This is a genomic window from Pontibacter coccineus, from assembly GCF_030546575.1.
Lineage (GTDB): Bacteria > Bacteroidota > Bacteroidia > Cytophagales > Hymenobacteraceae > Pontibacter > Pontibacter coccineus.
The window spans coordinates 399,702-630,387 of record NZ_JAUOTN010000002.1; the positions used below are offsets into that span (position 1 = coordinate 399,702).

The 230,686-nt window shown below is 51.7% G+C and carries 215 protein-coding genes and 1 tRNA gene (2 of these 216 only partly in view); 112 read left to right on the top strand and 104 right to left on the bottom strand.

Translation table 11 applies throughout. The features are described 5' to 3' along the window. The 4 genes from Q4E40_RS05705 to Q4E40_RS05720 all read right to left on the bottom strand — a co-directional run. On the bottom strand, positions 1–659 hold the 5' portion of the coding sequence (locus Q4E40_RS05705; protein ID WP_303410592.1) for a UbiA family prenyltransferase. The gene continues 247 nt to the left of window position 1, outside the view; the window shows 659 of its 906 coding nt (coding positions 1–659); it begins with the start codon at positions 657–659; its stop codon lies off the left edge, out of view. Between the two features lie 169 nt (positions 660–828). Next, positions 829–1,644: a class I SAM-dependent methyltransferase gene (locus tag Q4E40_RS05710; RefSeq protein ID WP_303410593.1), complete on the bottom strand. Its 816-nt coding sequence runs from the start codon at positions 1,642–1,644 to the stop codon at positions 829–831. A gap of 24 nt (positions 1,645–1,668) precedes the next feature. Beyond that, positions 1,669–2,130, bottom strand: a complete 462-nt coding sequence (locus Q4E40_RS05715) for a YciI family protein (protein WP_303410595.1) — start codon at positions 2,128–2,130, stop codon at positions 1,669–1,671. Between the two features lie 20 nt (positions 2,131–2,150). Further along, the gene (locus tag Q4E40_RS05720; protein WP_303410596.1) at positions 2,151–2,663 is read right to left on the bottom strand and encodes a hypothetical protein; all 513 of its coding nucleotides are present in this window, start codon (positions 2,661–2,663) and stop codon (positions 2,151–2,153) included. Positions 2,664–2,848: 185 nt separating this feature from the next. Here Q4E40_RS05720 and Q4E40_RS05725 point away from each other — a divergent pair, with 185 nt between their 5' ends. Beyond that, on the top strand, positions 2,849–5,188 hold the full coding sequence (locus Q4E40_RS05725; RefSeq protein ID WP_303410597.1) for a penicillin-binding protein 1A: 2,340 nt from the start codon (positions 2,849–2,851) through the stop codon (positions 5,186–5,188). Between the two features lie 107 nt (positions 5,189–5,295). Here the strand turns inward: Q4E40_RS05725 and Q4E40_RS05730 are convergent, their stop codons facing one another. The 3 genes from Q4E40_RS05730 to Q4E40_RS05740 all read right to left on the bottom strand — a co-directional run bounded on the left by Q4E40_RS05730 (position 5,296) and on the right by Q4E40_RS05740 (position 7,405). Further along, complete coding sequence (locus tag Q4E40_RS05730) at positions 5,296–6,219, bottom strand: TIGR01777 family oxidoreductase (protein WP_303410599.1); 924 nt, start codon at positions 6,217–6,219, stop codon at positions 5,296–5,298. 120 nt (positions 6,220–6,339) lie between these two features. Then, a complete protein-coding gene (gene folE / locus Q4E40_RS05735) occupies positions 6,340–7,035 on the bottom strand; it encodes a GTP cyclohydrolase I FolE (protein WP_303410601.1) in 696 nt (231 codons plus the stop codon). Further along, a complete protein-coding gene (locus tag Q4E40_RS05740) occupies positions 6,998–7,405 on the bottom strand; it encodes a 6-pyruvoyl trahydropterin synthase family protein (protein ID WP_303410602.1) in 408 nt (135 codons plus the stop codon). The genes folE and Q4E40_RS05740 overlap by 38 nt, the downstream gene beginning before the upstream one ends. 221 nt (positions 7,406–7,626) lie before the next feature. Between Q4E40_RS05740 and Q4E40_RS05745 the strand changes: the two genes are divergently transcribed. Then, entirely contained in the window at positions 7,627–8,331 is a 705-nt protein-coding gene (locus Q4E40_RS05745; protein ID WP_303410603.1) for a DNA repair ATPase, read from the top strand. Between the two features lie 62 nt (positions 8,332–8,393). Continuing rightward, positions 8,394–8,738 carry a protein-tyrosine-phosphatase gene (locus Q4E40_RS05750; RefSeq protein ID WP_303410604.1) on the top strand — a complete coding sequence of 115 codons (345 nt, stop codon included), beginning with the start codon at positions 8,394–8,396 and terminating at the stop codon, positions 8,736–8,738. 112 nt (positions 8,739–8,850) lie between these two features. Here Q4E40_RS05750 and Q4E40_RS05755 read toward each other — a convergent pair whose 3' ends face one another. The 10 genes from Q4E40_RS05755 to Q4E40_RS05800 form a co-directional block, all read right to left on the bottom strand. Continuing rightward, positions 8,851–9,438, bottom strand: a complete 588-nt coding sequence (locus tag Q4E40_RS05755; protein WP_303410606.1) for an inorganic diphosphatase — start codon at positions 9,436–9,438, stop codon at positions 8,851–8,853. A 160-nt stretch (positions 9,439–9,598) separates the two neighbouring features. Next, positions 9,599–9,952 carry a 50S ribosomal protein L19 gene (gene rplS / locus Q4E40_RS05760; protein WP_007657440.1) on the bottom strand — a complete coding sequence of 118 codons (354 nt, stop codon included), beginning with the start codon at positions 9,950–9,952 and terminating at the stop codon, positions 9,599–9,601. Between the two features lie 164 nt (positions 9,953–10,116). After that, a complete protein-coding gene (gene trmD / locus Q4E40_RS05765) occupies positions 10,117–10,794 on the bottom strand; it encodes a tRNA (guanosine(37)-N1)-methyltransferase TrmD (protein WP_303410610.1) in 678 nt (225 codons plus the stop codon). 12 nt (positions 10,795–10,806) lie between these two features. Further along, the gene (gene rimM, locus Q4E40_RS05770; RefSeq protein ID WP_303410611.1) at positions 10,807–11,370 is read right to left on the bottom strand and encodes a ribosome maturation factor RimM; all 564 of its coding nucleotides are present in this window, start codon (positions 11,368–11,370) and stop codon (positions 10,807–10,809) included. A gap of 12 nt (positions 11,371–11,382) precedes the next feature. After that, positions 11,383–11,931, bottom strand: a complete 549-nt coding sequence (locus Q4E40_RS05775) for a 30S ribosomal protein S16 (RefSeq protein WP_303410613.1) — start codon at positions 11,929–11,931, stop codon at positions 11,383–11,385. Positions 11,932–12,166: 235 nt separating this feature from the next. Next, positions 12,167–12,694: a hypothetical protein gene (locus Q4E40_RS05780; protein WP_303410615.1), complete on the bottom strand. Its 528-nt coding sequence runs from the start codon at positions 12,692–12,694 to the stop codon at positions 12,167–12,169. Positions 12,695–12,824: 130 nt separating this feature from the next. Continuing rightward, entirely contained in the window at positions 12,825–13,595 is a 771-nt protein-coding gene (locus tag Q4E40_RS05785) for an acyl-CoA desaturase (RefSeq protein ID WP_303410616.1), read from the bottom strand. A 314-nt stretch (positions 13,596–13,909) separates the two neighbouring features. Then, the gene (locus Q4E40_RS05790) at positions 13,910–14,593 is read right to left on the bottom strand and encodes an RluA family pseudouridine synthase (protein ID WP_303410617.1); all 684 of its coding nucleotides are present in this window, start codon (positions 14,591–14,593) and stop codon (positions 13,910–13,912) included. A gap of 138 nt (positions 14,594–14,731) precedes the next feature. Further along, positions 14,732–15,550: a 3-methyl-2-oxobutanoate hydroxymethyltransferase gene (panB, locus tag Q4E40_RS05795; RefSeq protein WP_303410618.1), complete on the bottom strand. Its 819-nt coding sequence runs from the start codon at positions 15,548–15,550 to the stop codon at positions 14,732–14,734. Positions 15,551–15,635: 85 nt separating this feature from the next. Then, complete coding sequence (locus tag Q4E40_RS05800; RefSeq protein WP_303410620.1) at positions 15,636–18,344, bottom strand: putative LPS assembly protein LptD; 2,709 nt, start codon at positions 18,342–18,344, stop codon at positions 15,636–15,638. 73 nt (positions 18,345–18,417) lie between these two features. On the opposite strand from Q4E40_RS05800, the gene Q4E40_RS05805 reads away from it, so the two are divergent. The 4 genes from Q4E40_RS05805 (at position 18,418) to Q4E40_RS05820 (ending at position 23,162) form a co-directional block, all read left to right on the top strand. After that, complete coding sequence (locus Q4E40_RS05805; protein ID WP_303410622.1) at positions 18,418–19,200, top strand: N-acetylmuramoyl-L-alanine amidase family protein; 783 nt, start codon at positions 18,418–18,420, stop codon at positions 19,198–19,200. A 22-nt stretch (positions 19,201–19,222) separates the two neighbouring features. Then, a complete protein-coding gene (locus Q4E40_RS05810; protein WP_303410625.1) occupies positions 19,223–20,278 on the top strand; it encodes an MlaD family protein in 1,056 nt (351 codons plus the stop codon). A 90-nt stretch (positions 20,279–20,368) separates the two neighbouring features. Then, positions 20,369–21,997, top strand: coding sequence for an acyl-CoA carboxylase subunit beta (locus Q4E40_RS05815; protein WP_303410626.1), 1,629 nt, complete (start codon positions 20,369–20,371; stop codon positions 21,995–21,997). A gap of 316 nt (positions 21,998–22,313) precedes the next feature. Further along, entirely contained in the window at positions 22,314–23,162 is an 849-nt protein-coding gene (locus Q4E40_RS05820) for a transglutaminase-like domain-containing protein (RefSeq protein WP_303410627.1), read from the top strand. A 138-nt stretch (positions 23,163–23,300) separates the two neighbouring features. Here Q4E40_RS05820 and Q4E40_RS05825 read toward each other — a convergent pair whose 3' ends face one another. Next, positions 23,301–23,888, bottom strand: a complete 588-nt coding sequence (locus tag Q4E40_RS05825; protein WP_303410629.1) for a thioredoxin family protein — start codon at positions 23,886–23,888, stop codon at positions 23,301–23,303. 30 nt (positions 23,889–23,918) lie between these two features. Further along, positions 23,919–24,596 (bottom strand): 4'-phosphopantetheinyl transferase superfamily protein, encoded by a 678-nt coding sequence (locus Q4E40_RS05830; protein WP_303410631.1) that lies wholly within the window; start codon positions 24,594–24,596, stop codon positions 23,919–23,921. A 46-nt stretch (positions 24,597–24,642) separates the two neighbouring features. Between Q4E40_RS05830 and Q4E40_RS05835 the strand changes: the two genes are divergently transcribed. From Q4E40_RS05835 to folB, 3 genes are read left to right on the top strand one after another with little or no spacing between them, the layout of a single operon-like run. Next, entirely contained in the window at positions 24,643–25,611 is a 969-nt protein-coding gene (locus Q4E40_RS05835) for a WD40 repeat domain-containing protein (protein ID WP_303410633.1), read from the top strand. Beyond that, positions 25,571–26,554: a DivIVA domain-containing protein gene (locus tag Q4E40_RS05840; protein ID WP_303410634.1), complete on the top strand. Its 984-nt coding sequence runs from the start codon at positions 25,571–25,573 to the stop codon at positions 26,552–26,554. The genes Q4E40_RS05835 and Q4E40_RS05840 overlap by 41 nt, the downstream gene beginning before the upstream one ends. A gap of 10 nt (positions 26,555–26,564) precedes the next feature. Continuing rightward, positions 26,565–26,921 carry a dihydroneopterin aldolase gene (gene folB, locus Q4E40_RS05845; protein ID WP_303410635.1) on the top strand — a complete coding sequence of 119 codons (357 nt, stop codon included), beginning with the start codon at positions 26,565–26,567 and terminating at the stop codon, positions 26,919–26,921. 59 nt (positions 26,922–26,980) lie between these two features. Here folB and meaB read toward each other — a convergent pair whose 3' ends face one another. The 10 genes from meaB to Q4E40_RS05895 all read right to left on the bottom strand — a co-directional run bounded on the left by meaB (position 26,981) and on the right by Q4E40_RS05895 (position 38,437). Further along, positions 26,981–27,961, bottom strand: coding sequence for a methylmalonyl Co-A mutase-associated GTPase MeaB (gene meaB, locus Q4E40_RS05850; protein WP_303410637.1), 981 nt, complete (start codon positions 27,959–27,961; stop codon positions 26,981–26,983). Positions 27,962–28,282: 321 nt separating this feature from the next. Beyond that, on the bottom strand, positions 28,283–29,434 hold the full coding sequence (locus tag Q4E40_RS05855) for a TolB-like translocation protein (RefSeq protein ID WP_303410639.1): 1,152 nt from the start codon (positions 29,432–29,434) through the stop codon (positions 28,283–28,285). A 141-nt stretch (positions 29,435–29,575) separates the two neighbouring features. Continuing rightward, positions 29,576–31,204 (bottom strand): alpha,alpha-trehalase TreF, encoded by a 1,629-nt coding sequence (gene treF, locus Q4E40_RS05860; RefSeq protein WP_303410641.1) that lies wholly within the window; start codon positions 31,202–31,204, stop codon positions 29,576–29,578. 296 nt (positions 31,205–31,500) lie between these two features. Next, the gene (locus Q4E40_RS05865; protein WP_303410642.1) at positions 31,501–31,926 is read right to left on the bottom strand and encodes a hypothetical protein; all 426 of its coding nucleotides are present in this window, start codon (positions 31,924–31,926) and stop codon (positions 31,501–31,503) included. A 252-nt stretch (positions 31,927–32,178) separates the two neighbouring features. Further along, positions 32,179–32,586 carry a hypothetical protein gene (locus Q4E40_RS05870; protein WP_303410643.1) on the bottom strand — a complete coding sequence of 136 codons (408 nt, stop codon included), beginning with the start codon at positions 32,584–32,586 and terminating at the stop codon, positions 32,179–32,181. Between the two features lie 180 nt (positions 32,587–32,766). Next, positions 32,767–34,911, bottom strand: coding sequence for a methylmalonyl-CoA mutase (gene scpA / locus Q4E40_RS05875; RefSeq protein WP_303410645.1), 2,145 nt, complete (start codon positions 34,909–34,911; stop codon positions 32,767–32,769). A 114-nt stretch (positions 34,912–35,025) separates the two neighbouring features. Continuing rightward, complete coding sequence (locus tag Q4E40_RS05880) at positions 35,026–35,514, bottom strand: GNAT family N-acetyltransferase (protein ID WP_303410646.1); 489 nt, start codon at positions 35,512–35,514, stop codon at positions 35,026–35,028. Between the two features lie 158 nt (positions 35,515–35,672). Then, positions 35,673–36,044 (bottom strand): YybH family protein, encoded by a 372-nt coding sequence (locus Q4E40_RS05885; RefSeq protein WP_303410647.1) that lies wholly within the window; start codon positions 36,042–36,044, stop codon positions 35,673–35,675. A gap of 82 nt (positions 36,045–36,126) precedes the next feature. After that, on the bottom strand, positions 36,127–37,965 hold the full coding sequence (locus Q4E40_RS05890; protein WP_303410648.1) for a methylmalonyl-CoA mutase subunit beta: 1,839 nt from the start codon (positions 37,963–37,965) through the stop codon (positions 36,127–36,129). Between the two features lie 91 nt (positions 37,966–38,056). Then, entirely contained in the window at positions 38,057–38,437 is a 381-nt protein-coding gene (locus Q4E40_RS05895; RefSeq protein ID WP_303410650.1) for a YkvA family protein, read from the bottom strand. Between the two features lie 64 nt (positions 38,438–38,501). On the opposite strand from Q4E40_RS05895, the gene Q4E40_RS05900 reads away from it, so the two are divergent. Further along, complete coding sequence (locus Q4E40_RS05900; RefSeq protein ID WP_303410652.1) at positions 38,502–39,833, top strand: amidohydrolase; 1,332 nt, start codon at positions 38,502–38,504, stop codon at positions 39,831–39,833. 57 nt (positions 39,834–39,890) lie between these two features. On the opposite strand, the gene Q4E40_RS05905 is transcribed toward Q4E40_RS05900, so the two are convergent. Together Q4E40_RS05905 and Q4E40_RS05910 are read right to left on the bottom strand one after the other, a co-directional pair. After that, entirely contained in the window at positions 39,891–41,294 is a 1,404-nt protein-coding gene (locus tag Q4E40_RS05905) for a T9SS type A sorting domain-containing protein (protein WP_303410653.1), read from the bottom strand. A gap of 124 nt (positions 41,295–41,418) precedes the next feature. Continuing rightward, the gene (locus tag Q4E40_RS05910; RefSeq protein WP_303410654.1) at positions 41,419–43,152 is read right to left on the bottom strand and encodes a T9SS type A sorting domain-containing protein; all 1,734 of its coding nucleotides are present in this window, start codon (positions 43,150–43,152) and stop codon (positions 41,419–41,421) included. Between the two features lie 171 nt (positions 43,153–43,323). Between Q4E40_RS05910 and Q4E40_RS05915 the strand changes: the two genes are divergently transcribed. From Q4E40_RS05915 to dnaA, 3 genes are all read left to right on the top strand, one after another. Beyond that, positions 43,324–44,079, top strand: coding sequence for a 5'-nucleotidase C-terminal domain-containing protein (locus tag Q4E40_RS05915; protein WP_303410655.1), 756 nt, complete (start codon positions 43,324–43,326; stop codon positions 44,077–44,079). 13 nt (positions 44,080–44,092) lie between these two features. Continuing rightward, on the top strand, positions 44,093–45,028 hold the full coding sequence (locus tag Q4E40_RS05920; protein WP_303410657.1) for a bifunctional metallophosphatase/5'-nucleotidase: 936 nt from the start codon (positions 44,093–44,095) through the stop codon (positions 45,026–45,028). 105 nt (positions 45,029–45,133) lie between these two features. After that, a complete protein-coding gene (gene dnaA, locus Q4E40_RS05925; RefSeq protein WP_303410658.1) occupies positions 45,134–46,558 on the top strand; it encodes a chromosomal replication initiator protein DnaA in 1,425 nt (474 codons plus the stop codon). Positions 46,559–46,722: 164 nt separating this feature from the next. Here the strand turns inward: dnaA and Q4E40_RS05930 are convergent, their stop codons facing one another. The 3 genes from Q4E40_RS05930 to Q4E40_RS05940 all read right to left on the bottom strand — a co-directional run bounded on the left by Q4E40_RS05930 (position 46,723) and on the right by Q4E40_RS05940 (position 47,866). Further along, positions 46,723–46,851, bottom strand: a complete 129-nt coding sequence (locus tag Q4E40_RS05930; protein WP_303410661.1) for a hypothetical protein — start codon at positions 46,849–46,851, stop codon at positions 46,723–46,725. Positions 46,852–46,869: 18 nt separating this feature from the next. Next, on the bottom strand, positions 46,870–47,370 hold the full coding sequence (locus tag Q4E40_RS05935) for a hypothetical protein (RefSeq protein WP_303410662.1): 501 nt from the start codon (positions 47,368–47,370) through the stop codon (positions 46,870–46,872). Positions 47,371–47,431: 61 nt separating this feature from the next. Then, positions 47,432–47,866, bottom strand: coding sequence for an OsmC family peroxiredoxin (locus tag Q4E40_RS05940; protein WP_303410663.1), 435 nt, complete (start codon positions 47,864–47,866; stop codon positions 47,432–47,434). 165 nt (positions 47,867–48,031) lie between these two features. Between Q4E40_RS05940 and Q4E40_RS05945 the strand changes: the two genes are divergently transcribed. From Q4E40_RS05945 to Q4E40_RS05960, 4 genes are all read left to right on the top strand, one after another. After that, positions 48,032–49,552: a GH3 auxin-responsive promoter family protein gene (locus Q4E40_RS05945; RefSeq protein WP_303410664.1), complete on the top strand. Its 1,521-nt coding sequence runs from the start codon at positions 48,032–48,034 to the stop codon at positions 49,550–49,552. Further along, complete coding sequence (locus Q4E40_RS05950) at positions 49,549–50,709, top strand: 1-deoxy-D-xylulose-5-phosphate reductoisomerase (RefSeq protein ID WP_303410665.1); 1,161 nt, start codon at positions 49,549–49,551, stop codon at positions 50,707–50,709. The genes Q4E40_RS05945 and Q4E40_RS05950 overlap by 4 nt, the downstream gene beginning before the upstream one ends. Positions 50,710–50,771: 62 nt before the next feature. Next, positions 50,772–52,085: an RIP metalloprotease RseP gene (gene rseP / locus Q4E40_RS05955; RefSeq protein WP_303410667.1), complete on the top strand. Its 1,314-nt coding sequence runs from the start codon at positions 50,772–50,774 to the stop codon at positions 52,083–52,085. A gap of 14 nt (positions 52,086–52,099) precedes the next feature. Then, positions 52,100–53,353, top strand: coding sequence for a LysM peptidoglycan-binding domain-containing protein (locus tag Q4E40_RS05960; protein ID WP_303410669.1), 1,254 nt, complete (start codon positions 52,100–52,102; stop codon positions 53,351–53,353). A 10-nt stretch (positions 53,354–53,363) separates the two neighbouring features. Here the strand turns inward: Q4E40_RS05960 and Q4E40_RS05965 are convergent, their stop codons facing one another. Together Q4E40_RS05965 and Q4E40_RS05970 are read right to left on the bottom strand one after the other, a co-directional pair. Further along, positions 53,364–54,110 carry a DUF4184 family protein gene (locus Q4E40_RS05965; RefSeq protein WP_303410670.1) on the bottom strand — a complete coding sequence of 249 codons (747 nt, stop codon included), beginning with the start codon at positions 54,108–54,110 and terminating at the stop codon, positions 53,364–53,366. 21 nt (positions 54,111–54,131) lie between these two features. Further along, a complete protein-coding gene (locus Q4E40_RS05970; protein ID WP_303410672.1) occupies positions 54,132–56,117 on the bottom strand; it encodes an OmpA family protein in 1,986 nt (661 codons plus the stop codon). Positions 56,118–56,342: 225 nt separating this feature from the next. On the opposite strand from Q4E40_RS05970, the gene lon reads away from it, so the two are divergent. The 31 genes from lon (at position 56,343) to prfB (ending at position 89,549) form a co-directional block, all read left to right on the top strand. After that, positions 56,343–58,832 carry an endopeptidase La gene (gene lon, locus Q4E40_RS05975; protein ID WP_303410673.1) on the top strand — a complete coding sequence of 830 codons (2,490 nt, stop codon included), beginning with the start codon at positions 56,343–56,345 and terminating at the stop codon, positions 58,830–58,832. A 391-nt stretch (positions 58,833–59,223) separates the two neighbouring features. Further along, entirely contained in the window at positions 59,224–60,621 is a 1,398-nt protein-coding gene (gene hslU / locus Q4E40_RS05980) for an ATP-dependent protease ATPase subunit HslU (protein WP_303410675.1), read from the top strand. 292 nt (positions 60,622–60,913) lie between these two features. Continuing rightward, positions 60,914–61,252 (top strand): hypothetical protein, encoded by a 339-nt coding sequence (locus tag Q4E40_RS05985; RefSeq protein ID WP_303410676.1) that lies wholly within the window; start codon positions 60,914–60,916, stop codon positions 61,250–61,252. 68 nt (positions 61,253–61,320) lie between these two features. After that, positions 61,321–62,055: an SDR family NAD(P)-dependent oxidoreductase gene (locus Q4E40_RS05990; RefSeq protein ID WP_303410678.1), complete on the top strand. Its 735-nt coding sequence runs from the start codon at positions 61,321–61,323 to the stop codon at positions 62,053–62,055. Positions 62,056–62,319: 264 nt separating this feature from the next. Then, positions 62,320–62,739, top strand: a complete 420-nt coding sequence (locus Q4E40_RS05995; protein ID WP_303410680.1) for an IS1/IS1595 family N-terminal zinc-binding domain-containing protein — start codon at positions 62,320–62,322, stop codon at positions 62,737–62,739. 1,115 nt (positions 62,740–63,854) lie between these two features. Continuing rightward, positions 63,855–65,048: a hypothetical protein gene (locus tag Q4E40_RS06000; RefSeq protein ID WP_303410682.1), complete on the top strand. Its 1,194-nt coding sequence runs from the start codon at positions 63,855–63,857 to the stop codon at positions 65,046–65,048. 29 nt (positions 65,049–65,077) lie between these two features. Beyond that, on the top strand, positions 65,078–65,341 hold the full coding sequence (locus Q4E40_RS06005; protein ID WP_303410684.1) for a DUF4212 domain-containing protein: 264 nt from the start codon (positions 65,078–65,080) through the stop codon (positions 65,339–65,341). A 27-nt stretch (positions 65,342–65,368) separates the two neighbouring features. Next, a complete protein-coding gene (locus Q4E40_RS06010) occupies positions 65,369–67,057 on the top strand; it encodes a sodium:solute symporter family protein (protein WP_303410685.1) in 1,689 nt (562 codons plus the stop codon). Positions 67,058–67,337: 280 nt separating this feature from the next. Then, positions 67,338–67,550, top strand: coding sequence for a hypothetical protein (locus Q4E40_RS06015; protein WP_303410686.1), 213 nt, complete (start codon positions 67,338–67,340; stop codon positions 67,548–67,550). 3 nt (positions 67,551–67,553) lie between these two features. After that, a complete protein-coding gene (locus Q4E40_RS06020; protein WP_303410688.1) occupies positions 67,554–70,280 on the top strand; it encodes an ATP-binding protein in 2,727 nt (908 codons plus the stop codon). 4 nt (positions 70,281–70,284) lie between these two features. Then, positions 70,285–70,665 carry a response regulator transcription factor gene (locus tag Q4E40_RS06025; RefSeq protein ID WP_303410689.1) on the top strand — a complete coding sequence of 127 codons (381 nt, stop codon included), beginning with the start codon at positions 70,285–70,287 and terminating at the stop codon, positions 70,663–70,665. 5 nt (positions 70,666–70,670) lie between these two features. Further along, positions 70,671–70,829, top strand: a complete 159-nt coding sequence (locus tag Q4E40_RS06030; protein ID WP_303410690.1) for a hypothetical protein — start codon at positions 70,671–70,673, stop codon at positions 70,827–70,829. Positions 70,830–70,886: 57 nt separating this feature from the next. Further along, a complete protein-coding gene (locus tag Q4E40_RS06035) occupies positions 70,887–71,144 on the top strand; it encodes a hypothetical protein (RefSeq protein WP_303410691.1) in 258 nt (85 codons plus the stop codon). Between the two features lie 95 nt (positions 71,145–71,239). Further along, positions 71,240–71,569: an acetyl-coenzyme A synthetase N-terminal domain-containing protein gene (locus Q4E40_RS06040; protein ID WP_303410692.1), complete on the top strand. Its 330-nt coding sequence runs from the start codon at positions 71,240–71,242 to the stop codon at positions 71,567–71,569. Further along, a complete protein-coding gene (locus tag Q4E40_RS06045; protein WP_303410693.1) occupies positions 71,553–73,109 on the top strand; it encodes an AMP-binding protein in 1,557 nt (518 codons plus the stop codon). The genes Q4E40_RS06040 and Q4E40_RS06045 overlap by 17 nt, the downstream gene beginning before the upstream one ends. A 230-nt stretch (positions 73,110–73,339) precedes the next feature. Beyond that, positions 73,340–75,238, top strand: coding sequence for an acetate--CoA ligase (acs, locus tag Q4E40_RS06050; protein ID WP_303410694.1), 1,899 nt, complete (start codon positions 73,340–73,342; stop codon positions 75,236–75,238). A 315-nt stretch (positions 75,239–75,553) separates the two neighbouring features. Next, the gene (locus Q4E40_RS06055) at positions 75,554–77,479 is read left to right on the top strand and encodes a DUF294 nucleotidyltransferase-like domain-containing protein (RefSeq protein ID WP_303410695.1); all 1,926 of its coding nucleotides are present in this window, start codon (positions 75,554–75,556) and stop codon (positions 77,477–77,479) included. Continuing rightward, positions 77,479–78,174: a 3'-5' exonuclease gene (locus tag Q4E40_RS06060; protein ID WP_303410696.1), complete on the top strand. Its 696-nt coding sequence runs from the start codon at positions 77,479–77,481 to the stop codon at positions 78,172–78,174. The genes Q4E40_RS06055 and Q4E40_RS06060 overlap by 1 nt, the downstream gene beginning before the upstream one ends. Before the next feature lie 32 nt (positions 78,175–78,206). Continuing rightward, the gene (locus Q4E40_RS06065; protein ID WP_303410698.1) at positions 78,207–79,004 is read left to right on the top strand and encodes a hypothetical protein; all 798 of its coding nucleotides are present in this window, start codon (positions 78,207–78,209) and stop codon (positions 79,002–79,004) included. Between the two features lie 5 nt (positions 79,005–79,009). Beyond that, a complete protein-coding gene (locus Q4E40_RS06070) occupies positions 79,010–79,831 on the top strand; it encodes a retropepsin-like aspartic protease (RefSeq protein ID WP_303410700.1) in 822 nt (273 codons plus the stop codon). Positions 79,832–79,920: 89 nt separating this feature from the next. Beyond that, a complete protein-coding gene (locus Q4E40_RS06075) occupies positions 79,921–80,124 on the top strand; it encodes a hypothetical protein (protein ID WP_303410702.1) in 204 nt (67 codons plus the stop codon). A gap of 13 nt (positions 80,125–80,137) precedes the next feature. Beyond that, positions 80,138–80,734 (top strand): hypothetical protein, encoded by a 597-nt coding sequence (locus Q4E40_RS06080; protein ID WP_303410703.1) that lies wholly within the window; start codon positions 80,138–80,140, stop codon positions 80,732–80,734. Positions 80,735–80,887: 153 nt separating this feature from the next. Continuing rightward, positions 80,888–81,268: a RidA family protein gene (locus Q4E40_RS06085; RefSeq protein WP_303410705.1), complete on the top strand. Its 381-nt coding sequence runs from the start codon at positions 80,888–80,890 to the stop codon at positions 81,266–81,268. A 4-nt stretch (positions 81,269–81,272) separates the two neighbouring features. Continuing rightward, complete coding sequence (locus Q4E40_RS06090; RefSeq protein ID WP_425475171.1) at positions 81,273–81,830, top strand: NUDIX domain-containing protein; 558 nt, start codon at positions 81,273–81,275, stop codon at positions 81,828–81,830. Between the two features lie 68 nt (positions 81,831–81,898). After that, positions 81,899–82,672 (top strand): lysophospholipid acyltransferase family protein, encoded by a 774-nt coding sequence (locus Q4E40_RS06095; protein WP_303410708.1) that lies wholly within the window; start codon positions 81,899–81,901, stop codon positions 82,670–82,672. After that, positions 82,647–82,934 carry an Asp-tRNA(Asn)/Glu-tRNA(Gln) amidotransferase subunit GatC gene (gatC, locus tag Q4E40_RS06100; RefSeq protein WP_303410709.1) on the top strand — a complete coding sequence of 96 codons (288 nt, stop codon included), beginning with the start codon at positions 82,647–82,649 and terminating at the stop codon, positions 82,932–82,934. The genes Q4E40_RS06095 and gatC overlap by 26 nt, the downstream gene beginning before the upstream one ends. Before the next feature lie 15 nt (positions 82,935–82,949). Further along, positions 82,950–85,994 carry a tetratricopeptide repeat protein gene (locus tag Q4E40_RS06105; RefSeq protein WP_303410710.1) on the top strand — a complete coding sequence of 1,015 codons (3,045 nt, stop codon included), beginning with the start codon at positions 82,950–82,952 and terminating at the stop codon, positions 85,992–85,994. A gap of 10 nt (positions 85,995–86,004) precedes the next feature. After that, positions 86,005–86,727 (top strand): ABC transporter ATP-binding protein, encoded by a 723-nt coding sequence (locus Q4E40_RS06110; RefSeq protein WP_303410712.1) that lies wholly within the window; start codon positions 86,005–86,007, stop codon positions 86,725–86,727. 3 nt (positions 86,728–86,730) lie between these two features. Beyond that, a complete protein-coding gene (locus Q4E40_RS06115; RefSeq protein ID WP_303410727.1) occupies positions 86,731–87,282 on the top strand; it encodes a cob(I)yrinic acid a,c-diamide adenosyltransferase in 552 nt (183 codons plus the stop codon). Between the two features lie 32 nt (positions 87,283–87,314). Beyond that, positions 87,315–88,388, top strand: coding sequence for a branched-chain amino acid aminotransferase (locus Q4E40_RS06120; protein ID WP_303410730.1), 1,074 nt, complete (start codon positions 87,315–87,317; stop codon positions 88,386–88,388). 83 nt (positions 88,389–88,471) lie between these two features. Beyond that, a protein-coding gene (prfB, locus tag Q4E40_RS06125; protein WP_303410732.1) for a peptide chain release factor 2 occupies positions 88,472–89,549 on the top strand; the annotation gives its coding sequence in 2 pieces (ribosomal slippage) (positions 88,472–88,531 and positions 88,533–89,549; 1,077 coding nt in all). Between the two features lie 72 nt (positions 89,550–89,621). Here prfB and Q4E40_RS06130 read toward each other — a convergent pair. The 3 genes from Q4E40_RS06130 to Q4E40_RS06140 are packed head-to-tail and all read right to left on the bottom strand — an operon-like array spanning position 89,622 to position 94,928. After that, on the bottom strand, positions 89,622–90,218 hold the full coding sequence (locus Q4E40_RS06130; RefSeq protein ID WP_303410734.1) for a hypothetical protein: 597 nt from the start codon (positions 90,216–90,218) through the stop codon (positions 89,622–89,624). A gap of 27 nt (positions 90,219–90,245) precedes the next feature. Then, positions 90,246–91,745, bottom strand: a complete 1,500-nt coding sequence (locus Q4E40_RS06135) for a SusD/RagB family nutrient-binding outer membrane lipoprotein (protein WP_303410736.1) — start codon at positions 91,743–91,745, stop codon at positions 90,246–90,248. Positions 91,746–91,763: 18 nt separating this feature from the next. After that, positions 91,764–94,928, bottom strand: a complete 3,165-nt coding sequence (locus Q4E40_RS06140) for a SusC/RagA family TonB-linked outer membrane protein (RefSeq protein WP_303410738.1) — start codon at positions 94,926–94,928, stop codon at positions 91,764–91,766. A 1,074-nt stretch (positions 94,929–96,002) separates the two neighbouring features. Here Q4E40_RS06140 and Q4E40_RS06145 point away from each other — a divergent pair. The 3 genes from Q4E40_RS06145 to Q4E40_RS06155 all read left to right on the top strand — a co-directional run bounded on the left by Q4E40_RS06145 (position 96,003) and on the right by Q4E40_RS06155 (position 101,438). Next, on the top strand, positions 96,003–99,128 hold the full coding sequence (locus Q4E40_RS06145) for a SusC/RagA family TonB-linked outer membrane protein (RefSeq protein ID WP_303410739.1): 3,126 nt from the start codon (positions 96,003–96,005) through the stop codon (positions 99,126–99,128). 18 nt (positions 99,129–99,146) lie between these two features. Further along, positions 99,147–100,727 carry a RagB/SusD family nutrient uptake outer membrane protein gene (locus tag Q4E40_RS06150; RefSeq protein ID WP_303410740.1) on the top strand — a complete coding sequence of 527 codons (1,581 nt, stop codon included), beginning with the start codon at positions 99,147–99,149 and terminating at the stop codon, positions 100,725–100,727. A gap of 93 nt (positions 100,728–100,820) precedes the next feature. Next, a complete protein-coding gene (locus tag Q4E40_RS06155; protein WP_303410742.1) occupies positions 100,821–101,438 on the top strand; it encodes a ribonuclease HII in 618 nt (205 codons plus the stop codon). Between the two features lie 3 nt (positions 101,439–101,441). Here the strand turns inward: Q4E40_RS06155 and Q4E40_RS06160 are convergent, their stop codons facing one another. Together Q4E40_RS06160 and Q4E40_RS06165 are read right to left on the bottom strand one after the other, a co-directional pair. After that, the gene (locus tag Q4E40_RS06160; RefSeq protein ID WP_303410744.1) at positions 101,442–101,876 is read right to left on the bottom strand and encodes a response regulator; all 435 of its coding nucleotides are present in this window, start codon (positions 101,874–101,876) and stop codon (positions 101,442–101,444) included. A 46-nt stretch (positions 101,877–101,922) separates the two neighbouring features. After that, positions 101,923–103,392 (bottom strand): sensor histidine kinase, encoded by a 1,470-nt coding sequence (locus tag Q4E40_RS06165; RefSeq protein ID WP_303410746.1) that lies wholly within the window; start codon positions 103,390–103,392, stop codon positions 101,923–101,925. A 403-nt stretch (positions 103,393–103,795) separates the two neighbouring features. Between Q4E40_RS06165 and gcvT the strand changes: the two genes are divergently transcribed. Together gcvT and Q4E40_RS06175 are read left to right on the top strand one after the other, a co-directional pair. After that, a complete protein-coding gene (gene gcvT / locus Q4E40_RS06170; protein ID WP_303410747.1) occupies positions 103,796–104,884 on the top strand; it encodes a glycine cleavage system aminomethyltransferase GcvT in 1,089 nt (362 codons plus the stop codon). Positions 104,885–104,976: 92 nt separating this feature from the next. After that, positions 104,977–105,702, top strand: coding sequence for a 2-phosphosulfolactate phosphatase (locus Q4E40_RS06175; protein ID WP_303410748.1), 726 nt, complete (start codon positions 104,977–104,979; stop codon positions 105,700–105,702). Positions 105,703–105,988: 286 nt separating this feature from the next. Here the strand turns inward: Q4E40_RS06175 and Q4E40_RS06180 are convergent, their stop codons facing one another. The 4 genes from Q4E40_RS06180 to Q4E40_RS06195 all read right to left on the bottom strand — a co-directional run bounded on the left by Q4E40_RS06180 (position 105,989) and on the right by Q4E40_RS06195 (position 108,525). After that, positions 105,989–106,315 (bottom strand): nucleotide pyrophosphohydrolase, encoded by a 327-nt coding sequence (locus Q4E40_RS06180; protein ID WP_303410750.1) that lies wholly within the window; start codon positions 106,313–106,315, stop codon positions 105,989–105,991. Positions 106,316–106,332: 17 nt separating this feature from the next. After that, positions 106,333–107,259, bottom strand: a complete 927-nt coding sequence (locus Q4E40_RS06185) for a hypothetical protein (protein ID WP_303410751.1) — start codon at positions 107,257–107,259, stop codon at positions 106,333–106,335. Between the two features lie 94 nt (positions 107,260–107,353). Beyond that, positions 107,354–107,806: a D-aminoacyl-tRNA deacylase gene (gene dtd / locus Q4E40_RS06190; RefSeq protein WP_303410752.1), complete on the bottom strand. Its 453-nt coding sequence runs from the start codon at positions 107,804–107,806 to the stop codon at positions 107,354–107,356. Positions 107,807–107,874: 68 nt separating this feature from the next. After that, the gene (locus Q4E40_RS06195) at positions 107,875–108,525 is read right to left on the bottom strand and encodes a hypothetical protein (RefSeq protein WP_303410753.1); all 651 of its coding nucleotides are present in this window, start codon (positions 108,523–108,525) and stop codon (positions 107,875–107,877) included. A gap of 138 nt (positions 108,526–108,663) precedes the next feature. Here Q4E40_RS06195 and Q4E40_RS06200 point away from each other — a divergent pair, with 138 nt between their 5' ends. Continuing rightward, positions 108,664–109,563, top strand: coding sequence for an ATP-grasp domain-containing protein (locus Q4E40_RS06200; protein ID WP_303410754.1), 900 nt, complete (start codon positions 108,664–108,666; stop codon positions 109,561–109,563). A gap of 1 nt (position 109,564) precedes the next feature. On the opposite strand, the gene Q4E40_RS06205 is transcribed toward Q4E40_RS06200, so the two are convergent. Then, on the bottom strand, positions 109,565–110,434 hold the full coding sequence (locus Q4E40_RS06205; protein ID WP_303410755.1) for a universal stress protein: 870 nt from the start codon (positions 110,432–110,434) through the stop codon (positions 109,565–109,567). A 173-nt stretch (positions 110,435–110,607) separates the two neighbouring features. Between Q4E40_RS06205 and Q4E40_RS06210 the strand changes: the two genes are divergently transcribed. Next, positions 110,608–113,322, top strand: coding sequence for a hypothetical protein (locus Q4E40_RS06210; RefSeq protein WP_303410756.1), 2,715 nt, complete (start codon positions 110,608–110,610; stop codon positions 113,320–113,322). Between the two features lie 99 nt (positions 113,323–113,421). Here the strand turns inward: Q4E40_RS06210 and Q4E40_RS06215 are convergent, their stop codons facing one another. From Q4E40_RS06215 to Q4E40_RS06230, 4 genes are all read right to left on the bottom strand, one after another. Continuing rightward, positions 113,422–113,718, bottom strand: coding sequence for a GIY-YIG nuclease family protein (locus Q4E40_RS06215; RefSeq protein ID WP_303410758.1), 297 nt, complete (start codon positions 113,716–113,718; stop codon positions 113,422–113,424). 143 nt (positions 113,719–113,861) lie between these two features. Further along, on the bottom strand, positions 113,862–115,043 hold the full coding sequence (gene corA, locus Q4E40_RS06220) for a magnesium/cobalt transporter CorA (protein WP_303410759.1): 1,182 nt from the start codon (positions 115,041–115,043) through the stop codon (positions 113,862–113,864). Positions 115,044–115,085: 42 nt separating this feature from the next. Further along, a complete protein-coding gene (locus Q4E40_RS06225) occupies positions 115,086–115,238 on the bottom strand; it encodes a hypothetical protein (RefSeq protein ID WP_303410760.1) in 153 nt (50 codons plus the stop codon). A gap of 734 nt (positions 115,239–115,972) precedes the next feature. Continuing rightward, positions 115,973–116,575: an IMPACT family protein gene (locus tag Q4E40_RS06230; RefSeq protein WP_303411071.1), complete on the bottom strand. Its 603-nt coding sequence runs from the start codon at positions 116,573–116,575 to the stop codon at positions 115,973–115,975. 346 nt (positions 116,576–116,921) lie between these two features. On the opposite strand from Q4E40_RS06230, the gene Q4E40_RS06235 reads away from it, so the two are divergent. The 6 genes from Q4E40_RS06235 (at position 116,922) to Q4E40_RS06260 (ending at position 124,620) form a co-directional block, all read left to right on the top strand. Next, positions 116,922–117,335 carry a sugar 3,4-ketoisomerase gene (locus Q4E40_RS06235; RefSeq protein WP_303410761.1) on the top strand — a complete coding sequence of 138 codons (414 nt, stop codon included), beginning with the start codon at positions 116,922–116,924 and terminating at the stop codon, positions 117,333–117,335. A gap of 15 nt (positions 117,336–117,350) precedes the next feature. Further along, on the top strand, positions 117,351–118,472 hold the full coding sequence (locus Q4E40_RS06240; RefSeq protein ID WP_303410762.1) for a DegT/DnrJ/EryC1/StrS family aminotransferase: 1,122 nt from the start codon (positions 117,351–117,353) through the stop codon (positions 118,470–118,472). Further along, positions 118,465–119,433 (top strand): glycosyltransferase, encoded by a 969-nt coding sequence (locus Q4E40_RS06245; RefSeq protein ID WP_303410763.1) that lies wholly within the window; start codon positions 118,465–118,467, stop codon positions 119,431–119,433. Before Q4E40_RS06240 ends, Q4E40_RS06245 begins: the two co-directional genes overlap by 8 nt. A gap of 250 nt (positions 119,434–119,683) precedes the next feature. Further along, positions 119,684–120,661: an acyl-ACP desaturase gene (locus tag Q4E40_RS06250; RefSeq protein ID WP_303410765.1), complete on the top strand. Its 978-nt coding sequence runs from the start codon at positions 119,684–119,686 to the stop codon at positions 120,659–120,661. Between the two features lie 930 nt (positions 120,662–121,591). After that, positions 121,592–122,692 carry a vWA domain-containing protein gene (locus tag Q4E40_RS06255; protein WP_303410766.1) on the top strand — a complete coding sequence of 367 codons (1,101 nt, stop codon included), beginning with the start codon at positions 121,592–121,594 and terminating at the stop codon, positions 122,690–122,692. A 407-nt stretch (positions 122,693–123,099) separates the two neighbouring features. Then, a complete protein-coding gene (locus tag Q4E40_RS06260) occupies positions 123,100–124,620 on the top strand; it encodes a sigma 54-interacting transcriptional regulator (RefSeq protein WP_303410768.1) in 1,521 nt (506 codons plus the stop codon). Positions 124,621–124,690: 70 nt separating this feature from the next. Here the strand turns inward: Q4E40_RS06260 and Q4E40_RS06265 are convergent, their stop codons facing one another. From Q4E40_RS06265 to Q4E40_RS06290, 6 genes are all read right to left on the bottom strand, one after another. Next, a complete protein-coding gene (locus Q4E40_RS06265) occupies positions 124,691–125,881 on the bottom strand; it encodes an NRAMP family divalent metal transporter (RefSeq protein ID WP_303410770.1) in 1,191 nt (396 codons plus the stop codon). After that, positions 125,878–126,657: a 5-oxoprolinase subunit PxpA gene (pxpA, locus tag Q4E40_RS06270; RefSeq protein ID WP_303410772.1), complete on the bottom strand. Its 780-nt coding sequence runs from the start codon at positions 126,655–126,657 to the stop codon at positions 125,878–125,880. Before pxpA ends, Q4E40_RS06265 begins: the two co-directional genes overlap by 4 nt. Then, positions 126,654–127,661 (bottom strand): 5-oxoprolinase subunit C family protein, encoded by a 1,008-nt coding sequence (locus Q4E40_RS06275; protein WP_303410774.1) that lies wholly within the window; start codon positions 127,659–127,661, stop codon positions 126,654–126,656. The genes pxpA and Q4E40_RS06275 overlap by 4 nt, the downstream gene beginning before the upstream one ends. Further along, a complete protein-coding gene (pxpB, locus tag Q4E40_RS06280) occupies positions 127,651–128,385 on the bottom strand; it encodes a 5-oxoprolinase subunit PxpB (protein ID WP_303410776.1) in 735 nt (244 codons plus the stop codon). The genes Q4E40_RS06275 and pxpB overlap by 11 nt, the downstream gene beginning before the upstream one ends. 121 nt (positions 128,386–128,506) lie before the next feature. After that, positions 128,507–129,820 carry a dicarboxylate/amino acid:cation symporter gene (locus tag Q4E40_RS06285; RefSeq protein WP_303410777.1) on the bottom strand — a complete coding sequence of 438 codons (1,314 nt, stop codon included), beginning with the start codon at positions 129,818–129,820 and terminating at the stop codon, positions 128,507–128,509. 269 nt (positions 129,821–130,089) lie between these two features. After that, complete coding sequence (locus Q4E40_RS06290) at positions 130,090–130,548, bottom strand: peptidylprolyl isomerase (protein ID WP_303410778.1); 459 nt, start codon at positions 130,546–130,548, stop codon at positions 130,090–130,092. A gap of 193 nt (positions 130,549–130,741) precedes the next feature. On the opposite strand from Q4E40_RS06290, the gene Q4E40_RS06295 reads away from it, so the two are divergent. Then, positions 130,742–131,371 (top strand): fasciclin domain-containing protein, encoded by a 630-nt coding sequence (locus Q4E40_RS06295; RefSeq protein WP_303410780.1) that lies wholly within the window; start codon positions 130,742–130,744, stop codon positions 131,369–131,371. 2 nt (positions 131,372–131,373) lie between these two features. Here the strand turns inward: Q4E40_RS06295 and Q4E40_RS06300 are convergent, their stop codons facing one another. The 3 genes from Q4E40_RS06300 to Q4E40_RS06310 form a co-directional block, all read right to left on the bottom strand. Beyond that, a complete protein-coding gene (locus Q4E40_RS06300; protein WP_303410782.1) occupies positions 131,374–132,075 on the bottom strand; it encodes an SDR family oxidoreductase in 702 nt (233 codons plus the stop codon). Positions 132,076–132,722: 647 nt separating this feature from the next. Further along, complete coding sequence (gene rsgA, locus Q4E40_RS06305) at positions 132,723–133,646, bottom strand: ribosome small subunit-dependent GTPase A (protein WP_303410784.1); 924 nt, start codon at positions 133,644–133,646, stop codon at positions 132,723–132,725. A gap of 5 nt (positions 133,647–133,651) precedes the next feature. Beyond that, complete coding sequence (locus Q4E40_RS06310; RefSeq protein ID WP_303410785.1) at positions 133,652–134,893, bottom strand: 3-deoxy-D-manno-octulosonic acid transferase; 1,242 nt, start codon at positions 134,891–134,893, stop codon at positions 133,652–133,654. A gap of 230 nt (positions 134,894–135,123) precedes the next feature. On the opposite strand from Q4E40_RS06310, the gene Q4E40_RS06315 reads away from it, so the two are divergent. The 8 genes from Q4E40_RS06315 to crcB all read left to right on the top strand — a co-directional run bounded on the left by Q4E40_RS06315 (position 135,124) and on the right by crcB (position 140,064). Then, positions 135,124–135,621, top strand: a complete 498-nt coding sequence (locus Q4E40_RS06315) for a hypothetical protein (protein WP_303410786.1) — start codon at positions 135,124–135,126, stop codon at positions 135,619–135,621. Between the two features lie 55 nt (positions 135,622–135,676). Continuing rightward, positions 135,677–136,225: a hypothetical protein gene (locus tag Q4E40_RS06320; RefSeq protein WP_303410788.1), complete on the top strand. Its 549-nt coding sequence runs from the start codon at positions 135,677–135,679 to the stop codon at positions 136,223–136,225. 140 nt (positions 136,226–136,365) lie between these two features. Continuing rightward, positions 136,366–137,160 (top strand): penicillin-binding transpeptidase domain-containing protein, encoded by a 795-nt coding sequence (locus tag Q4E40_RS06325; RefSeq protein ID WP_303410790.1) that lies wholly within the window; start codon positions 136,366–136,368, stop codon positions 137,158–137,160. A 43-nt stretch (positions 137,161–137,203) separates the two neighbouring features. Next, on the top strand, positions 137,204–137,686 hold the full coding sequence (locus Q4E40_RS06330; RefSeq protein WP_303410792.1) for a GNAT family N-acetyltransferase: 483 nt from the start codon (positions 137,204–137,206) through the stop codon (positions 137,684–137,686). Continuing rightward, on the top strand, positions 137,683–138,309 hold the full coding sequence (locus Q4E40_RS06335; RefSeq protein ID WP_303410793.1) for a class I SAM-dependent methyltransferase: 627 nt from the start codon (positions 137,683–137,685) through the stop codon (positions 138,307–138,309). The genes Q4E40_RS06330 and Q4E40_RS06335 overlap by 4 nt, the downstream gene beginning before the upstream one ends. Before the next feature lie 209 nt (positions 138,310–138,518). After that, positions 138,519–139,148 carry an HAD family hydrolase gene (locus Q4E40_RS06340; protein ID WP_303410794.1) on the top strand — a complete coding sequence of 210 codons (630 nt, stop codon included), beginning with the start codon at positions 138,519–138,521 and terminating at the stop codon, positions 139,146–139,148. Between the two features lie 94 nt (positions 139,149–139,242). Next, complete coding sequence (locus Q4E40_RS06345; protein WP_303410795.1) at positions 139,243–139,671, top strand: VOC family protein; 429 nt, start codon at positions 139,243–139,245, stop codon at positions 139,669–139,671. Between the two features lie 21 nt (positions 139,672–139,692). Next, complete coding sequence (gene crcB, locus Q4E40_RS06350; RefSeq protein ID WP_303410797.1) at positions 139,693–140,064, top strand: fluoride efflux transporter CrcB; 372 nt, start codon at positions 139,693–139,695, stop codon at positions 140,062–140,064. Between the two features lie 66 nt (positions 140,065–140,130). Here the strand turns inward: crcB and Q4E40_RS06355 are convergent, their stop codons facing one another. Continuing rightward, positions 140,131–140,445 (bottom strand): winged helix-turn-helix transcriptional regulator, encoded by a 315-nt coding sequence (locus Q4E40_RS06355; RefSeq protein WP_303410798.1) that lies wholly within the window; start codon positions 140,443–140,445, stop codon positions 140,131–140,133. A 124-nt stretch (positions 140,446–140,569) separates the two neighbouring features. Here Q4E40_RS06355 and Q4E40_RS06360 point away from each other — a divergent pair, with 124 nt between their 5' ends. Both Q4E40_RS06360 and Q4E40_RS06365 read left to right on the top strand, forming a co-directional pair. Further along, the gene (locus Q4E40_RS06360) at positions 140,570–141,481 is read left to right on the top strand and encodes a ClpXP adapter SpxH family protein (RefSeq protein ID WP_303410800.1); all 912 of its coding nucleotides are present in this window, start codon (positions 140,570–140,572) and stop codon (positions 141,479–141,481) included. 229 nt (positions 141,482–141,710) lie between these two features. Beyond that, positions 141,711–142,292 (top strand): hypothetical protein, encoded by a 582-nt coding sequence (locus Q4E40_RS06365; protein WP_303410801.1) that lies wholly within the window; start codon positions 141,711–141,713, stop codon positions 142,290–142,292. Positions 142,293–142,388: 96 nt separating this feature from the next. Here Q4E40_RS06365 and Q4E40_RS06370 read toward each other — a convergent pair whose 3' ends face one another. From Q4E40_RS06370 to Q4E40_RS06385, 4 genes are all read right to left on the bottom strand, one after another. Continuing rightward, on the bottom strand, positions 142,389–143,018 hold the full coding sequence (locus Q4E40_RS06370) for a peroxiredoxin (RefSeq protein ID WP_303410802.1): 630 nt from the start codon (positions 143,016–143,018) through the stop codon (positions 142,389–142,391). 32 nt (positions 143,019–143,050) lie between these two features. After that, on the bottom strand, positions 143,051–143,515 hold the full coding sequence (locus Q4E40_RS06375; protein ID WP_303410804.1) for a Fur family transcriptional regulator: 465 nt from the start codon (positions 143,513–143,515) through the stop codon (positions 143,051–143,053). 258 nt (positions 143,516–143,773) lie between these two features. Continuing rightward, complete coding sequence (locus tag Q4E40_RS06380; RefSeq protein ID WP_303410806.1) at positions 143,774–144,547, bottom strand: enoyl-CoA hydratase-related protein; 774 nt, start codon at positions 144,545–144,547, stop codon at positions 143,774–143,776. A 675-nt stretch (positions 144,548–145,222) separates the two neighbouring features. Beyond that, positions 145,223–146,491: an aspartate kinase gene (locus tag Q4E40_RS06385; protein ID WP_303410807.1), complete on the bottom strand. Its 1,269-nt coding sequence runs from the start codon at positions 146,489–146,491 to the stop codon at positions 145,223–145,225. A 92-nt stretch (positions 146,492–146,583) separates the two neighbouring features. Here Q4E40_RS06385 and fbp point away from each other — a divergent pair, with 92 nt between their 5' ends. Beyond that, a complete protein-coding gene (fbp, locus tag Q4E40_RS06390) occupies positions 146,584–147,609 on the top strand; it encodes a class 1 fructose-bisphosphatase (RefSeq protein WP_303410808.1) in 1,026 nt (341 codons plus the stop codon). Here fbp and Q4E40_RS06395 read toward each other — a convergent pair. The 4 genes from Q4E40_RS06395 to yihA all read right to left on the bottom strand — a co-directional run bounded on the left by Q4E40_RS06395 (position 147,606) and on the right by yihA (position 149,578). Then, positions 147,606–147,914: a hypothetical protein gene (locus tag Q4E40_RS06395; protein ID WP_303410810.1), complete on the bottom strand. Its 309-nt coding sequence runs from the start codon at positions 147,912–147,914 to the stop codon at positions 147,606–147,608. The two genes, fbp and Q4E40_RS06395, sit on opposite strands and share 4 nt — an antisense overlap. A gap of 71 nt (positions 147,915–147,985) precedes the next feature. Beyond that, entirely contained in the window at positions 147,986–148,480 is a 495-nt protein-coding gene (locus Q4E40_RS06400) for a DUF5606 family protein (protein WP_303410811.1), read from the bottom strand. Between the two features lie 22 nt (positions 148,481–148,502). Then, complete coding sequence (locus tag Q4E40_RS06405) at positions 148,503–148,901, bottom strand: energy transducer TonB (protein ID WP_303410813.1); 399 nt, start codon at positions 148,899–148,901, stop codon at positions 148,503–148,505. Positions 148,902–148,975: 74 nt separating this feature from the next. Next, the gene (yihA, locus tag Q4E40_RS06410; protein WP_303410814.1) at positions 148,976–149,578 is read right to left on the bottom strand and encodes a ribosome biogenesis GTP-binding protein YihA/YsxC; all 603 of its coding nucleotides are present in this window, start codon (positions 149,576–149,578) and stop codon (positions 148,976–148,978) included. 493 nt (positions 149,579–150,071) lie between these two features. On the opposite strand from yihA, the gene Q4E40_RS06415 reads away from it, so the two are divergent. The 5 genes from Q4E40_RS06415 to Q4E40_RS06435 all read left to right on the top strand — a co-directional run bounded on the left by Q4E40_RS06415 (position 150,072) and on the right by Q4E40_RS06435 (position 154,704). Next, on the top strand, positions 150,072–152,069 hold the full coding sequence (locus tag Q4E40_RS06415) for an OmpA family protein (protein ID WP_303410815.1): 1,998 nt from the start codon (positions 150,072–150,074) through the stop codon (positions 152,067–152,069). A gap of 136 nt (positions 152,070–152,205) precedes the next feature. Further along, on the top strand, positions 152,206–152,928 hold the full coding sequence (gene ubiE / locus Q4E40_RS06420; RefSeq protein ID WP_303410817.1) for a bifunctional demethylmenaquinone methyltransferase/2-methoxy-6-polyprenyl-1,4-benzoquinol methylase UbiE: 723 nt from the start codon (positions 152,206–152,208) through the stop codon (positions 152,926–152,928). Then, entirely contained in the window at positions 152,877–153,635 is a 759-nt protein-coding gene (gene porT, locus Q4E40_RS06425; RefSeq protein WP_303410819.1) for a type IX secretion/gliding motility protein PorT/SprT, read from the top strand. The genes ubiE and porT overlap by 52 nt, the downstream gene beginning before the upstream one ends. A 1-nt stretch (position 153,636) precedes the next feature. Then, positions 153,637–154,389, top strand: a complete 753-nt coding sequence (locus Q4E40_RS06430) for an SDR family NAD(P)-dependent oxidoreductase (protein ID WP_303410821.1) — start codon at positions 153,637–153,639, stop codon at positions 154,387–154,389. A 96-nt stretch (positions 154,390–154,485) separates the two neighbouring features. Next, positions 154,486–154,704, top strand: coding sequence for a hypothetical protein (locus Q4E40_RS06435; protein ID WP_303410823.1), 219 nt, complete (start codon positions 154,486–154,488; stop codon positions 154,702–154,704). A gap of 74 nt (positions 154,705–154,778) precedes the next feature. Here Q4E40_RS06435 and Q4E40_RS06440 read toward each other — a convergent pair whose 3' ends face one another. The 5 genes from Q4E40_RS06440 to typA form a co-directional block, all read right to left on the bottom strand. After that, on the bottom strand, positions 154,779–156,407 hold the full coding sequence (locus tag Q4E40_RS06440) for a hypothetical protein (protein WP_303410824.1): 1,629 nt from the start codon (positions 156,405–156,407) through the stop codon (positions 154,779–154,781). A gap of 38 nt (positions 156,408–156,445) precedes the next feature. Continuing rightward, positions 156,446–158,044, bottom strand: coding sequence for a hypothetical protein (locus Q4E40_RS06445; protein ID WP_303410826.1), 1,599 nt, complete (start codon positions 158,042–158,044; stop codon positions 156,446–156,448). Positions 158,045–158,313: 269 nt separating this feature from the next. Continuing rightward, entirely contained in the window at positions 158,314–159,528 is a 1,215-nt protein-coding gene (locus Q4E40_RS06450; RefSeq protein WP_303410827.1) for an OmpA family protein, read from the bottom strand. Between the two features lie 395 nt (positions 159,529–159,923). After that, positions 159,924–160,793, bottom strand: coding sequence for a DUF4349 domain-containing protein (locus Q4E40_RS06455; protein ID WP_303410828.1), 870 nt, complete (start codon positions 160,791–160,793; stop codon positions 159,924–159,926). Positions 160,794–160,995: 202 nt separating this feature from the next. Next, entirely contained in the window at positions 160,996–162,807 is a 1,812-nt protein-coding gene (typA, locus tag Q4E40_RS06460; RefSeq protein ID WP_303410829.1) for a translational GTPase TypA, read from the bottom strand. Positions 162,808–163,019: 212 nt separating this feature from the next. On the opposite strand from typA, the gene msrB reads away from it, so the two are divergent. From msrB to Q4E40_RS06475, 3 genes are all read left to right on the top strand, one after another. Further along, the gene (gene msrB, locus Q4E40_RS06465) at positions 163,020–163,568 is read left to right on the top strand and encodes a peptide-methionine (R)-S-oxide reductase MsrB (RefSeq protein WP_303410831.1); all 549 of its coding nucleotides are present in this window, start codon (positions 163,020–163,022) and stop codon (positions 163,566–163,568) included. A gap of 285 nt (positions 163,569–163,853) precedes the next feature. Further along, positions 163,854–164,120, top strand: coding sequence for a hypothetical protein (locus Q4E40_RS06470; RefSeq protein ID WP_303410833.1), 267 nt, complete (start codon positions 163,854–163,856; stop codon positions 164,118–164,120). 89 nt (positions 164,121–164,209) lie between these two features. Further along, complete coding sequence (locus tag Q4E40_RS06475; protein WP_303410834.1) at positions 164,210–164,542, top strand: hypothetical protein; 333 nt, start codon at positions 164,210–164,212, stop codon at positions 164,540–164,542. A 42-nt stretch (positions 164,543–164,584) separates the two neighbouring features. On the opposite strand, the gene Q4E40_RS06480 is transcribed toward Q4E40_RS06475, so the two are convergent. Then, complete coding sequence (locus Q4E40_RS06480) at positions 164,585–164,839, bottom strand: hypothetical protein (protein ID WP_303410835.1); 255 nt, start codon at positions 164,837–164,839, stop codon at positions 164,585–164,587. Between the two features lie 152 nt (positions 164,840–164,991). Between Q4E40_RS06480 and metG the strand changes: the two genes are divergently transcribed. Next, the gene (metG, locus tag Q4E40_RS06485) at positions 164,992–167,031 is read left to right on the top strand and encodes a methionine--tRNA ligase (protein ID WP_303410837.1); all 2,040 of its coding nucleotides are present in this window, start codon (positions 164,992–164,994) and stop codon (positions 167,029–167,031) included. A gap of 106 nt (positions 167,032–167,137) precedes the next feature. Here the strand turns inward: metG and Q4E40_RS06490 are convergent, their stop codons facing one another. Further along, positions 167,138–168,316, bottom strand: a complete 1,179-nt coding sequence (locus Q4E40_RS06490) for a Pycsar system effector family protein (protein ID WP_303410838.1) — start codon at positions 168,314–168,316, stop codon at positions 167,138–167,140. A gap of 443 nt (positions 168,317–168,759) precedes the next feature. On the opposite strand from Q4E40_RS06490, the gene Q4E40_RS06495 reads away from it, so the two are divergent. After that, positions 168,760–170,769, top strand: coding sequence for an adenylate/guanylate cyclase domain-containing protein (locus Q4E40_RS06495; protein WP_303410840.1), 2,010 nt, complete (start codon positions 168,760–168,762; stop codon positions 170,767–170,769). 32 nt (positions 170,770–170,801) lie between these two features. On the opposite strand, the gene Q4E40_RS06500 is transcribed toward Q4E40_RS06495, so the two are convergent. From Q4E40_RS06500 to Q4E40_RS06520, 5 genes are all read right to left on the bottom strand, one after another. After that, positions 170,802–172,085: an MFS transporter gene (locus tag Q4E40_RS06500; protein WP_303410842.1), complete on the bottom strand. Its 1,284-nt coding sequence runs from the start codon at positions 172,083–172,085 to the stop codon at positions 170,802–170,804. Positions 172,086–172,157: 72 nt separating this feature from the next. Further along, positions 172,158–172,721 (bottom strand): aminoacyl-tRNA hydrolase, encoded by a 564-nt coding sequence (gene pth, locus Q4E40_RS06505; RefSeq protein ID WP_303411072.1) that lies wholly within the window; start codon positions 172,719–172,721, stop codon positions 172,158–172,160. A 257-nt stretch (positions 172,722–172,978) separates the two neighbouring features. Then, the gene (locus Q4E40_RS06510) at positions 172,979–173,566 is read right to left on the bottom strand and encodes a 50S ribosomal protein L25/general stress protein Ctc (RefSeq protein WP_303410843.1); all 588 of its coding nucleotides are present in this window, start codon (positions 173,564–173,566) and stop codon (positions 172,979–172,981) included. 208 nt (positions 173,567–173,774) lie between these two features. Further along, a complete protein-coding gene (locus Q4E40_RS06515; protein ID WP_253400592.1) occupies positions 173,775–174,704 on the bottom strand; it encodes a ribose-phosphate pyrophosphokinase in 930 nt (309 codons plus the stop codon). A 160-nt stretch (positions 174,705–174,864) separates the two neighbouring features. Then, a tRNA-Gln gene (locus tag Q4E40_RS06520) sits at positions 174,865–174,937 on the bottom strand. 602 nt (positions 174,938–175,539) lie between these two features. Here Q4E40_RS06520 and Q4E40_RS06525 point away from each other — a divergent pair. Further along, on the top strand, positions 175,540–175,761 hold the full coding sequence (locus tag Q4E40_RS06525) for a hypothetical protein (protein WP_303410844.1): 222 nt from the start codon (positions 175,540–175,542) through the stop codon (positions 175,759–175,761). Positions 175,762–176,082: 321 nt separating this feature from the next. On the opposite strand, the gene Q4E40_RS06530 is transcribed toward Q4E40_RS06525, so the two are convergent. Then, on the bottom strand, positions 176,083–178,593 hold the full coding sequence (locus Q4E40_RS06530) for a S9 family peptidase (protein WP_303410845.1): 2,511 nt from the start codon (positions 178,591–178,593) through the stop codon (positions 176,083–176,085). A gap of 234 nt (positions 178,594–178,827) precedes the next feature. On the opposite strand from Q4E40_RS06530, the gene Q4E40_RS06535 reads away from it, so the two are divergent. From Q4E40_RS06535 to atpC, 3 genes are all read left to right on the top strand, one after another. Beyond that, positions 178,828–179,277: a hypothetical protein gene (locus Q4E40_RS06535; protein ID WP_303410846.1), complete on the top strand. Its 450-nt coding sequence runs from the start codon at positions 178,828–178,830 to the stop codon at positions 179,275–179,277. 267 nt (positions 179,278–179,544) lie between these two features. Further along, the gene (gene atpD / locus Q4E40_RS06540; RefSeq protein ID WP_303410847.1) at positions 179,545–181,053 is read left to right on the top strand and encodes a F0F1 ATP synthase subunit beta; all 1,509 of its coding nucleotides are present in this window, start codon (positions 179,545–179,547) and stop codon (positions 181,051–181,053) included. A gap of 92 nt (positions 181,054–181,145) precedes the next feature. Then, positions 181,146–181,391, top strand: a complete 246-nt coding sequence (atpC, locus tag Q4E40_RS06545; RefSeq protein ID WP_303410849.1) for an ATP synthase F1 subunit epsilon — start codon at positions 181,146–181,148, stop codon at positions 181,389–181,391. Positions 181,392–181,634: 243 nt separating this feature from the next. Here atpC and Q4E40_RS06550 read toward each other — a convergent pair whose 3' ends face one another. From Q4E40_RS06550 to Q4E40_RS06580, 7 genes are all read right to left on the bottom strand, one after another. Further along, positions 181,635–182,153, bottom strand: coding sequence for a hypothetical protein (locus tag Q4E40_RS06550; protein WP_303410851.1), 519 nt, complete (start codon positions 182,151–182,153; stop codon positions 181,635–181,637). Positions 182,154–182,365: 212 nt separating this feature from the next. Next, on the bottom strand, positions 182,366–183,214 hold the full coding sequence (locus tag Q4E40_RS06555) for an alpha/beta hydrolase (protein ID WP_303410852.1): 849 nt from the start codon (positions 183,212–183,214) through the stop codon (positions 182,366–182,368). A gap of 578 nt (positions 183,215–183,792) precedes the next feature. After that, on the bottom strand, positions 183,793–184,209 hold the full coding sequence (locus tag Q4E40_RS06560) for a hypothetical protein (RefSeq protein ID WP_303410854.1): 417 nt from the start codon (positions 184,207–184,209) through the stop codon (positions 183,793–183,795). A gap of 81 nt (positions 184,210–184,290) precedes the next feature. Further along, positions 184,291–185,907, bottom strand: a complete 1,617-nt coding sequence (locus Q4E40_RS06565) for a serine hydrolase (protein WP_303410856.1) — start codon at positions 185,905–185,907, stop codon at positions 184,291–184,293. Positions 185,908–185,923: 16 nt separating this feature from the next. Beyond that, positions 185,924–186,268: a hypothetical protein gene (locus Q4E40_RS06570; RefSeq protein WP_303410858.1), complete on the bottom strand. Its 345-nt coding sequence runs from the start codon at positions 186,266–186,268 to the stop codon at positions 185,924–185,926. A gap of 209 nt (positions 186,269–186,477) precedes the next feature. Beyond that, on the bottom strand, positions 186,478–187,545 hold the full coding sequence (locus tag Q4E40_RS06575; RefSeq protein WP_303410860.1) for a ferredoxin--NADP reductase: 1,068 nt from the start codon (positions 187,543–187,545) through the stop codon (positions 186,478–186,480). A 30-nt stretch (positions 187,546–187,575) separates the two neighbouring features. Beyond that, complete coding sequence (locus tag Q4E40_RS06580; protein ID WP_303410862.1) at positions 187,576–189,465, bottom strand: glycoside hydrolase family 13 protein; 1,890 nt, start codon at positions 189,463–189,465, stop codon at positions 187,576–187,578. 175 nt (positions 189,466–189,640) lie between these two features. Between Q4E40_RS06580 and Q4E40_RS06585 the strand changes: the two genes are divergently transcribed. Then, positions 189,641–190,774, top strand: a complete 1,134-nt coding sequence (locus tag Q4E40_RS06585; protein ID WP_303410863.1) for a trans-sulfuration enzyme family protein — start codon at positions 189,641–189,643, stop codon at positions 190,772–190,774. Between the two features lie 117 nt (positions 190,775–190,891). Beyond that, positions 190,892–191,698, top strand: coding sequence for a 4-(cytidine 5'-diphospho)-2-C-methyl-D-erythritol kinase (gene ispE, locus Q4E40_RS06590; protein WP_303410865.1), 807 nt, complete (start codon positions 190,892–190,894; stop codon positions 191,696–191,698). Here ispE and Q4E40_RS06595 read toward each other — a convergent pair. The 3 genes from Q4E40_RS06595 to tgt form a co-directional block, all read right to left on the bottom strand. Further along, the gene (locus Q4E40_RS06595; protein WP_303410867.1) at positions 191,654–192,595 is read right to left on the bottom strand and encodes a DMT family transporter; all 942 of its coding nucleotides are present in this window, start codon (positions 192,593–192,595) and stop codon (positions 191,654–191,656) included. The two genes, ispE and Q4E40_RS06595, sit on opposite strands and share 45 nt — an antisense overlap. Continuing rightward, positions 192,595–193,671: an LptF/LptG family permease gene (locus Q4E40_RS06600; RefSeq protein ID WP_303410868.1), complete on the bottom strand. Its 1,077-nt coding sequence runs from the start codon at positions 193,669–193,671 to the stop codon at positions 192,595–192,597. Before Q4E40_RS06600 ends, Q4E40_RS06595 begins: the two co-directional genes overlap by 1 nt. A gap of 120 nt (positions 193,672–193,791) precedes the next feature. Next, positions 193,792–194,922 (bottom strand): tRNA guanosine(34) transglycosylase Tgt, encoded by a 1,131-nt coding sequence (gene tgt / locus Q4E40_RS06605; protein WP_303410869.1) that lies wholly within the window; start codon positions 194,920–194,922, stop codon positions 193,792–193,794. A gap of 383 nt (positions 194,923–195,305) precedes the next feature. Here tgt and Q4E40_RS06610 point away from each other — a divergent pair, with 383 nt between their 5' ends. The 5 genes from Q4E40_RS06610 to Q4E40_RS06630 all read left to right on the top strand — a co-directional run bounded on the left by Q4E40_RS06610 (position 195,306) and on the right by Q4E40_RS06630 (position 198,781). Continuing rightward, positions 195,306–196,409: a glycosyltransferase gene (locus Q4E40_RS06610; RefSeq protein WP_303410871.1), complete on the top strand. Its 1,104-nt coding sequence runs from the start codon at positions 195,306–195,308 to the stop codon at positions 196,407–196,409. Further along, the gene (locus Q4E40_RS06615; RefSeq protein WP_007659731.1) at positions 196,400–197,008 is read left to right on the top strand and encodes an RNA polymerase sigma factor; all 609 of its coding nucleotides are present in this window, start codon (positions 196,400–196,402) and stop codon (positions 197,006–197,008) included. The genes Q4E40_RS06610 and Q4E40_RS06615 overlap by 10 nt, the downstream gene beginning before the upstream one ends. A gap of 243 nt (positions 197,009–197,251) precedes the next feature. Continuing rightward, a complete protein-coding gene (locus Q4E40_RS06620) occupies positions 197,252–197,470 on the top strand; it encodes a hypothetical protein (RefSeq protein WP_303410875.1) in 219 nt (72 codons plus the stop codon). A 121-nt stretch (positions 197,471–197,591) separates the two neighbouring features. Further along, the gene (gene rsmG, locus Q4E40_RS06625; RefSeq protein ID WP_303410877.1) at positions 197,592–198,224 is read left to right on the top strand and encodes a 16S rRNA (guanine(527)-N(7))-methyltransferase RsmG; all 633 of its coding nucleotides are present in this window, start codon (positions 197,592–197,594) and stop codon (positions 198,222–198,224) included. Between the two features lie 8 nt (positions 198,225–198,232). Further along, positions 198,233–198,781 carry a DUF4269 domain-containing protein gene (locus tag Q4E40_RS06630; RefSeq protein ID WP_303410878.1) on the top strand — a complete coding sequence of 183 codons (549 nt, stop codon included), beginning with the start codon at positions 198,233–198,235 and terminating at the stop codon, positions 198,779–198,781. Positions 198,782–198,793: 12 nt separating this feature from the next. On the opposite strand, the gene Q4E40_RS06635 is transcribed toward Q4E40_RS06630, so the two are convergent. Further along, positions 198,794–199,747 carry a YheT family hydrolase gene (locus tag Q4E40_RS06635; RefSeq protein WP_303410879.1) on the bottom strand — a complete coding sequence of 318 codons (954 nt, stop codon included), beginning with the start codon at positions 199,745–199,747 and terminating at the stop codon, positions 198,794–198,796. A 125-nt stretch (positions 199,748–199,872) separates the two neighbouring features. On the opposite strand from Q4E40_RS06635, the gene Q4E40_RS06640 reads away from it, so the two are divergent. Next, entirely contained in the window at positions 199,873–200,241 is a 369-nt protein-coding gene (locus Q4E40_RS06640; protein ID WP_303410881.1) for a hypothetical protein, read from the top strand. Positions 200,242–200,359: 118 nt separating this feature from the next. Then, positions 200,360–200,770: a hypothetical protein gene (locus tag Q4E40_RS06645; protein WP_303410883.1), complete on the top strand. Its 411-nt coding sequence runs from the start codon at positions 200,360–200,362 to the stop codon at positions 200,768–200,770. 19 nt (positions 200,771–200,789) lie between these two features. Here the strand turns inward: Q4E40_RS06645 and Q4E40_RS06650 are convergent, their stop codons facing one another. Next, complete coding sequence (locus Q4E40_RS06650) at positions 200,790–200,915, bottom strand: hypothetical protein (protein ID WP_303410885.1); 126 nt, start codon at positions 200,913–200,915, stop codon at positions 200,790–200,792. Between the two features lie 276 nt (positions 200,916–201,191). Here Q4E40_RS06650 and rpsT point away from each other — a divergent pair, with 276 nt between their 5' ends. Continuing rightward, on the top strand, positions 201,192–201,452 hold the full coding sequence (gene rpsT / locus Q4E40_RS06655) for a 30S ribosomal protein S20 (RefSeq protein WP_116542815.1): 261 nt from the start codon (positions 201,192–201,194) through the stop codon (positions 201,450–201,452). 1,247 nt (positions 201,453–202,699) lie between these two features. Here rpsT and pyk read toward each other — a convergent pair. Beyond that, entirely contained in the window at positions 202,700–204,127 is a 1,428-nt protein-coding gene (pyk, locus tag Q4E40_RS06660; RefSeq protein ID WP_303410886.1) for a pyruvate kinase, read from the bottom strand. A 3-nt stretch (positions 204,128–204,130) separates the two neighbouring features. Beyond that, the gene (locus Q4E40_RS06665; protein ID WP_303410887.1) at positions 204,131–204,562 is read right to left on the bottom strand and encodes an IPExxxVDY family protein; all 432 of its coding nucleotides are present in this window, start codon (positions 204,560–204,562) and stop codon (positions 204,131–204,133) included. A gap of 159 nt (positions 204,563–204,721) precedes the next feature. Here Q4E40_RS06665 and Q4E40_RS06670 point away from each other — a divergent pair, with 159 nt between their 5' ends. The 5 genes from Q4E40_RS06670 (at position 204,722) to lgt (ending at position 210,200) form a co-directional block, all read left to right on the top strand. After that, positions 204,722–204,958 carry an acyl carrier protein gene (locus tag Q4E40_RS06670; RefSeq protein ID WP_007659745.1) on the top strand — a complete coding sequence of 79 codons (237 nt, stop codon included), beginning with the start codon at positions 204,722–204,724 and terminating at the stop codon, positions 204,956–204,958. Positions 204,959–205,020: 62 nt separating this feature from the next. Next, the gene (gene fabF, locus Q4E40_RS06675; RefSeq protein WP_303410890.1) at positions 205,021–206,274 is read left to right on the top strand and encodes a beta-ketoacyl-ACP synthase II; all 1,254 of its coding nucleotides are present in this window, start codon (positions 205,021–205,023) and stop codon (positions 206,272–206,274) included. A gap of 66 nt (positions 206,275–206,340) precedes the next feature. Then, the gene (gene rnc, locus Q4E40_RS06680; protein WP_303410892.1) at positions 206,341–207,018 is read left to right on the top strand and encodes a ribonuclease III; all 678 of its coding nucleotides are present in this window, start codon (positions 206,341–206,343) and stop codon (positions 207,016–207,018) included. Positions 207,019–207,305: 287 nt separating this feature from the next. After that, the gene (nadE, locus tag Q4E40_RS06685) at positions 207,306–209,186 is read left to right on the top strand and encodes an NAD(+) synthase (protein WP_303410894.1); all 1,881 of its coding nucleotides are present in this window, start codon (positions 207,306–207,308) and stop codon (positions 209,184–209,186) included. Between the two features lie 171 nt (positions 209,187–209,357). Continuing rightward, entirely contained in the window at positions 209,358–210,200 is an 843-nt protein-coding gene (gene lgt, locus Q4E40_RS06690) for a prolipoprotein diacylglyceryl transferase (RefSeq protein WP_303410896.1), read from the top strand. A gap of 68 nt (positions 210,201–210,268) precedes the next feature. On the opposite strand, the gene Q4E40_RS06695 is transcribed toward lgt, so the two are convergent. Continuing rightward, the gene (locus Q4E40_RS06695; RefSeq protein ID WP_303410898.1) at positions 210,269–211,123 is read right to left on the bottom strand and encodes an NHL repeat-containing protein; all 855 of its coding nucleotides are present in this window, start codon (positions 211,121–211,123) and stop codon (positions 210,269–210,271) included. Positions 211,124–211,239: 116 nt separating this feature from the next. Between Q4E40_RS06695 and Q4E40_RS06700 the strand changes: the two genes are divergently transcribed. Then, positions 211,240–211,635, top strand: coding sequence for a VOC family protein (locus Q4E40_RS06700; RefSeq protein WP_303410900.1), 396 nt, complete (start codon positions 211,240–211,242; stop codon positions 211,633–211,635). A gap of 82 nt (positions 211,636–211,717) precedes the next feature. Here Q4E40_RS06700 and Q4E40_RS06705 read toward each other — a convergent pair whose 3' ends face one another. From Q4E40_RS06705 to cdd, 3 genes are all read right to left on the bottom strand, one after another. Next, positions 211,718–213,058 carry a hypothetical protein gene (locus tag Q4E40_RS06705; RefSeq protein WP_303410902.1) on the bottom strand — a complete coding sequence of 447 codons (1,341 nt, stop codon included), beginning with the start codon at positions 213,056–213,058 and terminating at the stop codon, positions 211,718–211,720. A 232-nt stretch (positions 213,059–213,290) separates the two neighbouring features. After that, complete coding sequence (locus Q4E40_RS06710; RefSeq protein WP_303410904.1) at positions 213,291–213,932, bottom strand: alpha/beta hydrolase; 642 nt, start codon at positions 213,930–213,932, stop codon at positions 213,291–213,293. A 177-nt stretch (positions 213,933–214,109) separates the two neighbouring features. Next, entirely contained in the window at positions 214,110–214,595 is a 486-nt protein-coding gene (gene cdd / locus Q4E40_RS06715; protein ID WP_303410906.1) for a cytidine deaminase, read from the bottom strand. Between the two features lie 127 nt (positions 214,596–214,722). Between cdd and Q4E40_RS06720 the strand changes: the two genes are divergently transcribed. Beyond that, positions 214,723–216,072, top strand: a complete 1,350-nt coding sequence (locus tag Q4E40_RS06720) for a saccharopine dehydrogenase family protein (RefSeq protein ID WP_303410908.1) — start codon at positions 214,723–214,725, stop codon at positions 216,070–216,072. A gap of 22 nt (positions 216,073–216,094) precedes the next feature. On the opposite strand, the gene Q4E40_RS06725 is transcribed toward Q4E40_RS06720, so the two are convergent. The 5 genes from Q4E40_RS06725 to aroQ form a co-directional block, all read right to left on the bottom strand. After that, a complete protein-coding gene (locus tag Q4E40_RS06725) occupies positions 216,095–216,856 on the bottom strand; it encodes a tRNA1(Val) (adenine(37)-N6)-methyltransferase (RefSeq protein ID WP_303410910.1) in 762 nt (253 codons plus the stop codon). 484 nt (positions 216,857–217,340) lie between these two features. After that, entirely contained in the window at positions 217,341–217,805 is a 465-nt protein-coding gene (gene rnhA, locus Q4E40_RS06730; RefSeq protein ID WP_116542802.1) for a ribonuclease HI, read from the bottom strand. Positions 217,806–217,936: 131 nt separating this feature from the next. Then, complete coding sequence (locus Q4E40_RS06735) at positions 217,937–218,503, bottom strand: MarC family protein (RefSeq protein WP_303411073.1); 567 nt, start codon at positions 218,501–218,503, stop codon at positions 217,937–217,939. A gap of 115 nt (positions 218,504–218,618) precedes the next feature. Beyond that, positions 218,619–219,680 (bottom strand): aminotransferase class V-fold PLP-dependent enzyme, encoded by a 1,062-nt coding sequence (locus tag Q4E40_RS06740; RefSeq protein WP_303410913.1) that lies wholly within the window; start codon positions 219,678–219,680, stop codon positions 218,619–218,621. Positions 219,681–219,761: 81 nt separating this feature from the next. Further along, positions 219,762–220,214 (bottom strand): type II 3-dehydroquinate dehydratase, encoded by a 453-nt coding sequence (gene aroQ, locus Q4E40_RS06745; protein WP_303410915.1) that lies wholly within the window; start codon positions 220,212–220,214, stop codon positions 219,762–219,764. A gap of 383 nt (positions 220,215–220,597) precedes the next feature. Here aroQ and xerD point away from each other — a divergent pair, with 383 nt between their 5' ends. From xerD to Q4E40_RS06780, 7 genes are all read left to right on the top strand, one after another. Further along, positions 220,598–221,497, top strand: coding sequence for a site-specific tyrosine recombinase XerD (xerD, locus tag Q4E40_RS06750; RefSeq protein WP_303410917.1), 900 nt, complete (start codon positions 220,598–220,600; stop codon positions 221,495–221,497). Between the two features lie 386 nt (positions 221,498–221,883). Beyond that, complete coding sequence (locus Q4E40_RS06755) at positions 221,884–223,536, top strand: beta-N-acetylhexosaminidase (protein ID WP_303410918.1); 1,653 nt, start codon at positions 221,884–221,886, stop codon at positions 223,534–223,536. Positions 223,537–223,679: 143 nt separating this feature from the next. Then, on the top strand, positions 223,680–224,654 hold the full coding sequence (locus tag Q4E40_RS06760; RefSeq protein ID WP_303410920.1) for a YjgN family protein: 975 nt from the start codon (positions 223,680–223,682) through the stop codon (positions 224,652–224,654). Position 224,655: 1 nt separating this feature from the next. Then, complete coding sequence (locus tag Q4E40_RS06765) at positions 224,656–225,729, top strand: M48 family metallopeptidase (RefSeq protein WP_303410923.1); 1,074 nt, start codon at positions 224,656–224,658, stop codon at positions 225,727–225,729. 120 nt (positions 225,730–225,849) lie between these two features. Next, on the top strand, positions 225,850–226,662 hold the full coding sequence (locus tag Q4E40_RS06770; protein ID WP_303410924.1) for a hypothetical protein: 813 nt from the start codon (positions 225,850–225,852) through the stop codon (positions 226,660–226,662). Positions 226,663–226,767: 105 nt separating this feature from the next. After that, the gene (locus Q4E40_RS06775) at positions 226,768–227,802 is read left to right on the top strand and encodes a quinone-dependent dihydroorotate dehydrogenase (protein WP_303410926.1); all 1,035 of its coding nucleotides are present in this window, start codon (positions 226,768–226,770) and stop codon (positions 227,800–227,802) included. Positions 227,803–228,609: 807 nt separating this feature from the next. Beyond that, positions 228,610–230,686 carry the 5' portion of an FtsK/SpoIIIE family DNA translocase gene (locus tag Q4E40_RS06780; protein WP_303410928.1) on the top strand. Its footprint extends 533 nt past the window's final position, so only the first 2,077 of its 2,610 coding nucleotides appear in the window; its start codon is at positions 228,610–228,612; its stop codon lies beyond the right edge, outside the window.

Below are 230,686 nucleotides of genomic sequence, written 5' to 3' on the forward strand. Positions count from 1 at the left end.
GCTATACCTGCAAACACAAATGTACCCCGTATACCTAGCAGTAAACTCAGCGTATGGTCACCCCGCTCGCTGTCCTCCTGATGTTGGTAGATTTGCGTGAGGGGATAGGAGCCACAGAGAAAGAGCGTGCTCACCAAGGCAAACCAACTATTGGGGGTTTGCAGGGTTTGCTGCATGTCCAGACCAGCTCCTACCTGTACCATCCAAAAAGTAAAGGCCCCCTGAAACACCGTCACCACCAGCGTGCTGATGATGGGGTATTTCTTGAGCCGAACGTTCCGGTTGCTGTAAGCCTTGGAAACCAGCAGGTAGAGCGCCACTAGCAGGGCAAACAGCGGTGAAAGTAAGAAGCCAAACAGCAAGGCCAATACATCAAAAAGCAGCACCAGGTGGAATAATTCCTGCGTGACTTTGGGTGGGCGGCGGAGTCCGCCGATGCTGCCTTCATCGCGATCGTGGTAGGAGTTGTAGCCATTGCTGGCCGGGTATACGAGTACGTGCAGAATCAGGAACACAGCCACTGCACGCCACCAGGTATAGCCGTCGGCCACGCTAAGCGCAAACCAGTACACCGGCATCAGGTATACCGAAAACGGAATCCGCATCAGCGTCAGGGCGCTGCCGTATTTTCCGATAACAGGTATAGCGACTGGTTTCAAGGTGTTATTTGCTTAATGGCTAAATTGTTAAATGGTTGGTCTGTAATTTATCTCAACTCTCAAATTTTGTGAGATCTATAACAGGTCTTGGTCTGCTTCTTATCTAGTGCTGATTTTTACTCATACCTCAACAAACAATTATCAACCAACGATCAGCAACCATTAATCATCAATCCTCAGGATACCCCAGCAGATAAATGACCTGCTGGCCTGGTCCGCTTCCTACAATGCCCCTGCGCCAGGTATAGCCGGGCGGTGTATGGACGCGGGCCAACAACTCGTCGAGCATCCGGGGATTGTAAAGCCTGAACAGCGACACCAAGCCATCCCACATGATACCGAGCGGAATAATGGGTATCAGGTACGTAAACAGGAGCCGGCTCAGTTTGAAAGGCCGGATAAAAGGCGTTACCAGCAGGATTATGATCGGGAAGGTGAGCAGGAAAATAATCAGCTCCGTCCAGGTTTTGCCACCTCCTTCAAAGATGCCGATGGGCGCCCTCTGATCGGCGGCATTCTGCAGAATGGCCACCGCCTGTTCTGGCCGGAAGTGGTGAAAGGATGAGAAGATGGTACGCACGCCTTGTACCTGCGGTGGTACTTTGGTGGCATCGACGGGAGAGGCAATAAAGTCGATCAGTCCTCCGGACTCGGCTTGCAGGTACTCGTAGGCGCCCAGGTTGGGGTACCGGTCCGATAAGGTGACGCGCACAGGCTCGCCCATGCGTTGGCTCAGCGCTTGGCGTATACCTGCTATGCCGCCGCCGGCGCCCGAGCAAAGGTCGGTGAAGTGGGTTTGGCCGCTGCGATGGAGCAGCTCTTCCAGCAAAGGTATAGCCGGTCCGTAGGCGCCGAGCTTCGAGATCATGAAGCGCAGGAAATCGAGCATGCCTTGGCGGAAGATGTGCGGAAACCAGGGCTGGTCTTCTAACTCGAAGAGGTGCAGGCGGAAGTTCAAGGGCAGCAGCGATTGTTTTGTTCGCATACTGCCCTCTGCCTGTAAAGGTTGCTACGGTAGCGTTGTGCCGCGCTGGCTCATCCAGGGGTGCAGCTCCATGATCAGCTTACCGGCTTTTACGGCCGGGTCTGCCTCGGTCAGTGCCTTCGCCTCCTCCAGAGTAGCGACGTCAAAAATGAAGATACCACGCAACTCGCCATTGTCCAGAAACGGACCGGCCATCACCAGTTTGCCATCGGCAGCCATCTTCCGGATATGCGCCATGTGCCCACGCTGGATGCTGTTTACCTCGGCTGTGTCGGTGGGTTGGTAAGGGCCTTTTTTGAGCAGGGCTATGTAGTAGGTCTTCATCTGGCTCATGTCCATCTCACCAGACTTCTTAGGAGCTTCCTGCGCTGTAGCAGCCGGCGCTTTTTTAGCAGCAGGCTTCGCTTTGGACTGGGCCTGAGCGCCTACTGTGCAGCAAAGGCCGAGAGCCAGGGCTATACCTGTGGTTTGTAGCAGTTTTTTCATAAGCGTAAAGGTATAGAAACTCATTGACGTGCAACAACTCCCGTAGCACCAGCTCCGATGCTAAAGCTGTCGCCAGCGTTGCTGAACAGCTGCCAGTATTCCTCCTGCGGCTTACCCAAATCAGGCACTAAGATCAGGCGGTCACCGTTCACGAAAGTCAGGGCAATACCGTACGCATCTCTTACTTCGGCGCTCTCTACTGCCAGGGCCTGGCTGCTGATCACCAGCCCCTGCAGGTGCTGGTCGCGGAGGTTGGCACCGGGCACTTTCCAGTCGAATTTGGGGGAGGGGAGGCCGGGCTCGCGCTTGCGCATGAACACCTCGCTGTGCTTGATGGTGCTGCCGTCAGCCAGCTCGAAGGTCCAGGGGCAGTTCACGGCCAGGGTATAGAAGCCTACGTCCAATATCAGTCCCTGCGGCGTGGTATAGCTGGTTTTGCCGAAGTGGAAGTACTGCACCAGTTCGCTGCGGGTGGTTTTGGTCAGCGGCAGCCCCTTGATTTTATCGAACGCTGCCTGTAATTGCTCTTGCATGGGTGTATGGGTAATGCTATGTGGCAAAGATAGGCAGGGGCTGCCAAAGTTATCACAGCTTCTGCATACCGCTTGCTAAGTTTTATGCGTTTCTGAGAAAGTATTTGCACACAAAAGGTATATTTGCAGTAAATTAGAGAGAAGCGATCCGGAAAAATACAGGCAATTTGCCCTGATGAAATAACATGCTGCAAGAGCAAGAAAAAGAACAAGTAAAGCAACCAGTTAAAAAGAGGAGGTCGGTTTACGGCCGTATCATTGGCTATACCTGGAAGCTGTTTGTGTTGGGGCTGATGGTGGTGGTGGGCTACCTGGTGAGTGTGGAGTATAACTTCTTTTACCTCTTCGGCTCCTCCCCAAGCCTGGACAGGCTGGAAAACCCGCGTAGCGACCAGGCCTCCGAGTTATACACAGCCGACGGCCAGCTGATCGGAAAGTACTTCCGGGAAAACCGCAGCCCGGTGGGTTACAAGCAGATGTCGCCCACGCTTATCAATGCGCTGATCGCCACTGAGGACGTTCGTTTCTACGAGCATGCAGGTATAGACCCGACAGCCATTTTCGGAGCCGTGTACGACAACCTGCGCGGCGAAAGCCGGGGCGGTAGCACCATCACGCAACAGCTGGCCAAAAACCTCTACAAGACCCGCACCGACGACTCCAAAGGCGTGCTCGGCCATATACCTGGACTGAACATCGTCATCTCCAAAACGAAGGAATGGCTTACCGCCATCAAACTGGAGCAGCGCTATACCAAAGAAGAGATCTTGGCCATGTACCTCAACACCGTGGACTTCGGCAGTAATTCCTTCGGTATACAGGTAGCCTCCAAGACTTTCTTCAACACTTCCCCAGACAGCCTCAAGCCCGAGCAGGCCGCCGTACTGGTAGGTTTGCTCAAGGCACCGACTTATTACAGTCCGCGCTTTAACCCAGAGAACGCCACCCGCCGCCGCAACACGGTGCTGGGGCAGATGGCCAAGTACGACTACCTCACCCAGGCGCAAGCCGACTCGCTGAGCAAACTGCCGCTGGTGCTGGACTACAAAGTAGAAAACCATTACGACGGTCCGGCTACCTACTTCCGGGGGGCTGTGGCCGATTTTATGAAGGAATGGTGCAAGGAGAACGGCTATGACCTGTACCGCGACGGTCTGAAGGTATACACCACCATCGATTCGCGCATACAGGCCCACGCCGAGGCGGCCATGGAGCAGCAGATGCGCACCCTGCAGCGCCGCTTCGACAACCACTGGAAGGGGCAGAACCCCTGGGTGGACGAGAAGAACCGTGAGATCCCGGGCTTCATAGAAGAAACCATCAAGCGCACCGACTACTACAAGCGCCTCAAAAAGAAGCATGGCGACAACGTGGCCGCCATCAACAAAGAATTGAACACGCCGCGCGAGATGATGGTGTTCACCTGGGACAACCCGGAGCGGGAGAAAAAGATGACCATGTCGCCCCTGGACTCGCTGCGCTACTACAAGCGTTTCCTGCACGGCGGTATGATGACCATGGACCCCTTCTCCGGCGAGATCAAGGCCTGGGTGGGCGGTATCAACTACAAGTACTTTAAGTTCGACCACGTGAAGCAGGCGCGACGCCAGCCAGGCTCCACCTTTAAGCCGTTCGTATACGTGGCAGCCATCGACAACGGCTACTCGCCTTGCGACAAGATCGTGGACACGCGCATCACCATCAATTACGTGGAGAAAGGCGAGAAAAAAAGCTGGTCGCCCAACAATGCCGACTGGCAGTATACCGGAGCCCCGATGACGCTGCGCCGGGGTATGGGTAAATCGGTAAACTCTGTCACCGCACAGCTTACCGAACTGGTTGGCTGGGAAACTGTGGTGGACTACGCCAACAAGCTGGGCATCACCAGCCCGTTGGATAAGGTGCCCTCCATTGGCCTGGGCCCAAGTGATGTGTCTGTTTACGATATGGTGGGTGCCTACAGCACGTTCCCGAACCATGGTTTCCACACCGCACCGCGTTTCATCACCCGCATCGAAGACCGCGAAGGCAACCTGATCGAGCAGTTTGTGCCGGAGCAGAAGAAAGTGCTGAGCGAAGAAACCGCCTTCCTGATGATGCATATGCTCAAGGGAGGTATAGAGGAGCCGGGCGGTACCTCGCAGGCGCTGTGGGAATACGACCTCTGGAAGGGCAACGAGATTGGCGGCAAAACCGGCACCACCTCCAACCACTCCGACGGTTGGTTTATGGGCGTGACCAAAGACCTGGTAACCGGTGTGTGGGTGGGCGGCGAGGACCGCAGCATTCACTTCCGTACCTCCAGCCTGGGCGAAGGCTCCAAGACAGCACTGCCAGTATACGGCCTCTTCATGGAGCGCATTTACGAAGACAAGGAGCTGGGTTATACCATGGGCCGTTTTCCTAAACCAACTGTCAAGATCAACAAGAAGTACAACTGCACCACCGTGCTGCCCAAAGCTGAACCAGACTCTATTTTCTTCGACCTGAATTTTGAAATCCCTGAGTTGATCGATACCTTTTAAGCTATACCTTAACCATTGAAAACAGCAGCGCCGACTATACTGATAGCCGGCGCTGCTGTTTTAAGGTATATGCTGTAGGTGACTGCAAACAAGCAGGTATAGGGGAATCAGCTTTTGTCTTTGCTTCTGCTGTAGAAGGACTCCAGCGCCTCGTCCAGGTAATTGTACTCGAAGGTGAAGCCGGTCTGCAGCACTTTGTTGGCGCTCACACGCTGTCCGCTCAGCACGACATCGCTCATCTCGCCAAGCATCAGGTTAAGGGCAAAAGAAGGGACTTTAGGCAACACTAATGGCTTGTTCATAGCCTCGGCCAGCGCTTCTGTAAACTCCTGGTTGGTGACAGGGTGAGGAGCCACGGCGTTGTAAACGCCCACAAATTGGGTGTCTTCAATAGCCCGCGTATAGAGGCGGCACAGGTCGTCGATGTGGATCCAGGACATGTACTGTTTGCCACTGCCAAGTGGAGCACCCGCCATCAGCTTGATCGGCCGGGCTATTTGCGGCAGAGCACCTCCTTTTTCGCTCAGCGCTATACCTGTCCGCAGGATGACGGTACGTATACCCAGGTCTTTGACCTGCCAGACAGCCGCTTCCCAGGCTTTGCATACCTCGGCCATAAAGTCTTCGCCGTAACTGCTCTCCTCAGACATCAGCAGGTCACCTGAGTTGCCATAAATGCCGATGGCAGAGGACGAGATAAAGCCTTTGACGTGGTGCTCTTGTTTGCGGAGACTGTTGAGCAGCAGCTGCGTGCTGTCTACCCGGCTGCGCAGAATCTCGCGCTTGCGTTCTTTCGTCCATTTCTCATCAGCCAGTCCGGCACCCGCCAGGTGAATGATATAGTCGGCGTAGGTGATGGCATTCTCGTCGATATAAGATTTCTCTATATCCCAGCGGAAAGTCTTGTAGTGAGAGAACTTGTCGGGCGCTCTGGACAGGTGCGCTACCTCATAGCCCTGATCGATGAGCATCTCCGAAAGACGCGTTCCGATCAGCCCTGTACCACCTGAAATCAGTATTTTCCCAGCCATAAGCACTAATCGTTGTTATAAACTATATAGAAATATATCTATACGGGTAAGGACTCACTGAAAGTTGCTTTCAACGATTAAAACCGACTGGCAGCACAAAGGTTCGCTTAGGCAGCGGGCTTATTTCTTGCGGATGTGGTTCAGGAACTCGTTGCGGTACTGGTCCTGCTCAAACAGGCCGGAGTACTCCGCCGTGATGGTGCTGCTGCTGACGTCGTTCACGCCCCGGCTCATCACACAAAGGTGATCCGCCTCGATCAGCACGGCCACGTTCTCAGTTTGCAGCGCCTGCTTCAGTTCGTTGGCTATCTGCATGGTCATGCGCTCCTGCACCTGCGGACGGCGGGCATAGTACTGCACAATGCGGTTCAGTTTCGAGAGACCGATCACATGCTCGTTGGGCATGTAGGCGACGTGGGCTTTACCGATGATCGGCACGAAATGGTGCTCGCAGGAAGAGTACACGGTGATATCGCGCTCTACCAGCATCTGCTTGTACTTGTACTTGTTCTCAAATCGGCGGATAACCGGTTTGTTCTCGGGGTGCAGGCCACTGAAGATTTCCTGCACATACATTTTGGCAACACGCAGCGGTGTGCCTTTCAGGCTGTCGTCCGTGAGGTCGAGGCCCATGGTATGCATAATTTCGCGGAAGTGCCTTTCAATGATCACGATCTTCTCAGCGTCAGAAAGGTCAAATGCGTCAGGGCGCAGCGGCGTATCCAGAGAGCCCATCAGGTGGTCGTCTATCTCTTCCGCGTCGGTGGCCAGGTCCTGGTTATCCATTATATTCAACAAAGTTTCGTTCAGTTTCATAAAGCGTTACCGCCAATTCATATTCCCGGCTTATTTTTTCCCGCAGTCGCTCCCAGATCACCATGGCAATGTGCTCGGCGGTAGGGTTCAGTTTCCTGAACTCCTCGGTGTCGAGGTTGAGGTTCTTGTGGTCAAACCTGTCGATCACCTCTTCTTTCACCAGCGTGCTGAGCTTTTTCATGTCATACACATACCCGGTTTCCTCGTCCACGGCGCCGGTCAGCTTCACGATGAGCTCGTAGTTGTGCCCGTGGAAGTTGGGGTTGTTGCACAGCCCGAAAACCTCCGCGTTGCGCTCATCGCTCCAGGCCGGATTGTGCAGGCGGTGTGCGGCGTTAAAGTGCTCTTTTCTGCAGATCGTTATTTTCATTGCGGTTCCAACAGGCGGGCCTGTGTTATTGTTCGCGTACGTGAAAAATTCACATTAAGCTAGCCGGGCTGTAAACCTACAAAGTTAAGGTTCGTGGCCCCTAAACCCAAACAGAACGGTCGGTAAATTAATACTGCACCTTATATCTGAAATCTGCTATGGATTAGCTATTTTCGTAGGTATACGATTGTTCCTGTCAAATCATTATTTCTAAGTAGAGTATGCGAGTAAAAGGATTGTTGGTAGCGGCCATGTTGCTGGTATCAGGTATGGCGAGTGCGCAGGTCATGCGAGTAGAAGAAAGCGAGCAGGTAGTGAGCGGTATAAAGCGCAGCGGCCAGCAGCTGAGCGTGCAGCTGGACCCTAAGTTTGTGGAGAAGATCTGGAAAGACCACTTATCGCAGGAAGCGGGCAAGGTGAAACACGCCAAGGGCGTTTACACGGTAGAGGAGGCCAAGCTGAGAAGCATCAGCAAGGAACCTGTGCGCGTGATCTCCACGGTAGGCACGCACGCCAACGGCAGCTATGTGTGGTGGTCACTCGACATGGGCACCACCCACCTGGATAAAAACGCGACCCCAGAGGTATACGCCGCGGCTGAGCAGTTCATGGAGAGCTTCGGCAAAAAGCTGTACCAGGAAGACGTGCTGCTGCAGATCAACGAAGCCGAGGCGGTGCTGCGAAGCACCAAGAAAGAGCAGGACCGCGTGGTGAAGCAGGCCAACGACCTGCAACTAAGCATAGAGCGGAACAAGAAGCGCAAACAGGAGCTGGAAGCCGAACTGGTGCGCAACGCCGACGAACTGCGCCAGTTGGAGCAGAATGTGGAGCTGAACGTGAAGCAGCAGGAAGCCAGCCGCCAGCAGGTGCAGGCCATGGAGAAGGCGGTGGATGAGGTGAGAACCAAATTGCGCGACATCAAATAAGGTATAGCTATACCTGGGTTAGCCCTACGATAATTTATAAAAAGACAAGAAAAATAGCGTTTGTGACTGAAAAACCGAACATACTGGTAGTTTGTGGACGCAACAAGCGAAGAAGCAGAACAGCAGAGTACATCTTCAAAAATGACATGCGTTTTAACATCAGGTCAGTCGGACTTAGCCCAAAAAGTGAAAGGCAAATAAAAGAGAAGGATGCACTTTGGGCTGACATTATTTATGTAATGGAACAAGGGCAGGGCACAAGAATTGCAGGAACCTATAGGCATTTGGATTTACCTCCCATAGAAGTACTACAAATAGAAGATGAATACGAGTACCTTGAGCCTGAACTGATAGAAATCCTAAAAGACAGAATCAATTCGTCTCTCAAAGTGGTGTACAAAATTTAAAGAAAATCTGCGGCTAACCACATCCCTAAGCCAGCTGCGCCGCCTTATGACCAAGACCGATAAACAGAAAAGCCTCCTAATCCGGAGGCTTTTCTGTTTTATGGACAATGCGTTAGAGTTTCATCCAGCGCTGTATTTCCTGTTCGGCGAACTGCTCGTTGCGCCAGCCCACGAACTTACTTTTGGCGGTTGGGTTATGGTGCACAAACCATTGCTGCAGGATGGCTTTAGCGGCAGGGTAGTCCGCTGTGAAGCTGTTGTAGTCGGAGGCGTTGATGGAGCGCTCGCTCGGCCTTGCCGGTACCGCTATGATCTTGTGGTCCAGCTCGCCGTCTGTCTCCAGTTGCAGTACGCCCACCGGTATTACTTCCATCACCGTGCCTGAGGCTGCACTTCCGGCAAGCACGACTACTTCCAGCGGTTTCTTCTGAGCGTTAGTTTCTGTAGAAGGTATAAAGCCGAAATTGGCAGGGTAGGGCAGGAAAGGAATGATGCGATCCTGGCCGGCCTGTTGCTCTGCCTCAAAGTCTTTCGTCTGTCGGTTGTAGTGCAGCTTAGTTGAGCTCCCGGCGGGCACCTCAATCACGGCCTGCAGCTGTTTCTTGCCATTGTAGGTGGGCAAAGCGGTGTAGTCTGCTTGGCAGGAAGCCAGCAGGACCAGGGATAGCAGCAGGAAGGTATAACGCTGTAGTGCTTTCATGGGCGTAAGAGGGGACAAATGTATAGCCGCAAATATAACAAGCCTGGCCAAAGGAGGTATAGCCTGACGAGTATAACAGGTATAAAAAAGGGAGCCGTTTGCTATGAAACGGCTCCCTTCTACTAAAACTATGGAAAACTTATGAAAACAGGTTCTTCAATTATCTTCTTTCCTTGATACGTGCAGCTTTACCCTGCAGGCCTCTCAGGTAGTACAGTCTAGCTCTTCTAACACGGCCTTTTCTTACAAGCTCGATCTTCTCGATAGATGGAGAAAGCAGTGGGAAAATACGCTCCAGACCGATCTGGTTAGACACTTTTCTTACAGTGAAAGTCTCACCGTTTGTGTTCACATTCTTGCGCTGAATAACAACGCCCTGGAACTGCTGGATACGCTCTTTGTTACCTTCACGGATTTTCACGTGGATGTTGATGGTATCACCAGACTGGAAAGTCGGGAAAGAGGCGCGCTTGTCTGTAGATTCCTGCTCGATAAATTTAAGTAATTCGCTCATGGCTATGTTGTTAAAGCTAAATATCTTCTTCAAAATTCGGACTGCAAAGATATGTAATTATTTATTACATAAGAATTTTTGCAGCAAAAAAATGTAACTTTTTGAAACTAATACCTGAAAAGCGCAAAAGTGAAGCCCTTTGCACCCTTTCAGCCCGTTTTCTGCTACTCGTTCAGTAGGTCTGGCCGGCGTTGTCTGGTACGTTCCACCGCCTGCTCAAAACGCCACTGCTCTATTTTAGGACCATCGCCCGAAAGCAGAATGTCCGGTACTGTCATCCCTTTGTAGTCTGCCGGACGGGTATAGACCGGCGGTGCCAGCAACCCATCCTGAAACGAATCGGTCAGGGCAGAAGACTCGTCGTTGAGAACGCCCGGTATGATGCGGATAATGGCATCGGCCAGTACAGCCGCTCCCAACTCACCACCCGAAAGCACATAGTCCCCTATGCTGATCTCGTGGGTCACGTAATGCTGTCGCACCCGCTCATCCACGCCTTTGTAGTGGCCGCACAAAATGATGACGTTGCGCATCAGCGAAAACTGATTTACCACTTGCTGGTTGAGCGTTTGTCCGTCGGGCGTCATGTAGATGACCGCATCATACTCCCGCTCCGCCTTCAGTTCCGTCAGCAGCTTGTCAATCGGTTCGATCATCATCACCATACCTGCCCCGCCGCCAAAAGCATAGTCGTCTATCTGGCCATGTTTGTTGATGGCGTACTTACGGAGGTCGTGTATGTGGATGTCTACCAGGCCTTTTTGCTGAGCCCGCTTCACGATGGAATGGCTAAAAGGACTGTCCAGCAGGTCGGGCTGGCAACTGATAATGTCAAATCGCATGATAACAGGGGGCTACTCGTCGCGGTCGTCGGCGTCGTCAGGGGTACCGGGCTGGGTGTATACCTCCAGCAGGCCTTCCGGCAGGTTTACGTGCAGCACCTTAGCTTCGTGGTCGGCGCGTACAAACACCTCATCCAGCACAGGCACCAGCATCTCCTGTCCACTGTACTCCATGGCCATCAGCTGTTGCTGCGGCATGTCGTAAAAGTCTTTCACAGTGCCAAGCGGACCGTGGTTCTGGTCCACCACCTGGTAGCCGATCACCTCATGGAAATAGAACTGTCCTTCTTCTAGCTCCGGGAGCTCGTCGAGTGGCAGGTATAGGCTGACATTACGAAGCTTCTCGGCCTGCTCGATCGTTTTGATATCCTCAAAGGTGATAATAAAACGGCCTTTCTGCACGGGCTCCATCTTGTCAATAAAAAAAGGAATCAGCCTTCCTTGTTGTTCAAGAAAGACTGATTCCAGATCATCATAATCTTCGGGGTAGTCCACGTCGAAAAACGCAACCACTTGTCCCTTGATGCCATGGGTCTTGACGATGTGTCCTAACAGAAAGCAGTCATCAATGTGCATGGCCGATGTAATTTATGCTTGCTCTTCAGTAGACTCGCCTTCAGCAGCTGGTGCCTCAGGAGCTTCTTCAGCTTCAGCAGCAGGAGCATCAGCAGCCAGCTTGGCAGCCTCACGCTGACGGATAGCCTCTGCACGAGCTTCTTTTACTTTCGTTTCAGCATCAAAAGCAGCCTTGCGCTTCGCCTCTTTCTCAGAGCCAAGTGTAGTACGCTTGCTTTCAATTTTCGCTTCTTTCTCTTTCTTCCACTCTTCGAAACGAGCGTCAGCTGTTTCCTGAGAGATAGCGCCTTTTACAACACCGATCTGCAGGTGCTTCTTGTACAGAATACCTCTGTAAGAAAGCATTGCCTTCACTGTGTCAGTTGGCTGAGCACCATTCATTAACCACTGGAACGCCTTCTCCTCGCTGAAATCGATAGAAGCAGGGTTAGTGTTTGGGTTGTAAGTACCCAGTTTCTCGATAAACTTACCATCACGTGGTGAACGAGCGTCAGCTACTACGATGTCGTAGATAGCGGATTTTTTGCGGCCTCTGCGGGCCAGTCTGATTTTAACAGCCATTTTTTATATAAAATTTAAAGTCGGCGAAACCCGTCCGCCAGTTTTTAGAACCGCAAAGGTAGTGATTTTGTGCCGATTAATGCAAGATTTTTAAGAATTGATTTCAGGAGTTCTGATTGCAAGGTATAGGTATGATAGCCTATTACCACCACACATCTGCCAAGTATAGGCACAGCCAAACAAAAAGCCCTCCGTTGCGGGAAGGGCCTTTGAGGTGCCTTATCAAATTCTGTTCTTAATAGTTCTCTAACACTATACGGTGATAGAATATATAACCCTTGTCAATTACATTAGTTGTGGATGCCAGCTTCTTGCCGTTCTGGGAGAAGCCATCTTTGAGCGAATACGTGAACGTATGATTTACTCCATTCAATGAGAAGATTTTCTCTCGAGGTCCATAGTATCCTAAGTCGCCTTGCGATGCCTCTAAAAGCAAATTATCATTGCTTAGCATCTCGTTGAGGATAGCAGCATGTTCATAGTTATAGGGGAGAGTATCAGAGATTGATTTAGCGTCGCGCTTCTTCTCTGCCAACATTTCGTCCCAGGTGTATATGAAATCGCCAGAAATTAGCCTGAACTCAGTAGTTGATATCTCGCCCCTTTCTAACAGGTTTTTGCCAGAGGCGTCTACAAATTCTATAAAGTGATATTGCATAAGCGGTTCTTCAATTGACTCTTTCTTACAAGAAAAACACAGCGGAAGAATAAGTAACATCGAAAGAAAGCTCAGTATATGAGTCTTTGGTGAAGTTGAAGTCATAGATGGTATTCTTAATAGTGTGGAGTATTTTCTTTAAGAATGTACTGAGAATCTATTTAATATGATATAGTAATTGGTAAATCTTTTGAAAACAAAAAGCCCTTCGTTTCCGAAGGGCTTTTCAATCTAATTAAGCGTTGGCTTTTGCTCTGGGAGGTCTGGCTGCTTTTACTTTCACAGGCTTCAGCTTGATGATGCTCAGCTTGTCCAGCGTCCAGATAACAGGCCAGGTAGGGTCCACTTCCCACCACTTCACACCGAAGTTCACGCGGTTAGGCAGTTTGTGGTGATTGTTCTGGAATAGCTCGCCGCCTGTCAGGAAGTCGAAGAAAAGCGAGTTGCGTGACTTGTCGTTGTTGTCGAAATTCTGGTAGCCATACTTGTGACCGCTCCAGTTTACGATGGCCCCGTGCACCGGACCCATCAGGAAGTGAAGCGGCAGCAGCAGGAACATCCACCACTGCGTGGCGAAGGCGATGTAGAACAGCACATAAGCCACACCCCAGCCGATACGAGAAACCTTCGAATCCCCAATCTTCTCGAGTGCTGGCCAAAGCGGGTAGTCGCCATCAAAACGGCGCTCTGGTTCCACGCGGTGGTTGAGCACGTCGTTGTAAATGTTTTTGGTCTTCCACATCATCGCAAATGCGTTGTTGGAGTAGTGCGGAGAATGCGGGTCACGCTCTGTGTCAGAGAAAGCGTGGTGCATGCGGTGCAAAATAGCATAGGCACGCGGCGACAGGAAAGAAGAGCCCTGCGCGATGTAGGTCAGCAGGTAAAATGCCTTCTCCCAGAATGGGGTCATGGTGAACATCTTGTGCGCAGCATAGCGGTGCAGGAAGAACGTTTGCACAAACAAGGAGAGGTACCAGTGCAATACGAAGAAAATAAGTATGGCCATTAAGCAATTAGTATGTTGAAGTGATTTATTCTGATTCAGGTATAGCGGCGCTTAAAGCAGTCACCAAGCCTTCGCAAAATTACGATCTGATTCTATAGAAAGAATAAAAACCGGTATAAAAGTTCAGAAAGATGATGAATGTCAGTTTCGGGGAATGAATAATTGTTATTGAAGGATAAATAATAAGACAGCAGGAGTATTACCTGGATATAAGTTGATAATCTATTGATGGCTGCGCTGCTTGCGTAAGTCGGCTAAGGGTGAGTTCGCCGACCGGATCACCCTTAGCTGGTCATCCTTCAATCTATACTGGGTTATTCTTTCGGCCTGAACGGCGCCCAGACAGGAACTGCGGGGAGTGGCGCAGTAACGCTAATCATGGTTTTAAGGGTAGGATGTTCGAATTGAAGGCTACGGGCGTGCAGGGCGATGCGCTTGTCCGGGAGCGGTTTGCTGGCGCCATACCGGAGGTCACCGACAATGGGACAGTTCATGGAGGCCAATTGCACCCGGATCTGGTGCGGCCGACCCGTGACAGGATTCACCTCCAGCAGGTAGTTGTTGTCGTGCTGCCCAACCAGCCGATAGCTCAGCTCGGAGCGGAGGCCGCTTTTGTTTTCGCGGGCGTAGGCTTTGGTCACGTTGCGGCTGCTGTCCTTGATGAGCCAGTGCACGAGCGTCTGTTCAGGTATAGCAGGCCGGTTCAGTACCACCGCCCAGTAGGTTTTCACGGTCTTCTTGCTGCGGAAGAGCTCGTTGAGGCGGGTAAGGGCTTTGGAGGTTTTGGCCAGCAGCACCACACCGCTAACCGGCCGGTCCAGCCGGTGCACCACCCCGATGTACACGTTACCCGGTTTGTTATACTTCTCTTTGATGTAGGCTTTGGCCAGGTCGGCAAGACACTCATCGCCGGTCTCGTCGCCGTGCACGAGCAACCCTGCCGGCTTGTTGACCACCAGCACATGGTTATCCTCAAAAAGAACATCGAGCAAAGCCATGGGCTTTTAATAATTAATAATGACTAATGATTAATAAATAGGAGATGTGAGAATGGTTAATGAAACAACTTTCAATCAAGCAACCATCATTTAGTCAATAACCATTATTCATTCATCATTAATAATTAGTCATTCCACCTAGTACGCTTCTTTCTCGTTCGGGAAATCTTTGCTCTTCACGTCCTTCACGTAGTTCTGCACGGCATCGGTCATGATGGTGTGCAGGTCGGCGTAGCGACGCAGGAAGCGGGGTTTGAACTCCTTGTTGATGCCCAGCATGTCGTGTACCACCAGCACCTGCCCGTCTACGTGCGGACCTGCGCCTATACCTATGATCGGAATCTCCAGCTTCTCGGCAACGCGCTTGGCCAGCTCCGAAGGAATTTTTTCCAGCACGATCGAGAAGCAGCCCAGTTCCTGCAGCAGGAGGGCATCGTCGATCAGCTTCTGCGCTTCGGCTTCTTCTTTGGCTCGCACAGTATAGGTACCGAACTTATAGATGGACTGTGGGGTCAGGCCCAGGTGGCCCATTACTGGCACACCGGCGCTCAGGATGCGCACAATCGATTCCTTTATCTCAGCGCCGCCTTCCAGCTTAATGCCGTGCGCGCCCGACTCCTTCATGATGCGGATAGTGGAGCGCAGCGCTTCAGAAGAATTGCCCTGATAAGAACCGAACGGCAGGTCCACCACCACAAAAGCGCGGTTTACACCACGTATCACCGAAGAGGCGTGGTAGATCATCTGGTCCAGTGTGATGGGTAGTGTCGTCTCGTGGCCGGCCATGACATTGGAGGCGGAGTCACCGACAAGCAGTACATCTACGCCGGCTGCGTCCAGAATAGTGGCCATGGAAAAGTCGTAAGCCGTGAGCATGGAGATCTTCTCGCCGCGCTCTTTCATATTCTGCAGCTGGTGCGTGGTAACTTTTTTTACGTCGCTTTTATGAACAGACATAGGATGCTGGTTTGGATTTGATTCAAAATTATAAAAATCAAAACATAAACAGCCACCTAAATTTCCTGGCGTGGCTGTTCGGGGGTTATCGGTTGAAGCCAGACCTGTTCCGGGAGAGCTTTAGGTCGCGAAGCAGGGCAGAGCGGGCGTTGATGGTCACGTTATAGCCGCGCATCAAACCAAAAGGTCTCCAGCCGATGCTCATTTCCCAGCAGTGCAGGTCGCGGTAAATATCGAGGCTGGCGTTGGAAATGTTCTGGTTTTCAAAGTCATACCCGGCCATGTAGCCAAACTTCCACTTTTCAGTCAGGTTCAGGGTGCCCTGCATGCCAATGTTCTGCGTGATCGTGCCCTTGTTTTGTGGTGTGCCACCGGTATAGAAGATCGTATAATCCAGGTTCAGCGTCCAGGGAATGTTGAAGTCCACATAGTCCGGCAGGAACTGGTCATTCGGGTTCAGCATACCGGGCAGGTTGGTCGGTGGCGGTGTGTTGGTGGACCGTGCCGCGGGGTTAAAGTTGGCCCGCACGCTCAGGTTGGCATTGGTCAGCCTGGCGAGTTTAAATCCTGGTCCCTCCAGCATGAAGCGGTCTATAGAACGGTTACCGTCCGGACTAGCTTGGTATGGGTTGAGAGTAGACGTAAAGTTTACATCAAACACTTTGAACAGGCGTGTGTTCATGCTGATGTTAATGGGTGAGAGTCGTAGTGAGTCAGCAGCCAGGTTGTAAGTAGTGCCTATGTTCAGGTTGTCGATTAGGCTCACTTTCTCCGATTTGGCATCTGTGGAGTCACTGCGGGAACGCACTTTCATCTCGACGCGGTTATTGATCTGGATGCCCAGACTGCTGCGCAGCCCGCCCGAAGGAACGTTGCCGTTAAAGCGCGGCAGTGTCTGGAAAATCGGCTGGTTCGTCAGCGAGTCTATCGCCACCTGGGTGGTTTGGGAGAAACCGAAGCGGCCCTCATCACCGAAGTTAGGGCGGTAGCCGTAGCTAATGCTTGGTATCATGGTATGGCGAATGGCCTCTACCCGCTTGCTCTTCGGGAACTGCACGGTGCCGTACACGGTCGTGTTGAGCGAGGCGCCCGCACCATATTCGTACACCCTGCCAAAACCCGCCGTATCGATGCGCACGGCCTGCTGCTCCTCGTCGTAGGTATAGGTCAGCTTGTTATCGAACCACGACTCGCGGTAATCGACAGTAGGCGTCAGGTTGAAAAAGCGGAACACTTTGTAGTTGCCCAGCCCGATGTTGAAGTTGTGATCAGCGCTCTTTCGGCCGTTTCGCCAGAGTTCACCCAGGTTATCAAAGTTAAGCGCAAAAGAGGTGTCCCTTTCTGTACCACCTACCACAGGTATAGTGCCAAGTCTGCGGGCAGCCACCTGGTTCGATACCTCGTTGCGGACCCGCACGTTGTAGCCGACGGTAAAGTTTTCGTACCACCTGCCGGTCGGCACATTCTTGGAGAAAAGCTCATAAAGGCTCGTCTGCGTCATCGCAAAGTTGAGGTCAGGCAGCGTGAAGCGCATGATCGTCGGTTGCGGCCTCCGGTTTTCGCCTTCTCCCACGAACCCTCCGTTGTTCTGGCCCTGGGTCAGTGTGGCGGTATAGCTGAAAGGGGAGTTCTGTATGTTCTTCTGGTAAGTGATCGTCGAGTTGAAGGTCGGGGCCAGGTACTCATTCGCGCTGTTGTAATTCACGCGGTTGTGCTGGCTGCTACCAGCCCGCACGTTGGCAGAAAAGCGACCGCGACCTGGCTTTTGCACCGGACTATGCGACCATGTAATGAAAGCCGTGCGTTGAGTAGGTGGCAGGCCTTCCAGATTGTTTGTGGAACGGTTTGGGTCAGCTACATCCGCTTCGTCATTCTTAAAGTAATCGTAGCTGATGTTGAAGTTGCCACGGTATGAGTAGCGCTTGATGTACGTGTTGTCTACCGTCACTTTATACCCGCCCAGGGAATAGATGTCGCCAGTGATGCGGGTGCCGATGTAGTCGTTCAGGGCCAGGTAGTAGCCCCCGTTGCTCAGGTAAAAGCCACGGGCCCGCGACTCGCCAAAGGTCGGCATGATCACACCCGAGGAGCGTTTGTTCTTTGGGGTCGGGAAAAGACCAAACAAAAAGCCAAGCGGGGTAGGTATATCGGCGATCACGAGGTTAAACGGCCCCGACATGATCTTGTCGTTGGGAATGGCCTTGATCTTGCCGGCACTGATATAGAAGTGCGGATGCTCCAGGTTACAGGTCGTGTATTTGTTGTGCAGTCCGAAAATTTCGTTGTGCTCATTTTTTTTCACCACCTCGGAATGTATATACCCTTCGCCTTGTTGCGTTACTACTTCAGCGATCTGGCCACGTTTGGTCTTGTAATTATAGGCAATGCGCTTGGCAGCGTAGCTTTCTGCGCCGTCCTTAAATACCGGAGTGCCAGTCTCCTGGCCCGTTGAGTCGGCAAGGGTAGTAGCGGTCAGGGTATTCAGGTCGTAGTCGATCTTGATGTAAGCTGCCGAAAGCTCCATGGTGCCGTAATCAATTTTGGCATCTCCATACAGATGTACTACTTTGCGGTCTACCTCAAACAAAATGGAATCTCTGGCAGAGTAATTGATTGTGGTCTCGATGTCGCCCTGGGGTGCCGTAGTCACGAGCGAATCCTGCGGTGGAGAGATGTTGACAGTGTCTTTTGGCGAGGCTGTAGTGGTAGGACGGCGGACCCGCTGACCCAGCACAGGCTGGACAGAAAGCACGGCGAGCTGCACCAGCAGCAAAAAGATTAAAATGTAGCGCAACTTCTTCAGACTTCCCTAAAGTTTTATTTATTTTGTACAAAGTTATTGTTTTAGCTTTTAACTAACGAGCGTTGTGAGAAATATTGTTACTATTTCAATTCTGGCCCTAAGTTTACTTCTACTGTCCTCCAGCAAGCTCGAATACCGTAAGGCGTACAAGCTGCGCACGGTAGTAATCGATGCAGGTCATGGCGGTAAAGACATAGGCTGTAACGGCAAAGTTTCGCATGAGGCTGACGTGGCCTTGAAGTTGGCCCTGCAGGTCGGTGCGTTAATTGAGAAGAACGTGCCCGACGTGAAAGTTGTTTACACCCGCAAAGACGATACGTTTGTGGAGTTGATCGACCGCGCAGGTATAGCCAACAAGAACAACGCAGACCTGTTCATCTCCATTCACCTGAATGCGGGCCCGCCTGCTGCTTTTGGCACCGAGACCTATACCATGGGGCTCCACACTTCCAACAACAACCTGGCCGTAGCCAAGCGCGAAAACGCCGTTATCCTGCAGGAAGATGACTACAAAGAAAAATACGGCGGCTTCGATCCGAACTCCCCGCAGAGCCATATTATGTTCGCGCTGCACCAAAGCGCCTACATCGACAACAGCCTCCGTTTTGCCCAGAAAGTAGAAAATGAGTTTAAAAACAGGGTGGGGCGCACCAGCCGCGGCGTGAAGCAGGCCGGCTTTCTGGTGCTCTGGAAATCCTACATGCCGAGCGTGCTGATCGAGGCCGGCTTCCTGACCAATCCGTCCGAGGAAAAATTCCTTAACGATAAAGCGGGTCAGACGTATATGGCATCAGGTATATATCGTGCCTTCAAGGAATACAAGCAAGAGCTTGAAGCCATGAACTAATGCATAACGCAAACTCACCTACGTGAAAATATCAAAGGAAATTAAGGTCGCCCTGTTAGGTATAGCGACTATAGTGATATTGTACTTCGGGTATGAATTCCTGAAAGGCTCCTCGCTCTTCTCTAAATCCAACACCTATTATGTGGTATACGACAGCGTGGATGGCCTTACCATCTCTAACCCTGTTTTTCTGAACGGCATACAGGTTGGCCATGTGAAAGATCTGCAACTGCTCACGGACCGTGCAAACATGGTGCGTGTGGACCTTGAGATACGGAAAGATCTGCAGATAGGAGACTCCACCATTGCCAGCCTTGGCAACTCGGACCTTTTAGGGAGCAAGGCCATTACGCTATACCTGAAAAACAACAACAAGCAGTACAAGGGCGGAGAAGAGCTGATCGCTTTCAAAGAAACCAGCATCACCGACATGCTCTCTTCCAAGTCGGTGCCGGTCATCGACAAAGTAGACACCACGCTGGCCCGCGTAAACCGCCTGCTCGACAGTGAGGCTAAAGGCAACCTGCAGCAGATACTGTCGAACTCGAACAAGACGACTGAGGCGATAAACGAGATATTGCGTGAAAACCAGCGCAACATCAACCAGATCACCAGCAATCTAAGAGAACTCACCTCGGACCTCAGCCAGACCCAGCGCAACTTTGACCGCCTGACGCTGAATATGGTCGAGCTTACGGATACGCTAAAGCAAGTAGAGGTGAAGAAACTGGTAGCCGATGCTAACTCGGCTGTGAACGAGCTGGAAAAGACTGTTGCCAAACTCAACTCGAATGAAGGCTCGCTAGGCCTCCTGATGAATGACCAGGAACTGTACCAGAACATGAACCGCTCCACCGAAGCGCTCAACATGCTGCTGCGCGACATACAGGCTTACCCGAAGCGCTACGTGCAGTTCTCGCTCATTGGCCGCAAAGACAGGTATAAGGTGGATGCCACGGGTCGTGTAATCACGCTGGAGGAGGTAAAGGAGCTGCAGAACGAGAACCCGGATGAGTTCCGCCGCCCGGCCCCCGACTCGGTGAAAGTAGTGCCTGGTGACACCACAAAAAGGCAATAGTGCATCTTATAAAAATTGTATATTTGTGAAATCCGCCCTTAAAGCGGATTTTTCATTGTAAGTAGTCCCCTTATTTATAATAACTCCTTCATGGATATCGAATTCAATAAGAACGAAGACTCCCTCAAACAGCTGAGTTTCCAGCTGAAAAGCAAACTAAAGAAAGTACACCTGGGCGGCGGCGAGAAGCGCATCGCAAAAGAGCACGCCAAGGGTAAAATGACTGCCCGCGAACGCATTGACTACCTGCTCGACGAAGGAACCGAGTTTCTGGAAGTAGGCGCCTTTGCCGGCGAAGGTATGTACCAGGAGGTAGGCGGTTGCCCGAGCGGCGGTGTGGTGACAGGTATAGGCTACATCAAAGGCCGCCAATGCGTGGTGGTCGCCAACGACGCCACCGTAAAGGCCGGTGCCTGGTTTCCGATCACGGCCAAGAAGAATCTGCGCGCCCAGGAGATCTCCATCGAGAACAAACTCCCGATCGTATACCTGGTCGACAGCGCCGGTGTGTTTCTGCCGATGCAGGACGAGATCTTCCCGGACAAAGAGCACTTCGGCCGTATGTTTCGCAATAACGCCGTGATGAGCTCGATGGGTATTGTGCAGATCGCTGCGATCATGGGTAGCTGTGTGGCCGGTGGTGCCTACCTGCCGATCATGAGCGACGAAGCCCTGATCGTGGAAGGTACAGGCTCCGTATTTTTGGGCGGCTCATACCTAGTAAAGTCTGCTATTGGCGAGAGCATCGACAATGAAACGCTTGGTGGTGCCTCTACGCATTGCGAGATATCCGGTGTAACCGACTACAAGTGCAAAGACGACAAGGAGGCGCTGGACCACATCCGTACCATTTTCGATAAACTGGGCGAAAACCCGAAGGCTGGTTTCAGCCGCGTGGAACCTGCCGCTCCGAAGCTGGACGAGAAAGAGATTTACGGCACGTTGCCAGCCGACCGCACCAAACCCTACGACATGATGGACATCATCCATCGCCTGGTCGACAACTCCGAATTTGAGCCTTACAAAGAACTGTACGGCCAGACGCTGATCTGCGGACTGGGCCGTATCGATGGCTGGGCGGTAGGCATTGTGGCCAACCAACGCAAAATCGTGAAGAGCAAGAAGGGCGAAATGCAGATGGGTGGCGTGATCTACTCCGACTCCGCTGACAAGGCGGCCCGCTTCATCATGAACTGCAACCAAAAGAAAATTCCGCTGGTGTTCCTGCACGACGTTTCGGGCTTTATGGTGGGCAGCAAGGCCGAGCACGGCGGTATCATTAAAGACGGTGCCAAAATGGTGAACTCCATGGCTAACTCAGTGGTGCCGAAGTTCACGGTCATCCTGGGCAACAGCTACGGAGCCGGCAACTACGCCATGTGCGGCAAGGCCTACGACCCACGCCTGATCTACGCCTGGCCATCGGCGCAGCTGGCTGTGATGAGCGGCGCGGCAGCGGCCAACACCCTGCTGCAGATCCAGGTATCAGCTCTCAAAGCGAAAGGGGAGGAGATCACTCCGGAAGCGGAGAAGGAGTTGCTCGAACGCATTACCGCCAAGTATAACGAAGAGCTGTCGCCTTACTACGCCGCAGCCCGCCTGTGGATAGACGGCATCATCGATCCCCTGGAGACCCGCAAAGTGATCTCAATGGGGATAGAAGCCGCCAACCATGCGCCAATTGAAAAGCCGTATAATGTGGGAGTGATTCAGACGTGATTGAGCAGGTATAGCAATGGCGGTATAATTCATATCCTCTTCAGTGCTATACCTGTTATTACTTCACCGTTTCATTCGGATTCAGGTTAAACTATATTCCTGTTGTAGTCTCCGGTAACTTCCTGCTAAAAAGCGATAGAATAAGGAGGTTTTCGGCGGTGTGCGGCAGGCTTACGTAGATATAAGTTAAATTTTATTTTCCATTCTGAAATCTTCGGGAGGAATAAGTGGTTAGTTTTAAGAACAGTGTTATACCTATTGTGGCGTTTGCACTGTCCGGTTAATCATCATTACGCTTTAACTATTACGCATTATTTTGACAAAGAAGGAGATAAAGGCGATGATCTCGCTGCTGGATGATATAGATTACGAGGTCGCATCGCACGTAGAGCAGAGGATTGTATCGCTGGGTGAGAGCATTATTCCGTTTCTGGAAGAGGAATGGGAAGAAACCCTGAACTCAGACCTGCAGAAGCGCATAGAGGACCTGATCCATAGCCTGCAGTTTGACGGCCTGTTGCAGCGCCTTAAAAACTGGAAAGAAGGTGGAGGGCAGGACCTGGTAGAAGGGATGTGGCTGGTGAATACCTACCTGTACCCGGACGTGGAACTGGCTACTTTATCCAGGGGGCTGGATCAGCTGTACTATGACGCCTGGACGAGCTTGAAGGACAACATGCACCCTTATGACCAGGTGAAGTCGCTGAACAACTCGCTTTTCCGTGACAAGAAGTTCTCGGCCAATACCAAGAATTTTCACTCCCCGTCGAACTCCATGATGCATCTGGCGTTGGAGACGAGACGCGGAAACCCGCTGACGCTTTGTGTGATCTACATGACCGTTGCGCAGCGATTGGGGATGCCGGTGTACGGCGTGAACCTGCCAAACCTCTTCATCCTGACCTATAAACTGGGCGATGTGCAGTTCTACATTAATGTGTACAACAAAGGACTGATGCTCTCCAAAGCAGACATCGACAACTACATCGTGCAGCTTAACCTGAATCCGGTAGACATTTTCTACGAGCCCTGCTCCAACATCGAAATTGTGAAAAGAGCCTTGCGCAACCTGGCTTTCTCGTTCGAGAAGACCAACGACCTGGAAAAGTCAACCGAAGTGACCAAACTGCTGACGGCTATCACGGACGAGGATCCGACGGTATAAACGCCGCAGTTTTCAGGTATAAAAAGGCAAAGGCCGGTACTCAGAAGAGCCGGCCTTTGCCTTTATTGTTTATTACAAGTATAGCGCTATCCTATTATTGCAGTGTAAAGGCAGGTATAGGTATAGCCACCCGCTTGGTTAGTAACGCTTAATCATACAGCCCGTGGCGCGCTTGTCGGCTGGGCTTACATTTTTGTTGGCCAATACGTCATCAATCACGGTTTTAAGGTAATTGTTGCGCACGCCGCTTTCTACCTGCGGACTGTCATCTATCGCGCCCTTATACTTCAGTACAAATTCGCCACCTATGTTGTGCAGCACAAACACCTCGGGCGTTTTAGTAGCCCCAAATTTTTGACTGATGCGCTGCCCTTCGTCTGCCAGGTATGGAAAGCCGTAATCTTTGGACACCAGGTCTTCCATGGTATCGCTGCCTTCACCCACGCCTACGCCCGGGTTAATGAAGATAAACTGCACGCCACGAGCCGCATAAGTGCTCGATAGCGTCACAAGGCGGTTTTCGTAGAGTTTTGCGTAGGGACATTTGTTATCCGTAAAAACAACAACCACTGTTTTGCTGTCAGCGAAATTGCTAAGCGACACGGCGTTACCCTGGCCATCTTTGAGCGAGAAGTCAGCCACTTTGCTACCCAGTTGATAGCTGCCTTGTGCAAATACACTGGCCGTGACCAGGAATGCTACGACAAAAGAAGCCAGATATTTCATGTTTGTTTGTTTAGGTGCGTGTATGGAGTATCAACGATCAACACTATAAGTGAGTACGTGGTTGTGAAGCACTTCGTGATGGATCTGATACAATTTAGAAAAATTATCCGTAATAACGTGACCCTGCAATAAGTTGTTTTCAGGGCTCTGTGAAGGCTCCACCAATAAGTTTTCCTTAAAAATAAGTCGTTTTTGACTGTACATTTTGTACAAAGTTTCTTTGGCGCTCCAGTACAGGCAAGTCCGCTGTTCATCGTCAGCTGTAAAGACCTTTTCCTGGTCAGTCAGGAACTTGTCGGCTACCCGCAGCGCCTTCGCAGTTACCAGTTCAATATCTATGCCAACATCATACTTTTCGGAAAGTATAACAGCTGCCAAACAGGGAGAGTGGGTGATGGAAAGCTGGAACGGAGTGCCTGCAAAAACGGGCTTGCCTGTGGCGTCGCGCAGCAGGGCTAGGGGCTGGTCTGTAAAGCGCTGCAACAGTTGGTAAGTCAGTGCGCGGCTGGCCAGCCATTCGCGCTGCCGTCTGGGGTGTGCCAGTTGCAGGCTCTCGTCAGGGTTCAGGTGCGCCGGCAGCAAGGTACGCAGTGCATCCGGCGTTTCGTCAAGAAGCCACACACCCAGCAAGGTATGGGCGTCAAGTTCGCGGATCTGGAGCAGTGGCATGGCTGTAATTTTGGATTGGCGGCGAGGGGTTCGCGGCATTTGTTGTAAATTTAGCTAATTTTAAGTAGATCAGACTAAAGTAGAGATGGCTAGCAAGATACAAGTACAGAAAGTCGCCACCCTGACAGGTCACCGCGATTGTGTGTATACCCTGGAGAACGGCGCCTCACCTGCCACTATTTATTCGGCAGGCAGCGACGGCATGGTAGCTTCCTGGGACCTGAACCAGCCGGACAACGGCGAACTGGTGGCGAAGGTCACCACGTCGGTATACGCTCTGCGGTTTCTGCCGGAGCGCAACCAGCTCCTGATCGGGCAGAACCAGGAAGGTTTGCAGGTGATCGACCTCAGCAGCAAGGCGATACACAAATCGGTGGCCCTGCCCAAAGTGGCCATCTTCGATATCGCCTACGTGCCGGAAACAGGGCAGGTATACGTGGGGCTGGGCAACGGAGGTATAGCGGTGATCGGGGCCGAGGACTTTGAGCTGCGCAACATGGTGCGCAAATCGGACAAGAGTGTGCGCTGCCTGGCCTACAACAAAACCACCAACGAACTGGCCGCCGGGTACAGCGACCACACCGTGCGTATTTTCGATGCCACCAGCATGGAACTGAAGTATGAACTGACCGCGCATACCAACTCCGTGTTCACGGTCGTTTACTCACCGGATGGCTCGCTGTTGCTCTCAGCGGGGCGCGACGCCCACCTGCGGGTTTGGGAGGTACAGGAAAAATACAAGGAGCGCGGCTATGTGATCGCCCACATGTATACCGTCAATCACATAACCTACAGCCCTGACGGACGCTATTTTGCGACCTGCAGCATGGATAAGTCCATTAAAGTTTGGGACGCGCATACCTTCAAACTGCTCAAGGTTATCGATAAAGTCCGAAACGCGAGCCACGGCACCTCGGTCAATAAATTATTTTGGTCGGCTCACCAGAATCAGTTAGTTTCGTGTAGTGATGACCGCACCATTTCGGTGTGGGATATAAAATTCAGTTTGGATCATGAAGATTACACCCTTAGAAATCAGACAAAAGACATTTGAGAAGGCGTTTAGAGGGCTTGACAAGGACGAAGTAAATGCTTTTTTGATGACCTTGTCGCAGCAGTGGGAAAAGTTACTCGATGAGAACAAAGACCTGCGCAACAAGCTGGAGGCGGCTCACCGCGAGACGCAGAAGCTGCGCGAAGTGGAATCTTCATTATACAAAACACTGAAAACCGCCGAAGACACCGGCAACTCTATCCTGGAGCAGGCCAACAAATCGTCGGAGCTTAAGATCCGCGAGGCACAGCTGCAGGCCGACCAGTTGCTGAACACCGCCCGCAACCAGGCCCGCGTGGTGCTGGAGGACAGCCAGAAGCAGGCAGAGCGCATGGTGAGTGAAATGCAGCAGGAGGTAAAGGCCCTGGAGCAGGATTACCAGCGCATGGAATCGTACCTGGAGAGCATGGTGCGTGATTTGCGCAACCTGGCGAACGAGGCGCTGGAGAAAGCCGAGAAGACAAAGTCAAAACCTAAAACCAGTACAGCCAGTATTCTTTCAAGAGCGGCCGAACTTCGGGTAGAACAGCCCGAGCTGCTGCGTAACATGAAAGATATGGAAACGACAACCAATAGAACGATACAACTGCCAGAGGCTACGGCTACGGCAGCAACAGCTATACCTGCTCTTGCCATTAGCAATAGCTACGAACCACTTGGCGATCCGGCCCCGGACGTGACGCAGCCGCACCCGGAAATTCCGAACCCGGTAACGCCTGTTCCAAACGTGCCATCGCCGGAGATCGAGCAGCCAAAGCCAGACTACCCGGGTACTATACCTGCCCCTGAAATTGAGCAGCCTATACCTGAGATTCAGCCGATCACGCCCGATAAGCCTGAAGTGCAGCCTCCGATGACAGAACCATCTCGCAATAGCCTGTCTGACTGGGCACAGAGTCGCGAGCCGAAACCAGCGGGCTCTTTCTTTGACGAAATAGGCTAATTTAAAGCGGATGGGACAGATTGCACTGGAAGGGATGGAGTTCTTCGCCTTCCACGGTTTTTACGACGAGGAGCAGAAGATCGGCAACAAGTACGGCATCGACCTGTTCATAGAAACTGATCTGAGACGCGCCGCCGAGAGCGACGATCTGGGTGAAACCGTGAACTACGAAGTGCTGTATGCGCTTGCGCTGGAAGAGATGAAAGTCCCGGCCCGCCTGCTGGAGCACCTGGGCCACCGGATCATCGACAAGATCTACGACCGGTTTCCGTTTGTGCAGTCCGTCAAAATAAATGTATACAAGTTTAACCCTCCGCTGGGGGGTATTTGCAAGTGGGCCAAAGTGACGTTAGCAGAGGCCCGATAAGTTTACTTATTGATGAAGAGCAGCCGGTGCAGCGATGTGCCGGCTGTTTTTTTTGAGGTCTATACCAATCTCAGCAGCTCCGACGCCGCAGCAAAGGCCGACTTCCTGCCTTCCTTTACCTCATCGGCTATACCTGGCAATTGGTCTTTCACTTGCTGGTGCGCAAAGAAATTATCCTCCAGCCCCTGGCGTATAGCTTCGTACATCCACTGCAGATTCTGGCTGTGGCGCTTCTTCTCGAAAAATCCGTTTTGTTGCGTCAGCTCCAGGTAGGCCGCTATGGTTTGCCAGATGGTGTCAAGGCCGGTTTGCTCCATGGCTGAGCACACAGAAACCTTCGGGAGCCAACCGGAGGCACCCATTGGGTGTAGGTGTAGGGCGTTCTGGTATTCGGCACGCGCGGCTTTGGCTTTCATGGCGTTCTCGCCGTCGGCTTTGGTAATGGCAATGGCATCGGCCATCTCCATGATGCCGCGCTTTATACCTTGCAATTCGTCGCCGGCACCCGCCAGCATCAGCAGCAGGAAAAAGTCCACCATAGCATGCACTGCCGTTTCAGATTGGCCCACGCCCACTGTTTCCACAATAATGGCGTCGAAACCGGCTGCTTCGCACAAGATGATCGACTCGCGGGTGCTGCGCGTTACGCCGCCCAGCGATTTACCTGCCGGGGAGGGGCGAATAAAAGCCTGCGGATTAACAGAAAGCGACTCCATGCGGGTCTTGTCGCCGAGTATGCTGCCACCGGTGCGCTGTGAGGTCGGGTCGATGGCCAGCACGGCCAGTTTCTTGCCCTGCGCCTGAATCAGGTAGTTGCCGAAAGACTCAATAAAGGTGCTCTTGCCCACACCCGGCACGCCGGTTATACCTATCCGCACCGACTTGCCGGCATGCGGCAGCACCTGGTTGATCACGTCCTGCGCCAGCTCCAGATCGGAGACCAGCCGACTTTCCACCAGCGTAATGGCACGGCTCAGCATGACACGGTCACCGGCCAGGATGCCCTCTACATACTTATCAGCGCTGAAACGTTTTGCCAAGGCGGTATTGCGTTAGGTATAGAATCGATTGCCTTACAAATTTAGAAGTTATGCGTTACCGAGCCAGCATTCTTTTACCTTTCACACTTTTTGCGTATCACGACACACGTATTGCGTAGCAAGACTTTGGGAGTGGAAAAAGACAATTTGACAAAATACAAAGGACTCTTTATGATTTGAGCAAAACAAAGAAGAGAAGCGTTAGCGCTTCTCTTCTTTACTTACACCTACTAGGAGGAAAATCTTTTGTCTTTTGTCAAGCAGTCCACTGTCATGTCCTCTCTGAAGGCATCGTGCTATGAAATACGTAATACCTATACCTTACTTTACGTTTGCGGACCTTCCGGCTCCTGATTGTATACCTTGCGGGAAGTTGGGCAGGCCCAGGTCGCTTTTGCGGCCACCCAGGTGAAAGCCTGCGTCAACATAGCCGCTTTCTTTGCCCAAGGTATTTGGGTTGTTGATGACTCCCAGGTGAATGTTATCCTGACGGGCTACATACATTTTGCCATCTGGGCCGAGTTGGATGGCGCCGATGCGCGGACTGCCGGAAGTGCCCACTATCACAGCTGATTTGGCAATGGCCGCTTCGTCGCCAGCCTGCAGGTCAAATTGAATGATCTGCGCCTTGCCGCCACCTTTACCATTTGCAGTGCCGTAGAGCTTGGTGCCATCCGGAGAAAAGCACACGCCATACGCTTCTTCGTAGCCTTTCAGCAGAATAGGATCTGATACCTCGCCGGTGCTGCGATCGAAACGTAGGACCTCGAAATTGCTGTCGCTATCCCAGAGGGCAGCGGCCAGGCGGGAACCGTCAGGAGAAGGAACGAGGTAGCCTATGGCCTTACGGTGCGCGCCGCCATGCACGGTGCTGACGTTGCTCATCACAGGCTCCACGTTCACGCCCTCGGCTGTCACCAGGTAGGCCATGTAAGCATTGCTGTTCCAGCGGTGCGCGATCACCCACCAGTCGCGGTTGTTGCTGTGGCGTATGGCCGTCAGCTTTTCAGTGGCCGGAGCGATCATGAAAACATTGCGAGCCGTGATGGCACCGTTACCATCGTCTTTGTTTATGTTCACCACACTGTAGCGCAAACCGTTAGACTGTGCCTGAATATCGGTTGTGAAAATGTAAAAGACGCTGTCAGCAGCTGGTTTAGGTATGATCAAGGCAGATTGCGTGGAGGACTTCATGCCCATCAGGCCGTTCCCGTTCGGCATCACGCGGTGGTGCTTGTTCCAGACGGTGATGCCGTTGGTATAGAACAACAGGTTGCCCGCCTTGTCGGAGATGGTGGCGCTGCCTTCTTCGGTCTGCAGCCTGCTGTTAACTGTTGCTGTCACTGTGTCGCCTCTGAAGACCAGACCGGCTCCTTTTCCGAAGTACCAGTTAGAGGTTTCGCCCTGGGCAAAAGTAGTGAATGAGCCCAGGAGCAAGGCAAGTGCCGCTATCGTATGTTTAAACTGAATCATAGCCTGTTTTTCTGTATAACGCTCCTGTTACAAACTGAGTGCCAGTTTCTGAATCAATCTCTGGAGCAGGTATAGCACGCATCTGTATACCTTGAACTGATAACGAAATTCCTGCCGTATGCTTGTTACGCAGGTATAGCTTTAGTGGTCTTGCATCAGGGCAGGCGCCTTCTCTGTTATCGACCGAAGTTCAGGGTATAGCGCGATCAGTTTAAGGAACACGCCGTTGGTCCATCCGAAGCCATCCTGGTTGGGGTACTCCCCGCCGCCTGCTTCCAGCTCCAGGTTCTCCACGTCATACTTCTCCACCATCTTGCCGGTATTTTGATGCACTTCGGTGCCGAGGGTGATCCAGCGGGTGGCAATGGTGCGGGCCAGCTCTTCGTGGCCGTAATTGCGCAGCGCCTGTATACCCATCCACTGCAGCGGTGCCCAGCCGTTCGGGGCATCCCATTGCTGGTCGGTATGTACCAGGGTAGTCGCCAGTCCCCCCGCCTTCAGGAAATCATTTTGCAGACGTTCGGCTACGGCATTGGCCTGGCTGCGCTTGGCCATGCAGAAGTAAAGCGGATATACCGCAGCCAGTGTCGGGATGTTGGTGGTTGTTCCTTTCACGAAATCATAATCATAAAAAAAGCCATCACCATCGTGCCACATATGCTGGAGCACCGCTTTGCGACGGGCCTTGGCTTTCTGGCGGAATAGCCGGGCCTCGGTAGAGTTGCGCTCCAGTTCAGCCATCTCAGCCAACGTCAGTTCCATGTGGAAAAGGAGCGAGTTGAGGTCTACCGGCAGCATGTCGGTGGTATGGATCGTGCGCAGGTTTTGCTTGTCGGCGAACCAGCGGCTGCTAAAGTCCCACCCAGATTCGGCCGCCGCCCGGATGTGACGGTATACCTCCTCCGGGTTTCGGCCAGACGCCTGCGCGATGTGCATGTCTTCTTTGTAAGATTCGGGGCGTGGAGCTGGTTGGTCGTCCCAGTAACGGTTGAGGATACTGCCATCCGGTAACAGTACCACCCGCCGGTGCGCCGGGTTGGCAGGACTAAGCTGCTCGGCCCCATCCATCCAGAAGGCGTACTCCTTGCGGAGCGCAGGGGCATATTTGACTAATACATCGCGGCCCAGCTCTTGTGTGAGCAGGTGCAGCATGAGCGCATAAAAGGGCGGTTGCGAGCGGCTGAGGTAATAGCTGCGGTTGCCGTTCGGTATATGGCCGGTGGTGTGGATCAGGTGCGTGAAGTTGTCGACCATGTGCTGCATCAGCGCTTTCTCACCGCTTACCTGCAGCCCCAGCATGGTGAAAAAGCTGTCCCAATAGTAGATTTCCTGAAAGCGACCGCCCGGCACCACGTAAGCGTGGGGGAGAGGCAGCAGTGATCCGCCGCTTTCGTCTGGCATGCGGGTGAGCACTGGCCAGAGCTGTTGTATATGCGCTGTTACAGATAGACTGGTGTCGGTTGTGAAGTTGGAGGACGGCTGTGTGGGCAGCAGAAAATGCTCCAGCACAAATGCCTTTAGAGCAAAGCCAGGCTGTTGGCGCTGCTCCCGGTAGGCCTGCAGAATATGCGCCGGCTCCTGCAGGGGCACGCAGTCTGCAAAGGTTTTGGAATCCGGGAAAACAGGCAACAGCTGCACATCGTGGAAGAGCTCCTGCAAATCGGTCTCTGGCCGGTACTGCGCCTGTACCGTGGGGGCAAAGAAATAAGATAAAAGCAAAAGAATCAGGTTAAGTAGGAAGTATGATTTTTTTGATTTGCCTTGCTTCATAGTCAGCGCTTATTATATGAATGTGTATTCATACGAATTAAGGAAGCAAGGGGCCAAGTATACTATTATACAACCTGGTACACAAGCACTCGACCCACATGATTAGCTGTTTCCTGAATACATTTAGGAAATTCTTGAAATAATCAGGATTCACTGAAATTTGTGAAGGTGTTACTATTGCAATATAAACAAAGGAGGGAGCCTGGTTTTACAAGCTCCCTCCTTTGCTAAACTTACGTGTCTGGTTAACACGTGGTCCTCACGTTATTTCATAGCTGCCTTCCAGGTCTGGCGGATTAGTTACCAGTAGTTGTACCTGTAGTAGAGCCCGTAGTGGTGCCACCTGTGGTAGTCGTGCCTGTCGTAGTGCCAGTGCCTGTTGTTGTACCCGTCGTGGTGCCGGTAGTTGTTCCTGTTGTGGTTCCGGTCGTCGTGCCAGTAGTAGTCCCTGTGGTTGTTCCAGTCGTAGTGCCAGTCGTTGTCCCGGTTGTAGTACCCGTAGTTGTACCTGTCGTCGTTCCGGTAGTAGAGCCAGTGGTTGTGCCGCCGGTTGTTGTTGTACCCGTTGTGGTACCCGTACCGGTTGTTGTGCCCGTAGTGGTGCCGGTCGTTGTTGTACCGGTGGTGCCACCTGTGGTAGTACCCTGCATGCCGGCGGTATCTTCCATCATGTCAGTGTCATTCATGTTGGTGTCGTTCATGTCAGTCGTATTGTCTTCCATGGTTTCAGAAGATGTATCTGTGTTAGTGCCCTGGTCTCCCCCACAAGAAGACAGTAATAGCGCTGAACTTATAAAAAGAGAAGCCGCTGCTGTTTTCCAAATCATTTTCATAGCCTTTAAGTTTTTAGGTTTCACATCCTCTCTTTTACGATTAATTTGAGGGTGAGCCTAATAGCCAGGCTGTTATTATTGAGTAATAACTACTTAATTATCAGTAAGTAGTAGTGGCAAGATGCATTGCGTAAGCCTATTTTAGCGGCTAAAAGGATGCCGCACAAAGGATATTTGGCCCATGGCGTCTTTTTCGTAGCGGGCTAAGGTATAGGGTTCAAACTGAGAGGGGAAGTTCGGCTGCCCGGGCTGCACCTGATCCGGAGCTGGCTGGTTGTTCAGAAAAAAGTATACCCTGGTGGTGCCATACTTGGTGTGCGGCATGTAATTGCCGTACTGCTCCATCTCCTGCCACAAGGTATCGGCCACCGTCACTGCATAGATGCGCACGATTGGTCCGGTGTTGTTCTCGTTTCGGTAAAAGGCTACCTCTTTGAAATCGCCCTTCAGGTCATCGACGCTGGGCAGGGAAAAGGAATCGTAGATGAAGTAGAGGATGAGGCCAGCTGTGAGGCTTAACAGAATGTATTTTGTTGGTTTTGATAACATAAGGCAATAATATAATTGCCACAAAGGTACGGCTTTAAAAGGGGGATGGCAAAGGACTGGCAAGCCGTATACCTGCCAGAAGAGGGCGTGTGACCTGAAAAGGGTGTTTTCAAAAACGGAAAAGCTGCAGCTAACCAACGTCAACTGCAGCTTTTAGCTTTAACTCTTCAATTTGACGAACTATTCCTCCACGCTCCTGATCAGCTTCTCCAGTATGTTCTGGGCGGCTACGGAGATGATGGTACCCGGGCCAAACACGCCCTCGGCACCGGCCTTGAACAGGAAGTCATAGTCCTGGGCAGGTATAACACCCCCTACAATCACCATAATGTCATCGCGGTCCAGCTTGCGGAGCTCCTCGATCAGCTGTGGCACCAGCATTTTGTGGCCGGCTGCCAGCGAGGACACACCCACCACGTGTACGTCATTCTCGGCGGCTTGCATGGCGACTTCGGCAGGTGTCTGGAAAAGCGGCCCGATGTCTACGTCGAAGCCGAGGTCGGCAAAGGAGGTGGCGATGACTTTGGAGCCGCGGTCGTGACCGTCCTGGCCCATTTTGGCGACCATGATGCGTGGCCGGCGGCCTTCCAGTTCCTCGAACTGGTCTGCCAGCACTTTGGCCCGCTCGAAGTTCTCATCGTCGGAGAGCTCGGCGGAGTAGATGCCTGATATGGATCGTATCACAGCTTTGTGTCTTCCGTAAATTTTTTCAAGTGCGTCAGATATCTCGCCCAAGGTAGCACGGTGTCGGGCCGCATTCACGGCCAGTTGCAGCAAATTGCCTTCACCGGATTCAGCGGCTACCGTCAGGGCTTGCAGGGCTTCATTCACAGCTTCGTTGTCGCGGCTTTCCTTTACCTGCGCCAGCCGGCGCAGCTGTGATTCGCGTACGGCCGTGTTGTCGATGTCGAGGATGTCGATTTCCTGGATCTGGTCCGGGCGGTACTTGTTCACCCCCACGATCACATCTTTGCCTGAGTCGATGCGGGCCTGTTTACGGGCGGCGGCTTCCTCGATGCGCATTTTCGGCAGACCAGTCTCAATGGCCTTGGCCATACCGCCCAATTCTTCCACTTCCTGAATCAAAGCCCAGGCTTTGTGCGCGATCTCGTGTGTGAGGGCCTCTACATAATAAGAGCCTCCCCACGGGTCTACTACCTTCGTGATATTGGTTTCCTGCTGCAGATAGATTTGGGTGTTGCGGGCAATGCGGGCCGAGAAATCGGTGGGCAGTGCGATGGCTTCGTCGAGTGCGTTGGTGTGCAGGCTTTGGGTGCCTCCCAAGGCAGCGGCCAGGGCCTCCACGCAGGTACGGGCCACGTTGTTGAAGGGGTCCTGTTCGGTGAGGCTCCAGCCGGAAGTCTGACAGTGCGTGCGCAAGGCCAGCGATTTCGGGTTTTTGGGGTTGAACTGCTGAATCAGCTTGGCCCACAGCATGCGGGCGGCGCGCATCTTGGCGATCTCCATGAAGTGGTTCATGCCGATGGCCCAGAAGAAGGAGAGGCGCGGAGCAAATACGTCGATGTCCATACCTGCTTTCAGACCGGTGCGCACATACTCCAGGCCGTCGGCCAGGGTATAGGCCAGCTCAATGTCGGCGGTGGCGCCGGCTTCCTGCATGTGGTAGCCCGAAATGGAAATCGAGTTGAAGCGCGGCATGTGCTGCGAGCTATACTCAAAGATATCCGCGATGATCTTCATGCTCGGCTCCGGCGGGTAGATGTAGGTGTTGCGCACCATGAACTCCTTCAGGATGTCGTTCTGGATCGTGCCGCTCAGCTGCTCCGGCGTCACACCCTGCTCTTCGGCAGCCACAATATAAAAGGCCATGATCGGCAGCACAGCACCGTTCATCGTCATAGACACCGACATCTCATTCAGCGGAATCTGGTCGAAGAGGATTTTCATGTCCTCCACCGAGTCGATGGCTACGCCAGCTTTACCCACGTCGCCCTCTACTCTGGGGTGGTCGGAGTCGTAGCCGCGGTGCGTGGCCAGGTCAAAGGCGACAGAGAGGCCTTTTTGCCCACCAGCCAGGTTGCGACGGTAGAAAGCATTGGATTCCTCGGCGGTGGAGAAACCGGCATACTGGCGGATGGTCCAGGGCTTCTGCACATACATGGTGCTGTAGGGTCCGCGCAGGTAAGGCGGCAGACCGGCAGCAAAATCCAGGTGCTCGAAGTGCTTTACATCCTCGGAGGTATAGTAGCTTTTGAGCGGGATCTGTTCAGCCGTTTTCCAGTTCTTCGGTGGCAGTGGGTCTATGGGGCCGTGCTCCGCCGAAGCGATCTTGTTGATATCTATGTTCGAAAAGTCAGGTTTCATCTAACTTTGGGTTAAATTGCTTAATTGTTAAATTGTTGAGAGTTGAATGTATGGTCTGATGAATAAAAATTTAACCATCAAACCATTTTGCCATTCAACTCTAATGCCAGCTCATCAAATCAGATCAAACCGTTGCTCTGTCAATGCCTTGCCAAAGGCAGTGGAAGGTTTCTCTTCCGTCAGCTTAAAGCCATAGCGTTTATACAAAGCGATGGCGCCTTCCTGTTCATGGGTCGTCCAGAGGAAGGCGGAGGTATAGCCTTTCTCCCTGTAGAAGTCCATGGCCAGGTTCATGAGCTTTTTGCCCAGCCCGATACCTCTGAATTCCGGCTCTATCAGAAAGTATCTCACCTGGGCCACATTTCCGGGGCGGTGCATTAGGAAGATCGTTCCAACTATCCTGCCTTCATACTCAGCCAGCCAGGCCCGGTCTTTGTTTGGGTCGTACTGGCTGAAGAATTCGTGTAGCCCCTGGGCAATGTAACTCTCAAACTCAATTCCATAATGGTACTCGTTACTGTAAAGGGTACCGTGGCGATACGTAATATAGCCAATGTCTCCGGGTTTTAACGCCGTTCTAATGGTAAGGTCACTCAGTTGCATGTTTTATTTTTTAATGAGTGATGGAGTGAATGAGTGATTTTTCTATCAATACATTTACTCTTCAAAACTCAATAATTACTTATATTCCTGCATGAGGTTAGACTAAGGATTTTCAAAGGGATGCATTCGTTCCATCACTAAATCACTCATTCACTCAATTAACTTGCGTGCTCAGAAGTGATGACCCAGCGGCCATTCACTTTCTTCCAGAGCTGCGACGAGATGCCGCCCATCAGCTTTTTGCCCTGCAGGTCGATCTTCCAGCGGTACACGTAGTACACGGCTCCCGGACCTACCTGCTCGATGTGCAGCGGCTCGTAGGTATAGTCGCCCATCTTGCTGCGGTCCGTGAAGTCGGTCCTGAACATGTCCAGCACTTGCTGCCAGCCCTGCTCGGTGCCGTTGCGGCTGATCCAGAGCATGTCCGGCGACTCCCAGTAAAAGTCCATCGCCTTCTCCAGTTCGCCGTTGTTCCAGGCAGCAACTTGCCCGTCAAGGGCCTGTTTTACTTCGGTGATCGCGTCGTTCATGATCGCTGGTTTGTGATTTTTTATTGTAAAAGATGTCGCCATAAACAGCAGTATACCTGATGCCAGGTATAGCACAAGGCTCCTAATGCTTATCGCCGTTGTTCTCTTCGCGCTCAAGGCGCTTCTGCACCAACTCCAGTATGGTCGACATGTCGCAGTCCTCGAAAATGAACTCGTCGTAGCCGTGGGTGACCAGTTCTTCTTTCATGTGCTGCGGATCGTCGGCCATGATGATGGTGGGCTTGGATTCGTGCTGACTGATCCTGGGGCCAAACTCGCGGGCATACGTCGCTTCTGAAGTAGAAACAACCACTACCTCAGCGGCTGCGTGCAATAGGCGGGCGGCGGCGGTTTCCACGTCGTCGTATTGCTGCAAATCGGTGTCGAAGCCGGCACAGCTGAAAAATTCCTTTGCGAACGAGGCATTGATGTGGCGCTTGGCGGCCTGACCGATCACGGCGATAACTGCCCGCGGACGACGCTTGCGTTTGCGCAAATGCAGTTCAGTGGCCATGCGCATCACCTCCGTAGGGTAGGCGGCACGGGTCGTATCGAACTCGGCGCGTTGGATCAGCTCCTCCGGATCGAACTCGATCTTCTCTTTCGGGTTCGGGTATTTGTTGGTACCCACCAGCACCATGCGACCCGTCGCGATATCGCGGAACTTCTGGCGGCTCACTTCGGTGATCGAGCTCAGGATGAAACCACTTTCGTAAGCGGCCTCAAAACCTCCCTGCACCTCTATTTGCTTGAACAGCTCCCAAGCTCTGGAGGCAAGTTCGTTTGTAAGCGACTCCAGGTAATAGGAGCCGGCGGCAGGGTCCACGGCTTTGTCCAGGTAAGACTCCTCTTTCAGGATGATAGACACGTTGCGGGCGATGCGCTCCGAGAACTCATTCGAATCCTGAAAGGTACTGTCAAATGGCAGTACGGTGAGCGAATCGGCGCCGGAGAGAACGGCCGACATGGCCTCGGTGGTCACGCGCAGCATGTTCACGTAGGGGTCGAGCGTGGTCTGGTACCAGCTGGAGGTGGTGCTGTGGATGCGGAGCTTGGCGGCCAGTGCCGGCTCGGCCTGGTAGGCCTCCACGACAGCGGACCACAACAGGCGCAGAGCACGCAACTTAGCTATCTCGAAAAAGTAATTGGTGCCGGCTCCCATGCAGAACAGCATGTTGCGCAACACCGACTCCAGCGGCTCACCGGCTGTGGTGAGGCGATCGGTATAGGCCACGGCGGCACTCAGGGTATAGGCTACTTCCTGCGTGAGCGAAGCCCCGATGCTGCTGAAGTTGGTGCCGCAAACCGTCACACCGTAGAAGTCGGGGCTGTCTTTGGTCAGGTCAAGCACCTGGGTGATGGTTTTGATTTCGGCCTCGCTAAGTTGGCCGTTTCCTGACATCGGGTCATAATTCATAAAGCCCTTCAGGTTGCGGGGAGAGATGTTCTGCTCCGATAGCGAGGTGTAGAGTCCTTTTAGGAAATCTGCCGGGTTGCCGCTCAGGGTATAGCTGACTGACTGTGTGGTCAGGTCAAGTTGTTCGGTCAGGTAAGCGAAGTCGAATTCCTGCGGATCTTCCACAATAAAGAGCACACCGTCAGCGCCTCTGCCCAGGGCGTCAGCCGCTTTGTCGATAGCCGGTTTTCCGTTGCCCAAGGCCTTTATTTTCTGGATGTTCTGCCAGCCGTTGTCACTGCCTGCGTTGCCGCGCAGGAAGGGAAAGTCGCCGGGTTCCTGCTGCGCAAATGGCAGGTGCTGAATGTCTTCGCGGGTATAGTAGGGCTTGATCGTAATGCCTTCGTAGGTATGCCAGTTCAGGCTTTCGAGTGGGGTATCGCGCAGGTCCTTCTGCGTGCGCGCTGCCCAGTCGGCTGCCGTGCCTGGCTTGAATTCTGAGAATAGCTTCTGCTCGTCAGTCATCGTGTAGGGGTGTTATTTCCTGTAAATATATACTTTCTCTTGCAGCTTATGAAAAGCGGGAAGAAGGTCTGGAGGTTTTATCACTGTGAATTTAGTCTACGTGAACCACAAAGCGCAGGTATAGCCAAAGACCCAATAAGAGCCAGGCCAGGACGATGACAGCCGCCATGATGTAGTTGGGCTTTCGTTCCAGGAGCTGTTGCCTGGCCTTTGCGCGGTACTCCTGCACCACCTCCGCGGGCAGCAGCTTAAGGGAGAGCCAGATGCCGAGCGGGAGCAGGATCAGATCGTCGAGGTAGCCGAGCACAGGTATAAAATCAGGTATCAGGTCGATCGGGCTGAAGGCGTAAGCGACGGTAAGGATCAGTACCACCTTGGCAAAAAATGGCACGCGCGGGTCGCGGTAGGCCAGGTATAAGGTATAGATGTCCTCTTTGAGTTTCCGGACGGTGGCTTTCCATTGCTGCAGCATGGATTCTTGTACGGCAATTCCAAAAATTATGTAGCTTTAGAGGAAGCAAACAATCAATCTGAACATGATACAGCCTTATACCTTCCTTCAGAAAGCATTGCCCCTCTGCCTGGGGCTGCTTGTGACCGTACCTGCCCTTGCGCAGGACTCTAAATTGCTGGCCAGGGCCAATACCATGGCCGACAAACTGGAGCCGAAGGTGATCGAGTGGCGGCGTGACTTTCACCAATACCCGGAACTGGGCAACCGCGAAACCAAGACAGCCGAAAAGATTGCAGACCACCTCCGCAAGTTAGGTATAGAGGTGCAAACGGGCATAGCCCATACCGGTGTGGTCGGCATCCTGAAAGGTGGAAAACCCGGCCCGGTCGTGGCCCTGCGTGCCGATATTGACGGTTTGCCTGTAACAGAGCGGACGGATGTGCCTTTTGCCTCCAAAGAGCGCAGCACTTACAACGGACAGGAAGTGGGCGTGATGCACGCCTGCGGCCACGACACGCACATCGCCATGCTGATGGGGACGGCTGAGGTGCTGGCAGGTATGAAAAAAGACCTGAAAGGAACCGTGAAGTTTATCTTCCAGCCAGCGGAGGAGGGATCGCCGATCGGTGAAGAGGGCGGTGCCGCCCTAATGGTGAAGGAAGGCGTGCTCGACAAGGGACCGAAACCGGAAGTGATCTTTGGCCTGCACATCAACTCCCAGACCGAGGTGGGTACCATCAAGTATACGCCGGGCGGAACCATGGCGAGCGCCGACATTTTCCGCATCAAAGTAAAAGGCAAGCAGGTGCACGGCGCCTATCCCTGGTCAGGTATAGACCCGATCGTGGTGTCCGCTCAGATCATCAACGGCCTGCAGACCATTATCAGCCGCCAGACGCAGTTACCGGAAGGCGCTGCCGTGATCACAGTAGGTAGCATACACGGGGGAGTGCGCAACAACATCATACCGGAGGAGGTGCTGATGGAAGGCACCATCCGGGCGCTGGACGTGGAGATGCAGAAGAAACTGCATGAGAAGCTGAAGCTCACTGCCACCAAAATTGCAGAAGCCAGCGGCGCTGTTGCTGAAGTAGAGATCATCCCACAAACCCCCGTTACCTACAACGACCTGGCCTTAACTGAGCGCATGCTACCCACGCTACGCACCGTGGCAGGCCGCGACAAGGTGGTGCTGGCTAAAGCGGTGACCGGCGCCGAGGATTTTGCATTCTACCAGGAGAAGATACCGGGTCTGTTCCTGTTTGTAGGAGGTATGTCAAAAGGCAAGAAGCCGGAGGAAGTGGCCCCGCACCACACACCGGATTTCTTTATAGATGAAAGCGGCCTGAAGCTTGGCGTAAAAACGCTGACCAGCCTGACCTTGAACTACATGGAAGGAAAAGGCGAGAAGTAAACAGGTATAGAAAAGCCTCCCTCAATACCAACTGAGGGAGGCTTTTTGTTGTAAAGATTACTGCAGCACCAACTTGCCCGTTTCGATGGGGGAGAGCTGGCTGGTTAAGGTATAGGTATAGAGTCCCGAGGCCAGCTTGGCCGGGCGGGCAAAGTCGTTTCTGCCCGGCCTCAAGGTATAGCTCGCCACCACCTTGCCTGTCACATCGCGCACCAGCAGGTGCAGGCCCGGCAGGTCGGGGGCCTCAAAGGTAAACTCGCCCCGTGCCGGGTTCGGGTATAGTTTCGGGCTTTCAGTTGGGAAATCGTCACCGGAAGATAGCGGACGGCGCTGCTCGCCCACGTAAATGTAAGCGAATGCCCAGGCGAATTCCACGTTCCGTCCATACTGGTGGGCAGGCTCTTTATTGTCCGCCCAGCTTCTCAAGCCTATCAGGTATGGCTCGGTCCGCTCTAGTGCAGGCGTCGGGGTGAAGGTATAGCGAATGGCATAGCCGTTCGTAGTGTCTCTGAATTGCAAGGCTGTATCTACCAGCTGCAGGGTGTCAATTTCTCCGAATTGGCGTGCTATCAGTGGTAAAACTACATGGCCAGGAAGGTTTCGCAGATAGAATTCTAACTTAACCGGCTGCCCAGGCCACGTCTGTATAGAACCGTCTTCATTCACTGTCAGGCGATCTTTGTTGATGAGGCTGATTTCGGGCTGCTCCAGCCGCTCCCTTACAAGCAGCGTCATCTCCACGACCGTAGAGCCCAATAGTTTGCCATCCCGGACCTCTGTTATGCGAACATTAAGAACGTACTGGCCATTTACTTCAGGATTTGGCCAGTGTAGTTCGCCAAACTCGTTTATCCTTAGCCCTTCTGGCTGCTGGTAACCGGGTGCATTGGCTATCTCGTTTGCAGATTTTCTATATTTAGGGATTACCAGATCGTACATCAGGTAGTCGCCATCGGCATCGTAGGCCAGGAGATTGTGTGTCCAGGGCTCATGGGGGAACACCTGTACTACTCCCGTGCCGGCCAGTTTTACGCTGTTCAGGTTTTTCAGTGAACTGCCTACTTTCACGTTGGTTTGGATATAAAAAGCAAGTTGATCAGTTGGAGGTGCTAGATTCAAAATGCCACCATTCCTGTTCTCTGCTATCCAACTTACAATGTAGTCACCTGCCGAGGAATAGGTGTGCGACCACCTGAAAACAGAGGTGTAAAAACTTTTACTGTACGTTGGTAAGGCAGCTCTTTCAACCATCACATTATTGCCATCTCCCATATTTATATAAACAGCTGGGTCAGAAGCTGTTGATGCCGTGTAATTGTAAGTCGTCATCTCAAAATTGAGCTTTAGCGGGTTCTGCGGGTCGGTTGTATAACTGATGTAGCCGCTGTAAATGTGTGTGGCCTGTACTAGTACGGGTGCCAGCAACAGAGCGAGTATACAAAGTAAAGGTTTGATATTCATAGGTATAGGCTTTAAGAATATAAATGTAACAATAGATTCTTAATACGCTAATATTGTAATAATATTGTGATTTTTTTGCCTAATATGCATTGCCCTAAATTTCAGCTATACCTGTTTGGCAGCTTTACTGCATCACCAGCTTACCGCTCCGAATGGGTTGTGCCCGGCTTGACAGGGTATAGAAGTAGAGCCCCGGGCTAAGTGCTGTGGGTCTGCTGAGGAGATTGTGACCAGGCTGCAAGGTATAACCGGCCACCTTTTTGCCAGTCACATCCTGCAACTGCAGGTATAGGTCCGGCAGTTCGGGCGCCTCAACCATAAACCTTTCGGTGGCAGGATTGGGATATGGTAGTTTTTTGCCAGATGCCAAGTCATGCTCAGACGACAGGGGAAGAGGTTCGGAGACAAGCACCTGCAAAACAAGTTCCTGGGTAGTGGAAGAAGAGCTGTTGCTGGTGCGCAACTGCATGGAAGTGCTGCTGATTGTGATGGTATAGGGTTTGCTGCTGACTTGCGCCTGCGACGGGTTGAAAACAAGTTCTCCTACCACACTGTCAGCCGAGTCGCGGGTAACGAAGCTGAAGCGCCCGGCCCCGGCTTTCAGGTTGCTGTCGATGTTTAAATCCACTGTGTTTCCCAAGCCATTGTAAGCAAACAGCATCACTTTTATGTCCTGCCCAGGTATGCTGCTAATATGGCCTTCGGGGGTGTATTTCAGGTTGCCTGTCGCCAGCATACCCAGTTTTACCTCTTCGGGCTGCCAGATCAAAAGGGAGACCGGCAGCGTCGCGACGTAAATTTGGGGTAAGTATGGTGTGCCAGGGTTTCTGAATGCAAAGTTGAAATTGATCCCATAGGGTTGTCTACGGCTTAGTGTCTCAGGGGCTGTAAAGCTGAACTCGCTCACGAGGCTGCTGATGCTGCGGAACGAAACATCCTTTAATCCAAGTCCCTGCAACTCGCTGAGCCAGGTTTTGTCGGCCTGATAAGGGAAGTGTAGGCGTAGGCTGACTTTTTCTCCGGGCTTGACCAGCAGCCTGCTGTCTTTCAGGAAGGTGAGTTCTTCTCTGTTTTCTATTTTAATTTCCGGAAACTCCAGCTTGTCGTCGAGTACCAGAAACTGCATGTCGAATATGGTACGGCCAACTTTTCTGCCTTTGCGATACTGCGTAATCGCTACTGCAAAGGCATACTCCCCCACTTTGTCAGGATTCTCCCAGTGAACCTCTCCGAAACGGTTAATAGTGAATCCTTCCGGAATGGTAAACCCGGGAGAGGAATAGAGCAATTTCTGAGCATCAGTGTGCAAAGGGGCGATCAGTTCGTAGCCCAGGCTATCGCCATCCGGGTCATAGGCAAGCAGGTTAAATCGCAAGGGGTTTCCCCGGTACGCGGTAAAATGTGGTTCCGTTTTAATTTGAACACTATTCCGGTTTAGATCCAGCGGGTGGTAATTCGTCTCTGTTGCGATGCCCATGGATAACTGATCGGTTGGCGGGGCCAGGTTTAGGATGCCGCCATTCCTGTTTTCACCGATCCAGGTGGCAGTAAAAGTGCCCGCCGCCGCAAAGGTGTACTCCCATGTGTAAGTGGACAGTAACACATCCGGCTTTATGGTCTTAAAATTAGCACGCTTAACAGTCAATGGCACACCATCCCCCATCTGTATCATGACAGAAGGATCATCTGCCGGTGAGCTTTCTTTGGTATAGAGCTTCAGGGTATAATAAGCTTTCCGAGGGTTTTCCGCATCCAGCGTGTAATGGATGTAACCTCCACGCAGATGCGTCGCTTCGGCCGGCAGACTGGTAAATAGCAGCGGCAGCAAGAGGAGGAGAGGGTAGAGGAATGTTTTCATAGGCCAAGGCGGTATCACGATTGATGTATGATGCAATATAAGGTATTTTGGATGTAATTGGGAGACAGCGTAGAGCGGGATGCTGCCCGGTGAAGTAAAATTATAATTGTGTAGCAAGCTTGGCTGTGCCCTGCAATGTTGATAACTTTGGGGATAATTACAGCAGCACCCATGAAGCGCCCATTCACAAAATACATTTCCGGACTGGCCCTGGCCCTGAGTCTGGTCGCCTGCCAGCGGCCTTTGCAACCTTCAGCCAACCTGAGCGAGACGGACGTAGCCGTGGACCACACCATCACCGCCGATCCCGCTGTGGAGGCGCTGGTGGCCCCCTACCGCGAGGAGGTGACCGTGAAGATGTCGGAAGTGGTGGGAACGGCGCCGGTGGCCCTGGGCAAAGGCGACTACGAGTCACCGCTCGGTAACTTTGTGGTGGACCTGCAACTAACCCAGAGCGAGCCCATCTACGGCAAGCCCATCGACTTGTCCATTACCACGCAAGGCGGACTGCGTGTGCCGCTGCCGGCAGGCAACATCACCACGGGGCATATTTTTGAGCTGATGCCGTTCGAGAACGAAATGGTGGTGCTGACCCTGAGCGGCGAATCCGTGCAAAAGCTCTTCAACGATGCCGCGGCCCGCAAGATCACCTACATCGGCAACGCGACTTATACCGTCGCCAACGGCAAAGCACGGGATATCAAGATCAAAGGCCGGCCCCTGGACCTGAATAAAACCTATACCTTGCTCACCTCAGACTACCTGGCTGGCGGAGGCGATAAACTCGACATGCTGAAGAATCCGATCAAGTACGAAAAGCTGGGCCTGTTGCTCCGGGACGCCATCTACCAGCACATAAAACAGCTCACCGCAGCCGGCAAGCAGGTGACTGCCCCAGCCGAAAAACGCGTGACCATCCTTCCATAAGCTATACCTGACCATGAAGAGAAGAGACTTTTTGAAGCACACCGCCCTCGGCGCGGCAGGTATCAGCATGCTGGGCCTGCCCTTGTCGGCCGAGGCCGCCCGCGACGGCATCCGGCTGACCATTCTGCACACCAACGACCAGCACTCGCGCATCGACCCTTTCCCGGACGATGGGCGCAAGTATGGCGGTATGGGCGGCATGGGCCGCCGCGCCTCGCTCATCAAAAGCATTCGCCAGCAGGAGCCCAACGTGCTGCTGCTCGACTCCGGCGACATCTGGCAGGGCACGCCCTACTTCAATTTCTTTGAGGGCGAGCTCGAGTACAAGCTCATGACCCAGATGGGTTACGATGCCGCCACGCTTGGCAACCATGACTTCGATATCGGGCTGGAAGGATTGCAGAAGCAACTGCCACTGGCCGGCTTCCCGTTCCTCACCGCCAATTACGACTTCTCCAACACGATCCTGAAAGACCGTTTTCAACCATACAAAGTGTTCGAAAAGCAGGGTGTACGGGTTGGTATATTCGGCTTGGGTATAGAGCTCGACGGGCTGGTGAGCAAGAACATGTACGGCGAGACCGTATACCTGGACCCGGTGGAGGAATCCCGCAAAATGGTGCAGGCGCTGCGCGAAAAGGAAAAGTGCCACTACGTGATCTGCCTCTCGCACCTGGGGTATAGCTACGACACCGAAAAAATAGACGACCGCAAACTGGCCACGCAGGTCAGCGGCATCGATTTGATTTTGGGCGGCCATACCCATACCTTCATGGAAAAACCGGAAGTGCTGCGCCACGAAAACGGGCACGAGACCATGATTAACCAGGTAGGCTGGTCGGGCTTGTTTTTGGGCAGAATAGATGTTACATTCAGCAGAAAATCAAAGCGTAGGACAGACACAAGGACCGCTGTGTTGGCTGTGGATAACCCTGTATTAACTTCGTGAATAAATAATTTTTTGTTTAGAATAAATTGGTCAAATTTGTAACCCCCCCACCGTCAAGGAGAGGTTTGTTACACCCAACGGATCTTTTGTGTTTTGGAAAATTGGATGATAAAAGACTGTTCAACAGTATGGAGTAACTGTCTACAGGTAATTAAGGAAAATATTGGCGAGCAGAGCTTTAAAACTTGGTTCGAACCGATCAAGCCTTTGTCCCTGCGCGACAATGTGCTGACTATACAAGTGCCTAGCCAGTTCTTTTACGAATGGCTGGAAGAGCACTATGTAAGCTTGCTGAAGAAGGTGATTTATCAGGAACTGGGCAGTGAGGGGCGCCTGGAGTACTCTATTATCGTGGACCGTGGCAACGAGTCCAACAAGCCGCAGACGGTCAACATCCCGACGAAGAAGATTCCGACCGCCGTGGTGAACTCTTACCGGCCGGAGCAGAACTTCATCAAGAGCCCGTTCGAGTCCAAGACCATCGACCGAAACTTCCTGAACTCGCAGCTGAACGGGGCCTATACCTTTGAGAATTACATTGAGGGTGACTGTAACCGCCTGGCACGTTCTGCCGGGTATGCCGTGGCCAACAAGCCAGGCACGACCTCCTTTAATCCCCTGATGGTGTACGGCGGCGTGGGCCTTGGCAAAACGCACCTGGTGCAGGCCATCGGTAACCACATCAAAAACAGCAACCCGGATAAGTTCGTGCTCTACGTGTCTTCTGAGAAATTCGTGAACCAGTTCATCGAGTCGCTCAAGACCAACAACGTGCAGGACTTCGCCAACTTCTACCTGCTGGTGGACATCCTGATCATCGACGACGTGCAGTTTTTGAGCGGTAAGGAGAAGACACAGGAAATGTTCTTCCACATCTTCAACCACCTGCACCAGTCCGGCAAGCAGATCGTGATGACCTCTGACTGTCCGCCGCGCGACCTCAAAGGCCTGGAAGAGCGTTTGCTGTCCCGCTTCAAGTGGGGCCTCACCGCCGACCTGCAGAGCCCGGATTTCGAAACCCGCATGGCCATCATCCAGAAAAAGATGCAGGGCGACGGGATTGACATTCCGGATAACGTAGTGGAGTACCTGGCCTACAGCGTAGACACCAACGTGCGTGAATTGGAAGGCGTGCTGATCTCGCTGATCGCGCAGTCGTCGCTGAACAGAAAAGAGATTGACCTGGAGCTTGCCAAGCAGGCCCTGAAGCATATCATTGAAGACGTGGAGACCGAGGTGAACCTCGACTTCATCCAGAAAACCGTGGCCGAGTACTTCCAGGTGAGCCTGGACTCGCTCAAAGCCAAAACCCGTAAGAAAGAGATCGTGACGGCGCGTCAGGTGGCCATGTACTTCGCTAAGGAGTTTACCAGCCATTCGCTTAAATCCATCGGTTACCACTTCGGCGGCCGTGACCACAGTACCGTGATTCACTCGGTACAGACGGTTTCGGATCTGATCGACACGGACAAGAAATTCAAAGTAAGCATACAGGAACTTCAGAAGAAATTCAAGTCCAAGGCGGGTTAAGCTATACCTGCCCGAGTGCTATACCTATAAAAGCAAAACCGCCGCTACTTTACCTGAGTAGCGGCGGTTTTGCTTTTGGTTATACCTGGTAAGTGTGTCAAAAGAGAGAGGGCTATACCTGCGCAGGTATAGCCCTCTCTCTTGGTGCTTATTGCAACACTGCCTTACCGTCTCTTGGACTTTTGCAGAATGCGTATATCTGACATCATCACAGGTATAGCTCCAACGAGCAGCACAAAATAGGTCTGCGGGCTGGCGTGCATACTGAATTTCAGGTATAGGGCAGCTGTCATTTTCACGCCACCTATACCTTAAGCCAGGTTGGCTTCCGTCACGTCGAAGTTGTGCTGGCGGCTGAGTTCACGAATTCTGCTTTTCACCTTTTCAATGTCACGCTTCTTGCGGATCTGTTTCAGGTCGAGGTATACCTTGTTGCCGTCGCGCTGGGTGATGCGCAGGGCCATAGGCGATACATGTACCGATTCGATATTGGGTATAGATGTGATCATCTTGGTCCGGAACACGCCATTCTTTTGCACAATGTACTCCTGCGTCACTTCAATGTAAGACTGCACGCCAAACACAGAAGTGTTTTGCAGGATCACGTAGCCCAGAAAAACGACAGCCAAACCGAAAAAGATGTAGTACAGGTAATTCTGGTCATCAGTCGGGTTTTCGCTTACAAGTAGCATGGTGGCCCAGGCCAGCCAGAAAAGGGTGAGCACCAGTTGCACCGTGAAAGAAAGCTTAGCATTGCGCGAAGGGCTTAACTGTACTAAAAGCGACGATCTTGCATTACCGGCTGTTGGCATATAAGGATGTTAAAGTGAAACGAACGAGCACAGTTTATGTGCAAGCTGCAATATAGCAATTTTATTTTTTGAGAGAAGCGGTTAATGTGATCTCAGGCACGGCACCCAGCGCCTTCGAAATAGGACATTTGGCTTTCGCCTCTTCGGCCAGCTTCTGAAATTCATCGTCGCTTATACCTGCCGCGCTGGCCTCGGTGTTCAGCTCGATCTTCATCACGTGCGGCCCGCCGTCTTTCTCGCCCAGGTGCACGGTGGCGGTAGACTGCACTGACTGCGGCTCGTATTTGGCCTTCTCGAGCAGGGAGCTCAGAAACATGGAGTAACAGCCGGCAAGGGCTGCACCGATCAGCTCCTCGGGGTTGGTGGCCGAGGTGTCGTTTTCGAAGCGGGAGGCGAAGGTATAGCCTGCTTTAAAGTTGCCGGTACCGGATTGTACCTCGCCGTTACCGTTTTTTAGGCCTTTGTTCCATTGGGCCTTTGCTGTGCTCTTTTTCATAAGTCTTACTGTTAGTGTGGTTTTCAGATAAATCCAATACCTATAAACTACGGCGGGGCGTTTTTTGTTGACTTTAAAAATAGGATGCTGGTAAAACATGGTGAACGACTATGGCAAAGCCCGTTTATCTGGCTATATTTACCCCTCTAAAAAAAGAAAAACCATATGGGTGTGAAAGCATGGCTCAGTAAGCCGCTCGCTGCTTACGTGCACAAAAAACACCAGTCCTGGATACAAAACCCGGTAGAAGCGCAACAGGCTGTTTTTGAGAGTATCATCAAAAAAGCACAGCAGACCGCCTTTGGCCGTGACCATCATTTTTCTGATATAAAGACCCACGCCGACTTTGTAGAGGCCGTTCCGGTGCGCGATTACGAGGGCCTTGCCTCATACTTTAACCGGGTGAAAGAAGGGGAGCAAAACATCCTGTGGCCCGGCAAGCCGCTCTACCTGGCCAAGACCTCCGGCACCACTTCCGGCACCAAGTACATCCCGATCACCAAAGACTCTATACCTAACCACATCAACGGAGCGAAAGACGCGCTGCTTTCCTACATCCACGAAACCGGTAACTCCAGCTTTCTGGACGGGAAGCTGATCTTCCTGTCGGGGAGTCCGGTGCTGGAGCAGGTGGGGGGCATTCATACCGGACGCTTGTCGGGCATAGCCAACCACCATGTGCCGGGCTACCTGCGCACCAACCAGCTGCCGAGCTACGAGACCAACTGCATCGAAGACTGGGAAACCAAGCTCGACCAGATCATCGAAGAAACGATAGATGAGAACATGACGCTCATATCAGGCATACCGCCCTGGGTGCAGATGTATTTCGACAAACTGATGCGGCAGACGGGCAAGCAGATCAAAGATATTTTCCCGAATTTCTCGCTGTTCGTGTATGGTGGCGTGAATTTTGAGCCTTACCGCAAAAAGCTGTTCGAGTCGATCGGGCGCGAAGTCGATTCCGTCGAAACATTTCCGGCCTCCGAGGGGTTTTTCGCCTACCAGAACGAGCAGCACGACAAAGGCCTGTTGCTGTTACTGAACTCGGGCATCTTCTTTGAGTTTATACCTACGGATGAGTACTTCAACGAGAAGCCAACCCGCCTGACTATCGGCGAAGTGGAAACGGGCGTGAACTATGCGCTGGTGGTCAGCAGCAATGCCGGCCTTTGGGCATACTCTATTGGCGATACCGTGAAATTTACCTCCGTGAAGCCCTACAAGCTGATCGTGAGTGGGCGCATCAAGCATTACATCTCCGCCTTTGGCGAGCACGTGATAGGCGAGGAGGTAGAAAAGGCGATGCAGCGCACCATGCAAAGCTACCCGATGGTGGAACTGGTGGAGTTTACGGTGGCACCATACGTGAGCCAGGACAAAGGACAGTCTTTCCACGAGTGGCTGGTGGAGTTTTCCATAGCGCCTGCCAACGAAGAGGCATTCGCGAAAGAACTGAACGCGCAACTGCAAAAGTTAAATACTTATTACGACGACCTGATTGCAGGCCGGATTCTGGCTGACCTGAAGATCAGGTCGCTGCCACAGGGGACGTTCCGCCACTACATGAAGTCGCAGGGCAAACTGGGAGGACAGAACAAAGTGCCGCGCCTGAGTAACGACCGCAAACTGGCCGATGGCCTGATCGAGTCGGCAGGCGTTCTTAACACTAACAAAAGCGAATGAAACGAATTGCTATACTTGGCTCCACAGGTTCCATCGGCACGCAGGCCCTGGAGGTGATCGGGGCCAATCCTGATAGTTTTGAGTTGGAGGTGATCACCGCCCATAACAATGCTGACCTGCTGATTGCGCAGGCGCTGGCTTTTAAACCGAATGTGGTCGTGATTGCCAACGAAGCCCTGTATGAACAGGTGCGTGACGCCCTGCAGCATGAGGCCATCAAGGTATACGCCGGCACCAATGCGCTTAACTCGGTGGTGGAGATGGGCACTGTGGACATGGTGCTGACTGCCATGGTCGGCTATGCCGGTCTGCAGCCAACTATCCGCGCCATCAAGGCCGGTAAAGAGATCGCCCTCGCCAACAAAGAAACCCTGGTAGTAGCCGGACAGCTGGTCACCGAACTGGCCCGACAGCAGGGTGTGAACATTTACCCGGTAGACTCTGAGCACAGCGCTATTTTCCAGTGCCTGGCCGGCGAATTTCACAACCCGATCGAGAAGATCATCCTGACTGCTTCGGGTGGGCCCTTCCGTGGTCGCAAAGCTGACGAACTGCGCCAGGTAACCCGGGCGCAGGCCCTTAAGCACCCGAACTGGGAAATGGGCGCCAAGATCACCATCGACTCCGCTTCGCTCATGAACAAAGGGCTGGAGGTGATCGAGGCCAAGTGGCTATTTGGGCTGAAGAACGAGCAGATCGAAGTGGTGGTGCACCCGCAGTCCATCGTCCATTCGCTGGTGCAGTTCGAGGATGGCTCCATCAAGGCGCAGCTCGGTTTGCCGGACATGAAACTGCCGATCCAGTATGCGCTGGCCTACCCGGACCGGCTCAAGACCGATTACCCACGCTTTAATTTTATGGACTATCCGCAACTCACTTTCGAGCAGCCGGACCTGGAAACGTTCCGCAATTTGCAGCTGGCGTTTGACGCGATGGAGCGTGGCGGCAATATGCCCTGCATCCTTAATGCGGCCAATGAAATAGCGGTGGCGGCCTTCCTGCGCGAGGAGGTCGGCTTTCTGGAGATGCCCGATATCATCGAAAGTAGTATGGCAAAAGTTGCGTATATTGCGAATCCTTCTTACGAAGACTATGTTACAACAGACAGAGAGACACGTACTTATGCGGCAGAAGCAGCTGGTAAACTGAGCCTCTAAGTTTCGCTATCAGGGGTTAATTTTTCTGTCAAGATCATCGATTCTAAAATTATTTCGATTAAATGGATATTTTAATAATGGTGGGCCAGCTCATATTGGGCCTGACAATACTGGTTGGATTGCACGAGCTGGGACACATGTTGACTGCCAAATGGTTTGGCATGCGGGTAGAGAAGTATGCGATTGGATTTCCCCCCAAAATATTTAGCAAGAAGATAGGCGAAACAGAGTACATGCTGGGTCTGATCCCGCTGGGTGGTTTCGTGAAGATATCAGGCATGGTGGATGAGTCCCTCGACACAGAGGCGCTTCAGAAAGAGCCGGAGCCTTATGAATTTCGGGCCAAGCCAGCCTGGCAGCGCCTGATCGTGATGATGGGCGGCATTATCGTGAACGTGATCACGGGTATTGTCATTTTCATCGCCCTGAACTATTACTATGGCGAGACATACCTGCCGGCCAGTGAAGTGAAGTATGGCGTGCAGCCAAACGAAATGGGCCAGGACCTGGGCTTTCAGGCTGGCGACAAAATTGTGGCCCTGAATGGGAAACCGCTTGAGAAGTTTGAGGACGTGTACTCCATGGATATGCTCCTGGGCCGCGACTCATACTACACGGTAGAACGCAAGGGTGAGCAGGTGAAAATACCTATTCCGGTAGACTTTATGGACCGCATGGCCGACAACAAAGAGCGCATGCTGTTTGTGCAGCCGCGGGTGCCTTTTGTAGTAGGTGAGGTAGCGCCTAATAGTCCTGCTTCAAAAGCTGGTTTGCAAGCCGGCGACTACATCAGAACGGTTAACGGCGAAAGCATACAGTTCTTCAACGATATTCAGGCTGTTTTGCAGAAGTATGCCGGCAAGCCTGTAACCATAGGGGTGGAGCGCGATAAAGAACTGGTAACCTTGAACGCTACCGTAAATGAAGACGCAACGCTTGGCTTCTACCAGAAGCCGCTCTTAGAGTATGCCACCCGCGACTACAGCCTGGGTGAATCCATTCCGTTGGGCACCAACCAGGCTTTTGGTGTGATTACGGCTAACCTTAAAGGATTCGGGAAGATATTCAGAGGAGAGGTGTCGGCTTCCAAGTCGTTGAGCGGACCGATCGGTATCGCCCAGATCTTCGGTGACACCTTCAATTGGTACAAATTCTGGTCGATCACCGGTATGCTGTCGATGGTGTTGGCCTTTATGAACTTCCTGCCAATTCCGGCGCTGGACGGCGGTCACGTTGTATTTTTAACATACGAGATGATCAGCGGTCGCAAGCCCTCTGATAATTTTTTAGAGAACGCTCAAAAAGTGGGCATGGTTTTATTGTTAGGCTTAATGGCTTTTGCTATATTTAACGATGTATTCAAGATAATCTTCTAACCAAAGATTCGTTTATGAGAGCCGTCGTGAAGAGCGCCTTAACTGTAGCCATTCTATTTGTTTTATTTGCATTTAATCAAGCCGGTGCTACACCAGTAGCATCGGCTTTTTCTATACCTACGCAGTCCGCTGCAGCTGATACCGTATACCTGGTGCAGCAGGGTGATACCTATTACAGCCTGTCACGCCGGTTCAGTATCCCGCTCGACTCGCTGCAGAAGTGGAACGGCACGCAGCTGCAGATGGGCCAGACCCTATACCTGACTAACCGTAAGGCAAAGGTGAAAACGACTGCTGCCAAGTCAGCTACTCCTGCAACACAGGCCAAACCGCAACCGTCAACCGCTAGCCAGCAGCCTAAAACTACCGCACAGCCGAATCCGCCAGCTGCAAAGCCTGCCACAGCGGTACAGGCCACGCCACAGGCTCAGGCTGCCAAGCCAGCCGCTACCCCACCTGCCCAACCAGCAAAAGCGGCCAGCAAGACGAATAACCTAACAGGCCCGGCCCGCACGCAGGCCAGTACATCAGCCGCAGCCTCTACACTGCCTACGCTGGAGAGTAAGGTGAAGCAGCGCATCCTAGTAGTGCCTTTCGACCCGTACCTGTATTTCTCTGACGCCGACGACGAGATCGCCCGCCATTCTAAGATACCGCGCCAGAACGTGCGCCACGTGTTCCGCGGCCGACTAAACGCCCTGCTGGCACCGGAAGGCTACGAGACCATTAACCTGCTGGGCGGCGTGTACCGCGACAGCGTGAGCGAACTGAGCACCCTGTACAAATCGCTGAGCTACGGCTACCAGGATAACAAGCAGTCGCGCTACAACCACCAGCCCACCGTAAAAGAGCGTGAAAACGCACTGGATTGGGTAAAACGCAAAAAGAACGACCTGAACATCAGAGGTGGGCAACCGGCTACTGTACCCGTAGCGCAGGACGAGAACAAGCACTTTGGTGTGAAGGTGAAGGACCCGAAATTCTTCTCGCACTTCAACGGCCAGTATGGCATCGACTACTACGTGTTCATCAACCAGTTTGAGGTGAAGACTAACTACGAAAACTGCCTGGACCGCGCCACCTGGAACTACGAACGTGACTTCCTGGTGCATTACTCCATCTACAACAGCCAAGGCGAACTTGTGTCGGGCAATAAGGTGAAAGTGCCTTACCAATCTAACCTGAACGACGTGCAGCGCATTGTGAGCGACAACATGCCGAACATGGCCAAGCGTGTGCTGGCTGACCTGCCGCAAGCTCAGAAATAAGTAATAATCCCTAAGTCCGTTTCCTGAGCCAGCTCAGCTTTAAAGCTGCGCTCACAGCGATGGTTCCCATCATGGCGCCAGTCAGGAACGAGACCACTATCCCCATTGGGGAGCGCATAAAGGTGCTGGCGTATAGGGCGTAGCCAATGAAGGCTATACCTGCTATACCTATACCTACCCAAAACAAACACTTTTGCTGTAGACTCACCTGATCAGGTATAGCCGCGCCTGGCTGGCGCCAGGTATAGAGCAGGATGAGCAGCGCACCCACCACGGTACTGCCATGCTGCACGATGCGGCAAAGCATGATCTCATAACCCATCACATCCACCAAACTTGTCAGCACAGGCCACTTGCCTGCAAAGTAGCCTGTCTCGTGGGTAAAGGAATCCCAGAAAATGTGCGTAGCTGCGCCTAAGATCACTGAAAAGGCAAAGACAAACCACCGATCCTTCAGATAAGAGAACCAGTTTAATTCCGGTACGGCCAGCGCCCTGCCTTTAAGCCAATCGGGGAGGTGATTTACAGCAGGCCGGCGCACGACCATATGAAAGACAGTTGCTAACACGAGTGCAACAGGCAGGTTGAAATACAGCAAACCCTCCAGGGTATGGCTGCTGTGCTTAAAAAGGGGGAGCAGCAGAAAGTACTGAAAATCCGGTGCGATGCTGCCCGTGATCAAGCCGGTGGCGTAGAACCAGCGGCTGTGCTTCAGCAAAGGCAATACGGCAGCAGGATGCGCAGCAGTGAATGGCATAGGGTATAGGAAGCAATTAGACTACTTTGCTATACCTCGCCCTTGCAGTACTGGTTTTATCAATCGGAATTCTACGCGGCGGTTAATGCGGCGGTCTTCTTCAGTCTTCTCATCGCGCAGGGGTTTGCTGCTTCCATAGCCATAGGCATCGATTCGCCCATCCTCAAGGCGCACCTTGTGCTGGATGTACTGCAGGATGGCATCGGCACGGTCTTTCGACAGGATCTGGTTAAACTCAGGATCGCCGGCGCTGTCAGTGTGGCCCGCAATCTCCAGCCGGAACCCAGGGTTTTCCACCAGGAAGTAAGCCACTTCATCCAGAATGGCGTGCATCTCGGCGGTGATATTCGATTCGTTCGGCTCGAACTCAATGTTACTGAACACGATCGGAATGTTGTGGTCAATCACCCGAGTCATGATTTGCAGTGAAGTGTCCTGCTGCAATGCCAGTTCCCGCTCAATCGTGAAGAAATCCGGACTCTGGATGATCATCATGTAGCGGGCGTTATCGATCAGGTTGAAGGCAAACGAACCGTCCGGCCGGATGTACTTCGAGGAAATCTCGATGCCGTTGTCGAGGTCGATGATGGAGATGACACCCGAAAGCGGTTTGTTGGAAACAGAATCGCGCAAGACGCCTTCCACTTTGGTCACAGCCAGCGGGTGGGCTTCCATGGGCAGCGGGAAAGAGTAGAGGTCCAGATTTTTGAGGTCGCTTTCTTCGGAGCGGGCATAGTACAGGTTCTGCGACTGCGAGTCGATGGTGAAGTAGTATTCGCTGCCACGCCCGTTCACGAGCGGCCCGATGTTACGCGGCTCCTGCCATTTGTTGCCCACCAGGTAGGTCTTGTAGATGTCGAAATCACCGAAATTGAATAGCTGCCCGCGCGAACTGAAGTAGAGCACCTTGTACTTGGGATGGTAGAAAGGGCTCACCTCGCTCTGGCGCGTGTTGATGATCGGGCCCATGTTCTGCGCAGGCGCCCAAGCCCCGCTCTTCAGCTTGTGCGTGAAGTAGATGTCAGACAGACCGAAGCCACCCAGGCGGTCGGAAGCAAAGTAGAGCGTGTCCTCGTTGGGCGACAGGGTAGGCTGCGAGTCCCAGGACGGGCTGTTCACGCTTGGCCCCAGGTTCTCGATCTCGTGCCAGCTGCCGTCGGGCTGCAGGCTTGCCTTGTACAGGTCACAGTTGCCGAAGCCGTCCGGCGATTCGCAGCGGGCAAAGTAGAGTGTCTTTCCGTCGCGGGTGAGCGTGGCGGAGCCTTCGTTGTAAATACTGTTGATGGGCTTGCCAAAGGACTGCGCCTCGGTCCAGTAACCGTTGCTGTTATGAGAGTAGTACAGGTCCTCGTTTGGCTTGCTCTCTATACCTTGAAAAGTGCGCTTCGAGGTGAAGATAAGCGTACTGTTGTCGGCGTTGAGGGTAGGGCCGTAGTCTTCGTAAATCGAGTTGATGGTGTTGCCCATGTTCAGGTATACCCCACGCGGCGGCTGGTAGGTCGAAATGGACTTGCGGTACTCCACCAGCTCGTAGTAATAGCTCAGCGGCACATAATAGTCCTTGGTGTTCTGTTCCAGCGAGTCGTAGTAGGATTGTACCTGGCGGATGTCGGAGCGGTGGTGCTTGAGCACGAGGCGGTATACCTCCATGGCCTGGGCCATCATATCCTGGCGCTCATAAAGCTGACCCAGCCTCCAAAGCAGGTTGGTGTCTTTGTAGAAGTTCTGCACGCCGAAATTGCGCACGTAGCCCTCCAGCAGCCTAAGGGCCTGTCCGTACTGCTTGCGCCGCTCCAGGCGTTGTATCTCTGAAAATTTTTTGGAATCCTTGTAGTAGGCGATCCGGTTCAGGTTCGGGAAATCCAGGTGCATTTCCTGGTTCGGGACCTTTTTCTTCACCTTCACGTCAGGCCCGTCTTGCAATGGCGTATGCTTCAACTGACCCAGGCACAGAAGTGGGGCCAGCAACAGCAGCAGGAAGAAAGCAGGGGCATTAAGTCGTTTCATCGGCACAGGGCGTGATACCTGAACCAAAGATATTATTTTTTAGCCTATGTTCTGAAACGTTTTATTAATAATCCCTTATATTTTGGGAATACGTGCCAACGCCGCTGCCAGCGCGACAATTTAGACAGGTGGGAGTACTTGGCACAGGTCTTGACAATAATACACTCCACAGGCATAAAGCAGATTTTACCTTACCTTTATGTCAATTTGGCACTGATACAATCTATGAACTATACACTGGAGAATTTTCTCAACCAACTTTTAATCGGAAACATGTCGGTAGATGATAGCGATGATCTGATTCCGGTAATCACCACAGACCCTGACGAAGAAATGCTGCCGGAAGACATGCCGGACGAACTGCCTTTACTGGCGGTGCGCAACACAGTATTGTTTCCGGGTGTGGTATTGCCTATTACCGTTAGCCGCAAAAAATCAGTGCGCCTCGTGCGCAAAGCCCATAAAGGCGACAAGATCGTCGGGGTGGTGGCGCAGCGCAACACCAACAGCGACGATCCGTCAGCCGAAGACCTGTACGAGATCGGTACCATGGCCAAGATCCTGAAAATGCTGGTACTGCCCGATGGCAACACGACCATCATTATCCAGGGCCAAAGCCGTTTCAAAATAGAGGAGGTGACGCAGGAAGACCCTTACCTGTCGGCCAAGGTGAGCTACTGCAAGGATACCTTCCCCAACAAAAAGAGCAAGGAGGTAAAAGCCCTGGTGCACTCGCTGAAAGACGCGGCTGCCAAGATGCTCAAACTCAACCCCGAGATTCCGCAGGAGGCGCAGGTCGCCCTTGATAATATTGATAGCCCGAGTTTCCTGACCCACTTCCTGTCGAGCAACCTGAACGTGGATGTGGCGCAGAAACAGAAGCTGCTGGAAGTGAACGACGGCGTGGAGCGCGGTACGCAGCTGCTGGAGATCATGCTGCGCGAGATCCAGTTGCTGGAACTCAAGCAGGAGATTCATACGAAAGTACACACCGACATCGATCAGCAGCAGCGCGACTACTTCTTGCGCCAGCAGATCAAGGTGTTGCAGGACGAGCTGGGGCAGGAGGGACCTGATCAGGAGATCGAGCGTTTCCGCGAGCGTTCCATGAAAAAGAAGTGGCCGGAAGCTGTGGCCAAGCATTTCAACAAAGAGATCGAGCGATTGGCCCGCCTCAACCCGCAGGCAGCCGAGTACCCGGTGGCGGTCAACTACCTGGAGTTTCTGCTCGATCTGCCCTGGAACGAAACCACCAAAGACAACTTCAACCTGAAGCGCACCAAAAAGATACTCGACGCCGATCACTACGGTCTGGAGAAAGTGAAGGAGCGCATCATTGAGTACCTAGCCGTGCTCAAGCTGAAAAAGGATATGAAAGCGCCGATTCTGTGCCTCTACGGACCTCCGGGTGTGGGTAAAACCTCGCTGGGCCGTTCGATTGCCACCGCTTTGGGTCGCAAATATGTCAGAATGTCACTGGGCGGCGTGCGCGACGAGGCGGAGATCCGCGGCCATCGCCGCACCTATGTGGGCGCCATGCCGGGTAAGATCATCAGCCAGATCAAAAAAGTAGGCTCTTCCAACCCGGTCATCATCCTTGACGAGATCGACAAACTGGCCTCCGATTTCCGCGGCGACCCGTCTTCGGCCTTGCTGGAAGTGCTGGACCCGGAGCAGAACCATACCTTCATGGACAACTACCTGGACGTGGAGTACGACCTCTCGAAGGTGCTGTTCATTGCCACGGCCAACTCACTCGACACCATTCAGCCTGCCCTGCGCGACCGAATGGAGATCATCGAGCTGACCGGCTATACCTTAGAGGAGAAAACGGAGATAGCCAAGCGCCACCTGGTGCCGAAGCAGGTAAGTGAGCATGGCCTGGAGGAGGAAGACGTAAAAATGTCGAAGGCCACGCTACAGAAGGTGATCGACGACTACACCCGCGAGTCGGGTGTGCGTAGCCTGGAGCGTAAAATCGGGCAACTGGTGCGCAACACGGCCAAGCAGAAGGCGATGGAGGAAAAGTACACCCCATCCATTAAGCCAGAAGACGTCGTAAAAATTCTCGGACCGGAGACATTCGACAAAGAAATCTACCAGGACATCGATACAGCCGGTGTGGTAACGGGCCTGGCCTGGACCTCGGTGGGTGGTGATATCCTCTTCATTGAGTCTATCCTGAGTAAAGGCAAAGGCAAGCTGACGCTTTCCGGGCAGCTGGGTGATGTGATGAAAGAGTCTGCCATGACGGCCATCTCATACCTGAAGGCCCACGCTGAGCTGTTAAACATTGACTACCGCCTGTTCGATCAGTATGACCTGCACATCCACTTCCCGGAGGGCGCCGTGCCAAAAGACGGTCCGTCGGCAGGTATAGCTATCTTCACGTCCATCGCGTCTGTGTTCACGCAACGCAAAGTGAAGTCGCGCCTGGCGATGACGGGTGAGATTACGTTGCGTGGCAAGGTGCTGCCGGTGGGCGGTATCAAAGAGAAGATTCTGGCTGCGAAAAGGGCAGGTATAACGGATGTGATCCTCTGCCAGAAAAACCGCAAAGACATCACCGAGATACCGGACCAATACATCAAAGGTCTGCAAATTCACTACGTGGACCGCGTGGATGATGTGGTGCAGATTGCTTTGCTCAAGCAGAAAGTGAAGCATCCGCTCAATCTGACCATATCGGAGGATGTGAAAGGAATGAATATCTAAAGGTGAGTCGGGTCGCCCCAATTGCGTGCCCTATCCGTGAGTCTTCTGCTAAGGCAGAGACATAGCTTTAAACGGCATGGGTTGCCAGGTGCGCACCTTTGCGGGGCCGACCGGCAGCCCATGCCGTTTGATGTTCATTTGGGCGAGCAACAAACCAGCGTATATACCGGTTTGTATGTTGCGCAAGGCACACCACCTGTACAATTTTGACGTTGTATACCTGGATGCCTGCGGCAACTAAGCCAGAAGAGAAGGAGCTGGGGAATCAGGTCGCTCGCGGAACACATCTTCACCCTTCGCACGGACACGTTCCTGAAACGTAGAAGGAAAGAATAAGGCAGCTTATACCTTTAAGTGTGGCTGTCGGGTTTGTAAATTTTAAAAATCGAAAATGTTAGATTCAATTGAGCATTTGACACCAGCCCAGATTGTGGAGGAGCTGGATAAATATATCATCGGGCAGAAAGACGCCAAACGTAACGTAGCCATTGCGCTGCGCAACCGCTGGCGCCGCATGAATGCCGACGAAAGCATTCGCCGAGAAATCGTGCCCAACAACATCCTGATGATCGGTGCAACGGGTGTGGGTAAAACCGAAATCGCCCGCCGTCTGGCCAAGATCGCGGACGCACCCTTTACCAAAGTAGAGGCTTCCAAGTTTACGGAAGTAGGCTACGTGGGCCGCGACGTGGAAAGCATGGTGCGCGACCTCGTGGAGCAATCCGTGAACATGGTGAAGACCAGAAAGAAAGAAGAAGTGAAGCAGAAAGCCGCCGAGGTAGTGGAAGACATCATCCTCGATGCGCTGATTCCGCCTATCCAGGGTGGCCGCGCAACGCCGAGTTTTTCGAGTACTTCCGAGCCAAACGGCATGCCCGATAACGATTACGAACTGAACGAACGCACCCGCGAGAAATTCAGAGAAAAAATCCGCAACGGTGAGCTCGAGGACCGCAAAATAGAGATCCGGGTGCAGCAGAGCGCTATGCCAGGCATGGGCGTGATGGGGCCAGGTATGGACGAGGCTTCCATGATGAACATCCAGGAGATGATCAGCGGCATGATGCCCAAAAAGACCAAGAAACGCAAGGTGAGCATCGCCGAAGCCCGCAAGATTTTGCTGGAAGAGGAAGCCGCCAAGCTGATTGATATGGACGAGGTGAAGGAAGAGGCTATCTTCAAGGCAGAGAACTCCGGCGTGATCTTCATCGACGAAATTGACAAAGTAGCCAGCGCGAGCGGCAAAGGCGGCAGCGGTCCCGATGTGAGCCGCGAAGGTGTGCAGCGCGACCTTCTGCCAATCGTGGAAGGCTCAACTGTTAACACCAAGTATGGCGTCATCAACACCGACCACATCCTGTTCATTGCCGCCGGCGCGTTCCACGTGGCCAAACCGTCGGACCTTATACCTGAGTTGCAGGGCCGTTTCCCGATCCGCGTGGAGTTGCAGAGCCTGACCAAGGAGGACTTCTACCAGATCCTGAAGTTCCCGAAAAATGCCCTGACTAAGCAGTATGAGGCGCTACTGAGAGCGGAAAATGTAGAGTTGAGCTTTGCCGACGAAGCTCTGGACGAGATCGCGAACATCGCCTTTGAAGTGAACTCGGAAGTGGAAAACATCGGTGCCCGCCGTCTGCACACGGTCATGAGTCGTTTGCTCAACGACATCCTCTTCGACGTACCCGACAAGATCGGCCCCAACGCTCGCATCGTCGTCAACCGCGAGATGGTGCTCGAAAGGCTGTCTGATATGGTGAAGAACCGGGACCTGAGCCAGTATATCTTGTAAGTTAGAAAAGTAAAAAGTTAGCAGGGATGGTTTGTAGAGGTAGGTCGTGACCTGCCCGAATCGTGCACAGGTTTTCAAGGAAGCCAGCATGGTCACTATACTTGTCAATTGCGATAAAGAAAAGCTGGTGTTTCTGTGAAGGCGGGGGCACCAGCTTTTTTGTTTGGAGCAAATGCCTTATTTTCAACTAAAGTATTCCCCGGTGATTAGAAGGCACTTTGTTCAGATAATAGCCGTATTGACACTGTTTCTAGTCTTAGGAGCTGTTTTGTCTTATTTTCTCCTGCTAGATATGTCCACACCGAAACACATCAAGGAGTTAAGGAAATTCGACAGCATTGTGAGTAGCTGTGAGACAGCCAGTGCAAAGGCAGATGCGGACTATGTAAAAGGTATTGTCAAAATGTATTTTGGTATGGGGATTGATTCGGATGAGAAAAGGATGCCCTACACTTTTTATAAGCGTTTGGAAAAGGAATATGGGATCGAGATTATCTATGCGGGTGATTTGATACATCCTTACATAGGTTGTTATAATCTCAAAATGGATAGTCTGTTATCCGAAAAGATCGGCCGTAATACATTAGACAACCTTTACAAGAAAATGCATCGGGAACAGTATCCTATTTAAGGTATCCCCATTTGGTCCCCACTCGTAATTTTAAGAAACACTCTTAATTCTCAAACTCCAAAACCTCCATGAACTACTACTTCATCACCGGAACGAGCAAAGGTATAGGTAAGGCCATTGCCGAGGAACTGCTTCAGGACAAGAACAATTTTGTGATAGGCGTTTGCCGCAACAGCACCATACAGCACAAGAACTACCGCCACCAGCCGCTTGACTTCTCGGATATACCTGCCGTAGAGCACAACCTGCACAAGGTGTTCGTCCCTTACAATGACGCCGAAAAGCTTGTGCTGATCAACAATGCGGGCGTGTTGGGCGATATCGGGTATGTAGGCGAAGGTATGCCGAATGAGCGCTTTGAGTTTGTGTTCGACGTGAACGTGATTGTGCCGGCCATGCTGATGAACAGTTTTCTGCAGGTATACAAGCCGCTGCAGGTGCCGAAAGTGATTGTGAACGTGAGTTCGGGCGCAGGCAGATACCCGATCGATGGCTGGGCCAGCTACTGCGCTTCCAAAGCGGCAATTGACATGCTCTCGCAAACAATACAGCAGGAACAGAATGTGCGTGCCTCTGGTGTTCGGGTCTTCTCCTTGTCGCCGGGCGTGGTTGATACAGCCATGCAGGAGCACATCCGGGAGAGCGATGAAGAGAAGTTCAGCAACGTGCAACGCTTCCGAGACTATAAAGAACAAGGCGAACTGGCCTCACCGGAAGAAGTAGGCCGCAAGATCGTTTGGTTCCTGAACAACACCGACGACTTTAACGAAGTACTGGTGTCAGTAAGAGATATAGTGGAATGAGTTGCTTTTGCGGCACAAACTCCAAAGAGGTTTATTTAACCCATCAGAGAGCCCTTCCTGGCGAGAGGGGCTTTTTTTATTCCCCAAACGCAGGTAGACCTATCCTCGGGGTGACTGCCATAAGGTATAGAGAAATGATCGGTGCACTTAGTCCTAACCGTCTGATACTTAAAAATATATACTTTATGCTGAAGTTTGCTAAATTAATATAGTTATGCTAATTTGGTATAGCTGTCTTTAAAAGCTCCTATACTTTAGTATGTTATGAAGAATCCCCTTTGTCCGCGTTGCAGTGCTTTGGAAGTAGTGAAAAGCGGCGTCATCAACGACAGGCAGCGTTATCGCTGTAAAAAGTGCAGTTATTATTTCACAGTAAATAAACTCGGGAAGGGGATTGATAGCTATTATGTAACCAAAGCGCTGCAACTTTACATCGAAGGTATCAGCTACCGGGAAATCGAGCGGATTCTAGGTATAAGCCATGTTTCCATCATGAACTGGGTACGCAAATACAAGATCAAGGCCCCGGAGCAAACCGAGTACCACCCGACCTATAAAATCCTGAACCACATTGAGCTGGTGGAGCATATGAAAAACAACGCCAACCTGAAAGGCGCCGGCATGATGATCACCGAGCTTGGTGACAAGTACATGATGATCAAATGGAAGCGGTTCAAGGATTAGGTGAATTGGTAAATTGTTGAGTGTGGCGTTTGTTATTACTTGTAATTTCGCTCGCGTCCCACTAGTGTGAAGTATTTGATAGCGCCCCGCCGCTCGTGCAAAAGCGGCATTCGCCTGCCTGCTTCTGAGGACACACTGCTTTCGTCGATTTACAGGTATAGCATTGTAGTTAAATCAGATTAGTCCTCTCACAGACTATACCCGCCTTGCTCCACCCGAGAGGGGACTTTCTGCCACTAACACCCAATCCCGTCAACTTAGGCTTTTTATGTCATTTCGATCGGGGGTGGGGGCCCTCGTTTTGGGAGAAATCTGAAGTAGAGCGAAAATTTTGAAAGTATCCAGATCTCTCCTTTCGTCGAGATGACAGCTGGAGTTAATCATGGCTTAAGTTGACAGTCGCCCCTGCCCCCTTCAAAGGGGGACTTGAGCCAATACCATAGTCAGGTATGAGCGCTGTAGGATTTTACACATACTACACGGACCCCAGGCAGGTATAGCAAGGCTAACTTGCACGTGAGCAATGAAACAGAAAGCATCAGCCAGGTGCACTTTACGACGCTCCACTGTTTGAGCGGTCAGCGAGTTTGGAGCGTCTTGACTTTTTTGCTTACTTTTTGTGTCAAGACAAAAAGTGAGTGCCCGCCGCACAGGCGAAGCTATAAAACAGTAAAGTTTACTATACCTAGAAGCGCCGCTAAGCAAGCTGCAAACTGGCCTAAAGTAAACCAAATTTACACTGACACCAAGTTGGTGGTACTTTATGGTTGTATCCTCAATAGAACAGGTATAGCCTTACCCCGGAATTCCCTGGAAAACCCCATTCCTATACCCATGTATACCAAATTACCAAAAATATACGCCCCATTATCCTTTTTCCTGAATCTTTCTTAAAATAGATTAAATAATTCGGGGAAACAGCTGACCTCTCTTCACCTTAACATTTAGTAGTATCAAATGAAAAAACTGTTACTATATGTAGCGGCAGGGCTGGTGCTTTGCTGCGCAGGAAGGAGTGCGTCTGCACAAGGCTCCACGGAGTACGGGGCAGGTATAAAGCTGCCTATTAACGAAGACGGCTCCAAGTATATCCGCTTTATTACTTGGCATCAGGTATGGATCAGGTATGGATCAGGTATAACGAGCACAACTCGGGCACCATTCGCAACGGCGAGCCAGTCGACAACACACTTGACTTTGGTTTGCGCCGCTCCCGTTTCCTGACTTACTCCCAAATCTCCCCCCGCTTCCTGGTGCTCCTCCACTTTGGTATTAATAACCAGAACGCCGTTAGTGGCGGTGCCAACCCGGCACTGGATGGCAAGAAGCCGCAGATCTTCATCCACGACGCCTGGACGGAATACAAAGTGTTTAACAACGCATTGTCGATTGGGGTTGGTCTGCACTACTGGAATGGCATATCGCGTATGTCGAATGCCAGTACGCTCAACTTCATGACCATCGATGCGCCGATCTTCAACTGGGCTACCATCGATGCCGCCGACCAGTTCGGTCGTATGCTGGGCGTGTATGCCAAAGGCAAGCTCGGCAAACTCGACTACCGCGTGGCTGTAAACGACCCTTTCCTGACCAACACGGCAGAGGCGATCGGACCGAATGCCAACTACAATCCACGGAACAACAACAAGGTATACCAGGGTTATTTCAACTGGCAGTTCCTGGAGCAGGAGTCGAACCTGCTGCCGTACATGGTGGGCACTTACCTGGGCTCCAAGCGGGTGTTTAACATCGGCGCGGGCTTCATGCACAACAAAGACGGCATGTGGCGCGAGCAGAATACCATCAATGGTTTCATAACGGAGAAAGAAGACATCAACCTGTTTGGTATGGATGCTTTTTTGGATCTGCCGCTCAACACCGAAACCAACACAGCCCTGACGGCCTACGGCGTGTACTATAACTATGACTTCGGGAGAAACAACGTGCGCAACATCGGCATCATGAACCCAGCACAAGGTGGCCGCGCGCTCCGTGGCAACGCCTTCCCGACCATCGGCACGGGTGATATCCTGTACGGCCAGGCACGCTACCTGCTTCCCAAAGATTTGATCACCGAGAAGGCCCGTCTCCAACCCTATGCCGCCTTCAGCTATGGCAGTTTAGACGGTGTGCAAAACAGCCGCGGCGAAAAAGTGCCGGTGAAAGTGCTCGACCTGGGAACCAACCTCCTGCTCGAGGGCCATCATTCCAAAATCACGCTCAACTACCGCAACCGCCCTGATTTCACCAACCCGGATAACCTGAAGTACCGACCAGAGATCACGCTGCAGGCCATGATTTACTTGTAAGAACCTTAAAAAAACTAAACTATATACCCATGGAAAATAACAAGAACAGAATGCAGGAGTACTGGCAGCGCAATGTGCGCATCCTCCTGACGCTTTTGGCCCTTTGGTTCACCGTGTCCTATGTCTTCGGCATTTTGCTGGTCGACGAGCTCAACCAGTTCCGTCTGGGCGGCTTTAAACTGGGCTTCTGGTTTGCGCAGCAGGGCTCCATCTATGTGTTTGTGCTGATCATCTTCATCTATGTGTGGCTGATGAACAAGCTCGACCGCGAATTTGACGTGCACGAAGATTAATCTCCCACTTTAAAACACCTTAAGACAATGGATATCTTAACCTGGACATACATCATCGTGGGCCTGACCTTCGCCCTCTACATCGGCATTGCCATCTGGTCGCGGGCGGGTTCTACAAAAGAATTTTACGTGGCAGGCGGTGGCGTGAGCCCGCTGGCCAACGGCATGGCAACGGCCGCTGACTGGATGTCGGCTGCCTCGTTCATCTCCATGGCGGGCCTCATCTCGTTCATGGGCTACGACGGATCGGTGTACCTGATGGGCTGGACGGGCGGCTATGTGTTGCTCGCACTCCTGCTGGCGCCCTACCTGCGCAAGTTCGGCAAGTTCACTGTGCCCGATTTCGTGGGAGACCGCTACTACTCCAAGACAGCGCGCCTGGTGGCGGTGGTCTGCGCCATTTTCATCTCCTTCACCTACGTAGCCGGCCAGATGCGTGGCGTAGGCATCGTGTTCTCCCGCTTCCTGGAAGTACAGATAGAGACTGGGGTTATCATCGGGATGATCATCGTGTTGTTCTACGCTGTGTTGGGCGGCATGAAAGGCATTACCTATACCCAGGTGGCGCAGTACTGCGTGCTGATCTTCGCTTACATGGTGCCCGCTATCTTTATTTCGATGATGCTGACCGGCAACCCGATTCCACAACTTGGTTTGGGTGGCACACTGTCTGACGGCACCTACCTATTGGATAAACTCGATGGATTGCTTCCGGAGCTTGGCTTCACGGCCTACACCGACGGCAGCAAGGCAACGATTGACGTGTTCTTCATCACAGCTGCTTTGATGGTGGGCACGGCCGGTCTGCCCCACGTGATCGTGCGCTTCTTCACGGTGCCGAAAGTAAAAGATGCCCGTAAATCGGCTGGATATGCATTGGTGTTTATTGCGATACTCTACACAGCTGCTCCTGCAGTAGGTGCGTTTGGTATGTACAACATGCTGCAAACCACCAGTAACCAGCCTATCGCAAACATGCCGCAGTGGGTGAACAACTGGGAGAAAACCGGTTTGATTGGCGTGGATGACAAAAACGGGGATGGTCACATTCAATATGTGAAAGACCCTGTGGTAAACGAGCTCAACATCGACAAAGACATCATGGTGCTGGCCAATCCCGAGATTGCGCAGCTTCCGAACTGGGTGATTGCCCTGGTAGCGGCCGGTGGTCTGGCGGCGGCCCTCTCCACAGCGGCTGGTTTGTTGCTGGTTATCTCTACCTCCATTTCGCATGACTTGCTGAAGAAATCCGTGATGCCGGGTATATCCGAGAAACAGGAACTGATTGCGGCCCGTTTGGCGGCTGCGGCAGCAGTGATTGTAGCAGGGTACTTCGGCATCAGACCGCCGGGCTTTGTGGCGGAGGTGGTGGCCTTTGCCTTCGGTCTGGCCGCGGCTTCGTTCTTCCCCATCATCATCATGGGCATCTTCTCCAAGCGCATGAACAAACAAGGAGCCATTTGGGGGATGATCTCAGGCCTGCTGTTCACGATCAGCTACATTTCCTACTTCAAGTTCATCAACCCGGCCGCGAACGTGCCTGAGAACTGGTTCATGGAGATCTCTCCGGAAGGCATCGGCACGGTAGGTATGGTGATCAACTTTGTAGTGTCCTTTATCGTGTCCCGCTTCACGCCGGCCCCGCCCGCCCATATCCAGGAGCTGATCGAGGATATCCGCATCCCGAGAGGCGCAGGCGAAGCAGTGGCGCATTAAGATTGATTGTTGGTGGCTAATTGATTGTTGATGGCTAAATGGTTAAATTGTTGGATGGTTGACTCGGTGGCACTGCTACCGGTCAGCCATTCAGCATTACTTCGACCCTCGCTCGCCTCTGGCGAGTGTGCGCTACTGGGCGGACTCTGGCCGCTAGTGCCTGTGCCTCTAGGCACAAGTGGCGGGACGCCACCAAATGACTCACACTCGCGGGACGCGAGCGAGGGCATAAGAATAAAAAATCAACAATTTAACCACCCAACCATCACTCAATCTCAACATGCGTGACTACTCCAAAGGCAGACGACTCTTCTTCATCAGTGCCCTGTTCATGGTGCTGTTGAATTTTCCGTTGCTTTCGATTTTCAATTCGGGGGCGACGGTGGGAGGAGTACCGGTGCTATACCTGTACCTGATGGTGGTGTGGGGGCTTTGCATTGCGGCGATTGCGTTTTTCATTAACCGGCAGGATTCCAGAAAACAGAAGAAATAATCCATGAACTACTGGCTCGTTATCGGTGTGTCGTTTTTCTACCTGGCTTTGCTTTTTGGGCTGGCCTGGTGGGCGGAAAGGCGTTCGGCAGCGGGCAGGAGTTTCGTGGGCAATCCCTACATCTATGCGCTCTCTATGGCCGTGTACTGCACCGCCTGGACCTATTACGGGTCGGTAGGAAGGGCCGCTACCACAGGTTTGGGTTATCTGGCCATTTACATCGGTCCAACGCTGATGGCCCCGCTCTGGTGGGTAGTGCTGCGCAAGATCATCCGCATTTGCAAGGTGCAGCGCATCACCACTATCGCCGACTTCATCTCGTCGCGCTACGGCAAAAATATTACGCTGGGCAGTATTGTCACCATCATCTGTGTGCTCGGCATTATACCTTACATCTCCATCCAGCTCAAGGCCATCGCCAGTAGTTTGGATATGCTCACAGGTATGGACGAAGTAGGTCGAAGTCCGATGTTCGGCGATACGTCTTTCTACATCGCGCTGGGCTTAGGTTTGTTTACCATCGTGTATGGTACGCGGCACGTGGAGGCCACCGAGCGACATGAAGGCATGGTGACGGCTATTGCCTTTGAATCACTCTTCAAACTGGTCATCTTTATCGTGGCGGGTGTTTTTGTGACCTATGGCGTGTTCAACGGCTTCGGCGACATCATGCAACAGGCTATGCGGCTGCCCGACTTCGAGCGGCTGATGACCTTTGACTCTGACAACGGCTTTTCGCAGTGGTTCTGGATGGTGGTGCTGTCCATGCTGGCGATTTTGTTCCTGCCGCGCCAGTTTCAGGTGGCCGTGGTCGAGAACGTGAACGAACAGCACCTCAACAAGGCCATGTGGCTCTTCCCGCTCTACCTGTTCGCCATCAACATCTTCGTGCTGCCCATCGCCTTTGGCGGCGACATCCTGTTCGGCAACGCAGGTATAGACGCCGACATGTTTGTGCTGGCGATCCCTTTGCGTGAAGGCCAATCGATCCTCGCCTTGCTGGTATACCTGGGCGGATATTCTGCCGCGACAGGTATGGTGATTGTGGCGACCATCGCCCTGAGCGTGATGGTGAGCAACAACCTGGTGATGCCGCTCCTGGTAGGTATACCTGCCATCAAAAACCGCTACCAGAATCAGCTCACCAAGCTCTTGCTTTTCAGCCGCCGACTTGGCATTCTGGTGATTCTGTTGCTGGCCTACCTATACTACAAGGGTGTGGCGGAGTACTACTCGCTGGTGGAAGTCGGACTGGTGTCGTTTGCGGCAGTGGCGCAGTTCGCCCCGGCTATCATTGGCGGCATTTTCTGGAAAGAAGGTACCAGGAACGGAGCGCTGGCAGGTATAGTTGTCGGCGCAGCGGTCTGGTTCTATACCTTGGTGGTACCGTCGATGGTGGGGGTGGGCATGTTGCCGAATGCTATTCTGGAGCACGGTCCGCTAGGTATTTCGTGGCTCAAGCCTTTCGAGTTGTTCGGGCTGCAGGGCATGGACTACATCTCGCACGCCATGTTCTGGAGCATGTTTCTGAACGTGGGGCTCTACATCGGCGTGTCGCTGCTGAGCAGGCAAACGTCGCAGGAGCGTAACCAAGCCGAAGTGTTTGTGGACATCTTCAAGTACTCCACCATATTCGAAAGCTCCATCGTCTGGAAAGGCACGGCGTACATCCCGGACATTAAGTCACTGCTGGTGAACTTCCTGGGGGAGAAAAAAGCGGAGATGGCGATGAAAGCCTACAAGCGCAAATACCCCGAGCCGGAAGATGAAACCGGCAAGGCCGACCCGAAACTGGTGACCTACGCAGAGAAGATCCTGTCTGGTGTCATCGGGTCCTCGTCGGCCCGCATCATGGTGGCGTCGGTGGTGAAGGAGGAGGAAATCAGCATTGACGAAGTGCTCAACATCCTGAAAGAATCGCAGCAACTGATCTCGATCAATAACGAGTTGCGCCGCAAATCGATGGAACTGCGCCGCGCCACCGAGCAGCTCCGCAGCGCCAATGAGCGACTGAAGCAACTCGACGAACTCAAGGACGAATTCCTGTCCACGGTCACGCACGAGCTGCGCACGCCGCTGACGTCCATTCGGGCACTTTCCGAAATTCTGTACGACAACCCCGAGATGGAGCGCGAGGATCAGGAGCATTTCCTCCATACCATCGTGAAGGAATCGGAGCGGCTGACGCGCCTGATCACGCATGTGCTGGATCTGGAGCGCTTCGAGTCGGGCAGGCAAAAGCTCAACCTCGGGCCGGTGCAGATCGAGGAGGTGGTGCGTGAATCGGTGCAGGCGCTGGAACAACTGGTGCAGGAGAAAAATATCGACCTGGTGGTGGATGTGCAACACAACCTGCCCGCTATCAACGGCGACAAAGACCGCCTGATGCAGGTGCTGGTGAACCTGGTGTCCAACGCCATCAAATTTTGCCACCCGGAGCAGGGCCGTATCATTGTGTCGGGCTACTACATCGATGGCGACATCAAAGTGAATGTGGTAGACAACGGCAAGGGCATTGACCCGGAGTTCCACAAACAGATATTCGACAAGTTTTACCAGGCGCAGAACCAGAACATCCGCAAGCCGGAGGGCAGTGGGCTGGGGCTGGCCATCAGCAAAAAAATAATTGAATCACACCAGGGGCGCATCTGGGTGGAGAGCGAAGCGGGCAAAGGGTCCCGGTTTTCGTTCGTGCTGCCGGTGAGAGTAAATGTGCCCGCAAACGTATAAAACTATGAGTGCCAAAGAGAAATTGAAGGTGTTGGTCGTGGATGATGAACCAAGTATCCTGATGCCGCTGGAATTTTTGATGCGCAAGAACGGCTACCAGGTTTACATTGCCCGCAACGGTACCGAGGCCATGGAGAGTGTGGACAAGGAGCGCCCCGATGTGGTGTTGCTCGACATTATGATGCCCGACGTGGATGGCTATGAAGTATGCCGGCACATACGGGGGCAAGAGATTATGAACGGGGCCAAAGTAATCTTCATGAGTGCCAAGACCAAGGACGCCGACATCAAAAAAGGCTACGACGTGGGGGCGGACCTGTACATCCCGAAGCCCTTTTCAACGCGCTTCCTGATGGAGAAGATAAAAGAGCTGACACAGCGTTGAGTGGCATGCAAAAGCTAAAACCAAGTCAATTTGAAGCGGTGTTTTTAGACTCCTTTGATACTTTCAAGGTGTTTGATCATCTGACGGCACAAGAAATAGGACGAAACCTGCCCATGGCTCCAAAAACGATTTGGCAGATCTTAAATCACCTGATCGCTTGGTAGGATCATCACCTGCTGCAGCTACAGAACACTGAAAACGAGGTTGGAATAAATGAAAAAATGACCTGGATAGAAGAGGAGCAATGTGGTAGCCAGGAAAGATTAGATGAAGCTGTGGCAAAGTTTGAGAACCAACTTGAACGGATAAAAGAGGAAATCTCAATGCTCGGTTTGAAAGACACGGAATCGCAGAAAAAACTGAAGGTTGTACAGGATTTGTCTGTCTACCTATCATTTCATATTGGCGAAATAATTTTAATGAGGCGAATGAGGGGCAATTATCCATTGCCGCATCAGATGAAGGAATTTTTAGGTTAGACGTGAAATGAAATTCCGCTGACCCAGTACGTGGGCAAAACTTTGGCTATACCCTGTTAAGCTCAATTGGTAACACCGAAAAAGAACGTGGAGATATGGAAACAGTAACTCAAACCAACAGCTCGTATGCCGGGGCCTACGAACGAAGTATAAGCGATCCGGAAGGCTTCTGGGGCGAACAGGCGCGGCAGATTGCCTGGTTCGAAGAACCCAGGCAAATCCTGACCACCGACGAGAATGGCTTCTACCGCTGGTTTGCCGGTGGCAAGCTCAACACAGCCTATCTGGCGCTGGACTACCACGTGGAGAACGGCCGCGCCGACCAGACCGCCCTGATTTATGATTCGCCTGTAACCAACACCATCCGCAAGTACAGCTACCGCGAGTTCCGCGACATGATAGCCCAATTTGCCGGTTATACCTGAGGCGGTGGTGGCCATGCTGGCCTGCGCCCGACTGGGTGCCATTCACTCGGTGGTGTTCGGTGGCTTTGCGCCGCACGAGCTCACGGTGCGTATTGACGACGCGCGTCCGAAGGTGGTTATCTCCGCTTCCTGCGGCATTGAGTTCGACAAGTACATACCGTACAAACCCTTGCTCGACAAAGCCCTGAACGACAGCAAGCACAAGCCGAAACATACCATCATTTTGCAGCGCCCTTACGTGGAGGCCGACATGCAGCCTGGCCGCGACCTGGACTACGTGGATGTATTGCAGAAAGCACAACCTGTGGATCCGGTGCCGGTAGATGCGCACGACCCGCTCTACGTGCTTTATACCTCGGGCACCACCGGCAAACCCAAAGGCATTGTGCGCGACAACGGCGGCCATGCCGTGGCGCTCAAATACAGCATGAAAGCCGTGTACGGCGTTGATCCTGGGGATGTATTCTGGGCGGCCTCGGATGTGGGTTGGGCTGTGGGACACTCATACCTGGTATACGCTCCGCTCATCCATGGCTGCACCACGGTGCTCTTCGAAGGCAAACCGGTGCGCACCCCGGATGCCGGCACGTTCTGGCGCATCATCATGCAGCACGACGTGAAGGTGCTTTTCACTGCTCCAACCGCCATCCGCGCCATCAAGAAAGAAGACCCGAATGGCATAGAGAAGATTAAGTACGACCTGCCCTCGCTCAAGTACCTGTTTCTGGCCGGAGAGCGCTGGGACCCTGCCACCTATTACTGGGCCAAGGATTTGCTGCGCATACCGGTGGTCGACCATTGGTGGCAAACCGAATCGGGTTGGCCGATGGTGGCCAACATGGTGGGCTACGGTCTGAAACCAGCCAAACCGGGCTCTGCAGGCTTGCCGGTCTGCGGGTATAAAGTGGAGATTCTGGGCGAGGAAGGGCAGGGGCTTATACCTGCGCAGGAGGGATATGTGGCCGTGAAGCTGCCGTTGCCTCCGGGCTGCCTGCCCACCTTGTGGGAAGACAACGATCGCTTCTACAAATCCTATCTCGACCGCTTTCCGGGCTATTACATGACCGGCGATGGCGGATATATGGACGAAGAAGGCTATATTTATATCATGGGACGCATTGACGATGTCATCAACGTGTCCGGTCACCGCCTCTCAACCGGAGAGATGGAAGAGATGGTTGCCTCGCATCCCGCCGTAGCCGAGTGCGCCGTGGTAGGTATAGCCGACGACCTGCGTGGCCAGCGCCCCATCGGTTTGGTCGTGCTCAAAGACGGGCAAACCATCGGTGAACAGCGGATTGAGCAGGAGCTGATTTCCTTGATTCGGGAGAAGATCGGCGCCGTTGCTTACTTCCGCAACGCCATTATTGTGAAGCGATTGCCCAAAACACGCTCTGGCAAGATTCTCCGCAAGATACTGCGCAACATTGCCGACGGGGTGCACTACGCTATACCTTCCACCATCGACGATCCGGCAATACTGACCGAGATTCACAATGACCTGAGGGATCGGAAGATCGGGAATGCGTTTTTGGAGTGAGTTACCCTGAAAACTCGGCAAGGAGCATGCTACAAGCGCCCTCGCGGCAGGGACAAAAAGCGGCCAGAGTCCGCCCGATAGCGCACACTCGCGGGACGCGAGCGAGATTAATATAATTAACACTTGTAGGGACAGGTCGCGGCCTGTCTGAATCGTGCATCCATCACAGTAGAAATCGTGCACCAGTTACTATAGAACTAAACCTTAATCACCAATAACAAACCGATACAATGCCTAACAATCAAATCAAAACTTATCAGGAATACGAAGAGGCCTATAAGCGCAGTGTGGAGGACCCGGAAGGATTCTGGTCCGATATAGCGAGCACCTTTACATGGCGAAAAAAATGGAACACCACGCTGGAGTGGAACTTCGAGGAGCCGGACATCAAATGGTTTAAGGGCGGCAGGCTGAACATCACCGAAAACTGCCTGGACCGCCACCTGAAGACCCGCGGCAACAAACTGGCCCTGATCTGGGAGCCAAACGACCCGAAGGAGAGATTTGTGCGCTATACCTACCGCGAACTGCACGAGAAGGTATGCCAGTTCGCCAACGTGCTCAAAAAGAACGGTGCCAAGAAAGGCGACCGCATCTGTATCTACATGCCGATGATCCCGGAATTGGCCTTCGCTGTGTTGGCCTGTGCCCGCATCGGTGCCATCCACTCGGTAGTATTTGCCGGATTCTCTGCCGTGGCGATGGCCGACCGCATCAACGACGCGCAGTGCAGCATGGTATTGACTTCAGACGGTCTTAACCGCGGCGCGAAACAGATTCCGGTGAAGCGTGTAGTAGACGAAGCTTTGGAGCGTTGCTATTCTGTTAAGAAAGTGATTGTGGTGGAGCGTCTGGGTTGGGCCGTGAACATGGTCGAAGGCCGCGATGTGTGGTACCACGACGAAGTGCAGGGCGTGAGCAAAGACTGTCCGGCCGAGGAAATGGACTCTGAAGACATGCTCTTCATCCTGTATACCTCCGGCTCCACGGGCAAGCCCAAAGGCGTGGTGCATACCTGCGGGGGCTATATGGTCTACGCCCAGTACAGCTTCAGCAATGTGTTCCAGGTACAGGAAAACGATATTTACTGGTGCACCGCCGACATCGGCTGGATCACCGGCCATACCTATCTGCTCTACGGTCCGCTCTTGGCAGGCTCTACTTCGCTGATGTTCGAAGGCGTGCCTAGTTACCCGGACATGGGCCGTTTCTGGCAGGTGGTCGATAAGTTTGGCGTGAACATATTCTACACCGCCCCAACTGCGATCCGATCCCTGATGGGCGGTGATATTGACGATGTGTTGTCCTACAGCCTTGACTCGCTTAAAGTACTGGGCTCGGTGGGAGAACCAATCAACGAAGAGGCCTGGCACTGGTACCACACCCACGTGGGCAAGGAACGTTGTCCGCTGGTGGATACCTGGTGGCAGACCGAAACCGGTGGCATCATGATATCCTCAATAGCCAATGTAACGCCCATCAAGCCTGCCCACGCGGCTTACCCGCTGCCTGGCATACAGCCAATACTGGTGGATGCCGAGGGCAAGGAAATAACCGAGAACGAAGTGGAAGGCTACCTCTGCATGAAGTTTCCGTGGCCAGGCATCATCCGTACCACCTACGGCGACCACGAACGCGCCCGCCTGAGCTACTTCTCCACCTACAAAGGCCTGTACTTCACCGGCGACGGTGCCAAGCGTGACAAAGATGGTTTATACCGCATCATTGGCCGCGTGGACGATGTGATCAACGTGTCCGGCCACCGTTTTGGTACGGCTGAGATCGAAGATGCCATCAACCACAACGAACACGTGGTAGAGTCCGCAGTGGTGGGCTATCCGCATGACGTGAAAGGACAGGGCATCTACGCCTTTGTGATATGTAAAGAGGTGCCGGAGCGCGAGGATTACCTGCGTGCCGAGATCATCGAAACGGTAGTGGAGAAGATCGGAAAGATTGCCAAGCCGGACAAGATTCAGATCGTGAGTGGCCTGCCCAAGACCCGCTCCGGTAAGATCATGCGCCGCATCCTGCGCAAAGTGGCCGAGGGCGATACCTCCAATCTGGGCGATACCTCTACCTTGCTCGATCCGGATGTAGTGGACGAAATCAAAGCGGGTGCTTTGTAAGTTTTTTTAATTGATAAGTTTAGTTGAATGCGTAAAGTCCTGCGGCGTTTGTTGCAGGACTTTTGCGTTTAGCAGTAGTGCGTTTACCAGCAGATTGTAATTACCGCAAGGGTAGCATCAGCGCAACTGGTTATGGTGCATCAACCCAGTTTGTAACTGTCTTGGGTAGAGTTTTTAGGTATAGGTGACCCGGTATCTGCGAAAATCCTGTTAATCTTGGGGGTAGGAGCCCTCTTTAAAATCCTGAAAATCCTGATTCAGACAATTGCAATCCTGTCTTCATAACCGTAACTTCAACAGGTATAAGCCCCTGCTATGAAGCCCTCCAACGTCATACAAGAACGCGTTTATGAGTTTCTGAATACCTACCCGCCCTTCAACTTGGTAGACCCGGAAAAGCTGCGGGCTTTGGCCCGGCAGGTGCGGGTGCTATACCTGGAGCCGGAGCAGGTGCTCTTCTCTCAGGGCGATGCGGCGCACGAGCACTTCTACGTCGTGCGGCAGGGCTCTGTCAGGTTGGAGCAGCAGACAGAAAGCGGCAACCCGAAGTTGCTCGATGTGTGCGACGAAGGAGATGTGTTTGGGGTGCGGGCGCTGATCGCCAAAAAGAATTACTCTTCCACAGCTACCGCTGCCGAGGAGTCGCTGGTATACGCTATACCTATCGTGGCTTTCGAACCCATCCTGACGGAGAATCCGCAGGTGGCCCTATACTTCGCGGCAGGGCAGCCGGTGCAGAACCCCACCTTGCGCGATGCGCAAAAAGCACGGATTGGACTGAGCACCATTGCGCCTTCTTCCATACCCCTGCACCTCGAAGACGCCCTGAAGATCGATACGGCTAAAAGCATTGTAGCTTGTCCGCCCGATACGTCCATCCGCCTGGCCGCCCAAATGATGAGCGATAAGGATTCGAGCTTTATGATGGTGGTGGACGCCGAAGGACGACCTTTGGGTATTCTGACCGACACCGACCTGCGGCGTCAGGTAGTGGCGGGGTACGTGGCAATTGATGATCCGGTGAAGGTGATTATGTCGTCTCCGGTGATTACGACGGTGCCCAATCCGCCCATGGCCGATGCGCTCATCCACATGATCCGGAACAAGGTGAAGCACCTGTGCGTGACCACGGACGGCACTGTGAACTCCAAAGCATTGGGTGTGCTGACCGAGCATGACTTGTTGTTGGCGCAGGGCAACAACCCGGCCGTGCTGATCTCTGAGATCCGACAGACCCGCGACATTGCCTCGCTGCCAGGTATACGCGACCGCGCCGAGGAGCTTTTGCTGAAGTACCTCGAACAGGAAGTGAGCATTTCGTTCATCGCCAACATCATTACCGAAATTAATGACGCTATTATTGTACGGGCGCTGCAGCATGCTGAGAAGGAGCTGGGTGAGCCGCCGGTGCACTATTGCTGGCTCTCACTGGGAAGCGAAGGACGTGAAGAGCAGCTCCTGCGTACCGACCAGGACAATGCCCTCGTGTTCGAAGACAAGAACATCGCGCTGGAGAAGGAATATCAGGACTACTTTGTGAAATTAGCTGCTATTGTACGCGACATCATGGTGCAATGCGGCTTCGAGAAGTGTCCCGCCGATATGATGGCCAGCAACCCGAAGTGGTGCCAGCCGCTGCATACCTGGAAACAGTACTTCTACAACTGGATACACGAGCCGACCGAGGAGGCGCTCATGCATACCTCCATTTTCTACGACTACCGCCCCGTGTACGGCGACTTCAGTTTGAGTCGGCAGCTCACAGACTACATCTACGCCAACATCCAGCAGGAGCGCATTTTCCTCCCTTTTCTGGCCAAGCACGCCTTGCAGAGTCCGCCGCCGCTCAGCTTTTTCCGCAACTTTATTGTGGAGCGGGGAGGGGAGCACAAAGACCAGTTCGACATCAAATTGCGCGCTATGACACCATTGGTGGATGCTGCCCGGGTGCTGACGCTCGATAACCGCATCGCCGGGCAGAACAATACCTTTAAACGCTTCGAGAAGCTGGCCGAACTGGAGCCGCAAAATGCCGAGCTCTACCGTGAAGCGGCCATGGCCTACGAGATCATGATGCGCTTCCGGGCATTAAACGGCTTGCGCAACAAAAACTCGGGCCGTTACCTTAATCCTGACCAGCTCAACAAACTGGAGCGGCAAATGCTGCGCAGCACCTTCAAACCCATCAGCGACATACAGGAACTTCTGCAGGTGCGCTTCCAGCTTAACTACCTCGGCTAATGGAGTGGCTGAAAGAGCTCATACATCAGCTGCATCCAGTCGATAAGAATGCCCCGGCTTTCTGGCGCAGGTATAGTGCCTCCTTAAAAGAGCAAGCACCGGGAAACACCCCGCTTGCCGAAGCCGAATTTGTGGTGTTCGATACAGAAACCACTGGCCTGGACCCACGCACCGACAAGGTGCTCTCCATCGGGGCAATCAAAGTGCGTGGTTTGCAGGTGCTCGTGCCGGAAACTTTCGAATGCCTGGTGCAGCAGGAAGGGGCTCCGTCTACCAAAAGCGCTGAGGTGCACGGTTTGCTTTCTAAAGAGCTTGAGTCAGGTATAGCGGAGCAGGAAGCTGTGGAGGAATTTGTCGGTTTTGTCGGAAACGCTGTTCTTGTCGGGCAGCATGTGGCTTTCGACATTGCCATGGTCAACCAGATGCTGAAGCGACAGGGTATAAAAGGCAAACTCCACAACCGCTCCGTCGACACCGCACACCTGGCCATCCGGCTGGAGCGCCGCCACGCCGACAGCCATACCTTGAAAACCAGTGAGTATAGTTTAGACGCCCTTTGCGAAAGGTATAACCTGCCCACCGACGACCGCCACACCGCCTCCGGCGACGCCTTTGCCACCGCCTTGCTATTGCTCAAGCTGCTCTCGCTGGCGAAGAAGCGGGGGATAATGACTGTGGGGGAGTTGGTCAGGTAAAGAATCAATAGAAGCATTAAAGCCGACTCAGTATGGAGAACGATTACAAATATTACTTGGACGTATTCTTTAATCGTATATTGGATTTGAGGCATTCAGCGTCGAGAATCAACACAGTTCTCAAAAGGGATGTTGAACTAGTTACTAGTAAAGATATAAAGTTTATTTCAGGCTCTGCTCTCATAATTAGTGACTGGACAGAGCCTACAGAAAGTGGTTGGGAGATCAATTTTCATACTGGAGTTGCAAAAACAACCATAAAGGAAGACTATGGTGTCGAGGTAAATAGAATCATTTCAAGTGAGTGTTGTTTAGCTTATGCTCAGGCTTTCGAAGCACTAGAAAAGTATTTGAAGGACTGCGTCTACCGCAAAATGAAGGATGATACTTTGCTGGTGGAAATGATTAAGTGTGAAGAAAATATTACAAGAGAAAGGATTCCAGGAGGAGATCAGCTTTTCAAATGGCTTACAAAAGCCTGTGGTGCCAAATTCAAAGAATCTTCACTAAAGAATAATAAGAATATTAAGTTTAAGCAATTCTGGTCTGTGATTTCAGAGGTTCGTCATGCTATAACCCACTCTAGTTCTAAAGTAAGGATAACGAAGATAAAGAAGAGTGATTATCACCTTGCGGTTTTTAAGCATCTTTTCAATTATACCGTTGTAGATGATAAGTTTTATCATGTTGAATTAGATTATAAAAGATTAGACAGGGTAATAAAGTACATAGCAGAGTTTGGATATCAAATTCACAAGTGTTTTAGTTTAAATGAGCCGACAGAGTCTGATAACCTCTCCGTTCAAGAAAACACTCTAAAATCAACCTAATCACTATGAAAACACTCCTACTAAGCCTGTTTCTAAGTCTCGCTCTTGTTTCCGGAGCCAACGCCCAGGAAACGATTCCGCTGAAAGACTACTTCCGGGAACTGAAACAGGTAGATGTGACCGTACAGGGGCAAACGTATAATTTTCTGTTCGACACCGGCGGAGGCCAGACCTTTATTTCGCCCGAGGTGGCCAGGAAACTGGGTCGGACGGTGTATGGCCGTGGCACCGGCTACCGGATGAGAGGAGAGCAATTCAGCTATCAGAAAATGGACTCAGTTGCATTACAGGTAGCCGATGTCTCTTTTCCTGTTGCCACGGTGGGCGTCTGGGACGTTATGAGCGTACTGCCTAAGGAGCTTCCCAAAGTGGATGGGGTGCTCTCCCTCAAAACCTTTCGGGACAAAGTGCTCACCATTGACGTAGCCGCCAATCGGCTGACGCTGGAGACTACAGCCTCACTCAGAAGGCAGCGTAGCAGGCTTACTCCCATAAAAAGCCGGTTTGCGAGCGGACTGGACGGGAGCGAGCTGACTATTCTTCTGGAAGTTCCACGCAAGGGGCACTCCTACTGGTTTCTTTTCGACACAGGCAATATCAGGGAACTGCTCCTGTCGCACCACACGGCCGCAGAGTGGGGGCTGCAGGATGACACCACCTCGCAGCGCATCGCCCTTAACCCCATCGCGATACAGCTAGGCAACCGGAAGTTGGTGAGCCCGGCGGCAGCCGAAAGCATCCTGTACGACGGCGTGCTTAATTATGGGATGATCAGGCAGGGCAGGTTCACGATTGACTTTAAGACCAAAGAGGTATGGATGCACTAATACTGCTGCTTTCTGTGCCTATTGTGTATATTGCCTAATCCCAGCATCGTCTACACCAGTTTAACTAACGATTAAATAACCCTGAACTTATGAAAAAATACCTTCTAGTCTTCGCCCTTGGCGCTTTCCTGATGGCTGGCTGTAACAGCACGCCCGACACCGAGGAAACAACCATCACCAAACCCGAACCTGATACGGCACCCGCCGATACAGCCGGAGCGGAAATAGACAATACCAGAGTAGAAATAGAAGAGGCTGCTGCCGAAGTAGACTCCTTGTTGAACGAAATTTAAGGGATAGCACAGCATGAAAAAGCATATCATCAGAACCATCGGACTGAGCGTTGCGCTTGGCCTGACAATAGCCGTTACAGAATCGGCAGTGGCCCAGCAAGGCAACGGCAACACCAACAAGCAAGCTACTGAATCCAGCGAAGAGCAGGAGGCACGTGAGAAAAACCAGAACGCCAAAGGCAATAAGGATCACCAGAAAAACAACAAGCTTGAGGAAAAGCAGGAGCGAGCCCAGCGCGATCGTGCCCAAGCCCAGGGAAAGCAAGACAAGCAGCCAGCCGATGACGCAGGCAAAGGCAACGCTTACGGCCAGGACAAAGGCGAGATGAGCGGCCGTGAGTTTGGGCAGAACCGAGCGGCAGAAGCCCGTATGACGGGTGAGGAAAGAAAGGCCCGTCTGGTGACGACAGTTGATGAAGGAGACAGCAAGGTCAAAGAAGCAAGAGACCGTATTGCGAAGGCAAAGGACGAACTGGAAAAAAACAGAAAATCCGGAAAGATGTCGGATGCTGAACTAAATGAAAGAAGAGCTGCCATTGAGCGGGCCGAAAACGCAGTACGTGTGCTCGAGGAGCGGGTGAATGCCGGCAGAGCCAGATTACAGCGATAAGATAAACACGCCTATACCTGTTTGGCCTGCAACAGCTGCGCGTTATAAACCCGGCTGTTGCAGGCTTTTTTGTAAAGGAGGCTGATTGTTTTCAAAATGAATTTACCTATACCTTATCTTTGCCCGGAACTAGATTTCAAACAAACTTAACATATGTCCAGAAAAGCTTTTAATGCCGAGGGAGCGGTAGCCGTAGGCCCTTATTCCCATGCAGTAGAATCAGGAGAGCTGGTTTTCCTGTCCGGCCAGACCCCGATTGACTCCAGCACAGGCAAGCTGGTGCAGGGCGATATTGCCGCGCAGACAGAGCAGTGCTTCCAAAACCTGTTTCAGGTGCTCAGCGCCGCTGGCCTAAGCCCTGATGATGTGGTGAAGGTAAACGTCTTCCTGACCGATATGGCCAATTTTGAAGCGATGAACAAGGTATACGCCAGCGAGTTTGCTACGCCATACCCTGCCCGTACAACCATCGGGGTGGCGTCGCTTCCGTTGGGCGCGCAGGTGGAGATAGAGATGATCGCCAAAAGGAAATAGTATGATGGTGGACGAAAAACACAACCCCTGGACCACCCTGTCCAGCAAGGAGATTTACCAGAACCCCTGGATTAAAGTGCGCGAAGACCAGGTGCTCAACCCCAATGGCGGCGAGGGCATCTATGGTGTGGTGAGCATGAAGAACAAGGCCATCGGCATCATCCCTATCGATGACGAGGGTTATACCTACCTGGTGGGGCAGTACCGCTACCCGCTCAACGAGTACAGCTGGGAGATACCCATGGGCGGCGGCCTGATCGAGAACGACATCCTGGCTTCGGCGAAGCGCGAGCTGCAGGAGGAAACCGGTTTTACAGCCGAAAAATGGACCAACATTGCCCGTCTGCATACCTCCAATTCCGTGACAGACGAGGAGGGTTTTGTTTTCCTGGCACAGGAACTAAAGGCCGGCGAAACCGCTTTTGAAGAAACGGAGGTGCTTCATATCCGGCGCGTGGCCTTTGAGGAGGCCGTGCGCATGGTCATGGACAACGAAATTACCGACGCCATCAGCGTGGCAGGTATACTCAAAGCGGCCATTTTGCTGCAGCAGGACAAGTAAGCGGGCAAAGCCCGTTGGCCGGATCGCCCCTGATTGATAACTGGTGGATTATTCTTACATTTGAAGGCATGAAAGCGCTTAAATACCTGTCCCATCGCATTTATACCACCTGGTGTGTCACCTGGTTTATGATGCCTTTTGTGGTCACGTATCCGTTTCAGGCAGTGCTTATACGCAAACAGCGCTGGTACCCGCACGTGCATGGCATCAACCGCTTCTGGTCCTCGTCGGCCTTGCGCATGTTCCTGGCACCGCTGCAGGTGGAGTGGCGCATGCGCTTCGACCGCAGAAAGCAGTATATTTTCACGCCGAACCACAGCTCATACCTCGATATTCCGCTGGTACTGCATGCCATCCCGGGTTTTATTAACTTTGTCGGGAAGAGCTCGCTCACCAAAGTACCGCTCTGGGGCAAGGTATACGAAAAGCTATACATTGCCGTGGACCGCAAAAGCGCCATCAGCAGTGCCAAGAGTTACATTCAGTCGGTGCGTACGCTGGAGCAGGGCCGCAACCTGGTGATCTTTCCGGAAGGCACGATACCGCCCACGGCCGGAGAGGAACTGCTGGCCTTTAAAGACGGTCCTTTCCGTCTGGCGATCGAGAAACAGTTGCCGGTGGTGCCGGTGACCATGCCCTATAACCACAAGTTTCTGCCCGACCTGGACGGCAAGCTGAAAGTGCGCTGGCATCCGCTCAAGATCATCATGCACGAGCCGATCGAAACCAAAGGCATGACGCTGCAGGACCTGCCAGCCCTGAAAGAGCAAGTATTTAATATCATTCAAGAAGAACTTAAGAAACATAACACAATCGATGTCAACCGATATACAAACCATTAGAAAGATTGCGCACCTGGCTAGGCTGGAGTTTAACGAGGAGAAAGAGCAGGAGATGCTGCAGGACCTGAACAAGATCCTGAATTGGGTGGACCAGCTCCGTGAACTCGACACCGAAAGCGTGGAGCCCCTCATTCACATGTCAGAAGAAGTCAACGTGATGCGCGAAGACCTGGCACAGAACACCGTATCGCACGACGAAGCGCTGAAAAACGCACCAAAGAAAGACTCCGATTATTTCAGAGTGCCGAAAGTGCTCGAATAGTCTGTCGGCTTGTCTATGAACAAAATCAAGTTTTGGAACAGTTGGGATGCGGACACCAGGTATCCCTTTCTGTTTTTGCTGATCGTGGCTGCGCTGGCGCTCATGCTGGGGGTATACCATTACTTCACCGGCGAGAGCAGTTTCCTGGCCTGGGATAAGCTGCCTGAGTTGCAGGTGGTGCAGGTGCCGGTACACGAGTTTTCGCGGCTGCTGGAGTCCTTTACCCTGTATGCCGACGGCTACCTGCTCACGGAACAGTATGATGTGGCGATGCCCGTCCTGAATAAAATCGCTGCAGTGGGTCTGATGCTGTTACTGGCTCTCTGCCTGGCTTTCTATACCGCGGCGATCACCACCATGAAGCGCATCCCTTACTTTGCAGGTATGCTGCTGCTCATGATGCTGCTGGCCTCTTTTAACCTGGATCTGCTTGGCGTGATCGGCAACAGTACCGGACAGGCCACATTGCTGGTGTCGATCGTGCTTTTTGCCTTAGCCAGCTATGCTTTTCAAGCGTTTTACCAGCAGGTTTCCTTTACTGTGCGGGTCATGGTGATGATTGCGCTGGTCAGTTTGCTGGGGGCCTTTATTTACACGGAGTCCGACTTCACGCCGTTACTGACCACCTTGCACCTGGCCAATTACAGCTCGTTGGCGCTCATCGTGGCTTCCCTGCTTTTTATGATCTGGGTGGGCTACGAAAACATCAATGCCCTTCTTTGGATCAACACACAGGCCGCTAAGCCAGAGCGTCGTTTCAGCGTATGGCAGTTTGTGCTGGTCAGTGTGCTATACCTGGTGAACCTGGTGCTGCTATACCTGCGCCACGTCGGCTACTTAAAAGGAGACTTTTTTTACATCAATGCCTTCGTTATCCTGCTGTTCTCGGCGATAGCCGGGTTTTGGGGCATGCGCCAGCGCGAAGCCCTGTACGGCAGACTTTTCCCCTTTAAGCCTACCGGCGCCATCATCTACCTGGTGTTTGCCACCATCACTTTCCTGAGCATCGGCTACGCCTATGCCACCGCCAACGATTCCGCTATTTCCGTCTTCCACAACCTGATCGTCTACACGCACCTGGCCTTCGGGACCTTCTTTTTTGTGTATGTGATGGTGAATTTTGGGGGGCTGATCCAACAGCGGCTGGCCGTTTACAAAGTCGTATACCAACCCAAGCGGCTGCCCGTGTATACTATTTACACGATGGGAGCCATTCTGTTGGCCATCCTGGTGATGCGCACTCAGTTCAGGGTCTATTTCAATGCCTATGCCGGCTACTACAGCTACCTCGGCGACCTGTACCAGGGGTCTGAAAATGATATACTGGCAGAGCGTTTCTACCAAGAGAGCGATCTCTTTGACTCGCATAACACGAAGGCCAGCTTCAGCTTGTCGGCTATGTACCGTGCCCAGAACGAGCGTAACAAGGAGATTTTAACGCTGCAGGAAGCACTGGAGCGGAGCCCGAACCCGAAGCTCTATATCCGATTGGCCAACCTGTATGATCGCAAGCAGTACTTTTTCGAAAAGCTGTATGTGCTGCAGCAGGGGGCAGAGGCCTTTCCGAAAAATGGAGAGATCTACAACAACCTGGCGCTACTATACGCACAGACCAGCGTGCACGACAGCGTAGCCTACTACTTTGATCTTGCCCAGCAGTACGCGGAAAACCAGGATGTGGTGCGCAGCAACCGCATGGCCTATTACACCCGCCAGGCCATGCCGGAAGAGGCCAAGGAGCTGCTAACTGAAATCCGCTCTGCCAAATACAAGCCGCTGCGCAGCAACATGGCGGCCCTTAACCAGTTGCTGGGTCGTGCTTCCGATATCAAAGAGGACGATTTTGTGCCGGACTCGCTGGAGCAGGTGGAGGACCTGACCCTATTCTACAACAAAACCATTTCCAGTGTAAACAAAGGCGATACATCGCTGTTGAAACCCATTAACCGCTACCTGGCCTCACAGGAAAACAGGCTCTTTATGGAGGACCTGCTATACCTGAAAGGGCTGGTGCACCACTACGACGGCAGGCCGAAGGAGGCGCGCAGCGTGGTGGAGAACCTGGCACTGGCTGCGGGAGAGCGCAGTGGCTACTACTACAATGCCCTGGGGCACTGGATGATGGAAGAGGAAAACTACGGCATCGCCGCCCATTATTTCAAAGAGGCCAAAGACAGGGGCTTTACGCAGGCTTTCCTGTCGCATGCCTACGCACTGGCCCTCAACCACCAGTCTGATGAGGCGGTGGTGGCGCTGGGCGATGTAGCCTTTACAGAGTTGGAGTCGGCGGTTACGGTGGCGCAGTCGCTGGAGGAGGTGCTGGAGCAGGCCCCGTCCACCATTATTACAAAAGCCCCGGACCGTGACAAGGTACAGTACCTGATCGCCTACCTGCCTGACCTGCTGCCTGCAGATGTGGAACGCATTGTGAAGAGTGTGCAGGAAAAGGACCTTCGTCGGGAGGCGCTGGTGGCCAAGGTAGACTACTACATGGGAAAACGGCAGTGGAAGCTGGCCAACGAAGCCATAAAAGAGGCAGCTACTGAACTGCAGCCGGAAGGTGAACTTCGCTCTAAGCTCAACCTGCAGCAAATGCGCCTGTGGCTCAACACCAAGAACCAGGAGGTGCTGGTGAAGCGGATGGACAACCTATACCTGACGCCGAAGGACAAGCGGCACAAACTGTACTTCCGGGCGAGAATAGCTGAAATCAAAGGCCGTGACCGCGAAGCCGCCGAACGCTACAGCCAGGCACTGAAGATGCTGCTGTTCGATGAAAATGTGGTAGCGGATGCCGCCGCTTTCTATGCCCGGTATAGCCCGGGCGAGATGCAGGCTTATGACATCCTGCTGGACGGGATCACCTATAATCCATACTCTATTAAACTGTACAAAGCCTATGCGCTTGAGAGCCTAAACAGGGGACTTGTCAATTACGCAGACGAGGCGCTTGTTTCGCTGCAGAGCTTGCTTCCTGCTTCGGAATATAGTACTTTTAAAGAGAAATTTGATAAACAGCGCCGTGCTAAAGAGGCAGAGGCGGACCAATGGCAACTCTAAAACAGGTTCTATGAGCACCATCATCGAGACACACGATATTTCGAAGGTATACCGCATGGGTAGCGAAACGATTCATGCACTTAAGTCTGTGTCTATCCGGATCGAGCGGGGAGAGTATGTGGCGTTTATGGGGCCATCCGGTTCCGGAAAGTCAACGCTCATGAACATCATCGGATGCCTGGACACACCCTCCGGAGGACAGTACGTGCTCAACGGGAACGATGTGAGCAACATGACCGACAACGAGCTGGCGGAGGTGCGCAACAAGGAGATCGGTTTTGTGTTCCAGACCTTTAACCTGCTGCCGCGCCAGAGTTCACTCGAAAACGTAGCCCTGCCCCTGATCTATGCCGGGTATAACAAATCGACGCGTGAGGAAAAGGCGCAGAAAGCGCTGGAGAGTGTAGGCCTGGGTAACCGTGGCAAGCATAAACCAAACGAACTGTCGGGTGGTCAGCGCCAGCGTGTGGCCATTGCCCGCGCGCTGATCAACAACCCCAGCATCATCCTGGCCGACGAACCCACCGGTAACCTCGATACCAAAACCTCTTACGAGATCATGGAGCTGTTCGAGAACCTGCACGCCAAAGGCAACACCATCATCATGGTGACGCACGAAGAGGACATCGCCAAGTACGCTCACCGCATTGTGCGCCTCCGCGACGGATTAGTGGAAACAGACGAGATGAACCAGGATGTTACTTCGCATGCGAACATGAACGCAGCGCACTAGCTCATGAAAATATACACCAAGACAGGCGACAAAGGCACAACTTCCCTGATAGGCGGTACCCGTGTTGCCAAATCCCACCTACGCATAGAAGCCTACGGCACCGTAGACGAACTAAACTCCTACATCGGGCTGGTACGAGACCAGGAAGTGAACAAGAGCCGGGCTGAGATCCTGAAAGAGATACAGGACCGCCTCTTCACCATCGGCTCCACGCTGGCCACCGACCCCGACAAGAACACCAAAATGGTGACTCCGGATCTCCATCCCGAGGATGTTACCCTGCTGGAGCAGGAAATTGACAAGATGACAGCTGAAGTGCCTCCATTGCGCTCATTTGTGCTTCCGGGCGGTCATCAGTCGGTTTCATTCGGGCATTTGGCCCGCTGCGTTTGCCGCCGCGCCGAGCGTCTGGCCATCCGCCTCCAGGAAGAATCACCGGTAGACGATCTGGTGATCGTGTACCTCAACCGCCTGTCCGATTATCTGTTCGCTCTTTGCCGGAAAATGACGTATGAGTTACAGGCTGAGGAAATCGCCTGGAAGCCGCGTGTCTGATTGCATTGTTCAACTAATAATTCCCTTTATTTATGTCAGTTGATACCCTAACTATACCTGCTGAGACGGTTACGCAGAGCCGCATCGCTGAGGTAGACTTTAATAATATTGAGTTCGGGAAAATATTTGCCGACCACATGCTGGTAGCCGATTACAAGGATGGCGCCTGGCAGAATCCTGAAATCGTGCCTTACGGCAACATGTCGCTTAGCCCGGCCACCTCGGCCATCCACTACGGTCAGGCCATCTTCGAGGGTATGAAAGCCTACAGAAACGCTGAAGGTGACATCCAGCTGTTCAGGCCGTTGGCTAACTTCAAGCGACTGAACATCTCGGGCGAGCGCATGTGCATACCTGAGCTGCCAGAGGAGATCTTCATGCAGGGCTTGGAGCAGCTGCTCCGGCTGGATGCTGCCTGGGTACCGCCAACACCGGGTTGCGCCCTCTACATTCGGCCCTTCATCTTCGCGACCGACGATTTTATCGGGGTGCGTCCATCTTCAACTTACCGCTTCGTCGTGTTCAGCTGCCCGGTGGGCGCCTATTATGGCCAGCCGCTGCGTGTTGCCATTGAGCCGAACTATGTGCGCTCTGCCGAAGGCGGAGCCGGTTTTGCCAAGGCAGCCGGCAACTACGGCGCGGCGCTATTCCCTGCCCGCAAAATGCAGGAGCGTGGCTACCACCAATTGATCTGGACTGACGCGCGCGAACACAAGTATATCGAAGAGTCGGGCACCATGAACGTGATGTTCGTGATCGATGGCAAACTGGTAACGCCTGCCGTAAGCACCACCATCCTGGCGGGCATTACCCGCGACAGCGTGCTGCAGATCGCCCGCGACAAAGGTATACCGGTAGAGGAACGAAAAGTGGCCGTAAGCGAGATTGTGGAAGCACACAAGGCCGGCAAACTGCAGGAAGCATTCGGTACAGGTACAGCCGCTACCATCGCTCAGATCGCCACCATCCATTACAATGGCGAAGACATGGATTTGCCGGCACCGGAAGGTCGTGAGATTTCCAACAGCATCGCGGCGGAACTGGATCGTATCAAGACCGGTCAGGCACCCGATGCGCATAACTGGATCTATAAGATCAGCTTATAAAGATAAAGTATGAGTGAATGCTGGATTGGAAGCGTATAGGGCTTGCGATCCAGCATTTTAGCGTTTAATAAATAACAGAAAGCATGACTTCAGAACAAATGAAGGAATTAAAGGCTCGCGTTGCAGCCTTGAGGAGGTATCTTTGACTACGATGCCAAGAAAGAACAGATAGCGGAAACCGAGAAACAGACCCTGGCGCCTGACTTTTGGGATGAACCAAAGGAAGCCGAGAAAGTACTCAAAGAGGTTAAATTGCTGAAGGTATGGACAGACCACTACGAAGAGGTAGAAAAGTCCTTGTCTGACCTGGAAGTGCTCTTTGATTTCCACAAGGAAGGTGATGTGTCGGAAGAAGACATAAAAGCGGAGGCGAAAAAGACAGAGCAGGCCATCGAGGGATTGGAGTTCAAGCGCATGCTCAGTGGTGAAGAAGACCAGTTGAGTGCCATCCTGGAGATCAATCCGGGAGCGGGGGGCACTGAAAGCCAGGACTGGGCCGAAATGCTGATGCGCATGTACATCATGTGGGCCGAGTCGCACAAATTTGGCGTGAGGCAGGTCAACTACAACCCCGGCGACGGTGCAGGTATAAAATCAGCCACCCTGGAGATCACCGGCGACTTTGCCTACGGCTACCTTAAATCGGAGATCGGGGTTCACCGTCTTGTGCGTATCTCTCCCTTTGACTCTGGCGGCCGCCGTCATACCTCATTTGCCTCTGTGTTTGCCTACCCGGTGGTGGACGACACCATTCACATCGAGGTAAACCCAAGCGACATTGAGTGGGACACTTTCCGGTCGGGTGGAGCCGGGGGGCAGAACGTGAACAAAGTGGAGACGGCCGTGCGCCTGAAACACAAACCAACCGGTATCGTGATCGAATGCCAGATTGAGCGCTCCCAGCTGATGAACAAGGAACACGCCCTGCGCATGCTCAGGTCCCGTCTCTACCAGATCGAGATGGAGAAGCGCAACGAAGAGCGCGACCGTATTGAGAGCACCAAGAAACGTATTGACTTCGGCTCACAGATCCGCAATTACGTGCTGCACCCTTACAAACTCGTGAAAGACATCCGGACGGGCGTAGAGCGGTCGGATGTGCAGAATGTGCTCGACGGCGACCTGGATGAATATATCAAAGCTTTCCTGATGCAGGCTTAGAGCTAAGGTATAGACAGTAAAAAAGGCTTCCTGAAGAGGGAGCCTTTTTTGTGCTATGAGAGATCGGTCAGCCTAACCGGTTACGATTACCCGTACCTCCATGGCGCGATGCTCGGTGCCATCCGACAGAGTAACCCTGAAGAAAAAGCGGATCACATCATTTACCTGGAGATCTGTCAGTTCAGCGTCCATCAGCGGGGCGGGAAGCGGGTTGGCAGGTATAGTAAATGTCACCACGTTACCCGGCCCGAGGGCTTGGCTTGGCAGGTTAGGGGCCGTATTTCTGGTAATCACTGCATCCGGAGCCCGGGCAGCAAGACCAGCCGGCGTAGTGGCCGTGGGCAATGTAGGGCTAAGGTTAGGAGCGGTAGCAGCACCGTTACGGAATCTTTGCGCCGCGGCCACTACAGAAGTGATCTGCTTGCCCTCGGGTACCCTGATCTCTATCGATATATTGCCATTCGCTATCGCATTCTGATAAATCAGGAAGGCGTTCTCATCGAGCAGTGGCTGATTGTTGGGACCTACAGACTGGGGGAAGGTAATGGCAGCCTCAGGCACCGGGTCTGTATTAGTAAGGCCATCAAACTCATCTTTTTCACAACTGATCAGTGTCAAGCACAGCGTAACTAGGGCCGTGTACTTAACTGTTAAATTCTGGATCTTCATTTTTAAATCGCTTTAAAGTCAAATACACTATTCACCCATCCACCAAACCGGTACCAGTAAGCCCTCAGGATAATCCTGCAGCGGTACGTTCTCTGCGTTACCCTGTATTTCGCCCAGTGCATAAGGCCAGCGGACAGGGATTCTGGTGACGCCTACCTGTGGGTTCTGGGCAAGTTCGAGTTGTGGGTATCCGGTGCGCCGGTAATCATTATAGGCCTCGTAGGCATTTCCGACCGAAGAGGCCCATTTATCCCTGATGAGAATGTTCAGCTTGGCCCCCGTGGAGCCGGCTGCCTCAAAGGCCGCCACCCGCCTGTCGATGTAGGCAGCAGCATCCGCTTCGAAATTGGCCGGTAAACTGGCAGCAGTCACAAAACTCCTGATATCGTCGAACTGTGCCTGGAGCGCCTGTCTGAAATACTGGGCCGGCTCGCCGGGAGTGCCCAGCGTAAGGGCAGCCTCGGCAAGCCAGAAGTTCACCATCGTCAAGGTAATAAGGCGTATAGGGGCAGCGCCGCCATTCGAAATGGTGCCGTCGGCATTCTGTGTGCCGTTACCCACCACATACACTCCCCAGCGGGACCTGTTTGGGCTTGTGAAGGGTACAGATGTAAAAGCACCGTTGTCATAAGTGACGTAATTTCCATTGGTTCGGGTGAAGAACACAGGCAGCCTTGGGTCGTTGAGAGCCGTAAGCGAGTCGTAGAAGCGCTGGCTCAGGATCATGTCGTTGATGCGCGTCTGGTGCTGGTACATGTAGATCGGATTGAAAGAGCCTGATGAGGCAAAGAAGTTGATATTGAAGTTCTCTGCGTTGGAAGAGATCAGGTTCCCTTCGTTTACCAGCTGCGTAATGGCGCTTGCCGAGTTCGGGTTCGTCTTGCGGCTTTGCAGGTATAGCTTCAGCTTGATCGAGTTGGCGGCCTTGCGCCATCTGTCAAGGTTGCCACCGTATACCTGATCCCCGAGCGAGGCGGCTGTCACCGTCGTCTCGTCCAGGTCGGCGAGCCCCTCATCCAGCAACTGCGCGACCCCGGCGTATACCTGTTCCTGCGGATCGTAGACCGGTTTGGGGAATTCCTCGATGTTCAATGCCTGCGAGAAAGGTATATCACCCCACAGGTCTGTCGCCATCAGGTATACATAGGCCTGTTGGATACGGGCTATACCTGCGTAATGGAAGTTTCCCTCTTCACGCCCCTGTTGCACGATCTGCTCCAGATCATCCAGCAGCGTGGCATAGATCGTGTTCCATTCGTTGTTCTCCGGCGAAACGTTGTACCGGTCGTAGGGGTCCGTCTGCGTGCCTGTGCCGGCCATTTGCTGCATCCAGAGCGAAGTGATGATCTGGGCGGTGTTTCCCGCAAAGAATCCCGTACCTATCTGCGCTCCCGGGAGCAGGCTCTGCACCGAGGCGTTCGGCAGGTTGTTCGGGCTCACGTTCACATCCAGGTAATCGTCGCAGGAGCTGGCGATTGCCAACATAAATGCCAACACCACACCTTTTGTTATAGTTATCTTTTTCATATGCTTTGGTGTCTAGATTTAGAATGTGAAACGGAGGTTTACACCGTAGTTTCTAACAGATGGAGGAGAGTTAAACTCAAAGCCCCTGGTGTTGCCGCCGAGTTGGTTCGACTCCGGGTCGGCATGTGGCAGGTTGGGCGCATAGAAGAAGAGATTACGGCCGGAGACGGAAATGCTGGCGGCCCCAAACGGGGTGCGCTCCAGTATCTCGGCAGGCAGTTCGTATCCCAGGCTTACTTCCCGCACCCTGAACACCGATGCGTCAAACACTGCAAATTCGTTCGCGGCGTTCAAAGCCACCCAGTACTCCTGAGCTGAGATCTGGGTTGTATTTGGCCGGCTGGTGCCATCTGCGTTCAGGACCACACCCTCAAACAGATAGGGTCGCTCTCTGTCCACCTGCTCTTCTAGCGTACCGCGCAAACGAGAAATCTGCGTCTGGCGGGAGTAGAAGTCGCCACCGTGCACATATTGCAGGAGCACGTTCAGGTTAAATCCTTTAAAGCTGAAGGTATTGCCCAGGCTACCCCACCAGTCGGCGTTTGGGTCCGCAATGATGCGTGGGTTTTGGTCCACCACGGGCACGCCCGTATTGGGGTTAATGATGAAGCGGCCCTGCTCGTCGCGCAGGAAAGCGGAGGACTGGATCACGCCGAAAGGCTGGCCAGGGATCAGCACCGGGCTAAGACCTGTGAAGGCACCGGTTCCGGCACCAGTCAGCAACGTGAACTGGTTGAGTCCGGGTGCCAGCGATACAACTTTAGACTGTATGTCTGTGAAGTTTACGTTAACATCCCAGCGGAAGCCGCCCTCAAAGGTAAACGGGGTACCGGTGGCCGTTATCTCCCAGCCTTTATTCTGGATCTCACCGGCGTTTTGGGTAAAGGTGGTGAAGCCTGTTGAACCCGGCACGTCCACGTTAAAGATCTGGTCGGTGGTTTTGTTGAAGAAGTAGTTTATATCGAACGAGGCTCTTCCATCAAACAGGCCCAACTCAACCCCGGCTTCGTAGGAGGTGGTGAACTCAGGGTTCAGTTCCAGGTTGCCCCGTCTGTTGCTTCGCGTTACCGCAGCCACCGTGCCATTGAACGGGAAGGAAAGGCCTGCCACGTTATTACCGAAGGCCTGGTTGATAAACACCGTGTTGGTCAGGTATATGCCTGCGTCGTTACCAACACGGGCGTAGCTGGCCCGCAGTTTACCATAGCTGAGAATGGGGTTGGCGATGTCGAAAGCATCCGTGAACACGAAACCCACGCTGGCGGCGGGATAGAAGTAGCTGTTGTTGTCGAGCGCGAGGGTTGATGACCAGTCATTACGACCCTGTAACTCCAGGAACAGCCAGTTCCTGTACGACAGGCCGAGCTGTGAATAAACGCCCACTAACCGACGCTGTGTCTCGGTGTTCGTCGGGAAGATGTTGGTATTGGTGTGGTTGATCAGGTTGTAGAATTCCGGAGTGATCAGGTCTTCCGCTCTGATGTTCCTGTTGTCGGTGTTAATGGTGTTGATCTGGTTACCCACCAGGAATCGCAGATTGATATCCTCGTTGAGGTCTTTGGTGTAGACCCCGAATATATCCTGGTTAAACTGACGGTAGAAGATGTCGTCGTAGATCTGGGAGCCCCGTCGGTTGAGGGCCGTATTTCCGTTCGAGTTGATCGAACCAAAGGCAATTGCCTCGCGGCGTCGGTCCGAGTACTGGTCCAGACCAATGCGGTAGGTAAAGGTCAGGTCCTGAAAGAACTGAGGCTTCCAGTTAACGGTGGCACTGGTGATGGTTCTGTTCACCTCGCTTTCATAGAAGTTCTCGTTCACGCTCCAGCGCGGGTTATCGCGGGCGAGCTGTGTGAACAGAGTGGGGGCTTGCTGGCCGGGGCCTATTTTATATGGCACATTGTTGATGTCGAAGCTTCTGGGTGTAAAAGGAAGCGTGAACCAGGGGCTGGTGCCAGAGTTTCCCTGCAAAGAACCTTCCTGCTCCGTATTCGCATAGATAATGGAGGCGTCGAGCGAGATACCGTATGAAAGCTCCGCTGTACCGGCAGCGCGCAGCGAGAAGCGGTCGAGGCCACTGTTGGGGATGATACCGGACTGGTTGGTGCTGTTGGCGCTGAAGATATACCTGGTGTTAGCACCAGCACCAGCCAGCTGCAAACCATTGTCAAAGATGGTGCCTGTCTCAAAAAAGTCTTTCACGTTATCCGGGAATGCTTTGTACTCCAGTGTCTCCTGCGGGTTGCCGGGAACGTTGGGTACGGTGGTTATACCTGGCGTGCCAAACCTTGGCCCCCAGCTATCAGTCACGTTCGGGCTATAGCGGAAGTTAGTACCCTGCCCGTAGTCATTCTGGTACTCGGGCAAGCCATACACGTTCTGCAAATTGAACGAGGAGGTTACCGTCACCTCAAATTTCTTGTTGGCATCACCGGCCATCCCTTTCTTGGTGGTGATGATGATGGCACCGTTCGCCGCTCTGGACCCGTAGAGTGCCGCAGCAGCAGGGCCCTTTAGCACAGTCATCGATTCGATATCATTCGGGTTGATGTCAAGGCCACGGTTAGAGTAGGCGGCACCACCCACGGTGGGGGCGGAGGTGAAGTTGGTAGAGTTATCGATCGGGATACCGTCGACCACAAACAGCGGCTGATTGTTGCCGGTCGCGGAAGAAATACCCCTGATAAACACCTGCGTGCCGGCACCCGGCAGACCGCTCGAGGAGATGATCTCCACACCTGCGACCTTGCCCTGCAGGGCGTTTACGACGTTTGGCTCGGAGCGCTGCGACAACTGATCACCCTCTACGTTCTGCACGGCGTAACCCAATGATCGCTCGGTGCGCTCTATACCTACAGCCGTCACCACCACTTCCTGCAACTGGCGGGTGTCTACGCTCAAGGCTACGTTGATGGTTGATTCGCTGCCAATTTCACGTGTGACGGTGGTGTAGCCAATAAAACGGAAAGCAAGCGTGTTAGAGCCTGCCGGCACATTGATGGAATATTCGCCGTTGGCTCCTGTAGCGGTGCCAACGCTGGTGCCCTGCACCAGTACGGCAACACCGGGCAGACCTTGCCCCGTTTCCTGATCTGTTACGGTACCCGTAACCGTTCTAGTCTGGGCCATCCCCTGCTGAAAAAGGGCAAACACCAAAATAAAACTCAGTAGTAGTAGTTTGTTCATGTTCCCAAAAATTTTGGTTTCACAAAGTGTATAGAATCAGTTCGGAAAAGTGCCGCGAGGTGGGGCACCTGCTGGTGAGGTAACAAGCGCTTTTTAGAAGTTGACCCTATGGAATCAAATCAAAAGGCTAGGTATTAAGCATTTTCGGTATCTATAGTTTAATGCCAAAGTTCTATTTAGTAATCATAACATTATACGTGTCAAATTTCAATTAGAACTTGATTAATAGTATTTTAACTAAAAAAATATATTATTATATCAAGTTGCGATTATTTATATATTTATATTTTAAGTATGTGAGTGAAGGTTCGATCTGTTGCGGTAGGAGAGAAAAGTTAAAGACAATGAGTGGTAATGCTGATAGCAGTAGAGTAGGAGATTGACTGTGATTTTTATTTACGACTGACATGCAGTACCCAAGTGATCTGGGAAATAAATCGCTGGTCGGCGTGACTCAGTTTGAGGGGCAGCATAGGCTAATCCGAGGATCAAATGGATACCATTAAGCCATACTTAGAGTGGTATATCCTACCCTACTTATTTAGGTGATGGTTTCCCTCGCCGACAGGCTTTTCCATCATCACAACCGGTGTGTGTTATAACATTGTAAAAGAGTCACTTATGGAAAATGGTATTTAAGCTATTTTGGTGGGACTAGTATTATTTTGATAAGAACTTAAGAGAGTATATCTAAAATAGTTGTGACAGTCAATTAGTTGCAGATTATCTTGGTTGTCTTAAGGTTGGGTTGATTTGTAATAACATAAGACGAAGGTGTAAACTACTGAAAAATACGCAGATAGGGGATCAGAATTTTAATTTGCAGTTTTGTATATATTAAAAAATTATGCTTAGTTTGGAGCAATCAAATAGTGTAAAAAGTTTATTTAAATGCTAAATAGGCTTATTTTATTCCTATTCACTTGCTGGCAAACATACTTTGATTCGGTCTTGAAAAAGCCGTAGAGAAGGCCCCTATGTACTTGCCAGTATTGCGACTAAGCTTATTGTAAATCTTACTTATTAAACCTTAATCTTAACTACTATTTATCTTTCAACTCAATTAACAAACCAATGAAAAAACTACTACTATTGAGTTTTGCGCTGGTGTTCGCTCTGCTGCAGCAGGCAGTGGCGCAGGGCAAAACTGTTACGGGTACTGTGACAGACCAGTCGACTGGCCAAGGCCTTCCTGGTGTGGCAGTGCTTGTAAAGGGCACTAGCTCCGGTACAGCGACCGGCGCAGATGGTACTTACTCTATTAGTGTGCCGGCAGACGGAAACACGCTTGTGTTCCGCTTCCTCGGTTACAAAACTACTGAGCGTCCGATTGGAACTTCTGCTTCTATCAATGTGACTTTAGAGATCGACCAGAGACAACTTGATGAAGTTGTGGTGGTTGGTTATGGTACACAGCAGAAAAAAGACGTAACCAGCTCTATCGCGCAGGTAAAAGGTGAGACAATTGCCAACATGGCAACACCATCTTTTGACCAGCAGCTGGCAGGTCGTGCTTCTGGTGTGCAGATCACGCAGCCATCCGGTATCCTGGGTGCTCCTCCAAAGATCAACATCCGCGGTGTAAACTCTATCTCTTCCAACACGCAGCCACTTATCGTAATTGACGGTGTGCCTGCTACGTCTGGTAACCTGGGTGGTTTCACGCCCTCAAACGCACTTGCTGACATTAACCCGAACGATATCGAGTCATTCGAGATCTTGAAGGACGGTGCTGCTACAGCGGTTTACGGTTCACGTGCTTCTAACGGTGTGATCCTGATCACAACGAAACGTGGTAAATCAGGCCAGGCTAAGTTCTCTTACGATGGCTGGGCAGGTTCTGCCAAAGCTATTGAACTACACGACCTGCTAAACGCACGTGAGTTCGTTGAAATCACGAACGAGAAATATGCTAACCTTGGTCAGTCTTCTCCTGCTGTATTGGGTGATGCTGATACTGACTGGAACAAGGAAGTATTCCGTACTGCGTTCCAGCAGAGCCATGCATTCTCTGCAAGCGGCGGTACTGATAAAACAACCTACTACTTCTCTCTTGGTTACTCAAACCAGGAAGGTATTGGCCGTGCTAACAGCCTGGAGCGTTACTCAGTTCGTACAAACCTGCAGACTAAAGTAACCAGCTTCCTTGATTTCGGTTTACAGGCTGGTTTGACCAACCAGATCAACTCTGGTCCGCTTACTGGCTCTAACAACCTTTCCGGTAACATCTTCGGTGTGATCCGTATGCACCCTAACGTGCCGGCACTTGATCCGAATGACCCAACTGGGTATAACATTGATGATCAGAACAACAGATCACTCGGTCGTGGTCCGAACCTGGGTACGATTGCAAACGGTATTCCAAACATCCGTTTCGTGTTGGATAACAACGTACGTAAAGCAACTACTTACCGTGGTCTGGGTAACGTGTTCCTGGATTTTAAACTGGTTGATAACCTGCGTTTCAGAACACAGCTGGGTGCTGACTTAACACTGGTAGACGACTTCCTGTTCAACGACCCACGTCATGGTGACGGTCAGGGTTCTGGCGGTATCGTTTCACAGGCCTACTCTCCAATCAAAGCATGGAACTGGCAGAACATCCTGAGCTACAACAAGTCGTTCAATGAGGTGCACAACCTGGACGTGACTGCTGTACAGGAATACAACAAAACCAGATCCACTTTCTTCCAGGCGCAAGGTACAGGTCTTTCTGACCGTTTCTTCAACGAAAACCTGGTATCTGGCGCTTTTGCTAACCAGTTTGCTTTCGGTGGTATTGGTGAGAATGGTCTTGCTTCTTACCTGGGCCGTTTCAACTACAACTATGCCAGCAAGTACTACATTGGTGCCTCCATGCGTGCTGACGGTCTTTCTAAGCTTTCTCCTGAGAACCGTTGGGGTTATTTCCCTGGTGTGTCTGCAGCCTGGAGAATCTCTGAAGAAGCATTCTTCAAAAACTCATCTGCTCTTAGCGTTATTTCTGACCTGAGACTGCGTGGTAGCTGGGCAGAGGTGGGTAACAACGGCATCTCTGGTAACTATCCATACCTGGGTTCGTTCGGTGCTGCTCAGTACGGTACTTTCAACGGTATCGCATTCAGTAACACAGGTAACCCTGACCTGCGTTGGGAAGCTCAGAAGATCACTGACTTTGGCATCGACCTGGGCTTGTTCGACGGTCGTCTGAACTTGGAATTGGCTTACTGGAAGAAGAATAACTCCGATATCGTTCTTCAGGCGCCAACTCCTCCATCACTGGGTGTGCCTAACAACTTTATCACCCGTAACATCGGTCGCGTTGACAACGACGGTATCGAATTCTCGATCTCTGGTACAGTAATCGACAAGTCTAACTTCAGCTGGAACTCTAACTTCAACTTCTCTACTCAGAATAACGAAGTGAAAGCGCTGGTTGACGGTCAGGACATCGTGTATGAATACACCATCCACCGCGAAGGAGAGTCTATCAACTCGATCTACGGCTACCAGTTCGAAGGCGTGAACAAAGCAAACGGTAACCCAATCTACCGCAAAGGCGATGGCTCGCTGGTACAGGGTAACATCTCTGGCAACGGTGGTTCTGCTAACGTATACTACGGTTACGACCCAGCTAATCCAAACGCGCTTGGAGCACAGTCCTCACTGTCATCTGCTGACAAAGTGATCCTGGGTACTACACTGCCTAAGTGGTTCGGTGGTTTCGACAACAACTTCAAACTGGGTAACTTCGATGCTAACGTGTTCGTGCGTTTCTCAGGCGGTAACAAGATCATGAACCGTACGCGTCAGGACCTTTTGACGATGGCGTTTGAGAACAACGGTCGTGAGGTTCTTGGCAGATGGCAGTCTGCGGAAAACCCAGGTGATGGACAGACTCCTAAACTGGCCGCTGGTGCTAACTACGGTAACTTCATGAACACAAACGGTGAGGCTTCTTCTCGCTTCGTTGAGAGTGGCGACTTCCTGAAAGTGAGCAACCTGTCGCTTGGCTACACACTGCCTAAGACACTATCAGAGCGTATTAGTGTGGATCGTCTGAGAATTTACGCTCAGGTGCAGAACGCTTTCGTGATAACTGACTACACTGGTCTTGACCCAGAAACTTATACTAACCTGAACAACAACAACTTGGGTGTTGATTTTAACGGCCAGCCGCAGCAGCGTGTGTTCACAGTTGGTTTAAACCTTGGCTTCTAATTTCTTAATTCCCTTAAAATGAAAAATAGATCATTCATCAAAAATAAACTGAAGTTAGCGTTGCTCGCCCCTGCGGTGTGCTTTTCCCTGATGCTGACTTCGTGCGAAAAGGAGGTTGTAGAACTTGATCCTTTCGACAGACTTACAGAAGCGAGTGCCTTTACGACTCCTGAGCGTGTAGAACTGGCGGTAGCTGGTGTATATGACGCAGCTCAATCCGGTTTCTATGCCGGTGGTGCCGTACGTGGTTATCCGTTTGGTGCGGCGCATGTGGAGCAGGGAGACAACCGCGGTGAGGACATGCTGAACCTGGAGGCGTTTTACGCCATCACGTACGGTTCAACCTACAATGCGGCCTCTGCTAACAACGTGTACCACTTCGAAACGCTTTATTCGGTTATCAACAAAGCCAATATCGTAATCGAGGGTGTAGAGAAAGCTGTAGCGGATGGTCTGATCACTCCTGAAGTAGGCAATGCTTACCTGGGTGAGGTTCGTATGTTGCGTGCCCTCTCTAACCACGAGTTGCTGGTGCACTTCGCGCGTCCTTACAACCACACAGCCGATGCATCACACCCGGGCGTTCCGATCAGAACGATTCCGGTGAACACGCCGGCCCGTGTAGAAGAGGCAAGACAGCAGGGTAGAAACACAGTAAAAGAAGGTTACGCTGCGGTCCTGGCAGACCTGGACTATGCCGAAGCTAACCTGCCTGATACACGTGCGGCCGGCGCTAAAATTTCAAGAGCAACCAAAGGTGCAGCTATCGCACTTAAGTCTCGCGTGAAACTGCATATGCAAGACTGGCAAGGTGTAGTTACGGAAGGAAACAAGTTAATCACTGGTACTACGACTTTCACAAGTCCAATTGGTGGTTACGCTCTAACCGCTTCACCTGACGCCCCATGGGCAAGCAACTCAAGCAATACTGAGTCAATCTTCTCGTTCATGAACACAGCGAATGATAACGCCAGTGTAAACGGGTCTTTGGGTCAGATGTATTTTGCTGGTTCAGGTGGCCGTGGTCTGGTAGCTATCAGCCCACTTATCTGGAACGCCACTTTCTGGCCGGCAAACGATGCTCGCCGCCAAATCATCACAACTACTTCCCGTGCGATCTTCACAAGAAAGTACAGAGATGCACAGACGCAGACCGACTGGTCACCAATCATTCGATATGCTGAAGTGTTGCTGAACGTGGCTGAAGCTGAGTCAAGACTGGGTAACAATGACAGAGCGCTGGCGCTGCTGAATGCAGTTCGTGGCCGCTCTACCAGCGAAACATACACAGGTCTGACTGGCGATGCCCTGACACAAGCAATTGTGAATGAGCGCCGTATCGAGTTCGTAGGTGAAGGCTTGCGCTGGAAAGACATCCACCGTCTGGCAAAAGAAGGTAAGTTTGGTCCGGCTGGTATACCTGCCAAGGTAGCCTCTACTTCTAACCATATCCCGCAGTACAGTGCGGCTAGCGGTGCGTTCCCGGCTACTACTATACCTTTCATTCCTTATGAAGACTTCCGTTTCATCTGGCCAATTCCAATCTCTGAGATCTCTTCTAACCCTGTGTTAGCTGCTCAGCAAAACCCTGGATACTAAGCCTACCGGATAGTATAAATTTAAAAAGCCCTGTCAGCGTAAGTTGACAGGGCTTTTTGTTTTATTTTTGCTACACGAACTTCTCTATACACCATGGCACTTCTACCAAATTACAGTGGCTATACCTTAGAAGCAGGTATTGACGAGGCTGGCCGCGGCTGCCTGGCGGGCCCTGTGGTGGCCGCTGCCGTCATACTGCCACCAGACTATAGCCACACGCTGCTGAACGATTCGAAGCAACTGAGCCATAAGCAACGGCTGCAACTGCGGGTTGATATTGTACGGGATGCGGTGGTCTGGGCTATAGGAGAGGCAAGCCCCGTTGAGATCGACCGCATCAACATCCTGCAGGCAACCTACCTGGCGATGCACCGGGCCATACAGGGGCTAAGCCTGGAGCCGGAGTACCTGGTGGTGGACGGGAACAGGTTTAAGGTATACGAAGGGCTGCGCCATACCTGTATTGTAAAGGGGGACGGAAAATACCTGTCTATTGCGGCGGCCTCTGTGCTGGCCAAAACGCACCGCGACGAGCTGATGTGTACACTTGCAAAAGAGCACAGCGCGTATGGTTGGGAGCGAAATGCAGGATATCCCACCAAAGAGCATCGCAATAGCATTGCGCAGTTTGGAACTACGCAACACCACCGCCAATCTTTCAGGCTGCTGTCAGAAGAGCAGTTGCTGCTGTTCCCCGATAAAGAGCGTTAAGGCTTATTTAAGCTTTATAAGGTCCAGGAACAGTGTGAAATTGTCGAGAGAGGACTGGCTGTTCTCGAAGTTCTCGAAGCTCATCGGCTTTACGATATAGCCTGCCACATTCAGCTTTTGGGCTGCCATACGGTCCGTCTCTTCGTTTGAGGTGGTCATGATGAAAACCGGGATGTGACTGAACTCCGGCTCATGGCGCAGTTCGGCCAGGAACTCCAGCCCGTTCATGCGCGGCATGTTGATATCGAGCAAAATGACGCTAGGGGCAGGAGATATTTTGGGCACACCGGTCCCGCGCAGCATATCGAGCGCCTCACGGCCATTGCGGGCTACATGGGTTGGGTGTGTAATGCCTATTTTCTTAAGTTCACGTTCTACATTCATAATATCCAGGTAGTCATCTTCTACTAAAAGGATATTAACGTCTTTATTTATCATAGCACTTTTGGAAATTCAATGATCAAAGCTAATATAATTATTTCAATTATACCTGATTTTTCGGCCAGGTAAAACTGAATGTTGCCCCTTGGCCGGGGCTGGAGGCCACCCAAATATTGCCTCCATGGTGCTCTACAATCTTTTTCACGATGGCCAGACCTACCCCCGTACTTTCTACCGCGTCACGCTCCTGCAGGGTCTGGAAAATCACGAAGATACGCTCGTGGTACTGCGGTTCTATACCTGGCCCGTCGTCCGACACCGAGAAGGTATAGAAGTTCTCCGACTCCTGGCAGGTGATGTCAATGCGGCCTTCCTGGCGATGGTGGTATTTGATGGCATTTGAGATCAGGTTGAGGAAAACCTGGTGTAAATGCACCCGCTCTGTATAAACGTGCGGCATGTCAGGCCCGATCTCAATGGTAAAATCCCGCGGTGGCGATGCCATATCTGTTACTTCGGTCAGTAGCTGCTGCACATCCACCATCTCCTGCGCATAACTGTTGCGGTCCACGCGGGCAAGGGCCAGTATACCGTTGATCAGGTTTTCCATGCGGTGTACACGCACACGCATCATCATTAGGTACTCCTTGATGTTGTCAGGCAGGGTCTGGCCCATGTCTTCCTCCACCCACCGCGAGGCCACTTCTATACCTCTCAATGGCGCCTTGAGGTCATGCGATACCACATAGGCGAACTGATCCAGTTCCTTGTTCTTGCGATCCAGCTCCGAGAACGTCTCGTCAATCGTGGCCGACATCCTGTTCAGGGAGTACGAGAGCTGGCTGAGTTCGTCATTGGACGTGTCCACGATCTGGGTCTGGTATTCTCCCTTCGAAATCTTTTTGGCCAGCATCACCATCTTCATGATGCGGTTAGAGATGATGCGGGTAATGTAAAGCGCCCAGCCCAGGCCCAGTAGTACCGACAGTACGGTAAGAACGATGGACACTTGCCTTGTAGTATTGATACTGGTGTTCAGGCGGTCATTTCTTTCTCCCCGCAAGGTATACTCATGAGAGTTGAACACACGGAAGTCGCTTCGGATGGTGTCCATCAGTACTTTCTCGCCCAACACCAGCGTATCGAGCTTCCTGTCGAAGGCCCGGGACGAGTACTCAAGCGTGTCGCCTCTTTTCATCTGGATGAGCGGCTCGGCATATTGCACTATCCAGTTGTCATGCGTGGTAATGATTTTATCGAGTCTGAGTTGCTGATTCTCGGAAGCGGTATAGCTTCTGACGTCTTCGCGCAGCCTGGGGAGGATGCGTTTGGCCTCGTGGTAAGGCTCCAGGAATACTTCGTTTCCGTTGAGCAGGTAGCCCCGCAAACCCGCCTCCATGTCGATAATGTTACGCTGCAGGGAGGCAGAGTTGCGGACCACGATCTGAGAGCGCGATACCCAGCGCATGTTTTCGATCACATCCTCCGACAACCTGAAGTTCACGATGGCAACGGTGGTGAAAAGCAGTGACATCAGGACGAACCCGATAAACAGCTTGGTGGATAGCTTCATGGAATATTATCTGATGAACGCCAGACTGAGCTTTTGATAAGACAGACGATATGCTGCTAAGTTAGTAAAAAGGACGCTAAGCAACCTAAAAGGCAGGGCAAAACGCGTAGCAGCTGGCTGTCTGGGCAAAAATGAGGCGGGCACACATATCCTGTGTGCTAAGTGGTGGTGAGAAGTAAATGGCATTCCTTTTGGCTAAAAAAGTGTCGGGTGGATGTACGCACCGGCCTTTGCAAGGTTATGCACAAAGGGGTGTGGATAAAGGCCTTCGGGAGGACAGGGGTAGGAAATTCCCCCGAGAAATAGCGTTTAAGCTATACAAATCTTGTTCCTGCATAAAATTTCGGAAGCGGTTTTATTTTACTTAATTTTGGGCATCTACTTTATAGCAATCAAATCTGATATGGAACTCAAGAAAATAGCTTTGAATGATGTGCACGAGTCGCTGGGAGCGAAGATGGTGCCTTTTGCTGGATACAACATGCCGGTGCGCTACTCGTCCGATCTGGATGAGCACAACACGGTGCGCAATGCGGTCGGTATATTCGACGTGTCGCACATGGGCGAGTTTATGGTGAAAGGACCGCACGCACTCGACCTAATCCAGCGCATCACCACAAACGATGCCTCTAAACTGACGCCCGGCAAGATCCAGTACTCCTGCTTCCCGAACGAGGAGGGCGGCATCGTAGACGACCTGTTGGTGTACTGCATGGCCGAAAACGAGTACATGCTGGTGGTAAACGCCTCCAACATCGACAAAGACTGGGCCTGGGTGAACAAGTACAACACCAAAGGGGCGGAGCTGGAGAATATTTCGGATGAGATGTCGCTGTTTGCCGTGCAGGGACCGAAGACGGTAGAGGCGCTTACTTCGCTTACTTCAGTGGACCTGGGCAGCATGGCTTACTATAGCTTCGAGAAGGGAGAATTTGCCGGTGTGCCTGATGTTATACTCTCTGCCACAGGCTACACCGGTTCCGGCGGATTTGAGATCTATGTGAAGAACGAGGACGCCAAAAAGGTATTCGACGCGATCATGGAAGCGGGCAAAGAACATGGCATCAAGCCGATCGGACTGGGGGCCCGCGACACGCTGCGCCTTGAAATGGGCTTCTGCCTCTACGGCAACGACATCAGCGACACGACTTCTCCTCTGGAGGCTGGTCTGGGCTGGATCACCAAGTTCGATAAGGAATTTGTGAATGCTGAGAACCTGAAAGAGCAAAAGGCAGCCGGTGTGCAGCGCAAGCTGGTTGGTTTCGAGATGCTGGAGAAGGCTATACCTAGAGCGCATTACGAGATCGTGAACGCCGCAGGCGAGCAGATCGGTGAAGTAACGTCCGGCACCATGTCACCGTCGCTGGGCAAAGGCATCGGGATGGGATACGTGCAGACCGAATACAGCAAGCCGGGCACCGAAGTATTTGTACGCGTGCGCAACAAAGACATGAAAGGCCAGATCGTGAAACCGCCGTTTGTGAAGAAGTAGATTAATTGTTGATGGTTAAATTGTTAATTGGTTGTTCGCAGTGCCGAGCTTTTTAACAATTTAACCATTAAACCATTTAGCAATTTAAATAAATGCCAAGTATAGATGTGTGTTACAGCCCGGAGCTGTTGCACTTGTATGAACTAGAGGGGAAGGCAGTGGTGGCGGTGGATGTTCTGCGTGCTACCTCTACGATGGTGACAGCCTTTGCGCATGGCGCCACCGATATTATACCTGTGATGGAGCTGGAGGAGTGCCGTTCCTACGCAGAGCAGGGCTGCCTGACCGCGGCTGAGCGTAACGGTATCAAGGCTGAGGGTTTCGATCTGGGCAATTCTCCTTTCGCTTACATGAACGGACAGGTGCAAGGCCGCACCGTGGCCATCACGACCACCAACGGCACTCGTGCCATCCGTTTGTCGGAGACTGCCGAGGAGATTGTGGTGGGCGCGTTTCTAAACCTGGAAGCTGTAGCGGAGCACCTGCGCGGTTTGCAGTTGGATGTGCTGGTAGTATGCGCCGGCTGGAAAGGTAAGTTCAATCTCGAAGACACGCTGTTTGCCGGTGCGCTGGCCGAGCGGCTGCAGGGCGAATTTGAATTTGAGAACGACGCCACCCTGGCCTCGCTATACCTGTACCACGCTGCCAAAGACGATATGGTCGCTTTCCTGCGTCAATCCTCCCACGTGCGCCGCCTCGAAAACCTCGAAATCCACAAAGACATTGAGTTCTGCCTCCAGCACGACACCTACAACGTGCTACCCGTCTGGAAAGGGGACAGGCTGGTAGACCTTAAGAGTATGGAAGTAAAAAAGTAAGAAAGGTAGAAAATTTGGGAATTCGGGTGATGAAGGACGTGTAGGGACAGGTTGCGACCTGTCCGAATCGTGCACGAATTTGTAAAAACAGCGCTGTGTTTTTCTAAGGCCTACGCGAGATGTTGATCGCGCATTAAAAAAGCTGGTGCTTCTGCAAAAGCAGAGGCACCAGCTTTTTTGTTCTTGGACAGGTATAGGCAGGAGTATTTTACCATAAGCCTCTGTGATTTAAGAGTAAACTTACACGTCATAACTCTCAAACTCCTTAACTCACTAACTCCCAAACTTACTTCAGTTTCTCGTTCTGCTTATGTCGTTCGCTGTCGCGGTTGGTTTTCTTTTCCAGGTTTTTGCGGAGGGCTTCGGTCAGGTCTATACCTGTCTGGTTGGCGATGCAGATGAGCACGAAGAGTACATCGGCCAGCTCGTCGGATAGTTGCTTGCCCTCATCGCTTTTCTTGAACGACTGCTCGCCGTACTGCCGGGACATGATGCGGGCCACTTCGCCCACTTCCTCTGTCAGGATGGCCATGTTGGTGAGTTCGTTGAAATAGCGAACTCCGTTCTCTTTGATCCAGTTGTCAACGATGGTTTGGGCTTCGGCGATGGTCATAGGTATAGGGCCTTTGGTTATTTGCCAAATTTAATGACAAAATCCACATAAGGCACCCCAATAGGTATAGCTTCGGCAATATCACGGTTGTTAATAAAAGCCAGGTCAACCGTCAGGCGCTCTCCCATAAACCGGATGCCATATGAGAACACGCCATAGTAGCTATCCCAAGGTACCAGCCAGTTCTCGGAAACAACCCCAATCCGACTACTCAATCGCTTCATACCGCTCAGGGTGATAACAGGCTTGCTAGAAAGTTCGCCATCTACAAAGCCATAGCCCATACCTAATGTGGCGTTGTCGTCGGAGTTGCCATAGGTCACAATACCATAGCCTATTCCTAAGCCCGAGAAGTCTTCTCCAACCCCGATCACATTCATGTAAAGCAGGCCGCCACCGGCCCGCCATTTGTTGTTGATCTCAAACGTGGCCTTTGGCGTGAGGTAAAAAGCGGGTGTACCGGAGAAAGTAGAAATCAGCTCGAAACCACCACCCATGGTGATGTTGTCAGTGATGCCGATGTTAAATGAGTTGAGTACGAGGTAAGTGTTCTGGTAGTAGGCTTCCCCTTTTTTGAGGCTGAAGGCAGACGGAGAGAAGAGGTAGCGGGTTGCGTTGGGGTTTTCGAACCAATACGCACCGTCGTGCATGCGGCTGTCGTCAATGATCTGGGTGCTTTTGATCTGGGTATGCGGAATCAGGATTTCGCCGGCGCTATCGGTTTGCAGGCGGATGCCGCCATCCGTTTGCCCCAAAAAGATACCCTGAATGACAGAGCCGTCGCGGGTTTCCACGATCCAGCGCTTGCCCACCACGCTTTTGGTGAGTGTGGTGTCGGTCTGGGCTTGAGCTGCGGTTGCTATACCTGTCAGCAAGAAGGCGCAAAGCAGCAGCCAGCCAAGGAGTTGCGGCAGCCACGCTGCCAGGTAAGGTATAGCTTTCATATAAACCGTCCGATGAGGTATAGCTGATTCAGGTAGAAATATAGCTGTTATATCTTTTGCTTTTCCAGACTGCCTCAGAAATATTCGGGGCGGTTTATTCCCGGTTTTTGGAGTCGATGGTAATCGTAACCGGCCCGTCGTTGAGCAGGGCTACTTTCATATCGGCACCGAACTCGCCGGTCTGCACTTTCTTGCCCAGGGCCTCTTCCAGCAGCGCCACAAAACGCTCATACAAAGGGATCGCCACCGCAGGAGGAGCCGCCTGGATGTAAGAAGGGCGGTTGCCTTTTTTGGTGAGGGCGTAAAGCGTGAACTGGCTGATCACCAAGACATCGCCCTGCACGTCCTGCACACTCAGGTTCATTTTATCGTCGGCATCACTAAAAATGCGGAGCTGCACCACCTTGTTGGCGATCCACTTCAGGTCCTCTTCGGTATCGTCGTTGGTAAAGCCGGCAAGCAGCAGCAGGCCCAGGCCGATATCGCCCTTTATTTGATTATCGATGGTAACAGATGCCTGGGTAACGCGTTGGACAACGATGCGCATAAGGTATACCTTTGGTTCAGCAGCAAAGGTAGGGTTTCTGAGTTATTTATACCTTGGCCAGCGGCTGCCTAATCCACATAGCCCTCATACCTGATCCGGTTCACTTTACCGTTTTTCAGGAAGAAGCGCAGCGAAATAGGAGCGCCTTCTACCGAAGTGGCCACGATCTCGGAGTTGGTTTGCAGGATGCGCACGTCAAAGTTCTTGAGTTTGGTCATCAGCTCGGGCTGGCCCATGCCCACCTTCATGTTGTTGCGCAGGGCTATACCTGCATTGCGGATATCAGCCACCTGCAGCAACAGGTCACCGGTCTGGCTAGGGGCATAGAGCTCGATCACCGATTCCCCAAAGCGGATAGTATAGATCGTGTCCGTGATAGCAGGGCGGTGCATGTTCTCTACCGGGTCGGCATCAAGGGTGAAGTCGGCGTTGATGCGGGCAAAGTAGGCGTCCAGCTTTTTGCTTTGGCGGTAGTCGGACAGAAACGGGTTACCCAGAAAATCGATGGTGGAAGGCGGGCCGCTTGGCTGGCGACGGGCCAGCAGCGTGTCGGGCTCCATTTGTTTCCGGCTGCGCTCCCGGGGTTCTTCTGTTTGCTCTTCATGCGTGCCCTCCGAGCTGCAGGCGCCCGCGGTGGTGCTGATCAGCAACAGCAGGACCAGCAGGCGTACAGAGAGGCTGTACCTGTATCGTGGGCTGAGGCTGAAAAGATGTAACATGGTGGCAGTTAAAAAGCGGGGAAGCAGATTATACTTTTCATACGAGAACAGACGTTCTTAAAGTTTTGTTTAAATGGAAATTTATTCTGTAGATTCTGCGGATGAGAAAGCATAATTTTGCGGCAAATATCCGCATTTATGTCATTACAACAAATAGCTTTGGTCACTTGCCAGAGCCTGGGCGATTATACAACCAACGCCGACAGCGAAGATGAGCGCCTATACCGTTTTTTGGCCGAAAAAGGCCACAAAATTTCTTTTCAGGTATGGGACGATGCCCAGGTCGACTGGACCGCCTTTGACACCCTCATCATCAAATCGCCCTGGGATTACTTCGATAAAATAAACACCTTCTATACCTGGCTCAACAAGCTGGAGGCACTGGGCTGCAGGGTGCTCAACCCGGTGAAAACGCTGCGCTGGAATGCTGATAAGCAGTACTTTAAAGACATGCAGACGCAAGGTGTTACGATTGTGCCCACCGTGTGGCTGGAGCAGAGCAGCACCTTCGATCCTGACAGCGTGTTCGAGGCGATCGGGCAGGAGAAGATCATCGTGAAACCACGCGTGAGCGGGGCAGCCAAGAACACCCTGGCCATCAGCAGAGCCGAGGCCGGCAACTACACAGCCCGCATCAACGCCTTGCTGCAGGAAGAGCCTTTTCTGGCGCAGCCTTTCCTTGAGGAGATCAAAACGCAGGGTGAGTGGTCCTTCATTTTCTTCAACGGCAGGTATAGCCACGCGGTACTCAAAAAAGCCAGGCCGGGCGACTTCCGGGTGCAGCACTTTTTTGGAGGGAGCGTGCATACGCCAACGCCTCCAGCCGGCATGCTGCAGACGGCCACTACTATTGCTGAGCAGTTTGCGCAAGACTGCCTGTATGCCCGTGTGGATGGGGTGGAACTGAACGGCGAACTGGTGCTGATGGAACTTGAACTGATCGAGCCCTTCCTGTTCCTGAGCACAAGCGAGGGAGCCCTGGAGCGCTACTACCAGGCTTTCCTGGAATTGACAGAGCAGCCTGCCGCCAGGTCATAGCCTATACCTTGCCCTGAAACACGAGCACGGGCAGCGGTGCGTGCAGCACCATTTTCTTGGCCAGGCTGGGGTTGAAGAGCGATTCAAGCGTGCCACGCTCCTGGGTAGCCAGGGCCAGCAGGTCGATGTTTTCGCTGCGGGCAAAGTCCTGCAGGGATTGGGCTACATCCTCCCCTTCGAGCAGGGCATAGCGGATGTCGTTTTCGGGAGCGCTCTGCTGTAGGTTCTGTTGCAGCGCCAGCAGTTTTTCCCGGTCTTCCTCCGGATCGTCCGAAATGTGCACACAGTAGATCATGGGTTGCAGATGGCCGAACAACTGCCGGATGCGGTCTATGTCGGCCACGTCCGTCTTGCCGATGTCAGTGGCGTAGAGGATGCGGCCAGGTATAGCGCCATCGTGTTGATTCGGTATTGTCAGGACAGGCACGCTCGCTTCGTCGATCACCTTGGTTGATACGGTCCCAAACACTGCCCGTCCGAAGCTCGACTCGCCTTTGGTGTTCATGATGACCAGGGCGGGGCGGAAGCGCTCCGCCTGCTCGGGTATTTCCTCTTCTGGCAGGCCGTGGGTAAAGGTCCGCTCGATGTGCAAACTGCTGCCCATGCTGCGGGCCTTCTGCTTTAACTCTTCATAGAGCACTTCGAGTTGCTCCAGTGCCTCGGTTTCGTTGCGGTGCAGCACACCCTCCGCCAGCCGCTCCGAGGGGTTCAGGTTGGCAGCGCTGGCAGGCACCGCATCAGCCAGGTAATCCTGAAAGCAGTGGAGCACCAACAACCTGGCCCCGGGAACGCCGGCCGCAAGCTGCAGCGCATAGTGGCAGGCCTTGTTAGAGCCTTCTGAAAAATCGACAGGTGTGAGAATCCGAAACATGTTAGCAGGTTTGAGTAGGCCCCTTTATACGCAGCCAGACACGTGCAGGTACAGGCCCTGGCCGCTAAACAGGTATAGAATCAGGATATTTGCGATATGAATTGGGGCTGTAACCGCTATACGCGGTGGATTTCTAATTTTTTCGGTTAATTTGTGGCTTCATACACCCCACTATGCCGAAACGCATTGTCTTTTTCTTCATCGCATTTGTAGCACTTGCCTCCCTGGTCTATTATGGCTTTAGCAGGTGGCAGGACGCACAGCAGAAGGTGGACCTCTGGACGCTGGTGCCCGAGACGGCGGCTTTTGTGGTGGAGACCAACAACCACAGCGACCTCAAAAAGCACCTGGAGGAGACCGACTTATGGGAAAGTTTCTCGGTGCTTCCGGTGGTGCAGCGTTTTCAGGAGAACATGGCCATGCTCGACAGCGTGGCGCCCGGCAACCAGCGCCTCGAACGGTTCCTCGACAAGAAACATATCCTCACCTCCGTGCACGTGCTTGGCAAGACCGATGTGGAGTTTGTGTACTACATCCCCGTGGTATCGGTGGGCGAGCACCGTTTTCTGCGCACGCTCAGCGAGAATATCATCAAAAACCCGCTCTTTAAAGAAGAGATTCGCGAATACCAGGGCGTGTTGCTCACCGATGTGACCAATACGCAGCTGGGGAATGGCTTTACCTACTTTTCTTTCCATAACAACATCATCCTGAGTGCCTCGCCCGTTTTGGTGGAGGAGATCGTGCGCCGCATCAACCGTGGCAAGCTCAACTCCATTGCCGCTGACTACAAAAAGGTGAACTACCTGAGCCAGGCCGATGTGTACGCCAACGTGTTTGTGAACTACCGCGCCCTGCCCGACCTGTTTGGCCTTTTTCTGCAGGAGGAGCTGATGCCGCAGGTACGCTACCTGAGCAGCTTTTGCCGCAACGCCATGCTGGAGCTCAAACTCGATCAGAACAAGGTTTTCCTGAACGGCTTTTCGAACCCGGAAACGCTGAAAGGCTCTTTTCAGGCGCAACTGAAACCTTCCAGGCCGCGCCCACTCGATATCAAACTGCTGCTGCCCACACGCACAGCCATCCTGATGCACTTTGGGGTGGGGGAGGTGGCGCGCCTGCGCGACGGCAAGGCGCCCAACGACGCCTACAGCCCTGCTATCGACAGCCTGGCCCGGTCTTTTAGTCAGGAGGTGGCGCTCGCCTACATGGAGTCCTACAACATGAACACGAGCCCCGACAAAATGGTGATTGCCCGCATGGAAAGCAGTGGCAAAACAGGGGGCCGCTTTCAGGCCTTGGCACAACAGGTGAGCAAAGCGCGGAACGAAAAGATCTATACCGAAAAGTACGGCAACTATACCTTGCAGCTGCTGGACCTGGAAGAACTGCCTGCCCGTTTGTTTGGCAGTCTGTTCGCTGGGTTTGAGCAGAGCTACGTGCTGCAGCTCGACAACTACATGATTTTCTCACCGGACATAGCCAGCCTGCGTGCCCTCATCGACGATATCAATGCAGGCGAGGTATGGGGGCGTTCCGTGGCACAGAAGGCCTTTCTGGAGGAAACCCTGCAAGAGGGTAACTTTAGTCTATACCTGAACACCGTGAACGCCTGGTATATCCTGAACCGCTATGTGCAGGAAGAGAACCGCGAGGACCTGTTGCAGAACTCCAGCTTGATCCGGAAATTTAACCAGGTGAGCGTGCAGTTCGCCCGCGCTGAAAACCAATATTATACCAGTATGCTGTTCAGGAGGCAGGAGCGCCACACCGATGGCGTGCAGGGAGGGTTTGAAGAAGAGCTGGCCATCCCTTTTGCAAGTCGCCTGATATCACCGCCCTATCCGATCCAGAATGCCATAGACCGCAGTCGTGAAGTAGTGGTGCAGGACTCGATGCTGGTGCTGCACAACATCACCTCTACCGGCAGCCGTGGCTGGACAGATTCGGTTCAGGCCCAGGTAATCGGTAGCCTGCAGCAGGTGGAGTTGGGCAGCGAAAAGCGGTTGCGCTATGTGTTTGCCACGGCCACCCGCATACATGCCATCGACCACCTGGGGCGCGATCTGGAGAACTTTCCGTTTAACGTGGGCGATACCCTGCGCCTGCAGCGCCTGGCCGTGTTCGATTTCCAGAAAAACCGTGACTACCGCTTTTTGGTAGATGACGCCCTGGGCAACCTGTACATGTTCGACACACGCGGCAACGCTATACCTGGCTGGCAGCCCCGCCGCATGGACTACCGCCTGGCAGCCACCCCGCAGCACGTGCGGGTAGGCGGTCGTGATGTTATCCTGGTGCTGCTTGAAAACGGCTATGTGTATGCCCTCAACTCCAAAGGCGAAACATATCCGGGCTTTCCGTTCAGTTTGCGGGTACCGATCACTTCCGAAGCTGTTATCCGGGCGGGCACCGACCTGCGCCGCTCCGTGGTAACGGTGGTGTCGCGCTATGGCGAGGTGGTGCAGTTTAACCTGCAGGGCCAGGTAATGGACCGGGAGCAACTGCCACGACCAAGCAAAAGCGCCATGTTCGATCTCGTGCCTGATGCCGGCGGCCGCTCCTACATGATTGTGCGGCAGGACCAGGGCAAAGTTGCCGCTTTTGATCAGGACCTGAAAGAGCTGTTTGAGAAGCGCTTCGTCACATCAGCGCCCAAAATTGTGCAGTACTTTAACTTCGGGGGCGGCAACCAGGTATACGCCATCACCGAAACCGGCCCGCAGAAAACCTACCTCTACGGCCCGGATGCCCGCCTGATAGGAGGCAGATCGCTGGAAAGCAACCAGGCCGTCAGCATCCACTACAACGAGGTGGGCAACAACTACTCGGTGTTCAAAGTGTTCCGCAACGAACTGCAGAAGCTGAATTTCAAGCTGCCAAATTAGGACAGTTCAGTACTCCTCACAGTATTTTATTAAATAGAGTCAATCTACTTTATTTGTCATCCTGGAAGGATCTTGGTTGCTATGATTAGTAACTGTTATTCAGGGCTCGGATTTCAAAAATCGCAGGTATGGGTTCTCACTTTTAATCAACTCCATTTTCTTTTCACGACTCCAGCTTTTCAGCTCCTTTTCTCTATCAATGGCATGCTGTACATAAGTATAGCGTTCATAGTAGAGAAGCTTGTAGCAGAAGTAGCGTCCTGCAAAAGTTTCGGGCTTTCCTCGGTTTTCCCTGTGCTGTTCAAGCCGATACATTAGATCATTTGTCACTCCTACATAAAGCACCGTTCTGCTCGGGTTAGTAGTTATGTAGACAAAGTAATTTTGACTTTTCATAGCTTCGGCTTAACCTCCCTTCTACCAAGTTTCTTTCAGAATGACATAATATTTGGGTTCCGTTTTAAAAATTGTCGCTTCTGCCTAAGGTATAAGTAGTAAAGAAATTAATCAGTTTAGGAATAGGAAGAAGTAATAAAATTCTAAAAGCTCTTAAACCAGCCCTTCTTATAGAACAGGTATAGCTGCACCATGACCAGGGCGGTCATCAGGATGATCAGGGTCGGGTAGCTGTAGGGCAGGTATAGCTCAGGCATACTCAGCCGGAATACCTCGCCTGTGTCGGGGTCCTGGCGCGCGAAGTTCATGCCATACAACCCGGCAATAAAACTCAGTGGGATGAAAATACTCGAAATGATGGTGAGTACTTTCATGATCTCGTTCATGCGGTTGTTCACTGTGGACATGTACAACTCCACCAGGCTCGTCGACATTTCCTTATGGCTGTCGATCAGGTCGATCAGCTGGACGGAGTGGTCGTAGGCGTCGCGGAAGTATACTTTCAGTTTGTCAGGTATAATATCCTCGTCCATGCGCAGCAGTTCGTTCATTTTGTCGCGCTCGGGCCAGGCAATGCGCCGCAGCTTGGTCAGCTCGTTTTTGAGGTCCAGTGTTTCCCGCAACGCCTGCTTCGACGGGTTGTCCAGAATCTTCTGCTCCAGTACCTCAATGTAAGTCCCGATAGCCGCCATCACCGGGAAATAGTAATCCAATACTACGTCCAGAATAGCATACACCAGGTACATGGGCGGTCGCTGCCGGATGATGCCTTTGCCAACCCGGATGCGCTCGCGGAGCGGGTCCAGGCAGTCTTCGTAGTCGCTTTGCAAAGTGAGCACGTAGTTGGGCCCCGAGAAAACCGAGAGTTGGACGTCGTCCAGGCTATGATGCTCTTCCTTCCAGCGAAGCATGCGGGTGATGATGAAGAGGCGGTTGTCGAGCTCGTCTACTTTCGGACGCTGGTAATCGTTGATCACGTCCTCCATTTGCAGGGAGTGTATGTCGAAGTCCTGCTTGAGCAACTCCAGCATGGTGAGGTCAGCGTATCCCCGGATGTCGATCCAGTGTGTAGCCTCTGGCTGCGACTTTACCTGCTGCACCAGTTCGGCGTAAGAAACCAGCTCCTGCTCTTTGAACATTTGCTCGTTGAAGGACATCAGGAAGTAGCGTGGGGCATGCGCCTCAAAAGGTATAAAGAGGGAGCCCGGACTGATGCCGATCTTACGGTCCAGGATTTTGTGTCGGGAGCGGTGTCGTTTCTTTTTAGCCATGGTGTTGCCGAGGGTATAATGCAGCTGTACAAGGTAGTGAAAATTAGGTTTCACTTTATGGTTGTGGTAGTGCTGGGGTGATGCAGTTGAAAGCTTTTAGCTGTAGCATGGCTTAATGGTGCGATCGTTCACGCTCGTGACGGCTATGGAGGGGCCTGGACCAGGTATAGCTATAATTGCCGAGGCTATACCTATACCTATACCTGGTGTAGCTTCAGCCTGTCTATACCTTAAGGTAATTGGTTTCATTGCTTCGCCTGTGCGGCGGGCCCTCACTTTTTTCCTTGATGGGGGTAGGGGGCCTCGATAAAGAAAAAAGTAAGCAAAAAAATCAAGACGATTTTAAACTCGCTGACCGCTCAGACACAAAATCGTCGTTTGTGCACCTGGCAACGCTGCTTGCTTCGTAGTTAGCGTGCAAGTAAGTCTTTTAATGCGTGCCAGTGGAGTGTGACAGGTGCCATGAAGCTTATACCTATGAAGTAGTAGCGGCAGATTCCCCGCCTTGGATAAGGAGGGGTTAGGGGCAATGTCGTCAACTTAAGCAACCATTAACCCAAGCTGTCATCTCGCCGAAAGGAGAGATCTGGATCCTTTCAAAATTTGAGAACTACTTCAGATTTCTCCCAAGGGTCGAAATGACATAAAAAGCCTCAAGATGACGGCATTGGGAAGTAGGGGAGGTTAGACCCGGTATAGCAAAACAAAAACTACAGCGCTTCAACCTTTAGAAGGACAAAGACTAACTCACCTCTTGAGAGGAGCAGGGTATGTAGTTGCAACAGCTTAACCTCTCTTCAACCAAGATCCTTTCAGGATGACAGCACAGAAAGCAGAAGCCAAAAAGTCCCACTTGGGGCAGGGGGATGACAATTGTGCACAGGAATCCTGCAAATCCGTGGGGTAGGCGCCCTCTTAAATCTTGAAAATCCTGATTTAGACAAAGACGTGAGCGTCAGTCGGGCATATTATTTAACCTTCCATTACTCCACAACTTCTACAGCAACTCCCTCAATCCCCTCCAGCTTGCCTCTTACTTCTTCCTCCAACTTTCTCCGTACCTCCAGCGTCATGCGGCAATCGAGTTCGAATTGCTGGTCTTTCACGCCGAGCTCATACTCTTTCACCAGGCTCATCACATCATTCATTTGCGGGTAGGCGAAGTGAACTTGCAGCAGGGAGGTTTCGTGCTTCTCGACGATGGTGGCACTGCTAAGAGCTTCGGCAGTGGAAGTTTTGTAAGCGTTGATCAGGCCGCTGACGCCGAGTTTGGTGCCGCCGAAGTAGCGGACTACCACCACCAGCACATTGCTCAGGTCGAAGGAGCGGATCTGACCCAGGATGGGATCGCCGGCGGAGTGGTTAGGCTCGCCGTCGTCGTTGGCGCGGTAGCGGTTTTTGTCAGCACCCAGGATGTAAGCGTAGCAGTGGTGGCGGGCGTCATAATACTGCTTGCGCAGGTCGGTGAGGATCTCTTTCACTTCCTCTTCCGTGTAAACCGGGTAAGCCAAGGCGATGAACTTACTGCCTTTCTCTTTGTAAAGGCCCTCAGAAGGCGATTCGATGGTGCGGTAGGTATCTTCCATAAAATAAAACACAATGGCGGCTATCTCCTGATACGAGGGCAGCACCTGAGGCTGCGGCGCATCAGCCCCACCCGTGAAGGTTAGCTCCGCTGCCATGCAGGTAACTTGTAGAACAACACTGGCCCGAAGTGAATGTGCATTGATCCGCTAGCTTCGATTTAAACCCGGGCAAAACGCCCGACAGAACACGCAGTTTCGGGTATAGCACAGGTATAAAGGCTGAGTCAGGCAAAACGCTCCGCTTTGCAAATGTAACAGAAGCGTCCGCAAGGGCAAAGCCGGGGCCGGATGTATAGGCACATTAACCGAAATTGTTTTAATTTGTGGCAGTACTAAATTTTTCCTTTTGTCTGCCACACCCTACCTGATCCACTTTGCCGAAACCGGCAGCCAGGAAATAGGCTTCATCGCCTCAACGCAACTAGCCCGGAACATCCCCTTTGTGATCAGGCGGGTGTTCTGGACCTATGGCACCCCGGCGGGCGTACTGCGCGGGCAGCACGCCAACAAAGCGACCGAAGAGGTGCTGGTGGCGGCCGCCGGAAGCATTACAGTGGAAACAGACAATGGCAAGTACAAGGAGACCTTCGTGCTGGACAATCCAGGTGTCGGGCTATACCTGCCGGCCATGTGCTGGACCGATCTTTACTTTGCGCCTGGCACGATAGCCGTCTGCCTGACCTCCACCGATTTCGAGGAGTCCGACTACATCCGCGATTACGCTACTTTTAAACGCTTGGTAGCGCATCTGGCCCTGTAAATGCCGTCTATACCTATGCCAACAATCCAGGCCCCATACTTTGCTTTCCGTGACTTCCCTGCAGGTATAAACCAGGCGATAGAAGAAGCATTGCTGCGTGCCCTGCGCGGTCAGCAGTATATATTGGGCGAGGAGGTAAGTGCTTTCGAGATTGAATTTGCCGCTTATGTGCAGTCAGGCAGGGCAGTTGGGGTAGGCAATGGCTACGATGCGTTGGTGGTGGCCCTGAAAGCCGCAGGTATAGGAACAGGTGATGAAGTGATCGTGCCGGCTAATACCTTCATCGCAACTGTGAATGCCGTGGTGCAGGTGGGCGCTATACCTGTGCTGGCCGAGCCTGACTGCTATAACTATAATCTGACTGCCGCTGAGGCCGCTGCGCACGTCACACCGCGTACCAAAGCGATCATACCTGTGCACCTTTATGGCCAGGCTTGCGAGATGTCGGGCTTTCTGGAGCTGGCTTCACAGCACAACTTGACTATCATCGAAGACTTTGCACAGGCACAAGGCGCCAGCCATAAAGGCCGTCCGGTTGGTAGTTTCGGCCGCATCAGTGCCACCAGTTTTTACCCGACCAAAAACCTAGGTGCGCTGGGCGATGGCGGTGCAGTGGTTACTTCAGACCGAGCCATGGCTGATTTTGCCCGCATGTACCGCCACTATGGTCAGCAACAGAAATACCATAACGAGATCATAGGCATCAATTCCCGCCTCGACACACTGCAGGCTGCCGCGTTACGCGTTAAGCTGCCGCACCTCGATGCTTTAAATAACGAGCGTCAACGGTTGGCGCAGGTATACCAGACCAGGCTGCAAGGTATAGGCGACCTGATGCTACCTGTCACGGCGCCGGAATGCACTCACGTATACCACATCTTCAACATCCGCACAAAGCAGCGCGACGCGCTGCAGCTGTACCTAATTGAACAAGGTATACAGACGGCCATCCACTACCCGGTGCCGGTGCATCTACAGGAAGCTTACGCATACCTAGGGTATAGAAAAGGGAGCTTTCCGGTAGCGGAAGAGCTGGCCGAAACAAGCCTGAGTCTGCCGCTTTTTCCGGGGATGACAGCGGCTGAGCAGGAAGCGGTTATCTACTGTGTACACACTTTTTTTGAGCGCCATGGCTGATCCTGCTTCCCTTCCGCTGGTGTCGGTCATCTGCCTTTGCTACAACCATGAGCGCTTTATCTCCGAGGCGCTGGACTCGGTGCTGGCCCAGACTTACCCCAATCTGGAGATCATCATCATGGACGATTGCAGCACCGATAATAGTGTGCGCATCATCCGGGAATACGTCCGGAAATATCCGCAGCTCACTTTCCTGAGCACAGGCACGAACCAAGGAAACACCAGAGCGTTTAACCTGGCCTGGCGGGCTTCCAAGGGCGCGTACATCATCGATTTTGCCACGGACGATGTGCTCTTGCCCGAGCGCGTGGCGCAGCAGGTGGCGGCCTTCGCAAAGCTGGATGCTACTTACGGCGTGGTCTATTCGGATGCGGAGTATATTGATGATGAAGGCCGGCATATGCGCTACCATTACAAGCGCAATAAAGCAGGTGAGGTCATTTCCTTTGCACCTTCCGGCGACATCTTTCACCATTTGCTGGGGCGGTACTTTATCTGTCCGCCTACCATGATGATGAGGCGGCAGGTGTTCGAGGATTTGCAGGGCTATGACAAAACGCTGGCCTATGAAGACTTTGACTTTTGGGTGCGCTCCTCCCGCCGATATAAGTATTTCTTTCTCGATGCCATCACGACCAAACGCCGCCTGCATGCCCATTCGCTTTCGCAGCAACTCTACAAGCCGGGCGATAAGCAGCTAAATTCAACGGTGTTGGTCTGCGAAAAAGCGGCGAAACTGGTGGAAAGCCCCGAGGAGTGTCAAGCGATGACCCACCGACTGCAATATGAAGCACGACACGCCTTCCTGACAGGCCACTACCAGCAGGCCGAGCAGCTCCTAAACCTGCTCCGGCAACACGCCGGTCTTGGACCCGTATACCGCACCCTCCACTTTCTCAACAAGCTCAAAGTAGACCTGCGCTTCCTTAGAGTGCTGTATCAGAAGATTTTAAATCGCTGAAATTGCACTCTGTCAGGGACTTACTACACAATGGAGGTAAACGTGTAAACTGTTTTGTATTTCTGCGTAGGTATAAGATAATCCCGGGTATGTCTTATGGTTTGCGCATTTGAGAATGGACAGGTTGAGGTGAAACACCACGCCAAACCCGAACTGCTTTTTTAACAGATAGTTAACTTAATGTGACGTTACCGACAACTATTTTAGTATAAATACCTATATTTGAATTTCAATCGCCTAAAACAACACCATGATTACAGCCATTGCATCCCGTGTAGAAGTCATGAAGTGGATGGAAGACTTTGTCCACGAGAAAATGACAGAGTTTCTAAAATCTGTAGAAGACAGTTGGCAACCAGCTGATCTACTGCCTGACGCCCGCATGGAAAACTTTTTTGAAGAAGTTAAAAATCTGCAGGAGCGTGCCCGTGACCTAAGCTACGACCTGCTTGCCGTGCTGGTAGGCGATACCATTACTGAAGAAGCACTGCCAACTTACGAAAGCTGGCTGATGTCTATAAAAGACTTACCCACCAACGAAGAGAGTCCTTGGATGAGGTGGAACCGCGCCTGGACAGCCGAAGAGAACCGCCATGGTGACCTGCTGAACAAGTACCTCTACCTGACCGGCCGCATCAACATGCGCGAAATGGAGGCCTCTACGCAGTACCTGATTGCCGACGGCTTCGACCTGCAGACCGACAATGATCCGTATCGCGCCTTCGTATATACCTCTTTCCAGGAAACAGCCACTAACCTGTCGCACCGTCGCGTGGCCCAGATTGCCAAAAAGCAGGGCGATGGCATGCTGGCCAAGCTTTGTGGCTATGTTGCTTCCGACGAGGCCCGCCACGCCAAAGCGTACAAGGCGTTTGTTGGCAAAATATTTGAGGCCGATCCGAACGAAATGATGCTGGCTTTTGAAGACATGATGCGCAAGAAGATCGTGATGCCAGCCCACTACATGCGTGAGCTTGGGGTGGACATGGGCAAAACTTTCGGCCACTTTACCGATGCCGCACAGCGCATTAACGTTTATACTGCCTTGGACTACACCGACATCCTGAGCGACCTCGTGAAAGAGTGGAAGCTTGAAACTGTTTCTGGGTTGAACGATGCCGGCGAGCGTGCCCGCGATTATATAACCGCGCTGCCAGATCGCCTCAAAAGAGTAGCGGAGCGTATGAAATCGCCACAACTGGAATATAAGTTCCGTTGGATTGACTAAGTAGCGGAAGCTATAACTATAAAATGATGAGGGCAGGTTGCTAAAGCAGCCTGCCCTCATCATTTTATAGGCCTATTTGGTAAGTGCAGTTGTAGCGATAATGGCGCGAGCGTCCACGCTCGTGTCTACTATCGCGGGGCCTGCTGGCCCAGGTATAGGTAAGGCTGATTCTATTAATTAATTATTATACCACAAGTTTAGCGAAGCACAGCTTGTGGTTTACTTGAGGCCAGTTTGCAACTGGCGTAGTGGAGCTTAAAGGTACAGCAAACTGCATTGCTTTGTAGCTTGCCCTGGCCGGGCAGGCCCTACTTTTTTCCTTGATGAAAAAAGTAGGCAAAAAAATCAAGACGATTTTAAACTCGCTGACCGCTCAAACACAAAATCGTCGTTGGTGCACCTGGTACCGCAGTTCGTTTCATCGTCGGCGTGCAAGTTACTCTTCCTATACCTGCCAGTAGTGATTTGCTACAGTGCATATACCTGTCAAATGGCAGTTCCAGATTCCCCGCCTTGGACTACTGAGAACGAGAGTTCGAAAGTAGCGAGCGTAGCTCTGAGGGGTAAGGGGTGGTTGGACCCGGTATAGCAAGTGAACAGCTGAAGCTATTATATCGATACTTAACAATTAAGCAGCAGCAGAAAATCCCCTCTCGGGAGGGGCAGGGGTGGGTTGAGTAATGGAATAACCTAAACTGTAGGAACCAGAATGCTATACCTGCTAATTGGTAGCGACTAAAAAGTCTCCCTTAGGGGTAAGGATTCTCGATAAAGAAGGGGGCAGGAAGATGTCGATCCTGCAAACTTCCTCTCAAAGACAGTATCAACCCCATCAGGTCAAGGCAGGTTAGGGCATTTCACGTATAAGAACCGGTATGCAAGAACATTCGGCTGTGTAGCGTTGTTAGAGTATAAATCAGGAGAGAGGATATGAGTATAGGATATAGATTTGGAGAATACATACCGCCGCAGGATGATAAACAGGGCTTCGAGTCGCTGCTGAAGATTTTTCTGCAACTGGTCATGATCACTTCCGGCGATGTGGCCGAGGCCCTGGCGTGGCTTAGTTCGCTGGACAAGCAGTATGGCCTGACTAGTGATGATTACGGTATAGGTGATTTTATCGAGGACCTCAAAAAGAATGGGTATATCGACGAGAACCCGCAGGAGGAGGGCGTGCTGAAACTAACCGCTAAGAGTGAGCAGAACATCCGGAAGAGTGCGTTGGAGGAGATTTTCGGCAAGCTGAAGAAGGGCGGAAAAGGAAGCCACGCCACACCGCAGACAGGTATAGGCGACGAGGCCAGCACTGATCGCCGGGAGTACCGCTTCGGGGACGCTATCGAACAGATCTCCATGACCGACTCCATTCGCAACGCCCAGATCAACCACGGCCTTTCCGACTTCCGGTTGACGGAGCAGGACCTCGAAATTATGGAGACAGAGCACAAAACGCAGTCGTCCACTGTGCTGATGATCGATATTTCGCACTCCATGATTCTGTACGGGGAAGACCGCATCACGCCGGCCAAAAAAGTGGCGATGGCGCTGGCCGAACTGGTAAAGCAAAAGTATCCGAAAGACACGCTGGATGTGATCGTGTTTGGAAACGACGCCTGGCAGATCGAGATTAAGGACCTACCATACCTGGAAGTGGGCCCATACCACACCAACACGGTGGCCGGATTGGAGCTGGCGATGGATATTCTGCGGAAGCGAAAGACACCTAACAAGCAGATATTTATGATCACGGACGGTAAACCAACCTGCCTGAAAGAAGGGCTGCACTACTATAAAAACAGCTTTGGCCTGGACCGCAAGGTGGTGAACAAAACCCTGAACCTGGCTGCAGCTTGCCGTCGCATCAAAATACCGATCACCACCTTTATGATCGCATCGGACCCATACCTGCAGCAATTCGTAGACGAGTTTACCAAAGTGAACAACGGCCAGGCGTATTATAGCTCACTGAAAGGCTTAGGTCACTTGGTGTTCCGCGACTACGGCCGCAACCGGAAGAAAAGCTTTTAGAGTTTGGGAATTGAGGAGTTGGAGAGTTTAGGGGTTGGGCAGGTATAGCTGTAAGGACAGGTTGTGACCTGTCCGTGTCGTACACTATAACTTTCTTCCTGGATAGTGGCTCTCCACGATTAGAAAGATGGTTTGCGCATAAAAGGCAAACCCGTAAACATTTACGATTGCTTTTTCTTAAGTGAACTGGCATACAAAAACAAAAGGAGTAAAGCGCCTAATGCAGTGTAGTACACAGAAGTGCTTAGCTCAAAATACAGTCTGGAAATGAACGCGACTATAAACAGCAATAGCCCCACCAATTCCAGCATTTTATAAAGCGGGATCTTTTTCATAAAATAAGATACTATTAATCTGAAAAGATCCCTAAAAGTTAAACCATTTAACAGTCATTCAACCAAAAGAGAATGCAATACGAAGACATACCAGCAGAGAACTTACTGAAGATAAAGACCCTTGGCCAGCTGCGCGCCGCCGGGTACGAACCGCAAACCGTGAAGCAGGAGCTGCGCCGTAACCTGATCAGCAAACTGCAGCGCAAAGAAGAGGTGTTTCCGGGCATTTGGGGCTACGAAGAAACCGTGGTGCCGGACCTGCAGCGGGCAATCCTTTCCATGCATCACATTAACCTGCTGGGTTTGCGCGGGCAGGCCAAGACGCGCATCGCCCGCCTGATGGTGGACCTGCTCGACGAGTACATACCGGTTGTGCAGGGCTCTGAGCTGAATGACGACCCCTTGCAACCGCTTTCGCGCTACGCCAAGGACCAGGTACACGAGCATGGCGATGATACGCCCATCGGCTGGATGCACCGCTCCGACAGGTATACTGAAAAGCTGGCCACACCCGACGTATCAGTGGCTGACCTGATTGGTGATGCGGACCCGATCAAAGCGGCCACACTCAAGCTGCCTTATTCTGATGAACGGGTAATCCATTTTGGCCTGATTCCGCGTTCGCACCGGGGCATTTTCGTGATCAACGAACTGCCCGATCTGCAGGCCCGCATCCAGGTGTCCCTGTTCAACATTCTGCAGGAAGGCGACATCCAGATCCGGGGATTTAAAGTCCGTCTGCCGCTCGACATCCAGTTTGTGTTCACAGCCAACCCGGAGGACTATACCAACCGTGGCTCCATCGTGACGCCGCTCAAAGACCGCATCGACTCGCAGATTATCACGCACTATCCGAAATCCATCGAGATCGGCAAGAAGATCACGCAGCAGGAAGCGCATATTAAAGAAGAGCAGGAGCAACTGGTCACCACCAACGACATCATCAGTGACCTGATAGAGCAAGTGGCCTTTGAGGCCCGCGAGAGCGAGTATGTCGATGCCAAGAGTGGTGTGTCGGCACGTCTGACCATTTCGGCTTTTGAGAGTCTGCTGAGTGCGGCCGAGCGACGTGCTTTGCTGAACGGTGAAAGCAAAACCTATGTGCGTTTGTCTGATTTCCTGAACACGATACCTGCCGTAACAGGAAAAGTGGAACTGGTGTATGAAGGCGAGCAGGAGGGTGCTGGGCATGTAGCGCAGGTGCTCATGGGCAAGGCCATACGTACGCAGTTCCTCCACTACTTCCCTGATCCGGATAAAGCCAAAAAGACAAAGGAGGGCAACCCGTACAAGAAAGTAACCGATTGGTTTGGTGATGGGAATAAAGTGGATATTCTGAATGACGCCACCGCCTCGGAGTATAAGAAAGCCCTGCAAGCTATACCTGGCCTGAGCGAACTGGTGGAGAAATTCCGGTCCGATGCAAAAGGTGAGGAGAAACTGTTTATGATGGAGTTTGCCCTGCACGGCCTCGCCGAGCACAGTCAGCTCAGCAAAAACCGACTCAGCACCGGCCTGCAGTTCAAGGACCTGCTCAGCGGTATGTTCACCATGCCAAGCTTCGGGGAGGAAGAAGATGAGGACGACTTTTAGGAGTTAGAAAGTTGAGTAGGGAAAAAAGTAAAAGCCAGAAGCGGTACGACACCGTTTCTGGCTTTTTTGTTTACCCAAACAAAGCCGGCAGCTGCTTCACCAAGGTATAGCCGCCCATCCAGGCCATTACCAACACCACCAGCACCCCAAAAACCGTCAGCCACAGCGGGTGCTTATACCTGCCGATGATCTCTGTTTTGTGCGCGGCGATCAAAATGGTGCCGAGTGTGATCGGGAGGATGAGTCCGTTTAAAGCACCTGCCAGTATGAGCAGATGCACCGGCTTGCCAATGGTGACAAAAATTGCGGTCGAAATCACGATAAACCCGATGATGAACCAGTTTTCGTAGCGTTCGATACTCCTGTGGAAAGACTTGATGAAGGAAACCGAGGTATAAGCCGAGCCGATGACCGAGGTAATAGCGGCCGACACCATCACGATGCCAAACAGCTTATAACCTAGGTTGCCAGCCGCCAATTGAAAGACCGAGGCCGGCGGATTGCTCTCGTCAAGCACCAGTCCTTTGCTCACTACGCCCAACGCAGCCAGAAACAGGAAAATGCGGATAATGGAGGCTACCGTTATACCTGACACAGCAGCAGTGTTTACCTCAGGCAAGGCGGCTTCGCCTTGCACGCCGGCATCGAGCAGACGGTGACCGCCCGCAAAGGTGATGTAACCGCCTACTGTGCCGCCTACCAGTGTGATGATAGCGATCAGGTCGATCTGGTCTGGCAGGAAGGTTTTGACGGCCGCCTCGGCAAGGGGAGGAGAGGAGGTGATGGCCACATACACGATCAGCAAAATCATGAGCAGCCCCATGAGCTGGGCGAAGAGGTCCATCGCCTTTTTGGCTTCCCGCACCAGAAAAATGCCGATGGCTACAGCGGCGGTAATGATGGCCCCCAGCTCCGGAGAAATCCCGAAGAGCACATTAAATCCCAGGCCGGCGCCACCCACATTGCCAATGTTAAAAGCAAAGCCGCCGAGCACAATCAGCACCGCCACAAACAAGCCAAGACCCGGCAATAGCATGTTGGCAATATCCTGTGCCCGCTTTTCTGACACCGCGATCACCCGCCATACGTTCAGCTGCACGCCAATATCGAGAATGATGGAAGCGAGTATTACAAAGCCAAAGCTGGCGCCGAGCGATTGCGTAAAAACAGTGGTTTGGGTGAGGAAGCCGGGGCCGACGGCAGAAGTTGCCATCAGGAAGGCGGCACCGAGCAATACGCTCCAGTTGCGTTTCTGCTTCATGGGCGCTGCACGGTTGGTCTGGCAAGCGCTATACCTTCGCGCTGCAATTTTTCATGCAGATGGCGGGCAAATACCAGCGCATGGGGTCCGTCGCCGTGGATGCAAACCGTGTCGGCCTGTATACCTAACTCCACTCCCTGCTGTGATTGCACCTTGCCTTCCTGCACCATGCGCAGCACCTGGCTCGCGGCTTTGTCCGGGTCGGTGATGAGCGCATCGGGCTGGCGACGGGAAGTGAGTGTACCGTCCTGTTGGTAGGTTCGATCGGCAAAAACTTCGTTGGCTGCGCCCAGGTGCAGGCGGTTGGCAGCTTTGATCAGCTCGCTTCCGGCCAGGCCGTACAACAGCGCTTCGGGGTTTACTTTGTACACAGCTTCGGCGATGGCCTCGGCCAGTTTGGTGTCGGTGGCGGCCATGTTGTAGAGGGCACCGTGCGGTTTCACGTGGTGCAGCGTGCTGCCCTCGGCCTGCACAAAGGCCTGCAGCGCGCCTATCTGGTATACCACCATGTCGTATACCTCCTCCGCTGATACGGCCATGTTGCGCCGGCCAAAGCCTACCAGATCAGGCAGACCGGGGTGAGCGCCGATGGCCACATTATGCTGCAGGCAAAGCTGTACGGTTTTGCGCATCACGCCCGGGTCGCCGGCATGGAAGCCGCAGGCGATGTTGGCCGAGGTGACAAAGGGTAGAATCTGTTCGTCATTACCCATGCGGTAGGCGCCAAAACTCTCGCCCAAGTCGCAGTTCAGGTCAACGGAAAGGGGTTTGCTCATATGTTGTGCTTTAATTGAATGGCAAGTGCCAGTTGTGTAAGGTTCTGCTCCTGCCGGATGTAAAGCTGCTGGGCTTCCTCCAGCGACACTTCCTCGAACGCAATGGTTTGGCCCGGCACGACCTGTGCCAAGATAGGCAAATCGACGCTAACTACTTGCAGGATGCGCGGGTAGCCGCCCGTGGTCTGATGGTCCGCCATCAGCACGATCGGTGTACCCTCAGGCGGCACCTGCACGGTGCCGAAAGTAACGGCAGTAGAGATAAGATCTGCTTCTTCGCTCAGGTGTAGCGAGACGCCCTGTAGCCGGTAACCCATCCGGTCTGACTGCGCCGATACCTGGAAGCGCTCCGACCAGATCTGCTCCTGGCTGGAGTCTGAAAAGCGTTCAAATTCGGGTCCTTTGATGGCCCGAAGGGTCGGGTTTGAGGTATAAGCAGGGTAGAATTGCGGATCTGGTGTCCATAGGGCAGCTGTGTAATCGGGCATGTCGGTGGCGCCTGTTGCCTGCGGGAACAGGCTTATACCTGCGGGCGTAGGGCCGTGGCAAGGTATACGGTCGCCGACCTGCAGCGCCCTGCCCTGAAAGCCGCCTATACCTGCCTGCAGGTACGTTGCATAGCTGCCCATCAGCTTCGGTAGATCAAAGCCCCCTGACACGGCCAGGTACGATCTGCAACCCGACAAGGGAGCTCCAAAAGACAATATACTGCCCTTTCTCACGAAGAATGGCCGCCACATAGCCACCCGCTCCCCGTTTAGATCAGGAGACAAGTCAGCACCGGTCAGGGCGATCAGTTGGTCTTCTGTGAAGCGGATAGTGGGGCCGGTGAGTGTGATCTCCAGCACGGCTTCGTCGGCTGCGTTGCCGGTCAGCATGTTGGCTACCCTGCAGGCAAAGGTATCCATGGCGCCACTTGTGATGATGCCCTCTTTCTGATGTCCATACCTGCCCCTGTCCTGCAAGGTGGTAAGCATGCCTGGTTTCAGGATCTCAAGCCCCATGCGCCTGCTCCTTTCGCTCCCAGAACTCGTCTTCAGAGATAGCCACGAACTTTACCTGGTCGCCGGCCTGCAGCAGACTGGGCTGCTCCCGGTTCGGGTCAAACAACCGGAGCGGTGTCTGGCCGATCAACTGCCAGCCACCCGGCGTCTCGATGGGGTAAATGCCCGTCTGATTGCCCGCTATACCTACCGATCCGGCAGGGATACGTGGCCTGGGATTCTTTTTGCGGGGCGTAGCTAGTTTTTTGGCCATGCCGCCCAGATATGGAAAGCCCGGCGCAAAGCCGATCATGTAGACCTGGTACTTGCCACGTGTGTGGCTGGCTATTACTTCCTGCGGGGTGAGTTTGGTATACCGGGCCACATACTCCAGATCAGGTCCGAAAGAGCCGTTGTAGCACACCGGAATCTCCACTACGCGGGGCGCTGCGGCCTTATCGTTCTCACGGGCCACTTTGAGCATGTGTTGCAGTTGCTCCATTACGCGGGTATAAGGATTGTAAAAACCCCGCTCACTCGCTTCCCAAGGGTTGTAGTACACGGTAACGGATGTATAGGCAGGCACCTGTTCTACAAAGCCGGTAAACGGGTGGCGGTCCAGGTAGGTGCTGAAGGCGCGCACTTTGGCGTGGGTCGCTTTATCGATGCTTTCGCCGAACTGCACCGTAATGGCGCTGTCGCCCAGCGGGTATAGCCGGAACAGCTGCATGTCTTTTTGCTTCATACCTGCGCTAAGTTGTGTGCCCCTGTATACCCGTTGCGGGGAGGGATAGTTAACCAAGGTACATAAAAAAACACAAGACCGCAGGGGCAGCCTTGTGTTTGTGTTAAATGGTCAGAATAACTTAGTTGCGCAGGCCGATGTCCTCCAGAACGGGGGGATGCAGCTGCCCTTCGGAGTGCGCCACGATCATGGCCACGGCGGCATCACCGGTCACATTCACAGTCGTTCGCAGCATGTCGAGCAGGCGGTCAGGGGCCAGGATGAGGGCGATACCTTCGATCGGTATACCTGCCTGCTGCAACACGATTACGAGCATTACCACGCCGGCACCGGGCACAGCCGCCGCCCCGATGGAGGCTAGCGTGGCGGTAAGCACAATACCCGCCTGCGCCGCCAGCGACAAATCCATGCCGTAAGCCTGCGCGATAAAGACCGCCGCCACCGATTGGTAAAGACTCGTGCCGTCCATGTTGATGGTAGCACCCAGCGGCAGCACAAAACTGGTGATCTCGCGGTTAATGCCCAGCCGTTCTTCGCAGCGCTCCATGGTAACCGGTAGCGTCGCCGCGCTCGAGGAGGTAGACAAAGCCAGCATCTGGGCCGGGAAAATGCCTTTGAAAAAGTCGAGGTAACTGCTCTTGCCCAAAAATTTGATGAGGAGCGGGTAGACCACAAACATCATAATAGCCAGACCAACAGTTACGACAATGCAGTAATAGCCCAGCACGAGCAGCAACTCGGCCGCGGCCGAGGGGTCGTCGCCGGCAAATTCCACCACCAGGCCTGCCAGCAGAGCGAACACACCGTAAGGAGCAGCCATCATGATGATGTCCACCATTTTGAGGATGATGAGGTTGACGCCGTCGAAGAAAGCGTTCACGGGACTTGCCTTGTCCTGGGGTATAAGGATGAGGGAAATGCCGAAGAGCAGGGCAAAGAAGATCACCTGGAGCATGTCCGTGTTATCGGTCATGGCCCCGAATATATTGTCGGGTACGATGTCGACGAGTGCCTGCAGGGGCCCCTGCTCCTCTACGGCAGCGGCATCCGAAGACTTGTCCATGGCGGTGGAGGCGTATTGGGCTTTAAACTCCTCTCGTTTTTCAGGAGAAAATGCTTTACCAGGCTCCGCTATATTCACGATGACCAGCCCCAGCACTACGGCAAAGACAGTTGTCATGAGGTACAGGCCGATCGTTTTGGTGCCGATGCGGGAGAGTTTGCTGATGTCACTCAGGCTGGCCACGCCCGTTATCAGGGACACAAGCACAAGCGGAACAGCGATCAGTTTGAGCAGGTTGATAAAGATGGTGCCGAAAGGCTTGATCCAGTCGGCAGTGAACTCGTTGAGGCCAAAGGAGCTGGCGGAGATGCCCCAGGCTACTCCTAGCGTCATGCCGATCAGAATCTGCCAGTGTAAAGCTAATTTCTTCATAAACAGGGTAGTGGCAGGGCGGTAGTGGGTGCCTGCCGGTTACAGGTATAGGTTTCAGGAAATCACAGGAAAGGGCAAACACCGTATAAGTAGCTGCATTTTCTGCCTGGAACTAAGTGTCCCTTTCAGGTAAAATTAAGAATTAATCCTTAAGAATAAGGGTTAATATATAGAAATGGATGATATTAATCCGCTGAAATGAACGGCCTGTAAACAGGAAAGGCCGCGTCTGGGCGGCCTTTCCTGTTGTCTATACCTTGGCAGGCTGACTATTCCTCGTTCACCACGATCTTCTCGATCCTGTCGTTGGCGCGGATCTGGTCGATCACGTCCACGCCCTCTACCACTTTACCGAAGCAGGTATGGTTGCGGTCGAGGTGGGCGGTATTTTTACGGCTGTGCACGATGAAGAACTGTGAGCCGCCTGTGTTGCGGCCGGCATGGGCCATGCTCAGCACGCCGCGGTCATGGTACTGGTTCTCACCGGTCAGTTCGCAGTCGATCTTGTAGCCAGGGCCACCTGTGCCCGGCACGCCCTTGGCGCCTTCGCGTGAGTTAGGGCAGCCGCCCTGAATCACGAAGTCAGGAATAACGCGGTGGAAGGTCAGGCCATCGTAAAAGCCATCTTTGGCAAGCTTTATAAAGTTGTCTACGGTCTTTGGGGCGTCTTTTTCATAAAATTCTACTTTCATGACGCCTTTACCGGTATGAATTTCTGCGGTTCTCATAATTTTAACTTTTTGGAATAATGTAATACGAACAAGTACAAAAGTACGCAAAATATTAATTGCCAGCCAGACACCGGGCGTGCGATTTGGCCAAACAACGGACTGGCCCGGTATTTGTCAAAACTTGTGGCGCCTGAAAACAGTAATTGTACTATAGCGCGACACCTGAATCTGACTAAAACCTGAGCCTATTATGAAAGCATTTCCCTACCTATTCACCTTGTTTGGACTGGCCATGCTGCTGATCACTGGCTGCGACCAGTCCAACGATAGCCAAACTGGAAATGAAGCCGCCCTGCAGGAAGAGGCCAATGCCCTGCAGTCGAACGGCCCTGTTGATTCACAAGCCGGCAACGCGCTCCAGAGTTCGGGAAGCACCAAGTCCTCCCGCGTATCTTCCCGCAGTTTATTGGACAATATAAACGCCAACAACGATTTGAGCACCTTCAACTCGCTGTTGCGCAAGGCAGGCGTAGCTAAAAGCTTGAGTGGCACGGGGCCTTATACGGTTCTTGCGCCCACTGAAGCCGCCTTTCTGGAGCTACCCGACATCCTGCGCGATAACCTGGAAAGTCCGGAGCACCGTGAACTGGTGCAGCAACTGCTGAATAACCACATCATTGCAGGAAAACTGACTACGAGCGACCTGCAGGACGGTGCCATTCTGAAGACAGCGGCCGGGCACCAACTGAAAGTGGCTAAGCACAACGACGAAGTTCAGATCGGCCCTGCCGCGATGGAAAAGCCCGACGGTATGAGCAGCAACGGCGTGCTGCACACGATCAACAGGGTATTGGTGCCTGTAGAGGAAACGATGCTGTAAAACTAGAACGGATTTGTGGCCCACACTGCCAACTCAGGTATAAAGCCCCGGTCGTCAAGCTCCAGTGCCCCTTTAATAGCCCGTGCAATCTCACGGCCGCGCAATTTGTTTGGCTGGCTTTCGCGCTCCTCCCTGTCTTGTGGGCCAAAAGCTGTGGTCACTTCGCTGGGGTTGAGTAACATAACCCGCACATTATACCTGCGCAGTTCTGCCTGCCAGCACTGGGTCATACCGCGCAGGGCGAACTTAGACGAGGCGTATACAGAGCCCCCCTCGTAGCCTTTGGTCGCTGCTGTGGAGCCGATGTTGATGATGTTGCCGTAGTTCTGCTTTTTGAAGATCTCCGCCGCCCGCTTCCCCATCATGGCTGCACCAAACACATTCACGCTGTATACCTGCTGAAAGTCCTCCACCGTGACATTTTCCAGCTTTTTGGACAGGCCTATCCCTGCGTTGTTGATCAGTGCATCGAGGCGGCCATACTCCGTCAGGAAAGTCTCAAACGTCCGCTTCACGTCATCCGGATTGGCCACATCGGCCGTGATGGGCATTGCCCCCAGTTCCCGGGCCGCCTTGTGGGTCCGCCTCTCGTCCCGGCCCGTTATGGCTACGTTGGCGCCGTGCTCGATGAGTAATTTGGCGGTAGCGTACCCGATGCCGAGTGTGCCACCTGTGATCAGGATATTCGCGTTTTCGATTTTCATAGTATTGAAAGTGAGTGGTCTGTGTTTTGTAACGTGGGAGGGGAGGTTGTAGTTAAGGTTATGCTTGCAGCTGGGTTTCGCCTGTGCGGCGGGCAAGTGGTATTGCTACTGCCTTATAATACCGCAAGTTTAGCGAAGCGCAACCTGTGGCTAGATTGTAACTGGCGTAGCGGCGGCTTTTGTAGGTATGGCAAATAGTGTTGTTCTATAGCTTGCCCTGGCCGGGCGGGCCCTACTTTTTTCCTTGATGAAAAAAGTAGGCAAAAAAATCAAGACGCTTTTAAACTCGCTGACCGCTCAAACACAAAATCGTCATTGGTGCACCGGGCTAGTGCTATTTGCTTCGTAGCCTCCGGGGCAAGTTAGTCTTGCTATACTTGCCAGTGGTTTGTTGCAGTAACTACAAACCTATACCCGTGGATTGGTAGGTACAGGTTCCCCCCCTTGGGGGTAGGGGCCCTCGACAAAGAAGGGGGCAGGGGGGTAATCGTTCATGGGAATCCTGGGAATCTTTTAATCCTGAAAATCCTGATTCAGACAAATTAAACATACACACTAGTTAAGCAGGTGACTACCTGTCCCTACAGGTATACCCATCACTCTTTTTAACTTTCTACCTTTTTAACTTTCCAACTCCCCAACTCAAATCACTTCCGATTATCCTCCCCGTGCATCATGCTCAGGTAACTCTCATACCTTGTCAGGGCGATTTCGTTGTGGCGCACGGCCTCTACTACTGCGCAGCCGGGCTCGTTGAAGTGGGTGCAGTTGTTGAAGCGGCACTGGTTGAGGCGCTCACGCATTTCGGGGAAGAAGTGGCCGAGCTCTTGTTTGGGGATATCGACGATACCGAGCTCTTTGATGCCGGGTGTATCGATGATGAAGGTTTCCGGATCGATCTCGAACATCTCGGCGAACGTGGTGGTGTGCACGCCCTTGTCGGAGAAGCCGGAGATCTCGGAGGTTTTCAGGTCGAGGTCGGGTACGATGAGGTTGATAAGCGTGGATTTGCCTACGCCGGAGTGGCCGGAGAAAAGAGAGGTCTTGCCGTGCAGGAGCTCCTTGAGTTCAGCTATACCTTCGTTGGTATGCGCCGATACGGCCATCACCTTGTAACCAATCCGTTCATACAGGTAAGAGATCTGCCGCTGGTATTCCTGCATGTCCTCGTCGTAGAGGTCGGTTTTATTGTACACGATCACGGTAGGTATACCGTAAGCCTCGGCCGTAACCAGGAAGCGGTCGATGAAGCCGAAGGAGGTGCGCGGCGATACCAGTGTAGCAATCAGCAGCGCCTGATCGAGGTTGGCGGCAATGATGTGCGCATGCTCTGCCTTGTGCGTGGATTTCCGGATGATGTAATTTTCGCGGTCTTCAATCTTATGAATCACGGCCGTGTCCTCGCCGGTGGTTTCCACGTCGAACTCCACCCGGTCGCCTACAGCCAGCGGGTTGCTTACTTTCATGCCCTTGAGCTTGAACTTGCCGCGCAAACGGGCGCGGTGCAGCTTGCCCTCCGCATCACGTACCAGATACCACGACCCCGTCGATTTTACTACAACTCCTTTCATGCGTTTTATTTCAACAGTTGGCGCACATCCGCCATAATTTTAGCCGTGGCGCCAGCCTGTTCGTGTACGTAAGTTTTTTCTTTGTCGGTTATACTCTGGCGCAGTCCGGGCGTAGTATGCACCCGCTCAAAAGCCTTAAGCAATTCTTCGGCATTGTTTACCGGGAAGGCGCAGCCCAGCGCCACCAGGTCCTTCGCCTCCTGAAACTTGTCGAACTTCGTCCCGAAGAACAGCGGCAGCCCAAACACGGCCGCCTCCAGCGTGTTGTGCAGCCCCTTGCCGAAAGCCCCGCCGATGTAGGCGTAGGTGCCGTAGCTGTAAAGCGAGGAGAGCATCCCGATGTTATCGATTACCAGTACGTTGTACCTGCTGGCTTCTGCCTCCGTAACTTGCGAAAAGCGCACCGCACCCTCACCGAGCAGTTGCATGAGTTGACTGATGCCGCTCTCGTGAATCTCGTGTGGGGCGATGATGAACTTTATACCTTGTCTATACTTCTGAATCAGCGGCAGGAGCACCTCCATATCGGCTGGCCAGCTACTACCCACCATAAACACCTCCTTGGCCTGTGCAAAAGCCTCCACTACAGGTATAGCTTTCACGCTGGCAGCGGTCTGCAGCACACGGTCGAAGCGGGTGTCGCCGGCAACGCTGGCTTTTGATATACCGATGCCTTGTAGGAGCTTCAGGGAAGTCTCGTTTTGGGTATAGATGTGCGTGAAGCGCTGCAGCATGCTGCGGTTGAAGCTGCCATAGGGCTTGAAGAACACCTGATCTGGCCGGAAAATAGCTGAAATGGACAACACAGGTATAGCCCGCTCCTGCAAATCCTGCAGGTAGTAGTGCCAGAACTCGTACTTCACAAACATCGCCAGCTTCGGCTTCACGATATCCAGAAAGTGCTTGGCGTTGCTATGGCTGTCGAGCGGCAGGTAGAAGATGTAGTCGGCCCCCGCGTAGTTTTTGCGCACCTCGTAGCCCGAAGGCGAGAAGAAGGTAAGCACCACTTTATACCCTTGAAACTCCTCCCGAAATGCCTCGATCACGGGCCGTCCTTGTTCAAACTCCCCCAGCGACGCGCAATGAAACCACACCACAGGAGCCTTGTTGTCCTGTAGCTGTTGCGTCATACGCTCAAACTGCCCCGCACGCCCTGTCTGCATCAGCTTCGCCTTCTGGTGGAAAGGTGAAGCTAGGGCAATAGCCGCCTGGTAAGCTTTCAGTCCGATGTCGTAGAGTAGTTTCAAGTATAGTTTTGGGCTATCGACTCACAGCGTCTTGTAGACCTGTGTGCCTTTTGGTGTCTTCAAGCTGCAAATATAGGGTATTCTGAAGGGATAGTGGTAAAAGGGAACCTTGCTTTGTGGGAAAGGAAGGCTTTGGTACTTGGTGAGTTACTGTTATCTGCTATATTTGGTAGGATAAACGTCACAGTTACGTTTAGCAAGTAGTTAGCTTGCAGTTCAATTATAAATTTATGAAAGGGTTTGAAGAAGAATTTGAAGTGAGTTTGCAATTGTCGGAACAGGAGCTTTCTGCCTATTTACTTTCAATAATTGACTCTAACCTTGATGAACTGTCAGCAGCTTTGGCAAACTCTAAAAAGCCCTATCGTGGTCACATTAAATTTAACCGATTCAAACTAATTCCTATACAGGGCTTCTTTAAGAAAACTTATGGACAGATTGAAGGGGAGTTCGGGTCCAAAAATGGCGAATTACATATCATGGGGAGCGTCATTAGTAATAAGTTCTTGTTGGTTTTTGTAATTGGCTACACTCTAATAAGTTTTGTAATGCTAGCCAATCTTCTTATCAGCAATTCAAATGAAAAATCAGCTGTATCATTAGTTGGAATATTTTTTCTGATTGGAATAGGTAACTTGATCGGAATAAGAAGAAGCATAAAAAGCCAAAAATCTGATTTTCTGGATAGACTAGGGCTTTTAGAAAAAGAAAAAACACCGAAAAGCTAACAAGGCCTAAAGCACACCTAGGCGTGCCTTAGCCAAGACGTTAACAAAGCCTTCAATGAAAAACCTCACCCAGGTGGCACTTCTTTGTGTCTTTTTGCTATCAGGTTGTAGCTCAAAAGAAGGTGCTATGGATCTATTCAGGCCAAACTGGACTGGAATAGATACGACTGAATTAAAGTTTCAATTCGGGCAGGTAGTGAATTTTGATGTTGATAGCCAACAGATAAGTGCAGTAGTGCTGGATTTTGATAAAGATGAAGGGGGGATATGGTATGGCTTGTGCTTCTTAGACGAGGGTAAACTATTTGGCACCCAAATACCAAGTGGGTTAGTCAATACTACCTGTATAGACTTGTTAGATCTGACCTACTTGAATGACAGCGCAGTGCATGAATTCGAAATACTAGATAATTTGCAAGTCGATAGATTGAAAGTCGGGGTAGGTAGGATTAGTCCTGTTACCAACTATGCAGATTTAGCTTACGATTTCAACCGAGGTATTGAAGCAAGAAAGAAGAATCCTATACCATGCGATGAGGGGATGTTAGATTCAAATGCCCATAGACAACGCTATTTTGAGGTAGAAAAAATTTTAAAGGACTAGTGCTAACGAAGGGTCAGGCAAGTTTCTCCAGTTCATTCAGTCATTGAAAATGCAAGTGCTTGACTTGTGGTAGTGTAGCGAAAGCCCGTGAAAGGTATTATACCTAATTCGACAGCCGATTGTAAATCATCCATACTAACGTGAGATTAGCCATAGCATTACTTCTCATCTTCATCAGCTTATCTGCATACGGGCAAGTTGATTTGAACACTCCTTTTCAGGACTGCAATATCAAGGGGAGTATCACGCTGTACGACTACCAGGCAAAGAAATGGACGTACAGTAATGTCAATGACAGCCACCTGGCAACATTGCCAGCTTCTACCTTTAAAATAATCAATACTCTGATTGCCCTGGAAACAGGTGCGGTTGCCGATGAGAACGAAGTCATTAAGTGGCCTGGAGAAACAGATACTGTTAAGTATGGCTACCGCCCTGACATCTACCATGACATGAATCTAAGGGAGGCCTTTCAAAAATCGGCGGGTTGGGTGTATGTAGAGTTGGCGAAAAAGATCGGAAAGGCTAAGTACAAGGACCTTCTGACAAAGTCAAACTATGGCAATGCGGACGTATCTATCCAAGATCCAGACTTCTGGAATTTTGGAAATTTTGCCATATCGCCCGCTAGCCAAATTGAGGTGCTGATTGGCGTTTATGAGGAAACCCTTCCTTTCTCCAAAAGAAGCTTCAAAATCCTGAAGGATATCATGATAGAAGAGCAAACCGACAGCCATACCTTAAGAGCGAAAACCGGGTGGACCAGAGACGGCGGAAAAGACACAGGCTGGTGGGTTGGCTATGTGGAAAAAGAAGACAATGTGTACTTCTTCGCCACCAGACTGATAAAGGATCGAAACACACCAAATCCTGATTTTGGATCCTGTAGAAAAGAAATAACTAGATCAGTATTCAGGCAGCTAGATGTTCTCTAATGAGGACGCACGCGCCATAGACCTAAAGTGTATTCAATATCCTATGCCCCTCACCATCCGCCCTATCCAACCGGCCGACAACGAGCCACTGGCAACCTTAATCCGACAGGTGTTCCGCGAGTTTAAGATCGACAGGCCCGGCACGGTGTATACCGATCCGACCACCGATGCTTTGTACGAGCTGTTTCAGCAGCCGGGCAGCGCCTACTTTGTGGCCGAAGAAAACGGCACCATCCTGGGCGGCTGCGGCGTATACCCAACCGAAGGCCTGCCCACTGGCTGTGCGGAGCTGGTGAAATTCTACCTTTCTGCCGATGCCAGAGGCAAGGGGATTGGCAACCAACTGATGCAGCAAAGTATAGCAGCAGCCCGGGAGCTCGGCTACAAGCAGCTATACCTGGAGTCGTTCCCCGAACTGGCCAAAGCCGTATCGATGTATGAGAAAGCAGGCTTCAAACCCATACCACATGCAATGGGCAACTCGGGCCACTACGCCTGCAACATCTGGATGCTGAAAGACCTATGACCGTAGAAGAAGCTTATAACAGTTGGGCCGCGCAGTACGACACCAACAAGAACCGAACCCGCGACCTGGAAGCCGTGGCCTTGCGTGCGACACTGGCCGCTATACCTTTCGAGACGTGCCTGGAAATAGGCTGCGGCACTGGGAAAAACACAGAGTGGCTGGTGCGCAGGGCCATGCACGTAACCGCCGTGGATTTGTCAGGGGAGATGCTGGAGCGTGCCCGAAAGAAAGTGAGCTCGAACAAAGCAGTCTTTCTGCAAGCCGATATTACCCAGCCCTGGCAATTCGCTACACAGGTATACGACCTCGTTACCTTCAGCCTGGTACTGGAGCACATTCAGGAGCTTGATTTTGTTTTCGAGCAGGCGGCAGCGGTTATCAAAGCTGGAGGATACGTTTACATCGGCGAACTACATCCTTTTAAGCAGTACACCGGCACCAAAGCCCGTTTCGATACGGAAGAAGGGCGGCAGGAGGTGGAGTGCTATACCCACCATGTGTCGGATTTCGTGCAGACTGCCAGCCAACATGGCCTGAAACTGGTCGAGCTGAACGAGTTTTTCGATGATAACGACAGGGCAGGTATACCCCGGATTCTGACTTTGCTCTTGCAAAAGGTATAGCCTTATCCCGTATAGTTTCATTCTGAAAAAGCGGAGGCTACAGATCTTACACCGCAACTGGTGGAGGAACTGTCCCATTGAGGGGACCACAGTGGTATTTGCACTTGCTGCATAATCCGGTAGCGGTCCACTTCTGGTTTTCATCAGCCCAACCTGCCTGTTTCCCGTAAACTCCATACCTGCCCCGGCAGGTATAAACGCACCTTGGTATGACGGAAAACAAGCAAGACGAAATAAAAGTCGTGGTGTTCGACCTGAACGGCACTTTCTACAACAAGAGCTCCAAAGAAGAATTCTTTAAGTTCATTGGCAAAAAGAAACCCCACAAACTGGCCTATTATTTCCAGATGGTGTACTACAAGGCGCTCCTCAAAATGAACCAGATCCGGATGACGGAGTTTAAGGAAAACTTCTTCAACTACCTCGACAACATTTCGCCTGAGCAGGTGGAAAAATATGCCCGTGAGTTCTGGAAAGAAGAGTATCCCAAAGAGTTTAACAAGGAGATTAAGGCCAGGCTAGACAGGTATAGGCAGGAAGGTGTGCAGGTGATCTGCGCGACCGGCGCACTGGAGGTATACGTCAAGCCGCTGTTCGAGCTATACCCAATCGATGCGGTTTTCGGGACACAGACCAGGTATAACGGAGAGACCTACATTGTGGAAGGCAAAGCCTGCAAAGATGAAGAAAAGATAAAACGCCTCGACAAGCACTTCAAAGGCAAACCCTTCAGAATTGTGGAAGCCTACTCCGACAGCAAAGAAAACATACTGGACGAAGCAGACAGGGCCTGGCTGGTTAAAGATGACGGGATGCTGGTGCCTTATACCAAATCCTGATGGAATTCATGGTTTTCGGTAGGTATAGATACAGATTTTTCTATATTTGAGGTATTAGAATCCAGAATCAATAACTAACCCTATAAACGCTACCATGGCATCCATCAGCCCTTACCTAACCTTTGCAGGCAACTGCGAAGAAGCTTTCAGTTTTTACCAATCTGTATTCGGCGGCGACTTCCCGTATGTGGGCCGTTTTAAAGACATGCCCTCTGAGAACCCGCTCCCGGAATCGGAAGGAAACAAGATCATACACATTTCGCTCCCGATTAGCAAAGAAACGACTTTGATGGGCAGCGACTCTTCGGAGGCCTTCGGTCACGCGACCATAATGGGCAACAACTTTTCGATTTCCATTAACGCGGAAGACGAAGACGAAGCCAAGCGTCTGTTCGACAGCTTATCAGCAGGTGGCAAGGTAACCATGCCGCTCAACAAATCTTTCTGGGGCGCACTGTTTGGCATGTTCACCGATAAATTCGGTATCCAGTGGATGGTGAACTACGATTACGAGCAGGAGTAGCCAGCTGAGCCGAATTTTAAGATGAAAATATTGCTGGTAATTGGGGCAGGTAGTTTTATTGGCGGCGTGGCACGCTACCTGCTCACGATTTTTATCCAGACACGGGCCGCTGTTGTATTTCCATTTGGTACCCTGGCTGTGAACGTGCTTGGTTGTTTTCTGATGGGGCTTGTATTTGCGCTGATTGCAAAAGACGGTATGTCTGCCACCTGGCGGCCTTTCCTGGCAACAGGTATACTGGGCGGGTTTACAACTTTTTCCGCTTTCTCGCTCGAGTCTGTTTACATGCTGCAAACAAACCAGTATATGCAGGCCATGCTGTATATTGGTGCCAGCGTAGTGTTGGGGTTGCTGGCTACTTTTGCCGGGATGTGGCTGGTAAAGCTGGTCTAGTTTAAACGTTAGATCTGGAGACAAAAAGAAAAGCCCCGGTAGTGACCGGGGCTTCTTCGTTATGCTTTAACCCAGCAGTCCTTCCATACTCCTGAACACCGACACCATTGCCTGGCCTTTCTCCGACAGGGTATACTCTATATGCAGGGGTTTTTCCTGCACTACGGTCTTCACCAGAATATCTGCTTCCTCCAATTCCTTGAGCGCCGTTGCCACCGATTGCTTGTTGGAGCCCGGCAGCTGACGCAGCAAGCTGTTAAACCGCACCGGTCCGTCTAGGGCCAGCCTGAATATCTGCGGCTTCCATTTCCCGGATAATTGTTTTAGGATGTTCTCGGCGGGGCAACTCGCTTCCTCTTGTGGTAAATTGTTGGTAGTCATGTTTTTTTGACTAATTGACTCTCCGAAGGTTTAGTCCGATCTTTGTAAAAGTAATTCAGCAAGGCCTGCTGGCTACCGGCTAACAGGCTGATTTTTATAAAGTTTAACGCAAGATAAGAAGACCATGGAGACAAAGCCAGTAATGAACTGCGATATAGAGACCGGGATGTGTGAAATTCCGGGAACACAGGCAACAACAGAAGAAACCAACATCGCCGCAGCCCAGAAACCGATAAAGCTGCTGTACTTTACCGACCCGATCTGCTCCTCGTGCTGGGGCATCGATCCGCAACTGAAGAAACTGGCGCTGGAGTACGGCCCTTACTTTGAGGTAGAATACCGCATGGGCGGTCTGCTGCCAAGCTGGGAAGCCTACGGCGGCCGCGACGTGAACGGACCTGCCAGCGTGGCCCAGCACTGGGAAGAGGCCGGTGCCCATTACGAGATGCCCATAGACGGCGACCTGTGGCTGGAAGACCCGCTGCCATCTTCTTATCCGCCATCCATTGCCTTTAAGGCGGCCCAGTTGCAGGGCGAAGAGAAAGCCGGGAAGTTCCTGAGAAGAATAAAGGAGATGATCTTCCTGGAGAAGAAAAACATTGCACGCTGGGATAACCTGGCGCTGGCCGCTGAACAAACAGGCCTGGATGTGGCGCAACTCAAAACCGATTTCGAGGGCAAAGCCGTTGAGTTGTTCCAGCAGGATCTGACGCTGGCGCGTCAGCTGGGCGTGCGTGGCTTCCCGACCATCTTTGTGACCGACGGGAACGATAACCGCATCCTGGTATACGGATCCCGTCCCTATGCGCAGTATGAGCAGGCGCTTCTTCAACTCCATCCGGAGGCTGCCAAGCAACAGTATGACACCAGCTATACCTCGCTTTTCGGCAAGTATAGCACGCTTACTACCAAAGAGTACGCGGTGCTTTCAGGTATGAAAACCGAAGAGGCGGAAGCCCACCTGCAGGAGCTGCAAGCGCAGGGCAAGATCGGAAAGTATGCATCCAAGAACGGTTCGCTTTGGAAAAGATTCTAAGCTGATATTCCATAAAACAGAAAAGCCCCGGCAATTTGCCGGGGCTTTTCTGTTTTATGCCGTCCCTTGGTCAGCTTAAGAAAGCACCCGCAAGATCGCAGGTAATTTCTTTATGAAAAAATAGTTAGGCATCTCGGTATCAGGGATTTGTTTTACATATAAATTTCGCTATTCTATATACTTCCCTTTACTTCGTATGACCAAATCCTTTCTTCTAACCTGTTTAGGCATGGGTTGCCTATATCAGGTTCATGCACAGGACCTGCCGCAAGGGGCAGCTGTACCTGTAGCCACTCCCTCGGAATCTGCTTATAAACCGGTGCGCCTGCTGCTGGGCGGTGCACTGGAGCTAGGTGGAGATAATGTAGCCAAAGTGTATTTTACCAATGGACAGGAGCAGTCCGTAAAAGCGGGGCAGGGTGGCACTGTGTCGGTTGGCGCTCAGTTTCAGTTCAAAGGAATGGAGCGCCTGTTGCTGCGTACTTCGGTTGGGTATAAGTATTTAACAACCCAGGCTGACAACGTGCACATCCGCCTGACCCGTGTGCCCATTCACCTGACAGCCAATTGGATGGCGCACAAAGACATCCGGCTGGGAGCAGGCCTGGTTACGCACCAGGCTATCAAATTTCATGCTGATGGTGTAGGGGACAACATGGCGTTTGATGCCGCGGCGGGGCCAGTGTTTGAAGTGGCCTACCGAGGTATAGGCCTCTCGTACACCGTTATGACATACAAAGACCAGGCAAACTATACCTACGCAGCCAATGCCGTCGGCCTGACGGTAAGCGGAGTGCTGCCAAAACGGTAAAACGCCAATGCGCAGGTATAGACTGTCTGATTTCGCATAAAACAAAAGCCCCGGCAAGTGCCGGGGCTTTTGTTTTATCAATAAGTTACTTAAAGCTTAGTGCTTTGCAAGGTAGTTAGATACGCCTTCTTTCGTTGCGCTCATCGCTTCTTTGCCTTCAGACCAGTTTGCTGGGCAAACTTCGCCTTTTTGCTCGAAATACTGCAGGGCGTCCACCATACGCAGGGCCTCGTCGATAGAGCGGCCAAGCGGAAGGTCGTTTACAACCTGGTGACGAACTACTCCTTCTTTGTCGATCAGGAACAGACCGCGGTAAGCAACCGGCTCACCTACAAAGATTGCCTCGCCTTCTTCGTTGTAGTCGTAGTGACCAGCAAGCACGTCGAAGTTCTGAGCAATTGTCTTAGAAGCGTCAGCTACCAGCGGGTACTCAACGCCTTCGATACCGCCCTGATTGCGTGGCGTGTTCAACCATGCGAAGTGAGAAAAATGCGTGTCGGTAGAGCAACCAACTACGGCAACATTCTTACGCTCGAACTCTTCCATTCTGTCCTGGAACGCGATGATCTCGGTAGGGCAAACGAAAGTAAAGTCCATTGGGTAAAAATAGAATACAACGTGCTTCTTGCCGATGTACTGGTCAAGAGAGAAGTTTTCTTCGAATTCGCCGTTCACTACTGCTGTAGCTTTGAAAGAAGGAGCTTTTTTACCTACTAATACTGCCATTTTGTTTTGTTTTTATTGGGTTATAAAATAATCTATTTAGAAACTCTTGTAATGCTTATCTTTTTGTCGGGCTCCACCTTGCAGCCTGTCAGCTGAATCGAGAAGCCCTTGATCTCGAAGTTCTCCACCTGGCGCTCACTGAAAAATTTGATCAGCAGCTGCTCCAGTTCTTTATCCTCAAAATCAACTATCTCTTTGGTCTTGCTGCAATAGATGTGGCTGTGCGTCATCGTATTCGAGTCGTAACGCTTGCTACCGCCTTCCGACACGACCCGGCGCAGCATACCTGTTTCGGTAAAAGTATCCAGCGTTTTGTAAACCGTTCCCAGCGAAATCGTGGGGTTAGCCGGTCGTAGCCGCTGGAAAACATCCTCTGCCGTAGGGTGAGACCCATGCAGTTCCGCCACCGCCTCGAGCACCACGATGCGCTGGTGCGTCGCCTTCAGGCCACACGCAGTCAGGCTTTGTCGTATCTCGTCTCGGGTTAGGTGTTGCATACAGTAAATAAGAATGTTTCTTAACTAGGAATAGTTCCGCAAAGGTATAGCTTCTCTTTAAGAATAAAAAGCGAAGCGCGAAAAGTTGTTCGTGAATGAGGGAACTTGGAGGATTAAGGAATTCTAGGAGTTGGAATCAACACAGGTATAATAACAAAATGTCATTTCGAACGGAGTGAGAAATCTGGGGTTTGTGCACCGGTTCAGATTTCTCACTCCGTTCGAAATGACAATGATAGTGACCTCTTTTACGCGAGCCTAACGTCCTTTAAACTCTGGCTTGCGCTTTTCCACAAACGCATTCATACCTTCAGTTTGGTCTTCAGAAGCGAAGCAGAGGTAGAAGTTCTTGCGCTCGAAGTGGAGACCTTCGTCGAGGTTGGTTTCGAAAGAGCGGTTCACGGATTCTTTGGCCAGCTTGGCCGCCACCGGCGACATCTGGGCTACCTCGCCTGCCAGTTTAAAGGCCTCTTCCAGGTATAGCTCTACGGGCACCACACGGTTGATCAGGCCATGCTTTTCGGCTTCGTCGGCGCTTATGAACTTACCGGTTAGCACCATTTCCATAGCCTTGGCTTTCCCGATGGCTTTGGTCAGGCGCTGCGTGCCGCCCGCACCCGGCATTACGCCGATCTTGATCTCCGGCTGGCCGAACTGCGCCGTTTCCGAAGCTACGATCATGTCGCAAGTCATAGCCAGTTCGCAGCCGCCACCGAGTGCAAAACCTGACACGGCCGCAATGATCGGCTTCTTGGTCTTGCGGATCTGATCCCAGGTAGAAAACTGATCGATGTTGAGCATGTCAATCGCTGTTTTACCAGCCATCTGCTTGATGTCGGCACCAGCGGCGAATGCGCGCTCATTGCCCGTGATGATGATGGCTCGTACCTCTTCGTTGTCGTCGAGTTCTTTGAGGGCATCGCGCATTTCGCCCATCAGTTGTAGGTTCAGCGCATTAAGTTCTTTTGGTCGGTTGAGCTGAATGAGGGCCACGTGCGGACGGGCCTGTGGGGTTACCAGTATAAATTCCATAGTTTAGTCGTATTTGTTCCGGACTAAGTTACGGCTTTTAGAGGAATAGGGGAAAGGCGCGTAGACGATATCTGTTACAGATAGGTATAGCTCTTTGATTCATAGCTTGGGCTGCTGCATATATAGCAACTTGAGTTGTTCTATAGCCTGCCCTGGCCGGGCGGGCCTCACTTTTTTCCTTGATGAAAAAAGTAAGCAAAAAAATCAAGACGCTCCAAACTCGCTGACCGCTCGAACAGTGGAGCGCCATTTTGTGCACCTGGCTGAAGCTATACCTTCGTAGCCTCTGGGGCAAATTAGTCTTGCTATACCTGTCAGTGGTCTGTTTGCTACAGGAGCTATACCTGTAAAGTAGTAATTACAGGCTCCCCGCCTTGGATAAGGAGGGGTTAGGGGTGGTTGGACCCGGTATGGTATAAAAAGTTGCCACGAAGCTTATACCTGTGAAGTAGTATCTGCAGAGATTCCCCTCTCGGGAGGGGTGGGGGTGGGTATAATCCGTGGGAGTAATAAAGGCGGTCGCTGAGAAACTATACCTGGAAATCAGCAGCAGCAGAAAAGTCCCCCCTGGGGGTAGGGGCCCTCGACAAGGAAGGGTACAGGGGGATGACAACCGTACACGAAAATCCCGTAAATCCTTGGGCTAGGCCCCTATATACTGATTCAACCAAAAAGCTACCCCCGGCATACTACCTGGAAGGTCGTTCTGGTCCGCTGTTCGAGCAATATTTCCTTGCCTTTGGTGATTTCCTGTACGCTTTCGTTGTCGTAATTCTTGATCGTGAAAAGCTGCAGAGTAGTGTTGTAGTGGATCGTGAACTGGTCTTTCAGCGTGTCAAGCAGCTTCTGGAGACGCTCCTCATGGTAATCAGTACAGATCGAAAACGAGATGGCCGAGTTCTGCATCAGGTTGATCTTCAGGCGCAGCTCTGACAAGGCATTGAAAATAGTGCCCAGGTTCTTTTCGCTGATAAAGGTGAAGTCCTTAACGCTGAACGACACAAGGCACTGGTTGTCTTTTACAATATAGGCCGGACTCAGTTTCTCGAAGCGGCAGTCGCAGATCTTGGTCCCTTCTGCCGTCGGGTCCAGGAAGGACTTCACATAGAGCGGAATCGACTTGTTGGCCAGCGGTTTGATGGTCTTGGGGTGGATGACCGATGCGCCGTAGTAGGCCATTTCTACCGTCTCCTGGTAATCGAGCATGTGGTAACGCACAGTATGCGCGAAGCGCTTCGGGTCGGCGTTAAGCAGGCCGGCCACGTCCTTCCAGATGTAGAGCCCCTTAGCATCGAGGCAATAGGCGAAGATGGCGCCGCTGAAGTCGGAGCCCTCACGGCCAAGCGTGGTGGTGAGGCCGTTGTTGGTGCCACCCAGGAAGCCCTGCGTCACGATAAGCTGCTGCGTCAGTATAGCAGGCAGGTCGCGTTTGATCACCCGTTCCGTCCAGGCCCAGTCCACACGGGCTTCGCGCCAGGTGTTGTCCGTCTGAATGTATTTGCGGCTATCGACCCAGGCGTTGGCTATACCTTGTTCCTGCAAAAAATAATGCACGATAACAGAAGATAGCAGTTCCCCGAAGCTCACGACCTGGTCATAGCCTCTGTCATAATCAGTAACTATTTGGCTTTTAAACCCTTGTAATACTTGCTGCAATTGTGCGAACAGATGTTCGAGGCGCTCGTATACAGGGTGTTCTCTATCCGGGAAAAGCTCATGAACAATTGCTAGGTGGTACTGACGGCTCTGACGCAGAGCGTCACTGAAATCATGACCCGCAGCGGCCAGGTCGTATACCTGTTCCAGGGCATTGGTCGTTTTGCCCATGGCAGACACGACCAGGAGCAGTTCCTTTTCGCCGCCCTGTGCGGACACGATCTGAGCCAGATTTTGCAATGCACCGGCGTCTTTTACCGAGGCGCCGCCAAACTTAAATACTTTCATCAATTGGGACTAATACTGCGTAAATGTAAGTATCCTTCGGTTATGTTTCAAAATATCATATTTTTGTAGCTATATATTTAAATTTCACCATAATGAATGACAAACTAGCGCTTCCTGTCGGTACCACACTTGACAGGTTTATCATGAGAAAGCAGGAGGACTTCCCTTTTGCGACCGGAGAACTATCGCAGTTGCTGCGCGACATTGCCCTGGCAGCCAAGATCGTGAACCGCGAAATTAACCGTGCAGGACTGATTGACGTGACCGGAGCCTACGGTCAGCAGAACGTGCAGGGAGAAGAACAACAGAAACTCGACGTGATCGCCAACATCCGCTTCATACGCGCCCTTCGTAACGGAGGCGAGGTGTGTGCCATCATCTCAGAGGAAGAAGACGAAATCATTCAGACAGGTAACCTCAAAGGCAAGTACATCGTGGCCATCGACCCGCTGGACGGCTCTTCTAACATCGATGTGAACGTGTCGATCGGTACCATTTTCTCGATCTACCGCCGTGTATCGGAGGCAGGCACAGAGGGTACCCTGGAAGACTGTATCCAGAACGGCACGCACCAGATCGCGGCCGGCTACGTGGTATATGGCTCTTCTACGATGCTGGTATACACCACAGGACATAGCGTAAACGGTTTTACGTATGAGCCCTCGCTGGGCGAGTTTTTCCTTTCTCACCCCAACATGCGCATACCTGAAACGGGTACCATCTACTCCTGCAACGAAGGCGGCTACAACAGCTTCCCAGAGGGTATCAAGAACTACCTGAGCTACTGCAAAGAGAACGGTTACTCGGGTCGTTACATCGGCTCACTGGTGTCTGACTTCCACCGCAATCTGATCAAGGGTGGCGTGTACATCTACCCGGCCACGGCCAAGGCGCCTAACGGCAAGCTGCGTTTGTTGTACGAGTGCAATGCCCTGGCCTTTATTGTCGAGCAGGCGGGAGGTAAGGCTTCTACCGGCAAAGGCCGCATCATGGAAGTGGAGCCAACCGAACTGCACCAGCGCTCTCCGCTCATCATCGGATCTTTGGAGATGGTGAACAAGGTGGAGGAGTTTATGAAAGCCGAAGTGAAAAAACCTGAGGCGGTTACAGCAAACTAATTCTGACTATAACGGAAGCGGATCTGCGCTTTGAGCAGCTCACGCTCTACAATTAAACGGGCTATGTTTTCGGCTACCTCTTCTTCGGAGGCCGCGAGCATAGCCTGTTTTAATTTGCGCTCCTCCACATCAATGCGGTACAGAATGTTGAGCAGCTGGTTCAGGTTAAAGCGGAGCAGGTATAGCACCATACGGGCCACTTCCCGTGTCAGATCACTTTCCTGGGAAGGCAGCTGGTGCTCTGATTCGAAAACCCGCTGCAGCTGACGCGCGGCACTCTCAAATAGGACAGGGGAGTAGGTCATGGTTGTGAGCGTAAGGTATAGCGATAAAAAAAAGCCCTCCTGTCCGGAGGGCTTTTCTATGGGGCAGGTTCTTATTTTTTGGCTTTCTTTGCCTTTGACTCAGCCTTTTCTTCTTTGCCTTCCGCAGCTTTCTCGTCTTCTGAGGTAGTTTCGGCGGCTTCTTCTTCAGCTGCTGTAAAGCCAACGTGCTTGTTCACGATGCCGTACCAGGTGGCCAGTTTTCGCATATCAGAAATATACACGCGGTCTTCGTCATAGTCAGGCAGTACGTCCGACATGAAGTTTTTCAGCTCATCGTCAGAAGGCTTCTCACCGAAAGGCAGCTCACCGTTGTATTTCTGGTGGATGCGGTCCATCACATCGGCCAGTGGCACGGTTGCCTCCTCGTCGTTGGTATAGATCGAAATCTCGTCCAGCAGCGACATGCGGTGGCGCGCCTGGGCCACCATGCGGGTAGGGTTGTCAGAAAGGCTCTCCACAATTACGCCATTGCGTGTAGGCTTTACGATGCGGTAAAGTCCGCTCATGCCGGCAATGGCTGAAACTTGTCTTAAATCAATAGGCATAATCAGGTATAAAATCTGTTGGTTATAGTTTGAACATTATGGGCACGCTGGCCACCATGCCGAAGCCAGGCCCGGGTGCTTTGAATTTCAGCAATTTAGCAATCCGCATAGCCTCCTCTCCGGTGCCAGCGCCCGCGTTTTTCAGCACTTTGAAGCCCGAAGTAGAGCCATCTTCATTCAGCGTGAAGCTGATGATACACTCGCCCTGCACACGGTTTTTGCGTGCCAGCGCCGGATACTTTATCTGCTTGTCGATAAACTGGTACATGGCCTCCTGGCCGCCTTTGTAGTACTCCGCTACCGCAATAGACTTCGACGGTATCCATACCTCTTTCTCCTTAGCCGTATCAGCTGACTGTGCAGAGGCGGCAAAGCTCACAAAGGCAAATAAAAGAAACAAAATTGAGATTTTACTTTTCATAAGGGTAAACAATTTAAGTTTAAGTTGGTGCACACCGGGTATACCTTCTCCCTAAACCGCAAACCCTGTGCCGTTTAGGACTGCACCTGCGCGTTTACCTCGTCTATAAAGTTGAGGATCTCGTCGCGCCCGGCTTTGTCTACAGCTGAGGTTTTGAACATGCGGGGAAGTTCGTCCCAGGTTTCCTGCATCTTACGGGCATAGGTGGCTATGGTTGAGTCGGTCTTGGTAGCCGACTGCTTGTCGGTTTTGGTGAACACGATCACAAAAGGAACGCCCAGGTTGCCCAGATAGTGTATAAAGTCGAGGTCGACCTTCATCGGCTCGTGCCTGGAATCGATGAGGACAAACACGCAGGACAGGTTTTCACGCTTCTGCAGGTAGTAGTTGATCATCTTGCGCCACTGCTCCCGCGATTCCCGGCTCACCTTGGCGTATCCGTATCCCGGTAAGTCGACGAGGTACCACTTGTCGTTGATCAGGAAATGGTTGATGAGCTGGGTTTTGCCCGGAGACTGGGAGGTTTTTGCCAGTCCTTTCTGCTCCGTGATCATGTTGATGAGCGAGGACTTGCCTACATTGGAGCGGCCGATAAAGGCGTACTCCGGTTTGTTGGGTTCGGGGCATAAGTCGACCCGTGTATTACTTATTAAGAATTTTGCTTCTTTGATAACCATGCTGTTGCTAGCTTAAGCCACCGGGCCAGTAGTTGACCTGCTGCTGTGGCAATTAAAATTTACGACGCGCACCTTGCCTGAGATGGAAGGCACGTGGCAGATTCTTCAAAATTACTATTATTTTAGTTAATATGTTCTGATTAGGCAAGAGGCCGGGTGAGGCAGGGTTGCCGGGGTCAGATTGGTAAAAGCCGGAATACGTTTTGCTAAATAATCCTGAAACCTATATAGTTTATATGTATATTTTAATATATTTGCTCTCTGATCTTGATTTGGGTTACTGCGTTAGTATATAAAAATAGATATTCGTGAATCTATTATGGCGCTGGTAGCGTAAGGGGGATGTTGTTGGATGTGGGGAAGGAATGAAATAACACAGTAGGAAAGCCGCCGGAATACCGGATCAAATAGGTAGGTAGGCCTTTGTCGCGTTCTTCAAGAGATTAACACATATTTCCATACAAACAATAAGTATAAAAAAACCCTTTACAGCATGAATAATTTAGCCAAATTATTTTCACGGCTTTCCTTAGCACTGGCGGTTACCTGTATAAGTGCCTACACGGTAGATGCACAGAGTAACAGAAAGCTGGTACGGACTGGAAACAAATTTTTTGACCGTGAAAACTACCGCGCTGCCTTGCCTTATTATGAGCAAGTGCTGGCCAACGACCCAAACAATGCTGAAGCCCTTTACTTTGCGGGTATCAGCTACATGACTTTCGATAAGGAGAAAGCTGCAGAGTACATCAACAAGGCACAGTCTGTTAAGCCTAATGTAGATCGTGATATTGAGTACTGGCTGGGCCGCATCAATCACATCAACTACCGTTTCGACGATGCCATTAAGCACTACCAGGCTTACATTCCGAATGTTCGCAAGCGTGACGACTGGAGACGCGAAGAGGTAGCCATGCTGATCCAGCACAGCCGCAACGCGCAGAAGGAAGTGGCCAACCCGAAGGACATTTTCGTGAAAAACCTGGGTGATGTGGTGAACACAGAGTACTCCGAGCACAGCCCGGTGATTTCTTCAGACGACAACTACCTGCTGTTCACTTCGCGTAGCGCCGGTAACAACCAGAACAGTGCCAAAGCCGCTGACGGTGAATATTACGAGGATATCTACGAAACACGCCGTATCCAAGGCGACGAGTGGGAGCAGCCGCGCTCTATTGCCGGTAACCTGAAAAGCTCAGGCCACGACGCGTCTATCCAACTGTTTGACAACGATACCAAAATGCTGCTGTACCGCTCTGTAAACAACGGTGACATCATGTACGCCGAGCGTCAGGCTGACGGTTCGTGGGGTGATGCCAAGAGCATCGGTACCAACATCAACACCGCTGATTTCGAGTCTGATGCCTTTATCACGCCGGACAACCAGCGCCTTTATTTCTCAACCAGCCACTACTCTGAAGACGGTGACCTGGATATTTACGTATCGCAGCGTCAGCGCAACGGTGAGTGGGGCAAACCACGCAACGTAGGTGCCGCCATCAACACCAAGTTCGACGACGATAGCCCATACATGGCTTCTGACGGTTCGATCTTCTTTGCCTCACGCGGACACAACACCATGGGTGGCTATGACATCTTCGTAGCCAAATACGACTCAGTGGCCAAGCGATTCGCCCGTCCTGAGAACCTGGGCTATCCGGTTAACACGCCAGACGACGACACCTACTATCGCCTGAGCCCGGACGGAAGCTATGCTTACCTGTCTTCTTACCGCATCGGTGGTTACGGCGAGAAAGACATCTACACCATCAACTACATCCGTGCCGCCCGCGTGACTGGCCGTGTGTTTGCGACGAACGACAGCCTGGCTATACCTGGCCTGGAGCTTGTGTTCAACGGACAGCAGGCTGACAAGCGTCCGATCTCTTACCGTGATGTGACAAAGCAGGAAGACGGTTCATACGACCTGCGTATCCTCTCTGGCCGTACCTACCAGGTGGAGATCACGAAAGATGGTCAGGTGCTGACAACGGAATCTTTCGAGATGCCAATGGTGCTGAACGACACGGCTAGCATCGAGCAGAACTTCTACATCGACTTCGGTGACTCTACACGTGTAAGCCCAGGTGCTCCTGCTCTGGCCGGTAAAGACGCCATCGCTTCTATGGAGTTCAAAAACATCTACTACGATACCGACAAGTACGAACTGCGTGCTGAGTCAATTCGTGAGCTGGATGCTGTTGCAGCCTTCATGAAAGACAACCCTAACGTGAACGTAAGCATCGAAGGTCATACGGACGCACGCGCCACCGAGCAATACAACATGACACTTGGTGAGAACCGTGCTAACGCTGCCTACGATTACCTGGTGCAGCAGGGCATCTCTGCACGCAGACTCGTGACGGTAAGCTATGGCGAACGTCGTCCGGTTGCTGCTAATAATTCTGCCGCTAATATGCAGCTGAACAGAAGAACAGAGTTCAAAATCATTCAGCGTCAGGACACGCAGCAGGAAGTGCCTGTAAACTAAGTTGCCTGATCACATTGAATCAATAAAAACAGGCTGGGCATTCGCTCAGCCTGTTTTTTTATAATATTGGAACACATACTGTGCATAATAGCTACAGTTAGAGTATTTTTGTTCTTTTATTACATAAGCATAACCCATGGCGGTAGTACCCTACAAAGACCAGAATAACGACAAGAAATCGCAGGTTGCGCAGATGTTCGACAACATTGCGGGCAAATACGATTTTCTGAACCACTTCCTGAGTGCCGGCATCGACATCATTTGGCGCAAGAAGGCAGTGAGCCTGCTCAAGGCCGAAAAACCGAAGCAAATGCTGGATATTGCCACCGGCACAGCTGACTTTGCGATCGAGGCGCTCAGCCTCAACCCTGACAAAATCACAGGCGTTGACATTTCGGAAGGTATGCTGGCCGTGGGGCGTGAAAAGCTGAAGCGCAAAGGGCTGACCCATAAGATTGAGCTGAAGTACGGTGATTCCGAGAACCTGCCTTTTGAGGACAATAGCTTTGATGCGATCACAGTGGCCTTTGGGGTGCGTAACTTCGAAAACCTGAAGCAGGGCTTGTCTGAGATGCGACGAGTGCTCAAGCCGGGCGGTACGGTTGTGGTGCTGGAGTTCTCCAAGCCGCAAAGCTTCCCAATGAAGCAGATGTATCAATTTTATTTTAAGAATATACTACCGATGGTAGGTAAATTCGTTTCTAAGGACCGTGCCGCCTATACCTACCTGCCCGAGTCGGTGCAGGCCTTCCCGGACGGCAAGGAATTCCTGAACATCTTTGAAGAAGTTGGCTTTAAACAAACAAAATGGCATTCACTCACATTTGGCATCAGCTCCATCTACACCGGCAAAAAATAAGCTTTGCGGTACTTTTCCTGATTTTACTGGCTAGTGCTACCCAAGTGCAGGCCCAGACACAGAAAGTGAGAGGCGAGAATAAGCCCGGCTATGATGAAAAGCGCATTCACTACGGCTTTTACCTGGGCATGTCTTACTCGAAGTATTACATTGAGCACTCACAGGCTTATGCGGATCAGGCAGCCACTGGCACGCAGGTAAACACCATGAACAGCCTGGGCTTCTATCCCGGACTGGTATTGAACGTGCGATTATTCGATTATTTGGATGCTCGTTTTGTTCCCGGTGTAGGCTTTTATGGACGTAGCATCGATTTTGAAAGAGGGGGTGTGCCTGACGAGGAAGGCGGTAGCTTCGATAACACGACCTTTGCCTCACCAGTGATTGAATTGCCCGTGCTACTCAAGTATAGAGCGAAGCGCCGCGGCAACTTCAGAATGTACATGGTGGGCGGTGTGAAGGCAAGCCGGGTGCTGGGCAATACCAAGCATACACAGAACCGCGACCTGTTGCATATAAATCGCAATGACCTGTCAATAGAGTACGGCGTGGGGCTGGATATTTTCTACCCGTACTTTAAGTTTGCACCGGAGTTGCGCTTCTCCCACGGGCTTATGAATCAGAAAAGCGATGCAGGAGGAGAGTACAATCATTTGATCGATAAAATGACCACTCGTAACCTATCGTTAATCTTCCACTTCGAATAAAATGGCACGCATCGCACTTGTAACAGGAGCTACGTCAGGTATAGGCCGCGCCACGGCGTTTGCCTTGGCCAAAGCGGGCTATCATATCATAGCCGCTGGTCGCAGAGCTGAGCGTCTGCAGGAGCTGCAACAGCAGATCACGGAGGTACCTGTACACACCCTTCAATTTGATGTGCGCGACCGCGAGGCCGTGCAGCAGGCCATTAGCAGCTTGCCGGATGACTGGAAAGGCATAGACGTGCTGGTGAACAATGCCGGCAATGCCCATGGCCTGGCGCCGGTGCAAAGCGGTAGCCTCAGCGACTGGGATGCCATGCTTGATATCAATGTAAAGGGACTGCTCTACGTGACACATGCGGTGCTTACGCTGATGCTTGCCCGCAAGCAGGGTCACATCATCAACATCGGCTCCATTGCTGGGAAAGAGGTTTACGCCAATGGCAACGTGTACTGCGCCTCGAAGTTTGCGGTAGATGCCCTCTCCAAAGGTATGCGCATTGACCTGGTGCAGGAAGGTATAAAAGTATCGGAAGTGAACCCTGGCCTGGTGGAGACAGAGTTCTCGGAGGTTCGCTTTAAGGGCGACAAGGAACGAGCCGCTGGCGTATACCAGGGCTACGAACCGTTACGCGCAGAGGACATTGCCGATCTGATCTCCTTTATGGTTACACGTCCTGCCCACGTCAACATCGCGGAAGTGATGATTCTGCCAGCTGCGCAGGCATCCGCCACCGTGCTGAACAAACAGCCCTAGCCTTTTCCCCCGACAACCCACCCTTGCGGCCGACCGTACCTACAAGGGAAATGTCCGTAAGAGTTGCGGACTTGAGTTGAAGAAAACAGAAGAGATATGGCTACGAACAAGAATAATTCAGAGGAGAATAAGAACAGACAAAAACCAGAAAAAGGCGCAAGCTCACAGCCGATGCCTAAAAATCATTCGAACGAGGCGAACCACAAAGGCGCTACGGATCTAGGTAAGGACGGCACAAAAGCCTCTGCCAGCCAACAGCAGGGACAGGGCTCGTGGAACGCAAAAGACTCGAATGACCAAGGCAAGAAGAAGTAGTCTGTCAATCAGATAAAAAAAGAGGGAGCCGGCTTCAATAGTCGGCTCCCTCTTTTTTGTGCTGGTTATTTTTTCTAATCCAGGTAGTAGCGCAGCAGCCAGCCTTCTGCGTCGAACTGGTTGGCCTGTGGGTTTTGTTCTATCTTTTGGCGGGTGCCCGGACTCAGCTCGTAGGAGTTACGGTATTCCGTGTCTTCTATCCAGATGCTCCGGGCCATAGACTTGGGGCCCTTCACAGTATAGCTGTCCTCACCAGCGCCTCCCCATACCTTGATTTTGATCTTTGGCCGGCTTTCCCCCTTTATTATAAATTCATCATCTCCGTTGAGGCCATACAGGTGTATCTCCTTTGTGTCAGTGGCCTGGAACACCCGGTCAAAGAGTTGTCTTTTTTCTTCACCCTCTTTGTTGATCTTGTATACCTGTACCCGCACCTCGTTGGCGGACAGCACTTCCACTTCAAATCTTTCATGCTTATCAGACCCTACCACAAGCGCCTCCCGCATTAAATCCTTGTAATACTTACGGATGGACTTGCCCAGCCTGTCGCGGCGGGACTGCAGCTGGGTCATGATGGGAGAAGCCGTGAGTTGGTAAATGTTGCCGGGCATTTGCCGGAACGACTGCTCAATCACCTCGTCTGTAAGGGCGGTGCTTACGCTGTCTGCCACCTCCATCCAGTCCTGGTAAGAGAGGCTGGCGAGAATGGTCTCGTCCAGGTTGCGGCCGCTTCTGTTCAGGTCATCGAGGTTCGATAGGTTATCGCTATAAGTCTGAAAGTGCTTTTTCAGGCCCGTGCGCATAAAGAGCCAGGGAATGATCGCATCATTGAGCTTGTAAAATACATTGTCACGGTCGCGGGGCACGGCCTGGTATACCTTTACGCCGTCGTGTTTATACTGCGCCCAGCGCCAGTTGTCTTCATGCCGGCTCCAGTCACCGATCAGCATGTCGAATAGGCGTGCCCGCAGGTAGTATCGGGCATCCACGCGGCTGTTGTTCTCAAAGAAGCGATCCTTGAGCATAGCCCGGGTGCTTTTGATGTTCTCAGAATTCCCCATCCCCGGTTCGTCGGACAGGTTATCGTTTGGCCTGATCTCCATCAGCGCGACCATGCCGCCGAAATCTTCCAGGTACTCGCCCAGGCGCGGGTCGTGCGGTATATAGACGAGCTCCGGCTTGGTGTGGTGTATCCCGACGGCTTCGGCCATGGGAGGCAATACCAGCGCTGCATAAGGGTGCGTGGCTGAAGTCGCATCGCGGATGATGTTAGCAGCATAGCTTTTCTGCCACTTTTCAGGAAGTGCGGTGGCAGGATCTTTATCGACCGAGCGCAGCACGTACTCTTTACCGTCAGCGTCTTCCAGGCGCAGGTTCCGGGTTTGCCTGCTGCCGCCTTGCTGTGTGGGCTTCAGGCCACCTTTATCAGTGCCGAGGTCCAGTACCCTGAATTCGACTGGCGTAGTCCAGGCGGGGCGGTAGTGCTTGCCGTAGAAGAACGTGTGCAGCCCGCCGCGGCCGTAGTGCTTCCCGACAGCCACCGTGATGGTGCTGTCGGCGTAAGCAGGCAGAACGGCGGCAGACTCGGCAGGAGGGGGCACCTGCTGTAGGCTGTGCGTGTATTTGTTGCCGATGCAGCCTGCCGAAAACAGACCCAGCAAACAGGAAAGGGCGGTAGAAAGGTGATAGCGTTTAGGGTGCATGGTACGGGGTGTCGGTTGGTGCTTTGTGGTGGGGCTGGTTAGTGGCCCTCCCTGTCAAAGGCGTGTACTCTAACGTCGCTGGTGGTTTTATCGACGGTTTCGGGCCCAAATTCAATTTCGGTGCCCCGCTTTGTGTCATACACAATGGTTTTGCGTCGCCAGCTTTTCACGTTCGATTTGTCCTTGATCTCGTCTTCTCCGCGGCCACCCACAATCACGACGCGTATACCTTTGTTTACATCACCCTTCACTTCAAATTCATCGTCCTCAGCCAGGCCGTGCAGGGTGATCTGCTTGGTTTCGCTGCGTTTGAACACCCGGTGGTATACCTGTTTGTCGTCAGACAGTCGGATTACTTTCACCGCTGTTTCCTCGTCGTTCAGGCGCTCAACTTCAAACCGCTCTTCCTGATCAGTCCCGATCACCAGTGGGTTTTTGGCCAGGTGCAGGTAAAACTCCTGAGCAGCCTGTGGTAGCAAGTCGCGACGGCTTTTCAGGTTACGTATGGTTTGCTCACCTAACCGGTCGTATACCTTGGGCGGAAACTGTCGGATGGCCCGTTCAATGACATCGTCTGTCAGGGATGCCTGCAGTTCGGTTGCAAGCTGCTGGTAATCCTCAGCGGTTAGCTCAGTCAGGGCGCGGTTGTCAATAAAGCTGGCGTTCATCATCAGGGCATACACATCCTTATACCTGGGGCCGAAGGTTTCGAACTTCCGGATGGCCCACTTGCGGCTGAAGAGCCAGGGAATAATGCCATCGTCAAACTTATAGAAGGCGTTGTCACGGTCTTTAGGTATAGCGCGGTAAGTTTTATTGTTGCCATCGTCGTACACGGCCCATTCCCACTGGCCTTCGTGACGGTCCCAGTCGTTGATGAGCAGATCAAAGAGGCGGGCACGGGCAAACTCGCGCTGGTCGATAAAGTGGTCATCGTCGCCAAACCGTTTCTTGAGCATCTTCTTGGAACTGGCAATATCCACGGCGTTGCCGAGCATGGGCGTGAGGGTGCGGTCGTCGTTGTACTTCTCCTCGATCATGAACACGCGGTCCTGAAACTTGTCGCTGTACTCACCGAAGGTGGTGTCGGAAGGAAGCACATAGACTAACTCTGGTTTTGAGTGGGGTATACCTGCCGCTTCAGCCATAGTAGGCAGCACAAAGGCGGCATACGGATTGATGGCCGAGGTCTGGTCGCGGAGTACATTCGCCACAAAGGTGTTGCGCCAGAACTTGGGCAATATACCGGCCGGGTCTTTGTCCAGGGAGCGGAGTGCGTAGGTAAAGCCATTATCATCGATCAAAGTGAGACTAGTGGTTTGCATACCTCCTCCAAGCTTCTCAACCGACAAGCCACCCTTGGCCTGCTTCATGTCGAATACACCCACGGTGACTGGCGTGGCCCATACGTCGCGGTAGTGTTCGCCCCAGAAGAAATTATGGAATCCGTTTCGTTCATAATGCTTGCCAGCCATGACAGTTACACTGTCCACATCAGCAGGCGAGGCATCTTTAAGCTGTTGATAGCGCTCCTGGTCAACGACAGGGGTTTTGGCGAAGAAATTCTTGCGGGCGCAACCCGAAGAAAAAAGGATGATGCACGCGAGTGAGAGGGCGTGCAGGTGGTAGCTTTTCATGCAGAGTGTGTTATATTTTTATCTGCCTATCTAACGTAAATCAGCGCTAATGTTTACAGACGAGCTGTTGTATAGACGTTATTTTGGTTGCAGGGCGCCTGGAGCAGCGCAAAGCAGAGGCAAATTAAAATAAAGCATGAGCTAAGCGTGTAGGGTGGCGCTATACCTGGTGTAGGAAATAAATGCTCTCAAACGCACTATTGTAAAAATACCAGGGGGCAGCCGAATGCTGCGGCTGCCCCCTGGTAAAAGCGCTTATACCTGTTGTTCTATTTTTTCACGAACTCCACCCGCCTGTTGTTCGACTTGGCTTCGGCCGTAGCGTTCTTGTCAATGGGCTTGGATTCGCCCCATCCTTTGGCCTCTAACCGCTCAGCTGCGATGCCCTGCCCGATCAGGTATGCTTTGACAGACTCTGCCCGCTGCTGACTGAGTTTCATGTTGGCGTTGTCATCCCCGTCGCTGTCGGTATGGCCTTCCACGCTGAACTTAAGGGCAGGCTGTTCCTCCATGAGTTTGGCGATGCTGCTGAGCGTGCCCGCCGACTCCGGACGTATATCTGCTTTGTTGACATCGAACTTAATGCCATAGGTCACTATTTTGCCGTCGGCTGCCATCTGGTCGTAGAGCTTTTTGCCGCCTTCCGCAATCAGCACATTCTTCACCATCGTGTTGGCATCAATGCGTTTGTCTACCTCTATACGCAGGCCGGTTGGCGTACCCGTAACATTGGGGATGTTGATCAGGCGCTCTTCGTCCAGGTATACCTTCATGCTGCGCTTGTTGAAAGCGATGGACAGGTGGCGCCACTGGTTGTTTACGCCTTTCGCCTGGAGCTCCTCCGACTCAGAGCCATAAGTTTTGAACCGGACGCTGTTGGCCCGCACATCGATCGGATCCCAGAAGTGTCCGTGGGTGGCCTCCTGGTAATTGTTCAGGTCATCTACCAGGAAAATGTCATAGGCCACGTTGGGGTTGTCGCTGTCAAAGTAGAGGTCCATCTCGATGGTAAACGTTTCGGGGAGCCAGTTTTCACGCTTCATGAGCGGTTTGATGGTCGTGCCCGTAGCGACCAGGTTGATGACAGGTTCGCCGCCAAAATCGGCCACTTCGGCATTGCCCTTGTTCAGGTCCCAGCGTGAGGGGAACTCGCCATTTTCTTCGCCGGCTAGGTTATCAGCAAACAGCACCTTGTCGCCTGGCACGAAGTCGTACTTGCTCCAGGCCTTCATTTTCACTTCCTCTGGGCCTGACCCGCTCGCCTTGGCAGCGCTGTGCTTGCCATCGCTTTTTTCTGCCGGAGCTTCCTTTTTACCTTCCAGCGTTTCGTCTATGGACTTGTCAACCTGCTGTTCCACTTTCTGGTTAATCTTAGAGTTGATCTTATTTTTGAGGTTTTTCCCCACATTGAATTGGGCTGCGGCTGGTGTAAAACATAGGAAAACCAGTGCAAGAAGTCCGGTCAAAAAAGCATGTGTTCTCATAATACAATCAGTTTGGTACTATGAGAAAGGTATAGCTAATAATTATACTTTAAATGTGTATAGTTCTATAAATGGTATGTGTTTATATTTTTAGAGTGAACATACGCTACCGATGGACGAAAAGCAGGCATCCTGAGACAGCCGAGGCTTTAGTTTGCTTCTTGAAGATCCTGCATGTCCGTGGCAGTGCAGCCTTTCCGTTACCTTTGAAATACTTATATATCGTGTTTATACCTAGGTCCGGTACAATTCCTGGCTGCTAGGTTTGGGTTTGGGCAGTAACTGCCTATACCTGAAATTATACCGCGTCAGTTATACATGGAAACAGGTTAGCTCGACGAGCAAAGGTTGGGAGTGTGTTTCGACAGAATAGTTTTCAAGCACAGCAAGCGACGCTATTTTCCCTTTCGCTTCTGATAGGCATTCAGGCCGATCAACAACAGGAGTCCAAGGAGTACAAATGGCCAGATGTTGGTCAGAAACACGAAGAACCAGATCAGGTTGTCCCAGCCCTTCCGGAAGCCGTCCTTGAACTCCTTCGAAAACTCGGTATGGACCGGGGTGCTCTCATAAAATGTCATGGTCAGGGTGGAGAGAGACACCTGGTTTTCCAGGTATTTCAGCCTTCCTTCAATCGATTCGATATCGGAGCGCAGGGCGGCGATTTGCTTTTCGATCTCCAGTACCTCCGTTACCGTATTCGCTTTCTTTAGCAACTCCAGAAATCTGGCTTCGAGTTCTTTCTTGGTTTTAAGGCGGGCTTGTATGTCGAGGAATTCTTCTGTGACGTCCTTCACATTTATTTCCCGGGCATCAAACCTCTTCACGCCCGTAGTAGCTTCCCGCAGCAGGTTGTCAAAACTGTCGGCAGGCACTCTGATGACCAGGGTGTTGCTGGTCCTTCCCGAAGCTTTATACTCCTGGTCAGAAGAAACATACCCTTTATATTTTTCCACCGCGGCGAATACTTTCTGGCGTGTTGCATCGATCTGGTCAGTCTCGTATTCTACCTGTCCCTCTTTTATCAGCTTGCGCTGCAGCTCCATGGGAGGTGCTTCGGGTGGCGGAGGTGCCATCATTGACTCAGCGACTTCGTACGCAGGTCGCTCGTCTTGTGACTGGCATCCGGTGATGGCAAGTAGTAGCAAGATTGCCGTCATCCCGGCAATGGCTGGCAAGGCGGGTTTCATGCGGCTGGTTGCCAGTTTGGAAAGGTGCCGGAAGGCAAGATGCAAACCGGTTTCAAAGAAGGGCTGTCGGGACATAACGTGTTTTTAGGGTGTGAACATATGACAGCTTAAAGATGCAGGTGGCCCTGAAATTCCACACGAACTGCTGAGGAATTGTTTCAGGTCGCGTTTTCTAAGTCTCAGATAGGTATAAGGGCGTGCGTTCACAAATTCTCCAAAACAAAAAGCCCCGACCAGGTATACAGGTCGGGGCTTTCTTATTTAGAGGAGGCTATACCTACGCTACTTCTTCTTTTTTGCTCATGCGGTTACGCTCGTTCTCGTCGAGGTAGATCTTACGCATGCGCAGGCTTTTTGGCGTCACTTCCAGGTACTCATCCTTCTGGATGTATTCCATGGCTTCTTCCAGCGAGAAGTTCTTGGCCGGAGCGATCTTGGTGTTGTCGTCAGAGCCGGAAGCACGCATGTTGGTCAGCTTCTTACCCTTCTGGATGTTTACCGTGATGTCGTTCTGGCGGTTGTGCTCGCCAATTACCTGACCCATGTATACGTCTACACCCGGATCAACGAAGAACGTGCCTCTGTCCTGCAGCTTGTCAATCGAGTAAGCTGTGCCCGGGCCTGTTTCCATCGAAATGATAGAACCGTTGTTACGGCCAGGTATAGGGCCTTTGTGCGGCTCGTACGCCTGGAAGCGGTGGTTCATGATGGCCTCACCTGCAGTGGCTGTCAGTACGTTATTACGCAGACCGATCAGACCACGCGCTGGAATTGTAAACTCCAGGTGCTGCAGGTCGCCCTTTGGCTCCATAATGGTCAGTTCACCTTTACGCATCGACACCAGTTCGATTACCTTACCGGCAGTTTCTTCCGGAACGTCTACTACCAGGTGCTCGATTGGCTCGTGGCGTACGCCGTCAATTTCTTTATAGATTACCTGTGGCTGACCTACCTGCAGTTCGTAACCTTCGCGACGCATCGTCTCGATCAGAACTGACAAGTGCAGAATACCGCGACCAAATACCAGGAAAGAGTCCTCACGGTCGGTTTCCTGTACGCGCAAGGCCAGGTTTTTCTCAGTTTCTTTGAACAGGCGGTCACGCAGGTGGCGCGATGTCACGAACTTGCCCTCTTTGCCGAAGAAAGGAGAGTTGTTGATCGTGAAGAGCATGTTCATGGTTGGTTCGTCAATCGAGATACGTGGCAGTGCCTCCGGGTTCTCCGCATCAGCAATGGTGTCGCCAATGTCGAAGCCTTCTATACCTGTCACAGCGCAGATTTCGCCGGCAGATACTTCCTGCACTGATTTTCTGCCCAGGCCTTCAAATACCTGAAGCTCCTTGATACGGCCTTTCTTGATAGAGCCATCCGCTTTCATCAAGCTGATCGGCATACCTTCCTTCAGGGTACCACGGTGCACACGACCGATAGCGATACGACCTACGAAAGAAGAGTAGTCAAGCGAGGTGATCTGCATTTGCGGCGAACCTTCACGGTAAGGCGCAGCAGGAATCACATCAATGATAGCATCCAGAAGCGGCGTGATGTCGGTTGTTGGCTGTGTCCAGTCGGTGCTCATCCAGCCCTGCTTCGAAGAACCGTACAGCGTGGTGAAGTCCAGCTGGTCTTCAGATGCCTCGAGGTTGAACATCAGGTCGAACACCTGCTCGTGCACTTCATCAGGACGGCAGTTCTCTTTGTCTACTTTGTTCACTACTACGATCGGCTTCAGGCCCAGCTGAATGGCTTTGCCCAATACGAAACGTGTCTGTGGCATGGCACCTTCAAAGGCATCTACCAACAGAAGTACACCGTCGGCCATTTTCAGAACGCGCTCTACCTCGCCACCGAAGTCGGCGTGACCAGGTGTGTCGATTACGTTGATCTTAAAGCCTTTGTAACGAACTGATACGTTCTTGGAAACGATCGTGATACCGCGCTCGCGCTCCAGGTCATTGTTGTCCAGAATAAGGTCGTCAAAGTGCTGGTGGTCAGCGAATAGCTTTGAAGCGTGGATGATCTTGTCCACGAGCGTCGTCTTGCCGTGGTCTACGTGTGCGATAATCGCGATATTTCGAATATTTTGCATTGAATAGATTTTTCGAGGTGCAAAGGTATGTAAAACCCTTCGTATTTTTAGTAGTCCGCTCGAAATAAACAGGTTAGGTTATTATTAAATCTTATCTCTCAGCACGATGGCCAAGGTTAAGGAGCAAACATTCTACAGGCTTTCTTTGTTCAATGAGGTATAAAATAATCAATTGGGCCTGTTATTTGCTCTGGAATTTCGTAAACAACTGTATGAAAATGTTTTATGCCTATACTTTGCTGGTGCTCCTGAGCCTGCCCGCCTGCGGCCAGCAGGATCAGCCCATTACCGATTCCGAGGGCATTTCCCTCACTTCAACTGAAAATGACGCCACCCAAAACGGCAGCACCCAAAAATCGAAGCCAACTTACGAAATCAATAAAACCGAGGCCGAGTGGAAAAGGGTGCTCACGCCGGAGCAGTATTTTGTGCTCCGCGAGAAGGGAACGGAGCCTGCTTTCAGCGGCAAGTACAATGACCATCATGAAAAGGGCGTCTATACCTGCGCTGCCTGCGGCAACGAGCTTTTTACCTCCGACACCAAATTCGATTCCGGCACCGGCTGGCCCAGTTACTTCAAGCCGATCTCAAGTAAGAACGTGAAAGAACTGACTGACCGCAGCATGGGCATGGAGCGCACCGAAGTGGTATGCGGCAAATGTGGCGGGCACCTGGGGCACGTGTTCGACGACGGCCCGAAGCCCACCGGCCTGCGCTATTGCCTGAACTCAGTGGCGCTTAACTTCAAGAAAGGTCAGTAAATTGTTAAATTGTTGATGGTTGAATTGTTGGGTGCACGATTAACCCTCCAAAGAGGGGAATTTGGTGCACGATTTGGTGAGGTGTGCTGTGCGGGACTTGGTCAGGTATACAGGTGCATGATTGCGGTGCACGATTCGGACGGGGCACGACCTGTCCCTACGAAGCCTTTTTAACCATTTAACCATTCAACAATTTAGCAATCCAACCATTCAACAATCACCAAACTCTCAAACTCTTACTTCCCTTGCCCGTATTTTCTATCCAACACTAACGAGAAAACAGACATGACTGAATTACACTCTGAAGCGGAGAACATAGAAAATCTGGCGCAGGCTATTATGGCAGCCTTTAAAGTGAGAAATATACAGGCAGGCGAGGTGCTACCGTATCAGGAACTGTACCCATACCTGCAGGAACGTTATCCAAAGTACAAAGACGTGCAGAAGGAGGCAGAACATCACCTGGCAAAATTAGCCTGGGTAACACCCGCCCCGGAAGGACTTATGCTCACACAGGTGGGGCAGAGCAGCCTGGCCGAGACAAATGAGTAAATAGCTCCCTTTTATACTTTTTCATCCGTATAGATAGTATAAGGTGCTTTAATTAAGGCCTTTATTTTACTATTTTAAGATGAGACGAGATGAAAAGGTACATAAACTGGATAGGGGGAATCATGCTGCTGGGAGCCATGGGCTGTACGTCGCTCTCGCAAGGCGGTGCAGGCACTTTGCCACCAGATCCTAACCACGCACAGCGTGTCAGGTATAGCGAAGGCGATCCGGTGCGCACCCAGATATATGAGCAGGCGAGCGACATTAACCGCAAGCGCGGTATGGAAGTGTACGATCGCAACGCGCCCGTTAACCTGCCTCCTGAAATGCGACCTCAGCAACTGCCCAACGCCCCGGTAGACTCTACGCGACACCGCGTTCTGCGTATACTTCCTACCAAACCACCAGTTGGAAACAACTAGGTATAAACAAGAAGCGCTGCCCCTACAGGCAGCGCTTCTTGTTTATTTTTTCTTTTTGTTTTTATCCTTGCCGCTGTCCTTGTCGCGTAGTTCGCTCACGTCCTCGATCTCATCATCGCCGATGTGCAACTCATCCGGTTCCAGGTTCACGTATACTTCATGGTCTCGAGGGGTGTTCTCCGATTCGCGGTCGGCACTTTTGGGAGCAGGCTTGCTACTGATTTCCTTCTTGTCGCTGTCTTTCCCCAAGTGTCCGCTGTCGCGCTTCTTCTCGTGAAAATTATCTTGGTTCTTCATATACTTTGGGTGATTGGATTCCTGATAGTTTGGTTTACCGTTTACGAAAAAGTAACGCACTGGTCAGTTTATAATTGTCATTTTTTTGGATTAGGTAGCATGTCGCCTATCAATCCGGCCGGTATTTGTATATTTGCGTTTTTACGAGAACTATGGCTGAAAACTATAAACGATATACCGTAACGGCGGCCTTGCCTTATGCCAACGGCCCGGTGCACATTGGCCACCTGGCGGGCGTATACCTGCCTGCCGATATTTATGTGCGTTACCTGCGCTCGCAGGGCAGAGACGTGAAATTCATCGGCGGCTCCGACGAGCACGGGGTGCCGATCACGATCCGTGCCAAGAAAGAAGGCATCACACCGCAGCAGGCCGTGGACAAATACCACGAGCTGATCAAGAAGTCCTTCGAAGACTTTAACGTATCCTTTGACATCTATTCCCGCACCTCTTCCCAAACGCACCACGAAACAGCCTCCGACTTTTTCCTGAAGCTGTACAACGACGGCAAGTTTGTGGAGCAGACCACGCAGCAGTATTACGACGAGAAGGCCCAGCAATTCCTGGCGGACCGCTACATCGTGGGAACCTGCCCGAAGTGCGGCAACGAGAACGCCTACGGTGACCAGTGCGAGAGCTGCGGTACTTCGCTGAACGCCACGGACCTGATCAACCCGAAAAGCACGCTGAGCGGCGCTGTGCCCGTTATGCGTGAGACCAAGCACTGGTACCTGCCGCTCAACGAGTACGAGGCCTGGCTGCGCGAGTGGATCGTGGAAGGTCACAAGGGCGATTGGAAGCCGAACGTATACGGGCAGTGCAAAAGCTGGATCGACCAGGGCCTGCAGCCTCGCGCCGTAACCCGCGACCTGGATTGGGGTGTGCCTGTTCCGGTAGCAGGAGCCGAAGGCAAAGTGCTCTACGTGTGGTTCGATGCGCCGATCGGCTATATCTCGGCTACGAAAGAACTGACCCCGGACTGGGAGAAATACTGGAAAGACCCGGAGTCGAAGCTGGTGCACTTCATCGGCAAAGACAACATCGTGTTCCACTGCATCATTTTCCCGAGCATGCTCAAGGCGCACGGCGACTATGTGCTTCCGGACAACGTGCCTGCCAATGAGTTCCTGAACCTGGAAGGCGACAAGATCTCCACGTCCCGCAACTGGGCCGTGTGGCTGCACGAGTACCTGGAGGAGTTTCCGGGCAAAGGCGACGTGCTGCGTTATGCGCTGGCCGCTAACATGCCGGAGACAAAGGACAATGATTTCACGTGGAAGGATTACCAGGCCCGCAACAACAACGAATTACTAGCCATTCTGGGCAACTTTATTAACCGCGCCGTGGTGCTTACCCAAAAGTACTACAACGGCGAGGTGCCGGCCCGTGGTGAGCTGCAGGACTATGATAAGGAGGTGCTGGGTGTTCTGGAAGGTATGCCGATGGTGATTGCGACTTATCTCGATCGCTACCGCTTCCGCGATGCGCTGAGCGAACTAATGAACCTGGCCCGTTTGGGTAACAAATACCTGGCCGACACGGAGCCCTGGAAGCTGATCAAGACGGACGAAGAGCGCGTGAAGACCATCATGAACATTGCGCTTCAGATCTCAGCTAGCCTCAGCATCCTGATGGAGCCGTTCCTGCCGACATCTGCTCAGAAACTGGCGAGCATGCTCAACAAGCCGCTGGGTACATGGGGTGACGCCGGATCTGCCGATCTGCTGGCAACAGGCCACGTGATCGGAACACCAGAGCTGATGTTTGAAAAGGTGGAAGACGCCGCTGTGGAAGCACAGGTGCAGAAGCTGCTGGACACGAAGAAGGCCAACGAAGCGGCGAATGCTGTAGTAGAGCCTGCCAAGGAGAACATCTCCTTTGAGGACTTCAACAAATTGGACATTCGCATCGGTAGCATCATCGAAGCAGAGAAAGTGGCCAAGACTAAAAAGCTCCTGAAACTTACCATCGACACAGGTATAGATCAGCGCACGGTCGTGAGCGGCATTGCCGAGTTCTTCAACCCGGAGGAGATCATCGGGCAGCAGGTGAGCATCCTGGTGAATCTGGCGCCGCGCGAGATCAAAGGCATTACCAGCCAGGGCATGATCCTGATGGCTGAGAATGCGGACGGTTCGCTGGCCTTTGTGCAGCCAAGCAAAGAAGTGAAGAATGGGGGAACAGTGAGTTAACTATCCGTTCTGCTAAGGTATAAAACCTCACTTACCTGAAGATGGTAAGTGAGGTTTTTCTTTTTAGGGTATACGGACGTTCATGCGTCGGCACGCGTTTAGCCGGCTATGCCAAAAACAGCCATGCAACGAGGTAACTGAGCAAAACGGCCCCCAGCCCAAGCGCGAACACGGTATACGCCAGCTTTAGCAGGCGGTACTTTCTGGAGAGCACTTTCCCCTGTAAGTAAATATTATCCGCCATGCTGTTATAAAGCAGGTTATGATCCCTCATTATATTCCGGATACCTTCTCTGTAGGTATGGGAATCGAGTTGGATGAAGTTTCCAAAGAATAAGAAGTCTATCTTATTCTCAGGCATGGCTGTGTTTTTGGTATTAGGCCGTGTGGAGCGTATGGCCAGGATAATAGTAACCAAACAAACCACTGTCAGGAGGATGGAAGGAAGAAGCAGATGCGGCACGTCCTGAAATTTGTTGAAGAAGGACGAAATCATAATGGAGGCGATGATGGCGTTAACAGAGATCAGCATGTTCGCTTTATTGTCAGCTATCACGCTCAGCTGAAGGTGACTGGCCATGGTAGTTCTGAACATCGTTTCAATCCCTTTGCTGGCCTTTTGCTCTTTCTCCTTTCTAAGGTCCTTTTTCAGCGATTTGTTTTCTTCCCACAGGGCCTCCAGCTCCTCATTTTCCTTGCTGAGCTCTTTTCGCTTTTTCTTCAGTAGTTTGATGTTTTGCTCCTTGCCCCCAGAGAAGGCCCTTTTGGCGTATTTTGTATAATAATAGTGCTTCTTGAGCAATGCCAAATGTGTGTCTATCCAATCGTACTGGCCTACTTTGGTAGCTGGGTCAGCCGCCTTCCTTTCAGCTTTTGCCACGTAATCTTCTGCAGCCAGAAAGCTGGCAACTGCATCGCAGAGTGCCTCCTCTAATAGATCGCGGGGGCGTTGCGGGTAATGGGTAGCGGCAATGCACTGCGATATTTTCAGGATTTCTGCCTGGCTCAGGTTACAGCTTACCAGAAACTCCGTAACAGGTGCGATCTTTTGCTCATCAAGAAACTCGCCCGAATCGCTGTAGTATAGGTCATGTAGCCAGGCAGCTAGCAGAAGCAAACGCGTTTCTTCATCGCTGAAATCACAGAATTTACTGATCGCCTCGGCCACGGCAACAAGCGTTTTTGTGTGTTGCAGGTCAAAACCAACCGCTTCGTTCGTCCCATTCAAGGGGAGGCTTAGCCCTACAAAGGCGTTTGCTCTATCCAAAATATCATCTTCCATCATCGTTTTAATCTTTAGAATTTCTGCTGCTTTCCATCTTCATCATTTCCCTTGGTAAGGCCAGGTATACTCAATACTGTTTTACTGATGAAGTTAAAGTTTAAGGCAATATAATCCTAATAAAAATTTATTTATCGTGCTGATAATTAGGCTATTATAATTGTGTGGCTATATATCAGTATGAAGATTTTTAGAATTTATGACTCTCAGGAGGAGCATGTTTCAGAGCGTGTCCTGCAAAGAGGCGATAGGTATAAGTTGCTGTTTCCGTGTAAGTTGCAACTCATTTGTAGTATTATGAAAAGTTGCTAACGATGTGCTAGAGCTACTAATTTCAGTCACTTTATGCAGCGTGATGCTATTCATTTTGATAGGATTGTCGTAAATATAAAGTATGTGTTATAAATATGGATTATATTTATTGTGATGCTTAACTATATCACGCCATGAGCCAACATCGTCAGCTTGCTGCTATTCTCTTCACAGATGTAGAGGGATATTCTGCCATGATGCAGCAGAACGAGAAGCACGCCTTGACAATTAAAAACCGTCACCGTGAAGTACTGCGACGGGAGCATCAGCAATACCATGGTCGAGTGGTTCAGTACTATGGGGACGGTACTCTGAGTGTTTTCCAGAGCGCCGTGGAGGCAGTGGAGTGCGCGCTGGCCATGCAGCTGGCTTTTTTGCAGGAGCCGCGCGTTCCCGTTCGTATGGGACTGCACATGGGAGATGTGATTTTCGATGAAGAGCAGCTGTTCGGGGATGGGGTGAATCTTGCATCCCGCGTTGAGTCACTGGGTGTGGCAGGCAGTGTGCTGATCTCCGATAAGGTGAAGGATGAGATTGCGAATCACCCTGATATACAAACTTATTCCGTGGGAATTTACCGACTGAAGAACATAGCGCGGCCAGTCGAAGTATTTGCCCTGGACCACGAAGGTTTGGTAAAGCCGTCTCCGAATTCCCTGAACGGCAAGACGGAAGAGAAGAAAGCCCCACCGTTGCGCACATCCAAAAGAGCTCCTGCCAAGAGCATCGCAGTGCTACCGCTCGTAAACCTGAGCAACGATCCGGAGCAACAGTATTTCAGCGAGGGAGTTGCAGAAGAGATCATCAATGCACTGTCCAGCCTCAAAAACCTGAAAGTGGCGGGTCGTACTTCTTCTTTTAAATTCAGCAGGGAAAACGCTGACCTGCGGGAGGTGGGAGAGAAGCTGGGCGTAAGCACGGTATTAGAAGGCAGTGTGCGCAAACAAGGCAATCAGTTGAGAATTACTGTGCAACTCACAAAAGTGGAAGATGGTTTTCACCTGTGGTCTGAGCGGTATGACGGCAGCATGGACGATATCTTTGCGATCCAGGACAAGATCGCGTCGGCTATTACGGAGAAAATGAAGGTGACGCTGTTGGAGAAGGGGCGGGGCGGGCTCAGAAAAACGCCTACCCGCAACACCGAAGCCTATGAGCTATACCTGAAAGGGAAATTTTACCTGAACAGGCGCGGTACCTACATCGTGACCGGCATCAAGTACCTTCAGAGAGCCGTGGAGCTGGACCCTGACTTTGCCTTGGCGTATGCAGACTATGCAGACGCAAATGTGCTGGTAGGGCTTTATGGTATACTGCCACCCAAGCAGGTCATGTTCAAAGGGAAGCAGGCAGCAGAGAAAGCGCTGCAGCTTAATCCGTCTTTGTGTGAGGCTTATACCTCGCTGGGCTCATACTACTGCTACATCTGGGACTTGCCAAAAGCTGAGAAACATTTCCTAAAAGCGCTCGAGCTGAATCCAAGCCATGCGCAAACACACCTCCGGTATGGCCTCAACTACCTCGCCTGGATGAAGGGGGATTTTGCAAAGGCAGAGGAACACGGCAGAAAGGCGATCAAACTCGACCCTCTGAGTGCGCTTTGCTTCGGCATATATGCCCAGATCCTGCATGCAGGTGGAAAGTTTAAGGAAGCACTTGCCGCCTGTAAAACCGGGCTGGATCTGGATTCCTATTCCTTTATATGCAATCTGTATGAGGGCTACTCCTACCTGTTTTTGCATCAGCACGAAGAGGCGCTTGCTGTGTTTGAACGCCTGATGGTACTCTCCAGCAGGCATAGCTTTGCCCATGGTGCCTTAATTATGACGCTCTGCAAAATGGGAAACATCGACAGGGCAAGGGCGGAATTGAAAGAACTGAAAGAGCGGGCAAGCAGGGAGTATGTTGTCTGCACTGCAATAGGTATAGCAGCAGGGTGGTTGAACGATGATCTGGATGAGGCCTTCCACTTTTTTGAGAAGGGTCTTAAAGACCACGATCCTTTGCTTATCTCGCTGAAATATGAACGTTGGACTCCGGAGACAGTCAGGCAGGACCCCCGCTATCAGAAGCTGCTGGATCAGATGAATTCCCCGGACAGATCATTTTCTGATAGTCTTTACAAGTATGGCTTTGGGATCTGATCGCCTTAGCTATCCATTCTTTTTTGCAAAAACTATTTTGCGGCCATATCTGCCTCAGGAGAAGAAACAGGCTGTTTGCTCAGGCGCTCCCGCTCGATGTACTGCACCACAAAGTACAGCCCAACACTTACCACAATAGAAAAGGCGCCGAGCATCCACCACAGGGTATCAAAACCGTAGCGGGCGGCAATGGTGGTGCCCATGTAGGGGGCTACCACATGCGCCGCGGCATACGAGATCGTGTACAGGCCCATGTAAGAGCCGCGGTTGCTGTTGTTGGAGCGCTCCACCGAAATGGTCGCCATAAAAGGCATCACCAGAATCTCCGAAAGGCTAAGCAGGGTCATGGCGATGTAGAGCAGGAAAAGGTGCTGCCCCAGGTTCAGGGTCACAAAGGAAAAGCCCAGTACCAGTACACCGATCGGTATCAGCCAGTGTTTCTTGACTTTATCCCCGATCAGGTATACAAAGATCATCTCCACCATGAACACGATGAAGCCGTTAAGGGCGAGCAGCCCGCCGATCCACTGCTCCGGCAGCGCGTATACCTGGCGGTAATAGAGCGGTAAGGTAGAAAGAAGCTGAAAGAAAAGTATGGCAAAGCCCGCGTTCAGCACCACAAAAACCAGGTATAGTCTATCTCTGTAAGGAGAGCGGACTTTCTCTGTTGTGCCGGAAGTTGCCTCGTGGGCAACGGCCTCGGTTTTAACTTTTTGCTTTGGCCTGTGGCCCTGCTTTTTCCGGAAGTATATGTAAAAGAAGAGGCCGGCCATCATACAGCCTGCCGCATCGCCTATAAAGAGGAACTTGTACGAGATAGCCGCTATCATACCGCCCAGGGCAGGCCCAATGGAGAAACCCAGGTTCAGGGCCATCCGGTTAAGTGAGAAGGCCCTGGTCACGTTCTCGGGCTGGGCATAATGCGCTATGGAAGCTGAGTTGGCGGGCCGCAGCATGTCGTTTACCAGGCTTAGGATAAAGACACCTGCCGCCATGTGCTCAAACTTCTCCAGGAACAGGAACATCAGGTATAGGCTGCCACCGACCGTTAGGCTAAAGGACTGCACTTTAAAGTGCCCGATCTTATCGGTTAGCCAACCGCCCAGAAAGCCGCCACATACCGCACCTAGCCCATAGATACTGAGTATCATACCTGCTTCCTTCATCGTAAACCCAAGCGACTCTGTCAGGTATACGCCCAGGAAAGGTATCACCATAGCACCGCTCCGGTTAATGAACATCACCAGCGAAAGCATCCACGCCGGGCGGGAGAGGCCACCGAATGCATTGCGGTATAAAAGGAACAGGCGTTTCATGGGTTTGGTCGCTGAAGGCGTATGCTATCTTAATGGGGCAGGTATAGGTGGTTTCGGTAAGGTGCCCGCTCTTTACTTCGTGTTATACTGGTTCATGGTGCGCTCCAGCCCGATGCTGCCAAAAGCGATGGCAGATTCCGCGGCTTTCTCAATGATGCCCGGCAGGTCGATCTTCTCGTCGTCGCTGAAATTGCTGAGCACGTAGTCTACCTGCTTGCCTTTGTGGAAAGCGTCGCCCACCCCAAAGCGCAGTCGCGGGTAGTTGTTGTGGCCGAGCGTTTGCTCGATGTGCTTCAGGCCATTGTGCCCGCCGGCACTGCCTTTGGCACGTATGCGGATTTTGCCAAATGGCAGGGCGATGTCGTCGGTGATCACCATCATCTGGTCTGGGGTCAGTTTCAGGTTGCTCAGCCAGTGGCCGACAGCTTTGCCACTCAGGTTCATGTAAGTGGTGGGCTTTACGAGTACATAGGTGCGACCTTTGCTTTTGATCTCGGTCACAAAGGAGTGGCGACCGGTGTCAAACTTCGCGTCAAATTTCTGCGCCAGGTAGTCCAGCACCATAAAACCAATATTATGTCGCGTCTCCGCGTACTCCGGGCCAATATTGCCAAGGCCCACGATCAGGTATTTCATACTTGTGTCTTCCGTATCGGTGGCTGCCTTTTTGGTCAGGCCAAGCCACTGCTTTAGTGCGCTAATTGTTGAATTGCTCAATGACTAAATTGTTGGATGGTTAAATTGTTAAATTTTTGAGAGGGCACTTTACCTTGATCCAGGCATGATAACCTCCAGCAATTTAACCATTAAACAATTTAACTTTCAATTGGAAACAAAAAATCCTGCCCTGCTCGGAGCAGGACAGGATCTTGTTGCTATTGAAGCAGCAATACTTATTTCTTGCCGCCGCGAGCTTCTTCTGTCTGTGCACTCTTAAGAGCACGTGGAATCGTAACGGTTGCTACCGGAGCAAGTGAGTTAGTCAGGATCTCGTAGTCACCCTTCGCAATTTTGCTTACTTTGATAGACTTGCCAAGCTCCAGTTCAGAGATGTTCACCTCGATATAGTCTGGCAGGTTAGCAGGAAGCGCTTTGATTTTCAGCTTACGCAGTTTCGTCACAAGCTTACCACCGGCCATTACGCCCGGAGAGTTGCCAACAAACTTAACAGGAACATCGATCTTCACTTCTTTGCTTTCGTCCAGCTGCAGGAAATCAACGTGCAGCAGCATTTCGTTCACTGGGTGGAACTGTACGTCCTGAAGGATCGCTCTGTGGTGCGTGCCTTCGATATTCAGATCTACTTCGTATACTTCTGGAGAATAAACCAAGTCTCTGAACAGGATAGCTGGGGCGTAGAAGTGAACTTGCTCTGTGCCGCCATACAATACACCTGGTACATAAGACTCATTGCGCAGCTCTTTCGTCTGTGCTTTACCGAGATTTGCTCTTTTAAACCCTATAATCTCTAAAGTTTTCATAAAATGAATTTTGTTAAAATTTTCAGGCCACAAAGGTATGGATTTAATTGTTGATTGTTAAATTGTTAATTGTTTTTTTCTTGTATAGTACAATTAATTCAGCAATCAGCCTTCCAGGTACCCTTCCAACCTATTTGAATAATATATGAAATTGCTGATTGTTAATCATTGGGAACAACAATTAACAACCAGCAATTAACAATTTACCTTATATAAACAGCGAGCTGATAGACTCGTGCGTTACCACGTTGTTGATGGCGCGGGCGAACAGTTCGGAGAACGAAAGCACCTTGATCTTGGAGCAGTCCTGACGCAATGGAATGGTGTCAGAAACCACTAGCTCCTCCAACACGGAGTTTTCGATGCGCTCGTAAGCAGGGCCCGACAACACAGGGTGCGTTGCAATGGCACGAACGGTTTTGGCACCTTTGTCTTTCAGGAGTTTGGCGGCTTGCGTAATCGTTCCGGCTGTGTCCACCATGTCGTCCACGAGCACCACGTCCATACCTTCCACGTCGCCGATCACCTGCATAGAGGCGATCTCGTTAGCCCGTTTGCGGTGTTTGTCGCAGACAACCATTTCAGCACCGAAGTTCTTGGCGAAGGCTCTTGTTCTTACCACACCCCCTACGTCAGGAGAGGCGAAGATCAGGTCGTTGCCCAGGTTGAGGCTGCGCAGGTAAGGCACGAAGATGGCCGAACCATCGAGGTGATCTACCGGAATGTCGAAGAAGCCCTGGATCTGGCCGGCGTGCAGGTCGCAGGTCATCAGGCGGTCAGCGCCTACTGACTGGATGGCGTTGGCCAGCACTTTGGAGCCGATGGAAACACGTGGCTTGTCTTTGCGGTCCTGGCGGGCGTAACCGTAGTATGGCATCACCACGATCACTTTGTGGGCTGAGGCGCGCTTGGCGGCGTCTACCATCAGCATAAGCTCCATCAGGTTGTCGGCTGGCGGGAACGTGGACTGTACCAGAAATACCTCTGCACCGCGAACAGATTCGTTGAAGTGTGGTGCCATCTCCCCGTCGCTAAAACGTAGAAGCTCAAGGTCACCGAGCTGCGTGCCGTAAGCCGTCGCAATCTTTTCGGCTAAGTACTTGGAGGCGGAGCCAGCAAAAATTTTTACCTGTGGCATAATAATGCTAAATGTTATTAGGGTTTGGTTTAGGTTATTATGCCTGCAAAGCTACGAAATTCCGCAAATATGCTGCCTGATATTTCTGATTTTTAATTAGTTAGCAGGAGGGGTATAAAGCAAAAAAGGCAACCCGCACTGCTGTGGGTTGCCTTTTAAGTTGTCCGACCAGGTTTCGAACCTGGACTCTTCTGAACCAAAATCAGACGTGTTGCCAGTTACACCATCGGACAAGTTACCTACTAGATTTCAGGGTGGAAGCCCCTTCGTCGTTCAGTGATGCAAAGATAGGCAGGCTATTTTAAACTGCAAACATTTGCCTCAAAATTTTTTGAAAATCTCAGTCAATAATCTGCTTTAGCGCCGTGTCCTCGTACTTTTTTGGGGTATGGCTGCACTTCAAAATGGTGCTGCAAAGGTGGTTGCTGGAGGCCGTTGATACGCCTAATGGAGTGAAATTCACGGCCTTATTCTGTCTGGTTTTTTCAAAATCGGACTGCTCTTCCGGCTCAGTAAAAACTACAAATGGACCTTAGCGCTAAATTTAAAAAAGTGCCTGACCTTAGAATTTTTAGCAATCAAGGTATAGGGACTTACCTGTACTGGCATGACAGACTCCCGCAAATTATTTAAAAGCGGCAGATCGTGTAGGGCGTACGCTTCCTTGCTCATTGGGACCTCAATCGCCTTTTTAGTTAAGATATAAGGTATAGCCCAGGCGCCTGAGGAGATGATGTGGATAAGTTTAACTGATTTTACGGCCGTTGTACGTCACCATCTGGTAAGTACTGCGTAAAGAACTTTGCTAAATCTTCCAATTATGTATTCAACTACCATGACGGTCAATTCTGACATCATTACCACGACCTGCGGTCGTGAGCTCGATCTAAGCCGTACGGAACTGATTATTGAGCGCTCCAACAGCCTGTTTAGTTACAACATTCACAAAATGGACACAGGAGAATATGTGATAGCCGAGAAGTTCTATGCCAACCCTTTTAACAACCGTTACATCCTGCTCAACGACGAACAGATCGAAATGCTGAAACATTTATAGCATTAGTCTCGAATACAGGTTTTCCTTAAAGAACATTTTTAATAAGATTACGCTTACAATTATGTTTAAATTTTTAGCCTTCCGCTTATTCCGGGCCATCTGGGCTCAGATACTTTAATCTTAACAACCACTTCTAAAATAACAGGCCATCTCCGCCATGCACCGTTTGTCCGCAAGCTGCGCATGGCGGAGATGGCTTTTTAGGAAAGTTTGCATCAGGTATAGCTTTGTGCCTGGCGCAGGTATAGCCATGTAAAAGAACAGCCGCAGTGAGGGTCATCTCGCTGCGGCTGTTGTGCATTAATACGCTGGCTTTATACCTTACTCCTCATCAGGAGCGGTTACAGCACCAGCCCGTCGCTTGTTGCCTACGTTCTCCACCTCGCGGTTTATCTCCTTGATGTCAACTGGCTGGGAAAAGTCGCCGAGCAGGTGCTTGGTGAAGTAATCGCCCATCATCCAGAAGAAGTACTCGGTCATGTCACCAAAGGCGTGGCGCTGGCCAGGCAGCATCACAAAATCGAAACGCTTGTTGGCTTTTATCAAGGCCTGCGCCATGCGGATGGTGCCCGCCGGGTGCACGTTGTTGTCCACGTCACCGGTTGCCAGCATCAGGTGCCCTTTCAGGTTGCGTGCCAGATCCGGGTTTTTCTCGATGGCGTACACAAAGGTCGTGTCTCCCTTAGGGGTTACCACTTCTTTCACACCGTGGTGCTTTTCGCTCCACCAGCGATTGTAGATGTTGTTTTCGTGGTTGCCGGCACCCGATACAGCTACTTTGAAGAAGTCAGGGTATACGAGCATGGCTGCCGTCGACATAAAGCCACCACCCGAGTGACCGGTTATACCTACACGGTTGATGTCGATGAAGCGGTGGCGGTCAGCCAGTTGCTCAATGGCAGCTTTCTTGTCAGCCAGGCCGTAATCGCGCAGGTTGCCGTAGCCATAGGTATGGTACCATTTGGAACGGGCCGGGTGGCCACCGCGGTTACCAACTGTCACTACCACAAAACCCAGCTGCGCCAGGCGGTCGATACGGTCCATGCTGCGACCGAAGGCCTTGTTCACCGCCTCGGTTTGCGGGCCAGGGTATACGTAAGTGATGATCGGGTAAGTCTTGGTAGAGTCGAAATCGAACGGCTTGTACATCACGCCATAGAGGTCGGTGATGCCGTCGTCTGCCTTCACGGTGAACGGCTCCGGGAATTTATACCCTGTCGTCATCAGGCGGCTCAGGTCAGCTTTCTCCAGGTCCATCACTTTACGGCCTTTGCTGTCATACAGCACCGAAACGGGTACGGTGTTCACGCGGGAAGCCGTATTCACAAAGTAGGTGTTGTTGTCGTTCAGGCTGATGTTGTTGTCGAAGTTGCCTTTGTTGAGGAGCGTCATGCCGCTGCCGTCGAAGTTGATGCGGTAGAGGTGCATCAGGTACGGGTCTTCTCCATTTTCGCGGCCGTTGGCGGTGAAGTAAAGCGCGCGGTTTTTCTCGTCTATACCTACCAGGTCTTCGGCATGGAAAGAACCGCTGGTGATGCGGTTTTTCAGGTTGCCCTTGCCGTCATACAGGTAGAAGTGGCCCCAGCCATCGCGCTCAGACCAGTGGATGATCTCATTGCCACCTTTCACCAGGCCGATGCGGTTGATGTCGATGTAGGTGTTGAAACGCTCCTCAATAACAGGGGTTACCTTGCCTGAAGCGATATCCAGTTCGCACACGTCGATCTTTTTCAGGTCGCGGCTCGTGCGGGTGAAGTAGAGCTTGTCTTTGGTGCCGTGCCATAGGTTCGGACGGTGCTCATCGTCACGCTGCTTTTGCAAGGCAGGCGCCGACCATAAGGAAACCTCCTGGTCCTTAAAGGCAGCCGTATTGATTCTGCGTTGCGTTTTGTTGGCGAAGTCGAAGATCAGCAGCTCTCTTTTAGGGGCTTCTTTCTCGCCTGGCATCTGGTACTTATAAGTTTCCAGTGCAGGGCGGCCCTGGGCCGTGTGATGCAGTACCCACAGGTCTTTCACTTTGCGCTCGTCCGTGCGCACCATGGCAAATTGCTTCGAGTCTGGTGACCAAAGGACAAAGGCCGGCTTGCGGTTCTTCTTGTTCTTTTCGCGCTCCACGTTCGTTTCACCACGAGAGTCGCCATAGGTATAGAATTCCACGCCGTCTTTGGTGAGTTGGTGCTCTACGATGGTGGTGTCTTTTTCATTCTTCAAAGCCTTTTCGTAGTTGGCCTTGTCCATCCAATAGAGGTTATGCTCCTTGGCGAATATCACCACCTGCTGGTCTGGGGAGATGGAGGCCCAACGTGCTTTGGACTTAGGCTTTTCGAAATCCTTTAATTCCACGACCTGGCCGGTAGACAAGTTGTAGCGGAAGTAGAAGGTCTTTTTCTCAAGCGAGTCAGCGGCTTTTTTGTCCAGGCGGTCTTTCTTCACCTGGTCGATTGAGCTCTTTATCTCAAACTGCACGCTCTTTTCGTCTTCCGTGAACTTCAGGTTCTGGATAGGCAGGTTCTGCGCATCAAATGGGTCCTGCACGACCATGGTCACGGCAGAGGCTACCTTGGCGTTGTCGAAGATCTGCTTCTTGGATTTGGTGGCCGGGTCTACGATGTACCAGTTCTTGCCGTTGCTGGTTTCGTACTCGTACCAGAAGCGGTCGGAGTTCTTGAGCCAGTGCGGATCGAGGTTGGTGGTGAAAATAAGTTTCTCCAGCTTTTTGGGCGAGAAGCGGGAAGCCAGCTGGTAGTTGCCCTTGGTCGGCGTGCCAGACTGCTGTGCCTGTACACTGATGCCCGCTATCAGCAGCATAGCGAGAAGGTAAATTTTCTTCATGAAAAGGTTGGTTTGGGTGATTAGATCAGGTGAACATGCTCTAGGCCGCTCGATAGGTATAGACTGACGAAAATTGGAATAGTTTAAATAGTGTTATTATAAAATATAGCTTCTTTCAGCAATCCTGCCAGAGGTATAAGTGGAGCCGGTATTTCGGAACAGGAATATGATCTGGAGTGGATGCAACGCGCTGCTGCAATTTAGGGTCAATAAATTAAAACATAGCGCCCTAACATGAAAAATGTATTGATTTTCGCCTTCGTTTGCCTGCTTCTTTCCTGCTCAAAAGAAAACCTGGGCACTGTCAACGCATACCTGGGGCAGGAGATCAAGCTTCAGGAAGGGCAGTCGGCTCTGTACCAAAACACTGGGTATGATGTGGCTGCCGTTGTAAAGTTGAAAGTGGAAGATGTGAGCGACAGCAGGTGCCCGAGTGATGTGGTTTGTTTCACCTATGGCAGGGTAGAGGTGACCCTGGCAGTAGGTTCAGGGAATGGAAAAGGGGAAACCATTACCATGTGCCTGGGCGATTGCGATGGTGGCAGCCGGTTTGAAGATACAGCGAAGGTGGTAGTAGGCGCCTTGCCTTACGAAATAAGGTTGCAGAGTGTAACGCCACTGCCGACTATTAAGGACAAATTCAGCCAAACCAAGGAAGTGCAGCTGGTGTTAGAGCGTTTGTAGGCTATCCGTTGTTTGAGTCTTTTTTCTATTATTGACTTCTATTGTGCAGCGGGTATGCTAAAGTAAATTGTCCTGTAGCTGTCATAGCATTAGGGCTTTTCGTGCAGGTAGAGGCTTTGCTACCGTAGGGTCTTGCGCAGCAGGGCTATGGTTTGATATTGAGTAAGTTAAAACTTTTTGGGGTGTTGTGTGGAATTGTCCTCAATATACCTTAGTTTTGCGCCTTGAAATAACTCCGTTATACAGTTAATCAATATAAAAAGTCAAATGGCGAATATTGGCAGAATTACCCAGGTTATCGGTCCGGTTGTGGACGTTAGCTTTGCGGGTGAAAACGCAAAATTACCAAACATCCTCGATGCGCTTGAGGTAATTAAAGAAAACGGCCAACGCATTGTGCTGGAAGTGCAGCAGCACCTCGGCGAAGATCGTGTACGTACCATTGCGATGGACTCCAGCGAAGGCCTTACCCGTGGTGCACAGGTAACTGACCTGGGTGGCCCGATCACGATGCCTACCGGCAACGCGATCAACGGTCGTCTGTTCAACGTAATTGGCGAAGCGATCGACGGTATTCCTCAGCCTGTTACGAACACGCGCCTGCCAATTCACCGCGCTGCACCGCGTTTCGAAGACCTGGCAACTTCATCTGAAATCCTTTATACTGGTATCAAAGTAATCGACCTGCTGGCCCCTTATGTAAAAGGTGGTAAAATTGGTCTGTTTGGTGGTGCCGGTGTGGGTAAAACGGTATTGATCATGGAGCTGGTAAACAACATTGCCAAGGCCTATTCTGGTCTGTCTGTGTTTGCCGGTGTAGGTGAGCGTACCCGCGAAGGAAATGACTTGCTTCGTGAATTCTTGGAATCTGACATCATCCGTTACGGTGCAGAGTTTAAGCACTCGATGGAAGCTGGCGGATGGGACCTGTCGAAAGTAGACATGGCTGAGCTGGAGAAATCGCAGGCGACGCTGGTGTTCGGTCAGATGAACGAGCCTCCTGGGGCGCGTGCACGTGTGGCCCTCTCTGGTCTTACAATCGCGGAGAACTTCCGTGACGGTGACGGTACTGGTGCTGGTCGTGACATCCTGTTCTTTATTGACAACATCTTCCGCTTTACACAGGCGGGTTCTGAGGTGTCGGCCCTTTTGGGTCGTATGCCATCGGCGGTAGGTTACCAGCCAACGCTGGCAACTGAGATGGGTGCCATGCAAGAGCGTATCACGTCAACGAAGCGTGGTTCCATTACATCTGTACAGGCCGTTTACGTACCTGCGGATGACTTGACTGACCCGGCTCCAGCGACAACGTTCGCTCACTTGGACGCTACAACAGTACTTTCCCGTAAGATTGCCGAGTTGGGTATCTACCCTGCGGTGGATCCACTGGACTCTACTTCACGCATCCTTTCTGCCGACGTTCTGGGCGAAGACCATTATGGTACAGCACAGCGCGTAAAAGAGATTCTGCAGCGTTACAAAGAACTTCAGGATATTATCGCCATCCTTGGTATGGACGAACTTTCTGAAGAAGATAAGCAGGTGGTACACAGAGCGCGCCGTGTGCAGCGTTTCCTGTCTCAGCCTTTCCACGTAGCAGAGCAGTTCACTGGTCTTAGAGGTGTTCTTGTTGACATCAAAGATACCATCCGTGGCTTCAACGAGATCATGGACGGTAAGTACGATCACCTGCCTGAGGCAGCCTTCAACCTGGTTGGTACCATTGAAGACGCTGTAGCGAAAGGTGAGAAGTTGATGGCCGAAGCAGCAAAATAGGTTTTATAGTTAAAAGTTAAGAGTTAAGAGTTAAAAGCTGGTTTTGCCACTGTAACTCATAACTCTTAACTCTAAACTCTTAACTAATAAGAATGTATTTAGAGATAATCACACCTGATAAGAAGGTTTTTGCCGGTGAGGTAGAGTCAGCTCAGTTCCCGGGCTCAAACGGTTCGTTTGAAGTCCTGAACTTGCACGCTCCCCTTATCAGCACCATGGAAAGTGGCAGAATCCGTATCACTACCAGGCAAGGACAGGAGTTCTTTACCGTGGATGGTGGTGTGGTAGAAGTGCTGAACAATAAGATCATCGTACTGGCTGAGTCCGTTACGGAATAGTACAGCATTAGCTAAAGCATAAAATAAATCCCCTTCTGCTTGATAAGAGCGGAAGGGGATTTTTCATTTGGGCTGCCACTTTCTCAATATTTGTTCGAGTTCCACTTGGGTGATAAGTGAGGCAATTCCTTCAGGGTGCGGTTGGGCCTCAGAGGAATTAATGAGGCATTAGATTGGGCGTGATCACAATTCATGGAGTTGGTTCGGGAGCCGCATCATGAATCCCAACCCTAGGCTTATTCATTAAACTTGACTTCCAGCCGCTATAACCAGGATGATAACGGCCATTTTTCGTGCTCTTCGCCAGCGTGTCATTTGCCGAATAAAGAGTCCGCTACTGATTAGTAACCTTTCCGCTTCAATTGGCAGTGATTTCTCTATCCTTATCGATCCTTTTCCCATCCCACTCATGATCGCTTGCCGGTACCTGATGATTGTGTTGCCCTGTTCAGTCTTCCAATAAGCTTCTTGTTCCCAAAAGCTGGTAGAAATGGTGAATTTTTCTCCTGACAAGAGGGCGAGTGTCTTTTGCCCAAATAATCCGCTATGGATCTCACCAATTGCCACCCCGTCCTTAGTTATTAAAACATCCCTGTCCCAAAAGCTCCTCTGGGCAAAACTTAGCTTTGTTTCCTCGTCGGTGTACAATGCTTTAAAATTCCAGGAACTATCAATAGTCAAATACCCGATAATCTGCTGTTCCATAGCGAATATGAAATCCTTTGCAATCCAGCCAGTATGCCGCCAGTTCAATGTCTTCATTTTTGATCCAGTTTCATTCATTTTTCAATCTTGGCTACGGAGCTAATCCAATTTGCTGTAACGGTGCAGGTATAGCAGCAGGTAGAGGTTTTTGCATAAATGGCCGATGGATACACAACGGTTTGTTTAGGCACTTGAGCCTGGTAGAAACACGTTAGTGCTCACGGCGGCTATACCTTGTTAGCGGTTCGTTCTTATTCTCTTAAAGCTTTTTACTTGAGTGCCTTAAAAGCATTTGAAACTGCCTGGTGCATGATGGTAGCATGGTCTTCTTGTGGCAAGTAGTCGAATACTACACGTACAGTTTTGCTTTTTGTGGCGTTGATTTTGTCTGCCAACAAGTTGGCATCTACTTCCATAACTCGTGGGATAGCAGTTGGTGTAAGTCCTTCTTTGCCAACACCTATGTAAATATCTGTCTGTTGTTGAAAAGCGGCGTTCAGTATTTCTGAACCTTTATTCAACAAAGAGCCATTGTCCCACCATAAGCTTGGACTTACGATGATGTACTTATTGAAAAGAGTTGGGCTTTTTAATAAAATTTCTGTTGCTAATAAACCGCCTAAAGACTGTCCTATAATGGTTTTAGAGCGTGTCGTCTTAAACTTTTTGTCAATGAAGGGTTGTAGTTCTGTTGCTAAAAAGGCGGTAAATTTATCTGAATGTCCTGTTGTAGGATACCGTTTCTGGTCTGATTCAATAGTGGTAGGAAAAGTAAAGTCTCTTCTTCTGTCCACTGTAGCAATGCCAACTACAATTGATTTAGGTAATTGATTTACCCATTCGAAACTGTAGTATTGCACAAGCCCAACGATATGAATAAAATCTTCGTCAGCCGACCCGTCAAGCAAATAAATAACCGGATATTTTACGCTATCGTTTGGGGTGTAACCGTCTGGGAGGTAAATATTCAGAGTCCTTTTTTCGCCTAATACTTTTGACTGAAGTTCATGAATTTCTCCAAGTACAAAGGGTCTGCTGCTTTCTTTCTGTTTAGCTTTCTGGCCGTAGGATGATAAGGCGTAAAATGTAAAAATTATTATTGTCAGTAGCTTTCTCACTTTACTTGTCTGTTTGATGTTGTTTTTACAATAACTGCTAATGGTTAGTGTAAACGGTGGGCTTATTACCGTTTGTATATCGTTGTGTGCTCGCTGTTTTTTGCTTTAAGTATTATCCAGATCAGGATGGAGGACGCAAGGGTAAGTCCTGCAAATAATTTTTCAAAATTTGTATTTGCGAACAGGTTTCCAATTGTATTTAATCCAAAAAGAAAGAGAAATACCCAGAGAATTGTATTCACGATTCTTAATGAAAATATCTGTTTTAAGTAGTTTCCTTTAATTAGCAGAGTTACGATTAAGATGCTATTAATTAGTATAGACAATGATTCGAAAACATACATTTCAGTATCATTCTTTAGTCGCCCTCCCCAAGTGATTTCATAAGGAATAATCTTTAAAATAATACAGAAATGAAAGATCGTTACAGCGGTAAATAGCCCTAACATTATCTTGATGGCAATTGATGAATTCATATCCCTCTATTTTTCATTTCAATGATACACAACGTTTAGTGCATAAAGTGAGTGAGGTGTAACCAAAGCTTGATTTATGTGCCGTGTTGGGTAAAGGCATTTTTAGTTTTCGTGCTCACCCCAAGGCTCAAGAAATACCAACTTCTTATTATTTCCCAACACATAAGGGTAGTAATAAGTCAGCTTCCCTTCAACATCTTCATGTTTGATTGATACAAGTATAGCGTTCGTTGCAGAGTTATATTTTTCATTTTTGACTCGCACATCATAGGCTATACAGTATGCTCTAACTTCCTTCTTACTAAGAGCTTCTTCAAAGACAGAAGTAAGACCATTTATTATCTTTTGACTATCAGGGTATTCTTCTTCATCAAAAAAGCTCACTGGAGTCAATTCTCCTGATGTGACAATTTTAGAACTGAATGGGTAATATTCACCAGAGTCTAGCAGCAAAGTTTCTGCAAATTCAACAGAGTAGCTTATTAACTTTTCAATATCACTTTTGACTTCTGGACTCATCTTTTCTATACTTTTGATTTGCCCAACTTACAGAAAAGCGTGAACATGCGCCTATTGATACTATAGCTAGATTTGCGCCTCCTACTTCTTCCCACTGCCTGCAGGTATAGCAGAGCTTTGAGGTACAGTCTGCACTTTGGTGAAATCCAGGTCGTGGAAGTCGTAGCTGAAGTCGGTGAGCGGGGAGACAGCCTTCATGCTTATACCTGAGAGATTGCCCTGCTGATTCGGCACGTACTCTACAAAGGCATCGGCCTCAAAACTGCGGTCGCTCCACTTCACCACGAAGGTGTTGTCTTTGTAATAGAGCATTTCGCCCTGCAGCCTGGGCGATCGCAGCGACTTGAAGTAGAGTTTGTTCTTTTGCCTGTAAATCTCAACAAGACCAAACCACTTGTCTTCGAAAGTACCTTCATACTTGTCAAAAGCTACTTTCGATTTTTTTTCTTTCAGCACCTTGTTCACATCGCCCCAGATCTTGTCGGTATAAGCGGTGGCCTCTGCCACATATTCATCCTCTTCCTGTTTTAGCTCCGCGACCCAGTCATGCGCTTCCATACCCAAGTAGGCCTGCTTGATGGTGTTGGTGATGGAGCGGAAAGCCTGACCGTTCTGCTGGTTGGTAAGCACGATGATGCCCAGGTTGAGCTCTGGCAGCATGGTTACCTGACTGACCATGCCTGGAAGCCCGCCTGTGTGGCTCACTTCTTTGTGGCCTTTCACATCGCTCAGGAACCAGCCAAGCCCGTAGGACCGGAAATGTGTGTTGAAGGGGCTTTTGCCGTTGTAAGGTATAATGGTTTGGGGCGTCCACTGCTCGCGGATGACTTTTTGGGTGAGCAGGCGCTGCTTCAGATCATCGCCATACCTGCCCTCGTGCATCAGCATGATTAGCCACTTGCTTAGGTCGTGCACGCTGGTGTAAATCCCTCCGGCGGCGGCACCGAATGGCAGGTTGTAGCGGTCAATCACTTTTAATTTGCCCTCGACCACGGCATGGGCCTCAATGGTGTTGGTTAAGTCCCGGAGTCTTTCATAACTGGCGGCGCTGCGCGTCATGCCCAGTGGTTGCAAAATGCGTTTTTCTGTAAAATCTGACCAGCTGGTGCCTGTCACGCGGGCCACTACCTCACCGGCCACAATGTACAGCAGGTTATCGTAATCGTACTTCGACCTGAAAGCGGACACCGGCTTCAGGTATTGTATGTTACGAATCAGGTCGTTTACAGTAAAGTCGTTGCCGTCAGGAAACATCATGAGGTCACCGGCTCCCAAGCCCAGTCCACTGCGGTGGGTCAGCAGGTCCCGAATCGTGAATTCCTGCGTTACGTAGTCGTTGTAGAGGCGGAACTCCGGTATGTACTTCACAACCTTATCGTCCCACTTGAGTTTGCCTTCCTCCACCAGCAAACCCAACGAGGCCGCCGTGAAGGCCTTGGTGTTGGAGGCCACGCCGAACAAAGTATGCTCCGTGGTTTTCTCCCCCGTTTTGATCGAGTTGACGCCATAGCCTTTCATGTGCACCACTTTTCCGTCTTTCACCACTGCAACGGCTATACCTGGCACCTGAAAGGCCGTCATGGCCCGTTCCACCACCTGGTCGATTTCCTGCGGGCTGATGGACTGCGCGTGAAGCGGAAGAATGGAGCTCAGCCAAAGCAGTGTGAGTGCGAGCAGCAGGGGAGTAGACTTTTTCATAAATATCAGGTATAGGCTAAGGTTTTATAACCGGCATAGGAAACGCCATTGTGGTGTCAGGTTTCAGGGCCAGGATGGAGAACTGAATGGTCGAGTCAGGCTTTAGGACAGGCATGGTGGACCGTGGCTCGCTAGCTTCTGCTGGAGCATCGCTTTTTGTTGAAGACTTCGGGAAGAGGCTATACCTGCTGCCAGGTTTTCCAAGTGGGTTTAACTTGCTGTTGGAGGAGTCTTGCTCCAGATAGCGCAACTCTAATTTCTTATGAAGCGGTTTTAACCGTAGCTGCGGATGATCCACATCTTGTGCTTGTGCCGATAGGGATATAAGCACTAATCCAGCGATGGTGGATATTGTTTTCATTGCGTTGTGCGGTTAAGTGGGATTGTTCTCAAAAATAGCTTATCGCTCCTCCTGGGTCTGGGCTGTTATTACCTCAAAATTGTTGCAACCCTGGAGCTTAATGTATAGCCTTAACAAGCTAAGCCTCACTAAATATAGCAAAATCTACATTCAGTTTATAAAACAAACCACACTTTTTAGGAGATATTGCAGGAGGCAGGAAAGTGTAGCTACAGAATTTCCATCTCCACATCTCCACCCACCGGAAACCCAACGCAAGTTAATGTCATGCCGTTTTCGATATCCCGCTCGGTGAGCACCTCGTTATAGGACATCCATACCTTGCCCTTTAGTACCCGGGCCAGGCAACTGCCGCACTTACCGGTTTCGCAGCTGTAGGGCATGGCGATGCCAGCCTGCCTGGCACTCTGGAGGATGTTGTTGGGATATCGCGAAACGATCTGGTGCGTGCTTCCGCCAATATGCAATGTCACGTTGTGGGCTGCCGTGTCGGGTGGTATGACTTTGGCCGGCTTGCGGATGTCGGTGTTGAAGATCTCCTTGCGGATGTTACTCTCCGGTATACCGAACTGCCGCAGCGCAAACGACATCAGGCGCATGTAGTTATCAGGACCGCAGATGTAAAAAAGCAGCTCGTCGTGCGGCACTTTAGCAAGGGAACTGATAAAGCGCTGCAGCAGGTCTTTGTGAAGTCGCGCCCGGCTCAGGTCCGGGGAGTTGCTGTACAGAAACTCGGTGTGCAGCCTCTCAGGGAATTGAGTTGAAAGCTGCTGGAGGGGTTTCAGGAACATGGCCCTCTCTGGGTAACTGTTGCTGTAGAAGAGCACTGCCGATAAGTCCGGACGGGCGTGGAGCAGCGTTTTGAGCAGCGAGTAAATGGGCGTAATGCCACTGCCGGCTGCCAGAAAGAAGATTTGCTTATAGTCCTTACCTTTTTCGGGCAAAGTAAACAAACCAGCCGCTCCGGTCGTCATCAGTTTGTCGCCGACGCGGGCATTGTCGATCAGCATGCGGGAGAAGAGGCCGTTTTCAATGCGCTTCACACCAATCGTGAGCGGCTCCTGCAAGGCGGGGGAGGAAGTGATGGAGTAGGAGCGGCGGACTTCCCCCTGCGCGCTGTGGTGCACTAAAGTCAGGTATTGGCCGGCTTTGTACGGAAGTGGCTGGCCGTCCTCAGGCTCCAGCGCAAAGGTCTTCACGCCGGGAATTTCCTCCTGAATGTGGCGAATGATCAGGCTGCGGTAGTATCTGTTGTCGTCAGGTATAGGATGTGTCATGTTCTGTGTTACGTGTAAAGGTTGCGCCTGCTAAGGGCAGTTTGCCAGTATGAGCCCCCATTTTCCAGCAACGGCTATTTTGTCCCCCTGCTTAATTTCCTTTGCGCTCAGTAGGTCTTTGAAACATCTTCCCGTTAATTCCGGCAAAGTAACTTCTGCTTCCTGAGGGCTGTTGTTGATCACCACGATGATATTTTCGCCTTTATAACTCCTCTCAAATACCAGCAGACTCCTCTCATCGTCGGCAAGCAATGTTTTGTAGGTGCCTGACTGCAGCGCGGGGTGCTCCTTCCTTATATGGATAAGCTTTTTATAATGTTCAAATAAAGGCTGGTTGATCTCCACTTTGTCAGGGGCATGGGTAGAGCCATCTGCATTGAAAACCTCATCATCGTATTGAATATCCGACCAGACCATGGGCTTTCTGGAGTCCGGATCATTACCGCCCCACATACCCACCTCATCTCCATAGTAGACCATAGGGGCGCCTACATAGGTCATCTGCATGATCACAAAAAGTTTTTGAAGTTGGATGTCTTCTAGCTGCGGCTTGCGTGTAGAGTAATTGGGGTTGTTTAGCGCAACGGACGTGTTGAAATACTTGCCCCAGTCTCTGAAGTTCCCGATACCCCGATTGACAATGTGCGAGCCTATTCTGTTAGAATCGTGGCTTCCGAACAGGTTCTGTGACACATAGGCTACCCCAAGTGGGTACAGTTCCCGCAGCGCCTTCAACTTGCTGTCAAATTCGGTGGACGAAATGCGCATGGTGTCGGGATTGAAAAAGAATTCAGCCGAGGCAAAGGCGAAGTTGTAGTTCATCTCCCCATCGAATTCATCTCCCTGCATGTAGGGTTTCACCTTATCCGGCGTGTCAACGATTTCGGCAGTCATATATGCTTCAGGATTGATAGAGCGGACATGCTTGCGCCATTTCTTCCAGAAAGGATGTCCAACGCAAAAGGCCACATCGAGCCTCCAGCCGTCGATGCCGTTTTCTATACCTTCGCCTTTGGGGTTCATCCAGCGTTCCGTGGCGTTAAAGATGTACTCCCGGGGCCCTTCCACAATACCGGTGCTGTCTTCCTGCAGCTCAGGAAGTGATTTCACCCCAAACCAGCCTTCGTAGTCGAAGGTGGTTCCTTTTTGAGGATCGTTCCAGGATTTGATGATAAACCAATCCTTATAGGGTGAAGCCCGCTGGTTTTTTAAGACATCCTGAAAAGCAAAGCTGTTATAGCCCAGGTGGTTGAACACTCCGTCAAATATGATACGCATGTCTCGCTTATGAGCCTCTTTGATCAGTTTTAGAGCCAATTCATCAGCGCTCGTCCATACCCAGGTAGTCGGATCCAGCGGATTTTCGGTTGCGATCAGCTTTCTGTCCCCTTCAGGGTCCGGACCGAAATTCGGGTCAATGTGATGGTAGCTTTCACCGTCGTATTTGTGCAGGGAGGGCGCTTGAAAAACCGGGTTTAAGTAGATGGCCGTGATGCCCAGGTCATGGAGGTAGTCCAGCTTATCGATTATACCCTGCAGGTCACCGCCGTAGCGCCGCCGTAGCAGGTGCTTCCACATTTCGTGCTCGCCATTCTGCTTCTCATATGCCTGCAACTGGTACCAATCGCTTCCCCAGGGGTGCACGTGCCACGCTTTTGGCGGTTCCTGCGGGTCTGCTCCCAGGATATCGGCAACGGTCGGGTTGTTGCTCTTGTCCCCATCCCGGAAGCGCTCCGGGAAAATTTGATACCAGACTACTGTTTTCGCCCACTGCGGTACAAATTCAGCTTTTTCTTCTGTTGCCGGAACAACAGGCGTCTGCGCAGATTTTTGGGCTGCTTGCCTGCAAGCCGGGCTTACGATTAAAAGAAGGAGGGCCAGTAGTAGGAGTTTGATTTCCCCTGAAAATTGTGATTTCATGAAGATGAAGTTTGGAATAGGCTCCCCTCGTTGAAAAGAAGCTTATACCTGTTGTAAACTGTTTGGTGACGGCACTGCATGTATTTGGCCTTTCTGACAGAGGCTCGTGCTATACCTTCACAATATATAGAAATTTACTTCTTAACTTAAAGGCCGGTTTTATTTATACCTGACCATGGCACAGATCCATCCGAAAACCACTCCCATATACCAGACCTCGGTGTTCACCTTTGAAGACCTGAACGACCTGGAGCTCTACTTTGAGCAACCGGACCAAAAGTACATGTACACCCGCTATGGCAATCCCAACTCTGATGAGTTGGCCGAAGAGGTGAACAAACTGGAGGGCGGTGCCGGTGCAGTGGCCACTTCGTCGGGGATGTCGGCTATTTTGACGGCGGTGCTCACGTATTGCCAGTCCGGCGACCACGTGCTTTGCGCTGAGGAAATCTACGGTGGCTCAGCTGCCTTGCTCTCGCAGGAACTGACCCGCATGGGGATAGCGGTGAGCTACGTGCCAAGCGACAATCTCTATACCCTGGAGGAGTTTGTGCAGCCTAACACCAAACTGCTGCTGGCCGAGACCATGAGCAATCCGCTGCTGCAGGTGGTGGACCTGAAGCGCCTGGCAGAAGAGACGAAGCGCACGGGTATAAAGCTTGTGGTGGACAACACCTTCGCCTCGCCGGTCATTACCAAGCCACTGGCATTAGGCGCTGACCTGGTCATCCACAGCGTGACCAAATACCTGTCGGGGCATAGCGATGTGACGGCGGGTGTAGTAGTGGCTGGAACCCCGGAAGACAGCAGCCGGAGCAAGCAGATCATGCGTACCTACGGCCTCAACCTAAGCCCCTTTGAGAGTTGGCTGGCGGCCCGCGGACTTAAAACCCTGAAGCTGCGGATGCGCCAGCACTGCACCAACGCGCAGGCGATAGCTGAAATGTTGGAACAGCACCCGCACGTAAAGCAGGTATGGTATCCGGGTTTAGCCCAGCATCCGCAGCACCAGTTGGCCAAAGAGCAGGGGCAAGGCATGTTTGGCGGTATGCTGTCTTTCAAACTGAAAGACGATGCGCCGGAAACGGTAAACACCTTTATGCAAGCCCTGCAGCAAATCCCCTTTGCCCCTTCGCTGGCGGGCGTGAGCACTTCCATTTCACACCCGCTCCGCACCTCGCACCGCAGCCTTAGCCCAGCGCAGCAACAGAAACTCGGCATCACACTGGGGCTGATCCGTTTGTCGGTAGGTATAGAGGAAACCGAAGAACTACTGGCTGATCTGAAGCAGGCGCTGGATAGGATTTAGTGATTGAGTGATTTAGTGAATGAGTGAGTTAGAAAGATTTTGAGGAGGTATACCTGAACCTGGAGTTACAGGTATAGACACAGTGTAAAACCACCTCACATTATAAACACCATACCTATGCTGGATTTTCCGAATGCAAAGATAAACCTGGGATTGCTGGTGACGGAGAAGCGTCCGGACGGATTTCATAACTTGGAGTCTTGCTTTTACCCGGTGCGTTGGTGCGATGCCCTGGAGATCGTAACAGCTGATACGGAAGCCTTTACCATGAGCGGGCTGCCCGTTCCCGGCAACGCGGATTCGAACCTGTGTCTGAAGGCTTATCGCTTGCTGCAGCAGGACTTTCAGTTGCCTCCGCTGCACATGCACCTGCACAAGGCCATCCCGATGGGAGCGGGTCTGGGAGGCGGCTCGGCGGACGCAGCTTTTGCCCTGAAGCAACTCAACAGCCTGTTCGAGCTCAACCAGAGCGAAGACCAGCTCGAGGCTTATGCCCGTCAACTCGGCAGCGACTGCGCTTTCTTTATCCGGAACAAACCGGTGATCGCAGTGGAAAAGGGTGATGTGTTCAAGCCGGTGGAATTGGACCTAAGCGGCTATACCTGTGTGATCGTATATCCGGGCATCCATATCACCACGGCCGAGGCCTATGGCAACATCGTGCCTAAAAAGCCCAGCTGCGGCATTGAGATGTACCTGAAGCAGGATGTGCAGGTATGGAAAGAGGTACTTCACAATGACTTTGAGGAGGCGCTATTCCCGCGCTATCCGGAGCTGGTAGGTATAAAAGAGCAGCTCTACAGTGCAGGTGCCGACTACGCCTCCATGACCGGTTCAGGGTCGGCCATGTACGGTCTTTTCAAAACAGAACCTGAAAACTTAGTCTTTCCCGGCCACTACCTGCTCTGGAAGGGGCTGCTTTAACTTTTTGCGACGCTCGCTGTAAGTGTCCAGCACCGGGTGGATGAACACACTGACCAGGATGATGGTGGCCCCGATGTAGAAGTTGGAGGTCATCTGCTCATTCTCGTTGAAGATGAGCCAGGCCAGCAGGATGCCGTAGATCGGCTCCATGTTCACAGTCAGGTTCATGGTATAGGCCGATATTTTCTGCATCAGCCTGACAGAAGCGGTATAGGCGTACACCGTACACACCAGTGCCAACACCAGCAGGTATACCCAGTCCATGCCGTTCATGGCAAAGCTCAGCGTACCCGTCTCCGTAAACAGTTCGGCATAGATTGGGAAGAACAACGCCGTGCCGATGCAGGCGCCTGCCATTTCGTAAGCGGTGATGGTAGTGGAAGGATGCTTCTTGGCCAGACGGGCGTTGATGATGGTAAAGATCGCGCCCAGCAGCGCAGCACCCACTGCCATACCGATGCCCAGCATGTTGTCAAATTCCGTCTCAGCCTGGAAAATAATGTAGAGGCCTACCAGTATGATGACACCCAGCAGGATTTCGTGGAATTTTAGTTTTTTGCTGGTGAAGGCGGGTTCCAGCAGGGCCGTCCACAAACTGCAGGTGGCCATACCTACCAGGCACAGCGAAACCGACGAGATGCGGGCCGAGGCAAAAAACAGGATCCAGTGCGCCGAGATCATCAACCCTACACCCATGATGATGGACGTATTGGTGCGCCCCAGCCAGAACTTCGTCTTACGCCGGTAAATGATAACACCCAGCGCCAGTGCCGCAATGAGCGTGCGAAGGAATACCAGCTCTACTGCCGGAATCGTGATCAATTTGCCCAATATGGCGGTGAAGCCCCATAACAATATAATGAAATGGAGTTCGATAAAATCCTTGAGACGCGGCATTAGCGGGGAATATAACGGTAAAGCAGGAATCCTATACCTGTGAAAATAATACTCGGCACCCAGGCCGCATACATCGGGTCGAGGTCACCGACCTGCGCCAGGCTGCGACTCGTGATCACGAAGATAATGAAGACAAAGGCCAGGAAGAAGCCCAGCGCAATCTGCATACCTACGCCGCCTCGTGCCTTGCGGGCACTCACGATCACCCCAATCACGGTAAGGATGATGATGGCAAAGGGGTAGCTGTAGCGTTCGTATTTCTCGATCAGGTAGGTTTCGATATCGTCGGCACCACGGCTTATTTTCTCGTCGATAAAGCGGTTGAGCTCCGGCAGCGTCATGGTCTGCTCCAGTTTGTAAGTACTCTCGAAGTCTTTGGGCAGCATGTTGAGTGTTGTGTCCAGTGCTCCGCCGTGGTAGATGCTCTCATTCTCACCGTCGAAGGTGCGCAGGGTATAGCGGTCTACACTCCATTTTTGCCTCTCCGGATTCCACTGCACACTGCTGGCCGATAGTCTCTTGCTCAGATTAGTGCCCTTTATCTCCTCAATGGCGAAGTTGTAGCCTACGTGCGCCGTGTTGTTGTAGCTCTCCATGTACACGTAAGTGTCAGGCGCTATTTTGAGGTGGATGTTGCGACTGTCGTAGGTAAACGGGCTTTTTACATACTTCACCTGAAAGGCCACACTCTCTTTGTTTGAGTTCGGAATCACCCAGCCGATCAAAGCAAAAATCAGGGCTCCGATAATGGTAGCCCCGATCAGGTAAGGCACCAGGAAACGCCTGAAGCTCACGCCGCCACTCAAAATGGCCACAATCTCGGTGTGTGAGGCCATTTTGGAGGTTACAAACACCGTCGCGATGAACACCGTGATCGGGCTCAGCATATTCGCATAGAACGGGATCAGGTGGATGTAGTAATCGAAGATGATCTCAGAAATGGGCACACTGTGCTTGATGAAGTCGTCGTTCTTCTCCGTGAAGTCAATCACCAGAATCACCGAGACCATGATCAGCACCGTGAACACATACGTGGTCAGGAACTTCTTCAGGATGTATTTGTCAATTAGCTTCAAGCTGCGCTATTTAAGTTTAGGAATTTAGGAGTTTGGGGGTTTAGGAATAAGAAAGATAGTTGTGTTTTATGTAATGTAAAACTTACAACTCTCTAAATCTTAAACTCCTCAACTCTCAAATTACAATCGTGTCATCAGTTTCTTCACCATCACGTCCTTCCAATCGCGGAAAGTGCCGGCTATGATGTGCTGGCGGGCCTGCTTGACCAGCCAGAGGTAGAAGGTCAGGTTGTGCACGCTGGCGATCTGCCCGGCCAGGTACTCGCCGCTGTGTACCAGGTGGCGAAGATAAGCCTTGCTGTAGAACGTGCTCACATAGCCACCTAGTTCCGCATCGATCGGACTGTGGTCGGTGGCCCACTTCAGGTTGCGGATGTTGATGATGCCCTGTGTCGTAAACAGCATGCCGTTGCGGGCGTTGCGGGTCGGCAGCACGCAGTCAAACATATCCACTCCGAGGGCGATGTTCTCCAAAATATTGGCCGGCGTACCCACGCCCATCAGGTAGCGCGGCTTGTCGGCTGGCAGGATGTCGCATACCACTTCGGTCATCTCATACATCATCTCGGCCGGTTCGCCCACTGACAGTCCACCGATGGCGTTGCCCTCGCGCCCAAAGCTGGCAATGGTCTCGGCCGACTGCACGCGCAGGTCTTTGTAAGTACTGCCCTGCACGATCGGGAAGAGCGTCTGGTCGTAGCCGTACTTCGGTTCTGTAGAGTCGAAACGGTCGACGCAGCGCTGCAGCCAGCGGTGGGTGCGCTCCATCGAGTTCTTGGCGTAGGTATAGTCGCAGGGGTAGGGGGTGCACTCGTCAAAGGCCATGATGATGTCGGCCCCGATGGTGCGCTGAGTGTCCATCACGTTCTCCGGCGTGAAATCGAGCGCAGAGCCGTCGATGTGGGACTTGAACTTCACGCCTTCTTCCTTGATCTTGCGCGTTCCGGCCAGCGAGAACACCTGGTAGCCGCCGCTGTCAGTCAGGATCGGGCGGTCCCATCCGTTGAATTTGTGCAAGCCACCGGCCTGCTCGAGTATATTCAGGCCCGGGCGCAGGTATAGGTGGTAGGTGTTGCCCAATATGATCTCGGCCTTGATGTCGTCTTTGAGCTCGCGCTGGTGCACGGCCTTCACGGTTCCTGCCGTACCTACGGGCATGAAGATCGGGGTTTCGATGGCGCCGTGCGCCGTCTCTACCACCCCGGCACGGGCCTTCGACTGTGTATCTTTTGCTACTAATGAAAACTGCATGGTCTGTGATTGTCAGCGCACTATGCTACAAGAAGCAAGCCAACTGCTTGAGCAGCCCGAGGGCCACCGGTTTTTGCTAAATGGTTATCGAAATAATCCGCAAAGATACATCGCGCGGACCCACAAAACATAAACAATTATTAAATCATGAAGATGTTCGTAAATGGCTTAATTATACCTATTTTTGGTAGTTACTTGTGCCGTGCCGGATTAGGAATTCAGAATCGGGGATGATGCTGAGGCCAGCAATTTCCTTTGCCAGGCAGATGGGCCTTTTCTGCCAGTTAATTCGGAGGAATTGTTTATGTGCTGCGGCTCCGTGCTATTTTGAAAACTCCGGTGAGCGACAAGATAACTATCCAACTATCAACAGTTAGCAAGATTTGATTCCACTTATACTCCTGGCGGTGCTGGCTATTTGCGTGCTGGTGCAGCTATACTATGCTTTGCTTTACTTCCTGCCGCTGAGCAGGTATACCGATCCGGAGCCGGACACCCATCGGCCTGTGTCGGTGATCGTGGCGGCTCACAATGAGCAGGACAATCTATTTGAGTTGCTCCCAATGCTGCTTGACCAGGAGTACCCCGAGTTTGAGATCATACTGGTGAATGACCGCTCGGACGATGACACCGAGTTTTACGTGTATGAGCTCGAGCGCCAGTTCCCGAACTTCCGGGTGGTGACGATCAAAAAGACACCGGAGTACCTCAATCCGAAGAAATATGCACTGGCCTTAGGTATACGTGCAGCCCGTTACGAACACATGCTGTTCACAGACGCTGACTGCCGCCCATGCAGCGAACGCTGGATCGAAAAAATGCAAAGTGGCTATCATGCTGGTGCTGATTTGGTTATCGGTTACTCCCCTTATAAAAAACTGGGTGGTTTTTTAAATCATCTGATCCGGTATGAAACCTTACTGACCGCAATTCAGTATCTGTCTCATGCAAACAAAGGACACGCTTACATGGGCGTCGGCCGAAACTTATCGTATACTAAGTCATGTTTCTTTAGAAACAAGGGGTTTGCATCTCATATCAAGACTACTGGCGGCGACGATGACCTATTTGTCAGAGATGCCGTCAACAATAGTAAAGCAAGCATTGTTATCAGCAAGGAAGGGCAAACAGTCAGCATTCCCAAAAAGACGTTTCGGGAATGGCTGATACAAAAAAGAAGGCACATGGCCGCCGGCAGGCAGTACAATGCGGCAGACAGAGGGAGGATAGGGACTTTTATTTCATCCAATATTCTTTTTTACACGCTAGTAATTATTCTTCTTGTTCTAAATAGCCATTTGACTATATTGGCCGCGCTCGTCGGAATTCGCTACCTGGTGGTGTTTCCGATTTATTTAAGTGTGGCGCGCAGATTAGACGAAGGTATTTCTTTGCCGTTGTTGCCGCTGCTCGATATTGCCTATTTTTTTAGTTACCTGCTCCTTGGGGTATCCGTAGTATTGAACAAACGAATCAGATGGAAGTAAACAAACAATTCTCCGCAAAAGCGAAGCACGATTTCAAGCTGATACAGGCGGCCGTTGAGGAAAACGACGAGAAAGCTTATGCTGAGTTGATGAGCATTTATAAGAAGCCGGTATACCATGTGGTACTCAAAATGGTGCGCAACGCCGACGACGCGGAGGACCTGACCATAGAGGCTTTTGCCAAGGCTTTCCGCAACCTGCATAAGTTCAACCCCGAGTACGCTTTCAGTACCTGGCTGTTCCGTATCGCCACCAACAACTGCATCGACTTTATCCGTAAGAACCGCATCAAGACGATGAGCATCGACTCAGCCATTAAGATAGACAACGGCGACGAGATCACGATCGACTTCAAAGACAAGAACCTGAACCCGCAGGAAGAGGCCATAAAGAACCAGAAAATCGAGATCATGCAGTACGTGGTAGCCAAGCTGCCAGAGAAGTACCAGCGCCTCGTAACACTGCGCTACTTCAACGAACTGTCCTACGAAGAGATTGCCACTGAGCTAAACGCACCGCTTGGCACCGTGAAAGCCCAGCTGCACCGCGCCCGTGAGCTGCTCTATGACATGGTGAAGAACAAGAAGCACTTGATTTAATTGTTAAATTGTTGATGGTTAAATAGTTGTTCACAGATATGAATCGTTCTGCGAAGCAGCCATTTAACAATTCAACCATTTAACCAACTAAAAATATTGATTACGTTTTTAGAGCCCCTGTTGCCTTGTGCGGCGGGGGCTCTATTTTTAGGCTGTTTTCCGGACTTATTTCATACTTTTGCATTGCCTGAAGCTACAGCAGGGCACTAAAAGTAGAACCGCTATACCTTGCCATAACAGACGATGCGAAACCTGAGCGAAGCCATTTTGGTACGAATGGGCAAGCTGCATTTATACCTGCGCCACAAAGGGACTGAAGAAGCCCAACAGGAGCTGCACCGCAAGTACGAGGGCCAGTACCGTAACGCCGGGCTGGTGCTCCTGTTCGACCTCTTTATGGCCCTTGCCGTAGTGGTGGTGGTAGCTGTGCTGGCAGGTATACTATACCTTGTTTTGAGTTAGGAAGGTAAAAAGGTAGAAAAGTTAAAGTGGCTGTAATTAGTTTCTTCAACTCTCTAACCCTTCAACTCTCTAACTTCTAAACTTTCTAAATTTCTAACTTCCATACTTTCTAACTTAGACCATGTCCATCTCTATCCGCATACTTTTGTCAGGTTATTTTCCGGAGCTCACCGAGGACCAGCTCGATAAATATGAGCGCATGGCCGAGCTGTACCGGGAGTGGAATGAGAAGATCAATGTGATCTCGCGCAAGGACATGGAGCATATTGGGGAGCACCACATCCTGCACTCGCTAGGTATAGCCAAAGTGATCCGGTTCCCGGCGCAGGCCCATGTGCTGGACGTAGGTACGGGTGGCGGATTGCCTGGCCTGCCGCTGGCTGTTATGTTTCCGGAGGTGAAGTTCCACCTGGTGGACTCGATCGGGAAGAAGATACACGTAGTGCAGGAAATTGCCCGCGAACTGCACTTACAGAACGTAACCGCCACTCATGCCCGCGCTGAGCAGGTACGCGAAAAGTTTGACTTTGTGGTGAGCCGCGCCGTAACCCGTCTGGCTAATTTCTACCCTTGGGTGATGAATAGTTTTAAGAGAGAAGCTATACCTGACAAAGGCATCTACTACCTCAAAGGCGGCGACCTCGAAGAAGAAATAGCCGAATCAGGCCTGATCACAAAGGTATACGACCTGAAGGACTACTTCACAGAGGAGTTTTTTGAGACGAAGAAGGTGGTGGTCGTGCCGATGCCGTAACTAAAAAATTGAGAGAGGTAAAGGACTTTAGCAGACTGGATTACCTGCAAAACGGCAATGAGCGCCAGCAGGAGGCATACCGTGTGCTAACCGGGCATAAGATATTGGAAAAACTGGTGCTGTATCACCCGCTACTCGCTGGCACCATCCCGCTTGAAATAGACATAGCACAGAGCGATCTCGATATTGTTTGCTGCTGGACAGTTAAAGACTCCTTCATAGAGTCTGTCTCGCAGCACTTTTCCACCTATCCCTTCTTTACCCTTAAAGAGAAAATTGTAGGTAATCATACTACTGTGATCGCTGGATTTACTGTAGAGGGCTTTGCTGTAGAACTCTTCGGGCAGGCAGTTCCTTCCCACAGGCAGGCGGCTTACAGGCACATGCTTATAGAGCACAAGCTCTTGTTGAAGCATGGGGAGATATTTAAAGAACAGGTGGTGCAGCTTAAGCTACAAGGGTATAAAACCGAACCTGCCTTTGCCCAATTGCTCGGACTGAAAGGAGACCCATACGAGGCGCTGCTGCTCCTGGAACAAGATCTGTTTGGTTCTTAAAAGCTGAATCAACTACTCTCCCTCCAACAAGAACTGCACGGCCCTCGCCTCTGAGTAGTACACGTTGTTTCGGAAGTCTTCAGCAAAGCCAACGTGGCCGCCTCCTTCGGGTGTCTCCAGGTATAGGTATGGGTTCTCGTCCGCCTCCTCAAATGGGAAGCAGGATGCGGTTAAGAACGGATCGTTTTGGGCGTTGACTAATAGCGTTGGCACCTGTATGCGCTTCAGAAATTGCTTGCTGCTGGAGCGTTTGTAGTAATCTTCCGCATTTTCGAAGCCGTGCAAAGGGGCTGTATACTTGTCGTCAAACTCCGGGAAGGACCAGAACAGACTGTAGTTGCTCAGGTCCAGGGCATCCGGGTACATCTCTTTTTTCTGCTCCAGTTTCTGACCGAGCGTTCTTAAGAAACGCTGGGTGTAAACCCTGGAGATGCGCTTCGCCGAACTCTTCAAATCGATGGGCACTGAAAAAACGGAGGCACGTTTCACTTCAGCTGGTACCTGTTCCGGATTCTCCCCCAAGTATTTCAAACTGATGTTACCGCCGGCACTAAACCCGATCAGGTATACGGTTTCATAGTTCCCGCTGTCCAGGGCATGACGCACCACAAAGTCGAGGTCGTCGGAAGCGCCCAGGTGGTAGGAGCGGAGGAGTTTGTTTGGCTCGCCGCTGCAGCTGCGGTAGTTCCAGGCCAGCGCGTCTGTGCCATTTTCGTTCAATGCCTTCACCATCCCCATGATATAGGGCCGGTGCGAGTCGCCCTCCAGACCGTGCGAAAGTACAGCCAGCGATCGGGATTTAACACGCGACCAGTCGGCATCTATAAAATCATCGTCGGGGGTGGTCAGCCGTTCGCGGTGGTAGCTCACGCCCTCTACCTGCCTGAATAAACTAGGTACAATCGTTTGGATATGCCCGTTGAAGAGGTAAAAAGGTGGCTTGTGCTGAGACGTTAAGATCGGCATCAGGTATAGGGGTATTTTGTAATTAATACGAAAAAGTCAAAATTACAGCCTTTCTATATTTGGTGCTACATCAGTGGCCCGCTTTTGACGTACGCTCTTATATATAACCAACAAAATAGAAGACAATGAAGTTTATTGAACATATCAAAACATGTATTCTGGTCTGCCTGCTAGCAGTTTCTATAACGGCCTGTAGCTCCGAAACACGGCATAGTGCCAATAACGAGGTAGCCGAATTTTCGACCTGGGTAGAAGAGAACAGCATGCGCGCCGAAACAGCCACTGAGGAAGAATGGAATGAGATGGAGGCAGAATACAACCGGAAAGCCACCGAAGTAGAGAAGCGCAGCGCCGACTGGGACGAACAGACCAAAGCGGAGTGGGAAAAAGTGCAGGCCCAGTGGCAGGAAACAGTTGGCCGGACCGGAGCCCGGTTCAGGGCCGCTGAAGGAGAACCGGAGTTCGATACAGGACAGGAAAACAGCGAGCAATAAGCCTTAGGACAACCCTATATAGAAAAACGCTATACATTTATATGCTTTACTTTGAATATTGCTATTCTTAGTGCTAATAGAATGCGTATAAGGCAGTATAACCAACGATAATTATAAGATGAATATAAAATCAAATATCAAAATGCTAGGTATGGCCCTCACAGTGAGTGCCTTTACCTTTGCCTGTAACTCTGAAACCCGCACTGAAACAAACAGTGAGATTGATGAAGCACAAGTAGAAGCGACCGAAACGAGCGTAGAAACCGAGCGTGAGTATGATGAATTCTCGGTATGGGTGAATGATCAGTCTTCCCGCGCTGAAACTGCTAGTGAAGAAGAGTGGCGCGAGATGAAAGCAGAATACAACAAGCGCGAAGCTGAACTTGACGCCAAAAGCGACACCTGGGACGATGAAGCCAAGCGTGAGTGGCAGGAAGTGAAAGACAGCTGGAAACGTACAGAAGACAAGGTACAGAAGCGTATCGGTGATGTAGACGTTGATGTGGATGTAGACCGAAAAGACAACTAAGCTAATTTTTAGTTGAAGATCAAGCCTGGGGCTGCGGCGAACGCTGTGGACTCAGGCTTTTCTCATTTAGTGACATAGTGAAATTCCGGGGCAGGGTGGCAGGTATAGCCAGTTCGTAGGACTTTGATTTTAAAGGCGCAGCCATGGCCTAGGCGCTTCTTTATCGCTGTAGTAGGCGAAAAAGAGTGGTATAAAGGCAGTCTGCAGAAAGAAACGCAGGGATGCCATGGTTTTCAGGCTAATTAAGTGTAATTTTGGGCCAGTGTAAGTCAGGTATTGGAGCGGGATCAATCCCGGGACAGCAATAAATACCTGATCAAGCTTTTTTATAGCAGGGAGGTTTTGGAATTTAATTTCAAAGAATATATCTTTGCAAACTCATTTAGGATACGCAACGAAATTTTAATTAGTATAAAATAACATGGCTAATCACAAGTCGGCATTAAAGAGAATCAGATCTAACGACGCGAAACGTCTTCGTAACAGATATCAGGCGAAAACTACTCGTACTTTCATCAAAAAGCTGAAAGGCACTACTGACCAAACCGAGGCGCAAGAACTGTACAAGACAGTTTCTTCTATGCTTGACCGTTTGGCAAAGAAAAACATCATCCACAAAAACAAAGCTGCTAACAACAAGTCTAAACTGGCTAAGTTCGTTAACGGCCTAGCTGCAGCCTAGTTTTTTGCTGGAATACCATTCCGAAGCCTTACACAGTTGTGTAAGGCTTTTTGTGTTTTCTGTTAGAGCTGTTTGAAGGCGCCTTGTTTGCCTTTCAACAGCTTTTTTCTTTTTCCGATGCTCCTCCTGGTATGTCGCTGAAAGGCTGGGAGAGGAGCATCTGGTCAGCTTCTTCCGTGATTAATGGAATATGCGCTGGGAGGCGAGAGTATTCTAGGCTTTGCATTTGTCATCCTGAAAGGGTTTTTGTTGAAGACAGCAGACTGTATCTATAGGGATGATTAGGCCTTTGCTGGAAGAGAAGGTCTGTGCATGCTTAACATTACTTGCACTTTCTTTGTCTAGGAGGCCTTCCCTCAAAGGAGCTTTTCTGCCACGGTCAGTTCACAGGTATAGCTTTATAGTCGATGCACTTTGGTGCACGTTTACCTTCCCAGCCCCTCCTTAAAAAAGTGCCCCTACCTCTAAAACAGGATGTTCGTGCACGATTGTCATCCCCCTGCCCCCGTCGAAGGGGGACTTTACTGCCTGTTTTTAGGTATAAGCTTTGTGGCTTCTGCAGATAAATATGATAACTTATTTAACCCACCCCTTCCCCTCCCAAGAGGGGATTTTCTGCTACTGCTTAATTGTTAAGTATAGCTGTAATAGCTTCAGCAGTTTTGTGCAGTACCGGGTCCAACCACCCCTAACCCCTCCTTATCCAAGGCGGGGAACCTAGAACTGCCAATTCACAGGTATAGGCCTTGTAGCAATAACCACTGACAAGTATAGCAAGACTAACTTGCACAATGGCTACAAAGCAAATAGCCTTAGCAAGGTGCACTTTACGACACTCCACTGTTCGAGCGGTCAGCGAGTTTGGAGGGTCTTGACTTTTTTGCTTACTTTTTGTGTCAAGACAAAAAGTAAGTGCCCGCCGCACAGGCGATGCTATAAAACAAATCAGTTAGGTATAGGAAGACAGTAGCTACGCCAGTTGCAAACTGGCCCTATGTGTCACCACATTTGCGCTGACGCTAAACTTACGGTATGCTAGAATGCTATACCTATACCTGGGTTAGACGCCCTACCACAGCTGTCAAGAGCAAGGACACCTGCACCATGATGCATACACCCGCCGGCTTGGCAAAGAACCCTTTACCTACAATCACACGAGTAACCTCAGGTATAGCCCCGTATAAAAACAAAGAATCCTGAGGCTGTTACACAACCCCAGGATTCTTATAAATCAGACATTCCTTACTTTAAGCAATACTCAGCTTGATCATATTTGTGCGCTTCTGCTCGTATATCGGCATACTCGCCGTGTTGATGAACACATCGCCTTTGTTCAGGTAACCGGATTTGAGGAGCATCTGCTTGATGTCTTCAATCGTAGCATCGGTCGACTCGAACTTGTCGTAGTAGAAGCCGCGGATGCCCCATACCAGGTTAAGGGTAGTGAGCAGGCGCTCGTTTTCTGTAAAGACGAATATGTCGGCTCTGGTACGGTACTTCGCCAGTTGGAAGGCCGTATACCCTGACTTGGTCATACCGATCACGGCACGGGCGTTGGTGTCGCGGGCAAGGTTACAGGCGTTGGCTACCAGGCTGTCGTTGTAGAAAGTGTCAGAGTGTGGGTTCAGGATGTAGGTCTTGTTAAAGATATCGGCCTGGCGCTCCACCTCGCTGATGGTTAAGTTCATCGAGCGGATCGTCTCAACCGGATAAGCACCAACCGCTGTCTCAGCACTCAGCATCAGGGTGTCGGCACCGTCAATCACAGCGTTGGCTACATCATTGGTTTCGGCACGCGTCGGCTTCGGGTTCACGATCATGCTCTCCATCATCTGGGTAGCGATGATCACCGGTTTGGCGGACTTGTTACACTTCTCCACAATCATTTTCTGCAGCATCGGCACCCGTTCCATACCTGTTTCAACACCCAGGTCACCGCGCGCCACCATTAGGGCGTCAGACTCTGCAATGATAGCATCGATGTTGCGGATAGCCTCCGGCTTCTCGATCTTGGCGATCACGCGGGTGTCTTTGCCGCGCTCTTTTATGATGCGCTTGATCTCACGAATGTCCTCTACGCGGCGCACAAACGAGAGGGCTACCCACTCCACGTCGTGGTCCAGACCGAAATGCAGGTCACGCAGGTCTTTTTCGGTAAGGGACGGAGCCGAGACAATAGAGTCCGGCAGGTTGATGCCCTTGCGGGGTTTCACCACACCGCCGTATTTTACTTCGGCTTCTACTACTTTGTCTTTATCGGTAGAAATTACCTTCAGCTCCAGTTTACCGTCGTCCAGCAGAATGGTGTCGCCTGGATTTACGTCGCGGGCAAGCTCGGTATAGTTGGTGGCCAGGTGCTCGTGGTTGCTCACGGAGCCGTCGCAGCGCATAATCACGCGCTGGCCCTCTTTTATTTCTACGCCACCGTTTTCAACCTCGCCGATGCGGATCTTAGGACCCTGCAAGTCCTGCACGATGCAGATGTTGGTGTTGAAGCGGCGGTTCAATTCGCGGATATGCTCTATCACCTGCAAATGTTCTTCATGCTCACCGTGCGAAAAGTTCAGGCGGAAAGCGTCTACGCCTTCCTGCGTCAATGCTAGCAGACGGTCAAAGGTATTGCTGGCAGGGCCAACAGTGGCCAATACTTTAGTCTTGTTGAAGATTATCTTCATAATTCAGAATAGTAAGTGTTCCTTGTACTTAAGGGTAAGTGGATCAAATTGTTTCGTGTATTGGATCAGGGGCAGGCTTTGGAGTCTGCTCAGCAGTTCCTGCGGATGGAGGTACTGCTGCAGCGCCCCCGTTACTTGCAATATGTAATCATACTCCTTCACATCGGGCAGCATGAAAGGCATTCTGACGGTAAAGGTTCCCAATGCTTTGTTTCGGAACAGGCGCACCGTACTGTGAATATCGTTGTGCTCAAAATGGGAGATGTACATCTTCTGCCGGTCTGTCATTTCGTAGCACAGGTCCCGCTGCCGGGTAAGGTTAAGACCCAGAAGACGGTTAAGCGACCAGGCCATTTTGTAGTCACGGCATGAAGCAACCACGCCGAAAAGGGCGAAGTTGAAATCATACTCAATGTCCAGGTGCAGTGTTTTCATGGGCTACCAAATGGCGTAATTGCAAATTTATAAACATGGCATCGGAAAACGACCTTTAAGGCAAAAACTTTTATCACTTACCGAATACAGCAATTTTTTTTGACATTGTCTGCCTAATTACATTTCTTTGCACAGTGTTTTAATAAACTATAAGAAAAAATGTCAGAAATCGCAGAAAAAGTAAAGGCTATCATCATCGATAAGCTTGGTGTTGAAGAGTCAGAAGTTACTCCAGAGGCTAGCTTCACAAATGACCTTGGCGCTGATTCACTGGATACAGTAGAGCTTATCATGGAATTCGAAAAAGAATTCAACGTATCTATTCCAGATGACCAGGCTGAAAACATTGCCACTGTAGGTCAGGCGATCAGCTACCTGGAAGAGCACGCAAAGTAATATAACCCCATTACCTTATTGTATTAAGTAATTTTTACCTATCTATCCTCTACTAGCAGCTTATGGAGCTTAAGAGAGTTGTAGTTACAGGGCTTGGCGCACTCACCCCACTTGGAAACAACGTTGCAGAATACTGGAACGGGCTGGCCAATGGTGTGAGTGGAGCTGCGCCTATTACACGCTTTGATGCGAGTAAGTTTAAGACCCAGTTTGCCTGTGAAGTAAAGGGATACGATCCTGAAAAATACTTCGACCGTAAGGAAGCGCGTAAGATGGACCTGTTCTCTCAGTTCGCCATGGTGGTGGCTGAAGAGGCGGTTCAGGACGCGAAACTGATTGACAGTAATGTTGACCCGGACCGGGTAGGCGTGATCTGGGGATCAGGTATTGGCGGTCTGCGCACGTTCCAGGAGGAGTGCGTAAACTTTGCCAATGGTGACGGTACCCCGCGATTCAACCCGTTCTTCATCCCGAAGATGATCGCGGACATCAGTGCCGGCCACATTTCTATTAAGTACGGCTTCCGTGGACCTAACTTCGTAACGGTTTCTGCCTGTGCATCTGCTACCAACGCCATCATCGACTCATTCAACTATATCCGTCTGGGTATGGCCGATGTGGTGGTGACCGGCGGTTCAGAGGCGGCTGTGACCGAGGCAGGCATAGGAGGCTTTAACGCCCTGAAAGCCCTTTCAGAGCGCAATGACTCTCCGGAATCTGCCTCCCGTCCATTCGACAAAGACCGCGATGGTTTTGTGTTGGGTGAAGGTGCAGGTGCCCTGATTCTGGAGGAGTACGAGCATGCCAAAGCCCGTGGTGCCAAGATCTACGCCGAGGTGATCGGTGGCGGTATGTCGGCAGACGCGTATCACATCACAGCTCCGCACCCGGAAGGGTTGGGCGCACTCAATGTGATGAAGAACGTACTGCGTGACGCCAACATCAAGCCCGAGGAGGTTGATTACATCAACGTGCACGGTACTTCCACGCCACTCGGAGACATCAGCGAGGTGAAAGCCATCCAAACCGTGTTTGGTGACCACGCCTACAAGCTCAACATCAGCTCTACCAAGTCCATGACGGGTCACCTGTTGGGTGCAGCCGGTGCGATAGAGGCCATTGCTGCTATCATGGCGATCAAGAACAGTCTGGTGCCGCCAACCATCAATCACTTCACAGATGATGAAAGCTTTGACGCTGGTCTTAACTTTACTTTCAACAAAGCGCAGGAGCGCGAAGTGAAAGTAGCGTTGAGCAACACGTTTGGCTTCGGTGGACACAATACTTCCGTTTTATTCCGTCAATTTATCGACTAGGTGTTTGGTCCAATAAAACCAGTACGGCGCTTCTATCACAGCCTATTTACCAAGGATAGAGAGATAGTGCGCGCCATTGCCGGAATTATTGGCAGCACTCCTGATAACATACGCCTGTACAAACTGGCGCTCACCCACACGTCCTTTGCGCGGCAGAACCTGGCCAGCAAGCACGACACCAATGAGCGTCTGGAGTTTCTGGGCGATGCGGTACTGGGAACGGTGGTGGCTGAATTGCTTTTCAAGAAATTTCCCTACGAGGACGAGGGCTTTATGACAGAGATGCGCTCACGGATCGTAAACCGTGAGTCACTCAACCATATTGCCATTAAGATCGGCCTGAACCTGCTGGTCAAGGTCGATACCTCAGGCGGACAAAGCGCCCGGCATAAATCAGTGCATGGGAATGCCCTGGAGGCGCTGGTGGGTGCCATATACCTGGACAAAGGGTATACCACAACACGCCAGTTCATACTGGGCAAGCTGATCAAACCGCACGTAGACCTGCACAAACTGGTTAACACCACCTCGAACTTCAAAAGCAAGCTCATTGAGTGGGCGCAAAGCCAGAATGCCGACATCCGCTTCGAGATCGTAAACCGCAAGAACCAAGGCAACACAACAGAGTTTACCTGCGAGATTTACCTGAATGACAAGCCTGTAGCCGTTGGCGTGGGCCTCTCTAAGAAGAAAGCCGACCAGGCTGCCGCCGAAAAGGCATTGGACGTGCTCAACATCAGCTAGGGCTCTTTGCTATTAATGAAGCAGATCGGCGCATCCAACTAATGCGACCCTTTCAGCTATTCCTTCCCTAACTTGGCTTTGATATCAATTCTGTTGCTCAAACGGCAACTGCTTACCTTCACCCCATTTTCAATTCTTAACTTCTGATTGCTGGCTCGGCACTGTGCACGGTCTATACCTGGACTGGCTTTACAGTCCTCAGACTATAACTGTTCAGGGTATAACGGTTCTTTATTTGGCTGCCAAAGCTTAACTTGCTTCCGTATTGTTGCGTTAGAGAACACACTATGGAAGAAACTAGACTGATACTGGCCGGGGCCGCCCTTAATCAGACCCCGCTCGACTGGGAAGCCAACCTGCTCAATATCCGATCTGCTATCATCGAGGCAAGTACCCGCAATGTGGACATCCTGTTGCTGCCCGAGCTTTGTATTACAGGATACGGCTGCGAGGACATGTTCCTACACCCCTGGTTTGCCGAAGAGGCATTCGAAAAGCTACTCCAGGTAAAAGAGTGGTGCGATAACATGACCGTGTGCCTGGGTGTGCATGTGATCATCGGGAAAGAGGTTTTCAATACGGCCTGCGTGATCAAAAACAAAGAGATCGTCGGCTTTACCGCCAAGCAATTCCTGGCCCGCGACGGCATCCACTACGAACCGCGCTGGTTCACGCCATGGCCCGCCAATGTGGTGGAGGAGTTTGAAATGAAGGGGAAGCGCTACCCGATCGGCGATATTGTGTACGAAGAGAAAGCCGTGAAATTCGCTTTTGAAATATGCGAGGATGCCTGGCGAACCAATCGTCCGGCTGAACGCCACATGCAGAAGGGCGTGCAGCTGATCCTGAACCCAAGTGCCAGCCACTTTGCCCTGAGCAAGACGGACCTGCGCCACCGCCTCGTAGTAGAGGCCTCCAAAAAATATCAATGCGCCTACCTGTACGCGAACCTGCTCGGCAATGAGTCAGGCCGCGTGATCTTCGACGGGGAGGTGCTGATTGCCCAGAACGGGAAGCTGATTCGCCGTAATGAGCTGCTAAGTTTTAAGGATGTGGACCTGGAGTGCGCAGAAGTCTTTTTCGGACCTAACCCGGAGATAGCCGAAACAATCGAGTACCTGCCGCCCATCGACGAGAATGCCGAACTGATTGCCGCGCTATGCCTGGCACTGTTTGACTACATGCGCAAGAGCCGCAGCCGTGGTTTTGTGCTGTCGCTGAGCGGTGGCGCCGACTCGTCGTGCTGTGCCGTGGCCGTGGCCGAAATGGTGCGCCGTGGCGTCGACAGCCTGGGCGTGACCGGTTTTGTGACCAAGGCCCGCATGTTCTCGCTTAAAGATGCCGAGTATTTCGAGGCTCTCCCGCAGGATCAGGTGGTCAGGCAACTGGTAGGGCGCATATTAACCTGTGCTTATCAGGGGACCGTCAATTCCTCCGACGCCACCTATACCTCTGCCAAAGAACTGGCGGAGTCTATCGGGGCCGTGTTCCATGACTGGACCATCGACGAGGAAGTGAACGGCTATACCTCAAAAATAGAAGGCGCACTGGAGCGGGAGCTGACATGGGAGCACGACGACCTGGCCTTGCAGAACATACAGGCTCGTGTGCGCGCCCCCGCCATCTGGATGCTGGCTAACATCAAAAACGCCTTATTGCTGGCGACTTCTAACCGAAGCGAGGCCGCGGTTGGCTATGCCACCATGGATGGTGACACGGCTGGCAGTATTTCGCCCATCTCAGGGATAGACAAAGCCTTTGTCCGCCAGTTCCTGATCTGGATGCAGGAGGAACTAGGCTACCTGGGACTGGACTATGTGAACAACCTGCAGCCAACGGCCGAGCTGCGCCCTTCCTCTGAAAACCAGACGGACGAAAAAGACCTGATGCCGTACGAGATCCTGAACATGATCGAGCGACTGGCCTGGTACGACCGCCTATCGCCGCAGCAGGTAATAGACCAACTGGAAAAGGAGAACGTAGCGCCTGTAGAATCGCTGAAGGAGTATGTGCACAAGTTCTATACCTTGTGGTCGCGCAACCAGTGGAAACGCGAGCGTTATGCCCCGGGCTTCCACCTCGACGACTACAACCTGGACCCGCGCAGCTGGTTGCGCTATCCGATCCTGAGCGGTGGATTCCGGGAGGAGCTGAGCAAGTTGAAATAGAGTAAGAAATTCTAGCTACAAAAGGCATCATCCTATACCTGTCAGAGCAGGTCGGGGTGGTGCCTTTTGCCTTTGTGGCTATACCTGTGGATAAATATACCTATACCTGTCCGGCGCTGGTTTTTTCGCTTTGCTAAATATTGTAACTTTGGCAGAACCATACCGCTGTATATGAGCATTCTGAACTATATAACCTGGGATGTAAGTCCCTCCATCTTTTCTATTGGCTCTTTCGAAGTGCGCTGGTACGGGCTGCTGTTTGCGCTGGCTTTTGTGTTCGGGCAACGCATCCTGACCAAGATCTACGTGGCAGAGGGCCGCACAGAAGGCGATGTGGACATCATCACCCTGTACATGATCGTGGGTACGGTGGTAGGTGCACGTCTGGGCCATACCTTGTTTTACCAGCCCGAGTATTACCTGAGCAACCCGATCGAGATCCTTAAGATCTGGGAAGGCGGATTGGCCAGTCATGGCGCTACCATTGGTATCCTGCTGGCTCTGTGGCTGTTCAGCCGTAAGCATCATTTTGACTACATGTGGGTGCTGGACCGGATCGTGATCGTGGTGGCGCTGGGTGGTGCCCTCATCCGACTGGGTAACCTGATGAATTCTGAGATTTTCGGCAGGCCTACTGATCTGCCGTGGGGCTTCATTTTCGTACGGCAGAGCGAATACTCCCACGTGCCGCGCCACCCGACGCAGCTCTACGAATCGTTTAGTGTGTTCCTGCTGTTTGTACTGCTTTACTGGCTCTGGAAGAAATACAAAGAGGCGCTGCCAAAGGGTTTGCTGTTCGGCATTTTCGTAACGGCCCTTTTCACGTTCCGTTTCCTGGTTGAGTTCCTGAAAGAAGTACAGGTAGAGAAAGAGGAAACAATGGCGCTGAACATCGGTCAGCAGTTAAGTATCCCCCTAATCATCATCGGCTTGATCATACTCTTCCGGGTATGGCGCAATCCTAAGCCGGCCCTCCCCGGCGGGAAACCGGCCCGGGAAGCAGCCCGAAAGTAAACATCAGTCAAGAAATAAAACGGCCAGCAATCATTGCTGGCCGTTTTGCTTTTAAAAGGTTCAAGCGATTAGTTGAGGCTATACCTGAACAAGCCACCGTCTTCGCTGGTGATCACCAGGGTGTTTTCGTTTTCAAACGCCACCGCCTCGGTTTGCCCGGCCTCTTTGATATTTACCTTCTGGTAGTCGCCTTTGTAAAAAGCTGCCGGATCGCTTACGTTGCGGAAAATGTGCAGGCCGCCCTCACTTACGAGCGCCACCGTACGGCCATCAGCGCTGCTGCCCGCGCCAGTCACCGGCACACCCAGTTTGTAACTACCCAGCAGCTTGGCTTTGTACTGGCCGCCACGGTCAGGAAGTTCGTATACCTTGGCCGTCTCTTTTTGGCCTCTATCCTTCGACACCAGGTATAGCTTGCCGCCCTGCCAGAAAATGGCTTCCACATCGTAGTTCATGTCCTTTTTGGAAGGCGGAAAAGCTTTCTGGTCTTCGTAGGTGAACCGGATGGCCTCGATTTTGTCAGGTTTGTCGAGCTGGAGTTTGTAGATGGCCAGTTCCTTGCGCTTGTTGTTATTGTTGCCCGTGTCAGCGATGTAGATGTTGCCCTCGCTGTCGCGGGCCAGGTCTTCCCAGTCCACGTTGGGCAGCTGTAATTCAATGGTTTCGATCAGTTTCCCTTTTTGATCGATGAGGTAGAGGTGCGGTTTGTTGCCCGCATCGTTGTGCGTGACATAGGCATCCCGCTCAGGTATAAACTCTACGCCGGAGCTTTCGTTGATCGGGGAAGGCAGTTTAGCTAATTTGACCAGTTTGCCGGTGGTGGCTTCGGAATTAGTCACGGTGTCGGCAGGCCGCCCCAGAAAGTAAAAGAGGACCACCAACACAGGTATAAAAAAGGCAAGGATTTTCAGCATGAGCTTCATAGCGTTATTTAAAACAGTGGGCGCGTTATGGTATAACGGAAAGCAAAAGCCCTGTGGTTGCGTACAAACTGGAAATACCCGTTTTTTTACCGGATTAACGTTTTTAAAACGAAGCGATGGAGATAAAGAAGATAAAGGAAACCTGCCTGTATATAACCGATCTGGAGCGCAGCCGCCAGTTTTACAATGGAAAGCTGGGACTGCTTGTGATCGGGGAGGTGAAGGACCGGCACATTTTTTTCAGGGCCGGGGAGTCGGTGTTGCTCTGCTTTCTGCCGGAGGCCTCCAGAAAAGGGGGCACGCTGCCACCCCACTTTGGCACCGGCCAACTGCACCTCGCTTTCGAGGTAAGCCGGGAAGAGTATAGCAGCTGGAAAAGCAAAATAGAAAAGGCAGGTATACCTGTGGAGCAGGAGTACGATTGGGGACGCGGCTTCCTGTCGCTCTACTTCCGCGACCCTGACCAGCACTTGCTGGAAGTGGTGATGGAAGGTATGTGGGAGAAAGACTGACTTGTGACGCGTAGGTATAGCCCGTAAATAAACGAAGCCCCGGCGGGTTGGCCAGGGCTTCGTTATGTCTCAGGTATAAAACTTACTGCAGGCGCGCCTGGATCTCCTCGATAAGACCGTCGTAGCGCTTGAGCAGGCGGCCCCAGTCTTTGAAGTCTTCGTCGTCTTTTACACTGATGTTGCGTGCCGTGTTGTTCTCGCGCTCGTGACGCTGGCTTACGATCTTCACTACATACGTGAGGTCGTTGGAGTTACCGCCGCTGCTCACGATCACACGGGTGCGGATCATGTTGGCACCGTTGAAGTTCTGCACCTGCCAGGCGCTGGTCAGGTAGCCCGTGTTGTAGTCAACGGTCTCCAGCACATCAAAGCGCTTGGTGATGATCGAGCTCAAAATTCTCCAGGCATCAGCCGGGTCAACGGTTTTGTTTATAGGAATGGTGATGCGCACATTGGCCATATCCGACGATATAGAAGAGGTATAGGCCTCATCCACGGCCAGCTCTACAAACTCAGTAGGCTCGGGAGCCTGCATATTCTCCTGGTTGCAGTAGTTTTTGGTGTAGCGCAGGAAACCGTCTTTCGTCACACGCACCTCCACGCAGCCGTTCTTAGGTACTTTCAAATCGTATTTGCCCACACCTACCACTTTACCGGCTACTTCGAGGTTGGCATCAGCAGGGGAGGAGGTGATCTTCACCAGTCGGTCTTCCAGCAACGCACGGCTGCGAATCGGGGGAAGCGGGTCTGTGGCGGGTTTGTTGCAGTATACCTGCACCACTTCGGCAAATCCTTCTTTTGTGACAGTCACCGTTACACACGTGCCGAACGGTACGCTCACGTCTGTGTTGCCGCGGCCGCTTACCACCCCGTTCAGCGCCACAGAGGCGTCAGCCGGAATCACTTCCAGACGCACCTGGCGGTCTTTCAGCTCAAAAAAGTCTTTAACTGGAGGCGCTTCCCGGTCCTTCTGGTTGTAGTATACCTTGGTTTGCGGTGCAAAGCCCGGCTTCTTCACCTCCACGTTCAGGAATTTGTCTTTCTCTACGATCAGGTTGATGCGCTTCGAGCCAGCCAGACGACCGTCTATGTAAATCTCTGCGTCGTAAGGCTCCACACTGATGTCGATCAGGCGGTTAGCCAACTCCACCTTTTGCTCTTTGTCCCACTTCATGGTGCGGGGAAACTCACGAATCACAGGCTCATAGCCTTCTTTTACAATGGCAATGCGATTACGGGAGTCTTTGTTCAGCTTCAGCTCAATACTTCCGACGCCGAGCTCAGTTACAGTGGTATTGTCAGCATCGTTCAGCAAAAAGAATTTGGCATCGGGAAAGTTAGAAGCGACGTTAATTTTGCTCTGAGCGAAAGCAGAAAATGCCAGGAAACAAGAAATAAAGGATAAGTAGAGAATTCTCCTCATAAGGATCAAATGAAGTAGTGGAAATACAAAGAGGGTTGGTTGTAATTTTACCTACTCAAATTTAATTACTTATTATTTAAATTTATATATATTGATTTGTACAATATTAAAAATACCCAGAAGTAGGTACTCGACAGGTACTGTGGAGGGCTGAATAGCCGGTGTTAGGAAGTGAAGGAGAAGTGCGGGTAGGATCCGCTGTACGGACGTGTGGGCGTTTTGAATTTTTGGCTTATGATTTCAGCCTGGGCAGCAGCTCAGGGGCAATGGTATGGCCGCCCTCGTAGGTATGGACCCGGGGCGAAATACCGAGGCTTTGCATGAGGTTCTGTTGGTGCTGCAGCTTTTCGGGTGTGATAAACTCGTCCTGCGTGCCGTACACCACATCCACCGCTATACCTTCGAACGCCGTTTTGCCTGATTCAAAACTAATGTCCTCGGGGAAAGAAGCCGCCCAGAGCACCAGGTGCTGGCAAGGTACTTTATTGGTTGCAAGCCAGCGGCAAACCGTAGCACCCCCTTGCGAAAAGCCAAGCACATGCACCCGCACGTTAACGGGTACTCGCAGCAAGAATTCCTGCAGCAACAGGTTCAGGTATACCGACTGGTCCTCTATTTCAGAGAGCCGATCTTCTTTCGTCATCCAGGTAGCGCCTACCCGTCCCGAGAAACCATCCAGGTAAAAGCGGGACAGTCCCTCCGGTGCCACGACCACGGTGGCGCCATCATCCAGCACTGCGAAGTGCCTCAAAAAATAGCGAGCCAGCTGCCCATAGCCATGGCATACCACCCACAGGTCACGCGTCTGCTCTGAGGGCGTTCCTAAGGTATAGTAGCGGGCCGTACGCGGCACTGTCAGCTTATGCTCGTGCATTTTCTATTGAGTGAATGAGTGATTGTTAAATTGTAGATTGGTTAAATTGTTATTCTATTAATTGAGTCGATTTTGTACGCTCCGAAAGCTTTTAGTTAACTACGCTTGTTAGCCATCAAATTATACAACCCAAATTAACAAATCACTCATTCACTCATCCACAAACTCACTCACTTATTAAAGATGTTCTCTGTTGAACTGAAAAGGTAGCAGGTCGCTTACGCTGCGGAGACGGTAGAATTTACCTTCCGGGCCCTGCAGCAGCACAGGTATAGGCTCTTCCTGTTTGTGCTCGTACTCGGCCATCACCTGCCGGCAGGCGCCGCATGGCATGGCTGGCAGGAAATGCTGCTCGCTTCTGCGGCGGGCTGTCACGGCGATCAGCTTTATCTTTTTATTTGGGTAATAGGCGCTCATGGCAAACAGGGCAGTACGTTCGGCGCAAAGGCCGGAAGGGTAGGCCGCGTTTTCCTGATTGCTGCCTTTAAACATGGTGTCGTCTTCCAGCACCAGGGCGGCGCCCACCAAAAAGTTGGAATAAGGGGCGTAGGCATCGTTTGCCGTTTCCTGAGCAAGCAACATCGCGTCGCGCTCCTGTTGGTTCAATTCTTCTGCCGAGTCCAGTACGTCGATGCAGATTTGTATATTCAGCTCACTTGCCATTTAAGACCTTGTAGGTATAAAAATTAGAAAAGGGCTATAAATTTAACCCATTATTCTGATAAAACAATGCAAAAGGTTGGCCTTGCAGGGGGTAATTGCTAAATTCAAACGCAATGATTAGAACGCTATGAAAAAAATACTCCTGCTCGGGGCCGGCCGCTCCGCTTCTTCGCTTATCCAGTACCTTTTACAAAATGCGCCATCCGAAAACTGGCACCTCACCATCGGCGATATCAACGTGGACCATCTTCGCGACAAAATCGCGCAGCTGGACTTTGCCGAAGCTATTGTTTTTAACGTGCACGACGAGGCGCAACGGGCTGCTGAGGTGAGCAAAGCCGATCTTGTGATCTCCCTTTTGCCGGCCATTTTCCACATTGAAGTAGCCCGAGAGTGCATGAAGCAGGAAAAGCATCTGATCACTGCATCCTACGTTTCGCCCGAGTTTAGGGAGCTGCACGAAGAGGCGGATAGTAAGAACCTCACCATCTTGATGGAATCCGGCCTCGATCCAGGTATAGACCACATGTCGGCCATGGCGGTGATTCAGCGGGTGCAGGGTATGGGCGGTAAGATAACTTCCTTCAAATCGTATACGGGCGGACTGGTGGCACCGGAGTCGGACAACAACCCCTGGAACTACAAGTTTAGCTGGAATCCGCGCAACGTAGTGCTGGCAGGGCAGGGGACGGCCAAGTATATCAAGAACGGCGAATACAAGTACATCCCATATCACCAGCTTTTCAAACGAACCGATGAACTGTACGTGGAGGGCTACGGCCACTTCGATGGCTACGCCAACCGCGACTCGCTCAGCTACCGGGAGCATTACGGTCTGAAGGATATCCCGACGATGCTGCGGGGCACGCTGCGCCGCATTGGTTACTGCGCCGCTTGGGACGTGTTCGTGCAACTGGGCCTCACCGACGACAGCTACGACCTGGAAGGAGTGGACAGCATGACGCACCGCAGCTATCTGGAAGCCTTTCTTCCGCCGGCTGCCTTTGCCGAAGAAACACCGCAGCAGCGCCTGTGCCGCTACCTGGGTATAGCCCCCGAAGGCGAGATCATGGAGAAATTGGAGTGGCTCGGTTTGTTTGAAGGAACACCATTGGAGCTGCAAGCCGCCACCCCCGCGCAGGTACTCGAGAAAATACTGGTTGCCAAATGGAAACTGGAGCCCGGTGACAAAGACATGATCGTGATGCAGCACCTGTTTGAATACGAACTGGATGGGGAGCAGCACGAACTTACTTCTTCGCTGGTCGTGTTGGGCGACGATGAGGTGCAAACAGCCATGGCCAAAACCGTGGGTCTGCCGGTAGGTATACTGGCAAAGCTCCTGCTACAGGGCAAAATCGACCGCCGCGGGGTAGTTATCCCCATCTACCCGGATCTGTACGAACCTGTGCTGGAAGAGCTCAAAAGGTATGGCGTTGACTTTGTGGAGGAAGAAAAGGTAAAGGCAACCCATTAGCAGGGATAGCCTTTGGCAGTTTTCAGAAGTTCAGGTAGTAGTCCCGCAGCAGTGCTGTAAAGTCAGCGGTATAAGTTGTGCCATCTTCTTCGCGGATATTGAGCTTTTTAGAATTAACCTCTTTTGTCGGCGAGAAGGTATAGGTCTGGATGTGGCGGATGCACTTGCCTGCAGTGCGGGTGTATACCTCCAGCGTTTCGGCCAGGTATAGCGCGTGCGCTTTGGCAAGCTCAGCAAAGTGATTCCCCTCAGCTGGCGGCAAAAGCAGGTATAGCTTGCCTTCCGGTGTCAGGTGTTTCTGCGCAAAGGTCAGGATGTCTTCGAAGAGTAGGTCGCCCGTATGTTTGGCCGTGTTCTTGGCGGCATTATCAGACCTGAGCGAAGCCAGAAAAAAAGGCGGGTTTGATAGAATGACGTCGTATTGCTGCGTGCAGGCTTTAGCAAACTCCTGCAAGGGCATGGGATGCAGTTGCAGACGTTCTGCCCGGGGGCTTTCGGTAAAGTTCTGTGCTGCCTGCACTTGCGCCTCCGGATTTATCTCCACCGCTTCCACCACCGCCTCCGACCGCTGCGCCACCATGAGCGCCAACAAACCCGTCCCCGTCCCAATATCCAGTATCCGCTTCGCCTGACGCACCTCCACATAAGCCCCAAACACACAAGAATCCGTGCAGACCTTCATCGCGCATAGGTCCTGGTTGATGCGAAATTGCTTGAACTGGAAGTAGTTGTTAGGCACGGGGGTAATAAATGAATAATGGGTAATGATTAATTGTGATGGCAAAGGTATGGAGTTTTTGCTTTTTTGTCAGAAACAGGATTGACAGGATTTTAGTGCACGATTAACCCACCCCTGCCCCTCCCGAGAGGGGATTTACAGCTGCTGCTTAATTGTTAAGTATAGATATAATAGCTTCAGCAGTTCATTTGCTATACCGAATCCAACCACTCCTTCCCCCTCCTTATCTAAGGCGGGGAATCTGTAACTGCCATACAACCGATATAAGCGTTTTAGCACACACCACTGGCAGGTACAGCAAGACTAACTTGCACGCCAGCTACAAAGCAAATAGTCTGAGCCCGGTGCACTAGCGACGATTTTGTGTTTGAGCGGTCAGCGAGTTTAAAATCGTCTTGATTTTTTTGCTTACTTTTTTCATCAAGGAAAAAAGTGAGGCCCGCCCGGCCAGGGCAAGCTACAAAGCAATTCTGATTGCTATACTTGCAGCCTCTGCCACGTAAGTTACAAAACCACCGAAAGCAAACAACTACTTCGAGTTAAACTGCCCCGACTCAAATCCCTCATCAATCAACAAATTCGGTGACAGTGCACTGGCAACCGCCAGTTCGTCGCAGCGCTCGTTCTCCGGGTGGCCGGCATGCCCTCTGATCCAAACGAAACGCACATTATGCTTGGCGTATACCCGCAGGAAACGGGCCCAGAGGTCGCCGTTGGCTTTGCCGGAGAAGCCCTTCTTCTGCCAGCCAAACACCCAGCGCTTTTCCACGGCATCCACCACATATTTGGAGTCAGAGTAGACTGTGACAGGTATGCCGGGCTTGGTAATCGCCTCGAGCCCCACAATCACGGCGAGCAGTTCCATGCGGTTGTTCGTGGTTTTGCGGAAGCCGGCAGTCAACTCTTTCTCGTGGTTTTTCCAGCGCAGTATCGTCCCATAGCCGCCCGGACCCGGATTCCCTCGTGAAGCACCGTCTGTGAAAAGCTCGATCATGTTTTAATTGAGTGAATGAGTGATGTAGTGGATGAGTGAGATTTTTGATTTAGCGAAGGAGTGAATGAGTGAGTTAGTGATTGTGAAAAAAATTATAAATCACCCAATCACTCATTCACTAACTCACTCAATTAAATCGGTAGGTTCGTTTTGAACAGCTTGATGGCGATGGCCAGCAGGATAACGCCAAACACCTTGCGGAGCACGTTTGCACCTGCCTTGCCGAGTTTACGCTCCAGCCAGGGCGAAGCCTTTAGAACGATGTAGACGAACATGAGGTTCAGGATAATGCCTACCAGCACATTGGGAAGTGAGTAGGCGGCGCGCAAGGAGAGCAGGGTGGTCATGGTGCCGGCTCCTACAATAAGCGGGAAAGCCAGCGGCACGATCGAGCCGCTCTTCACTTCCGGGTCGGAGTGAAAGAGGTCTTTCCCCAGAATCATTTCCAAGCCGATTAGGAAGATGATAATCGCACCAGCCATTGCGAAAGACTCGAAATCAATGCCGAACAGCTTCAGGATGCCATCGCCCACAAAAAGAAAGGCAATCATCAGGACGCCTGAAATGATGGTGGCTTTCTCGGACTCGATCCTGCCTTCGCGTTTGCGGAGGTCGATGATGATGGGGATAGAGCCGAGGATGTCGATTACGGCAAACAGGATGAGCGTAACAGACGCGATTTCCTTGAAACTGAACAGGTCCTGAATCATTGCTTTGTTGGTTGTTAAACTGTCTGATTGTCAAACAATTAGGTATAGGTTTGCACTGAAATGCCAACAGCAATTCAGCTAACAAGCCGCAAAGGTAGGATTCTTAGGCGTAATAATGGAGGAAAAAGCGCTTTAGCTCTTCGTACTCTTCGTTGCCGATGGCCGGGAAGTTGGCTATCCGGAAAGTGTTGCGCTGCCATGGTCCGTAGCCGTTGCCCAGCCTGATATTGTGGTGTAAAGCCCGTTTCTTGATGTCCTCCACCACACGTTCGTTCGCCTCCAGCACCACCACCGTTTTAGAGCGCACCTCTTCGTTCTCTATCAGCAGTTTAAACTCCGTGAACTGCCCGAAGAACTCATAGAGCTCGTTGGCACGGTCGACCAGGTCAATATCGAGTTGCTTGATAAACGGCCTGTCTTCGAGCATGCGCTTGAGCAGGTAGATGTTGAGCGTGTTCGGCGTGTGCACGGTCTGGTAGTTCAGCATCTTTTCGTAAAGCGACACCAGGCTGTTGTAGTGGTTGCGCTCGTTCATTTGTTTGGCCCGGAAGATGGCGCGCGGCGAGCAGATGAGTAAACCCAGTCCCGGCGGCAGGCCAAAGCACTTCTGCACAGAGGCAAACCAGATGTCGGCTTTGATGTACTTCAGATTCAGGCCAGCCATGGAAGAGGTGGCATCCACGGCCGTGAGCGTGTCGCGGAAGCGGTTGTGCAGGTTGAGGATGGTTGTAGCCGTTACCTGCGTGCCGTTGGAGGTTTCGTTCTGGGTAAGGCAGATCAGTTCGGTGTCGGAACTAATGGTAAGGTCTTCTACCTGGATGGCTTCGTTTATGTCGAAACGCACCCCTGATGCCTCCGGGCGCATTTTTTTGGCATACTCGTACCATTTCTCTCCAAATGAGCCATTGTAAATATGGAAGCTCTTCTTTTTGGTAAGGCTCTGGATCAGGATCTCCCAGCACTCGGTGGCCGAAGAGGTAAAGAAAATGGAGTAGTCCTGGGGTATGTTGAGGCGGCGCTTGAGCGAGCCCACCACGGCGCGGGAGAGCTGCACAAACTGTTCTCCGCGGTGCGGGGCATCCATAATCCCCTCGTCGTACGCATCTGTCAGGTAGCTGCGTACTTCCGGGTATATCTTCGACGGTCCTGGAAAGAAATTCAACATGGAGGGTAATATAAAGAATTATAGTATCGCTACTATAGTAAAAGCTAAATATTTAGTGAACGGAATTCCTGTGTTGCGACGCTATTTTTTAGAGCCGAAACCGATCTGCTTCGGTTTCATGCGCTCGAAATACTGCAAGGCCAGGCGGTAGCTCTCCAACCCGAACCCCGTGATCACCCCTTTGCAGAAAGGTGCCAGCATGCTTTTGTGGCGGAAGGCGTCGCGGGCGTATACGTTGGAGATGTGCACCTCGATCACCGGCGCTTCGATCGCTTTGATGGCGTCTGAGAGCGCTACCGAGGTATGGGTGTAGGCGCCACCGTTGAACACGATGCCCTTGTAGCTGAAACCCACTTCGTGTAGCTTGTCGATGAGCACGCCCTCTGTGTTGGATTGGAAATAGGATAACTCCATGGCTGGAAAGGCCTCTTTAAGCTCTTCAAAGTAAGATTCAAAAGACTCGGAGCCATAAACAGATTTCTCACGGACGCCTAAAAGATTCAGGTTGGGGCCGTTCAGGATCAGGATTTTCATAGTATTAGGGTGTAGTGGTGATTTCAGCTTAATTAAGCGTTTGCAATTTAAGGATTAACTATCTTTGCTTTATTTTTTTGACAAAAGAAAGTTTTGAGGAGGCACGATTGTCATCCCCCTGCCCCCTTCAAAGGGGGACTTTCTGCCTTGCCCTCGCTCGCCTCCCACGAGTGTGTGCTATCAGGCGGACTCTGGCCGCTGGTAAACAGTACCGCTAGTAGCTGACTACAAATTGCCTTGTATTTTTATACCTGTCGGCACAGGTAGCGGGGGCCACCAAATACCCCACACACGCCAGAGGCGAGCGAGGGCAGTACTTTTACTCAACCGTTTTTTGTCCTTTGTCAAAAAATATTTTATCCAAATCTATACCTGTTATACCTATGAAGTGGTCCATTTGCATTACCCAGTTCGAGCAGTACCTGCGTCTCGAAAAGTCGCTTTCCGGTAACTCGGTAGAGGCTTATCTGCGCGACGTCCGAAAGCTGACGGACTTTATGGCTATAAAAGGTATAACGGTACAACCCGAGCAAATGACTCCGGCGATACTTCGGGAGTTTCTGGAATGGGTTGCTGAACTGGGTATGACGCCGCATTCGCAGGCACGCACGCTGTCAGGTATACGGGCTTTTTACAAGTTCCTGATCATGGAAGACATGCTCACCGCTGATCCCACCGAAACGATTGAAGCCCCCAAGCTGAGCCGCAAACTGCCCGACACACTTCACTTTCACGAGATAGAGCAACTGTTAGCTGCCATCGACCTCTCCACGCCAGAAGGCACCCGCAACCGGGCCATGCTCGAAACGCTCTACAGTTCCGGTCTGCGTGTATCGGAGTTACTGGACCTGAAGCTGAGCAACCTCTACGAAGACATGGGCTTCCTGAAAGTGGCGGGTAAAGGTGACAAAGAGCGCCTCGTTCCGATTGGGCGCGATGCACTCAAGCACATCCAACTCTACCGCGAGGGCGTACGCTGTCACCTCACCATCAAGAAAGGCCATGAAGACTATGTGTTTCTGAACCGCCGAGGCGCCAAGTTGACGCGGGTAATGGTTTTCACAATCATCAAAGACCTGGCCGCCAAAGCAGGTATACAGAAAACCGTGAGCCCCCATACCTTCCGCCATTCTTTCGCCACGCACCTGATCGAGGGCGGCGCCGACCTCCGTGCCGTGCAGGAAATGCTGGGCCACGAGTCCATCACCACCACCGAAATCTATACCCACCTCGACCGCGATTACCTGAAGCAGGTGATCAAGGATTACCATCCGAGAAGCTAGTCTGAGTTAGAAAGGTATAGTGTCAGGAAGGTAGAAAGTTAAACAGGAGTTCAGTGGATATACCTAGTAGGGGCAGGTCGCGACCTGCCCAAATCGTGCATCGGCCATCGTGAAGGGAAATACAGGTATAGCACGAGCGAGGACGCTCGTGATTTACTAATTGTGGGGCTTCTTGCCCAATTTAAACTTAAACTATGGCTGCACTTAATGGGCCAGAGACCCCACTATAATCAGCCTGATCGAGGACGCTCGCGCTATACCTGCGGGCTTCCAACTTAATTCAAACTAGCTTCAATTCGTCCCCTCGAGGCGACTAATCCATTACAAACTCATTAAACCAAGCGTTTCGACACTAGTCCATAGGCAACACCGTTTCAAAAACCCACATGCGACCTACCCTTTTCCGAATACTCACAGCAACACTACTTTCCCTGGCCATACCTTTTCTTGGCGCTGCTCAATCCGTCGATGACATCACCCCACGACCTGTTGAGGTAATAAAAGAGGCGAGAGGACATGTGACCATAGACGGGAAAACGCAAATTGTATTTGACAAGCAGTTCGGGGCGCAAGCCGAATTTTTGCACGAAATGCTGTCAGCGCAAACCGGCTTAAATTTGAAGGTATACCCAAACACGGCAGCCAAGCCCAAAGCCAGTCACCACATCCGGTTGGTGTACGATAGCAAGTCCATCGACAAAGCCGAGATGTATACCCTGACCGTTTCCGGTAAAGATGTGACCATACGTGCCAAAGACACGGGCGGGATGGTGTACGGCATCCAGACTTTGCTACAGCTCTTTCCAATCAAGCAGGTGCGTGAAGTGAAGATCCCGGATGTGCGGATCAAGGATTATCCGCGTTTCGCCTACCGCGGTATGCACCTGGATGTAGTGCGCCACATGTTCCCTGTCGAGTTCATCAAAAAGTACATCGACTACCTGGCCTTTCACAAGTTCAACACTTTCCACTGGCACCTCACCGACGACCAGGGATGGCGCATCGAAATCGAGTCTTACCCGAAGCTGAACACTGTCGGCTCATGGCGTAAAGAAACCCTGATCGGACACTTCAAAGACCAGCCGGCCCGGTACGACGGCACCCGCTACGGGGGTTACTATACCAAAGACGAAATTTTGGAGGTGATTAATTACGCCTCCGTGCGGGGTATCAACATTATTCCGGAGATCGACATACCTGGCCACAGCCGCGCCACCATTGCCGCTTACCCGGAACTAAGTACGCGCCCTGATACCACCTGGAACGTAGCGACTACCTGGGGCATGTACAACCGCCAGAACAACGTACTGCAGCCCAACCCGGCCACGTTCCAGTTCCTGGAGACCGTGTTTCAGGAAGTGGCAGACCTGTTCCCGTATGAATATTTCCACCTGGGTGGTGACGAGACCAGCAAGAAGTGGTGGAAAGAAGACTCGGTTTCGCAAGCTTTCATCAAAGACCATAACCTGAAAGACGAGAAAGGCCTGCAGACTTATTTTGTGGAGCAGGTGGCGGGCTACCTGGCAGCCAAAGGCAAGAAAGTGATTGGCTGGCACGAGATTCTGGAAGGCGATTTAAGCACCTCCACCCTGATCATGAACTGGGGCGGGGAGAAGGAAGGTATAGCGGCCGCCAAACGTGGCCATCAGGTAATCATGGCACCGGGCCACCCGTTGTATTTCGACCACTACCAGTCCAAAGACCCGAATGACAGCTTGGCCATACACGGTTACAACCCGTTGGATGCCGTGTATAACTTTGAACCCGTGCCTGCTGCGCTGCGTGAGCAAAACCTGGGGCACTACATCATTGGAGCGCAGGCCAACTTATGGGCAGAGTATATCGGCAGCACGGCCAAGGTGGAGTACATGGTCTTCCCGCGCATGACGGCCCTGAGCGAGGTGCTCTGGTCGCCGCAGGAGAAAAAAGACTTTACGGATTTCAAGCGAAGAGTCAATACCGCCATAATACCGCGCTATACCTTCTGGGGAGCCAAGTACTTCCCGCACTTCGAAAAGTGGACGATGGAAAAAAAGTAAGTGAATTTTGGTAGAAAATTACAGAGTGTATGGTAAGTAACTGATATTTACTATATTTAAAAGCTGTAATAACACAGGCTGTGTTTCATACATGGCCTGTGTTATTGTTTTCAACCATTTTTCAACTTATTTCCAAGCTTTTTATGACAACAACTTTACTCGAAAAAGAAAAACAGATTACCCATTTCTCTTTCACCGGCAGGGGCTCCGAATACTTTGTCATCGAAATTGTAAACCTCCTGCTCACAGTCCTGACACTAGGGCTCTACTATCCCTGGGCCAAGGCCAAATCGCTGCAGTACCTGTATCGCAAGACTGAGTTGGCGGGTACGCCATTCGTTTTCCATGGCACCGGCAAAGAGATGTTTATCGGCTTCATCAAAGGTTTGGGAGTCTTCATTGCACTTTACGCCATTCTGATGTATGGTGTGCTTTCTGAGGACGTCACTACACTGCTGATCACGTACGGTGTGTTTATTCTGGGCTTTGTGGCGTTAGTGCCTATGGCGCTGCACGGCATGATGCGCTACCGCACTTCCCGCACGAGCTGGCGCGGCATCCACCTGGGCTACCGGGGCGAACTCTCCGACATGTATTCGACCTACCTGATCGGCTTCTTCCTCACCATCCTTACATTTGGCATCTACGGGTCGTGGTTTGTGGTGAAGCTGCGCAAGCAGATGATCGACAACGTGCGCTTTGGCAATGTGAGCCTGCGCTACGTAGGCGATGGAGGTGACCTGTTCCTGATTCACGTGAAAGGCTACTTATTTTCAATCTTCACTCTGGGTATTTACCTTTTCTGGTACACTAAAAATCTACTTCATTTTTATGTGAACAACATTGTGGTGCTGCAGGCAGACGGTACCTACAGCCGTCTACAGTGCCAGGTTAGCGGCTGGGAAGTGCTGAAACTGACAGTCGGCAACATCCTGATCGTTGTGTTCACGTTAGGCCTGGGTATACCACTTACCACTACCCGCACCATGTCGCTTATTATGAACAATACTGTGATGAGCGGCCACTTCGATGCCGACGCACTGGTGCAAACCGAAGAAGCCTACGATTCGGCGACTTATGAAAGCATGACGGATATGATGGATATTGGTGTGATCTAACATGACGTTTGAAGGGAAATACTATAACGGGCAGAGCTCCAAAGGGATGCCGGCGCAGATCGCATTGCTGGCAGACGGACTGCGCATCGACTACTGCGCCGACGAGGTAACGGGTTCCGTGCACTGGGAATTGGCAGGTATACACCGGTCGGAGTTCAATGATGCGACCACGCTGCTTCGTTATGGAAAATTCCCGCAACAAAGTATTTCAGTAGTAGACAAAAGATTTAAGGAAGCGCTGCAGCAACAGTATCGCGGGGCAGCCTTCCTTAAATCCGGCTACAACAATGTGCTCAGTTTGGGCTTGTCAGGTATAGCCTTCATAGCCTTGAGCCTTTTGGGCCTGCTGGTGTCCTTTCTCATCTGGGGCGTGCCAGCCCTTGCCGACCGGGTGGCGATGCATTTCCCGCAAAGCTACGAGCGCACGTTGGGTAAGCAACTCTACACAAAAATGCTGCAGGGCTACCAGGTAGACGAAGAAAAAACAGCTGCGCTAAATGCATACCTGAGCGAACTCGAGACTGACCTGGATTACCCAATCACGGCTGCAGTGGTGAAGAGCGATGAAGTAAATGCCTTTGCCATACCGGGTGGATATGTGGTGGTGTACGAAGGCATCCTCGACAATATGGAACAGCACGAGGAACTGGCCGCTTTGATGGGGCACGAACTGGCGCATATCCAGAACCGCCATTCGCTACGTGCCATGACGCGGAGCCTATCCTACTACATGCTGGCATCGGTGCTATTCGGTGATGTGAGCGGGGTGGCCGCCGTGCTGGTAGACAATGCCTCGGCGTTGCGCAACCTGGAGTATAGCCGAAGCCTGGAGCTGGAAGCCGACCGGGAAGGAATGGAACTGCTGCGCCGGAACGAGTTGAACCCGCAGGGCGTCATCCTGCTAATGGAACGCCTGCAAATGGGAAGTGAATCTGAAATGCTGGCATTTCTGAGCACGCACCCCAATACAGGAGAGCGTATGAAGGTATTGAATGAACTAATAGGGGAGGAGAAGCAGCCTTACAAGAAGAATCAGGAACTGGAGCGGCACTGGGAGCGGCTGAGAGAAGATTAATCCTACAGGTAGCTTCTAATTTTCTTTGAGCTTGAATTGGAATGTTTTTTCGAAAATGTTGTTTGTTGATTACTCTCAAGAAGAGTAATTTCTATCAGCATGTTACGACTCCTATCCATTATGAAGCAACTTATACTCATTAGTTCATTTGCGCTATTATTTATAAGCTGCAGTAAAGAGAAAGACACACCAGTTCCCCCTGTGCTAATCGATGCTTACGCGAATCGATTTATGGTAGACCAGCATCTTGGGTCTTTTTATACTAGTTTCAGATTCACCACTCTTGCATACAAAAACGGCAAGGTGACCAGTAGAGTGCATGGTATGGAGTGTATGCAGGAGAATACCTGCGATCCGCAATACACTATAGTAGATGACGTAACTTATGGCAATAACACCATCAGGATTTCCAATAGGAGCGGTAGCAGTGAACGGGATATTCGGCAGCAAGAGTGGGTCTTTAAGCTAAAGAATTCCAATCAGTTAGAGTGCCTCCTCAGAAGGTTAGAGGATAGCAAGATGCATGATTCCCTGTTGTACGTGTATAGTGGGAACAGTAAAATAAAGCAGATTGTCAACTACTCGGTCAATGAGTACCAATCAGAAAAGTTTGCATATAAACGTTCGGTAAAAGATTTCTTTTTTGATGCTTTGGGAAACCTCGAAAAAGTTGAGACGCGACAGCTGCTCGATGATGGATTCGTGATAAAGATGATAACAGAGACATTTGGGAATTACGACACGGCCCAAAATCCATTCCAGGGGCTATTCATGTTCAGCGATACCTTTTACAGGTCTTTATCCGAGAATAATTTCAGGAAGTACACCAGACAAGAGAAAGATATGCCAAATGGTATATTGTACGATACACAGTGGAATAATTGGGTATTAGAGTATAGTGCTGCCAATGTGCCTCTGTTTGATAAACTATAGCAGCCTGTTCATAGAGCTGCACTACATAACAAATTAGCCTGCTCAGCCTTACATCCTGAAGTTCTCTTTCTATCTTTGTCAGCAGCAAACCAAACCCCCGCTGCCGTGTATAAGAGCCTCCTTCGTCCGCTGCTTTTCAAATTAGACCCCGAGAAAGTTCACTACCTCACCACAGATGCCCTGCGCACGGCTTTCAGTCTGCCTTTCACAAAAAGCATCAGCCGAAGTATGTTCCGGGTCGAGGACAAGCTATTGGAGCGGGAGTTGTTCGGCTTGAAATTCCCTAATCCGGTAGGCCTTGCAGCTGGTTTCGATAAAGATGCCAAACTGGTGGACGAACTCGCGGAACTAGGTTTTGGCTTCATCGAGATCGGGACGCTTACCCCTAAACCGCAGGAGGGCAACCCGAAACCCCGTCTTTTCCGCCTCCCTGAAGACCGGGCCATCATCAACCGCATGGGCTTTAACAACGAAGGCGTGGAGGCGGCTGTGAAGCGGTTGCGGGAGCGAAAGAGCAACATCATTGTAGGTGGCAACATCGGTAAGAACAAGGTAACACCAAACGAAGAGGCACTCAACGACTACCTCTATTGCTTCAAGGCGCTGTATGAGGTGGTGGATTACTTTGTGGTAAACGTAAGCTCACCCAACACCCCCGACCTGCGTGCCCTGCAGGAAAAAGAGCCGCTGCAACAATTGCTCATGGCGTTGCAGGACCTGAACAGCTCGATGCCAAAAGCCAAACCGCTTCTTTTGAAAATCGCCCCGGATCTGAACAAAGCTCAGTTAAATGATATTATCGAGATTGCCATAGCGGCGAAGTTAAGTGGTATTATTGCCACCAACACGACCATCAGCCGCGAAGGACTGCACACCCCTTCTACCCGTGTTTCAGAAATTGGAGCCGGCGGCCTGAGCGGCAAACCCCTCACCAAACATGCCACTGAGATCATCCGTTATCTACGTCAGCACCTGCCACAGCAGATCAAAATTATTGGTGTGGGTGGTATTATGACGGCGGAGGATGCCCAGGAGAAGCTGGATGCCGGCGCCGATCTGGTGCAGCTGTACACTGGTTTTATTTACGAAGGTCCGGCTCTAGTTGCGAGCATAAATAAGCGGTTGTTAAAAGGGATATAGTCCTATGGCGCGAGCGTCCACGCTCGTGTCTGCTATTGTGGGGCCTCTGGCCTAGGTATACCTTACCTATACCTAGCGTAGTTTCAGCCTTTCTATACCTTAAGATAATCTGTTTTATAGCTTGGCCTGTCCGGCCGGGACCTACTTTTTGTCTTGACACAAAAAGTAGGCAAAAAAGTCAAGATTCCCCAAACTCGCTGAACGCTCAGACAGTGGGTAATCATTTGGTGCACCTGGCACTGCTACTTGCTTCATCGTGAGCGTGCCAGTGGTCTGTGACGGGAAACAACAGGGCCCTATACCTGACACGGGTATAGGCAGAAACTCTCCCCTTGAGGACAAGTGAGACGAGAGTCGAAGCTTGCGAGAGAAGCTTTCAGAGGGGTGTAAACCGTGCGCAGACATGGAGAACCTAAAGCGCTTATGCCTCTAAATTGGCAACTCCAGGTTCCCCGCCTTGGACAAGGAGGGGTTAGGGGTGGTTGGATACGGTAAAGCTATACCTCTGCAACAACGCTTATACCTACAAGATAGTAGCAACGGGATTCCCCTCTTGAGAGGGGCAGGGGTGTGTCAATCGTGCACGAGAATCCTGAAAATCCCCTAATCCTGAAAATCCTGATTCAGACAAGCTTTACCCGCCTTCCAAACAATCAAAAACCTATTATAATTTGCCCTTAGGGCCCTCTTTTGTTTCTATAAGCGAGCGCGGGAGGCTTTTTAGCACATTTCCTGAAAAGCCTTCGGATTTGCTGAGCGGCGTGTGCCGAAAAAATGTAAATTTGAAATCTTAATTAGTCGAAGGGTATGGCAAAGAACACTTACAGAAACGATGCGGTGAGCACGGGAAGGGCGAGGAATGAGGTGCGTGGACGTAATGAACCACGTGGGACTGCCCCTGCCAGCGAGAAAACCAAGCAGAAGAAACCAAAGAAGCCTTTTTTTAAGCTGCCGTCTTTCCGGTTCAACCTGAAAGCGCCCGCTTTTTTGACCGATCGGCGCTTTAAGCTGTTCATCGGCTTCTCATTTCTACTAATCGCCTTCTTCATGACCATCGCGTTCGTGTCTTACCTGTTCACAGGGCAGGCCGACCAAAGTGTGGTGGAGTCGGTGCAGGGTACGGGCCTGAAGGAATCAGGGCAGGAGGCCGAGAACTGGCTGGGACTGTTCGGCGCCTGGGTTTCACATTATTTTATCTATGATTTACTAGGTATAGGGGCTTTCTTCCTGATCCCGATCGCATTCTTTGCCGGCAGTCGCATTGTGTTCCGCTGGAAGACTATCTCTATGTCCTATGTATGGGGGCTCTGCACTTTCTCGATGCTGTGGCTGAGCCTGACGCTGGGGTATATCGTGCTGACTACGAACACAGTAGGTGAACTAGGCTTTTTGGGCGGAGGTATAGGTATAGAGACGGCCACCTGGCTGAGCAGCCTGATCGGCTGGGGCAGTGGTCTGCTGCTGGGCTTCCTGCTGCTAGTCTTCCTGGTGTTCTTCTTCAACATTACGAGCATCAACTGGAGCAAACCTGCTGAGGAAGCCGATGATGTGGAAATCGAGCGGGGGAGTGCTTCATCGCTGCGCGACGTAGTGCATGGATCTGCCCGCAACATCAACCATAATGCCGACCCAACCGCTTCACTGGATGCTGAGGAGGAAGAAGAAGATTTATACCTGGCAGAAGAAGAGGAAGAGGCCATTAACCGTGCCCTGGAGATGGAGCTGAGTGCGCTTAAGCCGGAGCCACCAAAACCAGTTATACCAACACCTACCCTGGAGCTCGATATTGAAACCGAGCTGGAAGAGGAGTTGGCCGAAGCTGAATTCGATACAGCCGACGGTGAGGACGACGAGCTGGACCTACAGATCGAAAAAACACCGGAAGAGGAAGCCGCCGACGTGCTGGCCACTGAAAACTACGACCCGACGCTGGACCTGGCCCGTTACCAGTACCCAACCATCGACCTGCTCAACGACTACGGCGCCACCAAAGTGTCGGTGACCAAAGAGGAGCTTGAGGCGAACAAAGACAAGATCGTAGCCACGCTTGGTCATTACAACATAGGTATAGCAAGCATCAAAGCGACCATCGGACCGACGGTGACGCTCTACGAAATTGTGCCGGATGCCGGGGTACGTATTTCCAAGATCAAGAATCTGGAAGACGATATTGCCCTGAGCTTAGCGGCCCTGGGTATACGCATCATCGCGCCTATACCAGGCAAAGGAACGATCGGTATAGAAGTGCCGAACACGAAGAAGGAGATGGTGTCGATCAAGTCGATCCTGTCGACGGAGAAGTTCATGAAGAGCGAGATGGACCTGCCAATCGCTTTCGGAAAGACCATTACCAACGAAGTGTTCATTACCGACCTGGCTAAAATGCCGCACTTGCTGATGGCAGGTGCCACCGGCCAGGGTAAGTCGGTTGGTCTGAACGCCATTCTGACCTCGCTGCTTTACAAGCGCCACCCTTCGCAGCTCAAGTTCGTGCTCGTGGACCCGAAGAAAGTGGAATTATCGCTGTTCAACAAGATCGAGCGTCACTTCCTGGCCAAACTGCCGGATACCGACGAGGCCATCATCACCGATACCAAGAAGGTAGTGAACACGCTCAACTCGCTCTGTATGGAGATGGATATGCGCTACGATCTGCTCAAGGACGCAGGCTGCCGTAACCTGAAAGAGTACAATAAGAAGTTTGTAGAGCGTAAGCTGAACCCGAAAAAGGGGCACAAGTTTATGCCGTACATTGTGCTGGTGATTGACGAGTTGGCCGACCTGATGATGACGGCCGGTAAAGAGGTGGAAACACCAATTGCCCGTCTGGCACAGCTGGCCCGCGCCATTGGTATACACCTGGTGGTGGCTACGCAGCGTCCTT

Coding starts and splice junctions, on each gene's coding strand:
- Q4E40_RS05720 (WP_303410596.1), bottom strand. CDS start 2,663: ATGCAAGAGCAATTACAGGCAGCGTTCGATAAAATCAAGGGGCTGCCG.
- Q4E40_RS05970 (WP_303410672.1), bottom strand. CDS start 56,117: ATGAAACGACTTAATGCCCCTGCTTTCTTCCTGCTGCTGTTGCTGGCC.
- Q4E40_RS06435 (WP_303410823.1), top strand. CDS start 154,486: ATGGCTACGAACAAGAATAATTCAGAGGAGAATAAGAACAGACAAAAA.
- Q4E40_RS05940 (WP_303410663.1), bottom strand. CDS start 47,866: ATGAAAAAGAGCACAGCAAAGGCCCAATGGAACAAAGGCCTAAAAAAC.
- Q4E40_RS06195 (WP_303410753.1), bottom strand. CDS start 108,525: ATGTTACATCTTTTCAGCCTCAGCCCACGATACAGGTACAGCCTCTCT.
- Q4E40_RS06115 (WP_303410727.1), top strand. CDS start 86,731: ATGAAAATATACACCAAGACAGGCGACAAAGGCACAACTTCCCTGATA.
- Q4E40_RS06260 (WP_303410768.1), top strand. CDS start 123,100: ATGCAATACGAAGACATACCAGCAGAGAACTTACTGAAGATAAAGACC.
- Q4E40_RS06025 (WP_303410689.1), top strand. CDS start 70,285: ATGAGTGCCAAAGAGAAATTGAAGGTGTTGGTCGTGGATGATGAACCA.
- Q4E40_RS06035 (WP_303410691.1), top strand. CDS start 70,887: ATGACCTGGATAGAAGAGGAGCAATGTGGTAGCCAGGAAAGATTAGAT.
- Q4E40_RS06560 (WP_303410854.1), bottom strand. CDS start 184,209: ATGAGTCCAGAAGTCAAAAGTGATATTGAAAAGTTAATAAGCTACTCT.
- dtd (WP_303410752.1), bottom strand. CDS start 107,806: ATGCGCATCGTTGTCCAACGCGTTACCCAGGCATCTGTTACCATCGAT.
- nadE (WP_303410894.1), top strand. CDS start 207,306: ATGGAAGAAACTAGACTGATACTGGCCGGGGCCGCCCTTAATCAGACC.
- Q4E40_RS06225 (WP_303410760.1), bottom strand. CDS start 115,238: ATGAAACCAATTACCTTAAGGTATAGACAGGCTGAAGCTACACCAGGT.
- Q4E40_RS06670 (WP_007659745.1), top strand. CDS start 204,722: ATGTCAGAAATCGCAGAAAAAGTAAAGGCTATCATCATCGATAAGCTT.
- Q4E40_RS06065 (WP_303410698.1), top strand. CDS start 78,207: ATGGAGAACGATTACAAATATTACTTGGACGTATTCTTTAATCGTATA.
- Q4E40_RS06405 (WP_303410813.1), bottom strand. CDS start 148,901: ATGAAAAGTAAAATCTCAATTTTGTTTCTTTTATTTGCCTTTGTGAGC.
- Q4E40_RS06070 (WP_303410700.1), top strand. CDS start 79,010: ATGAAAACACTCCTACTAAGCCTGTTTCTAAGTCTCGCTCTTGTTTCC.
- rimM (WP_303410611.1), bottom strand. CDS start 11,370: ATGCACATTGATGACTGCTTTCTGTTAGGACACATCGTCAAGACCCAT.
- Q4E40_RS06140 (WP_303410738.1), bottom strand. CDS start 94,928: ATGAACAAACTACTACTACTGAGTTTTATTTTGGTGTTTGCCCTTTTT.
- Q4E40_RS06200 (WP_303410754.1), top strand. CDS start 108,664: ATGTCATTACAACAAATAGCTTTGGTCACTTGCCAGAGCCTGGGCGAT.
- Q4E40_RS06695 (WP_303410898.1), bottom strand. CDS start 211,123: ATGAAGCTCATGCTGAAAATCCTTGCCTTTTTTATACCTGTGTTGGTG.
- Q4E40_RS05880 (WP_303410646.1), bottom strand. CDS start 35,514: ATGCAACTGAGTGACCTTACCATTAGAACGGCGTTAAAACCCGGAGAC.
- Q4E40_RS06120 (WP_303410730.1), top strand. CDS start 87,315: ATGTCAGTTGATACCCTAACTATACCTGCTGAGACGGTTACGCAGAGC.
- Q4E40_RS06475 (WP_303410834.1), top strand. CDS start 164,210: ATGAAAAGGTACATAAACTGGATAGGGGGAATCATGCTGCTGGGAGCC.
- Q4E40_RS05715 (WP_303410595.1), bottom strand. CDS start 2,130: ATGAAAAAACTGCTACAAACCACAGGTATAGCCCTGGCTCTCGGCCTT.
- Q4E40_RS05730 (WP_303410599.1), bottom strand. CDS start 6,219: ATGGCTGGGAAAATACTGATTTCAGGTGGTACAGGGCTGATCGGAACG.
- Q4E40_RS06215 (WP_303410758.1), bottom strand. CDS start 113,718: ATGAAAAGTCAAAATTACTTTGTCTACATAACTACTAACCCGAGCAGA.
- Q4E40_RS06375 (WP_303410804.1), bottom strand. CDS start 143,515: ATGCAACACCTAACCCGAGACGAGATACGACAAAGCCTGACTGCGTGT.
- Q4E40_RS05895 (WP_303410650.1), bottom strand. CDS start 38,437: ATGCTGCAGCAATGGAAAGCCACCGTCCGGAAACTCAAAGAGGACATC.
- Q4E40_RS06315 (WP_303410786.1), top strand. CDS start 135,124: ATGAAAGGGTTTGAAGAAGAATTTGAAGTGAGTTTGCAATTGTCGGAA.
- Q4E40_RS05965 (WP_303410670.1), bottom strand. CDS start 54,110: ATGCCATTCACTGCTGCGCATCCTGCTGCCGTATTGCCTTTGCTGAAG.
- Q4E40_RS05995 (WP_303410680.1), top strand. CDS start 62,320: ATGAAGAATCCCCTTTGTCCGCGTTGCAGTGCTTTGGAAGTAGTGAAA.
- Q4E40_RS05775 (WP_303410613.1), bottom strand. CDS start 11,931: ATGGCTGTTAAAATCAGACTGGCCCGCAGAGGCCGCAAAAAATCCGCT.
- Q4E40_RS05905 (WP_303410653.1), bottom strand. CDS start 41,294: ATGAATATCAAACCTTTACTTTGTATACTCGCTCTGTTGCTGGCACCC.
- Q4E40_RS05885 (WP_303410647.1), bottom strand. CDS start 36,044: ATGAACGACGCGATCACCGAAGTAAAACAGGCCCTTGACGGGCAAGTT.
- Q4E40_RS06480 (WP_303410835.1), bottom strand. CDS start 164,839: ATGAAGAACCAAGATAATTTTCACGAGAAGAAGCGCGACAGCGGACAC.
- Q4E40_RS05835 (WP_303410633.1), top strand. CDS start 24,643: ATGGCTAGCAAGATACAAGTACAGAAAGTCGCCACCCTGACAGGTCAC.
- acs (WP_303410694.1), top strand. CDS start 73,340: ATGCCTAACAATCAAATCAAAACTTATCAGGAATACGAAGAGGCCTAT.
- Q4E40_RS06090 (WP_425475171.1), top strand. CDS start 81,273: ATGGTGGACGAAAAACACAACCCCTGGACCACCCTGTCCAGCAAGGAG.
- Q4E40_RS06580 (WP_303410862.1), bottom strand. CDS start 189,465: ATGAAATCACAATTTTCAGGGGAAATCAAACTCCTACTACTGGCCCTC.
- Q4E40_RS06755 (WP_303410918.1), top strand. CDS start 221,884: ATGCGACCTACCCTTTTCCGAATACTCACAGCAACACTACTTTCCCTG.
- atpD (WP_303410847.1), top strand. CDS start 179,545: ATGGCGAATATTGGCAGAATTACCCAGGTTATCGGTCCGGTTGTGGAC.
- Q4E40_RS06760 (WP_303410920.1), top strand. CDS start 223,680: ATGACAACAACTTTACTCGAAAAAGAAAAACAGATTACCCATTTCTCT.
- Q4E40_RS06320 (WP_303410788.1), top strand. CDS start 135,677: ATGAAAAACCTCACCCAGGTGGCACTTCTTTGTGTCTTTTTGCTATCA.
- Q4E40_RS06640 (WP_303410881.1), top strand. CDS start 199,873: ATGAAGTTTATTGAACATATCAAAACATGTATTCTGGTCTGCCTGCTA.
- Q4E40_RS05915 (WP_303410655.1), top strand. CDS start 43,324: ATGAAGCGCCCATTCACAAAATACATTTCCGGACTGGCCCTGGCCCTG.
- Q4E40_RS06440 (WP_303410824.1), bottom strand. CDS start 156,407: ATGCACCCTAAACGCTATCACCTTTCTACCGCCCTTTCCTGTTTGCTG.
- Q4E40_RS05920 (WP_303410657.1), top strand. CDS start 44,093: ATGAAGAGAAGAGACTTTTTGAAGCACACCGCCCTCGGCGCGGCAGGT.
- Q4E40_RS06055 (WP_303410695.1), top strand. CDS start 75,554: ATGAAGCCCTCCAACGTCATACAAGAACGCGTTTATGAGTTTCTGAAT.
- Q4E40_RS06160 (WP_303410744.1), bottom strand. CDS start 101,876: ATGATAAATAAAGACGTTAATATCCTTTTAGTAGAAGATGACTACCTG.
- porT (WP_303410819.1), top strand. CDS start 152,877: ATGGCATTCACTCACATTTGGCATCAGCTCCATCTACACCGGCAAAAA.
- Q4E40_RS06380 (WP_303410806.1), bottom strand. CDS start 144,547: ATGGAATTTATACTGGTAACCCCACAGGCCCGTCCGCACGTGGCCCTC.
- Q4E40_RS06145 (WP_303410739.1), top strand. CDS start 96,003: ATGAAAAAACTACTACTATTGAGTTTTGCGCTGGTGTTCGCTCTGCTG.
- rsmG (WP_303410877.1), top strand. CDS start 197,592: ATGTCCATCTCTATCCGCATACTTTTGTCAGGTTATTTTCCGGAGCTC.
- Q4E40_RS05740 (WP_303410602.1), bottom strand. CDS start 7,405: ATGAAAATAACGATCTGCAGAAAAGAGCACTTTAACGCCGCACACCGC.
- Q4E40_RS06000 (WP_303410682.1), top strand. CDS start 63,855: ATGGATCAGGTATGGATCAGGTATAACGAGCACAACTCGGGCACCATT.
- Q4E40_RS05755 (WP_303410606.1), bottom strand. CDS start 9,438: ATGAAAGCACTACAGCGTTATACCTTCCTGCTGCTATCCCTGGTCCTG.
- Q4E40_RS05960 (WP_303410669.1), top strand. CDS start 52,100: ATGAGAGCCGTCGTGAAGAGCGCCTTAACTGTAGCCATTCTATTTGTT.
- Q4E40_RS06020 (WP_303410688.1), top strand. CDS start 67,554: ATGAACTACTGGCTCGTTATCGGTGTGTCGTTTTTCTACCTGGCTTTG.
- Q4E40_RS06030 (WP_303410690.1), top strand. CDS start 70,671: ATGCAAAAGCTAAAACCAAGTCAATTTGAAGCGGTGTTTTTAGACTCC.
- Q4E40_RS06285 (WP_303410777.1), bottom strand. CDS start 129,820: ATGAAGAAATTAGCTTTACACTGGCAGATTCTGATCGGCATGACGCTA.
- Q4E40_RS06530 (WP_303410845.1), bottom strand. CDS start 178,593: ATGAAGAAAATTTACCTTCTCGCTATGCTGCTGATAGCGGGCATCAGT.
- Q4E40_RS06155 (WP_303410742.1), top strand. CDS start 100,821: ATGGCACTTCTACCAAATTACAGTGGCTATACCTTAGAAGCAGGTATT.
- Q4E40_RS06445 (WP_303410826.1), bottom strand. CDS start 158,044: ATGAAAAGCTACCACCTGCACGCCCTCTCACTCGCGTGCATCATCCTT.
- Q4E40_RS06185 (WP_303410751.1), bottom strand. CDS start 107,259: ATGAAAGCTATACCTTACCTGGCAGCGTGGCTGCCGCAACTCCTTGGC.
- Q4E40_RS05910 (WP_303410654.1), bottom strand. CDS start 43,152: ATGAAAACATTCCTCTACCCTCTCCTCCTCTTGCTGCCGCTGCTATTT.
- Q4E40_RS06275 (WP_303410774.1), bottom strand. CDS start 127,661: ATGGGGCTTGAGATCCTGAAACCAGGCATGCTTACCACCTTGCAGGAC.
- Q4E40_RS05840 (WP_303410634.1), top strand. CDS start 25,571: ATGAAGATTACACCCTTAGAAATCAGACAAAAGACATTTGAGAAGGCG.
- Q4E40_RS06575 (WP_303410860.1), bottom strand. CDS start 187,545: ATGACACATCCTATACCTGACGACAACAGATACTACCGCAGCCTGATC.
- Q4E40_RS06300 (WP_303410782.1), bottom strand. CDS start 132,075: ATGAAAATCGAAAACGCGAATATCCTGATCACAGGTGGCACACTCGGC.
- Q4E40_RS06095 (WP_303410708.1), top strand. CDS start 81,899: ATGAAAGCGCTTAAATACCTGTCCCATCGCATTTATACCACCTGGTGT.
- Q4E40_RS06150 (WP_303410740.1), top strand. CDS start 99,147: ATGAAAAATAGATCATTCATCAAAAATAAACTGAAGTTAGCGTTGCTC.
- ubiE (WP_303410817.1), top strand. CDS start 152,206: ATGGCGGTAGTACCCTACAAAGACCAGAATAACGACAAGAAATCGCAG.
- Q4E40_RS05830 (WP_303410631.1), bottom strand. CDS start 24,596: ATGCCGCGAACCCCTCGCCGCCAATCCAAAATTACAGCCATGCCACTG.
- Q4E40_RS05710 (WP_303410593.1), bottom strand. CDS start 1,644: ATGCGAACAAAACAATCGCTGCTGCCCTTGAACTTCCGCCTGCACCTC.
- Q4E40_RS06010 (WP_303410685.1), top strand. CDS start 65,369: ATGGATATCTTAACCTGGACATACATCATCGTGGGCCTGACCTTCGCC.
- Q4E40_RS05745 (WP_303410603.1), top strand. CDS start 7,627: ATGCGAGTAAAAGGATTGTTGGTAGCGGCCATGTTGCTGGTATCAGGT.
- Q4E40_RS05815 (WP_303410626.1), top strand. CDS start 20,369: ATGGATATCGAATTCAATAAGAACGAAGACTCCCTCAAACAGCTGAGT.
- aroQ (WP_303410915.1), bottom strand. CDS start 220,214: ATGAAAATCCTGATCCTGAACGGCCCCAACCTGAATCTTTTAGGCGTC.
- crcB (WP_303410797.1), top strand. CDS start 139,693: ATGAAAATATTGCTGGTAATTGGGGCAGGTAGTTTTATTGGCGGCGTG.
- Q4E40_RS06720 (WP_303410908.1), top strand. CDS start 214,723: ATGAAAAAAATACTCCTGCTCGGGGCCGGCCGCTCCGCTTCTTCGCTT.
- Q4E40_RS06770 (WP_303410924.1), top strand. CDS start 225,850: ATGAAGCAACTTATACTCATTAGTTCATTTGCGCTATTATTTATAAGC.
- Q4E40_RS06240 (WP_303410762.1), top strand. CDS start 117,351: ATGCCAACAATCCAGGCCCCATACTTTGCTTTCCGTGACTTCCCTGCA.
- treF (WP_303410641.1), bottom strand. CDS start 31,204: ATGAAGCAAGGCAAATCAAAAAAATCATACTTCCTACTTAACCTGATT.
- Q4E40_RS05865 (WP_303410642.1), bottom strand. CDS start 31,926: ATGGAAGACAATACGACTGACATGAACGACACCAACATGAATGACACT.
- Q4E40_RS06615 (WP_007659731.1), top strand. CDS start 196,400: ATGGAAGTAAACAAACAATTCTCCGCAAAAGCGAAGCACGATTTCAAG.
- Q4E40_RS05900 (WP_303410652.1), top strand. CDS start 38,502: ATGATACAGCCTTATACCTTCCTTCAGAAAGCATTGCCCCTCTGCCTG.
- Q4E40_RS06175 (WP_303410748.1), top strand. CDS start 104,977: ATGCCAAGTATAGATGTGTGTTACAGCCCGGAGCTGTTGCACTTGTAT.
- Q4E40_RS06620 (WP_303410875.1), top strand. CDS start 197,252: ATGCGAAACCTGAGCGAAGCCATTTTGGTACGAATGGGCAAGCTGCAT.
- Q4E40_RS06165 (WP_303410746.1), bottom strand. CDS start 103,392: ATGAAGCTATCCACCAAGCTGTTTATCGGGTTCGTCCTGATGTCACTG.
- Q4E40_RS05785 (WP_303410616.1), bottom strand. CDS start 13,595: ATGGCCATACTTATTTTCTTCGTATTGCACTGGTACCTCTCCTTGTTT.
- Q4E40_RS06495 (WP_303410840.1), top strand. CDS start 168,760: ATGAGCCAACATCGTCAGCTTGCTGCTATTCTCTTCACAGATGTAGAG.
- pth (WP_303411072.1), bottom strand. CDS start 172,721: ATGAAATACCTGATCGTGGGCCTTGGCAATATTGGCCCGGAGTACGCG.
- Q4E40_RS06060 (WP_303410696.1), top strand. CDS start 77,479: ATGGAGTGGCTGAAAGAGCTCATACATCAGCTGCATCCAGTCGATAAG.
- rsgA (WP_303410784.1), bottom strand. CDS start 133,646: ATGAAAGGAGTTGTAGTAAAATCGACGGGGTCGTGGTATCTGGTACGT.
- Q4E40_RS06510 (WP_303410843.1), bottom strand. CDS start 173,566: ATGAAAACTTTAGAGATTATAGGGTTTAAAAGAGCAAATCTCGGTAAA.
- fabF (WP_303410890.1), top strand. CDS start 205,021: ATGGAGCTTAAGAGAGTTGTAGTTACAGGGCTTGGCGCACTCACCCCA.
- yihA (WP_303410814.1), bottom strand. CDS start 149,578: ATGGTTATCAAAGAAGCAAAATTCTTAATAAGTAATACACGGGTCGAC.
- atpC (WP_303410849.1), top strand. CDS start 181,146: ATGTATTTAGAGATAATCACACCTGATAAGAAGGTTTTTGCCGGTGAG.
- Q4E40_RS06295 (WP_303410780.1), top strand. CDS start 130,742: ATGAAAGCATTTCCCTACCTATTCACCTTGTTTGGACTGGCCATGCTG.
- typA (WP_303410829.1), bottom strand. CDS start 162,807: ATGCAAAATATTCGAAATATCGCGATTATCGCACACGTAGACCACGGC.
- folE (WP_303410601.1), bottom strand. CDS start 7,035: ATGAAACTGAACGAAACTTTGTTGAATATAATGGATAACCAGGACCTG.
- Q4E40_RS06105 (WP_303410710.1), top strand. CDS start 82,950: ATGAACAAAATCAAGTTTTGGAACAGTTGGGATGCGGACACCAGGTAT.
- Q4E40_RS05725 (WP_303410597.1), top strand. CDS start 2,849: ATGCTGCAAGAGCAAGAAAAAGAACAAGTAAAGCAACCAGTTAAAAAG.
- Q4E40_RS06005 (WP_303410684.1), top strand. CDS start 65,078: ATGGAAAATAACAAGAACAGAATGCAGGAGTACTGGCAGCGCAATGTG.
- Q4E40_RS06040 (WP_303410692.1), top strand. CDS start 71,240: ATGGAAACAGTAACTCAAACCAACAGCTCGTATGCCGGGGCCTACGAA.
- Q4E40_RS06525 (WP_303410844.1), top strand. CDS start 175,540: ATGACGGTCAATTCTGACATCATTACCACGACCTGCGGTCGTGAGCTC.
- Q4E40_RS06360 (WP_303410800.1), top strand. CDS start 140,570: ATGGAGACAAAGCCAGTAATGAACTGCGATATAGAGACCGGGATGTGT.
- tgt (WP_303410869.1), bottom strand. CDS start 194,922: ATGCAGTTTTCATTAGTAGCAAAAGATACACAGTCGAAGGCCCGTGCC.
- Q4E40_RS06455 (WP_303410828.1), bottom strand. CDS start 160,793: ATGTCCCGACAGCCCTTCTTTGAAACCGGTTTGCATCTTGCCTTCCGG.
- Q4E40_RS06335 (WP_303410793.1), top strand. CDS start 137,683: ATGACCGTAGAAGAAGCTTATAACAGTTGGGCCGCGCAGTACGACACC.
- pyk (WP_303410886.1), bottom strand. CDS start 204,127: ATGAAGATAATCTTCAACAAGACTAAAGTATTGGCCACTGTTGGCCCT.
- rseP (WP_303410667.1), top strand. CDS start 50,772: ATGGATATTTTAATAATGGTGGGCCAGCTCATATTGGGCCTGACAATA.
- Q4E40_RS06740 (WP_303410913.1), bottom strand. CDS start 219,680: ATGTTGAATTTCTTTCCAGGACCGTCGAAGATATACCCGGAAGTACGC.
- Q4E40_RS06765 (WP_303410923.1), top strand. CDS start 224,656: ATGACGTTTGAAGGGAAATACTATAACGGGCAGAGCTCCAAAGGGATG.
- Q4E40_RS06290 (WP_303410778.1), bottom strand. CDS start 130,548: ATGAGAACCGCAGAAATTCATACCGGTAAAGGCGTCATGAAAGTAGAA.
- Q4E40_RS06650 (WP_303410885.1), bottom strand. CDS start 200,915: ATGGCTGCGCCTTTAAAATCAAAGTCCTACGAACTGGCTATACCTGCC.
- Q4E40_RS06180 (WP_303410750.1), bottom strand. CDS start 106,315: ATGACCATCGCCGAAGCCCAAACCATCGTTGACAACTGGATCAAAGAG.
- cdd (WP_303410906.1), bottom strand. CDS start 214,595: ATGGCAAGTGAGCTGAATATACAAATCTGCATCGACGTACTGGACTCG.
- Q4E40_RS05780 (WP_303410615.1), bottom strand. CDS start 12,694: ATGACTTCAACTTCACCAAAGACTCATATACTGAGCTTTCTTTCGATG.
- Q4E40_RS06500 (WP_303410842.1), bottom strand. CDS start 172,085: ATGAAACGCCTGTTCCTTTTATACCGCAATGCATTCGGTGGCCTCTCC.
- Q4E40_RS05990 (WP_303410678.1), top strand. CDS start 61,321: ATGAACTACTACTTCATCACCGGAACGAGCAAAGGTATAGGTAAGGCC.
- metG (WP_303410837.1), top strand. CDS start 164,992: ATGGCTGAAAACTATAAACGATATACCGTAACGGCGGCCTTGCCTTAT.
- Q4E40_RS06565 (WP_303410856.1), bottom strand. CDS start 185,907: ATGAAAAAGTCTACTCCCCTGCTGCTCGCACTCACACTGCTTTGGCTG.
- Q4E40_RS06395 (WP_303410810.1), bottom strand. CDS start 147,914: ATGACCTACTCCCCTGTCCTATTTGAGAGTGCCGCGCGTCAGCTGCAG.
- Q4E40_RS06135 (WP_303410736.1), bottom strand. CDS start 91,745: ATGAAAAAGATAACTATAACAAAAGGTGTGGTGTTGGCATTTATGTTG.
- Q4E40_RS05985 (WP_303410676.1), top strand. CDS start 60,914: ATGTCCACACCGAAACACATCAAGGAGTTAAGGAAATTCGACAGCATT.
- Q4E40_RS05870 (WP_303410643.1), bottom strand. CDS start 32,586: ATGTTATCAAAACCAACAAAATACATTCTGTTAAGCCTCACAGCTGGC.
- rnhA (WP_116542802.1), bottom strand. CDS start 217,805: ATGATCGAGCTTTTCACAGACGGTGCTTCACGAGGGAATCCGGGTCCG.
- Q4E40_RS06515 (WP_253400592.1), bottom strand. CDS start 174,704: ATGCCACAGGTAAAAATTTTTGCTGGCTCCGCCTCCAAGTACTTAGCC.
- Q4E40_RS06370 (WP_303410802.1), bottom strand. CDS start 143,018: ATGGCAGTATTAGTAGGTAAAAAAGCTCCTTCTTTCAAAGCTACAGCA.
- Q4E40_RS06700 (WP_303410900.1), top strand. CDS start 211,240: ATGGAGATAAAGAAGATAAAGGAAACCTGCCTGTATATAACCGATCTG.
- Q4E40_RS06205 (WP_303410755.1), bottom strand. CDS start 110,434: ATGTTTCGGATTCTCACACCTGTCGATTTTTCAGAAGGCTCTAACAAG.
- Q4E40_RS06110 (WP_303410712.1), top strand. CDS start 86,005: ATGAGCACCATCATCGAGACACACGATATTTCGAAGGTATACCGCATG.
- Q4E40_RS06550 (WP_303410851.1), bottom strand. CDS start 182,153: ATGAAGACATTGAACTGGCGGCATACTGGCTGGATTGCAAAGGATTTC.
- Q4E40_RS06490 (WP_303410838.1), bottom strand. CDS start 168,316: ATGATGGAAGATGATATTTTGGATAGAGCAAACGCCTTTGTAGGGCTA.
- Q4E40_RS06635 (WP_303410879.1), bottom strand. CDS start 199,747: ATGCCGATCTTAACGTCTCAGCACAAGCCACCTTTTTACCTCTTCAAC.
- Q4E40_RS06710 (WP_303410904.1), bottom strand. CDS start 213,932: ATGCACGAGCATAAGCTGACAGTGCCGCGTACGGCCCGCTACTATACC.
- Q4E40_RS06645 (WP_303410883.1), top strand. CDS start 200,360: ATGAATATAAAATCAAATATCAAAATGCTAGGTATGGCCCTCACAGTG.
- Q4E40_RS06230 (WP_303411071.1), bottom strand. CDS start 116,575: ATGGAAGATACCTACCGCACCATCGAATCGCCTTCTGAGGGCCTTTAC.
- Q4E40_RS05855 (WP_303410639.1), bottom strand. CDS start 29,434: ATGATTCAGTTTAAACATACGATAGCGGCACTTGCCTTGCTCCTGGGC.
- fbp (WP_303410808.1), top strand. CDS start 146,584: ATGAATGACAAACTAGCGCTTCCTGTCGGTACCACACTTGACAGGTTT.
- Q4E40_RS05935 (WP_303410662.1), bottom strand. CDS start 47,370: ATGCCAACAGCCGGTAATGCAAGATCGTCGCTTTTAGTACAGTTAAGC.
- Q4E40_RS05825 (WP_303410629.1), bottom strand. CDS start 23,888: ATGAAATATCTGGCTTCTTTTGTCGTAGCATTCCTGGTCACGGCCAGT.
- xerD (WP_303410917.1), top strand. CDS start 220,598: ATGAAGTGGTCCATTTGCATTACCCAGTTCGAGCAGTACCTGCGTCTC.
- Q4E40_RS05890 (WP_303410648.1), bottom strand. CDS start 37,965: ATGACTGACGAGCAGAAGCTATTCTCAGAATTCAAGCCAGGCACGGCA.
- Q4E40_RS06365 (WP_303410801.1), top strand. CDS start 141,711: ATGGGTTGCCTATATCAGGTTCATGCACAGGACCTGCCGCAAGGGGCA.
- Q4E40_RS06415 (WP_303410815.1), top strand. CDS start 150,072: ATGAATAATTTAGCCAAATTATTTTCACGGCTTTCCTTAGCACTGGCG.
- Q4E40_RS06665 (WP_303410887.1), bottom strand. CDS start 204,562: ATGAAAACACTGCACCTGGACATTGAGTATGATTTCAACTTCGCCCTT.
- Q4E40_RS05945 (WP_303410664.1), top strand. CDS start 48,032: ATGGGTGTGAAAGCATGGCTCAGTAAGCCGCTCGCTGCTTACGTGCAC.
- msrB (WP_303410831.1), top strand. CDS start 163,020: ATGAAAATGTTTTATGCCTATACTTTGCTGGTGCTCCTGAGCCTGCCC.
- Q4E40_RS06450 (WP_303410827.1), bottom strand. CDS start 159,528: ATGAGAACACATGCTTTTTTGACCGGACTTCTTGCACTGGTTTTCCTA.
- Q4E40_RS06075 (WP_303410702.1), top strand. CDS start 79,921: ATGAAAAAATACCTTCTAGTCTTCGCCCTTGGCGCTTTCCTGATGGCT.
- Q4E40_RS06705 (WP_303410902.1), bottom strand. CDS start 213,058: ATGAGGAGAATTCTCTACTTATCCTTTATTTCTTGTTTCCTGGCATTT.
- Q4E40_RS05950 (WP_303410665.1), top strand. CDS start 49,549: ATGAAACGAATTGCTATACTTGGCTCCACAGGTTCCATCGGCACGCAG.
- Q4E40_RS06385 (WP_303410807.1), bottom strand. CDS start 146,491: ATGAAAGTATTTAAGTTTGGCGGCGCCTCGGTAAAAGACGCCGGTGCA.
- Q4E40_RS06255 (WP_303410766.1), top strand. CDS start 121,592: ATGAGTATAGGATATAGATTTGGAGAATACATACCGCCGCAGGATGAT.
- Q4E40_RS06210 (WP_303410756.1), top strand. CDS start 110,608: ATGCCGAAACGCATTGTCTTTTTCTTCATCGCATTTGTAGCACTTGCC.
- trmD (WP_303410610.1), bottom strand. CDS start 10,794: ATGCGATTTGACATTATCAGTTGCCAGCCCGACCTGCTGGACAGTCCT.
- Q4E40_RS06085 (WP_303410705.1), top strand. CDS start 80,888: ATGTCCAGAAAAGCTTTTAATGCCGAGGGAGCGGTAGCCGTAGGCCCT.
- Q4E40_RS06535 (WP_303410846.1), top strand. CDS start 178,828: ATGAAAAATGTATTGATTTTCGCCTTCGTTTGCCTGCTTCTTTCCTGC.
- Q4E40_RS06265 (WP_303410770.1), bottom strand. CDS start 125,881: ATGAAGCAGAAACGCAACTGGAGCGTATTGCTCGGTGCCGCCTTCCTG.
- ispE (WP_303410865.1), top strand. CDS start 190,892: ATGCTGGATTTTCCGAATGCAAAGATAAACCTGGGATTGCTGGTGACG.
- dnaA (WP_303410658.1), top strand. CDS start 45,134: ATGATAAAAGACTGTTCAACAGTATGGAGTAACTGTCTACAGGTAATT.
- lgt (WP_303410896.1), top strand. CDS start 209,358: ATGAGCATTCTGAACTATATAACCTGGGATGTAAGTCCCTCCATCTTT.
- Q4E40_RS06430 (WP_303410821.1), top strand. CDS start 153,637: ATGGCACGCATCGCACTTGTAACAGGAGCTACGTCAGGTATAGGCCGC.
- Q4E40_RS06340 (WP_303410794.1), top strand. CDS start 138,519: ATGACGGAAAACAAGCAAGACGAAATAAAAGTCGTGGTGTTCGACCTG.
- rplS (WP_007657440.1), bottom strand. CDS start 9,952: ATGAGCGAATTACTTAAATTTATCGAGCAGGAATCTACAGACAAGCGC.
- Q4E40_RS06585 (WP_303410863.1), top strand. CDS start 189,641: ATGGCACAGATCCATCCGAAAACCACTCCCATATACCAGACCTCGGTG.
- Q4E40_RS06130 (WP_303410734.1), bottom strand. CDS start 90,218: ATGAAGATCCAGAATTTAACAGTTAAGTACACGGCCCTAGTTACGCTG.
- pxpB (WP_303410776.1), bottom strand. CDS start 128,385: ATGAAGCAAAAAGACATGCAGCTGTTCCGGCTATACCCGCTGGGCGAC.
- Q4E40_RS06595 (WP_303410867.1), bottom strand. CDS start 192,595: ATGCCGCGTCTCAAGGATTTTATCGAACTCCATTTCATTATATTGTTA.
- Q4E40_RS06470 (WP_303410833.1), top strand. CDS start 163,854: ATGACTGAATTACACTCTGAAGCGGAGAACATAGAAAATCTGGCGCAG.
- folB (WP_303410635.1), top strand. CDS start 26,565: ATGGGACAGATTGCACTGGAAGGGATGGAGTTCTTCGCCTTCCACGGT.
- Q4E40_RS06570 (WP_303410858.1), bottom strand. CDS start 186,268: ATGAAAACAATATCCACCATCGCTGGATTAGTGCTTATATCCCTATCG.
- gcvT (WP_303410747.1), top strand. CDS start 103,796: ATGGAACTCAAGAAAATAGCTTTGAATGATGTGCACGAGTCGCTGGGA.
- Q4E40_RS06080 (WP_303410703.1), top strand. CDS start 80,138: ATGAAAAAGCATATCATCAGAACCATCGGACTGAGCGTTGCGCTTGGC.
- Q4E40_RS06400 (WP_303410811.1), bottom strand. CDS start 148,480: ATGCCTATTGATTTAAGACAAGTTTCAGCCATTGCCGGCATGAGCGGA.
- rpsT (WP_116542815.1), top strand. CDS start 201,192: ATGGCTAATCACAAGTCGGCATTAAAGAGAATCAGATCTAACGACGCG.
- pxpA (WP_303410772.1), bottom strand. CDS start 126,657: ATGAGCAAACCCCTTTCCGTTGACCTGAACTGCGACTTGGGCGAGAGT.
- hslU (WP_303410675.1), top strand. CDS start 59,224: ATGTTAGATTCAATTGAGCATTTGACACCAGCCCAGATTGTGGAGGAG.
- Q4E40_RS06015 (WP_303410686.1), top strand. CDS start 67,338: ATGCGTGACTACTCCAAAGGCAGACGACTCTTCTTCATCAGTGCCCTG.
- Q4E40_RS05790 (WP_303410617.1), bottom strand. CDS start 14,593: ATGGCTTTGCTCGATGTTCTTTTTGAGGATAACCATGTGCTGGTGGTC.
- Q4E40_RS06330 (WP_303410792.1), top strand. CDS start 137,204: ATGCCCCTCACCATCCGCCCTATCCAACCGGCCGACAACGAGCCACTG.
- Q4E40_RS06250 (WP_303410765.1), top strand. CDS start 119,684: ATGATTACAGCCATTGCATCCCGTGTAGAAGTCATGAAGTGGATGGAA.
- panB (WP_303410618.1), bottom strand. CDS start 15,550: ATGTCTGTTCATAAAAGCGACGTAAAAAAAGTTACCACGCACCAGCTG.
- Q4E40_RS06245 (WP_303410763.1), top strand. CDS start 118,465: ATGGCTGATCCTGCTTCCCTTCCGCTGGTGTCGGTCATCTGCCTTTGC.
- gatC (WP_303410709.1), top strand. CDS start 82,647: ATGTCAACCGATATACAAACCATTAGAAAGATTGCGCACCTGGCTAGG.
- Q4E40_RS06355 (WP_303410798.1), bottom strand. CDS start 140,445: ATGACTACCAACAATTTACCACAAGAGGAAGCGAGTTGCCCCGCCGAG.
- lon (WP_303410673.1), top strand. CDS start 56,343: ATGAACTATACACTGGAGAATTTTCTCAACCAACTTTTAATCGGAAAC.
- scpA (WP_303410645.1), bottom strand. CDS start 34,911: ATGAAACCTGACTTTTCGAACATAGATATCAACAAGATCGCTTCGGCG.
- Q4E40_RS05930 (WP_303410661.1), bottom strand. CDS start 46,851: ATGACAGCTGCCCTATACCTGAAATTCAGTATGCACGCCAGCCCGCAG.
- Q4E40_RS06345 (WP_303410795.1), top strand. CDS start 139,243: ATGGCATCCATCAGCCCTTACCTAACCTTTGCAGGCAACTGCGAAGAA.